The 177169-nt window shown below is 44.0% G+C and carries 143 protein-coding genes and 1 tRNA gene; 82 read left to right on the top strand and 62 right to left on the bottom strand.

The genetic code is table 11. The features are described from left to right. Positions 1 to 124 precede the first annotated feature (124 nt). Both ACRD7P_RS07555 and ACRD7P_RS07550 read right to left on the bottom strand, forming a co-directional pair. Positions 125 to 577 carry a thioredoxin family protein gene (locus ACRD7P_RS07555; protein WP_430906935.1) on the bottom strand — a complete coding sequence of 151 codons (453 nt, stop codon included), beginning with the start codon at positions 575 to 577 and terminating at the stop codon, positions 125 to 127. Between the two features lie 146 nt (positions 578 to 723). Beyond that, positions 724 to 1050, bottom strand: a complete 327-nt coding sequence (locus ACRD7P_RS07550) for a YbaB/EbfC family nucleoid-associated protein (protein ID WP_430906934.1) — start codon at positions 1048 to 1050, stop codon at positions 724 to 726. Positions 1051 to 1413: 363 nt separating this feature from the next. On the opposite strand from ACRD7P_RS07550, the gene ACRD7P_RS07545 reads away from it, so the two are divergent. The 3 genes from ACRD7P_RS07545 to ACRD7P_RS07535 all read left to right on the top strand — a co-directional run bounded on the left by ACRD7P_RS07545 (position 1414) and on the right by ACRD7P_RS07535 (position 5982). After that, on the top strand, positions 1414 to 3471 hold the full coding sequence (locus ACRD7P_RS07545) for a S9 family peptidase (protein WP_430906933.1): 2058 nt from the start codon (positions 1414 to 1416) through the stop codon (positions 3469 to 3471). Between the two features lie 66 nt (positions 3472 to 3537). Beyond that, positions 3538 to 4578, top strand: coding sequence for a PLP-dependent cysteine synthase family protein (locus tag ACRD7P_RS07540; protein ID WP_430906932.1), 1041 nt, complete (start codon positions 3538 to 3540; stop codon positions 4576 to 4578). 144 nt (positions 4579 to 4722) lie between these two features. Then, complete coding sequence (locus ACRD7P_RS07535; RefSeq protein WP_430906931.1) at positions 4723 to 5982, top strand: aminotransferase class I/II-fold pyridoxal phosphate-dependent enzyme; 1260 nt, start codon at positions 4723 to 4725, stop codon at positions 5980 to 5982. Positions 5983 to 6155: 173 nt separating this feature from the next. On the opposite strand, the gene ACRD7P_RS07530 is transcribed toward ACRD7P_RS07535, so the two are convergent. Both ACRD7P_RS07530 and ACRD7P_RS07525 read right to left on the bottom strand, forming a co-directional pair. Continuing rightward, positions 6156 to 7280 carry a GTP cyclohydrolase gene (locus tag ACRD7P_RS07530; protein WP_430906930.1) on the bottom strand — a complete coding sequence of 375 codons (1125 nt, stop codon included), beginning with the start codon at positions 7278 to 7280 and terminating at the stop codon, positions 6156 to 6158. A gap of 100 nt (positions 7281 to 7380) precedes the next feature. Beyond that, complete coding sequence (locus tag ACRD7P_RS07525) at positions 7381 to 8463, bottom strand: transporter (protein ID WP_430906929.1); 1083 nt, start codon at positions 8461 to 8463, stop codon at positions 7381 to 7383. Positions 8464 to 8618: 155 nt separating this feature from the next. On the opposite strand from ACRD7P_RS07525, the gene ACRD7P_RS07520 reads away from it, so the two are divergent. Genes ACRD7P_RS07520 through ACRD7P_RS07505 form a run of 4 tightly spaced genes read left to right on the top strand, consistent with a single transcriptional unit; the run spans position 8619 to position 14096 of the window. Then, a complete protein-coding gene (locus tag ACRD7P_RS07520; RefSeq protein ID WP_430906928.1) occupies positions 8619 to 8873 on the top strand; it encodes a DUF4834 family protein in 255 nt (84 codons plus the stop codon). A 41-nt stretch (positions 8874 to 8914) separates the two neighbouring features. Further along, the gene (locus ACRD7P_RS07515) at positions 8915 to 11359 is read left to right on the top strand and encodes a YfhO family protein (RefSeq protein WP_430906927.1); all 2445 of its coding nucleotides are present in this window, start codon (positions 8915 to 8917) and stop codon (positions 11357 to 11359) included. Continuing rightward, positions 11359 to 12630 (top strand): glycosyltransferase family 4 protein, encoded by a 1272-nt coding sequence (locus ACRD7P_RS07510; RefSeq protein WP_430906926.1) that lies wholly within the window; start codon positions 11359 to 11361, stop codon positions 12628 to 12630. Before ACRD7P_RS07515 ends, ACRD7P_RS07510 begins: the two co-directional genes overlap by 1 nt. After that, complete coding sequence (locus tag ACRD7P_RS07505; protein WP_430906925.1) at positions 12630 to 14096, top strand: polysaccharide biosynthesis C-terminal domain-containing protein; 1467 nt, start codon at positions 12630 to 12632, stop codon at positions 14094 to 14096. Before ACRD7P_RS07510 ends, ACRD7P_RS07505 begins: the two co-directional genes overlap by 1 nt. A 39-nt stretch (positions 14097 to 14135) precedes the next feature. Here ACRD7P_RS07505 and ACRD7P_RS07500 read toward each other — a convergent pair whose 3' ends face one another. Beyond that, on the bottom strand, positions 14136 to 14657 hold the full coding sequence (locus ACRD7P_RS07500; protein ID WP_430906924.1) for a 5' nucleotidase, NT5C type: 522 nt from the start codon (positions 14655 to 14657) through the stop codon (positions 14136 to 14138). A 195-nt stretch (positions 14658 to 14852) separates the two neighbouring features. Between ACRD7P_RS07500 and ACRD7P_RS07495 the strand changes: the two genes are divergently transcribed. Together ACRD7P_RS07495 and ACRD7P_RS07490 are read left to right on the top strand one after the other, a co-directional pair. Then, positions 14853 to 15944 (top strand): Gfo/Idh/MocA family protein, encoded by a 1092-nt coding sequence (locus tag ACRD7P_RS07495; RefSeq protein WP_430906923.1) that lies wholly within the window; start codon positions 14853 to 14855, stop codon positions 15942 to 15944. 100 nt (positions 15945 to 16044) lie between these two features. Continuing rightward, positions 16045 to 18357 carry an FdhF/YdeP family oxidoreductase gene (locus ACRD7P_RS07490; protein WP_430906922.1) on the top strand — a complete coding sequence of 771 codons (2313 nt, stop codon included), beginning with the start codon at positions 16045 to 16047 and terminating at the stop codon, positions 18355 to 18357. A 186-nt stretch (positions 18358 to 18543) separates the two neighbouring features. On the opposite strand, the gene ACRD7P_RS07485 is transcribed toward ACRD7P_RS07490, so the two are convergent. Both ACRD7P_RS07485 and uvrA read right to left on the bottom strand, forming a co-directional pair. Beyond that, complete coding sequence (locus ACRD7P_RS07485) at positions 18544 to 19737, bottom strand: hypothetical protein (RefSeq protein WP_430906921.1); 1194 nt, start codon at positions 19735 to 19737, stop codon at positions 18544 to 18546. Between the two features lie 354 nt (positions 19738 to 20091). Then, on the bottom strand, positions 20092 to 22878 hold the full coding sequence (gene uvrA / locus ACRD7P_RS07480; RefSeq protein WP_430906939.1) for an excinuclease ABC subunit UvrA: 2787 nt from the start codon (positions 22876 to 22878) through the stop codon (positions 20092 to 20094). A 242-nt stretch (positions 22879 to 23120) separates the two neighbouring features. Between uvrA and ACRD7P_RS07475 the strand changes: the two genes are divergently transcribed. The 4 genes from ACRD7P_RS07475 to ACRD7P_RS07460 all read left to right on the top strand — a co-directional run bounded on the left by ACRD7P_RS07475 (position 23121) and on the right by ACRD7P_RS07460 (position 25078). After that, the gene (locus ACRD7P_RS07475; RefSeq protein ID WP_430906920.1) at positions 23121 to 23702 is read left to right on the top strand and encodes an RNA polymerase sigma factor; all 582 of its coding nucleotides are present in this window, start codon (positions 23121 to 23123) and stop codon (positions 23700 to 23702) included. Positions 23703 to 23782: 80 nt separating this feature from the next. After that, on the top strand, positions 23783 to 23929 hold the full coding sequence (locus tag ACRD7P_RS07470) for a hypothetical protein (protein WP_430906919.1): 147 nt from the start codon (positions 23783 to 23785) through the stop codon (positions 23927 to 23929). Between the two features lie 350 nt (positions 23930 to 24279). Then, on the top strand, positions 24280 to 24861 hold the full coding sequence (locus ACRD7P_RS07465) for an RNA polymerase sigma factor (protein ID WP_430906918.1): 582 nt from the start codon (positions 24280 to 24282) through the stop codon (positions 24859 to 24861). Positions 24862 to 24934: 73 nt separating this feature from the next. Beyond that, the gene (locus ACRD7P_RS07460) at positions 24935 to 25078 is read left to right on the top strand and encodes a hypothetical protein (RefSeq protein ID WP_430906917.1); all 144 of its coding nucleotides are present in this window, start codon (positions 24935 to 24937) and stop codon (positions 25076 to 25078) included. 36 nt (positions 25079 to 25114) lie between these two features. On the opposite strand, the gene ACRD7P_RS07455 is transcribed toward ACRD7P_RS07460, so the two are convergent. Then, positions 25115 to 25780 carry an endonuclease III domain-containing protein gene (locus tag ACRD7P_RS07455; protein WP_430906916.1) on the bottom strand — a complete coding sequence of 222 codons (666 nt, stop codon included), beginning with the start codon at positions 25778 to 25780 and terminating at the stop codon, positions 25115 to 25117. 55 nt (positions 25781 to 25835) lie between these two features. On the opposite strand from ACRD7P_RS07455, the gene bcp reads away from it, so the two are divergent. Next, on the top strand, positions 25836 to 26288 hold the full coding sequence (gene bcp / locus ACRD7P_RS07450; protein WP_430906915.1) for a thioredoxin-dependent thiol peroxidase: 453 nt from the start codon (positions 25836 to 25838) through the stop codon (positions 26286 to 26288). Between the two features lie 41 nt (positions 26289 to 26329). Here the strand turns inward: bcp and ACRD7P_RS07445 are convergent, their stop codons facing one another. Further along, positions 26330 to 27811: a TonB-dependent receptor gene (locus ACRD7P_RS07445; protein ID WP_430906914.1), complete on the bottom strand. Its 1482-nt coding sequence runs from the start codon at positions 27809 to 27811 to the stop codon at positions 26330 to 26332. Between the two features lie 157 nt (positions 27812 to 27968). Between ACRD7P_RS07445 and ACRD7P_RS07440 the strand changes: the two genes are divergently transcribed. Both ACRD7P_RS07440 and ACRD7P_RS07435 read left to right on the top strand, forming a co-directional pair. Next, positions 27969 to 28733: an MBL fold metallo-hydrolase gene (locus ACRD7P_RS07440; protein ID WP_430906938.1), complete on the top strand. Its 765-nt coding sequence runs from the start codon at positions 27969 to 27971 to the stop codon at positions 28731 to 28733. A 169-nt stretch (positions 28734 to 28902) separates the two neighbouring features. Further along, positions 28903 to 29397, top strand: coding sequence for a hydrolase (locus ACRD7P_RS07435; protein WP_430906913.1), 495 nt, complete (start codon positions 28903 to 28905; stop codon positions 29395 to 29397). A gap of 166 nt (positions 29398 to 29563) precedes the next feature. Here ACRD7P_RS07435 and ACRD7P_RS07430 read toward each other — a convergent pair whose 3' ends face one another. From ACRD7P_RS07430 to ACRD7P_RS07405, 6 genes are all read right to left on the bottom strand, one after another. Further along, complete coding sequence (locus ACRD7P_RS07430; protein WP_430906912.1) at positions 29564 to 30220, bottom strand: alpha/beta hydrolase; 657 nt, start codon at positions 30218 to 30220, stop codon at positions 29564 to 29566. Position 30221: 1 nt separating this feature from the next. Then, a complete protein-coding gene (locus tag ACRD7P_RS07425) occupies positions 30222 to 30545 on the bottom strand; it encodes a hypothetical protein (protein ID WP_430906911.1) in 324 nt (107 codons plus the stop codon). An 83-nt stretch (positions 30546 to 30628) separates the two neighbouring features. After that, positions 30629 to 30946 (bottom strand): hypothetical protein, encoded by a 318-nt coding sequence (locus tag ACRD7P_RS07420; RefSeq protein WP_430906910.1) that lies wholly within the window; start codon positions 30944 to 30946, stop codon positions 30629 to 30631. A 41-nt stretch (positions 30947 to 30987) separates the two neighbouring features. Further along, positions 30988 to 32244 (bottom strand): dihydroorotase, encoded by a 1257-nt coding sequence (locus ACRD7P_RS07415; RefSeq protein WP_430906909.1) that lies wholly within the window; start codon positions 32242 to 32244, stop codon positions 30988 to 30990. 88 nt (positions 32245 to 32332) lie between these two features. Further along, positions 32333 to 34258 carry a BatA domain-containing protein gene (locus ACRD7P_RS07410; protein WP_430906908.1) on the bottom strand — a complete coding sequence of 642 codons (1926 nt, stop codon included), beginning with the start codon at positions 34256 to 34258 and terminating at the stop codon, positions 32333 to 32335. 113 nt (positions 34259 to 34371) lie between these two features. After that, the gene (locus tag ACRD7P_RS07405) at positions 34372 to 35379 is read right to left on the bottom strand and encodes a glycosyltransferase family 2 protein (RefSeq protein ID WP_430906907.1); all 1008 of its coding nucleotides are present in this window, start codon (positions 35377 to 35379) and stop codon (positions 34372 to 34374) included. 199 nt (positions 35380 to 35578) lie between these two features. On the opposite strand from ACRD7P_RS07405, the gene ACRD7P_RS07400 reads away from it, so the two are divergent. Then, a tRNA-Ser gene (locus ACRD7P_RS07400) sits at positions 35579 to 35663 on the top strand. A gap of 373 nt (positions 35664 to 36036) precedes the next feature. On the opposite strand, the gene ACRD7P_RS07395 is transcribed toward ACRD7P_RS07400, so the two are convergent. From ACRD7P_RS07395 to ACRD7P_RS07380, 4 genes are all read right to left on the bottom strand, one after another. Continuing rightward, positions 36037 to 36897, bottom strand: a complete 861-nt coding sequence (locus tag ACRD7P_RS07395) for a GIY-YIG nuclease family protein (protein WP_430906906.1) — start codon at positions 36895 to 36897, stop codon at positions 36037 to 36039. 247 nt (positions 36898 to 37144) lie between these two features. Next, on the bottom strand, positions 37145 to 38410 hold the full coding sequence (locus ACRD7P_RS07390; protein ID WP_430906905.1) for a type II toxin-antitoxin system HipA family toxin: 1266 nt from the start codon (positions 38408 to 38410) through the stop codon (positions 37145 to 37147). 3 nt (positions 38411 to 38413) lie between these two features. Then, the gene (locus ACRD7P_RS07385) at positions 38414 to 38677 is read right to left on the bottom strand and encodes a helix-turn-helix domain-containing protein (RefSeq protein ID WP_430906904.1); all 264 of its coding nucleotides are present in this window, start codon (positions 38675 to 38677) and stop codon (positions 38414 to 38416) included. A gap of 277 nt (positions 38678 to 38954) precedes the next feature. Then, positions 38955 to 41066: a PDC sensor domain-containing protein gene (locus ACRD7P_RS07380; protein ID WP_430906903.1), complete on the bottom strand. Its 2112-nt coding sequence runs from the start codon at positions 41064 to 41066 to the stop codon at positions 38955 to 38957. Positions 41067 to 41450: 384 nt separating this feature from the next. Here ACRD7P_RS07380 and ACRD7P_RS07375 point away from each other — a divergent pair, with 384 nt between their 5' ends. After that, on the top strand, positions 41451 to 41873 hold the full coding sequence (locus ACRD7P_RS07375; protein WP_430906937.1) for a PorP/SprF family type IX secretion system membrane protein: 423 nt from the start codon (positions 41451 to 41453) through the stop codon (positions 41871 to 41873). Positions 41874 to 41957: 84 nt separating this feature from the next. On the opposite strand, the gene ACRD7P_RS07370 is transcribed toward ACRD7P_RS07375, so the two are convergent. Next, positions 41958 to 47072: an endonuclease gene (locus ACRD7P_RS07370; RefSeq protein WP_430906902.1), complete on the bottom strand. Its 5115-nt coding sequence runs from the start codon at positions 47070 to 47072 to the stop codon at positions 41958 to 41960. Positions 47073 to 47309: 237 nt separating this feature from the next. Between ACRD7P_RS07370 and ACRD7P_RS07365 the strand changes: the two genes are divergently transcribed. The 3 genes from ACRD7P_RS07365 to ACRD7P_RS07355 are packed head-to-tail and all read left to right on the top strand — an operon-like array spanning position 47310 to position 49967. Next, positions 47310 to 48068 carry a sulfite exporter TauE/SafE family protein gene (locus tag ACRD7P_RS07365; RefSeq protein WP_430906901.1) on the top strand — a complete coding sequence of 253 codons (759 nt, stop codon included), beginning with the start codon at positions 47310 to 47312 and terminating at the stop codon, positions 48066 to 48068. Between the two features lie 35 nt (positions 48069 to 48103). After that, complete coding sequence (locus ACRD7P_RS07360) at positions 48104 to 48739, top strand: nitroreductase family protein (protein ID WP_430906900.1); 636 nt, start codon at positions 48104 to 48106, stop codon at positions 48737 to 48739. Between the two features lie 34 nt (positions 48740 to 48773). Continuing rightward, positions 48774 to 49967, top strand: coding sequence for a DegT/DnrJ/EryC1/StrS family aminotransferase (locus tag ACRD7P_RS07355; protein ID WP_430906899.1), 1194 nt, complete (start codon positions 48774 to 48776; stop codon positions 49965 to 49967). A gap of 171 nt (positions 49968 to 50138) precedes the next feature. Here the strand turns inward: ACRD7P_RS07355 and ribB are convergent, their stop codons facing one another. The 7 genes from ribB to ACRD7P_RS07320 form a co-directional block, all read right to left on the bottom strand. Continuing rightward, a complete protein-coding gene (ribB, locus tag ACRD7P_RS07350) occupies positions 50139 to 51281 on the bottom strand; it encodes a 3,4-dihydroxy-2-butanone-4-phosphate synthase (RefSeq protein WP_430906898.1) in 1143 nt (380 codons plus the stop codon). After that, positions 51278 to 52870 carry an LptF/LptG family permease gene (locus tag ACRD7P_RS07345; protein WP_430906897.1) on the bottom strand — a complete coding sequence of 531 codons (1593 nt, stop codon included), beginning with the start codon at positions 52868 to 52870 and terminating at the stop codon, positions 51278 to 51280. The genes ribB and ACRD7P_RS07345 overlap by 4 nt, the downstream gene beginning before the upstream one ends. A 1-nt stretch (position 52871) precedes the next feature. Beyond that, a complete protein-coding gene (locus ACRD7P_RS07340) occupies positions 52872 to 53516 on the bottom strand; it encodes a LolA family protein (protein ID WP_430906896.1) in 645 nt (214 codons plus the stop codon). Between the two features lie 7 nt (positions 53517 to 53523). Next, on the bottom strand, positions 53524 to 55896 hold the full coding sequence (locus ACRD7P_RS07335) for a DNA translocase FtsK (protein WP_430906895.1): 2373 nt from the start codon (positions 55894 to 55896) through the stop codon (positions 53524 to 53526). Between the two features lie 50 nt (positions 55897 to 55946). Further along, positions 55947 to 56312, bottom strand: a complete 366-nt coding sequence (locus tag ACRD7P_RS07330) for a diacylglycerol kinase (RefSeq protein ID WP_430906894.1) — start codon at positions 56310 to 56312, stop codon at positions 55947 to 55949. Next, positions 56305 to 56811: a thiol peroxidase gene (tpx, locus tag ACRD7P_RS07325; RefSeq protein WP_430906893.1), complete on the bottom strand. Its 507-nt coding sequence runs from the start codon at positions 56809 to 56811 to the stop codon at positions 56305 to 56307. Before tpx ends, ACRD7P_RS07330 begins: the two co-directional genes overlap by 8 nt. An 82-nt stretch (positions 56812 to 56893) precedes the next feature. After that, positions 56894 to 58360 carry a Na+/H+ antiporter NhaC family protein gene (locus ACRD7P_RS07320; protein WP_430906892.1) on the bottom strand — a complete coding sequence of 489 codons (1467 nt, stop codon included), beginning with the start codon at positions 58358 to 58360 and terminating at the stop codon, positions 56894 to 56896. A 326-nt stretch (positions 58361 to 58686) separates the two neighbouring features. Here ACRD7P_RS07320 and lpdA point away from each other — a divergent pair, with 326 nt between their 5' ends. After that, on the top strand, positions 58687 to 60093 hold the full coding sequence (gene lpdA / locus ACRD7P_RS07315) for a dihydrolipoyl dehydrogenase (protein ID WP_430906891.1): 1407 nt from the start codon (positions 58687 to 58689) through the stop codon (positions 60091 to 60093). Positions 60094 to 60196: 103 nt separating this feature from the next. Here lpdA and ACRD7P_RS07310 read toward each other — a convergent pair whose 3' ends face one another. Together ACRD7P_RS07310 and ACRD7P_RS07305 are read right to left on the bottom strand one after the other, a co-directional pair. Then, positions 60197 to 60427 carry a CDGSH iron-sulfur domain-containing protein gene (locus ACRD7P_RS07310; protein ID WP_430906890.1) on the bottom strand — a complete coding sequence of 77 codons (231 nt, stop codon included), beginning with the start codon at positions 60425 to 60427 and terminating at the stop codon, positions 60197 to 60199. 159 nt (positions 60428 to 60586) lie between these two features. Then, positions 60587 to 61771, bottom strand: a complete 1185-nt coding sequence (locus ACRD7P_RS07305) for an acyltransferase family protein (RefSeq protein ID WP_430906889.1) — start codon at positions 61769 to 61771, stop codon at positions 60587 to 60589. Between the two features lie 196 nt (positions 61772 to 61967). Between ACRD7P_RS07305 and ACRD7P_RS07300 the strand changes: the two genes are divergently transcribed. The 10 genes from ACRD7P_RS07300 (at position 61968) to ACRD7P_RS07255 (ending at position 75572) form a co-directional block, all read left to right on the top strand. Continuing rightward, complete coding sequence (locus tag ACRD7P_RS07300) at positions 61968 to 62501, top strand: NADPH-dependent FMN reductase (RefSeq protein WP_430906888.1); 534 nt, start codon at positions 61968 to 61970, stop codon at positions 62499 to 62501. Between the two features lie 4 nt (positions 62502 to 62505). Further along, a complete protein-coding gene (locus ACRD7P_RS07295) occupies positions 62506 to 63846 on the top strand; it encodes an anthranilate synthase component I family protein (protein WP_430906887.1) in 1341 nt (446 codons plus the stop codon). A 4-nt stretch (positions 63847 to 63850) separates the two neighbouring features. Further along, positions 63851 to 64705, top strand: coding sequence for a lysophospholipase (locus ACRD7P_RS07290; RefSeq protein ID WP_430906886.1), 855 nt, complete (start codon positions 63851 to 63853; stop codon positions 64703 to 64705). 9 nt (positions 64706 to 64714) lie between these two features. Next, positions 64715 to 66022 (top strand): tRNA lysidine(34) synthetase TilS, encoded by a 1308-nt coding sequence (gene tilS, locus ACRD7P_RS07285; protein WP_430906885.1) that lies wholly within the window; start codon positions 64715 to 64717, stop codon positions 66020 to 66022. Continuing rightward, entirely contained in the window at positions 66019 to 68007 is a 1989-nt protein-coding gene (locus tag ACRD7P_RS07280) for a protein-disulfide reductase DsbD family protein (protein WP_430906884.1), read from the top strand. Before tilS ends, ACRD7P_RS07280 begins: the two co-directional genes overlap by 4 nt. Positions 68008 to 68217: 210 nt before the next feature. Then, positions 68218 to 70617 carry a penicillin acylase family protein gene (locus ACRD7P_RS07275; protein WP_430906883.1) on the top strand — a complete coding sequence of 800 codons (2400 nt, stop codon included), beginning with the start codon at positions 68218 to 68220 and terminating at the stop codon, positions 70615 to 70617. Between the two features lie 131 nt (positions 70618 to 70748). After that, complete coding sequence (locus ACRD7P_RS07270) at positions 70749 to 72284, top strand: YifB family Mg chelatase-like AAA ATPase (RefSeq protein ID WP_430906882.1); 1536 nt, start codon at positions 70749 to 70751, stop codon at positions 72282 to 72284. 80 nt (positions 72285 to 72364) lie between these two features. Continuing rightward, complete coding sequence (locus tag ACRD7P_RS07265; RefSeq protein WP_430906881.1) at positions 72365 to 73300, top strand: hypothetical protein; 936 nt, start codon at positions 72365 to 72367, stop codon at positions 73298 to 73300. A gap of 256 nt (positions 73301 to 73556) precedes the next feature. Beyond that, positions 73557 to 73952 (top strand): hypothetical protein, encoded by a 396-nt coding sequence (locus tag ACRD7P_RS07260; protein ID WP_430906880.1) that lies wholly within the window; start codon positions 73557 to 73559, stop codon positions 73950 to 73952. 348 nt (positions 73953 to 74300) lie between these two features. Then, entirely contained in the window at positions 74301 to 75572 is a 1272-nt protein-coding gene (locus ACRD7P_RS07255; protein WP_430906879.1) for a TIR domain-containing protein, read from the top strand. Between the two features lie 220 nt (positions 75573 to 75792). Here ACRD7P_RS07255 and ACRD7P_RS07250 read toward each other — a convergent pair whose 3' ends face one another. The 6 genes from ACRD7P_RS07250 to ACRD7P_RS07225 all read right to left on the bottom strand — a co-directional run bounded on the left by ACRD7P_RS07250 (position 75793) and on the right by ACRD7P_RS07225 (position 83943). Continuing rightward, on the bottom strand, positions 75793 to 76422 hold the full coding sequence (locus ACRD7P_RS07250) for a response regulator transcription factor (RefSeq protein WP_430906878.1): 630 nt from the start codon (positions 76420 to 76422) through the stop codon (positions 75793 to 75795). Between the two features lie 1145 nt (positions 76423 to 77567). Beyond that, on the bottom strand, positions 77568 to 79517 hold the full coding sequence (locus ACRD7P_RS07245; RefSeq protein WP_430906877.1) for a PorP/SprF family type IX secretion system membrane protein: 1950 nt from the start codon (positions 79515 to 79517) through the stop codon (positions 77568 to 77570). A gap of 176 nt (positions 79518 to 79693) precedes the next feature. Beyond that, positions 79694 to 80779 (bottom strand): cell envelope biogenesis protein OmpA, encoded by a 1086-nt coding sequence (locus tag ACRD7P_RS07240; RefSeq protein WP_430906876.1) that lies wholly within the window; start codon positions 80777 to 80779, stop codon positions 79694 to 79696. Between the two features lie 419 nt (positions 80780 to 81198). Next, entirely contained in the window at positions 81199 to 82068 is an 870-nt protein-coding gene (locus ACRD7P_RS07235) for a hypothetical protein (RefSeq protein WP_430906875.1), read from the bottom strand. 846 nt (positions 82069 to 82914) lie between these two features. After that, on the bottom strand, positions 82915 to 83484 hold the full coding sequence (locus ACRD7P_RS07230; RefSeq protein ID WP_430906874.1) for a GldL-related protein: 570 nt from the start codon (positions 83482 to 83484) through the stop codon (positions 82915 to 82917). Positions 83485 to 83499: 15 nt separating this feature from the next. Continuing rightward, entirely contained in the window at positions 83500 to 83943 is a 444-nt protein-coding gene (locus ACRD7P_RS07225; RefSeq protein WP_430906873.1) for a hypothetical protein, read from the bottom strand. 250 nt (positions 83944 to 84193) lie between these two features. Between ACRD7P_RS07225 and ACRD7P_RS07220 the strand changes: the two genes are divergently transcribed. After that, positions 84194 to 85393, top strand: a complete 1200-nt coding sequence (locus ACRD7P_RS07220) for an Nramp family divalent metal transporter (RefSeq protein WP_430906872.1) — start codon at positions 84194 to 84196, stop codon at positions 85391 to 85393. A 47-nt stretch (positions 85394 to 85440) separates the two neighbouring features. Here the strand turns inward: ACRD7P_RS07220 and cysM are convergent, their stop codons facing one another. Further along, a complete protein-coding gene (gene cysM, locus ACRD7P_RS07215) occupies positions 85441 to 86325 on the bottom strand; it encodes a cysteine synthase CysM (protein WP_430906871.1) in 885 nt (294 codons plus the stop codon). Then, complete coding sequence (epsC, locus tag ACRD7P_RS07210) at positions 86315 to 87109, bottom strand: serine O-acetyltransferase EpsC (RefSeq protein ID WP_430906870.1); 795 nt, start codon at positions 87107 to 87109, stop codon at positions 86315 to 86317. The genes cysM and epsC overlap by 11 nt, the downstream gene beginning before the upstream one ends. Before the next feature lie 104 nt (positions 87110 to 87213). Between epsC and ACRD7P_RS07205 the strand changes: the two genes are divergently transcribed. After that, positions 87214 to 87897: a DUF2461 domain-containing protein gene (locus ACRD7P_RS07205; RefSeq protein WP_430906869.1), complete on the top strand. Its 684-nt coding sequence runs from the start codon at positions 87214 to 87216 to the stop codon at positions 87895 to 87897. Positions 87898 to 88204: 307 nt separating this feature from the next. Here ACRD7P_RS07205 and ACRD7P_RS07200 read toward each other — a convergent pair whose 3' ends face one another. From ACRD7P_RS07200 to ACRD7P_RS07190, 3 genes are all read right to left on the bottom strand, one after another. Beyond that, a complete protein-coding gene (locus ACRD7P_RS07200; RefSeq protein WP_430906868.1) occupies positions 88205 to 88621 on the bottom strand; it encodes a glyoxalase in 417 nt (138 codons plus the stop codon). A 137-nt stretch (positions 88622 to 88758) separates the two neighbouring features. Continuing rightward, positions 88759 to 91785 (bottom strand): WD40/YVTN/BNR-like repeat-containing protein, encoded by a 3027-nt coding sequence (locus ACRD7P_RS07195; protein ID WP_430906867.1) that lies wholly within the window; start codon positions 91783 to 91785, stop codon positions 88759 to 88761. 62 nt (positions 91786 to 91847) lie between these two features. Further along, positions 91848 to 92618 (bottom strand): LolA family protein, encoded by a 771-nt coding sequence (locus ACRD7P_RS07190; protein ID WP_430906866.1) that lies wholly within the window; start codon positions 92616 to 92618, stop codon positions 91848 to 91850. Positions 92619 to 92781: 163 nt separating this feature from the next. Between ACRD7P_RS07190 and ACRD7P_RS07185 the strand changes: the two genes are divergently transcribed. Next, the gene (locus ACRD7P_RS07185; RefSeq protein ID WP_430906865.1) at positions 92782 to 93678 is read left to right on the top strand and encodes a DUF72 domain-containing protein; all 897 of its coding nucleotides are present in this window, start codon (positions 92782 to 92784) and stop codon (positions 93676 to 93678) included. Positions 93679 to 93816: 138 nt separating this feature from the next. Here ACRD7P_RS07185 and ACRD7P_RS07180 read toward each other — a convergent pair whose 3' ends face one another. After that, on the bottom strand, positions 93817 to 95106 hold the full coding sequence (locus ACRD7P_RS07180; RefSeq protein ID WP_430906864.1) for a dipeptidase: 1290 nt from the start codon (positions 95104 to 95106) through the stop codon (positions 93817 to 93819). Positions 95107 to 95297: 191 nt separating this feature from the next. Here ACRD7P_RS07180 and ACRD7P_RS07175 point away from each other — a divergent pair, with 191 nt between their 5' ends. From ACRD7P_RS07175 to ACRD7P_RS07150, 6 genes are read left to right on the top strand one after another with little or no spacing between them, the layout of a single operon-like run. Beyond that, positions 95298 to 97049, top strand: a complete 1752-nt coding sequence (locus ACRD7P_RS07175; RefSeq protein ID WP_430906863.1) for an ATP-binding protein — start codon at positions 95298 to 95300, stop codon at positions 97047 to 97049. A gap of 2 nt (positions 97050 to 97051) precedes the next feature. After that, entirely contained in the window at positions 97052 to 97423 is a 372-nt protein-coding gene (locus tag ACRD7P_RS07170) for a response regulator transcription factor (protein ID WP_430906862.1), read from the top strand. 1 nt (position 97424) lies between these two features. Further along, positions 97425 to 100649 carry a hypothetical protein gene (locus ACRD7P_RS07165; protein WP_430906861.1) on the top strand — a complete coding sequence of 1075 codons (3225 nt, stop codon included), beginning with the start codon at positions 97425 to 97427 and terminating at the stop codon, positions 100647 to 100649. Positions 100650 to 100656: 7 nt separating this feature from the next. Beyond that, positions 100657 to 102087, top strand: coding sequence for a glycosyltransferase family 2 protein (locus ACRD7P_RS07160; protein WP_430906860.1), 1431 nt, complete (start codon positions 100657 to 100659; stop codon positions 102085 to 102087). Positions 102088 to 102096: 9 nt separating this feature from the next. Continuing rightward, entirely contained in the window at positions 102097 to 104442 is a 2346-nt protein-coding gene (locus ACRD7P_RS07155; protein WP_430906859.1) for a sulfatase-like hydrolase/transferase, read from the top strand. 27 nt (positions 104443 to 104469) lie between these two features. Next, a complete protein-coding gene (locus tag ACRD7P_RS07150; protein ID WP_430906858.1) occupies positions 104470 to 105771 on the top strand; it encodes a YaiO family outer membrane beta-barrel protein in 1302 nt (433 codons plus the stop codon). A 487-nt stretch (positions 105772 to 106258) separates the two neighbouring features. Here the strand turns inward: ACRD7P_RS07150 and ACRD7P_RS07145 are convergent, their stop codons facing one another. Beyond that, complete coding sequence (locus ACRD7P_RS07145; protein ID WP_430906857.1) at positions 106259 to 107122, bottom strand: sigma-70 family RNA polymerase sigma factor; 864 nt, start codon at positions 107120 to 107122, stop codon at positions 106259 to 106261. A gap of 527 nt (positions 107123 to 107649) precedes the next feature. Here ACRD7P_RS07145 and ACRD7P_RS07140 point away from each other — a divergent pair. The 6 genes from ACRD7P_RS07140 to ACRD7P_RS07115 all read left to right on the top strand — a co-directional run bounded on the left by ACRD7P_RS07140 (position 107650) and on the right by ACRD7P_RS07115 (position 114284). Then, on the top strand, positions 107650 to 108894 hold the full coding sequence (locus ACRD7P_RS07140; protein ID WP_430906856.1) for a protoporphyrinogen/coproporphyrinogen oxidase: 1245 nt from the start codon (positions 107650 to 107652) through the stop codon (positions 108892 to 108894). Further along, a complete protein-coding gene (locus ACRD7P_RS07135; protein ID WP_430906855.1) occupies positions 108891 to 109439 on the top strand; it encodes a DUF6155 family protein in 549 nt (182 codons plus the stop codon). Before ACRD7P_RS07140 ends, ACRD7P_RS07135 begins: the two co-directional genes overlap by 4 nt. 1 nt (position 109440) lies before the next feature. Next, positions 109441 to 110370 carry a 2-hydroxyacid dehydrogenase gene (locus ACRD7P_RS07130; protein ID WP_430906854.1) on the top strand — a complete coding sequence of 310 codons (930 nt, stop codon included), beginning with the start codon at positions 109441 to 109443 and terminating at the stop codon, positions 110368 to 110370. Between the two features lie 206 nt (positions 110371 to 110576). Further along, on the top strand, positions 110577 to 112082 hold the full coding sequence (locus tag ACRD7P_RS07125) for a DEAD/DEAH box helicase (RefSeq protein ID WP_430906853.1): 1506 nt from the start codon (positions 110577 to 110579) through the stop codon (positions 112080 to 112082). A 71-nt stretch (positions 112083 to 112153) separates the two neighbouring features. Continuing rightward, the gene (locus ACRD7P_RS07120; protein WP_430906852.1) at positions 112154 to 113431 is read left to right on the top strand and encodes a glycosyltransferase; all 1278 of its coding nucleotides are present in this window, start codon (positions 112154 to 112156) and stop codon (positions 113429 to 113431) included. A 10-nt stretch (positions 113432 to 113441) separates the two neighbouring features. Next, the gene (locus ACRD7P_RS07115) at positions 113442 to 114284 is read left to right on the top strand and encodes a 1,4-dihydroxy-2-naphthoyl-CoA synthase (protein WP_430906851.1); all 843 of its coding nucleotides are present in this window, start codon (positions 113442 to 113444) and stop codon (positions 114282 to 114284) included. A gap of 495 nt (positions 114285 to 114779) precedes the next feature. Here ACRD7P_RS07115 and ACRD7P_RS07110 read toward each other — a convergent pair whose 3' ends face one another. Beyond that, complete coding sequence (locus tag ACRD7P_RS07110) at positions 114780 to 116111, bottom strand: serine hydrolase domain-containing protein (protein WP_430906850.1); 1332 nt, start codon at positions 116109 to 116111, stop codon at positions 114780 to 114782. 194 nt (positions 116112 to 116305) lie between these two features. On the opposite strand from ACRD7P_RS07110, the gene ACRD7P_RS07105 reads away from it, so the two are divergent. Further along, entirely contained in the window at positions 116306 to 117397 is a 1092-nt protein-coding gene (locus tag ACRD7P_RS07105) for a Gfo/Idh/MocA family protein (protein ID WP_430906849.1), read from the top strand. Positions 117398 to 117399: 2 nt separating this feature from the next. Next, positions 117400 to 118278 carry a pirin family protein gene (locus ACRD7P_RS07100; RefSeq protein ID WP_430906848.1) on the top strand — a complete coding sequence of 293 codons (879 nt, stop codon included), beginning with the start codon at positions 117400 to 117402 and terminating at the stop codon, positions 118276 to 118278. Here the strand turns inward: ACRD7P_RS07100 and ACRD7P_RS07095 are convergent. Further along, on the bottom strand, positions 118264 to 118674 hold the full coding sequence (locus tag ACRD7P_RS07095) for a DUF2452 domain-containing protein (RefSeq protein WP_430906847.1): 411 nt from the start codon (positions 118672 to 118674) through the stop codon (positions 118264 to 118266). The genes ACRD7P_RS07100 and ACRD7P_RS07095 overlap by 15 nt on opposite strands. Positions 118675 to 118804: 130 nt before the next feature. Here ACRD7P_RS07095 and ACRD7P_RS07090 point away from each other — a divergent pair, with 130 nt between their 5' ends. The 3 genes from ACRD7P_RS07090 (at position 118805) to ACRD7P_RS07080 (ending at position 121611) form a co-directional block, all read left to right on the top strand. Then, a complete protein-coding gene (locus tag ACRD7P_RS07090; protein WP_430906846.1) occupies positions 118805 to 119230 on the top strand; it encodes a 3D domain-containing protein in 426 nt (141 codons plus the stop codon). A gap of 264 nt (positions 119231 to 119494) precedes the next feature. Next, complete coding sequence (locus ACRD7P_RS07085; protein ID WP_430906845.1) at positions 119495 to 120151, top strand: peptidoglycan recognition protein family protein; 657 nt, start codon at positions 119495 to 119497, stop codon at positions 120149 to 120151. Next, a complete protein-coding gene (locus ACRD7P_RS07080) occupies positions 120148 to 121611 on the top strand; it encodes a M14 family metallopeptidase (protein WP_430906844.1) in 1464 nt (487 codons plus the stop codon). The genes ACRD7P_RS07085 and ACRD7P_RS07080 overlap by 4 nt, the downstream gene beginning before the upstream one ends. Before the next feature lie 177 nt (positions 121612 to 121788). On the opposite strand, the gene ACRD7P_RS07075 is transcribed toward ACRD7P_RS07080, so the two are convergent. The 5 genes from ACRD7P_RS07075 to moaA all read right to left on the bottom strand — a co-directional run bounded on the left by ACRD7P_RS07075 (position 121789) and on the right by moaA (position 126725). After that, positions 121789 to 121956, bottom strand: a complete 168-nt coding sequence (locus tag ACRD7P_RS07075) for a hypothetical protein (RefSeq protein ID WP_430906843.1) — start codon at positions 121954 to 121956, stop codon at positions 121789 to 121791. Positions 121957 to 122140: 184 nt separating this feature from the next. Continuing rightward, the gene (locus ACRD7P_RS07070) at positions 122141 to 122968 is read right to left on the bottom strand and encodes an OmpA/MotB family protein (protein WP_430906842.1); all 828 of its coding nucleotides are present in this window, start codon (positions 122966 to 122968) and stop codon (positions 122141 to 122143) included. Positions 122969 to 123142: 174 nt separating this feature from the next. Beyond that, the gene (locus tag ACRD7P_RS07065) at positions 123143 to 124234 is read right to left on the bottom strand and encodes a vWA domain-containing protein (protein WP_430906841.1); all 1092 of its coding nucleotides are present in this window, start codon (positions 124232 to 124234) and stop codon (positions 123143 to 123145) included. Between the two features lie 288 nt (positions 124235 to 124522). Further along, on the bottom strand, positions 124523 to 125740 hold the full coding sequence (locus ACRD7P_RS07060; RefSeq protein ID WP_430906840.1) for a molybdopterin molybdotransferase MoeA: 1218 nt from the start codon (positions 125738 to 125740) through the stop codon (positions 124523 to 124525). Between the two features lies 1 nt (position 125741). Next, positions 125742 to 126725, bottom strand: coding sequence for a GTP 3',8-cyclase MoaA (gene moaA / locus ACRD7P_RS07055; RefSeq protein WP_430906839.1), 984 nt, complete (start codon positions 126723 to 126725; stop codon positions 125742 to 125744). 88 nt (positions 126726 to 126813) lie between these two features. Here moaA and ACRD7P_RS07050 point away from each other — a divergent pair, with 88 nt between their 5' ends. Beyond that, complete coding sequence (locus ACRD7P_RS07050) at positions 126814 to 127923, top strand: XdhC family protein (RefSeq protein WP_430906838.1); 1110 nt, start codon at positions 126814 to 126816, stop codon at positions 127921 to 127923. A 38-nt stretch (positions 127924 to 127961) separates the two neighbouring features. Here the strand turns inward: ACRD7P_RS07050 and ACRD7P_RS07045 are convergent, their stop codons facing one another. Beyond that, on the bottom strand, positions 127962 to 128429 hold the full coding sequence (locus ACRD7P_RS07045; RefSeq protein ID WP_430906837.1) for a GNAT family N-acetyltransferase: 468 nt from the start codon (positions 128427 to 128429) through the stop codon (positions 127962 to 127964). Positions 128430 to 128491: 62 nt separating this feature from the next. Then, positions 128492 to 129682: a cysteine desulfurase family protein gene (locus ACRD7P_RS07040; protein WP_430906836.1), complete on the bottom strand. Its 1191-nt coding sequence runs from the start codon at positions 129680 to 129682 to the stop codon at positions 128492 to 128494. A gap of 268 nt (positions 129683 to 129950) precedes the next feature. Here ACRD7P_RS07040 and ACRD7P_RS07035 point away from each other — a divergent pair, with 268 nt between their 5' ends. Then, positions 129951 to 130568: a nucleotidyltransferase family protein gene (locus ACRD7P_RS07035; RefSeq protein WP_430906835.1), complete on the top strand. Its 618-nt coding sequence runs from the start codon at positions 129951 to 129953 to the stop codon at positions 130566 to 130568. A gap of 96 nt (positions 130569 to 130664) precedes the next feature. Continuing rightward, the gene (locus ACRD7P_RS07030) at positions 130665 to 131699 is read left to right on the top strand and encodes an amidohydrolase family protein (RefSeq protein ID WP_430906834.1); all 1035 of its coding nucleotides are present in this window, start codon (positions 130665 to 130667) and stop codon (positions 131697 to 131699) included. 29 nt (positions 131700 to 131728) lie between these two features. Here the strand turns inward: ACRD7P_RS07030 and ACRD7P_RS07025 are convergent, their stop codons facing one another. Both ACRD7P_RS07025 and ACRD7P_RS07020 read right to left on the bottom strand, forming a co-directional pair. Then, entirely contained in the window at positions 131729 to 131914 is a 186-nt protein-coding gene (locus tag ACRD7P_RS07025; protein WP_430906833.1) for a hypothetical protein, read from the bottom strand. Positions 131915 to 132174: 260 nt separating this feature from the next. Next, positions 132175 to 132795 (bottom strand): GntR family transcriptional regulator, encoded by a 621-nt coding sequence (locus ACRD7P_RS07020; protein WP_430906936.1) that lies wholly within the window; start codon positions 132793 to 132795, stop codon positions 132175 to 132177. A gap of 282 nt (positions 132796 to 133077) precedes the next feature. Between ACRD7P_RS07020 and ACRD7P_RS07015 the strand changes: the two genes are divergently transcribed. Then, the gene (locus ACRD7P_RS07015) at positions 133078 to 134262 is read left to right on the top strand and encodes a T9SS type B sorting domain-containing protein (protein ID WP_430906832.1); all 1185 of its coding nucleotides are present in this window, start codon (positions 133078 to 133080) and stop codon (positions 134260 to 134262) included. Here the strand turns inward: ACRD7P_RS07015 and ACRD7P_RS07010 are convergent. Next, entirely contained in the window at positions 134252 to 134443 is a 192-nt protein-coding gene (locus tag ACRD7P_RS07010; protein ID WP_430906831.1) for a hypothetical protein, read from the bottom strand. The genes ACRD7P_RS07015 and ACRD7P_RS07010 overlap by 11 nt on opposite strands. Positions 134444 to 134527: 84 nt before the next feature. On the opposite strand from ACRD7P_RS07010, the gene ACRD7P_RS07005 reads away from it, so the two are divergent. From ACRD7P_RS07005 to ACRD7P_RS06990, 4 genes are all read left to right on the top strand, one after another. Further along, positions 134528 to 135310 (top strand): polyphosphate polymerase domain-containing protein, encoded by a 783-nt coding sequence (locus ACRD7P_RS07005; protein ID WP_430906830.1) that lies wholly within the window; start codon positions 134528 to 134530, stop codon positions 135308 to 135310. After that, complete coding sequence (locus tag ACRD7P_RS07000; RefSeq protein ID WP_430906829.1) at positions 135298 to 135900, top strand: DUF4956 domain-containing protein; 603 nt, start codon at positions 135298 to 135300, stop codon at positions 135898 to 135900. The genes ACRD7P_RS07005 and ACRD7P_RS07000 overlap by 13 nt, the downstream gene beginning before the upstream one ends. A gap of 18 nt (positions 135901 to 135918) precedes the next feature. Beyond that, the gene (locus tag ACRD7P_RS06995; RefSeq protein ID WP_430906828.1) at positions 135919 to 136593 is read left to right on the top strand and encodes a DUF2490 domain-containing protein; all 675 of its coding nucleotides are present in this window, start codon (positions 135919 to 135921) and stop codon (positions 136591 to 136593) included. Between the two features lie 1021 nt (positions 136594 to 137614). Beyond that, a complete protein-coding gene (locus ACRD7P_RS06990) occupies positions 137615 to 138520 on the top strand; it encodes an EamA family transporter (protein WP_430906827.1) in 906 nt (301 codons plus the stop codon). A 2-nt stretch (positions 138521 to 138522) separates the two neighbouring features. Here ACRD7P_RS06990 and ACRD7P_RS06985 read toward each other — a convergent pair whose 3' ends face one another. Both ACRD7P_RS06985 and ACRD7P_RS06980 read right to left on the bottom strand, forming a co-directional pair. After that, positions 138523 to 138750 carry a hypothetical protein gene (locus ACRD7P_RS06985; RefSeq protein WP_430906826.1) on the bottom strand — a complete coding sequence of 76 codons (228 nt, stop codon included), beginning with the start codon at positions 138748 to 138750 and terminating at the stop codon, positions 138523 to 138525. Between the two features lie 66 nt (positions 138751 to 138816). Next, entirely contained in the window at positions 138817 to 139314 is a 498-nt protein-coding gene (locus ACRD7P_RS06980) for a hypothetical protein (protein WP_430906825.1), read from the bottom strand. 367 nt (positions 139315 to 139681) lie between these two features. Here ACRD7P_RS06980 and ACRD7P_RS06975 point away from each other — a divergent pair, with 367 nt between their 5' ends. Beyond that, positions 139682 to 140644, top strand: coding sequence for a helix-turn-helix transcriptional regulator (locus ACRD7P_RS06975; RefSeq protein WP_430906824.1), 963 nt, complete (start codon positions 139682 to 139684; stop codon positions 140642 to 140644). A gap of 346 nt (positions 140645 to 140990) precedes the next feature. Then, positions 140991 to 141446: a cold-shock protein gene (locus ACRD7P_RS06970; RefSeq protein WP_430906823.1), complete on the top strand. Its 456-nt coding sequence runs from the start codon at positions 140991 to 140993 to the stop codon at positions 141444 to 141446. Positions 141447 to 141452: 6 nt separating this feature from the next. Here the strand turns inward: ACRD7P_RS06970 and ACRD7P_RS06965 are convergent, their stop codons facing one another. Together ACRD7P_RS06965 and ACRD7P_RS06960 are read right to left on the bottom strand one after the other, a co-directional pair. Further along, positions 141453 to 142802 (bottom strand): sensor histidine kinase, encoded by a 1350-nt coding sequence (locus ACRD7P_RS06965; RefSeq protein ID WP_430906822.1) that lies wholly within the window; start codon positions 142800 to 142802, stop codon positions 141453 to 141455. Positions 142803 to 142805: 3 nt separating this feature from the next. Then, positions 142806 to 144176 (bottom strand): sigma-54-dependent transcriptional regulator, encoded by a 1371-nt coding sequence (locus ACRD7P_RS06960; RefSeq protein WP_430906821.1) that lies wholly within the window; start codon positions 144174 to 144176, stop codon positions 142806 to 142808. A 201-nt stretch (positions 144177 to 144377) separates the two neighbouring features. Between ACRD7P_RS06960 and ACRD7P_RS06955 the strand changes: the two genes are divergently transcribed. The 8 genes from ACRD7P_RS06955 to ACRD7P_RS06920 all read left to right on the top strand — a co-directional run bounded on the left by ACRD7P_RS06955 (position 144378) and on the right by ACRD7P_RS06920 (position 158375). Next, positions 144378 to 145724, top strand: a complete 1347-nt coding sequence (locus tag ACRD7P_RS06955) for a TolC family protein (RefSeq protein ID WP_430906820.1) — start codon at positions 144378 to 144380, stop codon at positions 145722 to 145724. Between the two features lie 32 nt (positions 145725 to 145756). Further along, the gene (locus ACRD7P_RS06950; RefSeq protein ID WP_430906819.1) at positions 145757 to 147007 is read left to right on the top strand and encodes an efflux RND transporter periplasmic adaptor subunit; all 1251 of its coding nucleotides are present in this window, start codon (positions 145757 to 145759) and stop codon (positions 147005 to 147007) included. A 92-nt stretch (positions 147008 to 147099) separates the two neighbouring features. Then, a complete protein-coding gene (locus ACRD7P_RS06945) occupies positions 147100 to 147795 on the top strand; it encodes an ABC transporter ATP-binding protein (RefSeq protein WP_430906818.1) in 696 nt (231 codons plus the stop codon). 73 nt (positions 147796 to 147868) lie between these two features. Continuing rightward, positions 147869 to 150304 carry an ABC transporter permease gene (locus tag ACRD7P_RS06940; RefSeq protein ID WP_430906817.1) on the top strand — a complete coding sequence of 812 codons (2436 nt, stop codon included), beginning with the start codon at positions 147869 to 147871 and terminating at the stop codon, positions 150302 to 150304. Positions 150305 to 150331: 27 nt separating this feature from the next. Then, positions 150332 to 152758, top strand: a complete 2427-nt coding sequence (locus ACRD7P_RS06935) for an FtsX-like permease family protein (protein WP_430906816.1) — start codon at positions 150332 to 150334, stop codon at positions 152756 to 152758. A 57-nt stretch (positions 152759 to 152815) separates the two neighbouring features. Continuing rightward, a complete protein-coding gene (locus tag ACRD7P_RS06930) occupies positions 152816 to 155215 on the top strand; it encodes an ABC transporter permease (RefSeq protein ID WP_430906815.1) in 2400 nt (799 codons plus the stop codon). Between the two features lie 54 nt (positions 155216 to 155269). After that, positions 155270 to 157633 (top strand): ABC transporter permease, encoded by a 2364-nt coding sequence (locus tag ACRD7P_RS06925; RefSeq protein WP_430906814.1) that lies wholly within the window; start codon positions 155270 to 155272, stop codon positions 157631 to 157633. 73 nt (positions 157634 to 157706) lie between these two features. Further along, the gene (locus ACRD7P_RS06920) at positions 157707 to 158375 is read left to right on the top strand and encodes an ABC transporter ATP-binding protein (protein WP_430906813.1); all 669 of its coding nucleotides are present in this window, start codon (positions 157707 to 157709) and stop codon (positions 158373 to 158375) included. A gap of 17 nt (positions 158376 to 158392) precedes the next feature. On the opposite strand, the gene ACRD7P_RS06915 is transcribed toward ACRD7P_RS06920, so the two are convergent. Beyond that, a complete protein-coding gene (locus ACRD7P_RS06915) occupies positions 158393 to 158974 on the bottom strand; it encodes a pseudouridine synthase (RefSeq protein WP_430906812.1) in 582 nt (193 codons plus the stop codon). A gap of 104 nt (positions 158975 to 159078) precedes the next feature. Between ACRD7P_RS06915 and ACRD7P_RS06910 the strand changes: the two genes are divergently transcribed. Next, positions 159079 to 159837: an SDR family NAD(P)-dependent oxidoreductase gene (locus tag ACRD7P_RS06910; RefSeq protein WP_430906811.1), complete on the top strand. Its 759-nt coding sequence runs from the start codon at positions 159079 to 159081 to the stop codon at positions 159835 to 159837. A gap of 74 nt (positions 159838 to 159911) precedes the next feature. On the opposite strand, the gene ACRD7P_RS06905 is transcribed toward ACRD7P_RS06910, so the two are convergent. Beyond that, positions 159912 to 160661 (bottom strand): DeoR/GlpR family DNA-binding transcription regulator, encoded by a 750-nt coding sequence (locus tag ACRD7P_RS06905; RefSeq protein WP_430906810.1) that lies wholly within the window; start codon positions 160659 to 160661, stop codon positions 159912 to 159914. A gap of 194 nt (positions 160662 to 160855) precedes the next feature. Here ACRD7P_RS06905 and ACRD7P_RS06900 point away from each other — a divergent pair, with 194 nt between their 5' ends. The 4 genes from ACRD7P_RS06900 to ACRD7P_RS06885 all read left to right on the top strand — a co-directional run bounded on the left by ACRD7P_RS06900 (position 160856) and on the right by ACRD7P_RS06885 (position 167563). Next, positions 160856 to 163834: a SusC/RagA family TonB-linked outer membrane protein gene (locus tag ACRD7P_RS06900; protein WP_430906809.1), complete on the top strand. Its 2979-nt coding sequence runs from the start codon at positions 160856 to 160858 to the stop codon at positions 163832 to 163834. An 11-nt stretch (positions 163835 to 163845) separates the two neighbouring features. After that, the gene (locus ACRD7P_RS06895; protein ID WP_430906808.1) at positions 163846 to 165180 is read left to right on the top strand and encodes a RagB/SusD family nutrient uptake outer membrane protein; all 1335 of its coding nucleotides are present in this window, start codon (positions 163846 to 163848) and stop codon (positions 165178 to 165180) included. 110 nt (positions 165181 to 165290) lie between these two features. After that, the gene (locus ACRD7P_RS06890; RefSeq protein ID WP_430906807.1) at positions 165291 to 165950 is read left to right on the top strand and encodes a class I SAM-dependent methyltransferase; all 660 of its coding nucleotides are present in this window, start codon (positions 165291 to 165293) and stop codon (positions 165948 to 165950) included. Between the two features lie 194 nt (positions 165951 to 166144). Beyond that, entirely contained in the window at positions 166145 to 167563 is a 1419-nt protein-coding gene (locus ACRD7P_RS06885) for a membrane dipeptidase (protein ID WP_430906806.1), read from the top strand. Positions 167564 to 167593: 30 nt separating this feature from the next. Here ACRD7P_RS06885 and ACRD7P_RS06880 read toward each other — a convergent pair whose 3' ends face one another. Together ACRD7P_RS06880 and ACRD7P_RS06875 are read right to left on the bottom strand one after the other, a co-directional pair. Next, entirely contained in the window at positions 167594 to 168658 is a 1065-nt protein-coding gene (locus tag ACRD7P_RS06880; RefSeq protein ID WP_430906805.1) for an alpha/beta fold hydrolase, read from the bottom strand. 1 nt (position 168659) lies between these two features. Continuing rightward, positions 168660 to 169280: a hypothetical protein gene (locus ACRD7P_RS06875; protein WP_430906804.1), complete on the bottom strand. Its 621-nt coding sequence runs from the start codon at positions 169278 to 169280 to the stop codon at positions 168660 to 168662. Between the two features lie 355 nt (positions 169281 to 169635). On the opposite strand from ACRD7P_RS06875, the gene ACRD7P_RS06870 reads away from it, so the two are divergent. The 7 genes from ACRD7P_RS06870 to ACRD7P_RS06840 all read left to right on the top strand — a co-directional run bounded on the left by ACRD7P_RS06870 (position 169636) and on the right by ACRD7P_RS06840 (position 176967). Next, on the top strand, positions 169636 to 170376 hold the full coding sequence (locus ACRD7P_RS06870) for a class I SAM-dependent methyltransferase (protein WP_430906803.1): 741 nt from the start codon (positions 169636 to 169638) through the stop codon (positions 170374 to 170376). Between the two features lie 14 nt (positions 170377 to 170390). Continuing rightward, positions 170391 to 170957 carry a hypothetical protein gene (locus ACRD7P_RS06865; protein ID WP_430906802.1) on the top strand — a complete coding sequence of 189 codons (567 nt, stop codon included), beginning with the start codon at positions 170391 to 170393 and terminating at the stop codon, positions 170955 to 170957. 53 nt (positions 170958 to 171010) lie between these two features. Next, entirely contained in the window at positions 171011 to 171472 is a 462-nt protein-coding gene (locus ACRD7P_RS06860; protein WP_430906801.1) for a hypothetical protein, read from the top strand. Between the two features lie 128 nt (positions 171473 to 171600). Beyond that, entirely contained in the window at positions 171601 to 172842 is a 1242-nt protein-coding gene (locus ACRD7P_RS06855) for a PQQ-dependent sugar dehydrogenase (RefSeq protein ID WP_430906800.1), read from the top strand. A gap of 435 nt (positions 172843 to 173277) precedes the next feature. After that, on the top strand, positions 173278 to 175242 hold the full coding sequence (locus ACRD7P_RS06850) for a hypothetical protein (protein WP_430906799.1): 1965 nt from the start codon (positions 173278 to 173280) through the stop codon (positions 175240 to 175242). Between the two features lie 3 nt (positions 175243 to 175245). Further along, entirely contained in the window at positions 175246 to 176082 is an 837-nt protein-coding gene (locus tag ACRD7P_RS06845; RefSeq protein ID WP_430906798.1) for a DUF2490 domain-containing protein, read from the top strand. A gap of 33 nt (positions 176083 to 176115) precedes the next feature. Beyond that, on the top strand, positions 176116 to 176967 hold the full coding sequence (locus ACRD7P_RS06840) for a hypothetical protein (protein WP_430906797.1): 852 nt from the start codon (positions 176116 to 176118) through the stop codon (positions 176965 to 176967). Positions 176968 to 177169 lie beyond the last annotated feature (202 nt).

Genomic DNA, 177169 nt, shown 5'->3' with positions numbered 1-177169 from the left:
GAAAGAAAAAGCCAATGATTTGGCTTTTGATGAGGAGCCGGCCGGCGCGTCGAGCGAAAAAGGACAATTTTTTAGCCTCCCGACAGTTCGGGGAAAAAAATCTAAATGAGTTCAATAAGTAGCATTAATCACTATACTTTTTGAACAGATCCATATGATACCGTACATCTCCGGTCATGCTATATCCCGAGTATTTGTCCAGCACTTTGCCTTTAGGGTTTAATATCATGATCAATGGAAAAGATCCTTTTTTATTGTACTTGCCCAATACCTCCTGATTGTGTTTCCATTGCGTATCGCTGAGCAAATCCTTATTTCGGGGTATATCAACATAAAGGAGCTCATAATCCTTTGCAACGTTTTCAAACTCGGCTGTATCAAAAAGATCTTTTTTTAGCATTTTACAAGGTGGGCACCAGTCGCTACCAGTAAAATAGACTAAAATATTCTTACTGTCCTTTTTTGCATCGGAAATGGCCGTATCGAAATCAAGGCCCCAATGTTCACCGTATTCATGCTCGCCATCCTGAGCGCTAACAAAAAATGGTAAAAGCAATAAGAAAAACAACTTTTTCATGGTTTCGTATCTTATGTTCAAATTTATAATTAAGTAGGCTTTTTTCCAGAATGCGCCCATCTATGAGTACTGATTGTACCGTTAATATTCAAGTACCCTTACTGTAGGATTTCAAAAAGCTTGCCATTTTTTATGGAATCCCGGTTTTATTTAAAAAACGAATCCATTCCCGGAATATTGGGCATACCTTCCTTGGCGGCCGCTGCCAATTCATTTTCATTGATAGCGGTAGCTTTGGCAATGGCCTTGTTCAAGGTCAAAATCAAATAGTCTTCCAATTGTTCCTTATCCTGCAGCAGTGCCTCCGCTATTTTAACTTCTTTAATCGTTCTATTGGCCGTTATAACGACCGATAGTAGGCCGTCCGACGATTTTTCCTCAAGGGTTACGTCGTTTAGGCGTTTCTTGGTGGCTTCGACTTTTGCTTGGGTTTCCTTTAATTTTCCCATCATACCCATCATATCTCCGAACATGGTAACGTTTTTATGGTTATACCCTGCGAAATTAACAAAACCAATGGAGAAATGCACTTTTAGTGTTTGTGCGATACGTTCCGTTGGTATTTTAGCAAGACATTAAATCTGGATACTAGGATGCTTCTATTTATGTGCTTCCTACGGTTCTACCAATGTATTGAACACCATAAAGGAAATTCCAGATCGTTTCGGGACCTTTTGGGAAACCTTTCGTCATAAAAGCATAGCCGTTTTTTTAGGATGCCTTACTTTTGCCGTCAAAATTGAATCGGAAGCTATCGTTTATAGGGTAACCGGGGTTAAATCCTTTGTTATTACCGTGTAGGAGGATTGCGGCGATAAAAGACAAATTGCAATAGCATGACCAAAATTTCGTTTCCCCAGGCCAAAATTCAACCAAAAACATTGGAGAAGCACGGCGATGTCCGGATCGATGATTATTATTGGATGAACGATAGGGAAGATGCCGCTGTAATTGCGCATTTGGAGTCCGAAAATGCATACTACGAATCGGCCAGCGCCCATACCAAAAACGCTCAGGAGTCGCTCTATCGGGAAATGAAGGGCAGGATAAAGGAGGATGATTCTTCCGTTCCCTATAAAAGCAATGGGTACTGGTATATTTCCCGGTTCGAGACGGGACAGCAATACCCGATCTATTCCAGAAAAAAAGCGGTGCTTACGGCCAAGGACGAAGTAATGTTCAATGGAAACGAAATGGCGGAAGGACATGACTTTTTTAACCTGGGCGGACTCGCCATAAGTCCCAACAATGAACTCGCCGTTTTTGGGGTCGACACCGTTTCACGCAGACAGTATACCTTACAGGTTAAAAATTTGCACGATGGAACAATATACGAGGACAAAATATTGAATAGCACCGGTAGTGCAGTATGGGCAGATGATAATAGAACGTTTTTCTACACCAAAAAAGACCCCGTAACCCTTCGTGCGGATAAAATTTACAGACATGTGCTAGGAACTCCGGCGGAGTCGGACGAATTGATTTTCCACGAACAGGACGATACGTTCGGTACATACGTATACAAGACCAAATCGAAGAAGTATATCGTCATCGGCTCTTATAGTACATTGACCTCGGAATATCAAATTCTTCCTGCGAACCGCCCATACGATAAATTTCGCCTGTTCAGCCCTAGAAAAAGGGGAGTGGAATATTCGATCGCACATTACGGGGAGTATTTTTATATGCTTACCAATAGGGACGATGCCATCAACTTTAAGCTAATGAAAACAAAGGAGAGCACTACCGATTTTGAACATTGGGAGGCCTTTATTCCACACCGCCAGGAAGTATTGCTCGAGGATGTAGACATGTTTAAAACATTTTATGTGCTGTCGGAGCGCGAAAATGGGCTCAACAAGCTAAAAATTGTTCGATGGGACGGTACCGATTCCTACTACCTGCCTTTTGATAGCGAAACCTATACGGCCTATGTTGGTACAAATCCCGATTTCGATACCGAAATTCTTCGATACGGATATAACTCCATGACCACACCGTCGTCGGTAATCGATTTTAACATGGTTACCAAGGAGAAGGAGGTCAAAAAAGAGCAAGAGGTCATGGGAAATACCTTCAAAAAAGAGCATTACATTGAAAAACGGATTTGGGCCACTGCCAGGGATGGGGCGCAAATACCCATGTCGGTCGTCTATCATAAAAATACCGTGCCCGGCAAGGACACCCCTTTGTTACAATATGCCTACGGATCCTATGGAGCGACCATAGACCCGTATTTTTCAACGGTGCGTTTAAGTTTGTTGGACCGCGGTTTCATTTTTGTGATCGCCCACATACGTGGAGGACAGTATTTGGGCAGATCTTGGTACGAGGAAGGGAAACTGTTAAAAAAGAAACATACTTTTTTCGATTTTATCGATTGCTCCAAACACCTTATAGCGGAAGGATATTCCTCTAATGCGCATTTGTATGCCATGGGAGGGTCGGCAGGTGGGCTTCTTATGGGAGCCGTCATCAATATGGCCCCTCAGCATTACAATGGAATCGTTGCCCAGGTTCCTTTCGTCGATGTGGTCACTACCATGTTGGACGATTCCATACCCCTTACTACCGGGGAGTATGATGAATGGGGGAATCCGAACGAAAAGGTTTATTACGACTATATGAAGTCGTATTCGCCCTATGACAATGTTGTGGCCCAGTCGTATCCCAACATGCTGGTCACTACCGGGCTCCACGATTCCCAAGTACAGTATTTTGAGCCGGCGAAGTGGGTGGCAAAATTACGTGAACTCAAGGAAGACGCGAATTTATTGCTTTTTAACATCAATATGGAAGCTGGTCATGGCGGGGCTTCGGGTCGTTTTGAATCTTTGCGGGAAGTGGCCAAGGAATATGCTTTTTTACTCGATTTGGAAGGAAAAATCGACTAATCGAAAAAAAATGGTAATTTTGCCATTGAATTTTGTTGATTTTTAAGTTAACGAAAAACAACTTTGATGCAAAACGAAATACAAGCGCACGATAATATACTGGCCCTAGTGGGAAATACACCGCTGGTAAGGTTGAACAAGATCGTAGCGGATATCGAGGGTGCATTTTATGCTAAAGTAGAGGCATTAAATCCGGGCCATTCTTCCAAAGACCGCATAGCGCTCCACATTATTGAGGAGGCCGAGCGAAAAGGACTGCTTCGAAAAGGCGACACAATTATCGAAACCACCTCTGGTAATACGGGATTTAGTATTGCTATGGTAAGTATTATAAAGGGATATGATTGCATTTTAGCGGTCAGTTCTAAATCGAGTCCGGATAAAATCGATATGCTCCGTGCCATGGGGGCCAAGGTTTATGTATGTCCGGCGCATGTTAGTGCCGACGATCCACGATCGTACTACCAAGTGGCAAAAAGACTTCACGAGGAAACCAAAGGAAGTATCTATATCAATCAATACTTCAACGAATTGAATACCGCTGCCCATTACAACACTACGGGACCGGAAATTTGGGAACAGACCAACGGTCAGATAACCCATTTGGTGGCCTGTAGCGGTACCGGGGGTACTATTTCCGGAACGGCACGTTTTTTAAAAGAACAGAATCCCGATATACAGGTTATCGGTGTGGATGCCTATGGTAGCGTGTTAAAAAAATATCATGAAACCGGGGAGTTCGATGCCAACGAAATTTATCCCTACCGTATTGAAGGTCTTGGAAAAAACCTGATTCCTTCCGCTACGGATTTTACGGCTATTGATACGTTTATTAAAGTTACCGATGAGGAAAGTGCCCATATGGCGCGCCATATTTCCAAAACTGAGGGTATTTTTGCAGGATATACCTGTGGTGCGGTAATGCAGGCCGTAAAACAGCTTGGTGAATTGAATACATTCACCGCTGAAAGCAAAGTGGTCGCCATTTTTCCCGACCACGGCTCGCGATACATGAGCAAGGTATACAGTGATTCCTGGATGGAAGCGCAGGGCTTTTTGAACGAAAATGCCACCGAGGAGACACCAAAGGTTCAGGTGATACGGTAATCCCTTTAAAAACAGAATATAGGATGAGCAATGATGTCGATACATCGTTGCTTTTTTTTGTTCACGATCTACTGTTCAAAAACTCAGAAAAAGAGGTGGGTAACTACCCAAAAAATATATACTTTTGCAACAAATATAGTACTGATGAGAGATTTGTTCGATAGGATCATTGAAAATAAAGGGCCTTTGGGAAAATGGGCTTCACAAGCGGAAGGATATTTTGTTTTTCCACAACTGGAAGGACCGATTTCCAATAGGATGCAGTTTCAGGGCAAGGAAGTGATTACCTGGAGCATCAATGATTATCTAGGGATGGCCAACCTACCCGAAATAAAACAAATCGATAGTGAGGCCGCTGCGGAGTTCGGTGCTGCATACCCGATGGGGGCGCGTATGATGAGCGGTCATACCAAATATCATGAACAACTGGAAAAAGAACTTGCCATATTCGTGAGCAAGGAATCGGCTTATTTGTTGAATTTTGGGTACCAAGGAATCATGTCGGCCATAGACGCATTGGTATCGAAAGACGATATTATTGTGTACGATGTAGATTCCCACGCTTGTATTATAGACGGCGTACGTTTGCATATGGGCAAGCGTTTTACCTTCAAGCACAACGATATCGAAAGTCTTGAAAAGAACTTGGAACGTGCCGTTAAAATGGCGGAAACCACTGGTGGTGGTATCTTGGTCATTTCTGAAGGCGTATTCGGAATGCGAGGTGAGCAAGGTCGATTGAAAGAGATCGTAGCTTTAAAGAAAAAATACAATTTTCGTCTTTTGGTAGACGATGCACATGGCTTTGGAACACTGGGAAAAACAGGTGCCGGGGCAGGTGAGGAGCAAGGGGTTCAAGATGATATCGACGTCTACTTCGCCACTTTTGCGAAGTCCATGGCCAGTATCGGTGCTTTTTTGGCCGCCGATAAGGAAATTATCGATTACTTGAAATACAACCTGAGGTCCCAAATGTTCGCCAAGTCCCTTCCCATGATCTATGTAAAGGGAGCATTAAAGCGGTTGGATATGATGCGCAACGATCCCAAAATGAAGGAGAAGCTTTGGGAGAACGTAAATGCCTTGCAAAACGGACTTAAAGATCGCGGTTTTGATATCGGTACCACTACAAGCTGTGTGACTCCTGTATACCTAAACGGGAGTATTCCGGAAGCGATGGCATTGGTAAAAGACCTTCGGGAAAACTACGGAATATTCTGTTCCATAGTCGTTTATCCGGTAATACCTAAAGGATTGATTTTACTTAGGATGATTCCTACCGCCACCCATACCCTGGACGACGTTTCGGAAACCTTGGAAGCATTTTCGGCAATTCGAGACCGACTGGAAAATGGCACTTACAAACGCCTTTCCGCTGCCGTTGCTGCAGCAATGGGCGAATGATGTAATGCTGCCACATTACTTTTTACGGCACCTTGTTCTACGATTTTAGTCCATCTAAATGGATAACGGTCTTTGGAGGTCTTCTAGACGTGTACAACTAAAAGACCAGTGTTGTTGGGCGAAACGTGTATTCCAAATAATTTTAAAAGGGTGATTTAACACCAGAAATGGTATTATAGGTCGATGTTCTTTTTGAAGGTTGCCCTGCGTTTGTGTATAACGGGCTCAAAGTGCTTCCACATTTGCCGAATAGCAACATTATCTTCCAGCTCGGGCGTACGATAGCACATGTCAATTTTGTTTGCGGTAAAGGTTTTGTAATACTCATTAAAAATAATGGCCGTAACTCCTTTGTTCTGATAATCTGGATGAATCCCAATGAGGTAAAAGTGCACGTCCCGATGCTTTTTTTTCGCTTTTAGCAAATGGTAAAACCCGAAAGGAAACAGCTTTCCATTGGCTTTTTGTAATGCCTTTGAAAAAGAGGGCATTACTATGGCGAAGGCGATGAGCTGCTCTTTGGAATCCACTATAAACTTGATGTACTCCGGATTGATGAAGCTAATATATTTTTTCTTGAAATAGGCTATTTGTGCATCTGATATGGGCACAAAAGAAGAAAGCTTGTCATAAGTTTGGTTGAACAGTGCGAACATTTGGTCGGCCAGGGGGAGAATATCCTTGGTATTGTCAAAGTTCAATTCCTTGAGCTTATAACGCTTTTTCACCAAGTCGTTCAGTCTGGTAAACAGTGCCGGATCGGCATTTTCGGCCGGAAACTTGTTTTCCACATAACCTTTCTCCTTTTGAAAGCCATGCTGCGTATAATGGTCGGCATAATAAGGATGGTTGTACCAAGTGACCATACTTCCAATTTCCGTAAATCCTTCGGTAAGCACTCCCACCTTGTCAAGGTTGGAAAATCCGACCGGACCTTCAATAAATTCGAGCTGGTGTTCGCGTCCGATTTCCGCAATCTTGTTCAACAACGCCTCGGATACCGCAGTGTCGTCTATAAAATCGAACCAGCCAAAGCGAACTTTGGGTATTTGTTGTTGTTTCACCTCCACCCAGTTGATGATGCCTACAATGCGCCCGACCAGTTTATTGTCTTTATAGGCGAGGTAAAACCATGCGTCCGCATTTTTAAATGCCGGGTTCGTGTTTTTGTCAAAAGCGTTCAGTTCGTCCGAAATCAATGGTGGCACCCAGTAGGGAGAGTCCCTGTACAGGGAAAAAGGAAACTTTATGAAGGTTTTTAGATCTGCCTTGCTAACAGCTTCTTTTAAGATGACCATTGACTCGTTTTTCTTTGGTCAATATTAGCGAATATTGACAAGAGCAAGAAATTAGGAATGCCAATTTTACAAGAAGTTTTTGGGATGTTGGAAGGCCGTTTTAGAAATCGATTGGCCCACTGTCGTTTTGTTTGTTCTTTTTCTTCTTTTTTGCCTCCTTGCGCTGTTTGCGAAGCTGTTTTTTTGATGGCCCAAGGTCGATATCCTCGGCACCATTGCCACCATCTTCACCGTCCTTATCCTTACCTTTTTTCTTTTTCTTCATGGCATTTTTCTTGATCGGACCACCGTTTTCACCGGCTTGTTGATCCTCGATCGGTACCGGCTTATCCTTGTGGAAATCCATGCGGTAAGACCCTCCGAGCGAGATAAAGATTCGGGAAGGTGTATTTTTAAAACTGGCGCCCATATTGATATCGGCCTGTAAATGGTCGTTGAACAAATGGGCCACACCTCCACGGAGAAGCACATCGGAATACCGATCGCTTTGAATGCCCTGATTTTCTACAAAAACGCTCCATTTGGGATTGCGAAACGCATGGGAGAGCGATATCAAATAGCTCAGCTCCGGAAAATCGGTGCTAATGCGGTCGTATGCAATGTTGGATATCAATACGAACCTTGGTGTAAGCCTGCTTTGTGTGGCGAGCATGGCCCGGTACGATACCGTTGGGTCACCTACATAAAACGGATTATCTCCTAGATTGAAGGTCGCACCACCGTAAACGGAAACCGACGGAATCAGGTTTTTCCATTTGAAGCCGTAGTTCGCTTTCCAACTATACAAGTTGGGTTTGTTGCGTTCGGGGTTTTTATAGCGATCGTAGACCAAAAATTTTAGCCCCACCCTATTTCGGGAAAAGTCGGTCCGGTTTTCACTGACCCCCAAGTTATTGAAGGTGATGTTCTGTTTTTGGAAGGTTCCCTCATAATTCAGTTCCAAGGCTTCAAACAGCAGTCCGTAACGTAAGGAAACATCGGTACCCCAGATGTTACTATCGGTATCCAACAACGAATGGTCTTGCTGTTCATACAACAGTCCCGCCTCGAACTGCAATACATTTCGGCCTACGGCATATGCGCTTACAGAAAGTCCGGGTCGGTTGGAATTGATAACATCCGTATACTGCGCCGTTCCCGCAAAGGAAAGCCCCAAAAGGAGCATGCCTATTAAATACCTCATTTTATGTTGTTTGACGGTATCCCGAAACGCCCATCGGTTTGCTGTAAAAAGTATGCCCCATGCCCCGTTATACCTGGTTTTATTATATTTTTAAGAGTTTTGCCACATGTTTAAAACGTTAGAATTGTACTTTTGATATATTAAAGTGAAAAAATATGGGTTTTTTAAAAGCGGTCCTTATCATTTTGTTGGTCTATTATCTCTTCAAGATAGTGGTCAGAATGTTCGCCCCAAAAATCTTGGGCTATGCCGCAAAAAAGACCGAACAACACTTTCGCGAAAAATTCGAAGGTTTTCAGGATGTTCGGCAACAACAGGAAGGAGAGGTAACCATTACTACAAAAAGCGATCGAAAGCACGATTCTTCGGAAAAAGTTGGGGAATATATAGATTTTGAGGAGGTCGATTGATTATTTTTACCGAAGCAAGTAACCAATCACCCTAAAAGTTTATGCAAAACGGTCTAAAAGCGTTTTTTGTCCATTTCTTCGTCGCTGTTTTTTTTGTTGTGGTAGCCCTTTCTTATTTTCATCCGGTCCTTCAGGGAAAGGTTATGGAACAAGGTGACATTGTTCAGTACACCGGAATGGCCAAGGAACAGAACGATTTTCGAAAACGTACCGGCGAGGAGCCTTACTGGACCAATAGCGCCTTTGGTGGAATGCCCACCTACCAGCTTGGGGCCTATTATCCTCACGATTATGTGAAAAAACTGGATAGCCTGATCCGTTTTCTTCCACGACCGGCCGATTATCTTTTTCTTTATTTTATCGGATTTTATATACTATTGTGTTGCCTAAAAGTCGATTATCGTTTGGCCATAGTGGGGGCCTTGGCCTTTGGTTTTTCTACTTATCTTATAATCATTTTTGGTGCAGGGCATAACGCCAAGGCACATGCCATAGGATACCTTCCCATACTCTTGGCGGGAATACTTCTGGTTTTCCGTAAACGATATCTATGGGGTTTTGTGCTAACGGCAGTTGCCATGGCCTTGGAAATAAGGGCGAACCATTACCAAATGACCTACTATTTTATGTTATTGGTATTGCTTTTGGGTGTTGCCCATTTGGTAGACGCCATTCTAAAAAAACAGTTAAAACACTTCTGTATATCGGTGGGGCTTCTTTTGGTAGCCGTTAGTATCGGTATTGCGGCAAACGCGACGGGGCTCATGGCCACCAAGGAATATGCCGATTGGAGTACCAGGGGCAAATCGGAACTGACTATTACCCCCGAAGGCACCCCAAAAGAGAATACCGGAGGTTTGGATCGTGAATATATTACCCAGTGGAGTTACGGTATTGCCGAATCGTTGAACCTATTTGTTCCCCGTTTGTTCGGAGGGGGTAGTGTTGAAAACCTAGGAGAAAATTCAAAGTCATATGACTTTTTGATCGATCAGGGATTGCCGCGTACAAGGGCGTTGGAGTTCGCGAGTCAGATACCGACCTATTGGGGCGATCAACCCTATGTGTCGGCACCGGCATATATTGGTGCGATCGTTTTTTTTCTGTTTGTACTGGGACTGTTTTTGGTAAAGGGCAAGCGAAAATGGTGGCTTTTGGGCGGTGTCGTCTTCTCGTTGTTGTTGTCCTGGGGAAAGAATTTTGGAGCGCTTACGGATCTTATGATTGCTTATTTTCCCTTGTACGACAAGTTTCGTGCCGTTTCGTCAATTCAAGTTATTTTGGAGTTATGTGCCCCGCTATTGGGCACTTTGGGACTCGCCGCAATTTTCGACTCTAAAATAGGGGATAAGGAGAAATTTCGTGCTTGGAAAATTGCGTCTATCCTGGTGCTCGGCCTTGGGGTGCTATTGTTTCTTTTGAAAGGCATGTTCTCTTTCGAGGGCCTACGCGATCGTATGTTTGCCGAAGGGTATGGCAACGAGCTGTATTCGTTGATCGTATTGGACAGAAAAGCGGTCTATAATGCCGATTTGTTCCGTTCCATGGTGTATGTGTTGCTGACCGCCGGACTGTTATGGTTCTACCTTAAAGGAAAATTGAAACAGACCTTGGCGATCGTTGTCATCGGTGCCATGATCGTTTTTGACCTTGTAGGGGTGGGACTCCGTTATGTTAACGAAGATAATTTTGTGAGCAAACGACGGATGTTGGAGCCGTTTCCAGAAACCGCTGCGAATAAAAAAATACAAGAGGACGAAAGTATCTTTAGAGTGTATAACCCCTCGGAAGGATGGGACGCTGCGGGTACTTCTTACTTTCATCAGTCCATAACCGGTTACCATGCTGCCAAGCCTGCCGGAATGCAGGACCTGTTTTACTTTTATTTATTTGAGGGGAATTTGGAGCTGCTAAACATGCTGAACGTTAAATATGTAATTCAGAAGAACGAACAAGGGCAGTCCTCCCCGGCATTGAATACCGATGCCAATGGAAATGCCTGGTTCATTTCCGAACTTGTTCCCGTAAGCAGTGCCGATGAAGAGATCAAAGCATTGGGGTCTTTGGATACCAAAACAAAAGCAGTAGTCAATACCAAAAAATTTGACGATCTCAATCGTTTTAGTTTTAGGGTAGACAGCACCGCTACTATTCAACTGACGGATTACAAACCCAATCACTTAACGTATACCACGAACAATCCGAATGCCGGAGTCGCCGTATTCTCTGAAATGTACTACGCCAATGGATGGAACGCCTATATCGATGGAGCCTTGAAGGACCATTTTCGGGTCAATTACGTACTTCGGGCGTTAAGGGTTCCGGAGGGGGAGCATACCATTGCCTTTAAGTTTGAACCCAAAGTGGTAGAAACGGGAAGTCAGATAACCTTGGCCAGTTCCATTTTGTTGGGACTTATTATTATCGGGGGGCTCATCTTTACCTTGAGAACATCCAAAAGAAAAGTTGAAAAAGCCGACAGCTGATGAAAAAGGTACTCATCATCACATATTACTGGCCACCAGCAGGAGGTCCGGGAGTACAGCGGTGGTTGAAGTTCGTCAAGTATTTAGGGGAATATGATATCGAACCGGTAGTTTATGTACCGGAGAATGCACACTATCCGATTCAAGATGCTACCTTATCCGAAGAAATCCCCAAAAACCTTAAACTATATTCCCGTCCCATTTTTGAACCATATGGCCTGGCGGGACTCTTCTCAAAAAATAAGACAAAGCGAATCAGTTCCGGTATTATCGAAACCAAAAACCAATCGGTGCTGGAGAAAGCGATGCTTTGGATACGGGGCAACTTTTTCATTCCGGATGCCCGAAAGTATTGGGTAAAACCTTCAGTAACGTTTTTATCTACCATCCTAAAGGAGGAAGGAATAACCACCGTTATCACTACCGGCCCTCCGCACAGTGTGCATTTGATAGGGGCATGTTTAAAAACTGATCACGAGCTATGTTGGATAGCCGATTTCCGGGATCCTTGGACGTCTATAGGCTACCATAAAAAGCTGCGGCTTTCAAAGCGATCCCAAAAAAAACATAAGCGATTGGAACATGAGGTGCTAAACCGTGCGGACCGATTGATCGTGACCAGCCAGACCACTAAGCAGGAATTTCAGGGCTTGACAAAAAAGCCGATTACGGTGATTACCAATGGATATGATTTTGAATACCAAAAGGGAACCCGTTTGGACAACGGTTTTACCATTGCACATATCGGATCGCTTTTGAACGGAAGAAACCCGGGTAATCTGTGGAAGGTACTTTCCCAATTGGCCACTGAAAACGAGGTGTTTCGGTCCGACCTGCAACTCGAATTTATCGGTGTTGTCAGTGAAGATGTCATGAATACCTTGTCCCGATACGAATTGGCACCCTATGTGAAAATGCGGGGCTATGTTTCCCATAGCGAAGCCATCCGTAGACAGCAAAGTGCGCAGGTGTTGTTGCTGGTAGAGATCGATTCGGAAGAAACAAAGGGTATCGTTCCCGGAAAGCTGTTCGAGTATATGGCGGCCAAACGGCCTATTTTAGCGGTAGGCCCAACGGATTGGGAAGCCGGCGCAATGGTTATGCAAACACGTACCGGACAAGCCTTCGATTATCGGGATACCACGGCCTTAAAGGAAACGGTATTATCATGGTACAAGGCGTTCAAAAGCGGTGCGTTATCGGTAACCTCCGAAAATACGGAAAACTATAGCCGAAAGGCACTCACCGGAAAATTGGCCGAACTGTTGTAATGGGAATCGTCAGAAAACAATCCATCGATAATATGCTGGTCACCTATCTGGGTTTCGGTATCGGCGCGGTCAATGTTTTGTTTTTGTACACCAATTTTATGTCCGACACCTATTACGGCCTTATTCAGGTAATGCTATCCGCTGCCCTGATCTTAATGCCGCTAATGGCTTTCGGGGTTCCCAACACATTGGTCAAATTTTATAGTAGTTTTCAAGACCAAAACCAAAAAGAAGGTTTTTTAACGCTGATGCTGCTTTTTCCTTTACTTCTGATTATACCTATAGGGCTATTGTCCTATTTCGCCAATGAAGCGATAGGAACTTTTTTAGCACGGGAAAACCCCGAGGTAAAGGGGTATGTGTGGTATATTTTCTGGATCGGTTTCGCGATGGCCTATTTTGAGGTGTTTTATGCCTGGACCAGGGTCCATTTGAAATCCGTTTTTGGAAATTTCATGAAGGAGGTGTTCTGTAGGGTTGGGCAGACAGTACTCTTGGTATTGCTGTATTTCGATAGTATCGACGTTTCCTTTTTTCTAAAGGCTTTGGTAGTACTATATCTGGCACGAACGCTGATTATGAAAGGATATGCCTATCACCTGCACCGGCCACGGCTAAAAGTGGTCAGGACTTTACCTAACTGGAAAATCTTTTCATACAGCCTGATTATCATATTGGGTGGATCCACGGCCATCATACTGCTTGAAATAGATAAGGTAATGCTCAACCATTACGTTCAGATAGAAAACGTCGCCTATTACAGTGTTGCCGGTTTTATGGCTTCCGCCGTTGGAGTACCCGGTAGGGCCATGCATCAGATCACCTATCCATTGACGGCAAAATTATTGAACGAAAAGGATTTTTTTGCGTTGAAACGGTTGTACCAAAAAAGTGCATTGACCTTATTTGTGATTTCCGGTCTCCTGTTCGTGCTATTGCTCAGTAACCTGAACGATCTTTATTTGCTTTTACCGGATACCTATGGTGGGGCATGGTTCATTGTCTTTTGGATCGGTATGGCGAAAGTTTCCGATGCGGTGTTGGGGAATAACAATGCCATATTATACAACTCTGATTATTATAGGGCCGTATTGTTTATGGGTATGGGGTTAGCATTGCTGACCATCGTTTTTAATTTGTGGCTCATACCGGAGTACGGTATCAAAGGTGCGGCCATCGCAAGTTTTATGGCCTTTTTACTGTACAATACCATAAAATTGCTGTTCGTATGGCGCACCTATGGTATGCTCCCCTTTACCGTAAATATGGGCAAGGTATTGGCAGTGTTGTTTTTCTTGCTCTTACTTTTCCAATATGTAAGGCCCAATTTGCCACCGTTGGTAAATATTGCGATAAAAACCGTGCTTATGGGAGGATTTTATTTTGGTGTCGTATACCGATTGAACGTTTCCGAAGACATATCCGCTGTAATAGGATCGATTTTCCGCAGAATCAAAAAAGAATGAGGTTGTCTTGCGCTTTGTTGAGAAAAGGATATGGTTTTTCTACAATAGCTTTTGGGCCACTTCGGTCCAATCGTTTGCCCTCGCGTGTCCATCGCTATTGCTGTTGTGCGGCGAACTGAACAGTAGCGTGTCTCCCTCAAAACGGTCTAAATTATAGCTGCGGTCGTCAATCAGCACATCTCCCCTTAGAATGTGTTTATCCCCACATAAAATCCTGTTTTTCCAGTGGATAAAAGGAAAGTACCGATCGAGCCATTCCGATTTTTCTTGAAGGGAGTTGGGAAATTGCATGGCCGCCGAAGCGATGAAAAGCTCGTGTTTTTCGTTTATCTCCCGAAGAACGCTAATACTGTCCTTGATGGGGGTAAGGTCCTTAAAAAACCCAGGGCGACGCGCGTGGTTCCGAATGCTTTTTTGGTGTATTTCCGGCACACATTGCCATACTTCTTTTCCCATGCAGTCCGATACTTGAAGGGTTCCGTTAAACTCCCGGTTGTAAATTTCAATATGGGCGCCGTAGGTATCGGCAATAACCTCATCCATGTCAACAAAAATGGTCATACAGTCACAATTTGGAACGAAGAAAAGGAATAAAAACGGAAAATGGAAGAAGCTCCCGTGCAACCTTCGATAATCAGGTAATTTTCAAAGGATGGTTGATTTTTACAGGAAGACCATCCCATCCTTATTTTTCAGCGGCATTTTATTGACCATAATTTGGCGCGAAAATCGTATTTTCCAGATTAAACTAACGCAATGGACAAAAACCGCAGACATTTTATTCAAAAAACGGGCATATTGGCCACTGCGACCGGTTTGGCCCCACAGCTGTTTTTCGCAAACACTGATCGGACTTTGGACAAATTGGGCGTGGCATTGGTCGGTTTGGGGTATTATAGCACCGAGGTGCTGGCACCGGCCCTGCAATTGACCAAACATTGCAAGCTTAGGGGAATTGTTACGGGAAGTCCTGAAAAAGTGCCCCTTTGGCAAAAAAAATATGGAATTGCCGATAAGAACGTGTATTCCTATGACAATTTTAATACCATAGCCAACAACCCGGATATTGACGTGGTCTATGTGGTATTGCCTCCCGGTCTGCATGCGGAATATGCCATAAAAGCCGCAGAAACCGGCAAACATGTATGGTGCGAGAAACCAATGGCGCGGACCGTAGCGGAGTGTGAGGCCATGATCCAGGCCTGTAAGGAGGCCAAGGTAAAATTGGCCATTGGTTATCGTTGTCAACACGATCCAAATGTGCAATTCTTTCAAAAAATGGGAAAAACAAGGCCCTTTGGACTTCCAAAAATTATTTCATGCACGGCCGGTTATGTAGATCTGCGTACCGATCATTGGAAACAAAATAAAAAGCTCGGCGGTGGGGTAATGGGCGATATGGGGGTGTATGCCTTACAGAGCGCACGTATGGTTACCGGCGAGGAACCTATAATGGTCTCCGCCCAAGCGTCGACTACCCGTCCCGAAATCTACACCGAAGTAGAGGAGACGATGTCCTTCCAGTTAACCTTTCCGAGTGGTACGATAGCTTCCTGTCAAAGCAGTTTTGGAACGCGCACCAATAATTTGCACGTGGCCTATGAGAAGGGCTGGCTTAAAATGGACCCGCACTCGGCCTATAGTGGAAATAAAGGAAAATTGTCGGATGGAACCCTAATCGATTTTCCATTGCCAAACCAACAAGCGGCACAAATGGACAACGATGCACGGTCCATAATTCAGGATACCCCGATGCTGGTACCGGGAGAGGAGGGGCTTCAGGACATTCGTGTGATAGAGGCCATTTACAGGGCTGCCGAGAACAACTGTTCGGTAGCGATACCATAAACGGTTTTGGTCGTAGATCAAGAACGGAAACGAAAGTATGCGACAATAACGCAATTAATACCATTTCAAAGTTAAAATGATATAAAGGTATTTTTAAGGGATGAAACAAAAGAAAATAAGGAACGTATCGGCACAGGGACCGGAACGTTTTACCGGAATACGGCTAAAGGAACCCATGGATTCGGCCGCCGGGGTGCTTGGCGTAAAAGAGGCGCTACGGCATGGATTTAAGGAAATGGGCGTGCTCAAAGCAATGCGGGCACTACTGGAAATGAATCAGAAAGATGGTTTTGATTGCCCTTCCTGTGCTTGGCCCAATCCCGAGACCCCTTCAAAAGTGGCCGAATATTGTGAAAATGGGGCCAAGGCCCTGGCCGATGAAGCTACTTCAAAACAGATAGGAAGATCCTTTTTTGCAAACAACAGTGTAGCGCAGTTATCGTTGTTAAGCGACTATGAGCTCAACCGGTTCGGAAGGTTGACCGAACCTATGGTACTGCGGCCGAACAAGGAACATTATGAACCCATTTCATGGGACGAAGCTTATGACTTGATCGCTTCGGAACTTCGTTCGCTCGATTCGCCCGATGAAGCTATTTTTTATACCTCGGGCCGGTCTAGTAATGAAGCGGCATACCTGTACGGCATGTTTGCCCGTGCCTTTGGCACCAATAATATGCCCGATTGTTCCAATATGTGCCATGAGTCCAGCGGAATGGCACTTTCACAGACGTTGGGAATCGGTAAGGGGTCCATAAAGCTTGAAGACCTTTATCATGCCGAAGTCGTAATCGTCGCCGGTCAAAATCCGGGAACGAACCATCCGCGAATGCTTTCGGCATTGGAAAAGTGTAAACAAAACGGGGGAAAGGTCATTAGCATCAATCCTTTACGGGAGGCGGGACTCGTCAATTTTAAAAACCCTCAAAAGGTTTCCGGTTTTATCGGTAACGGAACGGATTTGGCCGATCTTCATTTACCAGTTAAAATCAACCAGGACATTTCCTTAATGAAACTGGTACTGCAAAAGTTGTTTGCCCTGGATGCCATAAACAAAGCGGTTTTTGACCATGACTTTATAGCTGCCTATGTCGATGGCTATCAAGAATTGAAGCACGACCTGTCGCGTTATACGCCGGAAACCCTATTGGCCGATTGTGGTGTATCCGAAGCGCAGATCGATACTATGGTAGCGATGCTCGCGGGTAAGAGCAAAATCGTGGTCTGTTGGGCCATGGGCCTTACACAACATAAAAACGGGGTGGAAAACATACGGGAATATGTGAACCTATTGTTGCTAAAGGGTGCTATCGGTCGCCCCAATGCCGGTACCTGTCCCGTACGCGGTCATAGTAACGTGCAGGGAGATCGTAGTGTAGGAATCATGCATTTTGTGAATAAAGACTTGAACGAACGTATCGAAAAACACTTAGGCTTCGATCCACCCACTGAAAAGGGGGTTGATACCGTAGGCACCCTAAAGGCAATGTATGAGGGCGACTGTAAGGTCTTTGTATGCTTGGGCGGAAACTTTCTGATGGCGGCATCGGATACCGAATACACCGCGGCGGGATTGCAACGGTGCCAGCTTACGGTTCAGATCAGTACCAAATTGAACCGTACCCATTTGGTCACGGGAAAAACGGCCTTGATATTGCCCACTTTCGGTCGGTCCGAGAAGGATATGAAAAACGGTACCCCACAATACCAAACCATGGAAGATAGCATGGGAAGGGTGCAGCGTTCCCGGGGAATATTAAAACCCGCTTCGGAGCAGTTAAGGGCCGAGCCCCAAATTATTGCGGCTCTTGCCGACACCTATTTTAATGGAGATCATCCGGTGCCTTGGAAAGCGATGGGGGAGGACTATGAATTGATTCGCAAAAGTATCGATACCGTTATCAAAGGCTTTAAGGATACTGCAACCCGTTCGAAGGGAAATGGATATTACCTTCCCAACAATGTGCGTGAACTCGATTTTAGCAAACTGAAAAACGGAAAGGCACAGTTGACCGTAAACCGGATTCCGGAACACGATTTAATGCCCGACGAGTTGCTGTTGATGACCATTCGTTCCCATGATCAGTTCAATACCACTATATACGGCCTGGACGATCGGTACCGGGGCATTTATAACGAGCGGAGAGTTGTTTTGATGCATCCCAGTGACATGCACAAACGCAAGCTCAAGGAAAAAGACGTGGTACACCTATTCAGTTCCTATGGGGGCGTAACACGGATCGCCAAACGGTTTTTGGTGGTTCCCTATGAAATACCGCAAGGGAATATTGCGGCATATTTTCCGGAAACCAACGTGCTGATACCGCACGACCAATATGCCGACAAGAGCAATACGCCCATTAGCAAATCCATAAAGGTCACCATTGCTATTGCCGAGCGTACAAACGGTTGATGCTAGCGTTAAGGACCATGGGAAACTGACGCTACTCCGGTTTTCTCGTTCCGTGCCGTATTGAATGATAGTTTTAGTGCAGTAATCCAAGGGCCTGTTCGAATTGGTACAACAAAAAACCTCCGCAGTGGACGAATCCGCTACGGAGGTAAACAACTAACCAACCTAAAAACTATTTTAATACTGTTACTGTCTTCTTACACTTCTGCCACTTGATCTTGAACTGGTAGCTCTCGAATTTCTTGAGACGGTGCTTCTACTTTTTGTGGCATTCGAAGAACGTTGGCTCCTTTGGGCCGTACTTCGTTTCGGTGCTTTGTACGTAGTTCGACTTCTGGTAACCGTTGTGCTTCTTGGTGTCCTGGTCACGGAGCGCGTGGCTACGGTATTCCTTTTGGGCGCCTTGGCAATGTTGTTGGAACGTGTTCTTGTCCCTTGTGTGCGGCCTACATTGGCACTTCCTCTTTTAATAGTACTCCGTTGTATCGTTTTACCACGATTCCCCGAATTGCTTCGCACGGTGCTACTGTTTCCTCTGGCCCTTGTTGTGGCCCTACCATTGTTGACAGCGCTACGTACATTTCGGTTTTTTTGAACGGCCTTATTGTTTCTGGCAACACTGTTTCGTGCCCTAGTGGTCGTACGATCCATATTTCGGTTACTTCTTCCTACATCACCACGTCTAACGTTATTACGTACGGCAACCCTTTTGTCGTTCCGGTAGATGGAAGCGCGCTCCCTACGTACCGAATTGTAACGGTGTTCCCTACCGATCTTCGCATACGTTCTTCTGGTATTATAGCGATACGGGTTGTAATACGTATATCGAACCGGGGCGTAATACCTTCTATAAGGTCGGTTGTACACGAGGCAAAAACCTACCGCCGGTCTGGCAAAAAATGCGTGGAAGGGACGGTATACATAAACCCTGTTGTAGGTGTTGATGAACCCTCTATGGTAATCATAAAATCCACGGTTGTTATAATAAACATACATTCCACCAAGACTTCGAACCCTATTGTTGCGGTAACGGATATCGACATCCCCGATTTGGGATACCCTACCGTAGTAATCGTAAAACACGGGAACGTTTTCTACTTGTATTACGGCTCCATAATCGTCATACTGGGCGTACGGGCTATAATCAAACCCGGAATTCATGGTTAGCCCATTTCTACGTCCCTGAACATGGGACTCTATATAAAAATCAAATTCACCATCGGGATATACTGAAAACGTAACACCATTTTCTACGAAAATGAAGGAGTTGTTGAACCTATAAGCATTGCGTTCTGCAACCTTATTCTCTAATGTACTGTTAGCCATGATACCACTGGTACCAAATATTAAGGCTGAAAAAAGAAGTACGAGCTTTTTCATGATATAAGGTTTTTGGACCTGCCGTCGGCAGGTGGAATTCTGAATGGAATTATTCACATTCGATTAAGATATACCAAACAGCGTGCCAAAAAATAGTGATAATATTTAAAAATCTGAAAATCAGTTATTTAAAACAAAATTAAAACTTTTAAGATGTATTGGAGGTCGCTATAGGTTTTCATTGCTGCAGTAAATACAGCGCATTTTTGGAGATAGCTATGGACATTTATCCACTGTTCTGATAGCAACGGGCAGCACATGCAAATTACGTTGGGCACCGGTAAGAGGTCACTATCTAGGGAGTATTGTGTAAAAGTCTCTTTCGCGTGGAACTGGGGTTTCATAAAAATGACATCAGTTACGCCTCAACTTTTCCTTTAAATATTGTGCCGTGTAAGATTTTTTGTTCTTTATAATTGCTTCTGGGGTACCCTCGGCCAGCAATGATCCGCCCTTATCTCCCCCTTCCGGGCCCAAGTCTATAATATAGTCGGCACATTTGATCAACTCTATATTATGTTCTATCACTATAACGGAGTGGCCTTTATCCATCAATGCGTCAAAAGATTTCAACAGTTTTTTAATATCATGAAAATGAAGTCCGGTAGTGGGCTCATCAAAAATGAACAAGGCCTTGTCCTTTGTAGTGCCTTTTACCAAAAACGAAGCCAGTTTGATCCGCTGTGCCTCGCCACCGGAAAGGGTAGAGGAGGATTGCCCCAATGTTACGTAACCGAGCCCTACATCCTGTAAGGGTTTCAGTTTTCCCGTTATCTTTTGCTGTTGGTGCTCTTGAAAGAAATCGATGGCGTCGTCAATGGTCATGTTCAACACATCGTCTATGGAAGCACCGTTGAACGTTACCTCCAAAACTTCCTTTTTGAAACGCTTTCCACCACAGGTATCACATTCCAGATGTACGTCGGCCATAAATTGCATTTCTACAGTAATCTCTCCTTCGCCCTTGCATTTTTCGCAACGGCCGCCATCTACGTTAAAGGAGAAATGTTTTGCTTGGTAGGCCCTTATTTTACTGAGTTTTTGGGAAGCGAAAAGGGCCCTGATGTCGTCATAGGCCTTTATATAGGTTACGGGATTGGAGCGGGACGACCTCCCGATAGGGTTTTGATCGACAAATTCAATATGTTTAATGTGGGCGTATTTGCCCTCTACGGCCGTAAATTGCCCCGCCTTTTCACCATACCCGCCAACTTCCTTTAGCAGTATCGGATACAGCAGTCGCTTTACCAATGTACTTTTTCCACTTCCCGAGACTCCGGTAATTACGGTAAGCATATTTAGGGGAAACGTAACGTCGATATTTTTAAGGTTATGTTCCCGTGCCCCTCTTATGGTAATCTGATGTTTTGATGTTCTTCTTTTTTCGGGAACTTCGATTTCTTCGGTACCGTTCAAATATTTTGCGGTCAACGATTGGGTTTTCAATACCTCTTCATAGCTTCCGTCCGCCACAACTTGGCCCCCGTTCGTTCCGGCTTCCGGACCTATGTCGATCACCCGGTCGGCGGCTTTCATTACATCTTCATCATGCTCCACTACAATTACGGTATTACCAAGGTCGCGAAGCGATTTTAATACCTCGATCAGGTTTTCGGTATCTTTTGGGTGTAAACCTATACTGGGTTCGTCCAAGATATACATACTTCCGACAAGACTGCTCCCCAGTGATGTGGCAAGGTTGATGCGTTGACTTTCGCCCCCCGATAAAGTATTCGATTTTCTGTTCAGCGTAAGGTAACCGAGCCCTACTTTAAGTAAAAAACCGAGCCTGGTGTTTATTTCCTTCAAAAGTCTTGAGGCGATCAGGTTTTCGGTCTCGGTCAATTGCAATGTTTTAAAAAAGCCGATAAGTTCTTCAATGGGCAACTCTACTAAATCGGAAATGGCCCTGTCCTGTACTTTTACATAATCGGTCTCTTCGCGCAAACGGCGACCCATACAAGCGTTACATCTTGTTTTGCCCCTGTAGCGCGACAACATTACCCTATTTTGAATTTTATAACTTTTCTCTTCAAGGGTGGTAAAAAATTTATCAAGACCAATAAAATGGTCGTTTCCTTTCCAGACCAATTTTTTCTGCACCTCGGAAAGTTGAAACCAAGGTTTGTGAATGGGAAAATCAAATTTGTATGCCGCATTGACCAATTGGTCCCTATACCACCCCATGCTATCACCCCTCCAGGGAAAAATAGCATTTTCGTATACGGATAGTGCGGTATTGGGCACTACAAGATCTTCGTCAATTCCAATAACATCGCCATAGCCTTCACATTTGGGGCAGGCACCATAAGGGTTGTTGAAACTGAACAAATGAACATTGGGTTCCAGAAAGGACATGCCGTCCAATTCGAAATTTCGGCTAAAGGTAACCTGTTCCGCATTGGAAAGCGCTTCAATAATACATTCTCCCTTTCCTTCAAAAAAAGCGGAATCGATGGCATTGGCCAAGCGATTGTAAAAGTCTTCATCGTCCTGTGTAATGATCCGGTCCACCACCAAATGAAAAGAACGTCCGATATCTTTTGGAGCCGATTCGATACGTAGAATTTCACCTTTGTATTTAATTCGGGCATAACCTTGTTTGGCAAGCAATTGTAGGGACTTTACGGGGTCTCGCTCTTTATCGATATGAATCGGGGCCAGCAATAGCAATTTTATACCGGAATCATAGCTTTTTACATGATCGATCACGTCGCTTACCGTATGCTTTTTTACTTCTTTACCGGATATGGGGCTATAGGTTCGTCCAATTCTGGCGTACACTAGTTTTAAGTAGTCATATATTTCGGTGGTAGTGCCTACCGTAGAACGCGGATTGGTGGAGTTTACCTTTTGTTCTATGGCTATGGCGGGGGCGATACCTTTAATATAATCGACTTTTGGTTTGTCCAATTTTCCCAGGAACTGTCTGGCGTAGGACGATAGGCTTTCCACGTACCTTCGTTGACCCTCCGCATAAAGGGTATCGAACGCCAAACTTGACTTTCCGGAGCCCGAAAGCCCGGTAATCACCACTAATTTGTTTCTTGGGATAACAACATCTATGTTTTTTAAATTGTGCAATTTGGCACCTTTAATAATGATGTTGTTCTTGGGGTCGACTTCGGTTATTTCCGGCATTTTTATACTCATGGGCGCAAAGATACGATACCCCGAATTGTAACCCAAGGATGTCGTTTTACCTATCAATTTTTCACAGACTTATACAGAAATTTGTCGGTTGTATTTAATTTTTTCTATATTTGGTACTAATAAAACGTTAAACGCCTATAGCAAAAAATTACTTTTTTAAAATTCTAGGAATAACCTAAAGACCTTCTACCCCAGGTAAGGTCGTTGTTTTAACCAAAAAAGTAATTGTTATGGATGTACTTATCGACGATTCCCAACTCATTAGAAATTATATTGAAGGTGATGAAAGGGCCTTGGCCACTTTAATCAATCGCCACAACCAACGTATAAGCGGCTTTATATACTCCAAAGTCAACGACCGCGATATTACGGAAGACATTTTTCAGGATACCTTTATTAAAGTAATCCGCACCCTAAAACGGGGAACCTACAGTGAGGAAGGAAAGTTTTTGCCCTGGGTAATGCGTATTGCCCACAATTTGATCATTGACCATTTCAGAAAAACTTCCAGGATGCCCATGTTCGAGGGAAGCGATAGTTTCAACATTTTTTCTTTTGTGAGCGACGATCGCTTGAACATTGAAAAGAAAATGATCAAAGAGCAGATCGATTGCGACTTGAACCATCTTATAGAGGAATTGCCGACGGACCAAAAGCAAGTGTTGTTGATGCGTATCTATAAGGATATGAGTTTTAAGGAAATTTCGGAGATAACCGGTGTAAGTATCAACACTGCCCTGGGCAGAATGCGCTATGCCTTGATCAACCTTAGGAAGATCATTGAGAAGCACAACATAGTTTTAACGAATTAATTTACCACAGGTCGAACGGATAAATGAAATAGTACTTATATGGCGTTATCAACAGGAACGACATTATTATTTAAGATTTTATGGAAGATATTTACGTGAATGACGATACTGCATGTAGGTTGGTAAAAACCAAAAAGGAACGACTGCAGTTCCTGTTGGATTATTCTAAAAGCCTTTATATCGAAGAGACGGCAAACGGTTTGGTATTGGAGAGTTGCAAGAATTGAATTCGGATATAAAAAGTAGGGCCCCCGTACACACGGGGGCTTTTTTTTGGCCCTAAACCAAAAAACCAGGTATTTCATAGATGAAACAATACCGTTCGTCGATGTTTTGAGATTTCCGCCGAACGTGATATTCTCGATTAAATTGTGTTCAAATTATCCAAACAGGGATTTCACATCAAAAACCAGTGGTTTGACAACAATGTTTTTACAGAACATGGGGTATTGTATAGTTTTAGGTCATAATTAAAAAACAAAGCTGGTATCGATACGATAACAGTTTGAGCAACCAAACAAAGACCAACAAAGCTTACTAAATCAAAATCATCTACTTAACCAAAAAACTTGATCGTATGGAATTTCAAATTGAAGACTCAGTATTAGTAAACAACTTTATCAGTGGAGACGAAAAAGCATTGGAAATTCTGATCAACAGACATAACCAGCGAATATCCAGTTTTATTTATTCGAAGGTGTTGGATAAGGATGTTACGGAAGATATTTTTCAAGATACTTTTATAAAGGTCATCAAGACACTAAAAAAAGGTTCCTATAGCGAAGAAGGAAAATTTTTGCCATGGGTGATGCGCATAGCACATAACTTGATCATCGATCATTTCAGAAGAAACAAAAGAATGCCGATGTTCGAAGGAAACGAGGATTTCAATATTTTCTCGGTAATCGGTGATGATAAGTTAAATGCTGAAAAACAATTGATTAAAGATCAGATCGATAGTGATCTTAGAAGTCTGATCGACGAACTTCCCGACGATCAGCGAGAAGTACTTTTAATGCGTATTTATAAGGATATGAGTTTTAAAGAAATATCGGAAAACACCGGGGTGAGCATCAACACCGCTTTGGGACGTATGCGTTACGCTTTGATAAATCTTCGAAAAATCATTGAAAAAAACAACATTGTACTAACCAACTAAAAGAACTCTTCGGGAGTAAAACAATATTTTTATATTGATGGCGTTATGGTAATATAACTATACGATCATCAATATGGAAAAAACTTACGCAAAAAACCAAGGAGATTGTGAACTCACTAAGGCTTGTCCGGAAACTGTGAAGTTTCTATTGGATTATTCCAAGTCGTTACATATTGTAAAATATGATGGAGTGCGTTTTGAGAACAACTTGAATTAAAAGAACTAGTACCTGTGTACTACTGAAAAAAGCCCGTTATTTACGGGCTTTTTTTAGTTTATGGTATGCATTGATTACCGTTTTTCTACCGATCGTTTTTGTAATCACGTCCTTGTCCAGATTCCATCCTCTGGCAGGACTGTATTCCCGACCATACCAAATAATCTGTAAATGTAGGTCGTTCCAAATTTCTTCTGGAAAAAGGCGTTTGGCATCCCGCTCGGTCTGCACCACGTTTTTACCGTTTGAAAAGCCCCACCGGTACATTAATCTATGAATATGGGTATCTACCGGAAATGCGGGTATACCGAAGGCCTGCGAAACCACTACACTTGCCGTTTTATGGCCCACCGCCGGTAGTTCTTCCAAAAGATGGATTTCTTTAGGGACCTTGCCATCGTGTTTGGCGATCAAGATTTCCGATAATCCATGTATGCCCTTCGATTTCATTGGGGAAAGACCAACGGGGCGTATGATATCCCTAATTTCTTCCACGGTAAGTTTTACCATTTCATAGGGGTTGTCCGCTTTGGCAAACAATAACGGGGTAATCTGATTTACCCGTACATCAGTACTTTGAGCGGACAATAGAACGGCAATCAATAGGGTATAGGGATCTTTATGGTCCAGTGGCACAGGAATTTCAGGGTAGTACTCCCGTAATGTCTTTATTGTGAAGGCAACCTTTTCGGCTTTGGTCATTTTTGTTTAATTTTACGACGAAAATAATAAACACAAATTTAAGTAATATAAACGCATGAATACACTAAAAATAGGGGACACCGTTCCTGAGTTTTCCACCACGGATCAAGACGGAAATACTGTTAAACTTTCCGATTATAAAGGAAAGAAATTGATCGTTTTCTTTTATCCCGCTGCCAATACCCCCGGTTGTACGGCCGAAGCCTGTAATTTACGGGACAATTATGCGGCCTTACAGGAGCAAGGCTACGAGTTGTTGGGGGTAAGTGCCGATTCCGAAAAAAAGCAGTCCAATTTTAAGAAAAAGTATGACTTTCCATTCCCTTTATTGGCCGATGTCGATAAAACGGTAATCGAAACTTTTGGTGTATGGGGCCCAAAGAAATTCATGGGAAGGGAATACGACGGAATCCATAGAAAAACCTTTGTAGTCGATGGAGATGGAAAAGTAACGAAGGTTATCGACAAAGTAAAAACGAAAGACCACGCCGCGCAACTGCTCGATTGAGCCATAAAAGCGATAAGGTAACGGAAACTGCCGCTAAGAAATTATTTCTTAGCGGTTTTCTTTTTGGTATCCTCTTTTTTTTCGGGCAGTTGTTTTCTGGTAAACAGCTTGTTGTTTTTAATCATTTCCGCGATTCCTTCGGGAAGCATTTCTTCCCAACCACCTTCTTCGTTCATAATTTTCTTGAGAACGTCACGCGAGAAAATGTGCATGATTTCGGGGTCGTAGTCGATAATGTCCATCACCTTGCCATTGTACTTGAAAAACTTGTACAGTTCTTTCATCCGCGGGTGCACTTTTACGTTGTTACTGGTCATTATCTGACCGGTCTCCGTGTTCTTCATCGGATACAGATATACCTGTAAGTCTTTGAAAAACAGCTTTCCAAAGGCTTCAAGAATACCACCGCTCAAATTGCGGTAGTACTTTTCATCAAAGATGTCGACCAGGTTATTGACGCCCATGGTCAGCCCTATTTTCTCTTTGGTATAGTTGTTAAAATACTCTACCAGCTTATAATACTCCTGAAATTTTGAGATCATTACCGTTTGGCCCAAAGAGCATAACAGCTCCGCACGATCCATAAAATCTTGTTCATCGATTTCTCCCGAGGCCCTAAGGTTGCTCAAGGTTATTTCAAAAATGATGATCGTTTTTTCTTCATTTACCGATGGGTCCCTGATAAAAATATCATAGGATTTGTGAAACATATCGGTATTGACCTTGGTAACGGGCCGAAAACTACCGCGCATGGCCAAAATATTTTTCTTGTATAGTTCTGCCGCCGGCAACAAGTTGTTTCCGTCCGGCCCGAACATTACTGCATCCGTCATGTTGTTGCGTATGAGCTGAAGGCTCATAAGGCGGTTGTCCACATTTTTAAAGTTCGGCCCTGAAAAATTCACCATATCGATTTCTATGGTATCCTTATCGATGTGGTCGTAGATGTAACGAAGCAGTTTACGCGGCTTGTCATACTTGTAAAAAGCACCGTATATCAGGTTTACGCCAACAGTTCCCAAGGTTTCCTGCTGTAATCGCGCCTCATTTTGTTTGAAACGGATGTGAAGGATAATTTCGTCGAATTCTTTTTGGCCAGGTTCCAATTGAAACCGTATGCCAACCCAACCGTGGCCTTTATAGCGTTTTGAAAAATCGATGGTCGCCACCGTATTGGCATAGGAAAAAAACAATCGTTCCGGGTGTTTCTCCCTACTAATACGCTCTTCCATGAGGTTCATTTCATGGGCCAACATCCGTTTTAATCGGGCTTGGGTAACATATCTTCCGTCTGCCTCTACACCATAAATGGCATCGCTAAAATCTTTATCGTAGGCGCTCATCGCCTTGGCGATGGTACCCGATGCACCTCCTGATCTAAAAAAATGTCTTGCGGTTTCCTGACCGGCGCCGATCTCCGCAAAACTGCCATAAATATCGGGATTAAGGTTGATTCGTAAGGTTTTTGCCTTTATGGAGGGAATGTTTTCAAACGAGGTGTCCCTTTTTAGAACTGAAGCCATTGATCGTTTTTAGGTTTTCGAGCCGATAGTGGACAGCACCCGATTTTTCGGGTACTGACGCAGCTTGATTTGATTGTACAACGCTAAACAAAGTTAAGAAGTTAAAAACATCTTTTAACAAATTATGTTATAAATTTGGTATCACATGAAGTCAGGTTTGAAAATTACATTTTTGGGTACGGGAACCTCTCAAGGGATCCCTATAATCGGGAGTACCCATCCGGTTTGCCTGAGCAAGGACCCCAAGGACAAACGACTTCGCGTATCCGTAATGATTTCATGGGGCGACTACAATTATGTAATCGATTGTGGTCCCGATTTTAGGCAACAAATGTTGACCCACAAGGTATCCCGGTTGGACGGCATACTGTTTACCCATGAGCACGCCGATCATACGGCAGGTATCGATGATATTCGCCCTTTTTTTTTCAGACAGGGCGATATACCCATATATGCCCATAAAAGGGTAGTCACCGCATTGGAACGCCGTTTCGACTATATTTTTGCAAACGAAAACCGGTACCCCGGCGCCCCGGCGGTCGCCATACACACAGTAGTACCCAACGTCTCTTTTGCCCTAGGCAACAAAACGGTAGTACCTGTAGAGGCCTATCACAATAGGTTGCAGGTTTTTGGTTATCGGATCGGTGGCTTTACCTACCTTACCGATGTTAAAAGCATGGCCGATGATCAGTTGGAAAAAATAAAGGGTTGCACGGTATTGGTAGTAAATGCGTTGCGCCAAGAGCCCCATCATTCGCATTTCAATTTGGAAGAAGCCCTTGACTTTGTAGAAAAGGTAGGCCCAAAGGCCGCGTATTTTACCCATATCAGCCATCATTTAGGGTTTCATGAGGAGGTAAGCCGTAGTTTGCCCGAACATGTGCATTTGGCCTATGACAATCTGGTCATCGAAGTTTAGAGATAGGACGCCGTCTAAGTTGTATACAGTACCAGTACCGGAAACTAAGGCTTTTAGATCATTATTATGGTGCGAAAGGCGAAATTTATAGGCATTAGAAAAACGTAAGACACGTTCGATACATACTAGGGTTGTCATCCCTTCGTTTATTATTTTAAAACCCATTATTTTGAAGCACAAAATTTTCCTTTACCTATTTATTTTTGCGGCCCTTATCGCACTTTACCTGTTTGTTAGCGGAGGTAAGATGGCCGATGTCAAAGACCAAAAGATTCAAGCGCTACGAACGGAGGTACAGCAGTTAAAGGATTCGGTGCAGAACGCTCAATTAAAGGCGTTGGACATGCAATATTTTTCGTTGGAAAACAATGATGATGCGCTTGCCTATTACGACCATTTACAGCTGCAAGACCCGGCCCGTTATATTGCCGATAAACTTCTGGAAACCAATGAGTCCAAAGGCGATAATCCATTGATTCCATATGAGGGGATGGAAAGCGATTTTAAGCTGAACAGAATAAAGTTATTGAACCATAAATGGATCATTGCCGATTTTTCGGATGGAAAATACTGGGGGGAAATACGGCTTAAGTATGAGCTGAAAGATGATTTAGGGGTCGATTTTACGCTTATGGACCATTTGCTATATACACGTAGCAACTAATGCCATTTTAACTTTGAAATAGCACTAATAAATGGTTTCTTTTTCAATTATTCTTCGTTGAGAAAAATAACCGTAACTGCCGCTATGCTTAGGTTTTTCGCCTTGAATACCTAAAAAACAATTCAATTTCTATACGTACCATTTCAAAGTTAAAATGGTATAAGGCTTATCGTTTTAACAGCCAGTTTTTAAAGGAGTTTAAATTTTGCGGTGAAACGCCGTGGCCTACGGGAAACTCTTCATAAACGTGAGGGATATCCAATTGTTTTAGAAAAGGGGATATGCGCTGGGCCCATTCGGGTGGTATCACCTGATCTACCTGACCATGGGAGGCATAGATGCTTAAGTTGGAATGATCTTTCCCTTTGTAGTCCGGTATCAGTATGTCCTCATTGATGTAACCGCTCAGCCCGACGACCGTCCTTATTTTTTCGGGGTAGGAGAGTGCCACGGAATAACTGAGAATGGTCCCTTGGCTAAACCCCAGTAAGGTTACCCGAGTATCATCCAAATGATAGGTCCGGCAGGCCTCTTCGATAAAACCGATTATTTTTTCCCTAGAGCTTATGGCTTGTTTGTTATCGCTCCATTTGCCCTGTTCCGCATCAAAATTTATGGCATACCAGGCATATCCGAACGGTTCCATTGCATATGGGGCACGTGCCGATATGACCGTGTGATCTTTGGGCAATTCGGATGCAAAGGAAAAAAGATCTTCTTCATTGCTTCCATACCCGTGAAAAAGAAAAATTACCGGAGCCTTGTCCGTTGTTGGGTCCGATGGCCTTATGAGATGGGTTAAAGATAAAGGGGCTGTGGTCATACTATGAAATAAAAGTGAACCATTTTTGAAACAGGGGACCCAGTACGGGTACGGTACTTTTTTTATCGGTAAGGGCAGCTATAAACCCATAGCCCCAGAGGACAATATAGCAGATATATAGGCCGTACCATGCATAGGCATTGAACCACTGGCTTAAAAAAATGGCGAAACCTAAAAAAAACAGATGCAGACCGAATGCTTGGCGAATGTGAAAACGGGCGAAATCATGTTTTGGTTCGGAATTCATACTTATGGCGATCAACGCCCCTACCATCGTTAGGTACGCTACGATGGCCGTTGTTTTTCCCGTTTCTTCTTTACCCATGGTACAAAGTTAGCGGAACCTAAGGTATTCAACAAAAAAAGGAGGCCTAAGAGGTCTCCTTTTTTCAATGAATTGTTTTTAGGTTATCCGCCGATAGTACCGATTACAGGTACCGGTTTGGCCTTTAGGTTAATGGCATTCACCAATCCCAAGATCCACAGTACAAGTACCGCAAGGCTTATGATCGTAGAAACGATCGCTATGGAGGCGGGCAAAAATGCCGCTAATACGGAATTCGCAAGGCCCAAGATCGAAATTCTCAAGGACTGTCCGATATGGAATTTTGCAAATTCGTTTTTCTTGTCATTATTCATAAAAAAGGCTATTAATAGTCCTATAAGGGTGATATAGGCGATAATAGCGATTGTTTTACCTTCTTCTTTTACTGATTGTTCCATCATGATACTGTTTAGGGTTGATTATTAGTTAAACTCGAAAAATACTAAATTATTACGTGCTCCCTATTGATTATTCCTAAAACATTCCCTTTAAGCACCTGATTTTTAAAGGCATTGTTCCTAGAGGTGCTTTTTAAGGGGGTGTTTCCCACCTCATTTATCGTATGGGGGTCAAATAGCGTAAAGTTCGCCGGCGTATCGGTTGCAAAAGATGGCAAAGGTATACCATACCGTTCGCGACCTTTGGTCAACAGCGTAATGGTAGTATCCAGGTCAAAAATTTGGTTCAAGATACCGAAGGCCGATTCCATTCCCAGGGTACCATAGGCCGCATGGTCGAACTCCACACGTTTTTCTTCAATGGTCAGCGGGGTATGGTCTGTGGTAACGTAATCGATCGTTCCGTTTTTAAGCCCCTTGATCAGCGCTTTGGTATCGTTCGCTGTACGAAGCGGTGGCATTACCTTATAATCGGTATCAAAATCGGAAAGTACCGTATCGTTGAACCACAGGTGGTGAACGGTGGTACTACAGCTTACATCCAATCCCTTTTTCTTCGCCTCTGCAACTAGTTTTACTCCTGCAGCGGTGGTTATCGTGGGGATATGCAACCTACCTCCCGTATATTCCAAAATAGAAAGGTCCCTTGTTATCTGCAAGGTCTCCGCCAAGGACGGAATTCCCTTTAGGCCAAGTGTTGTAGAAACCGCTCCCTCGTTCACCACCCCTTTTCCCGCAATACTGGTATCCAAGGGAAAGGAATAGACCAGGCCGTTAAAGTTTTGGGCATACTGCAATGCAATTTTAAGCAGGTTTGCATTGGTGACCGGTTTCCTGAAATCGTAGAAGCCTACTGCTCCATTTTGGTGTAGATCAAAGAGCTCCGCCAAATGTTCCCCTTCGGAAAGGTTGGTCAGGCACCCTAACGGATGCAAGGCAGTACCCTTGAGCCTTCCTGCATTTTTTACGTAAACAATATCGGAGCCGCTATCCGGTACCGGATAGGTATTGGAATTCAATACAACATCCGTAAATCCGGATATACTTGCCGTATCCAATCCATTGGCTATGGTTTCCCTGTCCTCATGGCCCGGCTCCCCAAAGGAGACCCCACTATCGAACCAACCTAAGGAAACATGAAGATCGCTAAAACGTATTTCTTTTGTTCCTTTGTTTGGAGCGGTAATATTGGCGGCAATTTTGGCAATACGGCCATTGGTCACTAAAATATCCCTTTTCTTAAGGTGCAGTTCCTTTTGTGCAGGGGCTATTATTTTAGCGAATTTTATAAGTACGTTCATATCAAGTCGAGAAACGGGAAATCATTTTTATAGAAGGAATACCACATCACGTGCACTATCGTTCCGTAAGTGCGACCACATCCATTTTTCACGATTTTATAAATTTTTGGATGAGTACCTCCAGCAATAAAAATACCATTGCGAAAATAACAAACCATTTCCAAAGCTCGGTAATGCGATTGTCTTTTTCCATGTTTTCAAATAATGTGGCCACTTCCGTATTTTTAGAATCGGCACGAACATCCCTTAGGTCCAAATAATTCAAAGTACTTTCTTTACGGGAATGGTTGAAGCTTAATTGTCCCAAGGTCTTTATATTATCGGTTATGGCGTATATGCCATCTTCGGGAAGCGTTTCATCAAAATACAAGCTTACCTTGTTCGCCTGTGCCCGTTGTTGCGGAATCAGTTCTCGTGTCGTTTTTTGTAGCTTTACAATATTGTCCTTTACCAGTTTCGCCTGAATATCCACCGAAACATTTTGTTCCATAAGGTGATATATCGCTGGCGAACGAAGGCTGAACATTCCAATGTTATAGAGTGTGGGTACGATCAGTGGCGACCCGATAAAGTTGGAATTCTCCTCATTGATCGCTCCGGAAAAAACATATTTCCCGCCATCGCCCACTAAAAAGGGACTATTATCCTGAAAAGAGAGCAATCGTGGCGCGGTAGTCTTCATTTCATAGGACGATCCTACGGTTGGATGGCTAAAATTGACCACTTTCTTTTCAAATACATTTTTGTACAAAGGATGGGTAAAAGCGATGTTCGTTACTAGTTTGTCCGAACTGATTTTTTCTAAGATTGCTGTGGAAAAGTAGTTGGCCAGTAGCTCATTATAACTTGGACGGTCAATATCGTCGGCCGGTATGAGCAAAAAATGCCCACCCTCCTCCACAAATGAAGATAGATTTGTTAACAGTGCCGTTGGAATAGTGGACAGTTCGTTTAAAATGAGTAGATTTTGAGAAGATATCGCCCCGTAGTTCAAGCCCGAAAGCGGGACCGATGTCAACGTAAACTCGTCCCTCGTATAAATACGGTTTAGAAACTTTGAGGTTGACGCCCCTATGGAAAGTACCTTTATCTTGGGCGTCTCATCGACATTAAAGTACAACCGATTATCATAGGAAAGTCCTGAATCGCTTACTTCCAATTTCCCCTGTATCGCATTGTCGGTCGGTAATGTAAAAACGACCTTTGCTTTGCGGTCGTCGGTAAAGGCGGCAGCCGTTTTTGCGATAAGGGTATCCCCATTAAAAAGAGATATCGGAACGTTTTCCGTTGCGTTGTTGGCCGACAAAAGGGTAACCAATTCCGCACTTTCATTTGCATTGTTGACGATATAGGTAGAATCGATAGAAATGTTTTTCACATCGTCCGGAACCATTTGTACCAAATGTAATCGAATAGCGGACAGGGAGTCCACATTCATTGAGGCAAACCGGTTTTGAAAATCGGAGATGACGATGAATTCCTTATCGGAAACCTCCTGATCGGAAAAAAAGTTGTTGGCCCTGGCATATACCTCGGTAAAGTTCAGTTGTTTTGAACTAAACGTCTCCTCCAGTAAACGGTTTTGAATATCTGAAATGGTAACATTGCGATAAACGGTACTATTGGTGAACAAGGTAAAGCGAAGTTCTTTTGGAACGGCAGCTATCAAAGACTGTACGGCCTCCCTCATAAGTGTATTGCCTTCTTTTTTGGCCTGCATGCTAAACGAATCGTCCAGATAAATGACGGTGTCTTTTGGTTTTAACGCACGCTTTTCGGCATAAAACGGTTTTGCAAAGGCGATAACGAGGGCCGCCAATAGGGCCAAACGCGTTAACAATAACAACCATTTTTTAAGTGTTCGGCTGCGTCTGGATTCCGATACTACTTTTTTAAGAAACTTAACGTTGGTAAAAGGGATTTTTCTAAAGCGTTGTAGCTGAAACAGATGGACAATTATCGGAACGAGTAAAAGAAGTAATCCCCAAAGAAGCCCTGGATATTGAAACTGCATTTCCTGATAATGTATAAACAAAAGTAGGAAATTCAAAAATCAAAGGTCCCTATTCGCAAACAAAAGATGAAAAAAAATGGAATGGACCGGTCCGTTCCTTTTATGCGGTCCGGTCAACAGAAAAAGAAAAAATCGCTGCCACTACGTTGATTACGTTCTGCAAAATAGTTTTGTATCATTTGTTGTGCTGCAGTATTGGCTACGGTGATAATGCTCTGTGGCTTTTCAAGTGTACCGAGTACGCCGTAGTGCAACATTTCTTTGCCATAGATGTCCTTACCGATTTTCTTCGGGTTATCACAAAGCCAATAGAAATATATGGCTCTGGCCAACAGTCCTTTGGCAATTTCCTTGCCTTTGTTTCCCGCACCCCAAATCGCCAATGGTCGGCACGGATCGTATTCTAACTTTAAAAAATAATGGAGCTTAATGTCGAGAAAATAATTTTGTGCGTAATGTGCGCTGGTTCGTGAAGTACGGCTGTCGTAATCCCGCCAGTAGTGTACCAAACGATCGCTTGGGATACACTTTAGTCCTTTTTCATAAAATCGAAAGGTGAGGTCATAATCTTCGGGGTACCGGTTTGGCGCAAATGCCCCACAGGCATCAAGATCTTCTCGATAGCTCATCCAAGCAGGGGAGGGGATAACACATTCCTTGTAGATCTCGGTGTAGTTGGTACCCTTCGCCGTAAGACCGTTCAACCAGGTCTGATAGCGTTCATAACCATTACTGATGCCCCGATCCGAAAAGTATTGAACAATGCCAACGGCGACATGCCCCTTGCCATATTTCTTTAACGAACCGACCATTATTTCCAATTTATCATAGGTCATGATATCGTCAGAATCCATACGGCTGATCAGGAGCCCCGTACTGTTGGCATAGGCCGTTCGAAGTGCCTCGATAATCCCATTTCCTTCATTTTGAAACAACTTGAAACGGGCATCCTTTTTAACAAAACCGCTAACAACGCGTTCGCTTTCATCAGTGGAATGGTCGTTAATCGCGAGTACTTCCCAATTACGGTAGGTTTGGGTGTAAATAGAATCCAAACATTCCTGTAAATATGCCTCGGTATTTTTAAAGGGGATTAGAATACTGACCTTAGGTTCCGTCATAAAGGCAAGATAACAAATGGGGCCAAAACAAACGTGATGCACCGTAACAAGTAGAAATATCTTTTTAAACGATAGGCGTGCCCCAGTGTCTGATGCTTTATTTCTCCAATAAATTACCAAAAGGTTTTAGGGAATAGAAAAACCTTTCTATATTTGCATCCTCTTAGGCAGAAATGCCGGGAATACGCAGACCGCGTCAGGAGGAATGGCAGAGTGGTCGAATGCGGCAGTCTTGAAAACTGTTGAGGGTCACACCTCCGGGGGTTCGAATCCCTCTTCCTCCGCTTTAAAGAAATGCTTCGCGACGTAGTCGCGGAGCATTTTTTGTTTTATGGAAACCAAGAGCAAAGCTCTTGAAGTTGGATTAAAACAAAAAGTGGTCCTGGGCGATAGCCCGAAGCATTGGTTCAAAGTATTGGATTCCCTTCTGGGACGCACGAAGTGAATCCCTCTTCCTCCGCAGAAACCCCATGAATATAATTCATGGGGTTTTGTTTTTATGGTTGACAATGTTGTTGTATTTAACTTTCCAAAAGTTGGTTCTTTTGCACAAATTTACCTGATATTCAATTCAATGATCATTCTTGAAATAGGGCCCGGTACAACTGTAGCAATAAGTTTTATTTTAATGAGTATTCGAACTTTGTGATTAATATATCACTTATCTTCTATTAGTTTTTTTTCCCAATCTTTATAGGTCATATCTGTCCCTTTTAACTTCCAATATTTAGGTCCCGATATGGGCGTTCCTGTTAAATAGCAGCCTGCCGTTGATGGGCTTGTTGTGGGATAATCTTCCATTACCACTAATTGCCCGTTCTCAATTTTAAAAATTCCTTTTTTTATTAGCGCTTCTCGCTTTTCCTTTAAACCTTCAAAAAGCGATGGACTAACGCTTTCTTTTCCAATAGAGCCTCTTTTTATAACAAATAAATCGTCTTGGAGATAGGCTTCTCCGGTGACATACTTATTGTTCATTTCAAACGCAATTACAGCTTTAGTTTTGTCTTGTTTTGCGACAATAGGTTGTAAGATAGTGACACCGGTAGCGGGCAAAATAAAAGAGATATTTTCTAAAAAAACTTCCATGTCACTAATGTCCGGTCTTGGTAAAGTACCTGTATAATCGTGTAAAGATTTTACATTTTCCAAATCATAAAAGGATTTTGTAATAAGTTGACCACACCGATGTTCTAAATATGAGCAATGTGTTTTGGTAAGATTAAAATCCTTGGTTTGCACTAAAATAAGTTTATCCCAAAAATCTTTTTTATCATCGTGGTCTTTAAGCCGTTTGATACCGTTCATGGTTTCGCCAACGTATACCTTTTTTTCTTCATCTGATACTAAAAAGTAAATACCGGCTCTATCGATACCTTCCATTTTGTACAATTCGGGTAAAGCGGTTCGCGGCGCCACAATAACAAAACCTGTCCAGTTAATCATTTCGGCGTTAATTATACCATGATGATTCCCTTCTTCAAAAAATAACTTTACCGTTTTTCCTTTTATTGTCATGACCTGTTTCTAAATAGTACCATTTTAACTTTGAAATAGCACTAATAAATCGTTTCTTTTTCAGCTGTTCTTCGTTAAAAAATATAACCGTAGCTAAGGCTATGCTTATATTTTTTGCCTCGAACAACTAAAAAATAATTCAATTTCTATACGCGCGATTTCAAAGTTAAAATGGTATAAATATTTTTTTTCTACACAAATGGCTGACCTACTAATTTTGATACGGCATCTTCAATTTCAACTACGCTTATTGTTCAATTCCCTTTATTTCTTTTTGGATTACTTTGCTTATATTCTCAGGTATCTCCAATTCCTCGGCCACCTCCATCCATCTCGGAATCAATGTCTGTACCTCCTTGATAATACCCTTAGGGTTTTTAATGACAAATTCTTCTGCAATGACTAGAAAGTCTTTTATGGTAATGTCGGTACGTTTTCCGTTAATAGACAAAGCTCTGGAAGTGGTTTTAAAGGTAAATAGGGGGTTAAGCGCATAAGTCAAATCATATGCGGGAGCTAAATTCCATTTGTTCTCCTCTTTGTTATAAATAAAACTGTGGTTCTTTAGATGGTCGTCTACGTTTTTAAACACGACATTAAAAACCATTCGCTTGAAAAGTTGCTGTAAATCTTTATGTGGTACTTCCAATCCTAAGGCCACTTTAAAAACATTTTCATAGGAGGAGTTTTCCGGTTGACTTTTAAAGTCCCAACCCGTTAACCCCGTTACAGTCAATACGTGCTGTTTTTCTCCGTGTTGTCTGTCGTATCTTAATGTTGCAAAATGTTTGTTTTCTATAAGTTTTGAGGGCATCATATCAATACCAGCTTCTTGCGCTAGTAAATAGTAGGCGTATTCTACTTTTTCTTTGTTGTAGCCATCGCTATCATCAAGATGTAGCTTGACTAGATAGTGATTGTAGTCCGCGCTTGTTTCGCTGTCTCCAGCAATAATTTTACCAGTTTCTTTGTGTTCCGAGATAAGAATTTTGGGTCTGGCACCGCCAGCTGAAGTTCCTATTTTGAATACGTTAAGCAAAGACAATTCATCAAGGGCTGCACCGGATGTATCTTGCTTTAGTTTTAACACTTTTTCTAAGATGGTAATGATTTCATCTATGTTTATAGCCGTCGTATTGGCTAGCTCTTTTACGGGTTTGTATTCTAACGCTCCCATACCACGATCCGCTACATAAGCCAACTGTTCCAACGGTGTTACTTTTTGGATACCTCTTGCTGTTAACCATTCTTGAAAAATGATGTTTCCAAAGGTGTCCGGTAACGAATCGGCTATCATTGGCGGTAAACCTTGAAAAGTGTCTTGCTGGTATTCGGTAAATACTTGTACAGGTTTGGTCCGTTTGAAAATAAACGGAAATAGTTTTGAGTATTGACCAGACTCCAAAAATTCAGGGTTGTATTGAAAAAATGCTTTGCCCCGATCTATGTCATAGCCTAGTTTACCAATCTCTCTACCAAACGCAATTACATCCATGATTTTATCTCTAGCCATCTATCAATATAAGGAAATGTCGCTTTCTTGATCAATAACTTGATTAACGCCATTAAAGATGGATTGTAACAAACCGAAATGATTGGCAATTTTTAAAACAGTATCCAAAGTCGCATTTTTACCGCTTTCAAATTTCTGAATCGTATACCTGGACAACCCCAAAGCATTACTAAGGTCTTGTTGAGACATACCGTAACGTTGTCTTTTCGTCTTACAAAGCCCACCTAGCTTGGATTTCACGTCTTTGATTGTGATAGAATCAATCATAATTGTTTATTATATTACACAAATATAATGAAAATAAATAAAATATGCATTATAATAAACATTATAGCTAAAAGCCTTAAATTATATAGAATAGGTAGTAGAAAAATGCAAACACCTTAATTTGAATTCGAATAAGGGCAAAACCTATGAAAGCAGACAATGTTTCGCTAAAAAAAGACTGATTCGGTGTCCTTAAATTACGAGGTTTTTTTATTCCCAAACTCCATCCATTTTTACGTATCGGTATCGCCCGCAAAACAAGATTAAAGTATGTTCATTAGTAAAATTTGGATAAGGTAATAATGAGCATTGCAAGAAAGAAAAATGGAAAATAGACCGCTTTGAAAACTTGATTTTCATTAAAGTCAAATATGTGCGATTTGTTTTTAGCGTAGGTAATCAAGTTCCAAGTGGTCAAAATGATCATCAAATAGGTAACGAAGTAGAAATACTCCATAAAAATGAGATCTGCGGTAATGATTTCTTTTCGCAGGTCGATGTGCGAAAAGATGAGCACAAAGAAAAATGCCGCCATCGCTTCTATAATACCCTGTCGCTCCTCGGTTTTTGAACAGGCGATGAGCAAAATGTACATCATGATCAATACCACAAAGATGGGAATCAAATAGGTGACGAACGTATTGAGTAAAATACGTCTCAAATCGATGTTGTAATGCAAGATGGGTACCTCTTCAAACAAGGTTTTGGCGCCATAACCAAAATCCGTATCGTATGACGCCACCGAATAGTTGAAATAACTTTTCATGATATTGTTCCCCGATACGATAACGTTTTGGTTCAGCCCCGGCTTTCTGGTGGGATTGGTGAATTCATAGCTGGCCAAATCGGGGGTAAACACCAGATGGTCCTCATTGCTGATAGGGACAATGTCCAAACTGATATGCCGCTTATCGAACGGGAAGTTTTCGTAATTCAGGTATTGTTGCACCGTTACCCGAAAGTCCCAACTGATCAACAGATAGTCCGGTTTTCCGGCAATGCCCTTTATTTCTTTTCTGGAAACCTCTTCTATAAAAGAGGCTTCGGCAAAGGGCGAGGTTTGGGGCAATCGAAATCCCTCACTAATGGTTTCCACCAAGTTTAAAGGATATTTTTGCCAGATCCGACCGCCGATATTAAGATTGTAGCTGTTTTCAAAAGCCATTCGTTCGATGAACATTCCCGTTGGTATCGGGGTACTTTCGGGCAGTTTGAGTTCCCTGCGTCGTGTTTGCTGCTTGTTTATAAAACTCCCTAGGCTCGATACATCGGCAATCGGAGGACTTTCCGAGGTACTGATCCTCCTGCTCCCCGTATGCTCCAGATATCCGATCAAAAGGATATTAAAGATCAATAATACCGTGGCCAGTATACTCAATTGCCATATTTCTTGCCGGTCCAAATAATCCTTATTAAAATAAATGGCGATGATGATCAATAGAAAAGCCGAGAAAAATAAGGTCAACTTGATATACCGATGGTTAAGGGCGGCCTTGCTTCCCAAAAGTTCATTTTTAGAAAACATCAGCCCGATACCCCAGCCATTGGAAGGTATTTTATCATAAAAAAAGAGTTCCGTATCGTTATTGTCGTCCGAAGCATGCTCCACATTTCCCGATTGTCCCTCCAACAGGGCGTTGTAGGCCTTTTTTAAAACAGTGTTCGTTTCGTTTTCGCTGGTTTCCTTTAAGTTGGTCGTTCCTATGTAATCGTTTACAGGATGGGAAAGATAGGTGCCTTCTGTAGAAGTGATGAGCCCATATCCGGTTTTTCCCAAACTAAGTGAAAGTATCATACTTTTAAAGCCACTGGTAACGAAGCTCATGGTAATGGTCCCCTTCACCTTTCCCTTGTTCGGTCCTGCCGTATAATAAAAGGGGATACCATAGTCAATGTACCAGTCTTTGGCAGCTTTTGCATAGTATGGCTCTACCCACTTGGCACCTTTATCCCGAACCCCGGTGTACCAATCTGTTCCATCGAGGGTTGCATCGGTATAATCATAACTGTCCCCTACATAAATATAGTCCGCTGTTCCTTTATTGTAAAAGGGGCAAAACAGTTTACGATCTCCTGAGAAAGCATAGGGCTCATAACAGGCCGTTATCCCTTGTAATGCTGGGATTTTAAGTGAAGATTCCTTGATGATTTTTTCTATTTCCTCTTGGCTGTAAGAATTTGTGCCAAAATCTTCAGCGAGTTTTTTTCCTTCGTCAACAATACTGGAAAGAATCCCGTCTACCTGTTTTTTTAAGGATTCCATCGTGCGCAAACCCTTATCCTGAACGATATGGTCCCGTTCCTTACTAAAGGAATAGAGTTCGTAGGCATGATAAATGGTGGCTACAAACAATCCAAGGGCGATAATGTAAAGTACTTTCTTTATCATATTCCTAAAAACATGGGTTGCTTTGTCGCACACCGTATGCACTGTTACGACTTGATTTTTTATTGACGGCGGAGCCATCCAAAACGCATTTCCGCACTAATCATGGTGTAGTACAGCAACTAAATATACTGCCGATTCCTTAAATTAAAAACGGCTTGGGTACTTATTTGATGTTATTGACGGTCATGGTGCGGGATCTGCGGTATTAGAAAGGAGTAGATTAAACTCATGTATTGTCTGTTATGGAACCTGACAACAAAGCCTAAAAGATTGATGCTGGCCGCAATGGAGGATACGGCAGTCGTTAATGGTAGTACCCAAACATACACCGGTTTTTGGAAGTATGGTTAGTTTGTTTTTACGGTTTACGGCCATTTCAGGGGCATCGGATTCCTGTTTAATCATGCCCGCTTCTATGCTGGAGTATCCGCGCCCAATATTTTAGGCGATCGTTTGGCTTCCCAAGACGACCTAAATTTATCCAACCCGACTTATGGGTATTTCGGTTACCGATTTTACTCCGATATTTTTGAAGAAATGATGATCAAACCGAACATGCTCATTCGGTATGAGAATGGCGCACCTTTGCAAGCGGACTTGAACCTGGCGGTCAGTTTTAAAAATAAGTTCGAGATAGGAACCGGCTATCGGACCAGTGCTTCACTTAACTTTTTGGCCGGGGTTTACCTAATCAAAAATTTCCGGTTGATCTATCACTACAATTTGGCGACCAATGATAATCCTTTGGGGAATACGCATGGACTTCTCCTAAGTTACCGTTTTGGAGACGGATATGCTATCGATTAAATGATTCCATTTCAAAGATAAAATGGTAACAAAAAGGCCATCAACTCACGGTTGATGGCCTTTTTCTCATAAACGTTTTCAAACTTATTGTTTGATCAACTGCTCTGTAGCGTACCAACTTCCGTTGATAATCGTCTGCAAATAGTAAGGTCCTGGCCTTAGGTAACCAAAATGAAGTTCTATTTTTGAATTTCCCGCTTCGATAATGGCGCGTTCTCGCTTAATCAATCGGCCGTAACGGTTATAGACCAAGAAACGCACCTTTGATTTTTTGGTGACGGTCAAATCCGCGATGACATAAGCGGTAAATGGATTGGGGTAGGTTTCCAAGGTAACCGTATTTTCGGCAACGCCGTCACAGCTTCCCAAGGTGCCACCGTAGTAAAGGTAGAACCATGCTGCAATCTGTGAAACGCAAAATGTTCTTCCCCGAAAGCAGACTTCCACTTTATCGTAATCACCATTACCACAACGTACATCAACAACCTCTATGTTAACCGTAGCTTCGGCCGTACAACCGTTTGCGTCCGTTACGGTAATCGTATAGTCAGTGGTTTCTTCCGGGCAAACCCTTATGTTTGCCGTGGTCTCTCCCGTACTCCATGCATAGGTAAATGGAGCAAGTCCACCTTCCATTGCGGTTATGTCAATGGTTTTACAACCGCTTGGGTGGTATCCCAGATACAATTTTATGTCCTCCGAAACGGAAAGCCCTATCGGTTCGGGTTCGGTTATCAAAACCGTGCCTTCCAAGGTAGCGCCCAAGGCATCGGTAACCGTTAAGGAGTATTCGCCAGCCATCAATCCGCTAGCCATGGCATCGGTTTGCCCATCGCTCCACAAGTAGGTGTATGGTCCCACACCGCCGTTAACGATTGCGGTTGCCGCCCCGTCATTTCCTCCATTGCAACTCACATTGTCGGTTACAAGGGTTTCCAAGCGTATCACTTCCGTTACAAAACGTGCCGAAACGGGGAAATGGTCCGATACCGTATTGGTATAATCGTTGTCATAAAAAGCATATCCCACGCTAACGGTTTCATCAATGTAGGTTGGAACAACTTCATTGGACACTGCAATATGGTCGATCATGTTCTCTCGAAATGCGAACGACCGAAAACCGGCCTCGCTAAGTGCCGCACTTAAAACGGTGAAGTTTTCCGTATCTGCCGTGTACACCTCATAAGAACTTACGGTCGTATCAACATCGGCCACGGTTTCATCGACATCATCGTTAAAGTCCCCTAAAAGAATAAGATTGGTATCCGCAAATTGTGTGTCAAGGCTGTCCTTAAGTACTTCCACATCAAACTTACGCATATCGTAGCGCTCTTGCGGACTACTACCACTGTTCGCCCTAGCGTGCAGACCTACAATATCATAACGTTTGCTACTACCGCCAATGGTTACATCTGCGGTAATCAAAAAGGGTAGTCGTCCACTGGCATAAAAACGGGTTTTGTCCGAAACGGGGTAGTCCGCCAGGGCTGTATCATCACCGCCATTGTATAGGGGATGAATACTTTCCAAGAGTGGTCGGGTATCGACTACGGAAACGGTATTGGTGTTGTAAATGAACCCGACCTTTTGCTGCATACCATCGGTAGCGTCGGGGCGTGAGGTCGCCGGGGACAATACATAACTATAATTTGGGAGCGTCCCGATAAGTTCCTCGAACAAGGGAACGTCTACAATTTCCTGAACGGCGATAACATCGGCATTCAAAGATTCCAGTATGGTTCGAACACTATCCCTTTGAATGGCATCCGACATTGGATTTCCGGCAGCAGGGGAATTGGATTCTTCCCCGAACCATTCAATATTCCAGGTCACGACGTCGAAGGTTTCGGCCTGATCTATTGCTATAGTACTTCCCGGGGGCACGTACGGTTCGGCACAGGAAAGGTCGCTATCGGAACGGGGCAATAATTGGTAGGTCTCAAAAAACCGGCCGACTACCCCGATAACTTCGGAACAGGTATCCGGTTGGCCCAGACCGACTATGGCCGCCACGTCGTTATCGATTCGTATTTCCCCAATGCCGCTGGTATCGGATAGTTCGTAATTGGAATTACCAAAAAGGATATCTCCCGGTCTGGGAAAATCGGGGTTGGCTATACGGACCAATTGCCCCGGATAATCGCCCAATTCATTAAACGCTATCGTCCTTGGAAGAATCTGTTGGTCCGGTACTCCATTATTGACCACTTCGGTCACCGAACTGAGTTGTACTTGCTCGTTAAAGGCACTTCTTGTTCCGGTGACGGTTATGGAATCGCCGATCATAAAATTGCCTTCGCCATGTACCGTTTCGTCAAAAATAGCAATACCTGCGGTGTCATCTTGCAGATAGGCGGAACCCGCAAATTGATCGGAAACGGTCAAAATACCGCTAACGGTCACCAATTCACCTTCCGCGGTGTTTCGTGCTTCCAAAATGGAAATGGTATCCGGAGCTGGAGGTACTGCGCCGTTTTCGGTTCCCGGTGTGGGCAAAGCCGGTTCATACGCTCCGGTGTTTCTTAAGCCACCGGTACCGTTCGGAAGTCGTTGTAGCGATTGGCCATCCTTATCCCCGAAAGCATCTTCGTTTATTTGTTCCTCTCCGGGGTTTAACAGCGTAAGCAAAACGGCATCATCACCATCACTGGTGTCATACACCAAGGCATCGATCAGGCTATCGTTGATCAATAGGGGAGTATCATTGGGAAAACTACTTGCATCACCTTGGTATAGGGCTACGGCATCCGCACCGTTTTGAAGTCCATTTGTCGTAAATGCCACAAGGTCCACATTGGGGACCAAGGCACTGCCGATAACAAAATAGCCATTGGCATCCGTTGTAAAACCATCGAGATCGATCGCATTGTTGTAACTCTGATCGTCGCTACCGTTATACAAAACGACTACTAGTCCATCCAAAGCTGTATTTCCCGTGCCACCGTCATACAATTCTATAAATTCTGAGGCATCTGTTCCGGGATTGTCGGCATCAATTTCATTTATGACAATTTGTGCAGGCCCGGTGGTGAAACTCCCAATAGGAAACGCATTGGTCGCTGTAGCGTTCACCGTTTCGTTATCCAGGGCGTTCGGTCCACTAAAAGTCCAGTTCCCAAGTGCAAAGGTAGCTCCATCGGGGCCGGTATTTGCAGTTCTGTAGGCCCAGCCATCCGCATACTCCCATGGTGCTCCACTGCCATCTACGGCAATTTCCCCAAAAACATCGATTACGTTTCCATCCTTAAAAAGTTCAATGGCATCGTCCCCGTTTATGGCCATGGCACCGGAAACGTAGTCAGGGGCAAAGCCGAAAAAACTGGTAAAACCGGTAGTTTCCGAAGCAACATACAAAAAACTGCCCGCAGCGGCGGCTTCGGCCGGGAAGCTAAACTCGACCCCATTGGTTCCGTTACCATTGTTGGCGGAACCCAACCCATATACGCTAAGATCGGCAATGTCCTCGGTTACATAAAGCTCCACACCTTTGGGTACCCCACCGCTCAAAGGGCCGTCGAATACTCCGGAAATGACAATTGCATTTCCAGTCGAAGGAACCGAATCCAATGTTGTAAAAGATAGTATGTCGCTTGCTTCAGAGCTATTACCGGCGGCATCCACTGCCACGATACGAATTTCGTATGCGGTATTTGGAAGTAACCCAATCAGTTGGAAGCTGGTAGCACTTGTGTTCGCAAGTAACGTATTTTCCGTAAACAATTGATATTCCGCTACCCCGATATTATCGGTCGAAGCATCCCAACCGATTGTGGCGGTGTTGGAGGTAACCCCCGTTACCGACAAATTTAAAGGGGCCGATGGCGCTTCCATATCTACCGTAACCTCTTCCATATTCATGGTTCCGGGCGTGGGCACCAATACTCCATAAGTATCGGTATTTCTAGTTCCTCCCTGGCCATTGGGAAGGCGTTGCATGCTATTGTCCGCTGCATTGCCATCGCTATTTTCGTCTATTTGTTTCTGTCCCGTATTCAACAATGGCAATAGTTCCAGATCATCGGCATCGCCAGTCCCGTACACTAGGGCATCCAACAGATTAGTGGTCGTAATTGCCGTTCCCGTAGGAAAGGAGGCGGCATCATCTTGATAGAGTGCCACGGCATCGGCACCATTTTGAATTCCGTTCGTGGTAAACGCTTCCAATGTTACATTGCGAACATTGGCACTACCGATTACGAAATAACCGTTTGCATCGGTCGTAAAACCGTCCAAATCAATGCTTGCATAACTTTCGTCGCTATTACCGTTATAAAGGACGATTACGAGACCATCCAAAGCAGTATTGCCAAAACCGCCGTCATAAAGTTCTATAAACTCGGAAGCATCGGTGCCCGACTGATCCGCATCAACTTCATTGATGACAATTTGCGCATCAACGCCCGTAAAACGATCTTCGGCCTGTGGTCCGCCCCAAATGGACGTTGCAAAGGCTGGATTATCAATAAAAGGATTGCGATTCCCCTGTATGCCCTCCAAAATTACATTTCGGTTCAGTTCTACCTGTGAAACGGGATCTTCGGCGTTCCATTCCAAGAAAATATCCGGTATATCCGCAGCATAACTGTTCCCTCCGATACCAACCGCATTTGGAAGGCATCGATCTCCATACCGTAGGTACATATAGAACATCATTCTTGCAACGTCGCCTTTCCATTCGTCACCTGGATAGAACCCCCCGTTTATCGGACGGGCATTTCCGTCGGCATCCGTATAGCGCAAATTGCTCCGCACCCCATTGAACTGGACATCGGAGGCCCTAAGGTGATGTGCATCGGATCCCGGACCCGTTTCTCCAAGATTGGGGTTTCCCAACGATTTTGGATAGCTGTGCTCCCGGTTCCAGTCGCCGACATTGCCGCCGTTCATATCTTTTGAGCGCGTACGATCATTGGTGCCATCCGTATCGGTATCATTATAACCGTAAATGAGAAATACCTTACTAGGGTCACCAGGATTCAGATCGGTTTGCTTTAATGCGTCCCAAACTCCAGGGGTATACGTTAATACGGTCGTTTGGGAATCCGTGACCAAAGTGGCAAGATTACTTTTTAGTACCGCTCCAGTGGCCGCAATGTCTGTTCCGGCATAGTAGGAGGGCACCTGTGCGTGTCCTTGGAAAATCCCGTAGATCAGGATAAAAAAGGCGATTGCAGATCGCCCGATGTAATTTCTTTTCATGGTGAGTTCATTTTATTAGTCGCACAAAGGTAGCAAGATATGTAGGAATTATACCCGTGCATTATTAACCAAATGTTAAGAATTTATGGTTTGGATGACGGGGCAGCCGTGCACAACAAAAAGCATCGCGAACATGTATTCTTTTCGGGACAATAAGGATATTCCGAAAGGGTATAATAGTGCAAAGAACCTGCTATTTTGGTGTTCATCTCAACGGATTAGAAGTATTTTTGTGCCATGACAGAATGGTACCATTATCCGATGCTGATCGGTATCGGTTTTCTAGTCGGTGGCATCAATACCATCGCCGGCGGTGGATCGTTGATCTCCCTTCCGATACTCATATTTCTGGGGTTACCGCCCAGCGTTGCCAACGGTACCAATAGGGTAGCAGTAGTGGTACAAAATGCGCTGGGATCTGCTGGCTTTGCGAGTAAAGGCGTTACTACGGCCCCCTTCAACATTTATTTGGGCATTTCGGCTCTTCTCGGTGCCCTCTTGGGGGCCCATATTGCGGTGGACATCTCGGAAGCATTGTTCAATCGTATATTGGCAGGTGTAATGATCGTGGTGGTGTTTCTACTGTTGTTGAAACCCAAGATGCGGTTGGAAGTACCCAAAGAAAACATAAAAGGAAAACGATTATGGACAGCAGTCATCGCTTTTTTCTTTATCGGTATCTACGGGGGATTTATAAATGCCGGAATAGGCTTTATAATTATCTTATTTTTGCATCATGTTAACCGAATGACCCTTGTAAGGGCGAACGCGACAAAAACGGTTGCAGTATTGCTATATACCCTGGCGGCCTTAACGGTTTTCGTTATCAACGATAAGGTAGCGTGGGACGTAGGTGCGGTACTTGCCATAGGCAATGGTAGTGGTGCTTGGTACGCGAGCAGATTTTCGGTAGGCAAGGGTGACGGTTTTGTGAAGGTGTTTTTGATCATTATGATCATCATACTGTCCATAAAGCTATGGTTTTATGACCTGTAAGCCTGCAAGAACAATAATATGATCGAAATAATTTTATGGAAGATAGTATAGAACATATGGAATGGCGCTATGCCGTTAAAAAATTTGATGCCGAGCGCAACCTGTCCGCTCCAAAGGTGGAAAAATTGAAAATGGCATTCAACCTTACGGCAACCTCTTATGGTCTGCAGCCGATACGAATGGTGGTAGTACAAAATAAAACGATCCAAGAAGCCTTGGTGGCCCATTCCTATGGACAGGAACAAGTGGCACAGGCATCGCATGTACTGGTCTTGTGTATCGAGAACGTTATCGACAAAGACTATATTACGGCGTATTTTGAACAAGTAGCAGAAATTCGCGGTACCAGTTCGACCATTTTGGAACCTTTCAAGGATTCATTGGTCGCCAATTTTTCCCAAAAAGAGGTATCCGAAGTCCGAAAATGGGCCACGAACCAAGCCTATTTGGCCATGGGCAACCTGCTGACCATCTGCGCCATGGAAAAAATCGATTCTTGTCCAATGGAAGGCTTTGTGCCCCAGGAATATGACCGTATACTACAATTGAAAGAGAAGGGGCTTTCTTCGGTTTTGGTAATGCCTGTCGGCTATAGAGCGGAGGACGATATGTTTGCCGACTTTAAGAAAGTGCGAAAAGATATTAAGGAAAGCATCATCGAGTTGCGCTAATTTGAGATGGTACACATTATAACAAAGGAACATTATGCCGGGATTTGAACGTTTTGGAGCAGCCGAAAAGGAACAAGTAAGCGAAGTATTGGATACCGGGGTGTTGATGCGCTACGGATTTGACGGAATGCGCAATGGTACATGGAAAGCGCTTGAACTTGAGCGGGATTTGGCGAAACGCATGCAAGTGAAACACGCACAAACGGTAAGTAGTGGCACCGCTGCGCTGACCGTCGCTTTGGCCAGTGCCGGAGTAGGGGCAGGGGACGAGGTACTGATACCGACATTTACTTTTGTGGCCAGTTTTGAAGCGATTCTGGCGTTGGGTGCGGTACCCATTCTTGTGAATATCGACGATACCCTAACTTTGGATCCCGATGCGGTAGCAAAGGCGGTTACAAAACGAACCAAAGTGGTAATGCCCGTTCATATGTGCGGTTCTATGGCCGACTTGAGGGCTTTAAAAAACATTTGTGATCAACATGGACTGCTGCTGCTCGAAGATGCTTGCCAGGCGATTGGCGGCACTTACGAGGGCAAACCGCTGGGCAGTTATGGGGATTTGGGCTGTTTTTCCTTTGATTATGTAAAAACGATTACCTGTGGCGAAGGTGGCGCCATTATTACCGATTCGGACCTTTACAAACAGAACGCCGATCGGTATTCAGATCATGGCCACGATCACAACGGTTCCGATAGAGGTGCGGAAACCCATCCGAATTTAGGATATAATTTTCGTATTTCAGAGTTGAACGCTGCCGTAGGGGTGGCACAATTGAAACGATTGGACGAATTTCTTGCCGTTCAGGAAAGAAATTACAATATACTGCACACTGCATTGAAAAGCATACCTGAGGTCAGTTTTCGGCGCGTGCCCAAGGGCGGTGTTCAGAGCTATGCATTCCTAAACTTTTTTATGCCCACACAACAATTGGCAAAAAAGGTACACACGGCGTTTGGTGAAAACGGGATCGATGCCTGCTTTTATTGGTACGATAACAATTGGCATTATTTTAGACAATGGGAACATCTGTTGCAGCAAAAGTCTTTGGGGAAAATGGCCGGAGCGGTATATGAGCAATGGCCCGATTACGACCGTATGGATTTTTCAACTTCCGACCATTGGATGGGACGTACCGTCTCTTGTTTGATCAAGCTTGGTTGGGAAGCGGATGACATGGAATCAAGAGCACAAAAGATGGCCGAAATCATCCGGGGGCTTGTTTGAGCTGGCCCGACCTACGGTGTAGCGAAGGAAGCAAGGGGCATCCAAAAACGTATGGTATTCTCTTGAAACATGCCACTCCGGGTCGATATAGCGCTATATCATTTTGTACGCAATGGTCATTGCGGCAACTAGGGTTCTACAAATCGAGCTAAAACTGCGGTAAGATCTGTTTTAGAATGGAACATATTCCACGATTTCCAGCCCATACCCCACGATTCCCACTCTTTTGGCCTGCGCGCTGTTGGTAAGCAAACGCAACTTGCTAATGTTCAGATCGTGCAAAATTTGCGCCCCGATACCAAAGTCGCGAGTGTCCATATCTATTTTTGGCGCCTTATGAACGCCTTTCTTGTGCAGTTCCTTTAACTCCGCCAAACGCGCCAATAGATTTAGCGATTCGGAATCTTGATTGATAAAAACAATGGCACCTTTGCCCTCTTCGTTTATGGCCTTGAACATGTCCTCCAACTGTTTATCGGGATTATGGGTCAATGTGCCCAATACATCATTGTTCACTAAGGTAGAATTGATTCGCGTCAGTACCTTTTCATCCTTGCTCCAATTCCCTTTTGTAAGGGCGATATGAACGTGATTGTTGGTCGTTTGCTGGTATGCACGCAGCCGAAACGTCCCAAAACGGGTGGTAATTTCAAAATCCTCCTTTTTATCGATCAAACTATCATGTTCCATCCGATAGGCGACCAAATCTTCGATGGAGACGATTTTTAGGTCGAATTTTTTCGCAACATCCATCAATTGAGGCAAACGGGCCATCGAGCCATCTTCGTTCATGATTTCCACAATAATGCCCGCCGGTTTTAAACCGGCCAAACGCGCAAAATCAATAGCCGCCTCGGTATGCCCCGTTCTTCGCAAAACCCCACCTTCCTTAGCGATCAAAGGAAAAATATGACCTGGACGCGCAAGATCATATGGTTTTGTCGCAGAATCGGTCAATGCAACAACGGTTTTTGAGCGGTCGGCCGCTGAAATCCCGGTGGTTACACCGTTTCCCCTTAAATCTACCGATACGGTAAAAGCGGTTTCCAAAGGATCTGTGTTGTGGTTGACCATCATATGCAGGCCAAGTTCTTTGCAGCGACCTTCTGTCAAAGGGGCGCAGATAAGTCCTTTTCCATGGGTTGCCATGAAGTTTACTGTTTCCGGTGTTGCCAATTCCGCCGCGGCCAAAAAATCGCCCTCGTTTTCGCGGTTCTCATCATCGACCACAATAATCACCTTGCCTTCTGCAATATCGGCAATGGCTTCGGAAATGGTATTCAGTTTTATGTTCTTCTCCATGGCAGTTGTCATGTAGTAGCTGTTTTTCTTTTAAATAGTTTTTTGAAAAAATCGGTAACCGCACTAAAGTTCATCATCCCTTTATCGGCCGTGGCACGTTTGGTTAAAAAGATGCCCAAAGGTAACATAATTAAGGTCGACAACCAGGCGCCAAGGATAGGGTGAATGTTATTTTCCTTTGAATAATTGCCCGCAAAAACACCGACAAAATAATAGATCAAAAACAAGATGATAGCGATTACCATAGGAAGGCCAACGCCCCCTTTTCTAATAATGGCCCCCAAGGGCGCACCGACAAAAAAGAGCACGATACAGGATAACGCCAAGGCATACTTTTTATGTAACGATAAAATATGCATGTTGTATATTTTATAGCGTTTTTGCATCTCCTCTTTTTTTCCTTGTACGGAACTCAAAATACTTGAGGCCCCGTTTCTGGCGGCATTCATCACCTGTACCCGTTGCCAATCCTGAAAAAGGTCCAAAACATTTGTTATTTTGGCCAATGAGTCCTTAGAAATTTTAGGCTGTTTTAAAACGGAGTCCTTTGCGGCAATCTCAGCGATAGGAGCGGTGATAGGGGTATCACCCTCATCTTCTTCCATGGCCTTCATCTGTTCCTGTTGTACTACGGACATCTGGGCCGGCATCTGATCGATTTTTGGGCTTCTATTCGCTATAGTGTCGGTAGTATTCAAAGGAACAAAACCGCCCATTCTGTTCACGATATTCTTGGAAAACGCTCCCACGATACGGAGGTTATCGTTTTTTAGAGAATCGATATCCTTGATCAATCGCCCAACGTTTTTCATTTTATCGGTGCTGATATCCCTTTCTTCTTCCATATCCTGATTCATCTCCGGAATCTCTATATTGATGCGGTACACCTCAAAATCGGCTTTGGCAAAAGGATATTTTCGTTTCTTTTTATTGTCTTTGGCCTGAACATCGCGGTAGTAATGCCCATCGTTCAATACCAGTTGGATCAAATCGGAACGTTCGCTACTGACCAGCTCCCCGGTCTTTGCCTTTATTACAGTATTGTTAACGTTAGAGGCCGTTTTTTGATGGATGATGACATTTCTTAAAAAGCGGTCTTTCTCCCCAAACTTTTCATCGACCTTGATGCTCATTCCCTCAAAATCGCTAAAAACGCCTTCTTCGATTGCGGCGGCAGGTTTGACCTTGGCGATATTTCGCCGCATGTTGTAAATTTTTTGTTCCGATGCCGGGATAACACTGTTCGCAAAATAGAAGGTAACGCCGCCCAAAAACAATACAAAAACGATCAAGCTTAACATGGCCCGCTGAAGGGAGATGCCCGAGGCCTTCATGGCGGCAAATTCATAGTTTTCGGCAAAGGTGCCAAAGGTGAGGATGGACGATAACAATACGGTAAGGGGAAGTACCTTTTCCGTGAGGTTGGGCATCAGGTAAAACAGAAATTTTCCAATAATGATGATATCCAAGCCTTTACCGGCCAAATCGTCGATAAACAACCAGATCGTTTGAAAGATAAAGATGAACATCAATATCACGAACGAACTGAAAAAATTGAATAAAAACCTCGATAGAATATATCGGTCTAGAAGTCGTAACAACTTAATTTTTTATGATGTAATACCCTTGCTCCTTGTATTTGCCCTCATTAAAGGTAAACAAGGTTTTTGATAAGGGTTGGTCCGTTTTAAAAGAATTAACAGTAATGGTGGTCACCGTACCGTTTTTACCCGTCTCGATCAGCTTATAAATGTGCTTTGTTTCGGCATCGATGCCCAACAAAATCGATTTGATTTCGGTATTGGTATCAATAGGGACCAGTTTTACGAACTGTATTTTCCGCCCCTGAACCGTTTGCAGCACATCCCAAGAATAGGTATGGCCCTCCTTGTAGAAAGTAAGCATTTTGGAAGGGGTTATGGTGTTTTCTTCATTGGAAGGGGTGTCAATGATCACTTCTTCGTTTTCAGGAACGATATTATACACCATTTTACCATCATACAGTTGTTGAGCGCCGAGGTAATTGAACAAATATTTGTCTCCTTTTAAGGTGACGTCGCCGCGGGTCTCCGTATTTACATTGGCCTCCTTGTTATTGAGACTGTACTGGAAGTCCACAAAAATATTGTCGTAGCCCTTTACTTTGTTATACACATCGTCCAGTAGGGCTTTGGCTTTTTGCGATCCCTGTCCGAAAGATACCGCCGTCATACAAAACGTGACCGCGACCAATACAATAGTTCTCATAAATGGTTTAGTTTTTTTCATTATCCAATAATAACTGTAAACTTGTTAAATCCTGTACGAGCACCTGCCGTGCCTTACTTCCTTCAAAAGGTCCTACAATTCCTGCAGCTTCCAACTGATCGACGATCCGACCGGCCCTGTTATAGCCCAACTTCAATTTTCGTTGGATCAATGAGGCAGATCCCTGTTGCGCCGTTACGATCACTTCGGCAGCTTCCCGGAACTTGGAATCCCTTTCCGATATTTCATAATCAATACTTGTGCCAGAATCTTCACCAACGTATTCCGGCAGCTCATGAGCGTCCGGATATCCCCGCTGTGACCCGATATATTCCGTTATTTTTTCAACTTCCGGGGTATCCACAAAAGCACATTGTATCCGTGTAACATCGTTTCCTTGCGTATACAGCATATCACCTCTACCGATCAACTGGTCGGCCCCTTGGGCATCCAAAATGGTCCTGGAATCGATTTTGGAGGTTACCCGAAAAGCGATCCGGGCCGGAAAGTTTGCTTTTATGATACCGGTAATGACGTTCACCGAAGGGCGCTGGGTAGCAATGATCAAATGAATACCAATAGCACGCGCCAGCTGCGCCAAACGGGCAATGGGCGTTTCTACCTCCTTACCTGCCGTCATGATCAGATCGGCGAACTCGTCGATGACCAATACAATGTAAGGTAGAAATTTATGCCCGTCGTTCGGGTTTAATTTTCTGGATTTAAATTTGACGTTGTATTCCTTTAGATTACGGACCATGGCCAATTTCAACAACTCGTATCGATTGTCCATTTCGATACAAAGCGAGTTCAAGGTGTTGATCACCTTTGTATTGTCCGTAATAATGGCATCTTCCGAATCCGGTAGTTTTGCCAAAAAGTGGCGCTCTATTTTATTAAAGAGCGTTAATTCTACTTTTTTGGGATCGACCAATACGAATTTGACTTCCGCAGGATGTTTTTTATAGAGCAAGGAGGTCAATACGGCGTTCAGCCCTACCGATTTCCCTTGTCCCGTAGCCCCTGCCATGAGCAAGTGGGGCATTTTTGCCAAATCTACCACAAAGGTTTCGTTGCTAATGGTTTTTCCAAAAGCGATAGGCAACTGCATTTCCGCTTTTTGAAACTTGCTGGACGCAATTACCGAACGCATCGATACAATGGTCGCATTTTTATTGGGCACCTCAATACCTATGGTGCCCTTACCGGGAATGGGTGCGATAATCCGGATTCCCAAGGCGGCTAACGACAGGGCGATATCATCTTCAAGGTTTTTGATTTTTGAGATACGTACACCGGCATCGGGAACAATTTCATAAAGCGTTACGGTAGGGCCAATGGTCGCCTTGATCTGGGCGATTCCTATCTTGTAATTTTTTAAGGTTTCTACAATTTTATTCTTATTGTCCTCTAACTCTTCCTGATTTATGGTAATACCACCGGTTACGCCGTGCTGGTCCAGCAGCTCCAGGGTCGGGAACTTATAACTGCCCAATTCGAGCGTGGGATCGAACTCCCCAAAATCCGCTACAAGCTTTTCGGAGATATTATCGTGCTCTTCCTTTTCCTCGACCACCTTTTCCACTTCCATGGCCAAATCATCGGTGGTTTCCTCTTCAACGGGTTGGGCGACTTCCAAAGGCTTGGTATCCACCTCGGGCGATAAGGGCGGAATGTCCTTTTTATGCGTGTAAGTGTCGATAACCACGGGTTTCTCGTCTTCCAGATCTAGGGCCAGCGAAGTACGCTCATCGGTAGTCTTGGGCGTTTTCTTCGGTTTTGTTTTTATTGCCGCCGCACCTCCCTGTATGGTGGACCAAGCCTTTTCCGGATTAAAATCGAAAAAGCGTACCGCAATAAAAATGATTCCAAAGAGGAGCAACAGAAAAACTCCGATTTTTCCGGTATAGTCCTGTAAAAAGTCATTCATTTCAAACCCTACGATACCCCCTAATACCGGAAGATCCTTGGCGAAAAAGCCCAGTGCAATGGACAACCATATCATCAACAACAGGCCCCATACCCATTTTTTCAATAGGCCCCGTTTTTCCAAACTTAAAAACAGGTAAACACCGGTCATAAAAAGAAGCCCCGTGATGATGAGCGATGCCACTCCAAAACCTTGGTACATGACCAAATGGCTGATGGTCGCCCCAAATTTATTCAACAGGTTTTCAGCCTCGGCGTTACGATCTCCGAACTCGCTCAATAGGCTTTGATCCTCCTGCCAGGTAAAATAAAAGGAAACGAACGAAAAGAAAAGTGCTACACTTAAGAGCATCAGCAAACTGCCCAAGATGATTTTATTTTGCTTGGATAGTGTAAAAGTGCTTGTTTTTTTGGTGGATCTTGACTTTGTCTTTGTCGCCTTCTTTGCCATTAAAGTTTGGGTTCTTAGGGCAAAAGTACAAATTTAGCCCCTAAAGCTGTTTAAAAAATCTTCGGTAAGTAAATGATGGCGCCAATGATAGTGGCGGCGATGGATACAATCATAACGGCTCCCGCGGCGATATCTTTTATAAACCCGATTTTCGCATCGTACTCGGGATGTATAAAGTCCGCTATTTTTTCTACGGCGGTATTCAATCCCTCCAGGCCCATGACCATTCCTATCGCAAAAACCTGTAAGATCCACTCCGTTGCGGAAATATTAAAGTAAAAACCGGCAGCGGTCATTACAATGGCGATGAATAGCTGAATTTTGATGCTGGCTTCCGTACGCAACAAAAGGAAGGCTCCACGTAACGCGAAGCCCACACTTTTTATACGGTTTTTAACGAACGATTCCTTAGGCATTGGCCAACGCTTCTAAGGCACTTGCGTAGTTGGGCTCATCCACGATCTCACCCACTTGTTCGGTATGCACCACTTTTCCACTTTCATCAATGACCACTACGGCCCTAGAATGTAATGGCGCCAATGGGCCATCAGAAAAAGAAAGGCCATAGGATGCTCCAAAATTGCCATTTCGAAAATCGGACAACATTTCCACATTTTCTATTCCTTCGGCGCCACAAAAACGGGCCTGGGCAAAGGGAAGGTCTTTTGATACGCACAATACCACGGTATTGTCCAAATTTGCTGCTTCTTTGTTAAACTGTCGTACCGATTGTGCACAGGTACCCGTATCGATGCTGGGAAATACGTTCAAAACCACCTTTTTACCACTATAGTCCTTCAAACTGGCCTCGGAAAGGTCATTTTTTACAAGTTGAAAATCCGGTGCGGCGCTTCCTGCGGTAGGGAGCTCGCCCGAAGTATGTATTGGGTTTCCTTTTAATGTTACTGTTGCCATAATGTTATAAAATTTTGGGTGAAATTATAAAATATATGGCGTATTAAGGAGGTAAGCGAACAAAAATTCCAAGCCGGAAAGGTTAGGTGGTGAGCTTCAAGGTTCTTATTTTGATTCGCAGTGCCGCAAAAAAGAGCGTGGTAAAAGGGCTCAGGTAATTGAAAATAGCGTACATAAAATATTCGCCGGTTCCCACACCGAGAACGCCCGATTGGTATGCGCCACAGGTGTTCCATGGGATAAGCACCGAGGTGACCGTACCGGAATCCTCCAAGGTACGGCTTAGATTTTCCGGGGCGAGGCCCTTGTCCTGATATGCCTTTTTAAACATTTTTCCGGGAATGACCAATGCTAAATATTGATCACTGGCGATAGCGTTCAATCCCAAGCAGCTGATAACGGTACTTGCAAAAAGGCCAAAAACGGAGGATGCTATCGATAATAGCGCTTTGGTTATTTTGGATAACGCGCCAATGCCGTCCATAATACCCCCAAAGACCATGGCGCAACAGATAAGGAATATTGTCCATAACATTCCCTTCATGCCACCGGCGCTAAACAGTTCGTTCAGTTTTTCGTTGTCCGTTGCAATGGACGTATCGGTAAGTATCGACTGAAAAACGGCGTTCACCGGGGTCTCCGAAAGCCCCAGTAATATGTTTTCCTGAAAAAATAAGGCAAAACCGGCCGCTAGGGCTATTCCGGCTCCCAAAGCGATCAATGGTTTTGTTTTCAAAAGGATCAGGGCGATGACAACACCCGGAACGATAAACAGATATGGCGTAATGTTGAAGGTAGCCGCAATAGTGGTCAATAGCCCGCTAATGTCGGCACTGCCGGTGGTATCCATATTTAAACTGATTATGGCGAATACGCCCAAGGTAATCAAAATAGTGGGCACCGTAGTGAACGCCATATACCTAATGTGCGTAAAAAGATCGGTACCGGCCATTGCAGGGGCAAGATTGGTGGTATCGCTCAAAGGGGACATTTTATCCCCAAAATAAGCGCCGGATATTACGGCACCGGCAATCATTCCAGGAGCGATTCCCAACGCACTGCCGATGCCGACAAGTGCAATGCCCACTGTAGCGGAGGTGGTCCACGAACTTCCCGTCGCAATCGAGATAAGGGCCGCAATAATCACGGAAGCCGGTAAAAAAATGGTCGGACTAAGTACCTGCAGCCCGTAGTAAACCATGGCCGGTATAATACCACTGACCAGCCACGTACCGGCAAGCGCCCCAACAAAGAACAAGATCATAATCGGAACAAAAACACTTTTAAGGTTCTCCACTATTTCCGTGAACATTGTTTTTATGGACACTTTGTTGAACAGCCCTACGATAGCGGCAAAAACGCCTCCGATCAAAAGAATATACTGATTGGAATAATCTCCCAAGGCCGCCCCGTCGGCGAATATCACGTTATAGAACAACATCGCAACGAGCAGTACCACGGGAATAAGGGCTTCCAAGATACTGACTTCCTTATTTTCGACGATGTTCTCGTTTTCGGGACCATTTGGGTTCATATCGTTACTTTGCATCGTTGTTCCGTTTAGTGGTAGCTAATATTACGATAATGTACCGGGTCTTGCAAGCGGAAATGTTAAGCCGAAGCTATATTGCGCTAGTTTTGATCGGCATACGGTTCCCTGTTTGTTGTCGCTCTTTTCCGTTATCGTTGATGGTAGGTTTTTTCAAATACATATCTTCAAAAACCTATCGGATGCTGTTCGGGAACTCCCTTCCTATCATTGTGGGTTCTAGTGCCATTACCATATACAGGACACTGCTAGATTGGGTATTGCCCTGAGCCAAAACATTCGTATTTTTGTAACCATTAATTAGTCCGTAATAAAGAAAGATAAATATGACGCAATACGATGTAGCCGTAATAGGTTCAGGTCCAGGTGGATATGTAGCAGCAATCCGTTGTGCCCAGTTGGGGATGAAGACCGCGATAATAGAAAAGTACAGTACACTCGGGGGTACTTGTTTAAACGTTGGTTGTATTCCTTCCAAGGCATTATTGGATTCTTCCCATCACTATGAGGACGCGGTAAAACATTTTGAGGAGCATGGTATTGAAATACCCGGGGAGGTAAAGGTGAATCTTGAAAAAATGATTTCTAGAAAGCAGGGCGTTGTCGATATGACCACCAAGGGCATTCAATTTTTGATGGATAAAAATAAGATTACGGTATATGAGGGCGTCGGTAGTTTTAAGGATGCCACGCATATCGATATTAAAAAGAACGATGGGAAAACGGAAACCATTGCGGCTACCAATACCATCATTGCCACAGGTTCCAAACCGGCAAGTTTGCCTTTCATCACTATAGACAAAGAACGGGTCATCACCTCCACGGAAGCTTTGAAGCTGAAGGAAATTCCAAAGCATTTGGTCATAATAGGCGGTGGGGTCATCGGCCTTGAACTGGGACAGGTTTATAAACGATTGGGCTCCCAGGTTACGGTGGTGGAATATATGGATAGGATCATACCGGGTATGGATGCCGCACTATCCAAAGAACTGATGAAGGTGATGAAAAAGCAAAAAGTCTCTTTTCAGCTCTCGCATCAAGTTAAATCCGTTACCCGAAAAGGAGACGAGGTCGTGGTTACCGCGGACAACAAAAAGGGCGAGGAAGTCTCTTTTACCGCTGATTATTGTCTGGTTTCCGTGGGTAGAAAACCTTATACCGATGGGCTTAATGTAGCCGCTGCCGGTGTTGAAATGGGCGAACGGGGAATGATCGCCGTTAATGAACAGTTACAGACCAATGTGCCCAACATCTATGCCATAGGTGATGTGGTAAGGGGAGCCATGTTGGCCCATAAGGCAGAAGAAGAAGGAACTTTGGTAGCAGAAATTATGGCGGGACAGAAACCGCATATCGACTATAACCTGATTCCTGGCGTGGTATACACTTGGCCAGAGGTCGCTGCGGTAGGGAAAACCGAAGAAGAACTGAAAACGGCGGGTATTGCCTATAAATCCGGACAGTTTCCTATGCGGGCGTTGGGACGTTCCCGTGCCAGTATGGATATCGATGGCTTTGTAAAGATTTTGGCCGATAAGGAGACAGATGAAGTCCTTGGGGTGCATATGATCGGGGCACGTTGTGCGGATTTGATTACTGAGGCGGTAACCGCAATGGAATTCCGGGCCTCGGCAGAGGATATTGCCAGAATGAGCCATGCGCATCCCACCTACGCGGAAGCGGTGAAAGAAGCAGCCCTCGCCGCCACGGAAGACCGTGCGCTCCATATTTGATGATAACGAAGAGAATAAAAGGAAGCGATTTATTTGTGCTATTTCAAAGTTAAAATGGTATAACAACCATTTCTTGTGCAGGACCGATAGCGCCGAAGCATCCTTAGGCATTATGCGATCCATCACAAAAAGGTGGGTTTTTCGTCCGTTTACAGGTACACAACCAAGCCTCTTTATCTTCTTCGGCCTCAAAACGCAACGGTCCGGTGGCATCTTTAGCACGATGGCCACCGTCACATAAAGGTTGGTTTTCACTATACCCACAGGTACACCATGCATAGCGTTTTCCCTTTTCCAAAGGCACGTTTATCGGACTAAAATCTTTATTTGACATAAGTAAAGTGTTATCTTGGTTTAAACAGGCTTTTATTTAGCGGAAATATACAAAAAGAAATTATTCGACAACGGACCACCTTAAATCGGGAAAACCAATACTGTTTTAAGAAGGTCAGCGTTGCTGTTGCGGAAAAGTGTACCGGTAGGGCACGGCAACCTAACCTTTGGCAAAGCCAATCAGTCGGAGTAAACGTACCGCAATTGTTTTTATGGCTTCTATCAAAATGGCAAAAACTTGTTCGATTTTACTCCAGCACAATTGCAACACTATAGCTATATTACCTTTAATGGCGACTTTCCTGTCCTCGTAGCGCAATGCCAGATAGGTACAACCCAACATGAACAGCATCGCACCCGGAATTACAACGAAAGGCGGCACCGCATGGTGAAAAAAGCGATAAATACCCAGTCCGGTGAAACTACCATAGAGAATGATAAAGTGGATGATATAAATGGATAAAGTGCTCTGGCCAATTTTGAGGAGCGTTTTGTTTTTCAAAACGTTTCTGGCCATCATAAAAAGCGCAAAGACCAAGAAGACATCTCCCAAACGTATAAATAAGTAATTATTGAAGAAAACGTCCGCAAAAATCTGTATATCAAATGTCTTGGATATCCATAAAAAGAAATCCGAAGAATAGAATATTAAAAGGCTACCCATAGCGACAGCGCTAAGAATCGCCACTGGGTATACGTGCCGAAAGGTTCCAAAACGTCGAAACAGTAAGGATAAAAACCCTCCGAAAGTAGCGTAACCGAACCAAGGGAAAATAGTAAATACCGATCCGTTCGCCTTGGTGAGGTAGTTTTCAAAAAGTTGCGGCAACCAACTCCATTGCAGGTTTTTATAGGCAGGCTCAAAAACGAACAACACTAGGGTTATCCCCAACAACAATAGTGGAAGAATTCGATGGTTCCGTTGGGAAGTGAGGAGATATAATGTAATGATTCCAAGAATCGAAAAACCGATGCAATGCAACACATCCACCAAATAAAAAGAATCGTAAATCTCGCCATGCAACAGCCCCAGAAAGTTCATACGGAGCAAATAACCGATGAGCAGCAATTGCAAGCCACGACGTATGCCTTTTTTGACCCTGGGATTGTCAAAGCCCCGAACATCTCCCTTGACCAGCAAATAGGTAAAGATAAAACCCGAAACCGTAAAGAAGACCGGTGCGGTGATGCCCCTAAAGTATTTCCATACAGCAAAGACCGTGTTGTTGTTGTCCCGAAAAATCGGGTCCAATAGCCCATCGATAAAATGCCCTTGTAGCATCATCAATATGGCCCACGCCCTTATGGCGTCGATAAAATATAGTCTTGCGGTCTTGTTTTCCACGCGTATGGCTTCTACACTTTGGTCCTTACACTTCCGAACCTCTATTTTTCGGAGCGTACCTGTTGACTAGTTCCGTCATCCTATATACTTGTGCAATAGGGGGTTTGGATGTTTCAACGCGCAAAATTAGTCAAATTGTCGACAAGTCTGTTTATTTTGCGGTATTTTCGATGTATGAAATTGATAAACGCATACCATGGCTAAAATATTGGCTTTCGCCGGCAGTAATTCCTCCACTTCCATAAATTTTAAGTTGATAAAAACGGTAAGCGCGGACATCCAGGACCATCCGCTACAGTTATTGAATATGGTCAATTATCCTTTTCCCATGTATAGCGAAGACTATGAGCGGGAGCATGGGTATTCCAATTCCTTGATAGAGCTGCGGGACGATATCGAAAGCGCTGCAGGATTGCTGATCGCCGTTAATGAACACAACGGCCTCCCTTCCGCTTATTTCAAAAACTTAATCGATTGGCTTTCTCGGGTAGACCGAAAACTTTTAACAGGGAAACAGGTATATCTTTTGGCCACATCCCCGGGCAAAGGGGGCGGAAGTTCCGCGTTACGATCGGGACAGGCCCTTTTAGAGCGTTTGGGAGCAGAAGTGGTAGTTAGCTTTTCGCTTCCGTCGTTCCGTGATAATTTTGATGGCGCCAAGGGTATTACAAACGCTTCCTTAAAAGAAGAGCAAGCGGAAAAATTACAGATCTTTTTATCCAAACTCTAGTTTTTTGAGGAGAGAAGTCGTTTTTACCATCGCCGATATTCCGGACTTCAAAAATCGGCTGTTGCAATGGGCGACGCAGTTTCGAGAGTTGAGCTGGCTGGACAGCAACCAGCACCAAGACCGTTTTGGCAACTTTGAGGGCCTTTTGGCGGTAGATGCGCAAAGCGAGTTGCGCACCGGTGTAACCGATGCCTTTAAAAAACTGCAGGCATACCAAAAGTCCAATCCGGACTGGCTTTTTGGATACCTGTCCTATGACCTTAAAAACGACGTGGAAGCCTTGAACTCCCATAACCATGATGGTCTTGGCTTTCCAGAATTGCATTTCTTTTGCCCCAAAAAGGTTGTGGCCATAAAAGGTGACCAAGCATGGTTTTACTACACGCATGCCGTACAAAACGATATTGAGGCCGATTTTAATAGCATTCGGAGGCAACGAACGGACTTTCCAATGAAACCGACGGTTTCGAAGGACATCCGTATTAAAATGCGCATTTTTAAAGATGAATACCACCGCAGGGCGAAACAATTGTTGCGCCATATTCATCGCGGGGATTTGTACGAGGCCAATTTTTGTCAAGAGTTTTATGCCGAAAACACGCGAATTGACCCTTTAAGGACCTATTTGAAGCTGAATTCCATCTCAAAAGCCCCGTTTTCCTGTTTTTTACGGTTGAACGAGCGGTATTTGCTTTGTGCGTCGCCTGAGCGGTATTTGAAAAAACACGGCCAAACGGTCATTTCCCAACCGATCAAGGGAACGGCTAAAAGGGCCAAGGACGTGGCACGCGACAATGCCTTGAAAAAAGCGTTGGAACAGGATGAAAAAGAACGTGCGGAAAACATCATGATCGTCGACCTGGTGCGGAACGACCTTTCCAAGACCGCATTGTTGGGAAGCGTAACGGTAGAGGCGCTTTGTGAAGTGACTTCTTTTGAACAGGTACACCAAATGATTTCTACTGTGAGCGCAAAGGTCCATGATGACCAGGATCCGGTAACCTTATTAAAAAACACTTTTCCCATGGGGAGCATGACCGGGGCGCCAAAGGTATCGGCTATGCAGATCATCGAAGCGTTGGAGTCCTTCAAACGGGGCGTGTATAGCGGTGCAGTGGGGTACTTTACACCATCCGGAGACTTTGATTTTAATGTGGTTATCCGCAGTATACTGTATAATGATACCAATCGGTATGTTTCATTTTCCGTAGGCAGTGCCATCACCGCCAAAGCGATTCCGGAAAAGGAATACGAGGAGTGTTTGCTAAAGGCAAAGGCGATGCGACAGGTGCTGGAAGATACTCCCTTGAAAACAGTACGGTCGGATGCTTCCTTAAACAATTGATCTTATGGAATTAAAGAAATCGAGTTTTGAGGCCTATGGAGCGACTATCGCTTTTTTTCATCATGCTCCAGAACGCCCTAAAGGGGTTGCTGTGGTTGTTCATGGTTTTGGAGGGCACTCGGGCCGATACGTTCAATCCGTTGTACCCACACTCCTTGAATCTGATTTGGCGGTAGTTCTGTATGACAACATCGGTCATGGTCTTTCTGGTGGCAAGCGGGGGCATTGCCCAAGCTATCCTGCGTTACTACATATTTTAGAACGTGTTTTAGACAAGGCGATCGATTTATACCCAGATGTACCTGTTTATTTGTACGGACACAGTATGGGGGGTAATCTAGTGCTTAATTTGGCGCTTCGAGAAGCACCTAAAATAACCGGTATTATCGCCACCAGCCCCTATTTACGACTTGCCTTCGCTCCTCCGAAATGGAAAATGGGTCTTGGGAAGCTTTTGCTGCGCTTGTGGCCGTCGCTTACCCTGAGCTCCGGGCTCGACCCCAACGGGATTTCGAGTATCGCTTCGGAAGTGAAACGGTATAGCAACGACCCCCTTGTTCACGACAAGGTGAGCCCGATGTACTCCTTTCCCGTTATGGAGGCCGGTATTTGGGCGATTGCCAATGCCCATAAGCTTAAAGTGCCGACATTGTTGCTTCATGGAAAAGAGGACCCTATCATAGATGCTACGGCAACGCAGGCCTTTCATGAAGGTGCCCAGCTCACGGAATTGCATCTGCTCGACGGATTGCATGAATTGCACCATGATCGCTCGAGCAAAGAAATGTTGGCCCTGGTAAAAAAATGGCTGACCGAACGGAATGTCCATTTAACGCAGGGGGAAGCGAATTCTAAGTAACTTTACATTGTGTTAGATCAGTTTCAAGACCATATACGCCTGCATTTTTCCGAATTGCTATCACAACCTTTTTTGTTGGCCTGTAGCGCGGGGCTGGATAGTAGCGTGCTTGTAGACCTATGCCAAAGAAGCAAATTGAATTTCTCCATTGCCCATGCCAATTTTCAGCTCAGGGACGAGGATAGCCTCTCGGATGCGCTGTTCGTACGGAATTTGGCGGAAAAATATAAGAAATCATTTTACATAAGAGATTTTGATACAGCTGGTTATTCTAAACGAAATAAAGTGTCGATTCAAGTGTCGGCAAGAGTGCTTCGTTACCAGTGGTTTGCCGATTTGCTACAAGAACACGGCCTTTCCCATGTGGTTACGGCACATCATGCCGATGATGCCTTGGAGACCTTTTTAATCAATCTCTCCAGAGGTACGGGCATCAAAGGACTGGGTGGAATACCCGCAAAAACGGAAACCATTGCCAGGCCCTTGCTTGTTTTTTCAAGGACGGCAATCATGGATTACGCCAAAAAACATCAGGTGGAGTGGAGGGAAGACCGCACGAACGCCGAGAAAAAGTACTTGCGAAACAAAATACGGCATGATATTGTTCCGTCCCTAAAAGAACTGCATCCGACTTTTTTGGACAATTTTTTAAAAACGCAGCACTATCTGACAGATACCGTCTCCGTTATGGAAGCGCATGCAACGGAGATAAAGGGTCGCTTGATGAAACAAGCGGACGGCAACACGGTGATCCCTATTACCGAACTAAGCCAATTAAAGCCCATTGGGGCCTACCTGCACCTGCTTTTTCATTCTTACGGCTTTACCGCTTGGACGGATATTGAAAAATTACTGCATGGCCAAAGCGGTAAAGAGGTCCGTTCCAACACGCATCGTTTGGTTCGGGCACATGAAAACCTGCTGCTAAGCCCCATTATGCCATCGGACCATACCATGTATTCCATTCATGAAGGGGATAGCGCTGTGAAGGTGCCGATAACCATGACCATAGAGCGCTCCGAATATTGTACTGAAAAGAACGCAAACACACTATATCTGGACAAAAACACGTTAAAATACCCGTTAACGGTAAGGAAATGGCAAAAGGGCGACTATTTTTACCCCTTGGGAATGCAAGGCAAAAAAAAGCTTGCAAAGTATTTTAAGGACGTCAAAATGGACAGGTTGTCCAGGGAACGCCAATGGCTACTTTGCTCGGAGGACCAAATCGTTTGGGTTATCGGGCGACGAGCGGACCGAAGGTTTTTGGCCCGGCCCAAAAGCAAGGAAATTGTAAAGTTTATATTAAATAAATGAATAAGATAATTGTATTTATCATATTGCTAGTAAGTAATTTATTATCATTTTCACAAGATGATGACACGCCGGTGACATGGAATCACGATTTTGAGAAAATATCGGAAACGGAATACGATTTGACGATAACCGGGAACATTGCGGAAGGATGGCATGTGTATTCGCAGTACACTGCCGAGGGGGGTTCCTTCCCTAGTGAATTTACCTTTGAAAAAGAGGGGGTCGACTATCGGCTGATCGGAAAGACCGAAGAAAGTGAAACCATTACGGAATATAGCGATGCCTTTGATCTAGAGGAAACCTTTTTTAAAAAGAAAGCCGTTTTTACGCAACGGATCGTGCTTTTGAAACCAGAAGTAGGGCAAGTCACCGTGAGTCTCTTCTATCAGGTGTGTAAAGAGGTTTGTATCGGGGAGGAGATAGCGTTCGATTTTTCCCTCAACGGCGCTCCTGTGGAAAGCGAGGAGAAAAACCTGGACGAACGGAGCATACGCTTGGGCGAAGCGCTAAAGCTCGATTTGACCAATGCCGAACGATTGACGACAGTAACGGAAATCGATAGCGCCTCCGGCTCGGGTATTTGGACCATTTTTGGACTTGGTTTTTTGGGTGGGCTCATCGCCTTGCTCACGCCATGCGTATTTCCAATGATACCCTTGACCGTTTCTTTTTTTACCAAACAGTCGCAAGCGAAGGCAAAGGGAATAACCAATGCCGTGCTTTATGGGGTTTTTATCGTGGTCATTTATGGATTGTTGAGTCTACCGTTCCACCTTTTCGATTCTGTGGATTCCCAAATATTGAACACCATTGCCACCAACGTATGGTTAAATTTGGCATTTTTCATACTCTTCCTGTTTTTTGCGTTTTCGTTTTTTGGCTACTACGAACTGACGCTTCCAAATTCCTGGGCCAATAAGATGGATGCGGCATCGGCAAGGGCCGGCGGCGTATTGGGCATCTTTTTTATGGCGGTTACCTTGGCCATCGTCTCTTTTTCGTGTACCGGACCTATTTTGGGAGGACTTTTGGGCAGTACCGCATTGGCACAGGGCGACGTGGCCACAAACCTCTCGGCGGGCATGATCGGTTTTGGGACGGCATTGGCCTTGCCCTTCGCTTTGTTCGCACTTTTTCCGGCATGGCTGAACTCCTTGCCAAAATCGGGAGGATGGATGACCACCGTAAAAGTTATCCTTGGTTTTTTGGAGCTGGCATTGGCCTTTAAATTCCTTTCCAATGCAGATTTGGTCGGACACTGGGGGCTATTAAAGCGAGAGGTTTTTCTGGCGATTTGGATCGTTCTGTTTTTGTTGATGGGCGCCTATCTCTTTGGGTTCTTTAAATTTCCGCATGATGGGCCAAAACAACCCGCTTCAAAGATCCGTAAAGGCCTGGGGGCGGTCAGTATCGCTTTTGCATTCTTTTTAACGCTCGGTATGGCCAAAATTGTGCCCTTAAAACTGTTGAGCGGGCTTTTGCCGCCCGATTTTTATAGTCTTCAAGAGCAAGAGAATAGCTGCCCCTTGGGAATCGATTGTTTTAAGGATTTTGATACCGGAGTGGCCCATGCAAAAAAGCTCGGAAAGCCCATATTGCTCGATTTTACCGGATGGGCATGCTCTAATTGTAGGGATATGGAGGAAAATGTTTGGAGCGATACGGAGGTATTTCCAATGATTAATAACGACTACGTGCTGATATCGCTTTACGTGGACGATAGCGCGGAATTACCAGAAGAAGCGCGTTTCGATTTTAAATACGAATCGGGGCGTGTGAAAAGCATTGAAACCGTGGGTCAAAAATGGGGAACCTTTCAGACCGTCAATTTTGGAGTGGCATCGCAACCTTACTATGTGCTGCTGTCACCAGATATGAATGTTTTGAACAGCGCCATCCAAAAAACGGATACCAACGAGTATAAAAATTGGCTTGTACAAGGTTTGGAAACCTATAGGTCCGAAGCCTTACAGCTCAGGCCGTAATTTATTTGTTCCGATAGGCCGCTATGATCCACAAATAACTGCTGATAAAGCATTTGTAATTATTCACCTTCTTTTTTTTGAATAAAAACAACATCAAATGTAGGACTGTGATAATTTCTTATCAGCCATTGTATTTCTGTCCTCGAAAACATACGAACCCCTCGGAAACCACAGACGAGTTGCTTATCTTTCTACAAGATTTAGCAATGCATGAAGCGATTTAAAAAAGTAGCGGCTTGGACTTTGGGAGTCATTTTGGTCCTTGTTATAGGTATATTTCTTTTTGGTTATTCGTTACGGCCCGATTATGATGGGGAGAAGGACCTCAAAGGTCTTGGGAAGGAAGTTTCTGTCTATTTCGATACCTATGGAATACCCCATTTGTACGCCGATACGGAAACCGATGCCATGCAGGCATTGGGCTATGTACACGCCCAAGATCGGCTATGGCAAATGGAGTTGCTGCGTCGCGTCGGGAACGGCGGACTGTCCGAAATTTTTGGTAAGGACCTATTAAAAACCGACCGCTTTTTTCTTGCTTTGGGGATTGACGATGCTTCTGAAAAAACGGCTGCTACCCTCGACCCGGATAGTAAGGCGTTCGCCCTAATGAAAGCGTATATAAAGGGAGTGAACGCTTTTATGGAAGAAGGGCCCACACCTGTTGAGTTTTACCTTACCGGCCTTGAGAAACGACCGTTCGAGGTAAAGGACGTCTACAACATCTTGGGGTATATGTCCTTTAGCTTTGCTATGGCCCATAAGACCGACCCTTTGCTTACCCGTATCAAGGATACGCTGGGGCCGGCCTATCTTACGGATTTACAAATGGGTAGTGACCCCAATACGAAGTGGATTCAAAATTATCCGTCCCGGCAGAACGACACCGTTTCCGATCAATTGGTATCCGGAGTTTTCGAGTCCTTAAAAAAGTTATCTATCCCTTTGTTCGAAGGTAGTAACAGCTGGGTAGTAGGACCTCAAAAAGCAAAAAACGGAAAAGTTATTTTCGCCAACGATCCCCATATCGGATTTTCGCAGCCCTCGGTATGGTACGAAGCCCATCTGAACACCCCAACCTATGAGAAATATGGTTACTATTTGGCCGGAGTGCCCTTTCCGCTATTGGCGCACGATCGTAGCATGGCATATGGGCTTACCATGTTCGAAAATGACGATGTAGATTTCTTTTTTGAGGAAAACCACCCCCGGGACAGCACCAAGTACCGGTATAAGTCCTTATGGAACCGTTATGAGTATGTGACCAAGGAAATAAAGGTCAAGGATGCAAAACCCCATAGTTTTACCTATAAAAAGACCGTCCGTGGTCCTATAATGAACGGTATTACCGATCAGGTTAGAGGAGAACGGCCCGTTGCCATGTGGTGGATCTATACACAAGAACAGAATACCGTACTGGATGCCCTGTATGGAATGTCCCACGCAAAAACGATCGATGCGTTTGAAGCGGCCCTACCGAAAATTCACGCACCGGGACTTAATGTAATGTACGGGGATGCGGCGGGAAATGTTGCTTGGTGGGCTTGTGGCAAGCTTTATAACATTCCCGACAGTGTCAACACCAAATTGATACAGGAACGGGAGTATGGATTTTTCGAAAAAAAGGACTTTCTGCCTTTTTCGCAAAACCCAAAAGCTAAAAATCCCCCTTGGCGTTATGTGTATTCCGCGAACAATCAACCGGATTCTATTGCCGGAATGCTGTATCCGGGCTATTATCTTCCGGAAAATAGGGCAAAACGTATCGAAGCGCTTTTGGCAACACGGGACGATTGGGACCGTGAGGGCATTCAAGAAATGTTGGTAGACGTAACTTCTGCCGTAGACCCGTCCGTACTGACCGATATGGCAAAGGATATCGATGTGGAGCAACTGGATGAACGACAGTTAAAAATTTTAGACCGGCTGACCGCATGGGACGGTAACTATCAATTGAACAGTAGCGAGGCGACCTTGTACACCCGATGGATCTACTTTTTTGTGAAAAATATTTTTGAAGACGAATTGGGAGAACCTCTTTTCAAGGAATTGCTGGCGACACATTTGCTTAAACGATTGATTGCCCCGATGGCGGATACACAGGAGTCCATTTGGTGGGACGATGTATCTACTAGCGGAAAAAAAGAGTCGAAACAGGACATCGTACAACGCTCTTTTCAGGAAACCTTGGCAGCCCTCAATACCACCTTGGGGCCCGAAATGGATGATTGGAAGTGGGAGAAGGTGCATACCTTGGAGCATGGACATCCTATCGGCCAAATAGAAGCGCTGCGCTCGTTTTTCAATGTAGGCCCATTTCCCGTAGGCGGTAGTAGGGAGGTAATCAATAACCTGGCGTTCGGCTACGATGGTGACGGAATGTACAACGTAAGCTCAGGACCGTCCACCAGGAGGGTCATTGACTTTTCGGATGTCGAAAACAGTCACAGCATCCTTCCCACCGGACAGTCCGGAAATCCGTTGAGCAAGCACTATAAGGACCAGGCGGAAATGTATGTGCAGGGGAAGTTCCGTAAAATGCTGCTCAACAAACAGGAGATCCAAAACAGTTCGGAATCGATGCTACTGCTGGTTCCGGACAACGAATAAGCCCTTTTTTCAACAAGTGTTTTTCCCGCTTGCTTTTTCATAATATCCTTTATAAAAACGACCAGAATTAGTTGTTGTATAGGAACGAAAAAAGCTACATTTAAACCAAATAACCGGGAAACAACCAAAACATGCTTACAAAAGTTTTCGGAAGCGCCGTTTTTGGCGTAGAGGCCACTACCATAACCGTTGAAGTCAATGTAGATATTGGGGTGGGATACCATCTGGTAGGACTGCCCGACAATGCGATAAAAGAAAGCAACTACCGCATTGCCGCAGCTCTATTGAACAATGGTTATAGAATTCCAGGAAAGAAAATCACCATCAACCTCGCACCGGCAGACTTGCGTAAAGAAGGCTCGGCCTATGACCTTACCTTGGCCATTGGTATTCTTACCGCCTCTGGCCAAATTAAAGCCGATGATCTGGCAGATTACCTTATCATGGGGGAACTTTCCCTTGATGGTAGCTTACAACCGATAAAAGGCGCGCTGCCCATTGCGGCAAAGGCAAAGGAAGAAGGGTTCAAGGCCTTTATACTCCCTATGGAAAATGCAAAGGAGGCTGCAATTGTCGAAGGTCTAACGGTATACGGGGTGTCCAATATTTCCGAGGTCATCGGACATTTCGATAAGGAGGAACCTTTGACACGGGTACAAGTGGATATGCAGGCGGAGTTTTATAAAAATCTCGATTTCCCAGAGTTCGACTTTGCGGACGTAAAAGGACAGGAAAGCATCAAACGTTGTATGGAAATCGCTGCGGCGGGAGGCCATAATATTATTCTGATCGGTCCGCCCGGTTCCGGGAAAACGATGTTGGCCAAACGATTGCCCTCCATTTTACCCCCGATGACGATGACCGAAGCCTTGGAAACTACCAAAATACATAGTGTGGTCGGTAAAACCAACAATATGGGGCTTATGAGCCAACGTCCCTTTAGAAGCCCACACCATACGATCAGCGATGTGGCATTGGTCGGCGGCGGCTCCTATCCGCAACCCGGGGAGATTTCGCTTTCCCACAACGGCGTGTTGTTTTTGGACGAATTGCCCGAGTTTAAAAGAGGGGTCCTGGAAGTGATGCGGCAACCTTTGGAAGATCGGGAGGTGACCATTTCAAGGGCACGCTTTACGGTAACCTATCCCAGTAGTTTTATGCTTGTAGCCAGCATGAACCCCAGTCCAGGGGGCTATTTTAACGACCCCGATGCCCCGGTGACCTCATCGCCCGCTGAGATGCAGCGGTATTTGGGAAAGATATCGGGACCGTTGTTGGACCGTATCGATATCCATGTTGAAGTTACCCCGGTGCCTTTTGAAAAGCTCTCCGAGGATCGTAAGGGGGAGGAGAGTGTGGCCATACGGCAACGGGTGACCGCAGCGCGAGCGGTCCAGACCGCACGTTTTTCCGGCTTGGAAAACGTGCATTACAATGCCCAGATGAATACGAAACAGATTCGGGAATACTGCCCATTGGACGATGTTTCAAAAACCCTATTGAAAAACGCTATGGAACGCCTGCATTTATCGGCCCGTGCTTACGATCGTATTTTAAAAGTGGCCCGCACCATTGCCGACTTGGAGCATAGCGAAACGGTAAACGGTGATCATATCGGTGAGGCCATTCAATATCGGAGTTTGGACCGTGAGGGGTGGTTGGGGTAATAGGTGGGAAACAGAAATGAGTTGAGCAAGTATCTGCACATTTATAAGTCAATTATTTTATATGTTAAAACGAACTTAACTTGGTGAAAATAAAAATGATGTGGGAAAGTTTTCTTCTTAGTCCATGGTCTTGGATTATATCATTAATTTTAGCCGCTATGGCGGGCTATTTGCTTCATAAAGGAGCGGAAACCAAAGCTGACAAGTCCAACAAGGAGATAAAGGAAAGGATAGATAGTACCGGCACAAAAATTGCAAATAATTTTGGGCAAAGGGTTTCGGAAATATTAAAGGAGTTGGAAAACACCTCTACTGGCACTATTGAAAAGATAGAAAAAGAAGGTGATTCGGTCGTTGATAAATTACGTTCGGACTCGGAAGAAATCAAATTGCTTTTGGATGAGTTGAAAAGGGCATCTAAAAAGCTAAAGTTGAATGATGCGGTCAACTTGAGGTTAAATTTTAGAGTGCCCATTAAGTTTTTGCCATCAGATGCTAAAATGACTACGAGAGATAGCACCAAGAGTGTTTTAATCGATTATCATAACAGTTTTTCTTATTCCCTGTTTATTGGAAGAAAACTAGAAGAAGAGGGGTTTAATTGGAGAAAGTTAATTTCATATCAGGGCCTTCGTGGTAAGTTTGAATATATCCCAAAATATCTAGGAACGAGAAATCAGATATCTTTAACAAATGTTGATTTGGATGTGCAAAATCTTGAGTCTTTAACTGGAGGAATGAATTATAACTTTCTGCCCACGGAAATAATGGAAGATTTTGATAAAATTGAAATTGGTGATTTGGTTATTCTAGAAAAAACCGAAATCAGTAATGGGGTTGCGGATAAAAACTTTTCTTCTCTAGGTTATGAACAAGAAACATATATCAGCACTCCAAAGATTTATACTTCATTTTCTGGTTTGATTATTTTAAAACCAACTGGATTAAGGGATATACCAGGGATGATTGAGCCAAAAGGCTATCAGCATTATTACGAAGTAGTTGGATTTGAATAAACATTTACTACAAGTTGAATACTGTTTTGATTTAATAGAGGATTGTTCTTTGTCTGGTGCAAGATACTATAGTAAAAGTCCAGTAAATCCCTATCTTCCATTCCAAATTCAAGTGCAGCCCCATCTCCATGACCCGAAAGCTATTTTTTCTTGTTATCGTTTTCCAACTGACCACTAGTAACGCCCAAACGACCTTTCCTCCGTTCGGGGAAATCGTCAACACTTTTTTTCGACCTATGACCTAAGAACGGGGCAAATGTCCGATGGTATTCGGTTCGTTAAGGAAAAGCGGGGCTATTTTATTGAAGAATACGATAGGATTGAAGACAGCTATCTCATGAAAACCTTATTTTGGTCCGCTAACGAAAAAACCTATCGCCCGTCGTGTTTTTGCGAAAATAGTGATGAAGATGCCGGCCATTTTGCCTACCATCTTAGCTACTTTGATCCGGAGGTGTTCAATACCTTGCCCATCAATAGTTATTTCAACTGGCTATGGGAGATAATCACTTATCTGCTTACAAATCGTCCCGGACAAATACCGAAAGGTACATTAAGCAAGAAACCATTGGAAAAGTGGAATCATGCCTCGTGGGTATCGACCCATATGGCAGTAAAAATATCGATTTATAAGGGCGTATGGCCCTTTTGAATACCTACTATGCCCATCAGGACCATTAACGGTAAGTATATCGCTTCTTTCTGTTAATAGCGCCAACAGCATCATTACTGGACAATACTTGATCTTCTAATAAAAGGCTTATTGTACTGATATGAAAAAGATTTTCAGCCTACCTTCATTTCTTGAGCCTATTGTTTTAAGGCGTTTTGGCGGTTAGGATACGTTGGATGTAGAAGGTATCCGTTAGAATGATTTTTTGAATCGTATACGATTTAGGACAGTGTTCCACTTTATTTTTTTATCTTTAATGGACGCGATGCGCCAGTATATCCGCACCGAACCAGGCAACATTCCAAAGAAACCCCAAACTTAGGACGCATGGACCAAAAAAAAGTCATTACCATTATTTATGCAGCGGAAGACCTTTCCAAAGTAACTTCCCTTAAGGACCATTTGCAACCCTTTTATGACCATGGCAGTATCGTTATCTGGGACGATTCGCCCATAGCGACCGACGCATTATGGAAACCCAGTACCATATGGTCCTTGGAAGAAACGGACGTTTTTGTTTTGGTGTTGAGCGAGGCCTTCATGTATTCTAAATTTGTTGGGCAGCAAGAATTTAAGCAGGTCATCGATCGCCATAAGCAGGGGAGGAGCGCTGTTATTCCCGTCATCATTGAAGACTGTCCTTGGGATGTTGATTTCAATTCGGATGAATACGATTTTAGTTTTAAAGAGCTGAGAACTTTCCCAGAGGTCATCTCCGGCACATCCGCTATTTCCGTTCAAGATGCCTTTGTCCATCTAAGTGAATATCTGAAGACACTTGTATTGGTCGACTCCGCGAAGGAAGCCACACCTTTAAACGACCAAAATTTAGAGAAGCAGCAACAGGAACAAAAGGCCAAGGGAACCGCATCAGATGAAGAAAATACCACAAACACGATGCAAACACCTTATTCGGAAGCGGCGCTTTCGGACAGCCAAGCTAAAACAAGAACGGAAAATCCAACAGAGACCGTGAATACATTTTCGGAAAGGGATTATGGAGCGGAATCGGTCGCTTCGCCAACCAAACAAAAGCCAGTATCAAAACTAGTCCTAGCGCTATTGGGCGTTGGTCTTGTTTCCCTTGGCGCCTGGTATCTTCTCAGTATTAAAAAAGCGGTACCGAGCAATTTGGATGCCAATGTCCCAGTGCTCCATGCGGATACCACGAATGCCTTGAAAATGACCATCGATTCTTCAACGGTAAAAAAGGCACTTACCAAACTGGTCTTAGGGTCAAATTACTCCGGGGGTATCGTTTTTGCGGTTGCCGCCGATGGCCGGAGCGGTAAAATGGCCTATGTGGAAGACTTGGGAACCATGCCTTGGAAAGATGCCGCAAAATCCGGGGAACGTATAGGCCCCGATTGGCGTTTGCCCACCTTGGAAGAATTGGTGGCCATGCGCAATACCATTGGCCAGGGGGCTGACAATGAAGGAGGCTTTTCAAATACGCTCTATTGGAGCGCCACGCTGTATGGGGATTATCAGGCCAAACTGTTGCATTTTAGAAACGGTAATGCCACATATCGGTACAATAAGGAAGTAGCGGACCGACAATATCAAGTGCGCCCCGTTAAAGATATTGAATTAAAGTAACTGTAAATTATTTGACACTCAAGTAATTCAATTTCAATTATTTAAAAATATTCAAAACTTCAATATGCAGATGCTATAAGCTTGTTTTTTTAAATGTTAGCATCGTAAAAAAGAATGAAGCTCCCTTTCGATCATCTTCGAAGGGAGCCTTATTGCCAGCACAGTTTCTTGTTTATACCATTTTAAATCTGAAATGATATTGTTTTTAAAATTGGGGCCTTTAGGCGTAATCCAATTCCCGTAATTTTCGCAAGGCCTCCGATTTGGAGTTGACATCAAGTTTTAAATAAATGTTTTGGATGTGAAAATTGATCGCGCTTGCGGTAACAAAAAGTTTTTCCGCTATCGTTTTATAGGTCGCTCCTTGCGACAGGTACTCAATAACCTCGTTTTCACGATCGGAAAAGACCCGATATTTTTTGCGTTGGAACATTGAAATCAATTTTTTGGCAATATCGTTGCTCAAAGGTGCACCATCACTTTTGATGGAATCCAATGCGTTGTAAAGGGTACGCTCGTTTACGGGTTTGGTCAAATAGCCGTTGGCCGAGTTTTTAAAAGCGGTCTTTACCAGTTCAAAATCGTTCTTTTCACTTAGCATTATTATTTTAACGTTGGGGTCTAGGCGTCTAAATTGATTGATGCCCTCTATTCCACATTCGTTGGAAAAGGATACTTCTGTAAAAATGACGTCGGGCGTTACGGTATTGTAGTCCGCTACGGCTTCCGCAACCGAACTATAAACGCCAACGAGGTCGTATTCTAAATACATTTCAAAAAAAGATCGGTACGTTCGGTGCAATGATCGATCGCCGTCGATCACCACTGTTTTAAGGGTGTTTGGGGTCATGCTACTTGGATTTTTTAAGTACATCCCCATACCGGCAACCGGTATCGGGATATACTCAAAGTGGATTTGGTAAACTTGGAATAAGTAGGATTGTTGGGGGAACAATTTACTTGCATTTTGGCATAGCGGTGCCTTTCACGATAGTGGGTAACCTCGTAATAAGCGATTTTCGGCATCGTTTTCAGGGAAAAATTGCCTATTTCGTTCAAAGAACAAAATAAAGGCCGTTTCACACTAGGGAAACAATGACTTTGGGTACTGCGCTAAATGAGTTCTAAAAGATTGTAAGTGCGCGATTACTCAGCGTTCATAAAACGCATTAAGAAAGGTAATCTGTGCGAGACGCTTACGATTTAAAAAAGTGGCCTGAGCTTGTGGGTTATGCTCCATGGCAGTTTTAAAAAGATGACTTGGGTACTTGTAGGTTTGTGGTTTCATGCAGTGGGGGATTTGGGTTCTACACTATATTTACATGCTTTATAAATTAGATACTCAAACATAGGAAAAATTGTAACCTGATCAACTTGAAGCTTGCTATTTTCGTTCAAATGCACCTAAATGTTAATTTTTTTGGTATTTGACCGTGCTCACTATGCATTTCAACGACGGTTTTTACGGGGTTCCTGCTGTTGGAAATTTTCAAATAAACTAGAAGAGCGCTAAAAAAGCCAACTTTTGATACCCGATCAGTCGAAGGAAACATGTGAAATCGTTGCTAAGCAACACTGTTTTTAGCCAAAGGTTCTCTACTTTTTTAAACGCGAAAACCATAAAATGAGACTAATAATTTTCCAATTTTCAGGAATTCGTACAATTTCTGAATATGATGCGGGGAAAGATTAGGCCTTGGTATCGCCCTTACTTTTTAAGTATCATAAAAAAGGAACCGGGCAAATAGGAAGCAATAGTAATGGATAGCAAATTCTAGAATTTGGAAAAGGAGATTGTAATAAAAAGGAGAACGCACGGATAAACAGCGAATAAGAAAACCATTCGGCACCTATATATCGGACCAGAGTTGGTTAAAAAGAAAATAGCGGGGGCATGTCCCCGCTATTCTTTTTCCCGATTCCAAGTCAAAATCGGGACCCACTAACCCAAAATTAAATTTTTTAAATCTTTTAAGCTATCATTTGTTTAAGTTTTTATTGATCACTGTAGACGTTGGCAACGATTGTCGTATTATCCGCTACCTCCATGATCCATTTCTCATCTTGATACTTCCCGTCCAAGTTGGAGACAAAAGCGTCTTTAGCGTCGTCCTTATAGTTATAATCGGCCAGGTATACATAGTGCAATCCGTTTTCTTTGTTGTAAAACTGTTTTGCATCCAGTCCTTTTTCCTTCAGGTCTTCCATAAAAAGGTTCAGATACTTTTTGCTCTTGTACACATTTGCGATCATGTAATATCCTGATTTCACATTTTCCAAGCTGTTTCGTTCCATTACACGGATCGGTAACTTCATAGGCTCCTCTTTTTCCACATCGGCTACCGTTTCCATACCCACAATGTTATCCTCGGTAGTGGTAGCTACTTTCACTTCTTTCTCCCGAATTTGGCTCAACTTATGCAGTTCCGGCTTTTCCATTGCGATACTCACGGTAGCGGTCGCCGCGCTGCTACGGGCCAATCGTTCGATTTCCTGCTCTACCCGAGCTTTGTCCAAGGCCGTCAAACCGGCGTTCTTTTTTGGTTGTACCGCGGCGATTGCCGTTGTATTCACCTGCTGTTGTACCTTTTTGGGCGCCGTTCTGGTTTGGGCAATACCGGTAGGTTGGCTATCGATAACCCCACCGTCGTTGCCCATACGCTGCCTTAGGTCATTATGAAGTAAGGTGAACATGGTTTCGAACCTTTTTTCAAAAGCAGCCGTTCTTGCTTGCTCGATCGAGTCCTGTCGCCAGATCAGCTCGTCCAAGATCAAACGGTTTTCATAGGCGATCGAATTTTCCGTTGCGCTGGCGTCATTGGTTGCCAATGCCGTGGCGGTCTTAGCCTGTCTTTTCTGTTCTTTTCGTGTCTTTTTGGTACCGTCTTGTTGCGCTAACGCATCCTTTTCGGCCTTCAGTTGTAATATTTGTTCTTCATAATTTCGAATGATCTGATCCACTTTGGCATCGTCCGAGGTCGAGGCATAGGCACCCGGACTGTTGTTGTCCTTAAAGGTATAGGCAAGGGAAACTTCGTGGTTCCATCCCAAATCGGCATCCTCGACGGCGATATCTTTTTCCAATAGATATCCCAAGGACATTTTCTTGCTCAAGTTGAATCCGAGCCCCATGGACAGTCCGTACGCTTCGTCATAGGTGGTCTGTAACCATCCATAGCTTGGGAGGTCCAGCAACATGGAACCTACATAACCGATACTACCGTCCTGGTTTTGTCCCACCTGTACCAAGGGCATCAGACGTGCATCTTCGAAAAGTCCTCTCGTGGCATTGAAGCCATGGTTGTACTGTAGGGAGCCTTTCATACTTTTGGTGTTCATGTTCGTTAAAAACGCGTTGGTCGTTTGGTTGTATTCCAATAGGTTTTCCGCATAAATTCCAAAATCGAATTTTCCGACGGATAGGGTAATTCCCGGCTGTATGGCCACCTTACTTTCTTTTCTAGCTTCCGAAAGCGCCCGATCTTCTTCGGTAATCACAATTCGGTTCTTATCGATACCGGTATTAAAATAGCTAATGTTGGTACCGAACGCTAGTTTACTTTTTTCGCTCAACTGTACCGATTTGGCATAGTTGGCATTAAACCCGAATTCCTGTACAACTCCGGACCAATTGCTGTAAACACTCATACCTAGTGCGGTGTGGTCGTTTACCTTGCTGCTAAAGCCGAGGAAATAGTTTTGGCTGTTGTCCTCAAAAGCGGCATATTGGTTTCGGTGTAGGATATTGATATAGGATTTGTTTTCACGAACCAGCGAAAATGTCGGGTTGATCAAAAATCGATTAAAGAATAACTGGTTGTGATATGTATTTTTTGAATCTAGGTTGGTATTGAGTTCCTGTGCTTGTGCGGTCTGTTTTCCAACAGCCATAAAGAATAGCAGTAACAGGCAAATCTTGGTATGTTTTGTAATAGGATAGCTCATCATCTTCAATTTTGGGGATTGCTACCGTGTAAGGTCCGATAGATACCATTTTTGTAACCGATCGTAAGGGTCATGCACTCCCTGGTCAACGATCGTGAAAATATTTTCTGGGGGAACTTTAGGTTGGCAAATGGGTCGAGTACTAGGGTCGACCCATTTGCGACCTTATAAGTGATCTATTCGTCTTCGAATACGGTTGAAGAATAATCGATCTGTTCCTCATTGTTCAAGGCTTCAAGTACGTTGTACTCTCTGGTACGGTCCTTTCGTTGGATGGAGAAGGCCACACGCTCTACCGTGTTGGTTTTGCTTCCACTTCGGTTCGACATTACGTAGCCCTTACGGTTTCCCTTTTGCAACACTACTGAAAAGTCGTCACCGTTACTATTGATGTCCTTTCCAAGGTTGGCGGACCAAGCAACGCTCTTATGTCCTACTTGGGCCATATATACATCCAATCCTCCAAAACCATCGCGACCTTCCGAGGCAAAGAACAAGGTATTACCTGCAGCCAAGTTGGGATAAAGATCATTTTTTCTGGTGTTTACCTTTTCGCCCAAGTTTTTTGCAGTACCTACCTGACCGTTACTGCCGATTGAGGCAACGTAAATATCATAGGCACCATAAGAACCTGGCATGTTGGAAGCGAAAAATAAGCGCTTACCATCTTCGGATACCGTTGGGTGCATGGCCGAAGCATACTTTGGGCATACCGCTACTTGCTTCACATTGGTCCACTTTCCGTTCACACGGGAAGCCCTAAAGATTTTTTGCAATTTTTCCTTTTTGGAAAAAATACCGTATTCCGGTTTTTGTTCAACGGTTTTACTGAAATAGGCCGTACTACCGTCAGCAGTGACCGCAATTGGTGCTTCATAACCGTTCTGACCGGATTTTTTGCGACCCACCAATGCTTCATAGGCCTGTTTTGCCAAAAGGTCATTATCAGTAAGCAGTTCTCCGTTCGATTGGATTTCAAAATCTTTATACCGTTCCGATCGGTTTTGTACCAGATAATCCGATTTTACCGAGGCGGTCCAGTCTTTTTCGTTGGAAGCGGTGGCGCTTGTTTTTGAATTGGCCTGTTGCAGTGCATAATCATAACGCTTCTGGTGGCTTTTTCCAAGACTTTTTCTTTTGCTCGTACTTTCGAGCCTTCCATACCAATAAGCGGCAGTTTCATAATTCTTGGAAAGAAAGTTCGCGTTTCCAAGGTCTTCAAAAATTTCGTGATCTTGATATCCGAGATTTTTTAGTTTCATGTAGTTTTCCATCCGTTTTTCGGTAGCAAAACCATTCGATCCATTTTTACTGTTGGACCATTTACTTGACTGTGCGGTCATTTCTCCGCAAATTAATGTAATCACACATGCACAAATTACATTGTAGGTTCTTAAATTTTTCATAGGACTTCGATTAAGGGTTAATAATCATCGACAAAGTACACGAATTATGGATGAACGGTACTTAATAAAAATTCATAGGTTTTTCATAGTAACCTATGTTTTTTTGTTAAAATTCTCCGTTAAATGGCCTTGTCAGATGCTTCTTAAAACGCTCGAAAGCCTTGATTTTATTGGGGTTTGTAAGACACCAAGGGTCGTGTAGGCCAAGAATGGACAGAAAATGTCGTTTTAGTGGAGAAAAAAGAAGGTTTTTTAAAAAAAAGCGATAAAATGCACTATTGTTTCACATTTATGAGTATGGCCTCACAGCTTTTTAAGTCGGAATTTAAGACGATTTTCTTGGAAATATGGGTGTCGTTCAATTCCATTGAAACAGTATTCGGCGGATATTTTCCTAGATTATGTGCGTATAGGAACAGATCGTTCGGTTTGCTTGGGTCTAAGGTAATCTCAAACGTTTTTTTGTAATAGGTAAGGTGATATTGATACACTACCGCTTCACCGTTCAGATAAATGGAAACGATATCGTTATCCTTTCTGCCGTGGTCCCATAGGTCTATTGTGATGTGGTCGCTTTGCACGTTAAGCTCGTCCACATATGAAATGCGCCTGCCATCAAAACTATGGCGTACCGTAGGCTCCTTTGGGTCGGCCGATTCGGAGTTCGCAACCCTTTTCATTCCGTTTATAGTAAAATAGGGTGTTGCAAACTTGGCAATACTTTGGGTGTTATCAGGAAATAGCTCGATACCCATAACCCGATAGTTGTTTGCGGTTTGTAGGCTTTTGTTTAACGATATGCCCTCTGCAAAACGGTTGTTCTCAAAAACACCGAGTTCCTGAATGACCATGTCGTCCTTGATCAAGTAAAAACGGATGGTTTTATGGGGCGGTATGTTGTCCGTATCCCAGGTCAATTTTACTTTTTCGGGGATGTTCCATACCGTGGTCGCATTTGGTATGGTAATCTTTAAGCGGGTAACCGATGTATTCGATTCAAATAGATGGGTGTCCTTTCCGTGTTGAAGAGGGGTAGGGACTGGATCGGTGGTAGTGATAGCGTGGGCATGCCCAAGAAAAACATAAAAAAACAAACCCAAAAGGATAAGGGAGGGAAGTGTCGCTTGTTGTCGTATGCCATTCATCCGGTCATCACTTTAATGTGTGCGACCGAAATTCGAAACATTGTTTTTAGCTTAAAACAATTAGGTTTTATCGTTCGACCGAACCTATTTTTTAACGTAAAACCGGGAAGCTTATTGTTTTTATCACAGTGAAGCGGTTTCGGCGATGCCTATGCTAATCGTAGCCGATGGCTTAAATTTAACTGACGATAACTTGCTCCATAGCATTAAAAACCAGGTTTCAGGTAGTGAAAAAAAGCATGTATAATGCCCAAAGAATACAAAAGACACAGTAAACGTATACCATGTAATCGTTTATAGTAGTTTTTTCTTTCATAATAGAATGGTTTACTACTATAACAGAAAAAGATGCCAAAATCCCCATTTCAATCGAACAAAGGAACGGATATTCGTTAGATGACGGGAATATCGATGAAATGTCATTTTTATCCTTTAAAAAAAGACTGCCATAACTTCCTTATATCGAGGTAATTATCACTTCATCGAGTGATATTTGTACTAATTAGGGGTGAATTAGGACCTAAAATCATTGTTACGCCATACGAAGTTTTTAAAAACACCACCTTGGGCGCCAAGTGATAGCGGACCATATTGATGTATGGAACATAATCGTGAAAGTGTTTGATGTAAGCTTGATAATTAAGAGATAGGGCATAAAAGAAAGAGGATGGTACGTTATAGATTACCCTTGCACTAGAATTAATTGATGGTCATCGTTTGTTTTCGACCGTTAATGTGGGGTAATGGTAGCGTAAAGGCAAGTATTTGGGGTAATGGACAGGAGATTATATTTGTATTTGTCCTGATACCAACATTTAGGAACCAAAACAGTTCCGTTTATCGGAATTATACCTGATATTCTTCGTTATTGGTGTCTTTCTCCTCTAGTTTAGTCACTTGAAAAACGTCTTTTAAAATATAGAAGGCCACCATAATGATTCCCGATGCCAAAAGAACTTCAGCGAATTGCCAGTGTACAAGCTTCATGAGGGCCCCTACGATAATGGATAAAGTACCCAGTACCATGGCCACGTTCCACCATATCTGTACATTACTATTTTTGGTATGTCGATCTTCGTCCATGAAGTATGCGGTCCCTTCCATGACGAACCACGTAATGAACGCCGCTCCGGTCACGATTTGAAAAAATACCGTATACGGAAAGTGCATCATTCTCAAAATACCGTTCGCCGACCAGCAAATGATCAGTACCAACTTTACGTAATCTAAAAATTGTTTTTGGGTTTTCTTGATAAACCTGAAACTATATAATAGGGAAACCAAAATGAATCCGGCAAGCACTGTTTGTTCTGCATAGGGCCATAACAGAAGTTTGGCCATTAAACCAAATAAAAGAATACATACGGCGATCCGCAATGGGGTTTTGAGTATTTTTTTTCCTTTGTTGGTCGTCATATGGCGGTTTTTAGGTTAAATCGTTTTAATGTTTGCTTTTAGCCCCTCCATTATCCCAAGAATGTTGTTTACGGTCTCCTTCAAATAATGTCGAATCAGCACATGCGGTATACGAATAGTGGTAAATCCATTTTTAAAGGAATGCATGGCCTGTTCCAAATCGTTCATGGCCTGCTTATGGGTCATCATATGATACTCCACATCAATTTCGATGTTTAGTTTAACACGTGATATGGCAATATCTACCGATTTTTTTCCGTCCCACCATTCCAGCATTGCCTGAACGCCCACTTCCTTTAGGCCATAGTACAATTGTATGGCTTCCATGGGGGTGTTGTTCTGTTGTACCAGTTTTTCCATACGCAATTGGTGTTGTGCGCACAATTCAACGCCTAAGGAATCCATTGCATTACGATGATCGAGATAACTCAGTTCTTTGTTACATTCAAGACAGTTCATTTAGTAGGTCAATTTTCGAGCCCTTTGTTTGCGGGGCCTTGGGGGATTAGTTCATTAGATTTGGGACTATTATAACCCTGGGAAAATTGGAATAGTATATACTTTCGACGTATGACACCTCACTTTTAGATGAACTGCATTTTTTTAGACGAACTGCATTCAAAAATGTTAAAACTGTTGTGAAAATGCAGTTTGTAAAAACAAGTTCACTAGCGGAATATCGATTATATTTAACCGTTTAACGACAGTTATGAAAAGAAAGGGAAGTTTGGGGCCAGGTGTTTTGATCGCGGCCGCTTTTATTGGTCCGGGAACCGTTACTACCTGTACCGCGGCGGGTGTTGGTTTTGGTTATGGCCTTTTATGGGCCTTGCTGCTCTCGGTAATCGCAACTGGGATTTTACAGGAAATGTCCGCCAGATTGGGGCTTGTGAGTAGGAGAGGGTTGGCCGATGCGGTAAAGACAGAAGTGTCCTGGCCATTGCTTAAAAACGTCATTCTTGGTACCATTTTGATAGCGATCTTAGTGGGGAACGCCGCTTATGAAGGAGGAAACATCGGTGGAGCTACTTTGGGCCTTCAAGCGCTTTTTGGAACAACATACAGCGGATTTTATCCTTGGTGTATTGCAGGACTGGCCTTTATACTGCTCTATTTCGGCAACAGTAAAGTATTGGAACTCGTTTTTACCGGACTTGTGTTCGTTATGAGCCTTGCCTTTGTTATTACGGCCTTGTTGACCAAACCGGATACTTGGGAGTTGTTGAAGGGAATGTTCGTCCCTGCTTTGCCAAATGACGGTATCCTTACCGTTATCGCGCTCGTGGGAACAACGGTGGTTCCCTATAACCTTTTTTTACACGCCTCTTTGGTCCATCAAAAATGGAAATCGCCGGCAGCCCTAAAACAGGTCCGGGTCGATACGGCCATTGCCATTGCTGTCGGTGGTCTTGTTTCAATGGCCATTGTGCTTTGTGGTACGGCTGCAAAAACGGGTGCGGTCAATGGGGTAATGGATATGGCAGAGGCCCTGGTTCCGCTCTTTGGCGAGGGAGCCCGTTGGTTTATCGGTATCGGACTGTTCGCCGCAGGAATTACTTCAGCCATAACGGCGCCTTTGGCGGCGGCATACGTTGCCAATAGTTGTTTTGGTTGGAACGCGGATATAAAGGATTTCCGTTTTAGGTCCGTGTGGATGGGCGTACTTTTGATAGGTGCCTTTTTTATGTCCTTCGACATCAACCCCATTAAGGTGATACAATTGGCTCAGATCGCGAACGGATTGTTGCTCCCAAGTGTGGCCTTCTTTTTATTATGGGCGGTAAACCGGAACAGTTTAATGGGGCGCTATGGCAACACTATGGCACAGAACGTTCTTGGTGTCCTCATCGTCTTGGTTTCGATAGTACTTGGTTTAAAAAGTATATTGGCCGTTTTTGGAATACTTTGATCAGTCTAGGGCTAAAGGGGCTTCCGCAAATAAAAACCGTTCGGTTTTTAATCGAATAATCCCGAAGAAAGATAACGGTCGCCACGGTCACACACGATAGACACGATGACCCCTTCTTCCAAGGTTTCCGCAAGTCTTAGAGCGGCGGTAGCGGCGCCGCCACTGCTCATCCCCGAAAATATGCCTTCTTCTTTGGCCAGTCTTCTAGCCATACTGGCAGCCTCAGGTTCGCTAACTTCCGTCACTTGATCTACCTTATCGGCATTGAAAATTTTAGGAAGGTATGCCTCCGGCCATTTTCGTATTCCCGGGATTCGGGCACCATCCTTGGGCTGTACCCCAACGATTTGGATTTCGGAATGCTGTTCCTTTAAAAATGTAGAGGTTCCCATTATGGTACCGGTGGTACCCATTGACGACACAAAATGGGTAACCTTTTTATCGGTAGCCCGCCATATTTCCGGCCCTGTCGTATTATAGTGTGCCTTCCAGTTGTCATCGTTCGCAAATTGATCGATCATACGCATGCCTTCATTTTTCACTTTGCTTTCTGCATAATCCCGGGCACCTTCTATTCCTTTGTCCGCTGCGGTCAAGGTTACCTTTGCACCGTAGGCACGCATCGTCTGCACCCGTTCTATAGTGCTGTTTTCCGGCATTACCAATTCAATATCAAGTCCGTATACCCCGGCGATCATTGCAAGGGCAATGCCCGTATTACCGCTCGTAGCTTCTATCAATTTGGTATTGTCATCAAAATCGCCGCGTTCCAGACCATTTTTGATCATACTGAACGCCGCTCTATCTTTTACGCTTCCCCCCGGATTGTGTCCCTCTAGTTTGAACAAAAGTTGCACGTTGGGGTTGGTGTTCAGTACTTTGGAAATCACCAATGGCGTATTCCCGATGAGTTCTGTAATATTATATGGCATTGGGCAAGGTTTTTATACGGATTTCGGGAGTGTGAAAAACGGTCGAATTGGCGGGAATGGATGCGGTAACCCATGCATTTCCACCGATAATACTATTGGTGCCAACAATGGTTTTACCACCTAATATTGTAGCATTGGCATAAATAGTAACATTATCCTCTATGGTAGGGTGTCTTTTGGTACGCTGCAAGTCCTTTGCAACATATAGGGCACCAAGGGTAACCCCTTGATAAATTTTTACGTGATCGTGGATAATCGCCGTTTCTCCGATGACCACGCCGGTGCCGTGGTCTATAAAAAATGACTTTCCGATACGTGCCCCGGGGTTGATGTCGACACCGGTCTGCCGATGTGCATATTCAGTCATCAACCTGGGTACCAATGGAAAGCCCTGTATGTATAGTTCATGGGCCAATCGATAAATGGCAATGGCATAAAATCCAGGGTATGCCATATATACCTCTTCCATGGAAAGCGATGCCGGGTCGCAATTTACAATGGCCTCGGCATCCAAATTTAAACGCTCCAGAATCTCCGGTAGCGCTACCACATAATTCTCCCATACTTTTTTACAAGGTTTTTCGGTTTCCCAACAGGCGAGGCCTACCAATTCGTCAAACGCTTCTTCTAACACCGACATATTGGGCGCTACCGGGGTTTCACTGTCAAAAAGGGTGTAAAACAACAGGTCCGCAAACCGTTCAGTTTTCCGTTTCAGTTCAAAACGGAGGTTGGGTTGTTTTTTGTGCGCGTTAATCTTAGCAACGATGCTTTTTATATTCATAGTAATTTAATAGACTATTCAAAGTTAAAAATTATTGTTCAATCACTTTCCAACAATTGGTTAACTTTAGCACAAATAATAAACTGTAATACGTCATTTGTCGCATGTCGAACACAAGCATTACCAAGGAAGTATTCAATTTTTTGAACACTTTAAAAGAGAACAACGATCGGGAATGGTTTACCGAAAACAAAAAACGCTTCAAAGCCACGGAAACGGTGGTTAAATCGGTTTTTCAGGCGATTTATGAGAACGTGCAGGAGCATGACGATATTGAACGACTTAAAACGTTCCGTATCTATAGGGATGTACGCTTCTCCCATGACAAAACACCTTACAAAGTGAATTTTTCTGCCGGTCTGTCCCGGTCGGGGGTGCAACTTCGGGGCGGCTATTACATTCATATCCAACCCAAAGGAAGTTTTATCGCTGCCGGTTTTTGGGCACCGAACAAGGAGGACCTGCTTCGAATAAGAAAGGAATGGGAGTTGGACGCCTCTGAGCTACGGGATATCCTAGCGAACAAAAACTTTCAAAAAACTTGGGGAGAATTGACCGGAGATGGCGTAAAAACGGCGCCAAAGGGCTTTAGCAAAGAAGACCCGAATATCGATTTGATCCGTAAGAAACAGTTTATCTTGGTCAAAAATTTTAACGACAAGGCCGTGATGGACCCAAAGTTTGCAACCGAGGTGAGCGAAGCCTTTAAGCAAGTACGCCCCTTCTTCGATTTGATGAGCAATATATTGACCACGGACCTCAACGGAGCGTCCGTTATCGGGCAATGAACCTTTTTATCCGTTTCGGCGGAGCATCTTCAACGGTTGGCCCCCTTGATCATACCGTAGCTAATCAATAGAATGGTAACAGTGGCCAAAAAAAGACTCCCCAAGAACATAATAGTAGTAATTGTCGATAGCATCGTTTTTCATTTTCAGGTTAACGTTTCTAAAGGTAGCGCTTAGGTCAACTGGAAAGAATAACCAATGTATCAATGGCGCAAAAACCTGTACAAACCGTTAGTAGGAAAACAAAAAACGTGCCATTTGCAGATGGGGCGGGAGCATTTACTATATAGCGAAGTGTTTTCCTTTGCTATACGGAAATCATTGGTTTTACGGTATCAAAATATTGCAACTGGTCCTGAATACGTTTAATGACCATGTTCATCATTCTTTTGTTCAGGTTGGAGGAGTTTTGAATGTAATGGCCATATTCCTCGATACCGAATTGGCCTATTATCATTCCCTTTAAAGCGTTTCGAAACTTGATATCCTTTTGTATGGCATTCTCAATATACTGCAAGCGCCGTTCCAAGGTTAGCTCATAAAATCGGTTTTTATGCTTTGTTATATAGTTTGAAAATACGGCAAGTAGCAAGTCATTTTGAAGTTTGATTACGGGGCGTAAGGTTGCATTTTGAAAAAACTCGTCATCGCCCATTTCCGGAGAAACTTTTGCCGATGGAATTTCTGGACGGATGTCCAGTAGCTGTTGGGACCTGTCGTTCATAAAGCTTGTTTTATTAAAGATACCTATTAACCAAACATATTTTAAATGTCGGGACAGTACTTATCAAACAGCTTATAAACAAAAATGCCACCGATCTTGTGATCGATGGCATTTTTTTCGGAACGTTTGGCAGCGCTCTATTTTCCGTTTAAAAACGCATCATAAGTTTTTATGGTCATCGCTTCGGTATGCTTATACTTTTTCTTTAGTTTTTCAAAGTCCGTTTTCGCGGTATTGAACCTGTTATCGATTACGGTAAGGTTTTCAAGCTCCGCTTTGGTGGGTTTGTCATAGCTATTGGCCAACTTACTGAACAAATCGGTCATTTTCTCCCGTAATTGGGGTTCTGCAGACCCCACATAGTTGTCCCCTGTGGTGATTACCAGGGTCTCTTTAAGGTCATTTAACTTTTTTACCGTTTTTACGTCCTTTGCCGCTTCCGCCTTTACGATCATTTCGTCAAGTTCATAAACCATATAGGCCAGTTCCTGTGTCATGTCATAAAGCTTCATAACCGTCTCATTTTTTAAGGTACGGTCCGTTTCCGTTAACGAGGAACTATCGTCATATACGAGGTCGAAGGTATCCTCAAAGGTATCCTTCCCTTTTTTAATAACTGCCTTATAAGTGCCTGCAGGTACTTTAGGACTCGTAAATCCGCCAAAAGAAAAGGTTTTTCCTTTTGCCACTTTAGGTTGTTTACGGGTATAGCTCCAATTTACGATGTTGATGCCCTTCGATTTTCCCGGTCCCAGCTCTACAATGGTATTGCCTTCCATATCCTGTATCTCCATGGTCATTTTCCCAAAGGTGTGCCGCTTGCTCAAATAGTACTTTATTTGCGCATTGGTGGTCTCATTACGTCCCACGAATTGGGTTTCGTTACCGAAACTACCGGAAAAACTACTTTTTTCGTTGATGACCGTCGGTTTCGAATCGAAAAAGTGTAGTTTCTTCGCCATCACTTCCGCATTGAGTTCCCGCAATGGGGAAATGTCGTCGATAATGATGATGCCCCTTCCATGGGTGCCCATGACCAAATCGTTGGTTTCTTTTTGCAGGGCTATGGAATGTACCGCTACCGCCGGCATATTGATGGTGAATTTTTTCCAGCTTTTACCACCGTTCAAAGTGATATAAAGACCAAATTCGGTTCCCAAAAACAATAGATCCGGGTTTACATGGTCTTCTTGTATGCTTCGCGCGAAGCCGACAACTTCATCGGAAATGATACTGGTCCATGTTTTTCCATAATCGGTAGTCTTGAACGCGTAAGGATTTTTATCGTTTTGGGTGTGACCATCGAACACGGCATATGCAGTTCCCTTATCAAAACTACCGGCCACTACTTGATACACCCATGTGTTCGCAGGAAGCCCTTTGATATTGGGTGTGGTATTGGTCCATGTTTTACCACCGTCCTTGGTAAGCTGCACATTTCCATCATCGGTCCCTACCCAAATGATGTTTTCGTCCAAACTGGATTCTACAATCGAGAAAATAGTGGTATGGTTCTCCGCTCCGGAATTGTCCTTGGAAAGTCCTCCTGAATTTTCCTGGGTTTGTTTGGAAGCATCGTTCGTGGTAAGATCTGGGGAAATAATTTCCCAGGTATCGCCCATATCTTCCGATTTGTGTAAAAATTGACTCCCCATATAAAACCGGTCGGGTTGGTGCGTACTAATGGCCATAGGGGCATTCCAGTTAAAACGAAGTTTTGGAACTCCCGGGGCCGCTAGGGGCTGTATCGTCTTCAAGGTCCTTCGATCCGCGTCATAGCGCCATACATTATCGGCACCCTGCATTTCGGAATAAATGATGTTTTTAACGGGGTGTTTGTATACCCTGAACCCATCTCCGGCGCCAACACTGTTCCAGTCGCGGGCCTCTATTCCCCCGGGGGATGCACTTGGCCCATACCAAGAACCGTTGTCCTGAAGCCCACCGTAAATGTTATAAGGTTCGGCGTTGTCCACACTAATATGATAAAACTGCGAAAGCGGCAAGTTTTCAACGATTTCCATGTTGGTACCGCCGTCCCACGAACGATAAACACCACCATCTGTGCCTACATACATGATATCGGAGTCCTTTATGCTGAATGCGATATCATGTATATCGCTATGCATATCGCCCAAATTTTTAAACGTTTTTCCTCCGTCTCGGGAAATGGAACCACTAAGCCCGCCTTTTACGATCACATTTTCATTTCGTGGGTCCACTACGATCCGTGAAAAATAAAAGGGTCGAACGGTAATTCCAAAATCGTTGTTCAGTTGTTTCCAGTTTGCGCCGGCATCATCACTTCGGTATAGCCCTTTGCGTTCGTCTTTTTCGGCTTCGATAACCGTGTAGAGCACTTTTGGGTTCGACGGTGCTATGGCGATACCGAGTCTACCCAGTTTTCCCTTTGGAAAACCGTTATGAATTTTGTTCCAATTTTTTCCACCATCAACGGATTTGTATAGTGCGCTATTGGCACCTCCAGATTCAAAAGACCAGCCCGTTCTGCGAAATTCCCACATGGAAGCGTAAAGGATATTTGGATCGGTCGGGTCCATGGCCAAGTCGGCACAGCCGGTCTTTTGGTCTACATAGAGTAATTTGTCCCAAGTGGTACCGCCATCGCCCGATTTGTATACGCCCCGTTCTTCATTATCGCCCCATAAGGCTCCCAATACCCCTACATAAATTTCCTTGCTGTTCTTGGGGTTTACGATTACACTGGTAATGCGTTCCGAGGCTTCGAAGCCCAATTTTTTCCAATTGGCACCGCCGTCCGTGGAACGATAGAGTCCGTCCCCTACAGAAACACTGTTCCGTGTCCATGTTTCTCCGGTTCCCACATATATGGTATTGTCCGGGTCGTTCGGATCCAGTGCAACGGCTCCGATGGACTGGCAGTGGTCATCAAAAATAGGGGTAAAGGTCGTTCCCGAATCGTTGGATTTCCAAACGCCTCCCCCGGCCGAACCGGCATAAATGATACGACTGTTCGTAGGATGCACCTCCATATCATTGATACGGCCACTCATTAAGGCCGGTCCTATATGGCGCGCGGTCATATCGCCAAAAAGTTGTTTTCCATCGCTGGATGTCTGTGCCGTAGTAAGGTTTGGCACCAATAAAGCTGCAGCCACGATGGCGAATAGTATTTTTTTCATTTTCTAGGGTGGATTAAAAAAAAGACCCTTTTGGAATAAAGGGCCTTTATACTATTTTGAGATTATTTTTTTTCTTCGGTTTCGGCCTCCTCTGGAAAGGCAAAAGCGGTAGCGTCTACTTCCGGATTCAATTCGATGGTCTCCATCGTAATCGGAGCGCCCGGTTGTCCTTTTACACCTTGCGTCATGGAAAAGGGGAAGTAAAGCCCTTCCACTTCCTGATAGTCGCTAAAGGTTACCTCGGAGGTCATGCCCTTGCCCGGGCCTTCACGCACCTCACTTTGCATTGCAATGGGTACGAAGTTTTCGGTATCGAAATAGTAAAAAGAAATATCCTCTTCCTGTACACCATCCACCGTAATCGGTTCTTTAACCAATTTTAGTTTAAAGGCTTCGGTTCCGTCAATGGTTTCCTTGCCCAAAAGTTCTAAGGTGTATCCTTTTTCTTTATAATCAATAAAAGGACCAGGGAAGTCGTTGGCGTTGAGTTTAAAGTTGGCGGTTGCTTCCGCATCGCTTTTTTCAGCTTTCAAGGTCATAAAATTATGGCTCCATAGGGTCTCTCCGTCAAAAACCCCTTGTTTGATTTCCTTTCCTTGAAAATTGATCGTGGTCATTTGACGACCATCGTTAAGCTGTACGATTTCAATAGGGATCTCCATTCCCTGTTGATTGACCTTTGCGGTCATTTTCATTCCTTTAATGGCCTTGAAATTTTCGAGCCCTCCGATACTCTCGTAGTAGGAGGCAAGAATTTCATCTACCGTCTGCGCCTGGACAGGAACCGTTAGCGATAGGACAAATAGGGCCATACATACTTTTAATGCTTTCATTCTCATATTATAAATATTAGTTCAATAACGTTTGTATCAAAGATAGGCGGAATGTTACAGTTTTTTTTGAAAATTAGTGCCCAAAGTAGTGTACTGTGTCTAAAACAGCGACCCATTGCTATCGGAAAGCCGTATTTTTAACATCATCTTTAAAAGCGGAGCTATGAAATTCGGAACTGTAGACCACCCGGAATTGATCGATTTTACTATGCCAAAAGACCACCCGGATACCGAGGTGGTGCTGTTAAAAACAAAGAAGGACGTCCCCATGAACGTATTTGTAGGTTGTGCCAAATGGAACCGTCAGGATCTAAAGAACTTTTATCCTAGGGGTACAAAGGACGAGCTGCAGTATTATGCATCGCAATTCAATAGTATTGAGTTGAACGCCACGTTTTATCGCATTTTTCCGAAGGAGCAATATGAAAAATGGCATGATAAAACGCCATCGGATTTTAAGTTTTTCCCAAAAATATCACAGGATATCAGTCATTTGCGGCGCTTGAACGAAGCGGTGTATCCTATTGTAGACCGGTATTTAGAAGCAACGGTCGGCTTAAAAGAGAAATTGGGTACCATCTTTTTGCAGATGCACGGTAACTTCGGTCCTAAAAATTGGGACCGTGTGGTCCGTTTTATCAATTATTGGCCCAAGGAGTTTCCCTTGGCTATGGAGTTTCGCCATACCGATTGGTTCAACGATAAAAAAATAGCATCGGAACTCTACCATTTGTTGGAAGAAAACGGCATTACCAACGTGCTTGTCGATACTGCCGGGCGTAGGGATATCATGCATATGCGCCTCACGAACCAGGAGGCCTTTATCCGCTACGTGGGCGCCAACCACCAAAGCGACCATACCAGACTGGACGATTGGGTGGACAAATTATATGATTGGAAGAAAAAAGGCCTTCGTGATGTTCACTTTTTTGTACACCAGAACATGGAATTGGAGTCGCCACTGTTAGCGGCCGGTTTTATTACCAAGCTGAACGATAAACTGGGGTGCAAACTTAAAATACCGCACACCTTGAATGGCCCAGAGCCGACATTGTTTTAATCTTTAAAACCGTTCGGTATTTATTAAGGTGATAAAACAGGATCATTCGCAATCTCGGCAAAGTACCGTAGTTAGACTTCGTACCGCCCCTGACTAAGAATTTTAACCTTCGCGTACCATCCCGATGTTTTCTATGGCTTAGTTCGTACTGTTTTCGGCGGCATAGCTTTGCACCGCATCCAAAACCCTTAACAGGTTACCGCCCCATAGTTTGGCAATTTCTCCCTCGGTATAGCCTCTTTTCACCAACTCTCGCGTAACATTAAAGGTTTCCGAAGCATCGGTCCATCCTTCGATACCCCCGCCACCATCAAAATCGGAACTGATCCCTACGTGATCGATACCGATAAGATCGACCATATAATCAACATGGTTTACAAAATCTCCCACATCAACCGCCGCAGGTGCGTTGTCCATTTTACGGGCCTTGGCCTTTCCTAAATCCAGTACTCTAGGGTAATTTTCCATAAATGCCTGTTTTTGGGCGTCGGAAAGTGTTGCAAATTGTGAACGCTCGTACCATTCGATACCCAAAGAATCGGCACACTTCTTATAAATCGTTTTCATAAAAGCGGCATGTGTTTCATGTTTTTCGGTGTTCAAATACGAACTGAATGCTACTGTCTGTACAACGCCACCATTCTTTTTCAACAGTTTTAACTGCTCGTCATCCAGGTTTCTACTATGGTCGCAAAGCGCCCTGGCAGAAGAATGTGAAGCGATTATCGGGGTTTTGGACAAAGCTACCATTTGTTTCATGGCTTCTTTTGATGGATGCGAAATATCTATCATTATTCCGAGTCTATTCATCTCTTTAACAGCGCTTTTACCCAATTCACTTAAACCATTATGAAGCCATAAGCTATCCGCTTCGCCCGTATTGGAATCGGAAAATTGACTATGCCCGTTGTGTGATAGGGAAATATATCGCGCCCCCTTTTTATGGTACGCGTCAAAAAGGGAAAGGTCTTCACCTATGGGATAGGCGTTTTCCACACCGATCATGGCCACTTTTTTTCCGGAGGCAGCAATGCGCCTAACATCTTCGGAGGTCAATGCCAATCCAATATCATCCGGTGCATATTCCTCACAAAGCCGATGGATGGCCGAAAACTTGTCCATGGCATTCTCGCTGGCCTTTGCATAACCGCTATCGGTCAATGAATCTTGTCCCGTATACACGATGAACCAGGCCACATCCAGTCCGCCCTCTTTCATTTTGGGAAGATTTACCTGGGTCTCCAACCGTTGTGCGTAGTTCACGCTATCGGTGAAATTGCGTACGTTGATATCGGCATGGGTGTCGATGGTAATTACATTTTCATGAATTCTTTTCGCAATCGTTTCCTCACTTTCCGAAACTTCGATTTTCTGTTCTTTACAGGAAACTAAAATGGAGAAAAAGGCAAAATAATGCAGGTATTTCATAGCGCTTACATTTTATACCTACAAATAAAGCATTTTGACAACAAAATGGGGGCTTTCGGTAACATTTAATTGTTCACTGTCAACAAAATAAAGAGTTTTAAGGTATCAATAACTTTGAAATAAACCCAGTACCATGCCTTAAGTCCCCATTCGTTGACCGTTATGTATGGTAAAACCAAATCGATCCCCCATTGAAAAAAAGAGACCTACTTGAAGAAATCGACTCCCTAAGATTCCAGTTGAACAACCTATCCTTCGATACGGTGGACGCCTCCGAGGCCAACGCGCTATTGAACCGTTTTCGAAAGCTTACCGATTCTGCGGCCAATGCTACTAAAGGGCAAACCCCGGACCTTGACCTCAAGGATAGGGACGAGCAACCAAACGTACCGCAAACGGACCATGAAACCGGGCTACAGGTAGTAGCACAGGTTAGCCATGAGATCAGAACACCCCTAAACGGTATTATCGGTTTTACCGAACTATTGGGCGAAAGCATGCTCAACGAAGCACAAATGGCGCATGTGTCCGCCATTCAATCGGCTTCCAATTCACTTATGGAAATCATAAACGAGCTGTTGGAGTATGCCAAACTGGCCACGGGCAACATTTCATTTGAAACCATAGACTTCAATTTATCCTCTACGGTCAAGGACATCGATTTTCTATGTCAGACCTTGATCGTAGCGGACCGGGTGACCCTAAAAACACATATTGACCCCACAATACCGGAATTTCTTTTGGGAGACCCTGCCAAGCTCGGTCAAATACTGCTGAATCTTTTGGGCAACGCCGTAAAATTCGTTAAACAGGGCGATATCAGCCTACACGTCAGTCTCAAAGAAAAAACGGAGAAAATCGTTTGGCTCACTTTTGTCGTTTCCGACCAAGGAATAGGCATACGGGAGGAGGAGCTTCCCTACATTTTCGACAGATACCGTCAGGTGGGCAATTCTGAGTCCACTGCCGGAGGTATGGGCTTGGGGCTTTCCATAGTAAAAAAATTAATTGATCATCAAAAAGGAAATATCGCCGTTTCCAGTGTATTTGGAAAAGGGACCACGTTTACTTTCGACCTTCCTTTCAGCATCAGTACAGCGGGAACCGTATTGGAACAACCGACCAAAAGTGCTATCGAAAGGGAACTGTTTAACGGCCTTGTGGTTTTGGTGTTTGAGGACAATACCCTAAACCAGCGATTGATTGCGGAACGTTTGAACAAGTGGAATTGCAAAACCTTTGTTACCGATGATTTTCATCAAGGAATGGGCTTTTTACAAGAAAACGTAGTGGATATTGTGCTGATGGATCTTAAAATGCCAAATATGGACGGTTTTGAAATTTCTAAAAATATTCGCCAGCATGGCACTACACGTATTAGCGAAGTACCGATAATAGCGCTCACTGCCGACTTTACGGTGAAGGATAAAAAGAAGTCGGAATTGGCAGGCATGAACGGCTATTTGTTAAAACCATACAGGCCCGAGGCACTTTTTAAGGTACTGTTGGAAAATACTACCCCTATGGAAAAGAATAAAAATTTTGACAAGTACAATGGAACTATGGCCAACGGACAGGATGTTGAAGCGCATTTTACTTTGGACGATATCATGTCCGATTGCATGAACGATGTTTCGCTGTTGGAAGAACTGATACGGTTGTTCAAACAAAATGCAATTGAATTCATAGGAGCGGCCAAAATTCACTTGGAGCAGTCCAATTTTAAAGGCTTGGAATTTGCGCTCCATAAAATGAAATCGGGGCTGGCCATGATGAAAACCTACAGCCTGCATGCCATTGTTACCGAAATGCACACCTGCTGTAAAGCAGAAAAAGACCTGAAACACCTAAACTATCTGTACCAATCCTTTTTAGAGGAATATCCGCTAGTAGAAAATCAGATAGAAATGGCGCTGACCTCCATCAAACAACAAAAAAGTTAACCATGGTATCCAAACAGCTTTTATTGGCCGAAGATGACGAATTGTTGGGGTCATTGTTGCGTTTTCGCCTGCAAAAAGGGGGATACGAGGTGGCACACGTAACCGATGGCAAACAAGTAAAGGAACATTTAGGAGAGGACATTCCGGATATTATCGTCAGCGATATCATGATGCCCTATTTTTCGGGCATCGAACTTATCGATTATGTGCGCAACGAACTGGATTCAAAAGTGCCGATCATCATCATATCATCGGCAGGAAACGAAGAAAATGTGCTGAGTGCTTTTGAACTCGGTGCAAACGATTTTATATCAAAACCGGTGAGTCCGTCAGAACTTCTCGTCCGTGTAGCAAGAGAACTGAACAAAACATAATTTGCAGTTTACCGCCCAAATATACCGAACCTACGACCTCATTACCGCGCCTAAGATCCACACGGATCTTTTGTGGGATTTGACCTTGTTGTTCCTGGGCATAGCGTTTCTTTATTTTCTGGCCATCTTTCTGTTCAAAAAGCAGCTCTCCAAGCGCTCGAATAAAACAAAAAAGATCAAACAGGAAATCGCCCCGATGATCAGTGAGTTTATTTTTCTGGAAGAAGACGCCACTAAAGATGAAAAAAGCAGTTACGTAAACCTCAAAGTTGAAATTCGGGAATTGATAAAATCGGCGTTCTATCGCAAAACGGTTACCGAAATTCTTATGGACCTACGAAAGGATGTTTCCGGAACTGCCCGGAAACGACTTTTTGAACTGTTCAAAGATTTGGGACTTCATCAAGAATCGTATAAAAAACTTCATGCGTTGCGTTGGGAGCGTATCTCCAAGGGGATTATAGAATTGACCCAAATGCGGGTACAGGAGTCGTACGGACTCATCAGCAAGTTCATCAACGACAAACGGCCTACCATAAGAAAGCAGGCCGAGATTGCCGTGGTTACCCTAAAACCGGAAGGAATCAACCACTTTTTGGACACCACCAAGCACCGTATATCCGAATGGCAACAACTAAAATTGATGGAAGTGCTGAGCAACAAGGAAAACTTTTTGCCCCCAAGCTTTAGGGTATGGCTAACCTCAAAAAACAAGTTTGTGGTGCTCTTCGCCCTTCGTTTGATCAAACATTACGATCAAAACGATGCTTACGCTTCCATTACGGAACTGGTAAAACATAAAAATAACAGAATAAAACAGGAAGCGATCGATTGTATTAAAACATTCCATATCACCGACGCCATTCCAACATTAAAAACAGTTTTTTGGAAATGTTCAGTAAACATCAAAATAGCCTTATTGGATGCCATTGGCAACTTGGGCGAAAAGGAAGATCTGCCCTTTTTAAAGCTGATAGAAAATAAGGAGTCCAGTTTTCCCGTAAGAAGTAAAGCCTTGGCCGCCATTAATATGATTGCCCCCGAAACGGTATTGCCCACCGAAGGAATCGTAGATACCAAAAACTATAATATTCCCAAGGACATTCGTGGTGCAAAAATGGAAACGATGCCCGAGGATCCTACGATAGATGAGTACCGCGATACCATCACTCCGGAAAATACCGCGGATACTTCAACCGATGACAATTCCGAAACGATGCTGGAAGTAGATGTGATATCCGACCAGGGCGATGCCGATTTGGTATCCATCAAAAATGAAAAGCAGGACGATGAAATAGCCCCTATCTCCGAGGAACCTGGCGAAGCCATAGTAGAAAATACCCAAAAAGTGACCGGAACATCCTTATCGGATGAAAAAAAATCAATTGACCAAGACCACAAAACCGAATCCATTTCCAATACCTACAGCATGAAGGACAACCACGAGCCAAAAGACCCTAAACCGAACGATGTTACCAAAAATGTTTCGGAATCTTCCGCTGAAGATGAATCTTCCAAAAAAGAGAATATGGAAGCGCCAACTGAAATACAACCGGCGTTTTCCATAGCGTTTTTACCCGTTGTAATCGATGGGAGCGTTGGTACCGATGAAACCGAAACAACCGATAATGTCGAAACTACCGGCGAAACGGACGATGTCGTAGACATCAAGGTCGATTTTGAATTGTTAGCACCCATTGTCGAGGATACCAAAGAAATCACGGAAGAACGCAAGCCCATCAGGTTTGACGTAACCGATGCTGAAATGTACTTTATTCCCATCGTTGAAAATCCGCTGCCCTCCGTTACAGATCAGTATTCCTTTGCTGACACCAGGGTACAAACGCAAACGGATCTTAAGGAACTGGAGGTCGTGGATTACAATGAGATTATTGCTTTGGAAAATGCAAAAAAACCAGGATTTGTTGATGCTAAGGAACTTGTGGTCCGGTATGAAGCGATTTCGGCAACACCGGAAGTAAAAACCGGCTTTGACATAAATGAGCTTCCAGTAGTTTACGATCAGGTTTTGGGAAATGGCCCTTCGGACAACGCACAAAATAATCCGGCGGTCAATACTATAGCACCGGAAGTAACGGAACCGATGTTTACCGTGGTCTTCAAAGACCTACCCGAACGGCCGGTACAGGTACCGCTCGAAAATACCGATGTTAACGAAATAACGGTAAGCTACGAAGAAATCAAAAGTATTGCCTTGGACCAATGGCTACCGGTAAGCAAGGAAACGGAATTCAAGGAGGAACCTACAAATACGCCACTCGACCATGATATGGACGCTGAAATAGCGAATAGTCCGGATACCGAAGATGATATCGCTTCAAACGAAACCGAGGAGACTGCTGAGGAAAGCATCGCGGAACAGGATATTGCGGAACAACAGCTGCCCAGTTGGTTGCTTAAAGAAATTGAAGCACCGGAAGAAACAACGGACAAAACTACGGCGATCAAGATGGAAGGACCGGAATGGGAAGCCAAAACCTCCAAAATGATACACGACATCAACTACTACCTCCAATATTTACCGAGCAATAAAAAATATGATAGCGATATGGTAGATACCATGCAACTTTTAGACGATATCGATTTTTTTGGTGACGAGCGAGAGCTTCCCTTGTTGGACGAGTTGATGCAAAAGGAAAAAAAGGAAGCGGCATTGGTCCGCATAAAAGACATCATGGCACGTTTTCAGGGGAACGCCCCTTTGGATGATGGAAACGCTACCGAAACCGAAGGCACGGTCAAAAACAACGAGCCCTACAGTATATTCCAAGAGTTTTTTAGACACTGCGATACCGATTCCAAGTTGATATTGCTGGACGAGATCGTTGCCGTAGGCGACCATAAGGAAGTTTATTTTTTGGGAAAGCTGTTAAGCGACCCCGAACGGCGTATTCGTCGTAAAGCTGCAAAAACCTTAAAGGAGCTGAAAGAACGATTGGGCATGGACCCCGAACAGAATATCGAAAAAAGGGAACAAGCGACCGTCTTGAACGCTCCGGGAGATTCTTCGGAAGGGAAGATAGAACGGCTATTGGGACAAATGGATATTCAGCCACCAAAGGAAAAGGGCATTTTCGATATTGATTTCGAACTGTTGGGAGAAGAGGCACCTACAACCGTCACCGGGCCAAAAGCAAAGAAAAAGAGTGGTAGCGTTCGGGATTCCATTTTTAAACTGTTCCAAAGAACGAACAAAAAAAAGTAGATCGGTAATGGATAGCGAATTCTTTCAGGTCGTCCTTAATTACATAAACGTAATATTTTTTACGTTTACGGTGGTACTCTTTTCCATGTTTACTCTAATGGGATACCTATCCACAAGAAATTCCATCCATTATCGAAATAAAAATAGCTTTGGTGATCTCTCTAAAGTAATGGCATCCCCGCTTGCCCCGAGTATCACCATTATCGCACCAGCGTACAACGAAGGCCTGACCATTGTAGAAAACATACGCTCGTTATTGTCGTTGCGGTATGTGAACTACGAGGTAATGGTAGTGAATGACGGGAGTAAGGACGATACCTTACAGAAAATGATCGAGGCATATGACTTGGTAAAGGTACCTAGGGAAATAGATCCGGAATGGAAATCGAAACCCATTCGCGGCATCTATCGATCCAAACACCGATCTTTTTCGAAACTTACGGTCGTAGATAAGGAAAATGGAGGAAAATCCGATGCCTTGAATACGGGTATGGCGCTTTCAAGCAATCAGTATGTTGGTTGTATCGATGTCGATTGCCTGTTGCTGCCCGACGCGCTTTTACATGTGGTAAAATCGTTTTACCAACGGTCGGAGAAAAGGGTGATTGCCGTAGGCGGGGTAATCCGTGTTGCCAATTCCTGCGTGATCCAAGGTGGCCGGTTGGAAGAAATTCGCCTTCCCAAAAACTGGCTGGCCCGTTTTCAATTGCTGGAATATACCCGTTCCTTCATCTTAGGGAGAATGGCGTGGGGACGAATCGATAGCCTGTTGATCATATCGGGAGCTTTCGGTTTCTTTGATCGCGAAATCGCCAATGCCGTTGGCGGATACGACACCAACACGGTAGGGGAGGATATGGAAATAGTGTTTCGGATGCGCCGGTATATGCACGACCGCAAGATGCCCTATACCGTAGAGTATATTCCCGATTCCCTATGCTGGACGGAAGTTCCGGAGGACTTGAAGATTCTGGTCAATCAACGCGATCGCTGGGCACGTGGCAATTTGGAAACCTTAAAGACCCATAGGGATATGTTTTTTAATTCCAAATATGGGCGATTGGGGCTGATCAGTTATCCGTATTGGTTTTTTTATGAATGGATGGCCCCGTTGTTGGAGTTTTTCGGCCTTTTCACGATCATCATCTTTTATTACTTGGGAATATTGAATTTCGATTTTTTCCTTGCCATTACCGCGGCCGTATACATGTACTCCATAATGTTCTCTTTTTATGCGATTCTATGGGACGTGTACTCCTATAACGAATATAAGAAAACCAAGGACATCCTAATATTGATGTTCTGCGCCATTATAGAACCCATAACCTTTCACCCCATTGTCGTGTGGGCAGCGGTCCGGGGCAATTACAAAAAATTATTCAAGATAAAATCCGGTTGGGGCTCCCAGGTAAGAAAGGGATTTGCCAAGGCAACTTAATACCAAAATATGAATACGAGCCAAATAGATAGTTACACCTTAAAACACTATACCCGAGCGGTCATAGCGTTTTTTGGATGCTTGGTGGCGCTGTCCATATTTCAATATAGCCTGCTATACGCAAAAGGTATTGTGGATATCATTTTTGGTAGAAGCTTTTTTATAGCGCTCGTTCACCATATCGGTTTTTCGTCGTTGACCGGTATCTTTTTGGTGTTTCCTTTCAAGTTTTTAGAAAACCTAAGACCACGTTATGGCATGTATTTCGCTTTAGGGTCGCTGGGCGTTTTACTCTTGATCGAACTGTTTTTGACCGTATATTTTTGCACCGTGTTATTGCCTTTGGGGTCCGACATTGCTGCTTATAGTTGGGAAGAAGTCCGGTTTAAGGCCTTTAACGCCAATAGTTGGGGTACGCTGGGCTATTTTTTATTGGGGGCATTGTTGCTACAGCTCCTCTTTTTAGGAATGTACCGGTCGACCGTGCGTTTTTATCGACTGATCAACGGCATGTTTCCGCTGACCTTGGTATTCTTCAGCATATTCATTACAGCCATGTTTACGCCGAGCAAGCCGATCAATCAAAACAAGACCTACTACTTGGGGCTAAACCTGTACCGCACGGCAACGGAAGAACATTCCTATGACGGGAAAAGTACGTATCCCTTGCTACGGCCCATACAGACACAGAATACATTAAAGCCCTATTTCAATTTAAAAAAGACCAAACCGAATCTAGTTTTCCTTATCGTGGAAGGCTTGGGACGCGACTTTGTTGGTAAAGATGCTCCGTATGGTGGTTTTACCCCGTTTTTGGATTCCCTTAGCACGCAATCTTTGTATTGGAAAAACTGTTTGAGTACTACCGGAAGAAACTTCGGTGCCCTTCCCGCACTGGTGGGGTCCTTACCCTTCGGTAAAAATGGATTTATGGGGATGGAGGAATATCCGAACAAGCTAACACTTTACGGTATTTTAAAGAAGAACGCCTATCATACTTCCTATTATCAGGGCTCCAATGGTGCTTTTGACAATGTTGTACGCTTTCTTCAAAGTGAGGATGTCGACCTTATTTTGGACAAGGCGGGCTTTGGAAAAAATTATGATTTACAAACGGGCGATTCGGGAGGGTACTCCTGGGGATATCCCGATTTGGAGCTTTTTCGTAAGAGTGTAAGCCTCGATAGGAGCAAGGACACGCCCCGTATGGAGGTGTACCTTACCTTAAGCACGCGAGACCCCTTTCTTCCCCCAAAAATGACGTATTATACGGAACAGGTAGAAAAAACCTTGGAGCACCGTGCTTATGGAAAACGAGAACGTAGGATCATCAAAAAGAACGATGGCGTTTTCGCAAGCTTGTTGTATGCCGATAATGCCTTGGCATGGTTTTTTGAGGCATATAAAAAATTGCCCGGTTATGAGAACACCATTTTTATCGTTACCGGAAACCATCTTTTGCCGGCCATACCCGCTAGAACCGAAATCAGCCGTTTTCATGTCCCCTTACTGATTTACAGTCCACTGTTAAAGGCGCCTAGAAAGATGGAGGCTTTAAACTCCCATTTCGATATCGCACCCAGCATCGTATCCTTATTGCACAAGCAATATAACCTTAGCGTACCGGAAAAAACAGCCTGGCTTGGAAGTGGCCTAGATACCGAAAAAACCTTTCGGTCGGTAAAGCGTATTCCATTGATGCGAAACAAGAACGAGTTAAAGGATTATGTTAAGGGAACCACATTCTTATCGGATGGTGAGATTTTTGAAATGGACAAAAATTTGGGGTTAACACCTTTGGAAACCGAAGATGACACCTTGGAGCTTGCCTTAAAGCGGTTTAAGGGCGTCAATCAATACATTACTAAAAACAACAGGATCATACCGGACAGCTTGGCCGTGTTCAACTTTGAAAAGGAAAAGTTTAGCGGTCGGGATATCGTATGGATACATAGTGTATTCAATGGCCATAATTTTGATCGGGCCTTTGATAGCGCAAGGGAATTGGCATTGGCAAAGGAGTATGACAGGGCCCTTTTACTGTTGCGTTATATTGTTTCGGAAGTTCCAGGAAACGTAGACGCAAAAATACTTATGGGCAGGATCAATGGTTGGAGGGGACATTATTCGGATTCCATTACCTTATTACAGGAAGCTATTGAGATGGTTCCGGACTACATTGATGCCTATGCGGCGTTATTCGATGTTTATTATTGGTCAGGCCGGTACAAGGAAGGATATGAATTGATTGCCAAGGTGCAGCAAAATAGCTCTAGGGCCGACGAAATATATGAGAAAATTGCTAGGGCAAAAAAACTATATGATAAGGAGAAACAACTGGCGACCGCCCAGTAAGATAACATTGCAATGGTATTGCGCATTATGAACAAAAGCTTAAAGACCATATTGATTTTCCTTTGTGTAGGGGCAATGCCTTTTGTACATGCGCAGGATATGGCCTATGCGCAGCCTTCGGATCCCGATAGGGTACTTATACCTCTTTCTAAGGTCGAAAACGGAGGGAATACCGAAAATAAGATAGCCAAAACGACAATAGATTCGTTGGCCAAAATAGCGAACAAAAGCAGGGCCAAGGGCGACTATGCAACCGCTCGCGGCATGTATAACCGTATTACCTCCGTACATCGACAAGATGTAGATTTGTGGATCGCTGCGATTAAGAACGAGCTTTTTGCGAAAAACTATGCAACCGCCTTAGGGTTGCAGCATAAAGCTTTGTACTACCATGAGGGGAACAAAACGCTATTGCGACTGCAAAAGCGTACGATCAAAAAGATTACCAAAGCACAGAAGCATCAAAAAAACGGGGATACCGAAACAGTAGCGTACGATAATGGCAATGAGGATATTGAAGCGGTTGCCAATGACCCTAGGAGTGAAGAAGACGTCTCTTTGGAGACGGCCTTGGATACGGTTGCCAAAGAAAAGGTGCTCCAAAACAAGTTTGGCATCCAGAATTCGTTCCAGATATTTGATCAGGTGTATGAACCGATGACGCTCTCCAGTTTTTTCTATGAACGGGAAACCCAAGCGGGACTGTTAATTCCAAGAATCAACTATAGCAACAGATTTGAACAACAGGGGCTACAATATGAAATCGATTTTTATCCAAAATTTTCAAAACGGTTTTACGCCTACTTGAATTATGGATACTCAAATGCCAGCATTTTTCCAAACCATAGGGTAGGGGGCGACCTTTATGCCAACCTTCCAAAAGCTTATGAGCTATCTGCAGGAGGGCGCTATCTTAGTTTTGCGGATACCGATGTTACGGTAATAACCGGATCTTTAGGAAAGTATCAGGGCAATTATTATTTCTCCCTACGCTCCTATATTACCCCACAACCCAATAACCTCACACAGGTTTCGGGAAATTTGGTGGCCCGTAAGTACTATCGGGACGGGGAAAACTATTTGGGCATGACCTTGGGTATGGGCTATGCACCAGAACTACAACAATTGCGCAGTGGAGACGAACTCTTGGCCGAGACCCTACTTTATGTAGCATCACAACGTATCGGGCTCGAATATCAATTTACCCCAAAAAGCGGACAACATATTTATCGAGCGGACCTTGGCGTGGCCCGTCAAGAGCTGACGTTCGACAGCGGAAACTATTTTTGGTCGGTATCCGCGGGCATCACTTATAGGGTGAAGTTCTAGTACCATAAAATACATTCTCAGCGACTATTTGTATATCGTTTTAGCCATTTTCACAACAACTCTACCTCAATACACCACAATTTATTGTATCGGCCAAACGTTATAAGTATGTTTATTACATGATACTTGCAACCCAATAGCAAGTATGCTTGAAACTTAAATCTGAATATTAACTTAACCTGAACAACAGTATGCTCTACGATACCTACGGAGAGGAATATTTAAATTTCCTTCAAGATCTAAACGAAATTTTAAGTTTAAATGAATTGGTAGAGTTAGACTATATGTAGTCTACACTTATGTCCTAAATCTAAACCCTACAATTATGGCAAAACAGAATCCCGACAACGCGGCGTATCTCAATTTTATTGAGGACCTCAATGAAATCCTAACCGATTTTGAAATCAACAAACTAAATTATTCTTAGGCATTGCCTAAAAAAAAGGCCCCTTTATAAGGGGCCTTTTTTTTATTCGGTCAGCTCAAACTATCCCAAATAGGTCTTCAACATTTTACTTCTAGAGTTGTGTCTTAATTTTCGGATGGCTTTTTCACGAATCTGGCGTACCCTTTCCCTGGTAAGGTCAAAGGTAAGTCCTATCTCCGCCAAGGTCATCGATTGCTGGTCACCGATACCGTAGTACAATTTCACCACATCGGCCTCTCTTGGCGACAAGGTCTCTAAAGCACGATTAATTTCGGTGTTTAATGACTGTTGCATCAGTATTTTGTCCGGCTTGGGCGATTCCCCGGCACGCAGAACATCGTACAGGTTGGAATCCTCACCTTCGCGCAAGGGGGCATCCATAGAAACGTGTCGCCCGGAGTTTTTCAAGGACTGCTGTACTTCGTTTACGGTCATTTCCAACTCCTTGGCAATCTCTTCCGCTGACGGCGGTCGCTCATGCGCCTGCTCCAAATAAGAAAAGGTCTTTTTAATTTTATTAATGGAACCGATTTTATTCAATGGGAGTCGTACGACCCTTGATTGTTCGGCCAAAGCCTGCAAAATCGATTGTCGAATCCACCATACGGCGTAAGATATGAACTTGAACCCACGGGTTTCATCAAAGCGTTTTGCCGCTTTTACAAGACCTACGTTACCTTCATTGATCAAATCGGGCAATGTTAGCCCTTGGTTTTGGTATTGTTTTGCCACCGATACTACAAAACGAAGGTTGGCCGTCGTTAGTTTTTCCAAGGCGGCTTGATCACCGTCCCTAATTTTCTGGGCCAATTCAACTTCCTCGCTGGCGGTTATTAAGTCAATTTTACTAATATCCTGCAAGTATTTGTCCAACGATTTTGATTCCCTGTTGGTTACCTGCTTGATAATTTTTAGTTGCCTCATATATGATTAATTTGATTTTGGTTTACTTCAAGTTTCCATAATACATTTTTAAATGCTCTAATCCAAACGAATTAGCTTATTATTATACATTTTTTATCAGTTTATCCCCACTTTTACGCACCATGTTCATCGAAATTTAGCCTCTTTTCATCTAATTAATTTTATTGTTTTTGTTACTTCCTTAGCGATATATAGGGTTTTGACAGGTATTTTAGGCATCAAGGCAAGCATTATGTAACTAATATAAAAATGCATCCAGATTACGATAGGTTTGTAAGAAATTCTAACATGGGGCAGCGTATCGCATAGGGGCAATACACCATTTGCTCCTTATTTTGGGCAAGAAACTGGAAAGCGCTGGCATAGCTGGTTATGGGTATATGACGTAGTGGTTCAAAAACTGAAAAACAAAGAATGGCGCTACTATGACAACGATGGGACAAAACAGTAACGGAACAGGAGTTCTCTTTTTTAAGGATACATATTCCGAAGGTGTATCGTATTTTTGAATTCTAAAGTGTATGAAAATGGCAGAGATTTCCCCAAAAATCGCAATCATCGGTGCCGGGCTTAGTGGTTTGGTTGCCGCCATAACCCTTGAAAAAAAAGGATATAGGCCAACAATATATGAAGCTTCCGATAGTATTGGGGGAAGGGTGAAAACCGATATCGTAAATGGTATTCCAATCGATCATGGTTTTCAGGTGTTGTTGACCGCCTATCCCGCTGCTCAAAAATACTTGGATTACGAAGATTTACAACTACAACATTTTTTGCCGGGATCACTTTTACTCGATGGTCAAAACCGCTCTAAAATAGGAGACCCGCTCCGTGATATCCGTTTTTTAGTGCCTACGGTGTTTTCCAAAGTAGGTAGCCTAAGGGACAAATGGAAAATTTTTAAGCTTTCCAATAGCCTTAAAAAAATGTCCATACAAGAAGTTTTTGAAGGACCGGACGAATCTACTTTGTCCTATCTACAGGGGTATGGTTTTTCCGCTAAAATGATAGACACCTTTTTTCTTCCCTTTTTCTCCGGAATCTTCCTGGAGGATGCTTTGGCGACATCGGCCAAAATGTTTCGTTTCGTATACAAAATGTTCTCCGAGGGCAGTGCCTCAGTTCCCAAAAATGGAATGCAGGAAATACCTGCGCAATTAAGGGCGCAATTGAAACATACGACCATTGTATTCAACAGCACTGTAGCCAATGTCGAGGGGAATACGTTGGAATTCTCACAAGGGAACAAAGCGGAATTTGATTTGCTATTGATCGCTACCGACCCTACTAGCATGCTTCCACAGCTTGTACCGACACCCGTCACCTGGCAAAGTACGGAAACCCTCTACTTTAAACTAGCGTCCACCGCCGGTTTTAAAGCTCCTATAATCGGTCTGGTGACGGACAAGGACAGTTTGATCAATAATGTTCATTTCGTTACCGATGTGTTACCGGGCAAAAGGGACCGTGCGGTGTTATCGGTAACCATCGTCGCAAAACATTCCTTGTCCGAAACCGAAAAAATAGACAAGGTAAAAAAAGAGCTCGCGGTACATTGTGGGTTCAATGAAATAACCTTGATAAAAAGCTATCGTATCGACCAGGCATTGCCGATATTAAAAACGCCGACCTATGATAGCCGAATCGGCAAATATACCGATACCATCTATTTGGCGGGAGACTATTTGGCCAATGGCAGCATCAACGCGGCGATGCTTTCCGGTGAAACTGCGGCCAAAGAAATGATCACGGCAATGGAAACCGTTATATGAGCAAAAGACAATTAAAAAAATACCTCTCGGAAATCCCGAAAGAAGCTTTGGAAGAACAGCTGTTGGACCTTTATCAGCGGTTTTCGGTGGTAAAGGAATACTACGACTTTGTTTTCAATCCCAAGGAAGACAAAATGGTCCAGGAAGCGAAGGCGAAAATATCCAACGAATACTTTCCCCTGCGTCGAAAACGTCCCAAGGCAAGACGCTCGGTAGCCCAGAAATTTATAAAGCATTTCCAAAAACTGGGTATGGACGCTCCTATGGTCGCAGATTTGATGCTTTACAATATCGAAATCGCCCAAACCTTCGCTTCGGAAAAGAACGTACCAGATGCCTTTTATAAAAGTATGCTGAACTCCTTTGAGGAAGCGGTACGGTATATCTCCATCAACGCGTTGCTGGATGCATATCGTCCGAGAATCGAGAAAATATATGTGCTTACCCAAACTGGAGCATGGTTGTTATCGGAAGGTTTTTCACGGGTGTACGACGGTATCGATACCGATACGAAAGCGAATAACGATTTCCTAAACGAAATATAAAATGGGCATAGTTGTGTTGAGACAGGATGGAAAGACCGATGAATGGAAACGGGCGTTACGTAATTTCGCGCCAGAAGTTCCCGTTTATTCGGCGGAAGAGCCCCATCCGAAAGCAGAAATAGAAATGGCCTTGGTGTGGAAACATCCAAAAGGAAGCTTATCGGAATACCCAAACCTGAAATGCATTGCTTCCTCTGGAGCCGGGGTCGACTTTATTTTTAAGGATACCCAGGCCCCGTTGCACCTGCCCATCACCCGAGTGGTGGACCCTATTCTGGCAAAGGACATGGCGGAGCATGTTATTGCGACGGTTTTTGCCCACTTGAAAAACGTAAATACCTATAAATTGCAGCAGTTTGACCAAACATGGAAATCAAGGACCTACCTGAGAATGAAAGAGGTTACCATTGGAATACTCGGGTTAGGGGAATTGGGCGCTTTTACCGCTACGGAACTTTCTGCAATAGGCTTCAAGGTGCAAGGATGGTCCCGATCTCAAAAAAAAATCACATCAGTAACCACTTTTAACGGTCCGGACCAATTGGATTTGTTTTTGGGGAGTACCGATGTTTTGGTCTGTTTGCTGCCTTTGACACCGAATACCCAAGGAATTTTAAATAAAAAAATCTTCGAAAAGCTTCCCAAAAATGCCTTTTTGATCAATGTGGCCCGTGGTGGCCATCTCAATGACGACGACCTACTGGAAGCATTGGACAGCGGCCATTTGAGTGGTGCCGCTCTGGATGTTTTCCATACCGAACCCTTACCGGGGCCGCACCCTTTTTGGCAACATCCGAAAGTACATATGAGTCCGCATTGCGCAAGTGTTTCCGATACCGAATCGGTGGTACCACAAATAATAGCCAACTACAAACGCTTAAAAACTGGTAAGGCCTTAGAAAACGAGATATCCAAAACACAGGGGTATTGAACTGATTTCCATGCCGTCACTAAATTTGGGGTACTGTTGTTCCCTTTTGACACTGGCAAATGGAATCTTCTGAACCGTAGGGTTTTGTTGCATTTGATGCAGTATTTCCCGCTTTATATTTTTATGAAGGAGAAATTTCCGTTAGTTTTGCAAAATTCGGACCAATGGAATAGCCCCGATCCGATAACGCTAAACCACCTACTTACTTGGAATTACAAAAGACCAACGAAAAAACGCTCTACAATTATCAGATAGAGGATTTGAATACGATTTTCGAATACCTCGATTCTGCCGAATCCGGTAATTTGCTGTACCAACTCCCTACTGGTGGCGGTAAAACCGTGGTTTTTTCCGAAATAGCGAAACGGTTCATCGAACGCAAAAAGAAAAAAGTGGTGGTACTGACCCACCGGATAGAACTGAGCGTACAGACCTCAAAAATGTTGAACGGATTTGGGGTCAAGAACAAGATCATTAATAGCGGCGTAAAAGAATTGCACGATCAGGATGAGTTCATGTGCTTTGTGGCCATGGTGGAGACGCTCAACAACCGTTTGCAGGAAGAAAAAGTGGCCATCAACAACATTGGTCTGGTCATTATCGATGAGGCCCATTACAATTCTTTTCGAAAATTGTTCAAGTATTTTGAAAATGCGGCTATTTTAGGGGTTACCGCTACACCCTTGAGTTCCAATATAAAACTGCCGATGAAGGACAACTATCAAAAGTTGATCATCGGGGAATCGATAAGTTCGCTTATCGAGAAAAAGTTTTTGGCAAAGGCAAACATGTACAATTACGATGTAAGCCTACAAAGCCTTAAACTCGGGATAAACGGGGATTACACGGTAAAATCATCCGACGAGCTGTACAGCAACCAAAGCATGTTGGGGAAGCTGGTCACCGCTTATAACGAAATAGCAAAAGGCACCAAGACCCTGATATTCAATAACGGCATCAACACCTCGCGCTACGTATACGAGACCTTTAAAAAAGGAGGGTATAATGTTCGGCATCTCGACAATAAGAATACCGCTGCTGAACGGAAGGAGATACTGAGTTGGTTCTCGGAAACGCCGGATGCCATACTTACATCGGTCAGTATTTTGACCACCGGCTTTGATGAGCCTTCGGTAGAGACCATTATCTTGAACAGGGCCACCCGTTCGCTGACCTTATATTTCCAAATGATCGGTAGGGGATCCCGGGTATTGCCCAAAAAGGAGGAGTTTACGGTTATCGACCTCGGGAACAACATTGCACGTTTCGGAATGTGGAACGCTCCGGTAGACTGGCAGGAAATTTTTCATTTTCCCGATTTTTATCTTGAAAACATCAAGAACGACGAGGATATCGAACGGGAATTCGTTTATGAAATGCCCCCGGAACTCAGGGCACAGTTCTCCAAATCGACGGAAATCGAATTTGACATCAAGGAAGAGTATAAAAAAGTTTTTGCACAGGGCTTACGGTCCAAAGTAGTTTTGGAACGTAGCATTGAACAACACGCAAAAATTTGTGTAGAAAATTCCGAGGATGTTTTTGATGCCCGAATTTTGGCCAAGCAGCTGAAAGAAGAAATTGCCTATCGTGTGCGACAGTATTCTTATTGTATCATGAACAATACCAAAAATTATAAGGAATGGTTGGAAGAGGATTATGGCCGTAGACTCCGCTCCAGTATCTCCAAAAAGTTTGCCGATAAGATGTAGGACATAAAAAATACTACGGCAGCCGTTCAAAAGTTAGCCGTTATAGCGCCACCTCATTAAAAACGAACTGTATGCCGACAAAACGTCTTTTGATCATCGGTTTTAGTTGGCCGGAACCCAATGCCAGTGCCGCGGGTTCGCGTATGCTGCAGTTGATCCGTTTTTTTATTGCTGAACACTATGAAATCACCTTGGCGTCGACCGCAAAGTTCCCGGAGCATCCAGTGGATTGGAACGGATTAGGGGTGCAAACGGTATCGATACTGTTGAACGATGCTTCCTTTGACGATTTTCTTAAAACCATCCGACCCGATGTGGTATTGTTCGACCGTTATCTGACCGAAGAACAATTCGGCTGGCGGATAGCCCAACAGTTGCCCCAGGCATTGCGTATTTTGGATACGGAAGATTTGCACTCCCTAAGAAAATCGCGAAGAACGGTACTCGAAAAAGGGGGGATTTTTGAAACTTCCGATTGGTTGAACAACGATATCACAAAAAGAGAGCTGGCCAGCATTTACCGATGCGATGTTTCCCTGATCATTTCTTCTTTTGAAATGGAGCTTTTACAAAATAGGGCAGGGGTGTCCAAATCGTTATTGCTGTGGTTGCCTTTTATGGTCGAAAAGTTAACATTGGAGAAAGTTGCCGCCTGGCCCGTTTTCGAAACGCGAAAGCATTTTATGTTCATCGGCACCGGCAGGCATGCACCAAATGTTGATGCCGTAATCCAGTTAAAGCGGCACCTATGGCCCGCCATCCGAGAAATATTGCCCAATGCGGAACTGCATATCTATGGCAGCTACTTACCCCAACAGCTTACGGAAATGCATCGCCCTTCCGATAGTTTTATGGTCATGGGAAATGCGGAAAACGTCTCCCTTGTTATGCACAAATACCGACTACAATTGGTCCCTTTACGTTTTGGTGCCGGAATAAAGGGAAAGCTATTCGATAGCATGCGCAATGGGTTACCGAGCGTTACTACCACCATAGGTGCAGAGGGAATGGGGGACGGCCTTTTATGGAACGGTGCCGTTTGTGACGATTGGGAAGCATTTGTTCAACAGGCCGTACGGTTGTATCAACTACCCAAAGCATGGCGTACCGCCCAAAACAATGGAAAAAGTCTGATGAACACCAATTACGATAGCGAAGTACATGCGGAACGGTTTCGATCTAAAATTGGCACCTTAATACAACAACTACGATTACATCGTACCAATAATATTATCGGCGGTATGCTAATGCACCATACCATGGCCAGCACAAAATACCTCTCCAAATGGATCGAGGAAAAAAATAACGTTCCTTCATTGGCCGATGGGCCTTTACATAAAAAAGACTAAAACGAGATATATGCAAAAACCAGATTGGAAAAAAGCGATCGATTTTGAGGACATCACCTATCAAAAGAGCAATGGTGTTGCCCGTATTGCCTTTAATCGGCCGAATGTGAGAAATGCGTTCCGGCCCAAAACGACCAGTGAGCTGTACCGGGCATTTTATGACGCCCAAGAAGATACCTCCATCGGTGTTGTGCTGTTATCGGCGGAGGGCCCTTCCACGAAGGACGGTATTTATTCCTTTTGTAGTGGCGGTGACCAGAAAGCCAGGGGCGAACAAGGGTATGTCGGGGAAGATGGGATGCATCGTTTGAACATTCTTGAGGTACAACGCCAAATACGGTTTATGCCAAAAGTGGTTATTGCCGTAGTATCGGGTTGGGCCGTTGGTGGTGGGCACAGTCTGCATGTGGTCTGCGATATGACCTTGGCCAGTAAAGAACATGCCATTTTTAAACAGACCGATGCCGATGTCACCAGTTTCGACGGTGGCTACGGTTCCGCTTATTTGGCGAAAATGGTGGGACAGAAAAAGGCACGGGAAATTTTCTTTTTGGGCAGGAACTATTCGGCACAGGAAGCTTATGAAATGGGAATGGTAAATGCCGTGGTACCACACGACGATTTGGAGGATACCGCTTATCAATGGGCACAGGAAGTACTGGAAAAATCGCCAACTTCCATAAAAATGCTAAAGTTTGCCATGAACCTTACCGATGATGGTATGGTGGGCCAACAAGTATTTGCAGGTGAAGCTACCCGTTTGGCGTATGGTACCGAAGAAGCAAAAGAAGGTAGAAACGCATTTCTTGAAAAACGGAAACCCGATTTTGGGGACGATAAATGGATTCCTTAAGCGAAAGCGGTTCCGTTCATCTTCTAGAGTGGAGCGGTCAGAAACTAAAAAGAGCCCTATCGTTACCGATGGGGCTCCTTTACGAGAACACTATATGAAAATGAAAAAATTTAACGCCTTGTTTATTATTACACTGTAAACATACGACGGAACCGAGCGCTGTCATAACTATTGTTGTGAGCATAGGGAAATATGTGGTGAAAGCCTACCTTTTTGTTATGGAACCCATTTTGGGCCAGCAGCATTCGGTTACTATATTTGATTTGGGCTACAAAGGGAATTCAACGATATACCGATGTGCGTTCGGTGGTAATACCATTTCAAACTTAAAATAGTATCGGTTGATGGGGGATTATCTTTAAGGAATTACTCGACTATCACTTGAAGGAATAGCAAAAGGCTGGAAGGTGCGGCTATTAATGCCATGGTTTGGGGCGATAAATACAGAATCTAGCACATAACCCCATACATAGTGCCTATGCCATGCGATAAGCCTCAGTTTATGGCCTCTAGGACTCCTTCCAACAGCGCGTTCACCCTAAAATCGGGAGCCTGTGACAGTCCCATACGCACGATAACCAAATCCTTTGATGGAATGATAAAAACACGCTGGCCCTGAAATCCGTTGGCCGAATAGAGGTCCCTGGGGGCATTAGGATACCGCCCGCCTTTGTTCAACCAAAAATGGGCACCATATTTTCCTTCGGAACCTGCTGTTGCTTTACTGATATAATCTACCCATTCGGGAGCGAACAGTTGTTCGCCGTTCCAATTGCCCCTGTTCAGATAAAGAATTCCGAACTTGGCCCAGTCCCTCGTAGTCGCCCAAGCATAGGACGACCCAACAAAATTACCTTCCAAATCGGTTTCTACGAGCATCGAATGCATGCCTATTTTGTCGATAAGTTCCCTATAGGGGAAGTCCAGATAGTCTTGATGAGTAGCGAATTGTTTTCTCAAAATTCCGGAAAGTAAATTAGTGGTACCCGAGGAATAGTTCCATATGGCTTCCGGCGCCGCTACCGCTTCTTTGAACAACTGTTTTTTGGTCATGTCCGAATCCAAGAAAAGCATTTCGGTAACATCGGAAATACTGGCATAATCCTCGCTCCACGCCAAACCGCTCTGCATGCGGAGCAGATGATCGATAGTAATCTTTTTTCGCGGGTCGTTTTGCCATTCCGGAACCGGGGCAGGGGAATCGATATCGATTTTTTGCTGGTGGGCCAGTACGCCATAAAGCGTAGCCAGAATACTTTTGGTCATGGACCACCCCAAAATTGGGGTTTTTTCCGAAAAACCCTCCAAGTAACGCTCTCCTATAATATGATTTTTATAGGCCACGAGAACAGTTCGGGTCTTTTGTATATCATTGTCTACGAAAGCTCCATTGATCGCTTTTTCCAATGCTGCATAATCCACATTGTTAAAAACGGAATCTATGGGTGCTCCATTGCCATAGGGAAAAGGCGTTTCCAGTGGCGAAAAAGTCCTATTGGGCCGCGGTAACTTCGTGCCGGTAATATAGGAGTCGTTTACCAACGCGCATCCGATTCCTTCCCTGCACACCGTGGTCCGCTCCATCATCCCAAAAACACTGGCGACCGCACTGGCGCGTTCCACTTTGGTATCGGCCAATCGGATCAATGGCATATCATTGTCCGTAGCGATAATTTTTTCTTGGGAACGTCCCGCTATAAAATGGTTCGATGCCATGTTCTTGGAGGCATAACCCGCAATGAGATTTAATTTTGGGTAGTTGATAAAGGCGACAACCGCAAAAATCAAGAGCAATACCACAACAATTCGTTTCAATAATTTCTTCATAAGCAATAAGGGTTATACCATTTTGACTTTGAAATAGTATGCTATAATCGTAACCAGCTGTTTGTAGTCCGATACCATTTTAACTCTGAAATGGTATTATGGCTTTCGAATCTGCTTTAAATGTACTTCAAATTGTAAAAACTTGACAGTATTTCCATAATTTGTATGGCGATAATCATACCATCGGACGTCTTATGGGAAATAGAAGAACATTTATCAAAAATTCAAGTCTTTTTGTTGGGGCGGCACAGCTTCCGTTTTCCTTGTTTTCAATCCCGGTAAAAAAGAAAAAATTGGGGGTGGCCCTGGTCGGCTTAGGTTACTACAGTACGGACCTGTTGGCTCCGGCTTTACAAGAAACCGAACACTGCGAACTGAAAGGTATCGTAACGGGGAGTCCCGAAAAAATACCCCTGTGGCAGAAAAAGTATGGCATAGAAGATAAAAATGTTTACTCCTACGAAAACATGCATAACATTGCGAACAATCCGGAAATTGATGTTGTCTACATTGTTCTGCCCAATGCCCTGCACCTTCCATATGCCATTATCGCCGCCAATGCCGGTAAACACGTTTGGTGCGAAAAACCGATGGCCACCACCGTAGCGGAGTGCGAACAAATGATCGCGATAAGTCAAAAAAACAAGGTACAGCTTACCGTGGGCTATCGGATGCAGCACGAACCGGTTACCCAACAGATTATCGGTTGGGGAAAAAGTAGACCATATGGTGCCATGACCAAAATCTATGCCGAGGCAGGTTTTAAAAATGGGGCGAAAAATCCGAAACATTGGAAGATCAACAAAGCCCTCGGGGGTGGAGCGATGTATGATATGGGGGTTTATCCCTTAAATGTCGTACGTTATTGTACCGGTTTGGAACCCATATCGGTAACGGCGACCCAAGAAAATACCCGTTCCCATCTTTTTGACGCGGACGAGACCACCAATTTTGAGTTGCAGTTTCCGAACGGTATCATAGCCACTTGTAAAACCACCTTTGCCGATTATCTGAACACCTTGAATGTCGCTTGTGAAAAAGGAGGGTATACCGTTTCACCATTTCAGGCCTACAGCGGTGTACAAGCGACCACCAGCGATGGAAAGACGCTAAAACCGTTCATAGGGAACCAACAAGCGAAACAGATGGACGAAGATGCCCTTGCTATATTGAACGCGGCACCGCAAACACTGGTCGTCCCTGGTGAGGAAGGATTGAAAGATATTAAGGTAGTAGAGGCCATAATGGCCTCCGCCTCAAAAAATGGTACAACAATAAAATTATAAACATGTCGAATACCGGTTTGATCATAGCGGAACGCAGCAGGGATATTGGTGATTTTTTGGTAGGGAGGCTGATTCCGTTCCGAAAAAAAAGAATGATTGGCCCCTTTATTTTTATCGACCATATGGGCCCCTCCGTGATTGGGCCGGAACGTTATTTGGATGTAGACCAGCATCCGCATATCGGATTGGCAACACTGACCTATCTATTGGAGGGCGAGGTGATGCATGCCGATAGTTTAGGTACGCTGCAAAGGATCGCTCCCGGTTCCGTCAACCTTATGGTCGCTGGCAAAGGGGTTTCCCATACCGAACGCACCCCAAAAGAGTTGCGCAACGGAAAAACAGGAACAGTGCATGGGTATCAGATATGGATCGCATTGCCAAAAGCAATGGAGGCCATGGAACCGGAATTTCATCATATTACCAAGGAGGAGCTGCCGTATTGGGAAGATGCTACGGCACGGTTTACGCTAGTTGCCGGCGAAGGTTTTGGCCGTACCGCACCGGTGCCCACATTTTCACCTTTGTTCATGGTTAAAATAGAAACCGGCGATACTTCATACGACTTGGACGTTAGCGGACAATTAAAGGGGGAAATCGGAATTTGTATCGTTAGCGGTGGAATAACGGCATGCGACACAACTATCGAGAAAGGGGCTATTCTAGTTTCCAAAGTAACGGATGTCTGCCGCATTTCCATTGCACCCCATACGTGTATTCTATTGTTCGGGGGAACTCCACTTCCAGAGAAAAGACATATCTATTGGAACTTTGTTGCTACGGACAACGCCATGATCGAAAAGGCAAAAGCGGAATGGGCATCAAAAACATTTCCGATGATGGCAGACGATACAAGTTATGTGCCCTTACCCGATCGGTAGTTTCTCCCACATTTTGTCCGGTCCCAAACGAAAACTGCCCAGAAAATCAAAATTACACTCCTGGGGGGAAAGAATGGACAAAAAAGTAGAAGCATCCTTTGCCCGGTATAGGTGGTATGTCTTTCCAGTTATGGGTTCAAAACTATATTTGGCGCTGTAGACAAGGTTATTGTATTCGAACTGCTCCATCATTTGCTCATATTGCATCTGAATATCCTCGAACTTTGCCTTAAATTCATTGTTGGCAGATATAATATTGGTATTTTTCCAAGTGGTAACATCAGGTGGCGTAATCTTTGGTGCCCCCACTCCGGTAGCGTAAGGTAAAAGGCTGCCATTATAACTTTGTGTTTCCTCGTCAAAAACAATAGCGTCCGGTTTTTTTTCTTTCTTCATAGAATACAAATTTACAAAAAGAACAGGAGTACCTTGTGCAACCCAGGGGGTATCTTTATCTTCAACAAGAGCAAAACATGGTGTTGAAAACGTAATGCGATCGCTCACGGAGAAGTTCAAACATAGGAAAGTGAAACGGATTGTCGTAATAGTGAGCATATCGTTATATCTCCTGTACGGATGTGCAGAACGGAAGGTCAAAGCTTGGAAGTACATCGACGTTAGGGTATCGGCATACAATTCTGTGCCGTCCCAAACGGACTCAAGGCCAAGCATCGCGGCTTGGGGCGATACGTTAAAACCGGGGATGCGCTGTATAGCCGTTTCCAAAGATTTGCTACAACTTGGTATCGATTACAACACCGCCATTAAAATAGAAGGACTGGACAGTTTGTATTGGGTAAAAGACAAAATGCATTCCAAATGGCGCAAAAGAATCGATATTTATATGGGAAAAGACATTAAAAAAGCAAAAGATTGGGGGGTACGGAAGTTACGGATATATTATGTGTCCAAAACGGACAGTTTGGCAAAAACAGTGGAAAGGCAACCTTAATACCATTTCTGATGTTACATTACGGAAATAAAAACAAGGGTTTTTTAGGTAGGCGAAAAAGAAAATCCAAGCATAACCGTAGCCATGGTTAGATTTTATTTTGAAGCATACACGGAAGAGAAAAATTTTTAATGGGTAATTTAATCAGAAATGGTATAAAGCACCAAAGCAACGCTATTTGAATACGTGATCGATCAACAAAGAAAAATGATAGTACGACTACGACCATGGTATAAGGTTTTTGCCCAAAAAAGGATTTGTGGAATGTTTTTAGTACTGTTGTTGTATGGCATGCAGTCCTGTTCCGTTTCTCGGGCCATAATCGACAAGCCCTTACTTTTTGACGAGGAACGTAAAACACTTTCTTTAAAATATTTAAGTGACCGATACGGAATTGAGCAACAGGAACCGGTTATTGTACCGAAAATGATCGTACTGCATTGGACGGTAATCCCTACTTTTCAAAAATCGTTCGAAACGTTTTATCCGGCCACCTTACCGGCGCGACCCGACATTAAAAGCGCAAGTGCCCTAAACGTTTCTTCCCAATTTATGGTCGATCGCGACGGAACCATTTATCGTTTATTGCCCGAAACCACGATGGCCCGCCATGTAATCGGTTTAAACCACTGTGCCATTGGGGTGGAGAACGTGGGCGGAGCTGAGGCACAACCATTGACCAAGGCGCAGTTGAAAGCAAATGTTTGGCTGGTAGACTACCTGGCAAAAAAGTATGCTATCGAATATGTTATCGGCCACTATGAATACACGAGCTTTGAAGGGCACCCGTTATGGTTGGAAAAAGATGATGCCTATCGAACAAAAAAAACGGATCCCGGAAAATCATTTATGCAACAGGTCCGCAAAAGGGTCGAACATCTTAATCTAAAACCGATACCCATTAAAACCGCTCACCAATGAAATTATATGTATTAGTAGTCGTGGCATGCACACATTTGTTATGCCGCGCACAGGAACAACCATTTACCGACGCTATTTATCAAACGTACGAAACGGTTAAAGAACCTAGTTTGGACAAGCGCCGCATAAAACATCGGCAATTGGCCCCCTTATTGAACCGGTATCGCAAAGACCCCCGTTTTACCGTAAAAACGGTAGGGCATTCCATAGAAGGAAGAAGTCTGGAGCTCATTAGTATTGGAAAAGGGGATACCGACGTTTTTTTATGGTCCCAAATGCATGGGGACGAACCTACCGCGACACAGGCTATTTTCGATATTCTCAACTTTTTGGGCAACGATGCGTTCCAAGCGGAGAAGGAGGCCATCTTGAAAAATCTAAAACTCCATTTTTTACCGATGTTGAATCCCGATGGAGCAGAACTATTCCAACGCAGAAACCGCCTGGGAATCGATATCAACAGAGATGCCTTACGTTTGCAATCGCCCGAAGGACGTACCCTTAAAAAGGTCAGGGATAGTCTTGAGGCCGATTTTGGTTTTAATCTTCACGACCAAAGCATTTACTACAATGCGGAACGTACGCCCAAACCGGCCACGATATCGTACTTGGCTCCGGCCTATAACTATGAAAAGGACGTAAACACGGTTCGTGGAAACGCGATGAAGGTCATCGTTTTTATGAACGATATTATTCAAAAATATGCTCCGGGCCAAGTTGGGCGCTATAACGACGATTTTGAACCCCGTGCTTTTGGGGACAATATCCAAAAATGGGGCACCAGTACTATTTTGATCGAATCGGGAGGGTATGCCAATGATATCGAGAAACAACAGATACGAAAATTGAACTACGTTTCCATTTTATCGGCCATTTTCACCATTGCCCAAGGTTCCTATGCCGATATTGGCTTGGAAGCCTATGAAAAGATACCGCAGAACGATCGAAAACTGTTCGATTTTAAGCTTAGCAACGCGGACTATAAACTATTAGGGAATACGTACCGAATGGATATCGGTATCAACCGTTTGGAGGTAAATAAAGAAGATTATGATTCGTTTTGGTACAGTAGCCGCGTATGGGACCAAGGGGATCTTTCCACCTACTACGGCTATGAAAGCCTGAATGCCGAGGGATATACCATAACCCCCGGAAAAATTGCTCCTAAAATGTATGCCGATCCATCAAAACTATCCGAACGGACGGTAATGGAGTTGTTAAAGGAAGGATATGCCTATGTACGTATTAAAAACATTCCGCTAAAACAACTTTCTTCCCCGTTTCCCATCCATATGATCTCAAACCAATACCAATTGCCCACATTCGATATTGCCGTGGGCAACAACCCTACTTTTTTTCTAGAAAAAGATGGTGATGTGGCCTATGCAATAATCAATGGTTTTCTTATCGATCTAGAGACGGGGCAGGGAAATTTTGGAAATGCGATGATCTACCGTTAAGACAAGGAAATCTGATGCGATGCGAACTTATACCAATTGCGATTATAGGCTTTAATAGCCCTCAAAATTGGCATTGCCCGGTCATCCGTTGCATGCATCCTTAAAAATAAAAAGGCACCGAGCCATAAAGACCGGTGCCATTTACTTTGGTTTGGTATGCTAGTTTCAGATCAAAAATCAATATCCGTAACGGATATTCATATCGGACCCCTGGGTAATCAAAATAAAAAATGAAACGGCTATTATTGCCAGGATAAAGGCGAACAACAATAGGGTAGTGGCCTTATACCACTTCGGCATGCCATTTAAAGCGCTGTTTTGAACAAATACATTTAGTACATCCATGATTTCTGCATTTTAAGCTCCCGTTTAGGGCGCGGTGAAACGTCATCATAGTCTTTTGGATGTAGGTCGTCAATTCAAGATCATATAGGGTTCTCAGAGATATAACAACCTAAAATGCAAATACCCTACCACAAACAAAAAAAGGAGGCCATAAAGCCTCCTTTTTAACTAAATTTTAATGCTTTTACAAGCTCTCGGCCTCCAATAGGGCGAAGAATTTATCCAAATTCGGGATGATTACGATTTTGGTACGACGGTTTGTGGCCCGGTTCTCTTTGGTGTCGTTATCTACTAAAGGAACATAGCTACTTCTACCAGCGGCAATCAGTTTCGCGGGATCTACATCGTATTTGTTCTGTAGTATACGAACAATGGATGTCGCCCTTTTTACACTAAGGTCCCAGTTGTCCTGGAACATTTCGGTACTGATGGTCCTGGAATCGGTGTGTCCTTCTACCATAACTTCCATGCTTGGCTCCGAATTGATGACCTCGGCAAGTTTTTCCAAAATGGTATTGGCCTTATTGCTGATTTTATAGCTGCCGCTATTGAATAACAATTTATCCGAGATGTTGATCATTACCACGGTTTTGTCGATATCCACGTTGATATCGTCTTCCTCATCGGCGATGGATTTTTTCAAATGGTAGGAAACCGCAAGGTTCATGGAATCTTGCAAGGTTTTCGCTTCCGCCAATTTAGATGGATTAACCTTGGCAAGTGTAGCGCGCATTTTCGCTTTTGTATTATTGCTCATCACGGCAACGTCGTCAACTGAAGTATACTGACTATCGTTCACTTCTTTTAAGGAGTTGATCTTATCGTTGTACTCGCTAACTCTTGCTTCTATTTTCGATACTTTTGCTTCCAAGTCTTCTTTTTCAACTTGCGTCTTGGTCAATACACTCTTTGTTTCCGCCAAATCGGTTTCCAAGGCTACATATTTCTTCTTTGAAACACATGAGGCCAAAAGTACGATGGACAATGAACCTGTAAAAATTGCTTTTCTCATTTTATAAACGTTAAATATGTTAGGGTTTTCTTGTTATACGTAAGGAATGTGGATTAGGATGTTTTTTTCTTCCAAAACATGTGAATAAACCCTAGATAAACTAGTTTTTTATGGGTATCGCAAAAAAAAGGATGCCTTTTGAGCATCCTTTGATCTAAATTTTTGACAGAAAACTTACTCGCAACCTCCGGTAAATCCGTTTGCGCTGAATTTTGTCTGGACCGCCCCTTGTCGGCTACCGGTGCTCACCTGTATGGCAAGGTTGTTTTCACCGCTGCCGTCCCGTTTTGGGCTGCAATATTCGAAAAGATAAAAGCTATTTGCCTGTTGTGACACCCTAAAGGAGATATCATTGAAGGTTTCCTCCAATTCCTCCTTGTTTCCCGCAAAAACACTAAAGGTCTTTCCCAAATCGGACAATACCTGGGTGTCGATCTCACTGCCGAGACCGATACTAAAAAAGGAAATATTTGGGTTGGCGTTATCCACTTTCTGCTGTGCGGCAGATTGTGTAAATCGAGATGCCTGGTCGGTACCATCGGTAAAGATGACTACGGAGGCTGCACCTATTTTCCCGCCTTGGGTGCTACTGGCCAACAATTCGGATGCAGTGTCCGTTGCTTTGATCACGGCCCCATAAAGATCTGTGGAAGGATCGTTGCTAATGTCCGTCGTAATTCCGGCTATGGCCCCGGTCAATGCTTCGCGATCCGAAGTAAGTTCGTTCAGTAAGTGCAATTCATCCTCTCCGTCGAACCAGTAAATGGCCATTTTAAAGGATTCATTTGCGTTTTCGGGCATCACATTGTTCACAAAACTTGTGGTGGCCGATTTCAGTTCTTCCAAACTGCTGCTCAGTACACTATTGCTCAAATCGAGTACCAGTAAGGTATTGGTGCTGAATATTTGGGAGTTCGGTGATATGCGGGCCTGTGACTCCGAAGTGGAAATGGTATTGAAACAATCGTCGTTTCGCCCCTGCTCATAAATGGTAAACTGCTCTGCGGTCAAACCCGGAACGGGATCGCCCTCGGTGTCGGATACCTTAAAAAAAATGGAGACCTTACCGGGGAGGGTCACAAATTGATCTTGTATGGACAACACCAGATCGTTCTCGGGAAAATTGAGACAATCGTCAACCGGTATCCCTTCGCCGAGGCCGTCGCCGGTGTTCAATGGAAAATTAACGTCATCCTCCGCATTTCCGCAGGAAACGGCTAAAAATAGCAGTAATAAAAAAGTACATCCCTTGATAAAAGATTTCATTCTCACTTGGTTTTACGTTCATCTTGCAGAACGGGACAAACGCATATAAAGTATTTGGGGTGGCTAAAAAAGTTTCCGTTTAACAAACACTTAACTTTTTAACAGGAAATCGTAAGCAAAAGGGTATCATACCATTTCTTGTGTTAAATTACGCAAATAAACACTAGGGATTTTTTGGGTAGGCGAAAAAGAAAATCCAAGCATAGCAGTAGCTATGGTTAGATTTTATTTTGAAGCATACACGGAAAAGAACAATTTTTAATGGGTAATTTAAGACAAGAAATGGTATTAGTATCCAAGGTTGCGGTAGGAAACAAAAGGGTAACGCTCTCCGGCGGCAAAAAGTTCTTTATCCCGAGGTAGGATCAGAAAACCATCGGTTCGCGTTAAATTGGTGAAATCGCCCGAACCATTTCCTTTGATTACTGTTGCCGTAAGGGTGCCATCTTTTAAACTACGGATTTTCGCCTCCGGAAAATAGGTGAGCTCCGGTGGAAAAATAACATCTTCCACCAATTTCACATACAACGTATCAGGGGTTATGCCCAGGGCGCGGTATAGCCAAAATCGGATGTAAATATTGGTACATACGAAAGTGGAGACGGGGTTTCCCGGTAGTGCGAAAACAAGGGTGCCATCCCCGTGTTTTCCAAACCAAAATGGTTTTCCAGGACGTTGTTTTACCTTATGAAAACACTCTTTAATGCCTATGGATCGGAATACTTCGGGCAGATAATCGAACTTTCCTTTGGACACCCCACCACTAAACACTAGGGTTTCGTAGCGTTCCAATAGTTCGGAAACGGTTTTTTGCATTGCATCTTTATCGTCCTTTAGGTGAAACACATCTGCCGATATGCCCCATTGCCTAAACATTGCCTGAAGGCCGTGTACATTTGATGACCGTATTTGGTGTGGTTCCGGTGTTGCGGAAACCGGAACAAGTTCGTCCCCAGTAGCACAAACGGCCACTTTTGGGAGTCGGTATACCTTCAGTTCCGTTTTTCCGATGGTGGCGGCAAGCATCACTTCGGCACCCGAAAGCTGCTTCTCTTTAGGGGTTATGGTGCTTCCCTTGGGAATATCGCCCCCTTGAATATGTACGTTCTGTTTTGCGCGCACCTTCTCACCGACAAATGTGGCAATGCCTTCTTTAATATGAATATCCTCGTAGCGAATTACCGTATCTACCCCTTTCGGTAAAATGGCCCCGGTCATTACTTCAACACACTTTTGGGGGTGAAGCAGGGTTTTTTGGGGCTCCCCGGCAGCGGCTACAGCTTCTATTTCGAATGATCGTTTCCCCTCATCATAACTGGTATAGGCAATTGCGATACCATCCATGGTAACCCGGTCGAATGGAGGGAAATCCCGGTCTGCGACCAAATCTTCCGCCAACCAATGCCCGACACATTCCGCCAAGGGCGTTTGAACAGTTTCAAACCGATCGGTATTTTTGGAAATGATTTCCAATGCCTCCTCATATGTAATGAAATGTCGTTCCATGTTATCCTCCGATACTACTCATACTCTTCATAGCCGTATTCGGTGCTTTTCGCATACGCTCCGCTTCAAATCCGTCTTTTGGTTTTAACCGAATTATTTCCTCGAATTTTTCGGTCAATTCCACATCCGACACACCGGAACGCATAAAATCACGAATGTTGAAAACGCCATCATCGTAGAGACAACTTTTAATTTCTCCTTTCGGCCCAATCCGCAACCGATTACAGGTGTTGCAAAATGTTCTTGAAAAAGCGGCTATTATTCCTATTTGACCCAAATGGCCGGGCAACGAAAATTCTGTGGACGTATCCCCATGTAATCCAGGAAGCGGTGTCAAGGTTCCAAAGTGGTTCTCCAAAGTTGTTCGGATCGCTTGCGCGGAAAACATTTTAACATTCTGTTTATACCCGCCGTTAAAAGGCATTTCTTCGATAAAGCGAACCGATACCGGGTAGCGTTCCGCCAACTTGGCCAAAGGAACGATATCCTGGGTATTGATTCCGGCCATGATGACGGCATTCAACTTCACCTGAAAATTATTTTCCAGCAGTAAATGAAAGCAACGCATCACTTTTTCGAAATCGTCTCGCCTGGTAATGGTTTTGAAGCGTTCGGGATCTAGGGTATCGATACTCAAATTAATTTTTGTGATTCCAAGATCCTTAAGTTTAGGAATGTGCTTTTCAAGAAGTGTTCCGTTGGAGGTGATATGTATGGATTGAAAATCGGTAGCATTCGCGGTGTTTTCCAATAACTGCATGAAGTCCTTTCGCAAAAAGGGCTCCCCTCCGGTAAACCGTACTTTTGAAAAACCGAGCGTGGACAAAACGTTCAGTAAGCGGGTAATTTCCTCGTAGCTCAGCAAATGGGGACGCGGTTCGTAAGGAATACCATTTTCAGGCATACAATAAAAGCATCTGAGGTTACAGCGATCGGTTACTGCGATCCGAACATAGTCGATGGTTCTATTATAGGCATCCTTCATAAGCTTTCCTAACAAAATAAATTTGAAGATAGCTATTTTTCGATATATTCGTCCCGTTCTTGACCAAAGAAATGCAACCGTTTTTATAATGAAGGAAATAAACGCCATACTGCAACTGTACCGGTCGCGTAAAATGCTGAACGAACATTGTGCAATTGCCCAGGTCGTCCACGTTGAGGAGTCGTCCTATAGACGTGAGGGGGCCCGTATGCTGGTTTTTGAATCCGGTGTTTTTGAAGGGGGCATTAGCGGCGGGTGTTTGGAAGGCGATGCCTTAAAACGTTCCCAAATGGCCATTTTAAGACAAAAGCCCTCATTGGTGCGATACGACACTTCAAAGGACAATGAAATCGGAGTAGGGTTAGGATGTAACGGTATTATCGATGTCCTTATACGTCCGATAACCGAAAATACCAGGACACTTGAACTTTTGGAACGCTGTACACAGGGGAGGAGCGTTCACTTATTGGCCACTGTAGTCGCCCTTAGCGGTACTATTCCCGGTATTAGCTTGGGATCGTGCTACTATGGGGATACCCTTAAGATGGAATTTGAGGACTGTTCCAATACCGAACTAAAGGCGTTTCTGGAACAATGTGCGATCGCGGTACGCTCCACAAAAAAATCCGGCATGCATACCTTTGAGAAAGATGGGGCCTCGGCCGGTATTTTCCTTGAATACATTCCGCCCCGATATCATTTAGCGGTATTTGGCGATAATTATGACCTGTATCCCATCCTTAAGGTCGCACAGGTTCTGGATTGGGAAATCAGTTTGGTCGGAAACCTTCAAAAACTAGATAAAAGTAGACTAGATGGGGTACACGGCCTCTTTGACAAAGAAGCCGCTTTACGGCCGGAAATTGACGCTCATACCGCCATTGTGCTCATGGCACATGATTATCGGACCGATTATGACAATTTAAAACGCTATTGGAACGGTAATGCAGCATATATCGGTTGTTTAGGACCTCGAAAACGTTTTGACCGTATACTCCACGACTTAAAGCAAAGCGGTATCCTTATTGATGAGCGACAAGAAAAGCGAATATTTGCTCCTTGCGGATTGGAAATCGGTGCCAACACGCCGGAAGAAATCGCGCTAAGCCTCTTTGGGGAAATACTTAGTGTCTTTAATGGAAAAAAGGGAGGAATGCTGCGCGAAAAGGAGGGGCCAATTCATACACGAAACTATTGATACTCTTTATCGGGTACGGCTGCAGACCCTAATATCGATTATTCCTCAGGTTCCAATTGCATGATAGGGAGGGTACGTCCTGGGATACTGCTTGGTAGCTGGCCTATGACCTTAAAGCCATATTTTGCGTAAAATGCTTGGGCATGCGGGTCTGCATCCAAAAGTATTTTGGTGGCCACCGTTCCCTTAACCCGTTTTAAGAAATCATTCAAGAGCAACCCTCCGTATCCGTGCCCTATGTACCGAGGCGCTACAAAAAGAAAGTTTAGTTTTACCGCTCCCGTTTTCAGATGCTCATAAGCATAGAAGCCGACCAGGTCTACGTCTAGCTGTAGTTTATAAACAGCGTTCTGCCTGATATAATCCGAAGAAATCGACAGCTCATCCCGCCAAATGGCGATTTGGGGTGTACCATAATTCCAGTGATTTTTGGATGCTAGGGTCAACGCCGCTAACGCTTCCGCATCAATGGGTTGTGCACGACGTATTTGTATGGTACCGTTCATTTTTCAATAGCTCCATGCAAGAAATATACTATTTGGTTTATTATTGGTGTACCCCGTTCCCATTACGTTTGTTCCGTTTTGGAATACCGTTGTTCCCAAAGTATATTATCCGCTCTTTGGCGTTCGACTGCTGTTGTTATGATGTCAAGCGTTTGCTTTACCTCTTCGGAAGTGGTGCTCAATCCTAAACTACATCGAATCGATGCCATGGCCAAACCTGAAGGTATTCCCATACTGGAAAGTACGTGAGAAGGTGCAACGGACGTTGCTTTGCATGCCGAACCGTTGGATACCGCGACCTTTAGTCCTAAGGCGGTCAACAATTTTGACCCGTCCACAAACGGAAAAGAAACATTTAGGGTATTGGGTAGTCGATGTGTACCGGTGCTGTTGGATATGGCCTGGTCGATTTGCAACAGCCCTTCCTCTAAAAAGTCCCGCAATGCCGAAATTCGCTTGGTTTCCCTCTCCAGGTTTTCTTGGGCCAAAAAAATGGCCTTGGCCATACCGATAATCAAAGGGGTATTTAAAGTGCCGCCCCGTTGTCCATTTTGCTGTCCACCGCCATGGATAAAGCCCGGCAGGGCCTTCCCGTTTTCGTTCGGCTTGCGGTATACCCAACCGATCCCTTTTGGGCCGTAGACCTTATGTGCGGAAAAACAGGCAAAATCGGAATGCTCGAATACGGACGTTAAGGACACTTTACCCAATGCTTGGGTCGCATCGGAAAAGAGCAGACTGTTATTCGCATGCACGAGCTCCCCAATTTTCGACAAGGGCTGCAGCATTCCCGTCTCATTGTTCGCATAAAGTATGGAAACCAAAAGGGTGTCACTTCGCAAAGCGGCCTCTAATTCGGTCAACGACACCAAGCCTTGCGAATCTACGGGCAGGTAGGTAATATCAAAACCCTTTTCCTCCAAATAACCACAACAGTCCAAAACGGCTTTATGCGCGTTCGAGGTCACGATCATGTGCCTTTTTTTTCCATTTGTTTCAAATGCAAGTCCTTTCAACACCATGTTTATTCCTTCCGTTGCACCGGAGGTATAAATGATGTCGTTATCCTGTATGTGCAGTGTATTGGCAATAGTGGTAGTGGCCTCTTCAATGGCATCTTTTGCCATCCAACCATGGGCATGGTCGCTGGAAGGGTTCCCAAAATCATGTTCAAAATAAGGCAACATCGCCTCCACAACTTCCTTTCTGCAAGGAGTTGTCGCATTGTAATCCATATAGATAACAGGTCTCACAGCACTCGAAATGTTTGGGTCGTTACAACTTTCAATGGTTGTAGAAAGATAACACTTTTAAGGCTTTTTCACAGGATATTTTATTGCGCTGTTTCTACCAGCAACCCAGCTAGTGCATTCCTGGTTGACGGTATAGTGGCACTTTTATGCATTTGGTCTAAAAGCTGTTGTCGCTTTCAAAAGTTAATGATATTTCACATTGATTATCTGAATCTTCGTTGCCCGTTATATACTATAGGTTTTCTAGGGAAACATTACTTTTACGGCAATGGAACCTTTTCCACCCCAATACGGACTGTTATTGCTTGCGGCAGGTGCATCCAAAAGAATGGGACGCCCCAAACAGCTATTGCCTTGGGGAAACGGAACGTTATTGTCCCACGCGGTTTTCCAGGCGGAAAAGACGGATGTTCAAAATAGGGTCGTAGTTCTCGGGGCCCACGCAAGTACCATTCAAGCACATTTGGGAAAGCTGCCCGATATGTTCGTCGTGAATCCGGAATGGGAAAAAGGGATGGGAAGTTCCATTGCTTTTGGTATTGCCCATCTGCTACGCAAAGAGCCAACGCTACAAGGTATTTTGATCATGTTGGCGGACCAACCTTTATTGGATTTTCATTTTTTGAAACAACTTCGATATACTTTTGAATCCCGCCAAGAGAGCATTATCGCCACCAAGTATCTTCATGGGGCCGGAGTACCGGCATTTTTTGGAAAAAAATATTTTGCAGCGCTACGCCAACTGCAAAGCGACTTTGGTGCAAGGGACATCATTCGGAACAACGCGGACGACCTATACGTAATGGACCCCAAAGGAAAAGCGTTGGATATCGATACCCTGGAAACCTACCAAAAGCTGTATGCGGACTTCGGTTTATCGGAATAAGCCTTGTTTTTATTCCTATCTTGCTTACAACCGTAGCTGTCCAACATGAAGAAATGCTTGTTTTACTGTTTTTACTTTTGCTTTGTTCCTTTTTTAATGGCTCAAGAAATGTCTTTTGAGGAGTATGATCCAAAATCTACCTTGGTCGTACCAGGGGCCGAAATTCCTCGTGCCAAATTTCCCTTTGTCGATGTACACAGTCACCAACGCGACATGTCTCCCGAGGCATTGGAACGTATGCTATCGGATATGGATGCCTTAAATGAAGGCATTATGGTAAACTTGAGTGGTGGGTCGGGAAAAGCACTTCAAAAAAAGACCGCGAACATCGCCAAGACCCATCCCAACCGGTTCGTGGTTTTTGCCAATGTCAATTTTGATGGGGTAGGGGAAGCGGATTGGGGCACAAAGGCCGCCGATCAACTTGAGCAAGATGTGAAAAATGGTGCAAAAGGGTTAAAAGTATTCAAAAGTCTCGGATTACGATATAAAGATATCTCCGGAAACCGCCTAGCTATCGACGACCCACGACTAGATCCGGTATGGGCCAAATGTGCGGCCTTGGGGATTCCGGTGTTGATCCATGCTGCGGATCCCAGGTCATTTTGGGAACCCATGGACAATGCAAATGAGCGTTGGCTGGAACTTAAGACCCATCCCCGAAGAAAACGATCCGACACCGATCCCGCTCCTTGGCAGCAGCTTATCGATGAACAACATAGGCTGTTCAAAAAGCATAAGAACACCAAATTCATAAATGCACATATGGGCTGGTATGCCAATGATTTGACTAAACTGGGAGAATTGTTGGATGCTATGCCGAACATGTCCGTGGGCATTGCCGCGGTTATCGCCGAACTGGGAAGACAGCCAAAAACCGCCCGTGCTTTTTTTATAAAATACCAAGATAGGATCCTCTTTGGAAAGGATAGCTGGAGACCTAAAGAATTTCCAACCTATTTCAGGGTTTTGGAAAGTGATGACGAATATTTCCCGTACTACAAGAAATACCATGCCTTTTGGGCCATGTACGGCCTAAATCTTCCGGACGAGGTGCTGAAAAAAGTATATTACAAAAATGCGCTACAGCTCATACCCGGATTGGACAAAAGCCTGTTTCCGGAAGAATAACAGGCATAAGGTGTGGTATTAGTAAACCTTTATCCTTTATCGCCCTCTGATTTATCGGATGCCTTATTATCTGCTGCTTCATAGTCTTGAAAAATTCCGCAAGAGTTTTGCTTTTTGATCAATGAAAGGTTCTTTTGCTTACTTTTTTTGGCAAAAGCTGCTATTTGTGGCGAGAGGTATCCCATTATGATGTATGCATTGTTGTCGTTTGTCAATCTTATACCATTTTAACTTTGAAATAGCACTAATAAATCGTTTCTTTTTCAGCTGTTCTTCGTTAAAAAATATAACCGTAGCTAGGGCTATGCTTAGATTTTTTGCCTCGAACAACTAAAAGATAATTCAATTTCTATACGCGCGATTTCAAAGTTAAAATGGTATTAAAACAACATAACGCCATCTAAAAACAAAAGTTGTATGCTATACCAGAAAATGGCCGCGCTGTAGAGATGGTCCTATAAGCTTGCGACCGGCATTAAAGTACAACTAATTGTTTTGCAATATAATCCTGTACAAGGTACCAGTTCATTTTTAGTACCAGTGCCGCCGAGGGTACGTTATCGTCCTCAATCGCGGAAATGATGGCTTCATGTTGGTTGTCGGAATTGTAATAAAAAGATTCGTCCGACATAAAGGCCTTTTCATATAAAAATACCCGTGTTTTTAAATCGCCAAGAATCTGTTGCGCTACGGTATTCTTGTAATTTTTGGTCAACAATCGATGGAACTCCATATAGGCATTGATCCGGTCCAAGGGATGCACCGATTCTTGTATCAGGCGTTGCTGCGTTCGTAAATTGGCTATCGCATCGGCATCAAATTCGGACTGCTCCAGTGCTAAAACCTCCAATTGGGCGACCAGTTCGTAAAGATTTTTGGCCTCGTCGTGACTCAGTTCCTTCATAAAAAAACCGCGATTGGGAATGGCTTCTATCACATGGGATTGTTGCAGTTGGGTCAACGCCTCACGAACCGGGGTAACACTTACCTTTAAAGTACGTGCGAGGGCGGCCAAGTTTACCGATTCTCCCGCATTCAATTTACCTTCCCGCATCTGGGTCAGTAAATATTCTCGCACTTGGTCTCGCACTATCATCCTGTTCATCATAATGTAAAAGTACAAAATCGTATACGATTTATAGCGGATGGGAGGTTTTTATGCCCAAGAAACAATTTTCTTTGCCCTGTCCGTACTCCCTAACTGCCCCTTTCGAACTGAAGAAAGGCTACAGTGTTCAGATTTTCATATATTGTACATCATGCAGGTCGGATTAATATAAATGGAAGTTGTACTTCCAATCGTTGTGGACCTGTTGTTTTTTATGCTATGAAAAACGGTTTTACATCTTATTTTGGCATGATACTTAAATGCCTTTGTGTGTTTCTTTTTTGTCCCGTACAGGCGCAAATTGGCAACTGTAACGGTTTGGTGACCCCAATGGACGGTGCCACCGGTGTTTCTACGGATACCCATTTTTCTTGGAACGCCGTGGATGGTGCTACCGGATACGTATTGAACGTGGGCACTGCCTCGGGTGGAATCGATATTGTAGAAAATGAGCAGTTGGGAACGGTAACTTCGTATAATCCTACGGTAAGCCTACCTTCCGGATCTGAAATTTTTGTTTCGGTGGTTCCTTTTCGAAATAGGGAATTGATCAATACCTGTATCGAAATTAGCTTCCGTACCTCCGGCTTGGCCGTACCGCAATGTACCATGGTCATCGATCCCGTACCCGGAAACCAGTTGGTACCGGTAAACGCTAACATTACCTGGATCGGCAGTCTTAGTGCCACAGGCTATTATGTTACTATCCGGGAGGGCGATGCCGACGGTTTGTTGGTTTGGGACCGGGAGAACGTGGGAAACACGACCAATGCTAAACCTCCGCGGTTTAAGCCCCAAACACGCTATTTTATCACGGTAATCCCTTATAATTCGGAAGGAGCCGCTATCAACTGCCGTTCTATTTCCTTTACCACTGGCGACAGTGCTTCGGAAACTTCCTGTGCAAACCTGACCATCCCCACAGCAGCGCAAAAGAACGTTTCCGTTACGACGGCTTTGGAATGGGAAAGTATTCCCAATGTGGATGGATATTTTATTTCTGCAGGTATCGTTTCTGGGGGCCGTGATCTCGTGGATAATTTTGATACCGGTTCGGAAAACAACTATCGCTTTGATCGCCCGTTGCCCTATGGGACCACTATCTATATTCAGATTTCTACCTACGCTGGAACAATTATTTCCGACCAATGCCCACCAATATCCTTTACTACGGAAATACCCTCTACGGACCCTTTTATTGCAGCTATTCCGAGATTTTTCACCCCTAACAATGATGGTTTTCGAGATTTTTGGTCCGTGGATTCTATGGAAAACTTTACAGTAACCAATGTGTTTGTTTACGACCGATATGGCAAGTTGTTGGTGCAACTGGCCCCAGGCCAAAAATGGGATGGTGAGGCCCTGGGGAGCGCATTGCCGCCGGACTCCTATTGGTACACCATCAACCTCTCCGAAAGTGCCGATATTAGTGGATATTTTTTACTTAAACGGTAGCGGTGCCTCTAGTAAAGGAAGCAGCCGGCCCGTCCGTTGTCCGCTCGAATAGCATTGTTTGATTCCCGTAGGTTTTATATCCCGATGTGTGCATCGAAATGGTATTAAAGCCTTGTGGGCTTGCCCCGAGGTAGTTCACTAAATCGCTAAAAATGATGTCATACCATTTTAACTTCAACATGGTATTCGCGCATGATTATTCATAGGTTGGAACCGGACTCTTAAATTAATAAGTAGCTTTGTGTTATGTCAACACTAACCATCCATGTCCATTAACGCACAGTATTTGAAAAATCTGCAGCAGTCATTGGACCCGTTCCGGCCGATTTCGCTCGATGCTATTTCCGATGCTTCCCTGATGGATAGGGTGGATACCAAGTTTATACTCCATCAACAAAAAATCACAAGCATACTTAGTGCCGCACAATCGTCTTATCATGTTTTGGAGATTTCCGATGCCCGCGTGATGACCTATAAAAACCAGTATTTTGATACTGAAGCTTTTGACTGTTACACCGATCATCATAATGGAAAAGGACATCGTTTTAAAGTTAGGATCCGGGAATATAGCGCGTCCAATAAACGCTACTTGGAGGTTAAAATAAAGGAAAACACGGGACGGACGAAAAAAAAGCGCAAGCAAATCGATGCATTTACCGCCTTGAACACTTTAGAAGGCCAAGCTTTCGTTCGGAGAAACTGCTCGTTAAAAAGTAGTATCTCACCCGTACTTCAAAACGATTTTAAGCGGATTACCCTGATTGCCCCGGACCTGTCGGAACGTGTGACGATCGATATCGGACTAACATTTCAAAACGGGCACGGCCGGTACCAACCTGAGAATTTGGCCATTATCGAAATAAAACAAGGAACGTTCAACAGAATGGGAAATTTTTTCCAGATACTAAAGCACCATGGAATACTTCCCTATCGCGTGAGCAAGTACTGCATCGGTATGGCGCAGTTAAATCCGTCGCTAAAGCAAAATATTTTTAAGGAAAAACGATTACGTATCAATAAAGTCACCGCAGCACAATGGAGTTTTTAGAAATCCCTCTTTACGACAACGACCTTTTAAAAATGATGTTCCGGTTTGGCATCAACATCACTTTTTTAACGATTATCGTCCGTTATCTGTATTATCCCGCAACCAAAAGAAAGGACTACCTGTTCACCTATTATCTGATCAGTATTATTGTTTTCTTTTTGTGTTTCACGCTAAAAAAGTATGAATTGGATATGGGCATGGCCCTAGGCCTTTTTGCCATTTTTGGTATCATCCGCTATCGAACCGATACCATTGCTATAAAGGAAATGACCTATCTGTTCGTAGTAATCGGGATTTCCGTAATCAATTCATTGGCCAATAAAAAGTTGAGCTATGCCGAAATCGTTCTCGGAAACTTTTTGGTCGTTGGGGCCATCGCCATTATCGAACGATGGTGGAACCTTAAACATGAGGTCAGCAAAGAAATCGTTTATGAAAAAATAGCGAACATCAGACCGGAAAACGAAGCAGAACTGAAGGCCGACCTGGAAAGCAGGACCGGAATCGAAATCAATCGGATACGTATCGGGGATATCGATTTTTTAAAGGACACTGCCGTGCTTACGATTTATTACTTCGCCAAAAAATAGAAAGCCCCTGAGGTTATTATGCACAAAAGAATTATCTGTCTCTTTTTCGTTTTCATAGCGCTATGCGCCACTGTGCTTACCGCTCAAACTAACGATTTTCTAACATGGTCATCGGTCGGCCTGGACTATAAAGCCGGCAAACATTGGGATTTTGAGCTAGAAACACAGTTTCGTCTAAAGGACAACAGCACAACGGTCGATGAGTATTTTGCCCAGTTCCAGACAAATCGGAAGCTGTATAAGGGGCTAAAATTGGGCTTTGCTGCACGCTATATTAGGGAGAATGATGATCAAGGAAATATACAAGGTTACGAAAACCACTTCCGATACCATATCGATTTACGCTACCGTGCCAAGGCAAATCGGTTCCGATTCAAATATCGGGTGCGCTATCAGCGTAAAAATGAGCTAGGGGTTTCGGACGAAGCCCGACAATTCATCCGGTTTAAAAGTGCTTTGGAATATCAGATCAAGGATTGGAAACTAGATCCGGAATTTGCAGCGGAGTGGTTCAACAGAATAGCGGACGACCGTGGTCGGGCCAACCAATATCGACTGACGTTCGGTACCGATTACAAGTTGAAAAATGCCGGCAAACTAGGTATTTTTCTGCGTTTCCAAAGCGATTTGGAAGCGGTCGATCGTGAAAGGGACTATATTCTCGGCGTCAAGTATCGTTATACGATCAAATAGCGAAACCGTATTTGTCCGAGGATAACAATTGTTCAAATGCATTTGGTATGAAAAGCAATCCCTAACCATTTGTTTTGAGCGCTACCTTACCAATAATTATTTCTCAATACCTAGCAGCGCCGTTATGGGTCAGCAAGGCAGGTTTGCCCAACGGATGGTTTCGGTAGAGAACGGTTTGCTTATTCGTTTTATCAAATCGTCACTCAAGTTTTGTAGTTTAGGGATACTATTTTGGTTCGTCTTCATGATGTTTATTTTTAGGATTATAGTCGGTTTATCTGTTGAATTTACGGTACTGTGCCCATTGTACTCTTTTACTCCCACTTAAAATGGAAAAGTAGTGTCCTGTTTTTGATTCTGTTGCTGTTTTGATGATTGAAGCTTTCATCTGTTTATATTTATTGTTTTTTAATAGTCAGATGTAATTCGCCAATAGTCATTTCGGTTGGTATCAAGAATTGTTATGGCTCATTTCATAATTTTAGGTTTTTGATGATTACTGGTGTAAACTTAAAAAGGAAGTCCGGCCCGCAAAAAATGAACCTACCCAACTGTAAGTTTTGGATACCCAACTGTTGGAATGCCGATCCATTTTTCAATTTGTAGTTAGTATTTGGTAATGAGTATTGAGTATTGATGGGTTATATGCGTAACGTACAGCCAACCGAAACTACGGCTCTTTGGAAATCTCAAAACGCTGGAACTTTTGGGAAAGTCATATATTAAATACTAACGATGGTTAACGATCAACCAATTCTTGTTACAGTAGCTGTGGGCAGTAAGCACTTTTATAATTGATAAAAAGGAGCTCCTGCAACTGCCGACCGCGCCTTGGGACTGCCATACCATTTCCGTGATGCCTTTAAAGAATATTTATTTGTATAAAGTTCCTTATTCCTTTTACCATGATAGCAGCTATTTTTGCCGACTTGATTCCTTTATGGAAAAAAGCGTTGGAATAAATGGCATTTGCGTTACTATTTCAATTGCTTGTGGTATTATTGACCTTTAAAAAACGAGTATGTCCATATCCCGAAATACGCTATTGGTCGTATCGGCTTTTTTTGCGATTTACGTTATTTGGGGTTCAACCTATCTGTTGAACAAAATAGCGGTTTCCGAACTTCCACCTTTTATGTTGGCGGGTATCCGATTTACCGTTGCGGGGGTGCTGATCGGTCTGATATGTACCTTTTCGGGGATTTCACTTCGTATTACGGCAAAACAGCTTAAAAATACGGTGATTGCGGGTTTTTTGTTTCTTGCCTTTGGGAACGGGGTAGTGGTGTGGGCGTTAAAATATGTAGATAGTGGCTTTGCCGCCCTCGAAATTTCCGCACAGCCTTTGGTAGTCCTATTGTTGATGTGGGTTTTGGAAGGAAAAAAAATCAAAGCAATGTCGATTGTCGGTATCGTCCTAGGTTTTGTGGGCATCTATCTCCTGATTGCACAAAAACAGGTGGTTTCCCAAGAGAATTCGCTACTTGGTATGGCCATGATCTTTGTCTGTATGGTCAGTTGGGGCTATGGAAGCCTGTTCGTAGGCAAAGCCGACCTACCCAAAAACTACTTTGTCAATACTGGTTATCAAATGTTCATGGGAGGCATACTTTTGATACTTGCCAGCTTGGTCCTAAACGAGCCCTGGTCGTCCCCGGAGGAATGGAGCGGTCCCGTATTGACTTCCATGTTACTGCTGGTGGTATTCGGTAGTATTATCGCGTTCACCTCTTTCAATTACCTGCTTCGTAAGGTCTCGCCCGAAAAAGTGGCCACATCGACCTATGTAAATCCGATTATTGCGCTTTTCTTGGGTTGGTATTTTTTGGACGAAAACATTACCCGGCAATCCATGGTCGCAGCAGTAGTATTGCTCACGGGAGTTTACTTCATCAACGCTTCAAAAAAACGTAACGTCCATAAATAGGCTTATTCCAGTGCTTGACATTCATGATTACAATAGCGTAAGAGGTTTATCACTTCGTTTTCCAAACATACTTGGCTCTCCACACGCAGGATTCTGTCACAATCTTCCAAATCGAAATTCCACCTTCCATTTGTTGCAATAAGTCTGTTCAACAACGGGCGTATCCTTTTGATGTCCTGCTTTTTGTTTACGGAGGTTTTAAATACCGAAACGGTTTTCATATAATTCATTTTAACACTGGTTTTTATATACTAGTTTCCTATTGAACGGACCTTATTTCAGCCACCAAAACGGTATTATGGCAAAGGAGGGGAAACCTCCATCGCGTTCAAATAGGTATTTCCATAACCGGACAATGCGGTTTCCTGTTTTAAAAAGTACCATAACGCATCATCCAGGGATGCAAAAAGCTGATGTTGCAATCGAATATTGCCGTTACCGGCGTTGGTATCGATTTCGGCAGCATAATATTCGATCTGTACCGTACTATGGTCCCAAAGCCCCAATAGCGTATTCTTGCTCCGGTATTTTTGTCTATTGACGTTTAAGGTATCATCGATACCTGTGGCAAGCTGACGTATTCCCGGACCGGAGATGAACGCTTGCTCCAAGGCCATATCCCCAAAAGATGGAATTTTTCCGATAGTATAGGCAAACAACTGTTTTTCTGGAAAAGCGGCAATGTGTTTTCTGGTATGGCGCCGTTGCTGCAGCCAATACTCCATCAGTGTCTTAAAAACGTTTTTGGTCTTACGGCATTTTAATTCTGTAATGGGTTTGAACATATAGAGCATGACCGATAGTTTAAAAGTTTGGCACAAAGTTAAATCCAGGTAGTGACAACCTTTTGTCAGCATGAAAACGGAATTGTTCGAAATGAGGGAAAATATCCAAAATCCATAACCGGGTCGACCCCGCAAACCACCTTTATTTATAGTTATACCATTCATTAGTGCTATTATAAAGTTAAAATGGTATTACTCCCTTTGAAACTATCTATTTGGGCAAAAAGGAATTAAAATTGATCGATTTAGGATGCTACTGACATAGGGTTGTCAGGAACAAACCGTATTTTAGGTTTACAAAACCGCTAACGGAATATCAATTTCCTAATGTACCTTACCCTTACTTTTCAAACAAACGACGCAATAGTTCCTTTTTATGAGTGTTGATACCACAAAACGATTTGACCGCATTATCGCCATCTTAATTCAACTGCAAGCGTCAAAAAAGATTACGGCAAAAGTTTTGGCGGAACGGTTCCAGGTGAGTTTGCGGACCATATACAGGGATATTCGCACCCTTGAAAGCTGTGGGGTACCGGTAGTGGGCGAGGCGGGCCTGGGGTATTCCATTATGGAAGGCTATCGATTGCCACCGGTAATGTTCACCAAAGAAGAGGCCATTAGTTTTTTAGCTGCCCAAAAATTAATGCAAAAATTTACGGATAAGTCCTTGGGGGAACATTACGCCACTGCCATGCTCAAGATCAAAGCGATCCTCAGGGGTAAAGAAAAAGATTGGCTGGCCATTTTGGACACCCAAGTTATTATTACCTCCGTAAAACCTTTGTTCCATGAAGGGAGTCCGGATGCCTTGGAAGTACTTTTTGAAAGTATCGCCGAAGGAAAACAGGTTTTTATGAAATATCGCTCCCTGAGAACGGACATACCAACGGAACGAATGATCGAACCTGTTGGCATTTACCATGAAAACAACAATTGGTACGTTTTGGGATTCTGTCATTCCCGATTGGATTATCGTCAGTTTAGAACCGATCGTATGCTACTTGTAAAACGCTCCCAAAAGCGATTTTCCCGAACCCACGGATCATTGGAGGCCTACAGAAACCAACAGCACCTGCGACATACGACCAGGGTACGTATTTTGGTCGATCGTAAAATTGCACCTCATATTGCCGAGGGGAAATTTCGGTACGGCTTTGAATCCGAAAAGGCCAAAGGAAACCATGTGGAAATGACCTTCCAATCTCCCGATATCGAAAATGCATTTCCCCGCTGGTACATGATGTTCGGTGATTATGCCGAAATTCTGGAACCTGCTCAATTACGGCATCGTGTACTTGAACTTTCCCGGAACATTCACGATAAGTTGTCGCAATGACCCGTCACTTTTTTATGGGCTTTCAGGATAATCGGTCTACATAGGTCTTTAGGGAAGGTAATTAACGGCCATCACTATGGGCCGGTTTTTTACTTCAATTGCCAAAGAGGAACTTAAAAAAACAACGGACACCATACATCGTCCAAAAAAAGCGCCGTGCTCCGATATAAAATTTTAAAAATGGAACGGAAAGCTTATCTTCGTAGTAGAATTGAAGTACTGGGCATGTTCGCGCTTTACGACCGACTTGGTTCACTTTACGGAAATCTTGATTTCCATGTTTGTTTTCCTCAACTACATTCCGTATTTTCTTTTCTAAATAACTTAAAAATAAACAGAACAGCACATGGCCAAATCACAACAGACCTATAATAAAACGGAGAAGGAAAAACAGCGCCGTAAAAAAAGGGAAGAAAAACAAAAACGTAAAGAAGCCCGAAAGGCAGAGGCAAAGGAAAAAGGAGGAGGAATTCAGTTTGCTTATGTAGACCATAACGGTAATTTAACGGATACCCCACCGGATCCTTCCGAAAAAATAGCGATCGAGGCGGAAGATATTGTTTTGGGAATTCCAAAAAAGGAAGAGACCGACGAAGATAAATTCAATCCGATCAGAAATGGAAAAGTTTCGTTCTTTGATCACTCCAAAGGTTTTGGTTTTATTATCGATTCGGAAAACAATGAAAAATACTTCACCCATGTCAGTGGTCTTATCGACGAGATTACCGAAAACGATATGGTGAGCTTTGAATTGGAAAAAGGTGCCCGTGGCATGAACGCCGTTCGGGTCAAGAAAATCTGATAGCGCCTAAAAAAGCATGGTGAAAGCGGTTCCGCTTTCCGGGGTGGAGTGTACCTTCATTCCCCCTCCGTGCAAATGCATAATTTGTTTTGATAAGCTCAACCCTATTCCGGTTCCCGAGTCCTTAGTGGTGAAAAACGGAACGAATATCTCATCGATCAGGTCGGCAGGTATTCCGGGACCATTGTCCCAGACCGTTAAGTACTTTTGGCCCTTACCGGTCTCTCCCGCTTGAATCCGCACTTTTCCATTTTCCTGACCCTTTAATGACTGTAACGCATTTTTTACCAAATTGATCAGGTTTTGGGTAATCTGTTTTTCGTCGATAAAAAGTGAGAGGCCTTCCGGTTTTACTTCCACTGCTATTTCGTTCATTTCTTGAACATTATCCGGGGTCATCAACAATTTCACTTTATCCAATAAATCCATTACCGGAACCAGTTTTTTGTCCGGTTTTGGGACGCTAAGGAAACTACGGTACGACTGTACGAAATCCATAAGGTTTCCGCCCTGTTCCTTGATCACTTCTAATCCTTTTGCGGTATTTACAATATGGTCCTGCCTAACATCCGAAAGGGCGACCGGTTCGTTTTTGTTCTTAAAGTACTTTAAAATCGATTCCGAAATAGAGGTAATGGGCGTAATGGTGTTCATTATTTCATGGGTCAACACCCGAATAAGCCGTACCCAGGAATCGGTTTCCTTTTCGTCCAGCTCCTTATGAATGTCCTGTACCGTTACGAGCAATAGCGCCTCACCGTCAACATTAATAGCGGTCGCTTTCAGCGCGAGCTGGGAGTTTTCCCTTTCGTTCGAAAGTTGAAATACTTTCCCGTCAAAGGGTTCAAGATCGGCGAACAGGGCATACAATTTTGTATCGATCTGATTGAACTGTTTTACGTGGTTCAAGGGATGATAATTCAAAAGCTTTTCCACCGTACCATTGGCGAACAAGATATGTCCTTTGGAATTGATGGTCAGGATTCCGATGGCGGCCTGGCGTATGATTTCCTGATAGTAGTGTTCTTGGGCCTGCTTTTTCAAGTGGATGTCTTGAATCATTCCGTTGAGCATGTTCAGACTATGATTTAACTCTTCTAACGATTTTACACTCAATTTTTCCGGAAAACGAAGGGTAAAATCCTCGTTCTTTATGGCATCAAAAAAATAGGCGATCTTCCTATTGGTCTGATTGATATATTGGATGAGTACATAGGTTTGGATACCCAAAAGGAACAGAAGAAAACCGCTCAACAGGTACCGTTCCTTAAAATAGAAGGATGCCGTCAACAAAGCGGTGAGCGAAATAACGACGATACGTATGATCAACTGTATGTAAATGTTACGACTTACCATAATTTAGATTGCGGATCCCGACTTTTTCAATTTGTTATAGAGGGTTTGCCTTGAAATACCCAGTTGTTCTGCAGCTGCGCTGTGATTGCCGTTGTGTTGGTCCAAAGCTTCCATGATCATCAACAATTCCATTGCTTCCAAAGTAACGGGACCTGTTCCTTTTTTCGCGGATACCGCGTTGTTTAAGGGAAAGTCCGTAGGTTTTAATACATTACCCTCCGAAAGTATGACCGCGCGTTCCACAGTATGTAGCAATTCCCTGATATTTCCGGGCCAACCATAGGTTTTTAATTTTTCTTGAGCAGCTTGGTTTATTTTCAACCCCTGTTTTCCATATTTTGAGGTAAACTTGTTCAAATAATGGTCGGCCAGCAATATGATATCTTCGTTACGTTCACGCAAGGGGGGAACTTCCACGCGTATAGTGTTGATACGGTAGAGCAGATCTTCCCGAAAAAGACCATCGGCGACCATTTGATCCAAGTTTACATTGGTGGCGCATATCAATCGGATATCGACGGAAATGGGTTTGTTCGAACCTACCCTGACTATGGTTTTATGCTGTATGGCCGATAATAGCTTGGCTTGGGTCTGTAGGGATAGGTTCCCGATCTCATCCAAAAACAAGGTGCCGCCATTGGCCGCCTCAAATTTACCTGCACGATCTTCCTTGGCATCGGTAAAGGCCCCCTTCATATGACCGAAAAGTTCACTTTCGAAGAGGTTTTCGGAAATGGACCCCATATCTACGGATATGAATACCTCGTTCATACGCAAGGACTGTCCATGAAGCGCTCTTGCAATGAGTTCCTTCCCGGTACCGTTTTCCCCGGTAACCAATACGTTGACATCCGTTTTGGCAACCTTGGAAACCAAGTGCAAGACCCCTTTTAAACTTTTGGAGTTTCCGATAATCGTACTGCCCTGCTGGTTGATCACCTGTTTTAAATGGCTTTCCTTACGCTTTAACTGATCTACCTCTTTCTTCGATTTTCGAAGTTCATAGGCCGATTTTACCGTGGCCAATAGCTTATCGTTGTTCCATGGTTTTAAAACAAAATCGGCCGCCCCTTCCTTGAGCGCCTCTACGGCCAAGTCAACCGCACCATAGGCGGTCATCATTATCACCGAAACCAAGGGTACCTTTTTCTTTATTTCGCGAAGCCAATAAAGCCCTTCGTTCCCGGTATTTACACCGGCGGAGAAGTTCATGTCCAACAAAATGATATCACAATCCTTTAAACCAGGGTAGGAGCTTATTTGGTTGGGGTTGGATAAGGTACCAACTTCCTTATATTCGAATTGTAATAGAATTTCAAGGGCACTGAGCACACTCTTGTTATCATCGATAACCAAAATTTTGGCATTTACCATTTGTATTGTCTCATTTAATGGTTAAAACTACGATTTGTATCCAATTAAAAATATCAATTGTCCAATATTTTGACAGTATTTGTAAAATTATTGTACAATTGCCTAAGTGTACATCAAAAATATAATTAATAACAAGTTGATTTTCAGAAATTTAAAAACGTGGCACACCTATAGTATACCAATTGGCATACCAATATGAATATGCATTCTAAAATAGCGACCTTAACTATTGTACTTGTGCTGATCGGAAAGTTCGTTTTCACTCAGGAGACTTGGACGTTGAACGATTGTGTGGACTATGCCTTGTCGAACAATTTACAACTCAAAGATTTTCAATATACCACGGATTCGGGCAAGGAAACCTATCGTCAATCCGTTCGTGATCTATTACCGACCCTTAGCGGTAATGCGAGCTATACCGTTAATTTTGGAAGAAGCACGGATCCTTTTACCAACGATGTGGTTACCACCGATTTCTTTTCCAATAATTATTCTTTGGAATCGTCGGTAGCCCTCTTCCAAGGTTTTCAACGGATGCATACCATAAAAGCATCGAAATTTCTTTTTAAAGCGGCCAAAGAAGATGTGCGCCAACAAAAATACCTTTTGGCGTTCCGGGTAATGCAAGCGTTTTACGATATCGCATTTTTTGAAGGCTTGGTCAATATTTCAATGGAACAATTGCAAGTTTCACAAAACAACCAGCGGTTGGTGGAAAAGCAAATTGAATTGGGCCTAATGGCCGGTGCGGATCTATACGAGGCACAATCCCTTTTATTGACCGACAGTTTGAACCTCACCCAAAGCCAAAATCAGTTGGCTGTAGCAAGGCTTCGACTGGTACAGGAAATGAACCTAGAAGACGTATCCGATATCACCATTCAGCCAAATTTTGCGGTCGATACAGCTGAAAATTCCTTTAAAAAGATAGAAACGGATAGTATTTTTAAAGCGACCAAAGTTTTTTTACCCTTGTTGAAGGCAAGTACCCTAAGAGCAAAGGCGGCGCGCAAACAATTGGGAGCGGCACGCGGACAATTATATCCCTCACTTTCCCTTTTCGGAGGTATTGGAACGGGCTATTTTGAAACCACACGGGACACACTCGGAGCCACTATTCCTTTTCGGGAACAATTTCGGGACAATACCTTTCAATTTATAGGGGTCAACCTAAGTATCCCCATCAGCAATCGATGGTCCGGCAGGTCCGGGGTAAAACAACGCAAAATCGACCGGTTGCGTGCCGATAACAATGTGGCCATACAAGAACAAGTGGTGTACCAGACCATTCAAACCTTGGTACAGGAACACACGGCATTGCAGGTGGAGTTCAAACAGACCACCAAAAATATGGAAGCCCAGCGTTTGGCGTTTTCCATAGCACAAAAACGATATGAAAAAGGGCTCATCAACGCCATTGCGCTGTTTACGGCAAAAAATTTGTTCGCTACCGCACAAAACCAACAGTTGCAGGCGCGGTTAAAATCAGAAGTGAATAAAAGCACCTTGGATTTTTACCGTGGACTGCCCGTATTCGGCATTCAGTAAAAGTGGACCATTACAACTAAACGATTTCAACTATGGATATTAAATTGGAGAAAAAGAAAGGATTAAAGGCCAAGCACTATGGTTATATTGCTTTAGGCCTATTGCTTCTCTTTGCCGGTTATCAATTGCTGTTCGGAAATTCCGCATCGACGTTTCGGACCGAAAAGGACAAACTCTCCGTTGGCGAGGTAACACAAGGGAAGTTTGACGATTATATCACCATCAGCGGAACCGTTGCCCCGATTTCCACCATATATATGGATGCCTATGAAGGGGGAAGGGTTACCGAAAAACTGATCGAAGAGGGCGCCACCGTGAAAAAGGGGGATATCATCTTGAAGTTGGAGAACATGAACCTGTATGAACAAATATTGGCAAGTGAAAGCAATTTGGCACTAAAACAGAACGATTTAAGATCTACAAAATTGACTTTCGATCAGCGTCAGGTAGATGGCAGAAGATCGTTGGCTACCGCAAGTACCGACTTACAGCGTTTGAAACGAAATTTTGAACAGAATAAAGCCCTTTTTGAAGAAGAGCTGATTTCAAGAGAAGTGTATCAGCTGTCCAAAGAAAATTACGAGCTGTCCCAAAAACAGCACGATATTATTAAATTACAGACAGAAAACGACGATCAATTGCGCAGCACTTCGCTAACGGGTTTGGACGCCGATCTGGCCCGAATGCAAAAAACATTGGGTATGGTCTATCAGCGTCTGGACCACCTGAACGTTAGGGCCCCCGCCGATGGTCAATTGGGCTTTTTGGATGCCGAAATCGGCCAGAATATCACTCAGGGACAACGCATAGGACAGGTAAACGTACTCACCGACTATAAGATCGAAGCTACTATAGATGAACATTACATCGATCGGGTCGTCCGCGATCTGACGGCAATTTTGGAACGTAACGGTAAAGCATATCCCTTACGATTGCGAAAGGTATATCCAGAGGTGAGAAACGGAAAGTTCAAGGTAGATCTCGTTTTTACGGAAGCAAAACCGGAAACCATTCGCACCGGTCAGAATTACAACATCAAGTTGCAGTTGGGCGAATCGTCCGAAGCGCTGTTATTGCCGAAAGGAAGCTTCTTTCAAAGCACTGGTGGGCAGTGGATATTTGTAGTCGATCCCGATGGAGGAGAAGCGCTAAAACGCCCTATCCGTATCGGAAAACAAAACTCCCGTTATTATGAAGTTCTGGAAGGACTGGACGCAGGAGAACAGGTGATTACCAGTAACTATGATAGCTTTGGGAACGCCGAAAAAATTGTATTGAAGTAAATAAAAATGGCATGACTTAAAAGTATGCTATTCATCATAAACGCATTGCTTGACAATGGGCAAGCAGGAACAAAAACTAAAATCGAACAATAATGATACAAATTCAAAATTTAAAGAAAAGCTTTAGGACAGAGGAGGTGGAGACCCTTGCCCTGAACAACGTAAATCTACATGTTGAAAATGGGGAATTTGCGGCAATCATGGGACCATCTGGTTGTGGAAAATCGACCTTATTGAACATTATTGGAATGTTGGACAACCCCACCGAAGGGAGCTACCAGTTTGCGGGCCATGAGGTCGGCGGCCTTAAAGAGCGACAGCGGACCGAGCTGCGAAAGGGAAACCTCGGTTTCGTGTTCCAAAGCTTTAATTTGATCGACGAGCTTACCGTTTTTGAAAATGTGGAACTCCCGTTGATCTATCTTAAAATCGGAAAAGCGGAACGTAAAGCAAAGGTAATGGAGGTGCTCGAGCGAATGAAAATAGCGCATCGGGAAAAACACTTTCCGCACCAGCTTTCCGGTGGACAACAACAACGGGTCGCCATTGCCAGGGCGGTAGTCACTAATCCAAAATTGATTTTGGCGGATGAGCCTACCGGAAATCTTGACTCTAAAAATGGTATAGAAGTCATGAATCTGTTAACTGAACTCAACCAAGAGGGGACCACCATTGTGATGGTTACCCACTCCGATCGCGACTCGCACTACGCCCATAGGGTCATCAACCTATTCGATGGGCAAATCGTTACCGAAAGTCAAAATAGGGCAGTGGGGGCCGTTATGTAACCGCGACCATAAGGAGTTTATTCATCAATCAAATCATTTTTAAAGTACCCCGATCCATCATAAAACGAACATCATGTTTAAAAATCATTTAAAGATCGCTTGGAGAAATCTTTTGAAGAACAAAGGGTTTACCATTATCAATATTGTAGGTTTAAGTATCGGGGTAGCCTCTTGTATCCTTATCGCCGTTTATATTTTACACGAAAACAGCTATGATGCCCATGTCAAGAATGCCGATACCGTTTATCGCATGCTCAATAGGGATGCCCGTGACGGTAAAATTGCCGATGGCATCCATTTTTCGGCCAACACCGCAAGTACCTTACTTGCCGATTTTCCAGAAATCGTAAATGCGGGTAGAATTAATGACAATGATCTTTTTTATGGGGCGGGGAGTAACGAAATCCGTATCGATGGTAACCAGAAGCAACATCATGAAAAAGGTTTTGCCTATGCCGACCAGTCCATTATCGACATTATGGATGTTTCCATGGTGTACGGCGAAGCTTCCTCGGCTCTGGCGCAGCCCGGTAGTTTGGTCATCTCCCATAAAATGGCCAAAAAATACTTTGGTGAGCAAAATCCAATAGGTCGTTCCATATACCTGAACGGTAATGATTCGGAACCCTATCAGATCAACGGGGTGATGGAAGATTTTGCCAGCAATTCGCATATGGACTATGATTTCTTTATTTCCTTGAAAGGAGTGGAGTTCGGTGAAGGGGAACAGACCCGATGGGTACAGAACAACTACTTTACCTATTTGCAATTAAAACCTGGAACGGATGCCATGGCCTTTCAGGACAAAATGTCCGTACACCTGATACAGAACTATATTCGTCCCGCATTGGAGGCCTCTGGCTTTGTAGTCCCCGAAGATGCCGGGGAGGTATTTAGCATGCGTTTGCAAAAACTAACGGACATCAATTTACGGTCCGGTACCATTGGGTATGAGGCGAGCGTTCGCAACGACATCAAGATCATATGGATATTCGGGATAGTGGCATTGTTCATCCTTGTTATCGCGAGCATCAACTTTATCAACTTATCTACCGCCAAATCGGCCAACCGCGCAAAGGAAGTCGGGATCAAAAAAGTAGTGGGTTCGCCCAGGACGTATCTGATAGGGCAATTTTTGACAGAATCGGTGATGGTTACAATGATTGCCTTTGTTTTCGGAATTGTACTTTCTTATTTGGTCTTGCCCATGTTTCAGGACCTATCGGGCAAAACCTTGGAAATCCCGCTGACCCATCCCTATTTTCTTCCCATGATACTTGTTGGTGGTATACTTGTGGGTGTTTTGGCAGGCCTTTACCCCTCCTTTTATCTGTCGCGCTTTAAACCGAGTGCCGTGCTTAAAGGTCGGTTGGCCACCGGAAGTAAATCCAGTGGGTTGCGTAGCGGATTGGTGGTACTCCAGTTTTCGATTTCCATCGTATTGATCATTGGTACGCTTGTAGTAAACCAACAGATGAACTTTATTTTGAATTCAAAGATAGGATTTGAAAAAGATCAGGTTATACAGCTCTATGGCACCAACATGTTGGGCGATAAAATTGACACCTTTAAATCCGAACTTGAGGGAATCAATGGAGTGGCTAGTGTAAGTATTAGCGACTATTTGCCCATATCGGGAACCAAAAGGGACGGTAACGGTTTTGTAAACGAAGGACGCGATAACATCGATGAAACCGTATTCGGTCAGGCATGGGTCATCGATGAGGATTACCTGGGTACTCTTGGCATGACGCTGGTATCCGGTCGAAACTTTTCGGAAGATAGGGCCTCCGACAACGAGGCGATCATCATTAATGAAACCATGGCACAACGGCTGAACCTCAAAGATCCGATAGGCAAAAAAATATCCCGCTACGGGAGCTTATATGAAGTTATAGGAGTGGTAAAGGATTTTAACTTCGATAGTATGAAGCAAAAAGTGGAACCGCTAAGCTTTTTTAGAGGAATCAGTCCCACCATAACCTCGGTAAAAGTAAGTACCGACGACCTCCCGGCTTTTCTGTCCGCGCTCAAGAAAAGTTGGGCCACCTTTATGCCGAATATGGATTTGCGGTATGCGTTTATGGACGATTCGTTTTCTAAAATGTACCAAAACGTAAGCCGTATCAAAGCGATTTTTATCTCGTTCGCCGTTTTGGCCATTTTTGTGGCTTGCCTCGGCCTTTTTGCATTATCGGCGTTTATGGCGGAACAACGTCGTAAGGAAATCAGCATACGCCTGGTATTGGGCGCTACGTTTAAAAACGTATACAAGTTGCTCACCTTCGACTTTTTAAAGCTTGTATTTATCGCCATTGTAATCGCTTCCCCCATTGCATGGTATGTCATGACCCGCTGGCTAGAAGATTATGCTTATCGCATTCAAATTACCTGGCAGTTGTTCGGCCTGGGCGCCCTCATTGCCATAACGATCGCCATTTTCACTATAAGCTACCAATCGGTTCGTGCGGCGCTGGCGCAACCGGCAAAAAGCTTACGAACGGAATAATAGGGAATTCATTATTAAAAAAAAACCATGATTAAAAACTATATAAAAATCGCATGGAGGAATCTCCTCAAAAATCCGCAGCAGACTACCATCAATTTGTTGGGGCTTACCATAGGTACGGGAAGCTGTCTATTTATCCTTATCTACGTTTTTGCACAATTGGGCTACGATGCGCACCACGAACAAGCCGATAATATTTACAGGGTTGAAACCATTATCGAAAGAGAGGGTGCAAATTTTGATACCGCTGCCGCCAGTCCCCCCATTGCTTTCGCCATAAAAGAAGACTTTCCCGAAGTAACGGAAGCAACGAGGGTAGTCTTGACCGATGTATTCTTTAGCACATTGATCCGGGCCTTTAACAGTAGCGACGGCTATTACGAACCTCGTGCCTATATTGCTGACTCGACATTTTTTAAGGTTTTTGACTATCGCTTCTTGGAAGGAAACCCGCTAGGTGCATTGAACGAACCAAATACCGTAGTACTTTCTTCAAAATTGGCCCATAAACTGTTTGGAGAACAAAAGGTGCTTGATAAAGAAGTTGTTTGGGGCAGTGGCGAAGATGAACTCGTTTTGACCATAAAAGGGGTATTCGACGAAACCTACGGAAAATCACATTTAAACCCCAATTACATTGTAAGTATGGGGACCGAGGGCATGGGAACCTTTGTACAGGGGTTCGAGAGCTTTGCCACCAACAATTTTGTATATTCCTATATACAGCTTTCCCCAAATAGCAGTGCAGCCGGATTGCGGCAAAAGTTACCGGAGTTTATTAAAGCCCGGGGTGGTAAAGATCTGGCCGATGCCGGCATGTTGTCCAAAACCCTCTTGTTAAAAAATATAGCGGATATCCATTTGTATTCGGAAGGTCGCAAGAACCAGCTCCACGAGGTATCGAGTATCGAATTTCTATATTTTCTGTTAAGCCTTGCATTTTTTATACAATTGGTGGCCTGCGTTAATTTTATTAACCTCAGTACCGCCAGGGCAAGCAAAAGGGCGAAGGAGATCGGCATCCGAAAAGTAGTGGGCGCTGGAAAACGAATGCTTCGCGGGCAATTTTTGGGAGAATCGATTCTCCTTTCCATGACAGCGGTGTTGATCAGTGTACCGTTGACATTGGTATTGTTGCCCTACTTGAACGAACTTACCAATGCCTCATTAGATTATTCCAATATGCTGCAGTGGAAAATTGCGTTATTGCTATTGATCATCGGTTTGCTTACGGGTTTGATCGCGGGTATCTATCCCGCTATACTGTTATCGGCGATACATCCTGTAAAAGCATTCAAAAGGACCAATATTCTAGGTTCCGGAAATGGTACCTTACGGAAAGCGCTGGTGGTTTTTCAATTTGTAGTTTCTATAAGCTTGGTCGTCGCCGTAATCATCATCACCCAACAATTTCGGTTCTCCCAAAACAAAGACCTGGGATACGATAAAGAAAATATGTTGGCGTTGCGCATCGGTACCGATGAGGCATCCAGTAAATTCGATGCGATAAAAGAGTTATTTTTAAAAATTCCCGGTGTAACCGCTGTATCCAGTGGAAACTATGCGCCCTCGGAAAATGTACTGAGCGATAATGGTCTGTATCTCCCAGGCGAAAGTAGGGAACGTTCCACTATTGTAAAACGCAATGGTGTAAGTGAGGACTATTTTAAAACAATGCGTATCCCATTTCTTACCGGAAGGGATTTTACCGCCAAGGATACGGTAGACCAAATTATCGTGAACAGGGCAACTTTGGAAACCTTTGACATTCCATTGGAAAAAGCGTTGAGCACACAATTGATACAAAGTTTTGGGGAAGAAACCTTCGAAATGCGAATTATCGGCGTGGTCGAAAATTACCATTACGCTTCTATAAAAGAGGCCATTTCCCCTTTGTTTTTATACAAGGAAAATTCACCCAACTGGTTGTTCCTGAAAACCAAGACCAAAAATTACGGACAACTGTTGACGGCATTGGAAACCGAATGGAAAAAATCGGTACGAAATGTTCCCTTTGATTACCGATTTGTAGACCGTGAGGTAGCCCAACTCTATGCCGAAGAAAAACGACTGGGCAAAATATCCATCGTTTTTACCCTGTTGGCCATTGTCATCAGTTGTTTGGGACTTTTTGGGTTGGTATCCTACGTTGCCGAACAAAAGAAAAAAGAGATCGGGATCCGTAAGGTTTTAGGGGCAAGCGTTAATTCGGTAGTACGGCTCCTTACCAAAGACTTTATAAAATTGGTGGTCATCGCACTTTTCATTGCGGTACCGATTGCCTATCTGCTTATGGACCGCTGGCTGCAGGATTATACCTACCGCATCGATATCAAATGGTGGGTATTTGCGTTGGCAGGCGGTTGTGCAATGTTCATTACCCTTTTGACCGTCGGGTTTCAGTCCTTAAAATCAGCAGTCGCAAATCCTATCAAGAGTTTAAAAACCGAGTAAGTACATCATCATCAAATCAATAGCGGAGCCGATGGGCAACGCACCAAAACGAGCATTATGTTTAAAAACTATGTAAAAATCGCCTGGCGCAACCTTTTAAAGAACAAAGGGTATTCGCTGATCAACATTGGAGGGCTGGCCCTAGGAATGGCGGTTACCCTGATCATTGCCCTTTGGGTGACCGAAGAACTGTCGTACAATCGCTATTTCACCAACAAGGACAGGGTGGCGCAAGTGTTCCAATCGCAAACCTTTAACAACCAAACCGGGACCGGGCCATCCATACCGTTGCCTTTGGAACCGGCGCTTAAAGAAGCCTATGGGGATTATTTCAAACATATCGTATTGTCCTCCTGGAACAACCAACAGTATATAAAGTTTGGTGAAAAAAATCTGGCTAGGACCGGTAATTTTATGCAAGACGGTGCGCCGGACCTGTTGGATCTGAACATTTTAAAAGGAGTAAAGGCAGGTTTGGAGGATGTAAACTCCATCATGATCAATCAGTCCACGGCCGAGGCCTTTTTTGGAACAGAAGATCCTATCGGCAAAGTCGTAAAAATCGATAATCAGCATGATATGATGGTTACCGCCGTGTATGAGGATATTCCAGTGAACAATTCTTTTAACGATATGGAGTTTATCATGACCTGGCAACATTACCTGAACAGTAACGAGTGGCTCGAATCGGCACGGGAAAACTGGGGAAACAACTCCTTTCAACTTTTTGTACAGCTAAAGGCCAATACTGACATGGAAAGCCTATCGGCACAGATACGTGATCTAAAAAAAGTGTCCAATGAGGATACCGCCGAATTTAACCCGCAGCTCTTCTTGCATCCCATGAAAGATTGGTATCTCAGGAGTAATTTTGAAAACGGTAAGCAGGTAGGCGGTCGTATCAAATATGTATGGCTATTTGGTATCATCGGTGTTTTTGTATTGCTCTTGGCCTGTATCAATTTTATGAACCTCAGTACGGCCCGTTCCGAGAAAAGGGCCAAGGAAGTCGGTATTCGAAAATCCATCGGTTCACAAAAAGGGCAACTGATCTACCAGTTTTTGAGCGAGTCGTTTTTGGTCGTTCTCTTTGCGTTTTTGCTGGCCCTGTTTCTGGTACTGCTCTCGCTCAATGGATTTAATGATCTTTCCCGAAAGGAAATTGCTTTCCCTTGGCGGAGTATCTCGTTTTGGGGCGCCTCGTTATTCTTCATTGTGGTGACCGCTCTGGTCGCTGGTAGTTACCCGGCCTTGTATCTATCATCTTTTCGTCCTGTAGATGTATTGAAAGGCACTTTTAAGGCAGGCAAATATGCCGGGCTGCCCAGAAAAATATTGGTGGTATTGCAGTTTACGGTTTCCGTGGCATTTATCATAGGCACCTTCATTGTCATGCAGCAAATCAATTACGCAAAAAATAGACCAGTGGGGTACGATAAGGAGGGGTTGTTACAAATACCCACTTTTAGCGAGGATTTTACGGGTAAATATGATCTGATGCGTAGCGAGTTCCTAAAATCCGGTGCGGCAATTGAAATGTCGTCTTCCAGTAGCCCTACCACACAAATTTGGTCGAATCGGGGTGGATTTACCTGGGAAGGAAAACCGGATAATTTTCAGGAAGATCTGGCATGGACGGAAGTATCCCCGGAATATGCAAAATCGTTGAACCTTAAAATTGTAGAGGGTCGAGATCTTTCCCGAGAATTTGCGACCGACTCCAATGCGGTATTGATCAATGAAACCGCAAAAAAATATATGGGCCTCGATAATCCGATAGGGGTCTTGATCAAGGACAGCAATGAGGAAAACCCCGATCCTCCATTGAAAATTGTAGGTGTTGTACAGGACATGATTACGCAATCGCCCTACGAACCCGTAAAACAGGGCATCTATGTTTTTGATAAGGAAGGAGAGTCCAGTTACTACAACCTAAGGTTGAACCCGAAAAATAGCGCTTCGGAAAATCTTGCCACCATAGAACGGGTATTCAAGGAACACTTTCCTAAAATCCCCTTTCAATATGACTTTGTTGATGATGAATACGGTGAAAAGTTTGCTTCGGAAGAACGCATCGGAAGCCTTGCGGCAATATTTACGGCATTGGCCATATTTATCAGTTGCTTGGGGCTTTTTGGACTGACCTCTTTCGTAGCTGAACAACGTACTAAGGAAATTGGGGTGCGAAAAGTATTGGGCGCAACGGTTTTCAATGTTTGGAACATGCTTTCCAAAGATTTTTTGAAACTGGTAACCATTTCCTGTTTTATCGCCATTCCCATTTCCTATTACATCATGAACGGTTGGCTGCAGGAGTACCCCTATCGGGTAGTACTGCAATGGTATATCTTTTTGTTGGCTATCATCGGTGCCTTGGGCATTACCATGCTTACCGTAAGCTTTCAAGCAATTAAGGCCGCAAACGCAAATCCCGTAAAAAGTTTACGTACAGAATAGGCAAATGCAATGGCAACAAAAAACGTTCAAGAATAAGTAATACCGCTTTCGACCATGTTCAGGAACCATATAAAAATCGCCTATAGAAATTTATTGAAAAACAAAAGTTTTTCAATTCTCAATATCACTGGGCTCTCGGTAGGTTTGTGCGTGACGACGCTAATAGCGCTATGGATCAATTTTGAACTCGGTTTCGACGGTTTTCATGAGAATGAAAAAAACCTCTACCAAGTCAACAACCAATATGAAGTGGAGGGGGAAATCGATACCTGGAACAGTACCCCAAAAGTAATGGCAACGGTATTAAAAGCGGATTATCCCGAGATTTCAAGGGTGTCGCGCTACTTTTTTGAAACCCCTTTTCTATTCACCAAAAACGAAAAACGCATCAAGGCTACGGGAACCGCAGTAGATGCCGATTTTTTGAGCATGTTCCGTTTTCCATTGATCGAGGGAAATGTGAAAACCGCCCTATCGGAGGTTAACACGGTGGTATTGACCGAAAAGTTGGCCAAAACCCTTTTTGAGGAAAAAGACGCAATAGGGCAGACCTTGACCATCGATAATTCGGAACTGTTGACCGTAAGCGGTGTTCTAAAGAACTTACCGGACAACACCATGTTCAATTTTGAGTATTTATTGCCATGGTCCTATCTTGAACAAAAAGGTTGGAATGACGATAATTGGAGCAACAACAGTATCGTTACCTATGTACAATTGAAGGATGGGACGAATTTTGGGGCATTCTCCGAAAAGCTGGCATCCCTTAGGGAACGTTATGACCGTTCCTCGCCCGACATCCATACCTTTTTGTATCCGTTTGGCCGCATTCACCTCCACGGTAAGTTTGAAAATGGAAGGGAGGCGGGAGGTCGTATCGATACCATTCGCCTTTTCGGGATCATCGCCGGTATCCTTTTGCTCATTGCCTGTATCAATTTTATGAACCTCAGTACGGCCCAAAGCGAAAAACGGGCAAGGGAAGTCGGGGTACGCAAGGTGGTTGGCGCAAAAAAAGGTACGCTGATAGCCCAGTTTATGGGAGAGTCTATTTTTATTGCGATAATCTCGGCAGTTATTGCCTCCGGTCTGGTCTGGGCCGGTCTGCCTTATTTTAACGAGTTGGTCGGAAGGCCCCTGTCCCTATTGACATTACCCCCTGCCTTCTGGTGGGGAGCGGCAGGTACGGTAGTGCTGACCGGAATCTTGGCTGGTAGCTATCCCGCTATGTATTTGTCAGCGTTTCGACCTTCTGCAGTACTCAAGGGCCATTTCAAAAAAAAATCTAAAAACGACGTATCGCCACGTAGCGTTTTGGTCATTTTTCAATTTGGTATGGCCATTATACTGATCACCGCAACGGTTATCGTACAACAACAAATTAAAAAAGCCCAGACTCGGAATAGCGGATATTCGAAAAACAACTTGTTGTACACCCATATGGAGGGTGATATGGAACAGCATTACACTTTGATCAAGGACGAACTGCTGCGATCCGGGGCGGCGATTTCGGTGACCAAGACCAATGCACCTATAATCGAAAGTCAAAGCAACACCTGGGGAATGTTATGGGACGGAAAAGCGCAGGATGACCACACCATAGTTCATAGGATGATGGCCGACGAAGCGATTATAAGAACAATGGGGTTGGAATTGATGGAAGGTAGGGATTTTGACTTAAGGGAGTACCCTAGTGATTCTTCGGCAGCGATCATTAACCAAAGTGCCGCACGGCTCATGGGGTTCGAAGATCCGATAGGCAAAACGATCAACGATCGGAATCGCGACTGGCACGTCATAGGGCTTGTCAAGGATTTTGTTTTGGACTCGCCCTATCAAAAAATAGAACCTTTGGTCATCCAAGGCGCCGACGGTTGGTTCGATGTTATCAACATGAAACTGAACACCGATCGAAGTACTCGTGAAAATTTGACCATGATCGAAGCGATCCTTAAAAAGTACAACCCGGAATATCCCTTTCAGTACCAATTTGTTGATCGTGCCTATGCGCAAAAATTTGAAGATCAGCAACGAATCGGAAAAATAGCCAGCGCATTTACCCTGTTAACGGTGTTGATCTCTTGTTTGGGGCTTTTCGGACTTGCCAGTTATATGGCCGAAAACAGGACCAAAGAAATCGGGATTCGAAAGGTACTGGGTGCCACGGTAGGGAATATCACTACATTGTTGACCACACAGTTTATGAAATTGGTCGCCATATCTTTTGTCATCGGAGCTCCGATCTCGTGGTACTTTATGTCGAATTGGCTCGAAGGCTTTGCTTACAGGGTTACCATTGCGTGGTGGGTATTTCCATTATCGGGTATCCTAGCGATGGGAATAGCAATGGTTACCATCAGCTTTCAGGCCATAAAAGCGGCGGTTGCCGACCCAACGAACAGTTTAAAAACGGAATAAGCGCAAACAGGTCATCCAATAAGTCCATACTGATCTTGAGAGAGTATTTTACAAAAACAATAAAACGAAAAATATGCTACTACAATTAAACAATATATTTAAATGGGTCCAACAAGGAGGGGAGCGTGTTTTTCTGTTGAAAGACATTAATTTGGACGTTTCGGAAGGCGAATTTATTTCCATTATGGGACCGTCGGGATCTGGAAAGTCCACTTTACTCAACGTTTTGGGAATGCTCGACGGATTTAATGAGGGCTCGTACACCTTTATGCAAGAACCGGTGCATTCCCTAAAGGAAAAGCACCGTTCCGAATTGTACAAACGCTACATCGGCTTTGTTTTTCAGGCCTATCATCTGATCGATGAACTTACGGTATATGAAAATTTGGAAATGCCACTTTTATATAAGAAAGTGAAGAGCGGGGAACGGAAGGCCTTAGTCGCCGATATGTTGGACCGTTTTCATATCGTTGGTAAAAAAGATCTTTTTCCCAGTCAACTGAGTGGGGGGCAACAGCAATTGGTGGGTGTGGCCCGCGCATTGATCGGAAACCCGAAACTACTTTTGGCGGATGAGCCTACCGGAAATCTGAATTCCCAACAAGGCGAAGAAATCATGGAATTGTTTCAACAATTGAACAATGAGGGGGTAACGATTATACAAGTAACCCATTCCGAGAAAAATGCCGCTTACGGCTCAAGAACGATACACCTATTGGACGGCAGAAAAATATCCGGGTAACACCCTTCACGTAAAAATCACCCGGAACGTATCGGCAAAACCATGCCCGGCCGCATTCCCGTCAGATATTCGTCCCCGATGCGTACACGAACAAGACGCAAAGTGGGGTAGCCCACGGCCGCCGTCATTTTTCGTACCTGTTTGAACTTGCCCTCTTTTAAAACGATCCTTACCCAAGAACTGGGTCGATGTCTACCGATACGCAATGAGGCATCGGCGTCCACAAAACCCAAAGGAGGCTCCAATACACTCGCGTGGCAGGGTTTCGTAAGGTATTTTTTGCCATTGACCCCGATCGTTACGCCCGTCACCAATTGCGCCACCGCGGCACTGGTAATGCTTCCATCCACTTGGGCATAATACTCTTTTTCGATACCGGAACGGTTAACGGTATCGCTCCATTTACCATCGGTGGTCATGAACAACAGCCCTTCCGACTTCGCGTCCAAACGTCCTACCGGCATAATACCTTTCGGAAATGCATGCAGTACGCCAAGAAAGGTTTTGGTACGTTGTTCTTTTGCGTTGTTCGAATGCAATTGGCTCAACATCCCAAAAGGTTTATAAACCTTGTAATAATACTGTTTTGAACCGTTCATGCGGACAAAAATATAAATTTTGGAACGTATCATTGGCTAAACCGCTTCAATCACGTAAAACCGCAAACAAAGATGGATATATTTGCACCCATACCAGTTGCGCCATGAAATTCGATGTACAAGGAAAAACAATATTGCTTACCGGGGCTTCCGATGGTATCGGAAAAGCGTTGGCAATCTTTTTGATCGGGCAAGGTGCCCGGTTGGCCGTCCATTACCATACCAACGGTGTATCGGCCGAATCGATTGTTGCACGCTGCAGCAATGGTTCCGAAACCTTTCGGGCCGACCTTTCCGACGAAAAAGAAGTATCCGATCTTTTTACGAACGTTGTGGCGCGGTTTAAACGGATCGACACCATGGTATTGAATGCCGGGGTATTTCTCCCGCATAGCGTGAACGGCGGCACCGTGGAATGGTTTCAAACATGGAAACGCACGATGGCCGTCAACCTGGATGCAGTGGGATTGCTGACCAAACTGGGTATCGATCACTTTAAAACGCTTGGGAGAGGGCGATTGATATATCTGGGCAGCCGCGCGGTGTTTCGGGGAGAGACCGAAGCGTATTTGGCCTACGCAGCCTCAAAAGGCGGAATAACCGCTTTGGCGCGAAGTGTCGCCAGATCTTTCGGAAAAGACGGAATCGTTGCCATGGTATTGGCTCCCGGCTTTACCCGAACGGCAATGGCGGAAGCTTTTATCGCCGATCATGGAGAAGAAACGCTGCTGAACGAAATCGCTTTGAAGGAGTTGACCGAACCGGAAGATCTGGCCCCCTTATTGTGCCTGATGTGCAGTGGTGCCATGGACCATGCCACAGGGGCCACCATAGATATGAATGCCGGAAGTCATATCCGATGACCGAAAAGGGAGAACGATCTCAACTTCGGACCCGTTTATGCCATTTAGCATACCATTTCAAAGTAAAAATGGTATTACATGATCTTGATTCCCGCCTTTCTAAAATCGTCCAGTCGGGCGTCCGAAGGTTCCAATTCGGTTATCATTGTAGAAATATCCTTTAGCTCACAAGTTTTATAACGGTTCTGAGAATTTAACTTCTCCGAAATCGTTAGCAGTACGGGATTTTTGGCGGCCTGTACAATCGCCATTTTCACCTGTACACTTTCCCAATCGAACTCGGTGAGCCCATATACCGCATCAACATATCCCGTACCGATAAAACCATAGTCCACCCGTACCTTGGAAAGGTTGTGTATTGCATGTCCACCGGAGGCTATCTGCGATTCCTTGGCCATGGTACCCCCTAACAAAACGACCTCCAGTTTGGGTTTTTTACATAGCTCCATGGCTACGGGGAGACTTAAGGTAAAACAGGTAAGGCTCAAGTTTACCGGTATTGTTCTAGCCAGTTCCAAACAAGTGGTTCCCCCATGGATCAAGATAACGCTACCGTTCTTCAACAGTTTGCATGCCTTTTCCGCAATCCTTGTTTTTTTTGCAATGGCATATATTTCTTTGTTCTGAACGTTTGTATTGGAATACCCTAAGCTGACCGCTCCACCGTGTACTTTTCGAAGCAGCTTGTCGGCATCCAGCTTTATGACGTCCCTTCTTACCGTGTCAACGGAAACGTTCAAAACCTCGGATATATCGGTCAACAATACCCTGTTATGAAGGGCTACTTCGTTTAAAATAATGCGGTGTCGTTCCTCTTTAAGCATAGATGAAAAATAATGGCCGTGAATGGCAAATGTAAAAGAATTATGGTTTTAAGATATAATTATATGCTAGTATTTCGAATTTATGCATTTAAAAATTGCAAAAAATTGCAAGATTTAGAATTTTTATTACTTTTACTGGAAAGGAATCAAGGGATGATACACTTGCTTGATTCTACTAACAAACTCAGAACCTTATGAAAAAAAGCTATTTTGAAAATCAAAAAAAGGCTTCAAAACCATTATTTTTATTGGTTTTTCTGTACTCAGCCTTTCTGTTTGGACAGGAAAAGGAATATTCTTTTTCCGGGGTGACCACTGATAACGGCGATCAATCGCTATTGCCAGGAGTTGCTGTTTTTATCGATAATACCACGTATGGCGGGGTTTCCGACTTCGATGGTAATTATGCCTTTAAAGCCACCCTTGAGCCGGGAACATACACCTTAACATCAAGTTATTTGGGGTATGCCACTAAAAGAAGCGCTATTACCATCGGTGCATCAGATGAAATTGTTACCGACATTGGACTGAACGAAGATCTATTGAGTTTGGACGAGGTGGTCGTAACCGGAACCACGGTAGGGGTGAATAAAAGAACCCTCGGAAATGCCATATCCTCCGTTAAGTCCGAAGATTTGGTCAATAACGGTGCCACGGCAGTGGACCAAGCCATTTCCGGTAAAGTGACCGGGGCTTTGGTACAACAGAACTCAGGTGATCCCGCTGGTGGAATCAGCATACGGCTTAGGGGGCCAAGTACCGTATTGGGAAGCTCCGACCCGCTCTACATTGTTGATGGAATCATTTTCAGTAATTCCAGTAACCAATTGATCGATCTCGGTGGAAATGCCCAAAACCGTTTGGCCGATCTGAATCCGAACGATATCGAACGTATCGAAATCATAAAAGGTGCGGCGGCCGCTGCAATTTATGGATCGCGTGCAAGTAACGGGGTAGTGCAGATCTTTACCAAAAAAGGAAAATCCGGAAAACCGCGTTTTAACTTCGCCACCAATGTAAAGGTTAACGAGCTTCGTAAAAAAATCGATTACAATACCGTACCGCTCGCTTGGGAGGATCCTTTTGACCGAGAAAATCTCGCTACCGTTCCCGTTACACGGTTCGATTATCAGGACGAATTTTTTGGTTCGGGCTTTGGTGTTGAAAACTACTTATCGATGAACGGAGGGAACGAAAACACCTCCTATTTCCTTTCCGCTTCCCATTTAGAGAACGAGGGAATCATCAGAAATACCGATTTCCAACGGATCGGATTCAAAGCGAACCTTACCCAAAAAGCGTCGGACTGGTTAACGGTGAAAGCTGGGCTTAACTATGTTAGGAGTCAGAGCTCCGATATACCGAACGGGGGTATCAACTCCGCTTACGGAGCAATTACCGGATTTATCTTTAGTGATAACTCGGTAAATCCCTTTCCGAATGCATCGGGAGTCTACCCCGTTACCTCATTACTGGTTCCCAGAACCAACCCTATTGAAGCGGTAGATCGTTTTGATTTTGGGCAAAAAGTAAACCGGTTCATAGGAAGTTTGGCATTGGATGCCAAGATTACCGATAAACTGTCCGCCAATTATACTTTGGGGCTAGATTATTTCAATCAGTCCGGGACAGCGTTTATCCCCATTAACAACACCTCCCCGAACGGCAATGGTTTGGCAAGAAGGTCCGACATCAATAACTTCCAGTACAACAGCGATTTGAATTTTTCATACAACACGGATATCAGCGATGCCATTAGCTCTACCACCACGCTGGGCGGTTCATGGCAGTACGAGGAATTTGACCGAATCGCCACCAGTGCCGACGGGTTGCCACCGATCGTACAGATTTCGGAAAGCGGTAGTATTGTGGCACAGGGAGATCGCCGGTCCCAAATCTCCTATTGGGGTTCCTTTTTGCAACAGTCCTTTAGTTATAACGATAAATTGTATATCAATGGGGCCGTGCGCTTGGATGGTGCCTCTACCTTTGGTGAGGACCAACGCAACCAGTTGTACGCCAAAGCGAGTCTTTCCTATATTTTATCGGAAGAGGCATTTTGGGAAGATACCTTTGGTAGTTTTTTCAACACCTTTAAATTACGGGGGTCTTGGGGCCAAGCAGGAAATTTGACCGCCTTATCCGCATTTCAACGCTTTACACTATACGATCCTTCAGCGATCAATGGTACCCCGACCTTGATTCCCAGTAGCCAACAGGGGAACTTGGATGTGGCCCCGGAACGACAGGAAGAAATCGAATTTGGTATCGATGCCGGTTTTTTCAATAATCGTTTGGGAGTAGAGTTTACCTATTACAAACAAGATGTAACCGATTTATTGCTCCCTCGGGAATTGGCCTCTTCTACGGGCTTTAGCACTAGAATAGAAAATGTGGGCAACTTGGAAAACAAAGGTTTGGAACTGTTGCTCAAAGGTGCTCCGATCAAATCGAACGATTTTTCTTGGGACGTTACCGCCACTTACTCTAAAAACGAAAATTTAGTGACCAGTGTCGCGGGCGGTGGGCAACTCTCCCTAGGAGGAAGTTTTTCTACCAGTTTTGTGATCGAGGACCAGCCTCTGGGCGTTTTTTACAGACAGTTTTATGCAAGGGAGGCCGATGGCAGTATTGCCTTGGATGATGACGGATATCCTTTTGCCGGTACTACGGAAGATGGGGAAAGTTCAAAGGTTATCGGAGACCCAAACCCGGAATGGTTCGGTTCATTGATCAATGAATTTCGCTACAAGAACTTGGCACTGCGCGTACAGCTTGATGCGGTACAGGGTTTCGATGTTTTTAATTGGAACAGACGTTTATTGGACAACGTTATCTTTGGAGGGGGATCCAATGTGGGTGAAGAATTAGCAGGCAATCGCCCAAAAGGTTTTGGCGGGGCCCAAGCAGGGATTTTTGAAGAATTCGTAGAGGATGGTTCGTTTGTTAAACTAAGGGAATTGTCCTTGAGCTATACCATCGACGAACCGTTTAAAGGCGTGGATAACGTAAAGCTGAGTCTCATTGGCCGTAATCTTGTTTCATGGGACGATTACAGTGGTTGGGATCCGGAAATCAACACTGCGGGACAAAGTAATGGTGTTCGTGGTTTCGATTTTGCCGGCGTTCCCATTCCAAGAACCTTTCAGGTAGGATTAAACTTTAATTTCTAAAAACGTAAAAGATGAACACATATATCACCACTAAAATAGGTTTTGTATTGCTCGTGCTCCTAACGCTTGGCGCCTGCGAAACCGATTTTGACAATCCCAATGCCGCAACCGACGAGCAAGTGTTTTCTTCTCGGGAAGGAATTTTGGCAGCAGCTGCCGGAATGCAGCAACAGTATTCCACTACTGGATTACGCTTTATCGTGGAAACTCCCGCGGTAACGACAAGAGAGGCGGGAATAACGACTACATTCCAAAACATGATCGAATTGGAAGATGGTGGAACGCCGCTTCCCAACTTTAACTCCAATGTACAGGGGCTTTGGTCGAATTTACTCCGCATCATAAGCGTTTCGGAAAACATTGAGAACAACGTGGCTTCCATACCGCTTGAGGCCGGTACGCAAAGTGGACTTTTGGCCCATGCCAAATTGTTTAAAGCATTGGCGATAGGAGGGATGGCCATGAATTATGAGCAGGTTGTATTAGAGACCAATAATGATAACAATGCCGCCTTTGTAACCAGGGATGCCGCCTTTGATGCCGCTTTAGGGTTCTTATCCGAAGCAAAGGCCGCGATAATGGCGACTCCACCATCGGAAGAATTCACCAATGTGGTAACCTTGGGAAATATCGACCTTTTGAATACCATCAACGCCATGTTGGCGAGATACAATTTAATAAGGGGAAATTATGATGCCGCTATCGCCAATGCATCGGAAGTAGATCAGGCATCGACCTCTACTTTCGTTTATGACACCCAAAACTTGAATCCCGTTTGGAACAGGGTATTTTTGAACGATGCACCAAATTTCAAACCGCGTGATAATTTTGGGCTTCCAACAGAACTGGCCCTCGATGCAGCGGACGGTAGAATAGCCTTTTATCTGGTCCCTTTGGAGGAGACCAATCAAAATGGGCTTCCTATAGAAGACCTCGCCGGTTTTTTTAATGTGAATACAGGCCCTATACCGGCATACATACCGGATGAAATGAACCTGATTATTGCCGAAGCCCACCTCAGAAAGGGGACTCCGGACATTACCGCCGCAATCGAGGCCATCAACCTGGTCAGGACCGATACGGACGATCCATTAGGAGTAAATGCAGCGTTGGCGGATTATAGTGGCGATACCTCCGTAGCGGCCCTATTGGACGAGGTATATATCAACAGAAGGGCTGAACTTTTCCTTTCCGGCTTGAGCCTTGAGGATAGTAGACGTTTTGGAAGACCGGAACCTAGCGGGGAAATCAAAAATTTTGAAGAGGAGAGAAATCGAAACTTTTATCCCTATCCCGATCTGGAACGGAACAGCAACCCGAATACACCGGAGGATCCCGCGATTTAAGAAATATTGTTTGAGTTAGTTGTAAAGACCCGCAATTTTAAGAGGTTGCGGGTCTTTTTTATAAACCTTTCCCAACGTCGACCTCTCCAGGGCGACCTAAACCAAAAAACATGGATTTCTCCGTACAGGACTCGTGGCACACCAATGCGCAAGAGTGGATAAAGCTTATTGATGGACAAAAAATCGGTTCAAGAACATTCACGAACAAGGCCATTATGGAGCTATTACAAAACCAACCTGGCAAGAGGGTCCTCGATATGGGCTGTGGCGAAGGATGGTTGACCAGAAGTCTTACCAAAATGGGGAAGACCGCCATCGGTGTCGATGCTACGGAAACCCTATTGGCAAATGCGCGCACAAAAGGATCGGAAACCTTTCTGAACCTGTCCTATGAAGACATTGGCAAGGGCAAGGCCATTATCGGAGCGCCTTTTGATCTAGCAGTTTTTAATTTTAGTATTTACCAAAAAGACGGGCTCGATGTATTGTTGCGGAACGTTAAACGCACATTGAACGGAAAAGGAAGGATTATCATACAAACCCTTCACCCAATGCTACTGTTAAATCTTGGTTTGGCCTATGAAAGTCAGCTCATGCACGATTCTTGGGCGGGGCTACCCGGTAATTTCGTAAATGGGCATAGTTGGTACGCGCGTACCTTTGAGGGCTGGTCGCATACGATCGCGGCCGCTGGCATGCAAATTATCCGCTTGCACGAGGTGAACGATACCTCACAAAAACCGGTTTCCTTGATTTTGGAAATTGGTTGATACACAGTGCCTTGATATCTTGTTTTCCCGAATTCTCATTTTTACAGTGGTCTTTCACTGGTACCACGACTGCTGTAGACACCGCTACACTGTCATTTCAATAAAAAGAAAAACCTAGGAAGATTCTGTCAACCCGGTGCTCATAATTCGTTATTTTTGGATAGGTCGTTATTCCGAAACGTAAAAGCGCCAACATGTCCAAGAAAAACCGCTACATCGATTTACACTGTCACCCGGCTTTAAAGCCCTTTGGGAAAAGTTTTGATTCCTCCAAGACCCAAAAACGAAACAGCCCCAACCGAATGCGTAAAAATAGTATCTATCATCGTAAGGGCGTAACGCCTTTACGAAAGAAGATCAATAACCTATTGACGCTTACAAAGTTCACACAGGCCGATTTGACCTCGGTACATCGGGGGGAATTGCGAATACTTGTGGTATCGCTTTATCCTTTGGAGAAAAAAATGGTCATGAACCGGGATGGGGTAAGCGGTTTTGGAAAATTACTCCGGAATTTGACCACCGGTATCGGCTTGAAACGTATCGAGCATCTTCAAAAAATGAAGGACTATTTTACCGATCTTGAGGACGAATACCATTTTTACGAAGCTTTGGACAACATTCCGGTCACCGTTGACCGTAAAAAAGTACGATACAAAATGGTTGCCTCTTTCAAAGAGATAGAGGAATGGGAAGAAGATGACATCCCTACCGTTTTTATTATTATCAGTATAGAAGGGTGCCATGTATTTAACACTGGACTGCAACTTGCAGGAAGGGAAAAGGCCGATCCAGTAGAAGTACTTGCAAATATCGAAAAAGTAAAAAAATGGCGGTATCCACCTTTTTTTGTCGGACTTGCCCATCATTTTGAAAACGAGTTGTGCGGCCATGCCAAAAGCATGGGAGGTCTCGTTGCCAGAGTATTGAAGCAAATAGTGGATGAAACCAAGGGCATTACTCCTTTGGGAACAAAAGTAATCGATGCCCTATTGGAAACCGACCGAGGTCCCCGGATCTTCATCGATTTAAAGCATATGAACGTTACGTCGCGGTATGAGTATTATGAATACATAAAAGAACGCTACAACGGCTCCATTCCCTTTATTGTAAGCCATGGGGCCGTTAACGGAATCAACAACCCGATCGATAACAATCGGGTAGACCCAAGTTTTAATGACGCTACCATTAATTTTTATGATGACGAGGTTTTTCGAATCGCTCGTTCGGGCGGTATTTTCGGGATTCAACTTGACGAACGCAGAATCGCCCATAAAAAGGTCATGGGCCTTTTGGCGGGCCGTAACAAAAGTGCCAAACTGATATGGTTACAGATCGAACATATGGCGACCTATTTGGATCTATTGGGGCTCGATGCATGGAACATACAGTGCCTGGGTACCGATTTTGACGGCATTATCGATCCGCTACCGGGATTCTGGACCGCAAAGGACTTGGATAAACTCCCTAAGTTTTTGGAAGATCATGCCAACGATTTCTTAGCTAGTGAACGAGGTTTGCAGTTGAAACCAAAAAATAAGCTGACAGCAAAAAAAATCGTAGCTAAATTTATGTTCGATAATGCGCAAACGTTCCTGAAAAAACACTTTTGATAAAAGTTTTTTTTTCCGTCCGGCCAATAGCTATTTGTTTTGTTCGATAAACGCGATGACCTTGTTTGCGAACAAATTTGGTTCCGTAAACATGGGCCCGTGTCCGGATTCCTGAAAAATCACCAATTCCTTTACCTCAGAACCGAAAGTATTGAACGCCTCCTCCGCATATACGGGGGGCACCACCATATCGTGCTCGCCCCAAAGCACCAAGGAGGGAATGGTAATCTCGTTCAATCGGTCCGAGAAAGATAGGTTTTCAAATATCCCTTGGTCGTCCACCAATATAGAAGCGGTCTGCGCCCCGCTCCAAACAGTGGTGAGCGGATTGTTCTTAAATAGTCCCGTTACCGTCAATTCCCCCAAAATGTCGTTGTCGATACTTTTGATAACGTCATCTTCCTCCAGTTTTCCTTCGGCCACGAAGGCTTCCCTGTTCATGGTATAAAAATCATCGATTTCAAAGCGAAGGGTATCTATGGCGTTGATTTTTTCTTGCACACCTTCCCAATAACCGACCGTATTTCCCAGTCGAATTTGCTCGTCCGCAACGCGCCGAAAATTTTTGGGATACTCGGTGTAAATGCCCTTGGCGTTATGCGCTCCGGCCACGTCGATCCATCCTTCAAAAGCATCTTGATTTTCTAGGAGCACGGCAGTTCCGAGCGTACCTCCCCAACTATGGCCCATTAGAAAAAACTTGGAATCATCTCCATATTTGTACCGTATCGTTTTTACCAAAGCCATTACATCTTCCGCCATAAGGTCTACCGAAATATCCTCCTCGGAGTAGTTTCCTTGGGACATTCCAGATCCGCGTTGATCAAAATAGACCACACTGCATACTTTTTCGATTTCGCTCCTTATCGTTCCGGCCCTATATACAAGGCCATCGCCACCCGGTCCTCCATGTAGGATAATCAAGAACACTCTTTCCGAGGCGTTTCCGTAAAGATGCGCGGGCATGTCGGCGCCTTTATGCCGTACATATAGGGTATCGCTAAGGTCATCCAAATCGTCCTGAGAACAGGAAGTCAAAAGCATAAGAAGGAAAAGAATCGGCAAGCAAAGCTTGTGAAGTAAGGTCGTATTCATATCATGGCTTCTTTTTAAATTTAAAACGGTATCCGTACTCAATGGCGATGGCCGGTAAAAAATCGGCGTTATAGGGGGTTCTTATCGTGTAGGTAACATTCAAATACCTTCCACTAAGTTTTTTGTTGTCCCTTCGTTTCCCGAGCCCAAAGGAAATACTGGGGGCATAATAGCTGCGCCCGGGCAAAAATACTTTTCTTACATCATCGCCATTTACTTCATAAGTGTCCGGTAAAAAGGAACGATAATACCCTAAAGGATTAACCTGTACCTGTAGTTGTTTCCCTTTGGCGTTGGTTCTCCTCCATGTAATCCCATAGTTGGTAAACAGTCCGAATTCGGCTCGGGGATCCCAGCTGAAACCTAAGGTACCATTTGCCAACCATTGTTTTGTAATTATTTTGGTTCTCCGTTTTTTTTCTTTGGTTCGGGTTTTTTGTTGGAGCAGATATTCCGCACCAAAGGCTAGGCCCGGATTCCAATAAAAATTACCAAAATAACCGGCCCTAAACTCGGTACGTTCTAAAAAGGGTGTAGCAAGGGTATCACGAACGGTAGCTGCGCGTTGGGAGTAGAGCGTTCCAGCAAATAGAGATAAGCAGAACAGTAGTTGTTTTGGCATAACACTTGGTTTGTGCCAAGAAAAATAGTCGGAAAAAAAGGAACCATCTTACGGATTATGATATCCTTAATGCTTTTTTATGACTTTTTAAGATTGTACCCGCGCCTGCGCTTTGTTCGGAACTATATAAACCGGCCGTAGTGCCCTTATGCGGGCATTATTGAAAATTAATGTTTCAAAATATAATCTTGGCGGTAAACGACAGCGCTTAAGCAAATTCAATACCCGCATGTTAGCACTTTTGTATCAAGGGACGGTTTTTACATTTTATAACGAACTATGGGCGCATGCCATTTCAAAGTTAAAATGGTAGTACCTAAAGTGAGATTTGGTATCTTCAAGTAAAAATTAACAGGTGGGTACTATCCGAAGTAGAAAGTTGAAGCAAAAGGGATGCCTGATTCTCCTTTTACTCCTTGCAGTTACCAGTTCCGGACAAGAGTCGTCGGCCCCGGAACGATACCACTACGAAAAAGGCGACAGTAACGGCATAGGTAAATGGTATATGGGTAGAGAAATCGCCCATGTAATGGGATTTCAGGGCATCGGTTGGCTGGAACGACCGGAACGGGAGCGCGAAGAACATACCGAACAATTATTGGAGTATATGGAAATACAGCCGGAAGATCGTATTGCCGATATCGGTGCGGGTTCCGGTTATCACGTGTTCAAGATCGCTGCCTTGGCCACAAAGGGAACCGTTTTTGCGGTGGATATCCAAGACGAAATGTTGGTAGCCCTACGCGAAAAGAAAACGGCTGGCGCTAATAAAAACGTTTCTGTGCTAAAAGGGGCCGAAAAGGCGGTACAGCTTTCGGAAAATTCGGTAGATAAGGTACTAATGGTCGATGTTTACCATGAATTTGCATTTCCGTTTGAGATGGTCGCTTCCATAAAGCGGGCATTGCGACCCGAAGGAAAACTTTATCTGATCGAATACCGAGGAGAAGACGATTCCGTACCGATCAAAAAACTTCATAAAATGACCGAGGAACAGGCTACAAGGGAAATGGAGGCCGCAGGTTTTGAACTCTTGAAAAACCATGATGGATTGCCTTGGCAGCATTGTATGGTGTTCGGTGTAAAACAAGAATAAAATACGAATCCAAGATGAAACTTATCGAGAAAAACTGGGTGACGGCCGGCTATCGGTCCTTTTCTTTGGAAGGCCCTAATGGCTTGATCATAGAACGTTTGTCCCGAACAACGGGTAAAAACAAGTCTTCCTTTTACCACTTTTTTGCCGATGTCACCATTTTTACGGATGTATTGTTGGACTTTCATCTCAAACAAGTTGCCCTATTAGCGGAGAAAGAATCGAAATGTCGGAACCTAGAGGAATTCATTTCCATTCTTACGGAACATCGAACAGATTTATTGTTCAACAGGCAATTACGCATATACAGGTCCAATACCTCCTTTGAATCCTGCTTTTCTAAATCCTATGAGATCGCATTGCCCTCCATGCTTCCGATTTGGGCGTTGGTCATCGGTTTAACGGAAAACTCCCGTTTGGCCGAAATGGTGCTTCGTCTTAGCATAGAGAACTTCTATCTACAAATAACGCCCGAAAACTTAAACCCAGAATGGTTGTATGCCTATTTCGATTCGATTAAAAAAATGGTGGAAGGTTTTAAACAAGGTAGCATGACACCTCGTTTGGACGGTAGCGTCTAAAATTCAAGACGGCTTTTGAGTAATCTTGTGACATCATTTATAATACAAGTATTATGACACAAGTATTGAAAGCTTTTGGAAACAAACTGACTACCAAAAAATTCCACAAACTTTGGCTAAAGGTTACCGCAATAATAGTCGGTAGTTTTGGTCCTATATTCTTCCTGGGAACAATGCCCGAGTTTTCTATGGCAGCAAGTTGGACCATGGATCTTTTGAGCTGGCCCGTAGACGGAAAACAAGATTTTTTGGACCCGACTACCCGCTTTCTTTCCGCACTCACCGGTGGCTTTTTATTCGGATGGGGGATTATGATATGGTATTTATCCGTTTGGGTCTATGACAAGGCCCCGGAACCTGTTCGGAAAAGTGTTGTTGTCGGTATTTTGGCCTGGTTCGTTTTGGACAGTGCCGGTTCCATCGCTTCCGGGAATACCAGTAACCTGTTTTTTAATAGCTTCATTGCGTGCCTGGCCATAGGCCCTTTATGGAGCAAGACGCATGTTCGGGACTGAAGGCGTATCAAAAATTTCAAATAAGGGGATTCCGCTTTTTTACTATTTTTTTCCGGGAAATCGGGCGCTACTTTTCTTTTAAGAATAGTTATCTTGCGGATAGGCTAAAAAACTAAAAAACACCTCCAATGTCAGGTTCTATATCAACTATAAAAAACAGTAGAAACCAAATCTACCTTCGTTGTTTTTTTGCACTTTCTTTGTCCATATTCTTTTATTCTTGTAAAGAACGGTCAACGGACGGTGTTGAAAGCAAGCCCGACGATACTCCTTTGGTAGCATACGATGAAGTGCCTTCCCTATTACCTATTGAACGGCTAAAATTACCGGAAGGTTTTAAAATAGAAGTCTATGCCGACAGTATCGAGGGGGCACGGTCTATGGCCATGGGCGACAACGGAACCTTGTTTGTGGGTACCCGAAATGAAAATAAGGTATACGCCATACAAGACCGGGACAAGGACTTTAGGGCGGATAAGGTGGTTGTGGTCGATACGGGACTCTATGCGCCCAATGGCATTGCCTATAAAAACGGCGCCCTATACGTTGCCGAAGTCAACCGCTTATTGCGTTACGATTCCATCGAGTCCCGTTTGGGACAATTTCCACCTGCACCAGAGGTACTTTACGATGATTATCCCGATGCATTTCATCATGGATGGAAATATATTGCCTTTGGCCCTGACGATAAGCTTTATGTTCCGGTAGGAGCGCCCTGCAACATTTGTGATTCCACGGCCAAGGATGAACGATTCGCGACCATTACCAGAATGGATAGCAATGGTAAAAACCGGGAAATTTATGCCAATGGGGTCCGCAATTCTGTCGGATTCACCTGGCACCCGAAAACAAAGGAATTTTATTTTACGGATAACGGACGCGACATGTTGGGCGATGATACCCCACCTTGTGAGCTTAATAGAGTGACCGAAGCGGGACAACACTTTGGGTATCCGTTTTGCCATGGCGGCACTGTAAAAGATCCCGAATTTGGCGATCAACGGCCATGTTCTGATTTTAAGGGGCCTTTTCAGGCCTTGGGGGCACATGTAGCGCCCTTAGCGGTCAAATTTTATACGGGCGGTATGTTTCCCGAAAAGTATAAGGATTATGCTTTTATTGCGGAACATGGCTCATGGAACCGTTCCAAAAAGGTAGGATACAAAATTAGCTTGGTCCAACTTGTCGATAACAAGGCGGTGGCGTATGAAACCTTTTTGGACGGATGGCTGGACGAAAGCGAGCAAGAAGCCTTTGGAAGACCAGTAGACCTTTTATTCCTGGAAGATGGGTCCCTCTTGATTTCCGATGATCATGGAGATGCCATTTACAGGGTAACCTATACCGCTCCCGCAGTGGCCGTTCGCTGACCCAAAAACGTACTTTTGCATTGGTCACAAGCGTTGGTTAAAACGGTGCATTTCAGTGCAGGACTTCCTATCGAATACCTAGAGCTACAAACCTTCAACAACTTGGCAATCGTACAAAACAGTCTGCAATTTTTGTGGATAAAACAATACCGTCAACTGTTTACGGCTACTTCATTACCAATTGTTGAAAAAGGATGAAGTTCTTTTCCAATAAACATATTCCTGTGAAATGTATCGTGGTTTAGTTTCGATTGCGCCAACACATCAAAATTGAAGGTTATTGCATCGCTTTCGCAAAAAAACCTTGCTTCTTTGATATAATACCATAAGGTATTTAGGTTATTTTAAAAAAAGTAGCTGTTTGCGACATCCAAAACACTTTAATTTTTCGTACAATAGCTCGTAACTATAGATATAAATCGCTTTTTTTGCCGAATGATTTTCTTTCGCCTTTTTTTACGGACTTTCGCCATCCTCTTCATTGCACTGATCGGTGTACCGAACGCACTTCATGCGCAACAGCAAACCTATAAGGGACCTTACAAAATAGGGAAGTATCAAGGGGATGCCACCTACGAATACTTGTTGAAAGATGGGGATACGATATTCGATGGTGCGTTTCAGGTTCAAAAATCGGACCTAGAAGCGTTATTGGAAAAGGAAGACTCCTCTTTTGGTTTTTTTGGTGCCTTTAAAAATGGGTATGCATCCGACACCTGGCAATTTCGGTTCGGTTCGTTCCGTTCCGGAAGCGAATCCGAGGTCGTCAATTATCAATATCGTGTCAACATCAACGGATTGGAAGAAGAAATCGTAGGGAAAATGGTTTCGGGAAAACCCAATGGCCCTTGGACGATTACGGTCAACCGTATTGAAAATTCAAAAGTGGCCCAAACCGCTTTTAAAAGTAAAATCGACTTTGAAAATGGCATTTCTACCGGAAGTTTCCGGGTCGAGAACGAACAACTGGCGTTGGTAGGACGCTTTCTTAGAAATGGGATGGCGCATGACGAATGGACCATTTATGGAAGCGGTGATGACGAAAATGAAGAAAATTGGTTTTTTAAAGAAGGAATACTGGAAAGTGTCCGTTTTAAGGACGCCAATGGAATGGAAAGAGTGCTGCGTTTTGATGGAAATAAAAACGTAACGCTAAAAGTGCTTCCACTGGACAAAGGATACCTTAACGTACTTGAAGTGATGGCACCAACTGCGGACTCTACCGTTTTGGCAAAAAGCGGGCTACCGGGACTATTACTTCAAAACGGTGGATTCTACCGTCGTGTGGACACGATACTGCGTACCTTGGGAACGACTGATTTTTATCCGAAATGGTATGCGAAATTGCCGTATTACGGGTTAACGGAGGTTGAAGAGAAAATGTTGGCAGCCATTAAAGAGCGCTCCATAGCGGCAAAGACAATAAGTGATCGATTGCTCAACGATTCCCGTGTAATCCTTTTAAAACGTTCCGATGACGCCGTTGACTATGATTTTGCGGTAGTAAGGGCAATTTCCGAGCATTGGCTTCCCGCGCTGGACCAATTGCGTCACTATCAAGAACAGGGCGTTGTAGGCTTTATGGAAAGAAAACGACTGCTCGCGGCCTTGTTTCCCTCCGATCCACCTTCCGTCCCCATAAACATTAGTGCCTATCGGGATAGTAGCGCTACCAAAACTACTTTTGCACTGGGCGCCAAAACGGGTTATACGGGTACTGTAGCCACCTTGTCCGAATTGGATCCGATGTCGCGCTATGCCTTGGAGAGTTTGCGCACCATCGACGACCGAATCCGAAAAAAACTGGGCCGGGACGATAATCGGGACGCGCTCCAGGATGTAGAGGCGGAACTGGTCGATTGGAACGAGAAAATACAACGGTATATCGATTCGCTGGGCAATCGACCACCAAAAGAGCACCGAAAGGCGCTTGCGGCAATACAGGAATTCGGGGACAAACAGCTTTCCGATTATGTGGCGCTGACCGATTCTGAAAATAAACAAGCGACCGCCAGAAGCTTGGCCGTGTGCTTTAAAAAACTCTACCGATTGAGCAGAGAAGTAGGTTTGCTAGAACAACGATCGGATAGCATCAAAAAACATTACTCTGACGGGGTATGGAATCCTTTTGTGGCCGTGGTCATGGAAGAAAACGTTAAAAAGCGTATTACCAGTGCCTATAACAACGTATTGACCCCCCACTTTCTAGACCGCGTACAAAACGGTTTGGACTGCGAAAGGCTGCCGAAGCTCTTGCTTTTGATGGAGCGCACCTATCAACGGATGTTCGCCCTGCGGGACGAGGATACCAAAAAGTTGGAACGTAAACTAAGGAGAGCGGATGATGCCTTGGAAGTACTGCGACTGTTCAATATCGAAAACCCGGTAATCGAGAAATAGCCTATGAGACCAAAACATCCCTCAAAGACTGCACGGCTATTTTTCCTGATCGTACTTGGCACCTTTTTTATATCGGTAGCCCAGGAAACAGAAAAGCAAGAATTGCCTCTGGAATCGAAATATAAAGACCCTTCGACCAGGGTATGGTTCAACACCTATGGGAACATTCGGATCTCCAAAAGACTTTTTTGGGACGCCCAAACCCACTTTAGATTTCAAGAAACGGGCAGTACGCCCTACATGGGACAGATTGCCCAAATTTACAACCGGCATGCCATTGGATACATCTATTCCAAAAAATTCAATGCGAGTTTGGGTGGGGTAGTGCGCATCAATTTCAACACCGACCCGGAATCTCCAGATCGGAACGTGGTACCGGAATGGCGGATATGGCACCAGTATCAGTTCGCACTGCCATTGGGAAGTTGTATGATCTACCATAGATTGCGTATCGAACACCGGTGGACACAATCGTTTGTGGAAAATTCCGATTATATTTTCAGAAATCGATGGCGCTATATGTTTCGTATGAAGGTGCCGCTGAACAACCATAAGTTAAAGCCAAAAACCTTTTATGTGTCCCCGGAAGCAGAGCTGATTATGCAAAGCGGAAAAGCGGTAGTGGCCAGTCCTATGGAAGACCTCCGTTTGACCACCACATTAGGGTACATTGCCACCCCGCGTTTATCGTTCGCCGCTGGAATGATGTATTCCCAAGGACAACAGCTGGAAAACGGTGGCATATACAAGCAGAGTTGGACCATGCGCTTTCACATGTACTTTTCGCCGGACTTTAGAAAGGTTAAAAATAAGCTTCCCGAAATCCATTTCGATGATTGATTCGTAGATACCCATGTTAAACATGCAATTCTGATGAAGTCGAAGAAATTTATCCCTTATCTTTTGTTGGCCCTTATGACCGGTATCGCGCTTTGGTACCGTCACCAGACGATAGATTTGAACAAACAGCTTGCCACCACCAATACACAACATACCGAGGTGACGGAACAATTGAACCAATACCAAGAATTGGTGGATATCGATTCGCTATTGGTCGCCGGAGCCTATGATGATGCCGTTGCATCCTACGAAAAAACCTTACAGGGTACCGAAAACAAGATGGCCGTTTCATTGCGTATTGCCTTGGCCGAAAAGCTTCGGAATACGGAAAGCAAAAGCCATTTCGTGTCCAGCGCCATGGAAAGTGAAATGGACAGTCTTCCGATAACGGAGGAAAATCATATGAAAGATACCCGTAAATTGGACAGCATCCAGTTCATACTGGAAAAGACCGAAGTAAAACTAGGGCGTTTGCAACGTCAGCTACGCCAAAAGTCCTTTGGGGAGTATTTGCAGTTTAAAAGTAAGAAAGGGGCTTGGATCCATTATGTAGGTCAGGTGAAAAACGGCAAGGCCAACGGTCACGGTATTGCACTTTTAGATACCGGCAGCAGATACGAAGGGCAATGGAGCGATAACCAGCGACATGGTGAAGGAACCTTCTACTGGGCAGATGGCCAATATTACGTGGGAAACTATGAAAATGACCAACGCAATGGACAGGGTACCTACTACTGGCCGAACGGAGAAAAATATGCCGGGGAATGGAAAGAAGACAAGCGAAGTGGAACCGGACAGTTTTTTGGTAGCGATGGGGATATCGTAGCCAAAGGCAAATGGAACGACGATAAATTGGTTGAAGCCGCGAAAAAACCTAGAAAGTAAATAACCTCGGGTCAAGCCCACGAGGCATTAGAACGAAAATTACCATTGATTTACACGCAAAGGTCGGAGCATTTTAAATCTCGATTATCGAGTAAGCCGCAGTACGGCATTTCTGGAAAGGGTAGCTAGGGCGTGTTAACACTAATTGCATCGAAAATCAGGGCGATATAGATAAAGGCCGTGAACATGACGTCGAGTTTGT

This window comes from Maribacter sp. 2-571, assembly GCF_050589625.1.
Taxonomy (GTDB): domain Bacteria; phylum Bacteroidota; class Bacteroidia; order Flavobacteriales; family Flavobacteriaceae; genus Pelagihabitans.
Note: the sequence above shows the minus strand (reverse complement) of the source record. Positions and strands in the feature narration are given on the sequence as shown.

Bases quoted from the DNA above. Each gene is read 5' to 3' on its own strand.
- ACRD7P_RS07335 (WP_430906895.1), bottom strand. From the start codon at position 55,896: ATGGCAAAGAAGGCGACAAAGACAAAGTCAAGATCCACCAAAAAAACA.
- ACRD7P_RS07135 (WP_430906855.1), top strand. From the start codon at position 108,891: ATGAGCAAAAGACAATTAAAAAAATACCTCTCGGAAATCCCGAAAGAA.
- ACRD7P_RS07420 (WP_430906910.1), bottom strand. From the start codon at position 30,946: ATGATGGAACAATCAGTAAAAGAAGAAGGTAAAACAATCGCTATTATC.
- ACRD7P_RS06980 (WP_430906825.1), bottom strand. From the start codon at position 139,314: ATGCTCTATATGTTCAAACCCATTACAGAATTAAAATGCCGTAAGACC.
- ACRD7P_RS07255 (WP_430906879.1), top strand. From the start codon at position 74,301: ATGGACCAAAAAAAAGTCATTACCATTATTTATGCAGCGGAAGACCTT.
- cysM (WP_430906871.1), bottom strand. From the start codon at position 86,325: ATGCCATATAATATTACAGAACTCATCGGGAATACGCCATTGGTGATT.
- ACRD7P_RS06910 (WP_430906811.1), top strand. From the start codon at position 159,079: ATGAAATTCGATGTACAAGGAAAAACAATATTGCTTACCGGGGCTTCC.
- ACRD7P_RS07030 (WP_430906834.1), top strand. From the start codon at position 130,665: ATGGCTCAAGAAATGTCTTTTGAGGAGTATGATCCAAAATCTACCTTG.
- ACRD7P_RS07405 (WP_430906907.1), bottom strand. From the start codon at position 35,379: ATGACGGAACCTAAGGTCAGTATTCTAATCCCCTTTAAAAATACCGAG.
- ACRD7P_RS06925 (WP_430906814.1), top strand. From the start codon at position 155,270: ATGTTCAGGAACCATATAAAAATCGCCTATAGAAATTTATTGAAAAAC.
- ACRD7P_RS06985 (WP_430906826.1), bottom strand. From the start codon at position 138,750: ATGAATTATATGAAAACCGTTTCGGTATTTAAAACCTCCGTAAACAAA.
- ACRD7P_RS06860 (WP_430906801.1), top strand. From the start codon at position 171,011: ATGACACAAGTATTGAAAGCTTTTGGAAACAAACTGACTACCAAAAAA.
- ACRD7P_RS07050 (WP_430906838.1), top strand. From the start codon at position 126,814: ATGAAGGAAATAAACGCCATACTGCAACTGTACCGGTCGCGTAAAATG.
- ACRD7P_RS07475 (WP_430906920.1), top strand. From the start codon at position 23,121: ATGGATGTACTTATCGACGATTCCCAACTCATTAGAAATTATATTGAA.
- ACRD7P_RS07390 (WP_430906905.1), bottom strand. From the start codon at position 38,410: ATGGCTAGAGATAAAATCATGGATGTAATTGCGTTTGGTAGAGAGATT.
- ACRD7P_RS06895 (WP_430906808.1), top strand. From the start codon at position 163,846: ATGAACACATATATCACCACTAAAATAGGTTTTGTATTGCTCGTGCTC.
- ACRD7P_RS06880 (WP_430906805.1), bottom strand. From the start codon at position 168,658: ATGAATACGACCTTACTTCACAAGCTTTGCTTGCCGATTCTTTTCCTT.
- ACRD7P_RS07060 (WP_430906840.1), bottom strand. From the start codon at position 125,740: ATGGAACGACATTTCATTACATATGAGGAGGCATTGGAAATCATTTCC.
- ACRD7P_RS06990 (WP_430906827.1), top strand. From the start codon at position 137,615: ATGTCCATATCCCGAAATACGCTATTGGTCGTATCGGCTTTTTTTGCG.
- ACRD7P_RS07190 (WP_430906866.1), bottom strand. From the start codon at position 92,618: ATGAAAGCATTAAAAGTATGTATGGCCCTATTTGTCCTATCGCTAACG.
- ACRD7P_RS06970 (WP_430906823.1), top strand. From the start codon at position 140,991: ATGGCCAAATCACAACAGACCTATAATAAAACGGAGAAGGAAAAACAG.
- ACRD7P_RS07445 (WP_430906914.1), bottom strand. From the start codon at position 27,811: ATGGCTTCAGTTCTAAAAAGGGACACCTCGTTTGAAAACATTCCCTCC.
- ACRD7P_RS07380 (WP_430906903.1), bottom strand. From the start codon at position 41,066: ATGATAAAGAAAGTACTTTACATTATCGCCCTTGGATTGTTTGTAGCC.
- ACRD7P_RS06920 (WP_430906813.1), top strand. From the start codon at position 157,707: ATGCTACTACAATTAAACAATATATTTAAATGGGTCCAACAAGGAGGG.
- ACRD7P_RS06960 (WP_430906821.1), bottom strand. From the start codon at position 144,176: ATGGTAAATGCCAAAATTTTGGTTATCGATGATAACAAGAGTGTGCTC.
- ACRD7P_RS07145 (WP_430906857.1), bottom strand. From the start codon at position 107,122: ATGAGGCAACTAAAAATTATCAAGCAGGTAACCAACAGGGAATCAAAA.
- ACRD7P_RS07530 (WP_430906930.1), bottom strand. From the start codon at position 7,280: ATGGTCATCTTAAAAGAAGCTGTTAGCAAGGCAGATCTAAAAACCTTC.
- epsC (WP_430906870.1), bottom strand. From the start codon at position 87,109: ATGAATATAAAAAGCATCGTTGCTAAGATTAACGCGCACAAAAAACAA.
- moaA (WP_430906839.1), bottom strand. From the start codon at position 126,725: ATGAAGGATGCCTATAATAGAACCATCGACTATGTTCGGATCGCAGTA.
- ACRD7P_RS07535 (WP_430906931.1), top strand. From the start codon at position 4,723: ATGAGAGATTTGTTCGATAGGATCATTGAAAATAAAGGGCCTTTGGGA.
- ACRD7P_RS07195 (WP_430906867.1), bottom strand. From the start codon at position 91,785: ATGAAAAAAATACTATTCGCCATCGTGGCTGCAGCTTTATTGGTGCCA.
- ACRD7P_RS07460 (WP_430906917.1), top strand. From the start codon at position 24,935: ATGGAAAAAACTTACGCAAAAAACCAAGGAGATTGTGAACTCACTAAG.
- ACRD7P_RS07045 (WP_430906837.1), bottom strand. From the start codon at position 128,429: ATGAACGGTACCATACAAATACGTCGTGCACAACCCATTGATGCGGAA.
- tpx (WP_430906893.1), bottom strand. From the start codon at position 56,811: ATGGCAACAGTAACATTAAAAGGAAACCCAATACATACTTCGGGCGAG.
- ACRD7P_RS07430 (WP_430906912.1), bottom strand. From the start codon at position 30,220: ATGACCACAGCCCCTTTATCTTTAACCCATCTCATAAGGCCATCGGAC.
- ACRD7P_RS07170 (WP_430906862.1), top strand. From the start codon at position 97,052: ATGGTATCCAAACAGCTTTTATTGGCCGAAGATGACGAATTGTTGGGG.
- ACRD7P_RS07185 (WP_430906865.1), top strand. From the start codon at position 92,782: ATGAAATTCGGAACTGTAGACCACCCGGAATTGATCGATTTTACTATG.
- ACRD7P_RS07155 (WP_430906859.1), top strand. From the start codon at position 102,097: ATGAATACGAGCCAAATAGATAGTTACACCTTAAAACACTATACCCGA.
- ACRD7P_RS07360 (WP_430906900.1), top strand. From the start codon at position 48,104: ATGGAAGATAGTATAGAACATATGGAATGGCGCTATGCCGTTAAAAAA.
- ACRD7P_RS07140 (WP_430906856.1), top strand. From the start codon at position 107,650: ATGGCAGAGATTTCCCCAAAAATCGCAATCATCGGTGCCGGGCTTAGT.
- ACRD7P_RS07500 (WP_430906924.1), bottom strand. From the start codon at position 14,657: ATGACCATTTTTGTTGACATGGATGAGGTTATTGCCGATACCTACGGC.
- ACRD7P_RS07300 (WP_430906888.1), top strand. From the start codon at position 61,968: ATGGCTAAAATATTGGCTTTCGCCGGCAGTAATTCCTCCACTTCCATA.
- ACRD7P_RS07270 (WP_430906882.1), top strand. From the start codon at position 70,749: ATGCTTACAAAAGTTTTCGGAAGCGCCGTTTTTGGCGTAGAGGCCACT.
- ACRD7P_RS07320 (WP_430906892.1), bottom strand. From the start codon at position 58,360: ATGCAAAGTAACGATATGAACCCAAATGGTCCCGAAAACGAGAACATC.
- ACRD7P_RS06890 (WP_430906807.1), top strand. From the start codon at position 165,291: ATGGATTTCTCCGTACAGGACTCGTGGCACACCAATGCGCAAGAGTGG.
- ACRD7P_RS07510 (WP_430906926.1), top strand. From the start codon at position 11,359: ATGAAAAAGGTACTCATCATCACATATTACTGGCCACCAGCAGGAGGT.
- ACRD7P_RS07385 (WP_430906904.1), bottom strand. From the start codon at position 38,677: ATGATTGATTCTATCACAATCAAAGACGTGAAATCCAAGCTAGGTGGG.
- ACRD7P_RS07455 (WP_430906916.1), bottom strand. From the start codon at position 25,780: ATGACCAAAGCCGAAAAGGTTGCCTTCACAATAAAGACATTACGGGAG.
- ACRD7P_RS07105 (WP_430906849.1), top strand. From the start codon at position 116,306: ATGGGAAATAGAAGAACATTTATCAAAAATTCAAGTCTTTTTGTTGGG.
- ACRD7P_RS07505 (WP_430906925.1), top strand. From the start codon at position 12,630: ATGGGAATCGTCAGAAAACAATCCATCGATAATATGCTGGTCACCTAT.
- ACRD7P_RS07240 (WP_430906876.1), bottom strand. From the start codon at position 80,779: ATGAAACTAAAAAATCTCGGATATCAAGATCACGAAATTTTTGAAGAC.
- ACRD7P_RS06965 (WP_430906822.1), bottom strand. From the start codon at position 142,802: ATGGTAAGTCGTAACATTTACATACAGTTGATCATACGTATCGTCGTT.
- ACRD7P_RS06865 (WP_430906802.1), top strand. From the start codon at position 170,391: ATGAAACTTATCGAGAAAAACTGGGTGACGGCCGGCTATCGGTCCTTT.
- ACRD7P_RS07180 (WP_430906864.1), bottom strand. From the start codon at position 95,106: ATGAAATACCTGCATTATTTTGCCTTTTTCTCCATTTTAGTTTCCTGT.
- ACRD7P_RS06975 (WP_430906824.1), top strand. From the start codon at position 139,682: ATGAGTGTTGATACCACAAAACGATTTGACCGCATTATCGCCATCTTA.
- ACRD7P_RS07115 (WP_430906851.1), top strand. From the start codon at position 113,442: ATGCAAAAACCAGATTGGAAAAAAGCGATCGATTTTGAGGACATCACC.
- ACRD7P_RS07515 (WP_430906927.1), top strand. From the start codon at position 8,915: ATGCAAAACGGTCTAAAAGCGTTTTTTGTCCATTTCTTCGTCGCTGTT.
- ACRD7P_RS07485 (WP_430906921.1), bottom strand. From the start codon at position 19,737: ATGAAAAAGCTCGTACTTCTTTTTTCAGCCTTAATATTTGGTACCAGT.
- ACRD7P_RS07340 (WP_430906896.1), bottom strand. From the start codon at position 53,516: ATGAGAACTATTGTATTGGTCGCGGTCACGTTTTGTATGACGGCGGTA.
- ACRD7P_RS07550 (WP_430906934.1), bottom strand. From the start codon at position 1,050: ATGTTCGGAGATATGATGGGTATGATGGGAAAATTAAAGGAAACCCAA.
- ACRD7P_RS06900 (WP_430906809.1), top strand. From the start codon at position 160,856: ATGAAAAAAAGCTATTTTGAAAATCAAAAAAAGGCTTCAAAACCATTA.
- ACRD7P_RS07230 (WP_430906874.1), bottom strand. From the start codon at position 83,484: ATGACGACCAACAAAGGAAAAAAAATACTCAAAACCCCATTGCGGATC.
- ACRD7P_RS07200 (WP_430906868.1), bottom strand. From the start codon at position 88,621: ATGAACGACAGGTCCCAACAGCTACTGGACATCCGTCCAGAAATTCCA.
- ACRD7P_RS07470 (WP_430906919.1), top strand. From the start codon at position 23,783: ATGGAAGATATTTACGTGAATGACGATACTGCATGTAGGTTGGTAAAA.
- ACRD7P_RS06950 (WP_430906819.1), top strand. From the start codon at position 145,757: ATGGATATTAAATTGGAGAAAAAGAAAGGATTAAAGGCCAAGCACTAT.
- ACRD7P_RS07235 (WP_430906875.1), bottom strand. From the start codon at position 82,068: ATGAATGGCATACGACAACAAGCGACACTTCCCTCCCTTATCCTTTTG.
- ACRD7P_RS07495 (WP_430906923.1), top strand. From the start codon at position 14,853: ATGGACAAAAACCGCAGACATTTTATTCAAAAAACGGGCATATTGGCC.
- ACRD7P_RS06935 (WP_430906816.1), top strand. From the start codon at position 150,332: ATGATTAAAAACTATATAAAAATCGCATGGAGGAATCTCCTCAAAAAT.
- lpdA (WP_430906891.1), top strand. From the start codon at position 58,687: ATGACGCAATACGATGTAGCCGTAATAGGTTCAGGTCCAGGTGGATAT.
- ACRD7P_RS07080 (WP_430906844.1), top strand. From the start codon at position 120,148: ATGAAATTATATGTATTAGTAGTCGTGGCATGCACACATTTGTTATGC.
- ACRD7P_RS07010 (WP_430906831.1), bottom strand. From the start codon at position 134,443: ATGTTGAAGTTAAAATGGTATGACATCATTTTTAGCGATTTAGTGAAC.
- ACRD7P_RS07280 (WP_430906884.1), top strand. From the start codon at position 66,019: ATGAATAAGATAATTGTATTTATCATATTGCTAGTAAGTAATTTATTA.
- ACRD7P_RS07355 (WP_430906899.1), top strand. From the start codon at position 48,774: ATGCCGGGATTTGAACGTTTTGGAGCAGCCGAAAAGGAACAAGTAAGC.
- ACRD7P_RS07260 (WP_430906880.1), top strand. From the start codon at position 73,557: ATGTCCGATGGTATTCGGTTCGTTAAGGAAAAGCGGGGCTATTTTATT.
- ribB (WP_430906898.1), bottom strand. From the start codon at position 51,281: ATGACAACTGCCATGGAGAAGAACATAAAACTGAATACCATTTCCGAA.
- ACRD7P_RS07330 (WP_430906894.1), bottom strand. From the start codon at position 56,312: ATGCCTAAGGAATCGTTCGTTAAAAACCGTATAAAAAGTGTGGGCTTC.
- ACRD7P_RS07095 (WP_430906847.1), bottom strand. From the start codon at position 118,674: ATGAAGAAAGAAAAAAAACCGGACGCTATTGTTTTTGACGAGGAAACA.
- ACRD7P_RS06915 (WP_430906812.1), bottom strand. From the start codon at position 158,974: ATGAACGGTTCAAAACAGTATTATTACAAGGTTTATAAACCTTTTGGG.
- ACRD7P_RS07540 (WP_430906932.1), top strand. From the start codon at position 3,538: ATGCAAAACGAAATACAAGCGCACGATAATATACTGGCCCTAGTGGGA.
- ACRD7P_RS07310 (WP_430906890.1), bottom strand. From the start codon at position 60,427: ATGTCAAATAAAGATTTTAGTCCGATAAACGTGCCTTTGGAAAAGGGA.
- ACRD7P_RS07370 (WP_430906902.1), bottom strand. From the start codon at position 47,072: ATGAAAAGAAATTACATCGGGCGATCTGCAATCGCCTTTTTTATCCTG.
- ACRD7P_RS07070 (WP_430906842.1), bottom strand. From the start codon at position 122,968: ATGAGAAAAGCAATTTTTACAGGTTCATTGTCCATCGTACTTTTGGCC.
- ACRD7P_RS07100 (WP_430906848.1), top strand. From the start codon at position 117,400: ATGTCGAATACCGGTTTGATCATAGCGGAACGCAGCAGGGATATTGGT.
- ACRD7P_RS06945 (WP_430906818.1), top strand. From the start codon at position 147,100: ATGATACAAATTCAAAATTTAAAGAAAAGCTTTAGGACAGAGGAGGTG.
- ACRD7P_RS07555 (WP_430906935.1), bottom strand. From the start codon at position 577: ATGAAAAAGTTGTTTTTCTTATTGCTTTTACCATTTTTTGTTAGCGCT.
- ACRD7P_RS07110 (WP_430906850.1), bottom strand. From the start codon at position 116,111: ATGAAGAAATTATTGAAACGAATTGTTGTGGTATTGCTCTTGATTTTT.
- ACRD7P_RS07490 (WP_430906922.1), top strand. From the start codon at position 16,045: ATGAAACAAAAGAAAATAAGGAACGTATCGGCACAGGGACCGGAACGT.
- ACRD7P_RS06845 (WP_430906798.1), top strand. From the start codon at position 175,246: ATGAGACCAAAACATCCCTCAAAGACTGCACGGCTATTTTTCCTGATC.
- ACRD7P_RS07035 (WP_430906835.1), top strand. From the start codon at position 129,951: ATGGAACCTTTTCCACCCCAATACGGACTGTTATTGCTTGCGGCAGGT.
- ACRD7P_RS06995 (WP_430906828.1), top strand. From the start codon at position 135,919: ATGCACAAAAGAATTATCTGTCTCTTTTTCGTTTTCATAGCGCTATGC.
- ACRD7P_RS07005 (WP_430906830.1), top strand. From the start codon at position 134,528: ATGTCCATTAACGCACAGTATTTGAAAAATCTGCAGCAGTCATTGGAC.
- ACRD7P_RS06850 (WP_430906799.1), top strand. From the start codon at position 173,278: ATGATTTTCTTTCGCCTTTTTTTACGGACTTTCGCCATCCTCTTCATT.
- ACRD7P_RS07415 (WP_430906909.1), bottom strand. From the start codon at position 32,244: ATGAACGTACTTATAAAATTCGCTAAAATAATAGCCCCTGCACAAAAG.
- ACRD7P_RS07525 (WP_430906929.1), bottom strand. From the start codon at position 8,463: ATGAGGTATTTAATAGGCATGCTCCTTTTGGGGCTTTCCTTTGCGGGA.
- ACRD7P_RS06930 (WP_430906815.1), top strand. From the start codon at position 152,816: ATGTTTAAAAACTATGTAAAAATCGCCTGGCGCAACCTTTTAAAGAAC.
- ACRD7P_RS07075 (WP_430906843.1), bottom strand. From the start codon at position 121,956: ATGGATGTACTAAATGTATTTGTTCAAAACAGCGCTTTAAATGGCATG.
- ACRD7P_RS07365 (WP_430906901.1), top strand. From the start codon at position 47,310: ATGACAGAATGGTACCATTATCCGATGCTGATCGGTATCGGTTTTCTA.
- ACRD7P_RS06885 (WP_430906806.1), top strand. From the start codon at position 166,145: ATGTCCAAGAAAAACCGCTACATCGATTTACACTGTCACCCGGCTTTA.
- ACRD7P_RS07065 (WP_430906841.1), bottom strand. From the start codon at position 124,234: ATGAAATCTTTTATCAAGGGATGTACTTTTTTATTACTGCTATTTTTA.
- ACRD7P_RS06840 (WP_430906797.1), top strand. From the start codon at position 176,116: ATGAAGTCGAAGAAATTTATCCCTTATCTTTTGTTGGCCCTTATGACC.
- ACRD7P_RS07150 (WP_430906858.1), top strand. From the start codon at position 104,470: ATGAACAAAAGCTTAAAGACCATATTGATTTTCCTTTGTGTAGGGGCA.
- uvrA (WP_430906939.1), bottom strand. From the start codon at position 22,878: ATGCCGGAAATAACCGAAGTCGACCCCAAGAACAACATCATTATTAAA.
- ACRD7P_RS07290 (WP_430906886.1), top strand. From the start codon at position 63,851: ATGGAATTAAAGAAATCGAGTTTTGAGGCCTATGGAGCGACTATCGCT.
- ACRD7P_RS07545 (WP_430906933.1), top strand. From the start codon at position 1,414: ATGACCAAAATTTCGTTTCCCCAGGCCAAAATTCAACCAAAAACATTG.
- ACRD7P_RS07160 (WP_430906860.1), top strand. From the start codon at position 100,657: ATGGATAGCGAATTCTTTCAGGTCGTCCTTAATTACATAAACGTAATA.
- ACRD7P_RS07220 (WP_430906872.1), top strand. From the start codon at position 84,194: ATGAAAAGAAAGGGAAGTTTGGGGCCAGGTGTTTTGATCGCGGCCGCT.
- ACRD7P_RS06875 (WP_430906804.1), bottom strand. From the start codon at position 169,280: ATGCCAAAACAACTACTGTTCTGCTTATCTCTATTTGCTGGAACGCTC.
- ACRD7P_RS07000 (WP_430906829.1), top strand. From the start codon at position 135,298: ATGGAGTTTTTAGAAATCCCTCTTTACGACAACGACCTTTTAAAAATG.
- ACRD7P_RS07275 (WP_430906883.1), top strand. From the start codon at position 68,218: ATGAAGCGATTTAAAAAAGTAGCGGCTTGGACTTTGGGAGTCATTTTG.
- ACRD7P_RS07395 (WP_430906906.1), bottom strand. From the start codon at position 36,897: ATGACAATAAAAGGAAAAACGGTAAAGTTATTTTTTGAAGAAGGGAAT.
- ACRD7P_RS07520 (WP_430906928.1), top strand. From the start codon at position 8,619: ATGGGTTTTTTAAAAGCGGTCCTTATCATTTTGTTGGTCTATTATCTC.
- ACRD7P_RS07205 (WP_430906869.1), top strand. From the start codon at position 87,214: ATGTCGAACACAAGCATTACCAAGGAAGTATTCAATTTTTTGAACACT.
- ACRD7P_RS07245 (WP_430906877.1), bottom strand. From the start codon at position 79,517: ATGAGCTATCCTATTACAAAACATACCAAGATTTGCCTGTTACTGCTA.
- ACRD7P_RS07225 (WP_430906873.1), bottom strand. From the start codon at position 83,943: ATGAACTGTCTTGAATGTAACAAAGAACTGAGTTATCTCGATCATCGT.
- ACRD7P_RS07425 (WP_430906911.1), bottom strand. From the start codon at position 30,545: ATGGGTAAAGAAGAAACGGGAAAAACAACGGCCATCGTAGCGTACCTA.
- ACRD7P_RS07250 (WP_430906878.1), bottom strand. From the start codon at position 76,422: ATGACCCCAAACACCCTTAAAACAGTGGTGATCGACGGCGATCGATCA.
- ACRD7P_RS07120 (WP_430906852.1), top strand. From the start codon at position 112,154: ATGCCGACAAAACGTCTTTTGATCATCGGTTTTAGTTGGCCGGAACCC.
- ACRD7P_RS07465 (WP_430906918.1), top strand. From the start codon at position 24,280: ATGGAATTTCAAATTGAAGACTCAGTATTAGTAAACAACTTTATCAGT.
- ACRD7P_RS07130 (WP_430906854.1), top strand. From the start codon at position 109,441: ATGGGCATAGTTGTGTTGAGACAGGATGGAAAGACCGATGAATGGAAA.
- ACRD7P_RS07410 (WP_430906908.1), bottom strand. From the start codon at position 34,258: ATGCAGTTTCAATATCCAGGGCTTCTTTGGGGATTACTTCTTTTACTC.
- ACRD7P_RS06905 (WP_430906810.1), bottom strand. From the start codon at position 160,661: ATGCTTAAAGAGGAACGACACCGCATTATTTTAAACGAAGTAGCCCTT.
- ACRD7P_RS06940 (WP_430906817.1), top strand. From the start codon at position 147,869: ATGTTTAAAAATCATTTAAAGATCGCTTGGAGAAATCTTTTGAAGAAC.
- ACRD7P_RS06955 (WP_430906820.1), top strand. From the start codon at position 144,378: ATGCATTCTAAAATAGCGACCTTAACTATTGTACTTGTGCTGATCGGA.
- bcp (WP_430906915.1), top strand. From the start codon at position 25,836: ATGAATACACTAAAAATAGGGGACACCGTTCCTGAGTTTTCCACCACG.
- ACRD7P_RS07085 (WP_430906845.1), top strand. From the start codon at position 119,495: ATGTTTTTAGTACTGTTGTTGTATGGCATGCAGTCCTGTTCCGTTTCT.
- ACRD7P_RS06855 (WP_430906800.1), top strand. From the start codon at position 171,601: ATGTCAGGTTCTATATCAACTATAAAAAACAGTAGAAACCAAATCTAC.
- ACRD7P_RS07020 (WP_430906936.1), bottom strand. From the start codon at position 132,795: ATGATAGTGCGAGACCAAGTGCGAGAATATTTACTGACCCAGATGCGG.